191 protein-coding genes, 1 other RNA gene and 1 pseudogene (1 of these 193 cut by a window edge) are annotated in these 230,686 nt (G+C 65.4%); 72 read left to right on the forward strand and 121 right to left on the reverse strand.

Annotated elements, in window-relative coordinates:
- Positions 1-283: 283 nt before the first annotated feature.
- The 5 genes from NFH97_RS00005 (at position 284) to NFH97_RS00025 (ending at position 4,892) form a co-directional block, all read left to right on the forward strand.
- Positions 284-526: a hypothetical protein gene (locus tag NFH97_RS00005; RefSeq protein WP_349624157.1), complete on the forward strand. Its 243-nt coding sequence runs from the start codon at positions 284-286 to the stop codon at positions 524-526.
- Complete coding sequence (locus tag NFH97_RS00010; protein ID WP_349624158.1) at positions 523-1,812, forward strand: GNVR domain-containing protein; 1,290 nt, start codon at positions 523-525, stop codon at positions 1,810-1,812. The genes NFH97_RS00005 and NFH97_RS00010 overlap by 4 nt, the downstream gene beginning before the upstream one ends.
- 650 nt (positions 1,813-2,462) lie before the next feature.
- The gene (locus NFH97_RS00015) at positions 2,463-2,672 is read left to right on the forward strand and encodes a hypothetical protein (RefSeq protein WP_253028577.1); all 210 of its coding nucleotides are present in this window, start codon (positions 2,463-2,465) and stop codon (positions 2,670-2,672) included.
- Positions 2,669-3,955, forward strand: coding sequence for a GNVR domain-containing protein (locus tag NFH97_RS00020; RefSeq protein WP_349624159.1), 1,287 nt, complete (start codon positions 2,669-2,671; stop codon positions 3,953-3,955). The genes NFH97_RS00015 and NFH97_RS00020 overlap by 4 nt, the downstream gene beginning before the upstream one ends.
- Positions 3,956-4,058: 103 nt before the next feature.
- Entirely contained in the window at positions 4,059-4,892 is an 834-nt protein-coding gene (locus tag NFH97_RS00025; RefSeq protein WP_349624160.1) for an RNA methyltransferase, read from the forward strand.
- A gap of 64 nt (positions 4,893-4,956) precedes the next feature.
- Here the strand turns inward: NFH97_RS00025 and sodC are convergent, their stop codons facing one another.
- From sodC to NFH97_RS00090, 13 genes are all read right to left on the reverse strand, one after another.
- Positions 4,957-5,490 carry a superoxide dismutase [Cu-Zn] SodC gene (sodC, locus tag NFH97_RS00030; RefSeq protein ID WP_349624161.1) on the reverse strand — a complete coding sequence of 178 codons (534 nt, stop codon included), beginning with the start codon at positions 5,488-5,490 and terminating at the stop codon, positions 4,957-4,959.
- A 273-nt stretch (positions 5,491-5,763) separates the two neighbouring features.
- Complete coding sequence (locus NFH97_RS00035; RefSeq protein ID WP_306168734.1) at positions 5,764-7,122, reverse strand: Na+/H+ antiporter family protein; 1,359 nt, start codon at positions 7,120-7,122, stop codon at positions 5,764-5,766.
- A gap of 450 nt (positions 7,123-7,572) precedes the next feature.
- Entirely contained in the window at positions 7,573-8,604 is a 1,032-nt protein-coding gene (locus NFH97_RS00040) for a branched-chain amino acid transaminase (protein ID WP_349624162.1), read from the reverse strand.
- Positions 8,601-9,812, reverse strand: coding sequence for a histone deacetylase-like amidohydrolase (locus NFH97_RS00045; protein ID WP_349624163.1), 1,212 nt, complete (start codon positions 9,810-9,812; stop codon positions 8,601-8,603). The genes NFH97_RS00040 and NFH97_RS00045 overlap by 4 nt, the downstream gene beginning before the upstream one ends.
- A gap of 8 nt (positions 9,813-9,820) precedes the next feature.
- The gene (locus NFH97_RS00050; RefSeq protein WP_108132815.1) at positions 9,821-10,177 is read right to left on the reverse strand and encodes a RidA family protein; all 357 of its coding nucleotides are present in this window, start codon (positions 10,175-10,177) and stop codon (positions 9,821-9,823) included.
- A 101-nt stretch (positions 10,178-10,278) separates the two neighbouring features.
- Positions 10,279-11,313, reverse strand: a complete 1,035-nt coding sequence (locus tag NFH97_RS00055; protein WP_045994862.1) for a histone deacetylase family protein — start codon at positions 11,311-11,313, stop codon at positions 10,279-10,281.
- Positions 11,314-11,354: 41 nt separating this feature from the next.
- Positions 11,355-12,632, reverse strand: a complete 1,278-nt coding sequence (locus NFH97_RS00060; protein ID WP_108132764.1) for a TRAP transporter large permease — start codon at positions 12,630-12,632, stop codon at positions 11,355-11,357.
- Positions 12,629-13,273, reverse strand: a complete 645-nt coding sequence (locus NFH97_RS00065; RefSeq protein ID WP_349624164.1) for a TRAP transporter small permease — start codon at positions 13,271-13,273, stop codon at positions 12,629-12,631. Before NFH97_RS00065 ends, NFH97_RS00060 begins: the two co-directional genes overlap by 4 nt.
- 64 nt (positions 13,274-13,337) lie before the next feature.
- Complete coding sequence (locus tag NFH97_RS00070; RefSeq protein ID WP_045994863.1) at positions 13,338-14,390, reverse strand: TRAP transporter substrate-binding protein; 1,053 nt, start codon at positions 14,388-14,390, stop codon at positions 13,338-13,340.
- Positions 14,391-14,766: 376 nt separating this feature from the next.
- A complete protein-coding gene (locus NFH97_RS00075) occupies positions 14,767-15,531 on the reverse strand; it encodes an AraC family transcriptional regulator (protein WP_349622500.1) in 765 nt (254 codons plus the stop codon).
- 154 nt (positions 15,532-15,685) lie between these two features.
- Entirely contained in the window at positions 15,686-15,979 is a 294-nt protein-coding gene (locus NFH97_RS00080; protein WP_108195016.1) for a hypothetical protein, read from the reverse strand.
- Between the two features lie 19 nt (positions 15,980-15,998).
- Complete coding sequence (locus NFH97_RS00085) at positions 15,999-16,181, reverse strand: hypothetical protein (protein WP_045994856.1); 183 nt, start codon at positions 16,179-16,181, stop codon at positions 15,999-16,001.
- A 181-nt stretch (positions 16,182-16,362) separates the two neighbouring features.
- On the reverse strand, positions 16,363-22,482 hold the full coding sequence (locus NFH97_RS00090) for a carbohydrate-binding protein (protein WP_349624165.1): 6,120 nt from the start codon (positions 22,480-22,482) through the stop codon (positions 16,363-16,365).
- A 522-nt stretch (positions 22,483-23,004) separates the two neighbouring features.
- Here NFH97_RS00090 and NFH97_RS00095 point away from each other — a divergent pair.
- Entirely contained in the window at positions 23,005-24,813 is a 1,809-nt protein-coding gene (locus tag NFH97_RS00095) for a type I secretion system permease/ATPase (RefSeq protein WP_349624166.1), read from the forward strand.
- Positions 24,810-26,180, forward strand: a complete 1,371-nt coding sequence (locus tag NFH97_RS00100; RefSeq protein ID WP_349624167.1) for an HlyD family type I secretion periplasmic adaptor subunit — start codon at positions 24,810-24,812, stop codon at positions 26,178-26,180. Before NFH97_RS00095 ends, NFH97_RS00100 begins: the two co-directional genes overlap by 4 nt.
- Positions 26,181-26,856: 676 nt before the next feature.
- Here NFH97_RS00100 and NFH97_RS00105 read toward each other — a convergent pair.
- Positions 26,857-41,079 carry a carbohydrate-binding protein gene (locus tag NFH97_RS00105; protein WP_349624168.1) on the reverse strand — a complete coding sequence of 4,741 codons (14,223 nt, stop codon included), beginning with the start codon at positions 41,077-41,079 and terminating at the stop codon, positions 26,857-26,859.
- Positions 41,080-41,271: 192 nt separating this feature from the next.
- Here NFH97_RS00105 and NFH97_RS00110 point away from each other — a divergent pair, with 192 nt between their 5' ends.
- The 3 genes from NFH97_RS00110 to NFH97_RS00120 all read left to right on the forward strand — a co-directional run bounded on the left by NFH97_RS00110 (position 41,272) and on the right by NFH97_RS00120 (position 45,465).
- Positions 41,272-41,634, forward strand: a complete 363-nt coding sequence (locus NFH97_RS00110) for a hypothetical protein (RefSeq protein ID WP_349624169.1) — start codon at positions 41,272-41,274, stop codon at positions 41,632-41,634.
- A gap of 745 nt (positions 41,635-42,379) precedes the next feature.
- A complete protein-coding gene (locus NFH97_RS00115) occupies positions 42,380-44,152 on the forward strand; it encodes a type I secretion system permease/ATPase (RefSeq protein WP_349624171.1) in 1,773 nt (590 codons plus the stop codon).
- The gene (locus tag NFH97_RS00120; protein WP_108132754.1) at positions 44,149-45,465 is read left to right on the forward strand and encodes an HlyD family type I secretion periplasmic adaptor subunit; all 1,317 of its coding nucleotides are present in this window, start codon (positions 44,149-44,151) and stop codon (positions 45,463-45,465) included. The genes NFH97_RS00115 and NFH97_RS00120 overlap by 4 nt, the downstream gene beginning before the upstream one ends.
- Positions 45,466-45,539: 74 nt before the next feature.
- Here the strand turns inward: NFH97_RS00120 and NFH97_RS00125 are convergent, their stop codons facing one another.
- Positions 45,540-46,430, reverse strand: a complete 891-nt coding sequence (locus NFH97_RS00125; protein ID WP_349624172.1) for a substrate-binding domain-containing protein — start codon at positions 46,428-46,430, stop codon at positions 45,540-45,542.
- A 158-nt stretch (positions 46,431-46,588) separates the two neighbouring features.
- Here NFH97_RS00125 and NFH97_RS00130 point away from each other — a divergent pair, with 158 nt between their 5' ends.
- The 14 genes from NFH97_RS00130 to NFH97_RS00195 all read left to right on the forward strand — a co-directional run bounded on the left by NFH97_RS00130 (position 46,589) and on the right by NFH97_RS00195 (position 61,247).
- On the forward strand, positions 46,589-47,287 hold the full coding sequence (locus NFH97_RS00130) for an ABC transporter permease (protein WP_349624173.1): 699 nt from the start codon (positions 46,589-46,591) through the stop codon (positions 47,285-47,287).
- Complete coding sequence (locus tag NFH97_RS00135) at positions 47,284-48,009, forward strand: ABC transporter ATP-binding protein (protein WP_045994994.1); 726 nt, start codon at positions 47,284-47,286, stop codon at positions 48,007-48,009. The genes NFH97_RS00130 and NFH97_RS00135 overlap by 4 nt, the downstream gene beginning before the upstream one ends.
- A gap of 50 nt (positions 48,010-48,059) precedes the next feature.
- Positions 48,060-48,902: an ABC transporter substrate-binding protein gene (locus NFH97_RS00140; RefSeq protein ID WP_349624174.1), complete on the forward strand. Its 843-nt coding sequence runs from the start codon at positions 48,060-48,062 to the stop codon at positions 48,900-48,902.
- A gap of 172 nt (positions 48,903-49,074) precedes the next feature.
- Positions 49,075-49,578, forward strand: coding sequence for a cupin domain-containing protein (locus tag NFH97_RS00145; RefSeq protein ID WP_045994996.1), 504 nt, complete (start codon positions 49,075-49,077; stop codon positions 49,576-49,578).
- A gap of 445 nt (positions 49,579-50,023) precedes the next feature.
- Positions 50,024-51,193 carry an isovaleryl-CoA dehydrogenase gene (locus tag NFH97_RS00150; protein ID WP_108132750.1) on the forward strand — a complete coding sequence of 390 codons (1,170 nt, stop codon included), beginning with the start codon at positions 50,024-50,026 and terminating at the stop codon, positions 51,191-51,193.
- Between the two features lie 12 nt (positions 51,194-51,205).
- Positions 51,206-52,813 carry a carboxyl transferase domain-containing protein gene (locus tag NFH97_RS00155; RefSeq protein ID WP_349624175.1) on the forward strand — a complete coding sequence of 536 codons (1,608 nt, stop codon included), beginning with the start codon at positions 51,206-51,208 and terminating at the stop codon, positions 52,811-52,813.
- A gap of 20 nt (positions 52,814-52,833) precedes the next feature.
- The gene (locus NFH97_RS00160) at positions 52,834-53,700 is read left to right on the forward strand and encodes an enoyl-CoA hydratase-related protein (RefSeq protein WP_349624176.1); all 867 of its coding nucleotides are present in this window, start codon (positions 52,834-52,836) and stop codon (positions 53,698-53,700) included.
- Complete coding sequence (locus NFH97_RS00165) at positions 53,697-55,847, forward strand: acetyl/propionyl/methylcrotonyl-CoA carboxylase subunit alpha (RefSeq protein ID WP_349624177.1); 2,151 nt, start codon at positions 53,697-53,699, stop codon at positions 55,845-55,847. The genes NFH97_RS00160 and NFH97_RS00165 overlap by 4 nt, the downstream gene beginning before the upstream one ends.
- Complete coding sequence (locus NFH97_RS00170) at positions 55,847-56,761, forward strand: hydroxymethylglutaryl-CoA lyase (RefSeq protein WP_349624178.1); 915 nt, start codon at positions 55,847-55,849, stop codon at positions 56,759-56,761. The genes NFH97_RS00165 and NFH97_RS00170 overlap by 1 nt, the downstream gene beginning before the upstream one ends.
- A 145-nt stretch (positions 56,762-56,906) precedes the next feature.
- On the forward strand, positions 56,907-57,116 hold the full coding sequence (locus tag NFH97_RS00175; protein WP_124804405.1) for a hypothetical protein: 210 nt from the start codon (positions 56,907-56,909) through the stop codon (positions 57,114-57,116).
- A 17-nt stretch (positions 57,117-57,133) separates the two neighbouring features.
- Entirely contained in the window at positions 57,134-58,153 is a 1,020-nt protein-coding gene (locus tag NFH97_RS00180) for a hypothetical protein (protein ID WP_287164946.1), read from the forward strand.
- Between the two features lie 176 nt (positions 58,154-58,329).
- Entirely contained in the window at positions 58,330-60,246 is a 1,917-nt protein-coding gene (locus NFH97_RS00185) for a cation:proton antiporter (protein WP_349624179.1), read from the forward strand.
- 104 nt (positions 60,247-60,350) lie between these two features.
- Entirely contained in the window at positions 60,351-60,692 is a 342-nt protein-coding gene (locus NFH97_RS00190; protein WP_108447738.1) for an MliC family protein, read from the forward strand.
- Between the two features lie 138 nt (positions 60,693-60,830).
- Positions 60,831-61,247, forward strand: a complete 417-nt coding sequence (locus NFH97_RS00195; RefSeq protein WP_045995003.1) for a RidA family protein — start codon at positions 60,831-60,833, stop codon at positions 61,245-61,247.
- Positions 61,248-61,453: 206 nt separating this feature from the next.
- On the opposite strand, the gene NFH97_RS00200 is transcribed toward NFH97_RS00195, so the two are convergent.
- Complete coding sequence (locus NFH97_RS00200; RefSeq protein ID WP_045994283.1) at positions 61,454-62,065, reverse strand: LysE family translocator; 612 nt, start codon at positions 62,063-62,065, stop codon at positions 61,454-61,456.
- Between the two features lie 107 nt (positions 62,066-62,172).
- Between NFH97_RS00200 and NFH97_RS00205 the strand changes: the two genes are divergently transcribed.
- The 5 genes from NFH97_RS00205 to NFH97_RS00225 all read left to right on the forward strand — a co-directional run bounded on the left by NFH97_RS00205 (position 62,173) and on the right by NFH97_RS00225 (position 68,951).
- Positions 62,173-63,570: an aminotransferase-like domain-containing protein gene (locus NFH97_RS00205; protein ID WP_349624180.1), complete on the forward strand. Its 1,398-nt coding sequence runs from the start codon at positions 62,173-62,175 to the stop codon at positions 63,568-63,570.
- Positions 63,571-63,856: 286 nt separating this feature from the next.
- A complete protein-coding gene (gene hutH / locus NFH97_RS00210) occupies positions 63,857-65,395 on the forward strand; it encodes a histidine ammonia-lyase (protein ID WP_124804403.1) in 1,539 nt (512 codons plus the stop codon).
- Positions 65,396-65,486: 91 nt separating this feature from the next.
- Positions 65,487-66,902, forward strand: a complete 1,416-nt coding sequence (locus tag NFH97_RS00215; protein WP_349624181.1) for a YfcC family protein — start codon at positions 65,487-65,489, stop codon at positions 66,900-66,902.
- 25 nt (positions 66,903-66,927) lie between these two features.
- Positions 66,928-68,130 carry an acetylornithine deacetylase gene (argE, locus tag NFH97_RS00220; protein ID WP_349624182.1) on the forward strand — a complete coding sequence of 401 codons (1,203 nt, stop codon included), beginning with the start codon at positions 66,928-66,930 and terminating at the stop codon, positions 68,128-68,130.
- The gene (locus tag NFH97_RS00225) at positions 68,127-68,951 is read left to right on the forward strand and encodes a phytanoyl-CoA dioxygenase family protein (protein ID WP_349624183.1); all 825 of its coding nucleotides are present in this window, start codon (positions 68,127-68,129) and stop codon (positions 68,949-68,951) included. The genes argE and NFH97_RS00225 overlap by 4 nt, the downstream gene beginning before the upstream one ends.
- Before the next feature lie 86 nt (positions 68,952-69,037).
- Here the strand turns inward: NFH97_RS00225 and NFH97_RS00230 are convergent, their stop codons facing one another.
- Positions 69,038-69,487 carry a carboxymuconolactone decarboxylase family protein gene (locus tag NFH97_RS00230; RefSeq protein ID WP_349624184.1) on the reverse strand — a complete coding sequence of 150 codons (450 nt, stop codon included), beginning with the start codon at positions 69,485-69,487 and terminating at the stop codon, positions 69,038-69,040.
- A gap of 197 nt (positions 69,488-69,684) precedes the next feature.
- On the opposite strand from NFH97_RS00230, the gene NFH97_RS00235 reads away from it, so the two are divergent.
- Complete coding sequence (locus NFH97_RS00235; RefSeq protein ID WP_253556046.1) at positions 69,685-70,158, forward strand: secondary thiamine-phosphate synthase enzyme YjbQ; 474 nt, start codon at positions 69,685-69,687, stop codon at positions 70,156-70,158.
- 123 nt (positions 70,159-70,281) lie between these two features.
- Here NFH97_RS00235 and NFH97_RS00240 read toward each other — a convergent pair whose 3' ends face one another.
- Complete coding sequence (locus NFH97_RS00240) at positions 70,282-70,941, reverse strand: DNA-3-methyladenine glycosylase family protein (protein WP_108132734.1); 660 nt, start codon at positions 70,939-70,941, stop codon at positions 70,282-70,284.
- Between the two features lie 558 nt (positions 70,942-71,499).
- On the opposite strand from NFH97_RS00240, the gene NFH97_RS00245 reads away from it, so the two are divergent.
- On the forward strand, positions 71,500-72,798 hold the full coding sequence (locus NFH97_RS00245) for a cation:proton antiporter (protein ID WP_045994275.1): 1,299 nt from the start codon (positions 71,500-71,502) through the stop codon (positions 72,796-72,798).
- 162 nt (positions 72,799-72,960) lie between these two features.
- On the opposite strand, the gene NFH97_RS00250 is transcribed toward NFH97_RS00245, so the two are convergent.
- Positions 72,961-74,169: a methyltransferase gene (locus NFH97_RS00250; RefSeq protein ID WP_349624186.1), complete on the reverse strand. Its 1,209-nt coding sequence runs from the start codon at positions 74,167-74,169 to the stop codon at positions 72,961-72,963.
- A gap of 329 nt (positions 74,170-74,498) precedes the next feature.
- On the opposite strand from NFH97_RS00250, the gene NFH97_RS00255 reads away from it, so the two are divergent.
- Complete coding sequence (locus NFH97_RS00255; RefSeq protein WP_349624187.1) at positions 74,499-75,794, forward strand: ChaN family lipoprotein; 1,296 nt, start codon at positions 74,499-74,501, stop codon at positions 75,792-75,794.
- 11 nt (positions 75,795-75,805) lie between these two features.
- Here the strand turns inward: NFH97_RS00255 and NFH97_RS00260 are convergent, their stop codons facing one another.
- Positions 75,806-76,342, reverse strand: coding sequence for a 2-thiouracil desulfurase family protein (locus tag NFH97_RS00260; protein ID WP_185696421.1), 537 nt, complete (start codon positions 76,340-76,342; stop codon positions 75,806-75,808).
- A 166-nt stretch (positions 76,343-76,508) separates the two neighbouring features.
- Between NFH97_RS00260 and NFH97_RS00265 the strand changes: the two genes are divergently transcribed.
- Positions 76,509-76,787 (forward strand): peptidylprolyl isomerase, encoded by a 279-nt coding sequence (locus NFH97_RS00265; RefSeq protein WP_045994272.1) that lies wholly within the window; start codon positions 76,509-76,511, stop codon positions 76,785-76,787.
- A gap of 206 nt (positions 76,788-76,993) precedes the next feature.
- On the opposite strand, the gene NFH97_RS00270 is transcribed toward NFH97_RS00265, so the two are convergent.
- Positions 76,994-77,446 carry a cupin domain-containing protein gene (locus tag NFH97_RS00270; protein WP_349624188.1) on the reverse strand — a complete coding sequence of 151 codons (453 nt, stop codon included), beginning with the start codon at positions 77,444-77,446 and terminating at the stop codon, positions 76,994-76,996.
- Positions 77,447-77,801: 355 nt separating this feature from the next.
- On the opposite strand from NFH97_RS00270, the gene NFH97_RS00275 reads away from it, so the two are divergent.
- From NFH97_RS00275 to NFH97_RS00290, 4 genes are all read left to right on the forward strand, one after another.
- Entirely contained in the window at positions 77,802-78,347 is a 546-nt protein-coding gene (locus NFH97_RS00275) for a cytochrome b (RefSeq protein ID WP_045994270.1), read from the forward strand.
- 166 nt (positions 78,348-78,513) lie between these two features.
- Positions 78,514-79,446, forward strand: coding sequence for an ABC transporter ATP-binding protein (locus NFH97_RS00280; RefSeq protein WP_108132730.1), 933 nt, complete (start codon positions 78,514-78,516; stop codon positions 79,444-79,446).
- Positions 79,443-80,204, forward strand: a complete 762-nt coding sequence (locus NFH97_RS00285) for an ABC transporter permease (protein ID WP_108132729.1) — start codon at positions 79,443-79,445, stop codon at positions 80,202-80,204. The genes NFH97_RS00280 and NFH97_RS00285 overlap by 4 nt, the downstream gene beginning before the upstream one ends.
- A 220-nt stretch (positions 80,205-80,424) precedes the next feature.
- Positions 80,425-81,543, forward strand: coding sequence for a nucleoid-associated protein (locus NFH97_RS00290; protein WP_349624189.1), 1,119 nt, complete (start codon positions 80,425-80,427; stop codon positions 81,541-81,543).
- A gap of 1 nt (position 81,544) precedes the next feature.
- On the opposite strand, the gene NFH97_RS00295 is transcribed toward NFH97_RS00290, so the two are convergent.
- Positions 81,545-82,342 carry a metallophosphoesterase family protein gene (locus NFH97_RS00295; protein ID WP_349624190.1) on the reverse strand — a complete coding sequence of 266 codons (798 nt, stop codon included), beginning with the start codon at positions 82,340-82,342 and terminating at the stop codon, positions 81,545-81,547.
- A 22-nt stretch (positions 82,343-82,364) separates the two neighbouring features.
- On the reverse strand, positions 82,365-83,081 hold the full coding sequence (locus NFH97_RS00300; protein ID WP_349624191.1) for a LysE family translocator: 717 nt from the start codon (positions 83,079-83,081) through the stop codon (positions 82,365-82,367).
- Positions 83,082-83,245: 164 nt separating this feature from the next.
- Here NFH97_RS00300 and NFH97_RS00305 point away from each other — a divergent pair, with 164 nt between their 5' ends.
- The 7 genes and pseudogenes from NFH97_RS00305 to NFH97_RS00330 all read left to right on the forward strand — a co-directional run bounded on the left by NFH97_RS00305 (position 83,246) and on the right by NFH97_RS00330 (position 88,920).
- A complete protein-coding gene (locus NFH97_RS00305) occupies positions 83,246-84,163 on the forward strand; it encodes an NAD(P)-dependent oxidoreductase (RefSeq protein WP_348815846.1) in 918 nt (305 codons plus the stop codon).
- 85 nt (positions 84,164-84,248) lie between these two features.
- A complete protein-coding gene (locus NFH97_RS00310) occupies positions 84,249-85,094 on the forward strand; it encodes an AAA family ATPase (protein ID WP_108132724.1) in 846 nt (281 codons plus the stop codon).
- A pseudogene (locus tag NFH97_RS21185) lies at positions 85,094-85,231 on the forward strand (hypothetical protein); the annotation flags it as partial. The gene NFH97_RS00310 and the pseudogene NFH97_RS21185, both read left to right, overlap by 1 nt.
- 57 nt (positions 85,232-85,288) lie before the next feature.
- On the forward strand, positions 85,289-86,272 hold the full coding sequence (locus tag NFH97_RS00315; protein WP_502878706.1) for a vWA domain-containing protein: 984 nt from the start codon (positions 85,289-85,291) through the stop codon (positions 86,270-86,272).
- Between the two features lie 157 nt (positions 86,273-86,429).
- On the forward strand, positions 86,430-87,062 hold the full coding sequence (locus tag NFH97_RS00320; protein WP_349624192.1) for a hypothetical protein: 633 nt from the start codon (positions 86,430-86,432) through the stop codon (positions 87,060-87,062).
- Positions 87,059-87,865, forward strand: a complete 807-nt coding sequence (locus NFH97_RS00325; RefSeq protein ID WP_348827924.1) for a DUF3307 domain-containing protein — start codon at positions 87,059-87,061, stop codon at positions 87,863-87,865. Before NFH97_RS00320 ends, NFH97_RS00325 begins: the two co-directional genes overlap by 4 nt.
- 20 nt (positions 87,866-87,885) lie before the next feature.
- A complete protein-coding gene (locus NFH97_RS00330; protein WP_349624193.1) occupies positions 87,886-88,920 on the forward strand; it encodes an N-acetylmuramoyl-L-alanine amidase in 1,035 nt (344 codons plus the stop codon).
- 19 nt (positions 88,921-88,939) lie between these two features.
- Here the strand turns inward: NFH97_RS00330 and NFH97_RS00335 are convergent, their stop codons facing one another.
- Positions 88,940-89,533, reverse strand: a complete 594-nt coding sequence (locus NFH97_RS00335) for a helix-turn-helix domain-containing protein (RefSeq protein ID WP_045994260.1) — start codon at positions 89,531-89,533, stop codon at positions 88,940-88,942.
- A gap of 258 nt (positions 89,534-89,791) precedes the next feature.
- Between NFH97_RS00335 and NFH97_RS00340 the strand changes: the two genes are divergently transcribed.
- Positions 89,792-91,003 (forward strand): benzoate/H(+) symporter BenE family transporter, encoded by a 1,212-nt coding sequence (locus NFH97_RS00340; protein WP_083970565.1) that lies wholly within the window; start codon positions 89,792-89,794, stop codon positions 91,001-91,003.
- A gap of 134 nt (positions 91,004-91,137) precedes the next feature.
- Here NFH97_RS00340 and NFH97_RS00345 read toward each other — a convergent pair whose 3' ends face one another.
- Positions 91,138-91,623 carry a hypothetical protein gene (locus NFH97_RS00345; RefSeq protein ID WP_231498637.1) on the reverse strand — a complete coding sequence of 162 codons (486 nt, stop codon included), beginning with the start codon at positions 91,621-91,623 and terminating at the stop codon, positions 91,138-91,140.
- Between the two features lie 305 nt (positions 91,624-91,928).
- Between NFH97_RS00345 and NFH97_RS00350 the strand changes: the two genes are divergently transcribed.
- Positions 91,929-93,650, forward strand: a complete 1,722-nt coding sequence (locus NFH97_RS00350) for a proline--tRNA ligase (RefSeq protein WP_045994237.1) — start codon at positions 91,929-91,931, stop codon at positions 93,648-93,650.
- 169 nt (positions 93,651-93,819) lie between these two features.
- Here the strand turns inward: NFH97_RS00350 and ccoM are convergent, their stop codons facing one another.
- The 3 genes from ccoM to rfaH all read right to left on the reverse strand — a co-directional run bounded on the left by ccoM (position 93,820) and on the right by rfaH (position 95,243).
- Complete coding sequence (ccoM, locus tag NFH97_RS00355; protein WP_286985057.1) at positions 93,820-93,933, reverse strand: cytochrome c oxidase subunit CcoM; 114 nt, start codon at positions 93,931-93,933, stop codon at positions 93,820-93,822.
- Positions 93,934-94,171: 238 nt separating this feature from the next.
- Positions 94,172-94,678, reverse strand: coding sequence for an FKBP-type peptidyl-prolyl cis-trans isomerase (locus tag NFH97_RS00360; RefSeq protein ID WP_222516999.1), 507 nt, complete (start codon positions 94,676-94,678; stop codon positions 94,172-94,174).
- 22 nt (positions 94,679-94,700) lie between these two features.
- A complete protein-coding gene (gene rfaH / locus NFH97_RS00365) occupies positions 94,701-95,243 on the reverse strand; it encodes a transcription/translation regulatory transformer protein RfaH (protein ID WP_045994239.1) in 543 nt (180 codons plus the stop codon).
- 215 nt (positions 95,244-95,458) lie between these two features.
- Here rfaH and NFH97_RS00370 point away from each other — a divergent pair, with 215 nt between their 5' ends.
- On the forward strand, positions 95,459-96,835 hold the full coding sequence (locus NFH97_RS00370; RefSeq protein WP_349624195.1) for an AmpG family muropeptide MFS transporter: 1,377 nt from the start codon (positions 95,459-95,461) through the stop codon (positions 96,833-96,835).
- Positions 96,836-97,051: 216 nt separating this feature from the next.
- Here NFH97_RS00370 and NFH97_RS00375 read toward each other — a convergent pair whose 3' ends face one another.
- Together NFH97_RS00375 and NFH97_RS00380 are read right to left on the reverse strand one after the other, a co-directional pair.
- A complete protein-coding gene (locus NFH97_RS00375; protein ID WP_349624196.1) occupies positions 97,052-98,893 on the reverse strand; it encodes an SEC-C metal-binding domain-containing protein in 1,842 nt (613 codons plus the stop codon).
- 68 nt (positions 98,894-98,961) lie between these two features.
- Positions 98,962-100,206: an ABC1 kinase family protein gene (locus NFH97_RS00380; RefSeq protein WP_349624197.1), complete on the reverse strand. Its 1,245-nt coding sequence runs from the start codon at positions 100,204-100,206 to the stop codon at positions 98,962-98,964.
- Between the two features lie 206 nt (positions 100,207-100,412).
- Here NFH97_RS00380 and NFH97_RS00385 point away from each other — a divergent pair, with 206 nt between their 5' ends.
- The 7 genes from NFH97_RS00385 (at position 100,413) to NFH97_RS00415 (ending at position 109,490) form a co-directional block, all read left to right on the forward strand.
- Positions 100,413-102,347 (forward strand): DNA topoisomerase III, encoded by a 1,935-nt coding sequence (locus NFH97_RS00385; protein ID WP_349624198.1) that lies wholly within the window; start codon positions 100,413-100,415, stop codon positions 102,345-102,347.
- Entirely contained in the window at positions 102,344-103,357 is a 1,014-nt protein-coding gene (locus NFH97_RS00390) for a ketopantoate reductase family protein (RefSeq protein ID WP_349624199.1), read from the forward strand. The genes NFH97_RS00385 and NFH97_RS00390 overlap by 4 nt, the downstream gene beginning before the upstream one ends.
- Before the next feature lie 363 nt (positions 103,358-103,720).
- Entirely contained in the window at positions 103,721-104,380 is a 660-nt protein-coding gene (locus tag NFH97_RS00395; protein WP_349624200.1) for an outer membrane beta-barrel protein, read from the forward strand.
- A gap of 334 nt (positions 104,381-104,714) precedes the next feature.
- Positions 104,715-105,968, forward strand: a complete 1,254-nt coding sequence (locus tag NFH97_RS00400; RefSeq protein WP_349624202.1) for a M20 family metallo-hydrolase — start codon at positions 104,715-104,717, stop codon at positions 105,966-105,968.
- Positions 105,969-106,104: 136 nt separating this feature from the next.
- On the forward strand, positions 106,105-106,305 hold the full coding sequence (locus NFH97_RS00405; RefSeq protein WP_045993193.1) for a hypothetical protein: 201 nt from the start codon (positions 106,105-106,107) through the stop codon (positions 106,303-106,305).
- Positions 106,302-107,894 (forward strand): sodium:solute symporter family protein, encoded by a 1,593-nt coding sequence (locus NFH97_RS00410; RefSeq protein ID WP_045993192.1) that lies wholly within the window; start codon positions 106,302-106,304, stop codon positions 107,892-107,894. Before NFH97_RS00405 ends, NFH97_RS00410 begins: the two co-directional genes overlap by 4 nt.
- Positions 107,895-108,014: 120 nt before the next feature.
- On the forward strand, positions 108,015-109,490 hold the full coding sequence (locus NFH97_RS00415; protein ID WP_349624204.1) for a sigma-54 interaction domain-containing protein: 1,476 nt from the start codon (positions 108,015-108,017) through the stop codon (positions 109,488-109,490).
- 127 nt (positions 109,491-109,617) lie between these two features.
- On the opposite strand, the gene ppc is transcribed toward NFH97_RS00415, so the two are convergent.
- From ppc to cysM, 5 genes are all read right to left on the reverse strand, one after another.
- Entirely contained in the window at positions 109,618-112,266 is a 2,649-nt protein-coding gene (ppc, locus tag NFH97_RS00420) for a phosphoenolpyruvate carboxylase (RefSeq protein WP_124804386.1), read from the reverse strand.
- A gap of 80 nt (positions 112,267-112,346) precedes the next feature.
- A complete protein-coding gene (gene mazG / locus NFH97_RS00425; RefSeq protein ID WP_222516990.1) occupies positions 112,347-113,237 on the reverse strand; it encodes a nucleoside triphosphate pyrophosphohydrolase in 891 nt (296 codons plus the stop codon).
- Positions 113,234-115,492, reverse strand: coding sequence for a GTP diphosphokinase (gene relA / locus NFH97_RS00430; protein ID WP_045993189.1), 2,259 nt, complete (start codon positions 115,490-115,492; stop codon positions 113,234-113,236). The genes mazG and relA overlap by 4 nt, the downstream gene beginning before the upstream one ends.
- A complete protein-coding gene (locus NFH97_RS00435; RefSeq protein WP_349624205.1) occupies positions 115,485-116,939 on the reverse strand; it encodes a TRAM domain-containing protein in 1,455 nt (484 codons plus the stop codon). Before NFH97_RS00435 ends, relA begins: the two co-directional genes overlap by 8 nt.
- A 1-nt stretch (position 116,940) precedes the next feature.
- The gene (gene cysM, locus NFH97_RS00440) at positions 116,941-117,837 is read right to left on the reverse strand and encodes a cysteine synthase CysM (protein ID WP_045993187.1); all 897 of its coding nucleotides are present in this window, start codon (positions 117,835-117,837) and stop codon (positions 116,941-116,943) included.
- 170 nt (positions 117,838-118,007) lie between these two features.
- Here cysM and NFH97_RS00445 point away from each other — a divergent pair, with 170 nt between their 5' ends.
- Positions 118,008-120,869 (forward strand): ATP-binding protein, encoded by a 2,862-nt coding sequence (locus NFH97_RS00445; RefSeq protein WP_349624206.1) that lies wholly within the window; start codon positions 118,008-118,010, stop codon positions 120,867-120,869.
- Positions 120,870-121,002: 133 nt separating this feature from the next.
- Here NFH97_RS00445 and acpS read toward each other — a convergent pair whose 3' ends face one another.
- The 12 genes from acpS to rpoE form a co-directional block, all read right to left on the reverse strand.
- On the reverse strand, positions 121,003-121,383 hold the full coding sequence (gene acpS / locus NFH97_RS00450) for a holo-ACP synthase (RefSeq protein ID WP_108132704.1): 381 nt from the start codon (positions 121,381-121,383) through the stop codon (positions 121,003-121,005).
- 84 nt (positions 121,384-121,467) lie between these two features.
- Positions 121,468-122,283 carry a pyridoxine 5'-phosphate synthase gene (gene pdxJ / locus NFH97_RS00455; protein ID WP_349624207.1) on the reverse strand — a complete coding sequence of 272 codons (816 nt, stop codon included), beginning with the start codon at positions 122,281-122,283 and terminating at the stop codon, positions 121,468-121,470.
- Between the two features lie 479 nt (positions 122,284-122,762).
- Positions 122,763-123,461 carry a DNA repair protein RecO gene (recO, locus tag NFH97_RS00460; RefSeq protein ID WP_349624208.1) on the reverse strand — a complete coding sequence of 233 codons (699 nt, stop codon included), beginning with the start codon at positions 123,459-123,461 and terminating at the stop codon, positions 122,763-122,765.
- Positions 123,462-123,540: 79 nt separating this feature from the next.
- On the reverse strand, positions 123,541-124,440 hold the full coding sequence (gene era / locus NFH97_RS00465; protein WP_045993485.1) for a GTPase Era: 900 nt from the start codon (positions 124,438-124,440) through the stop codon (positions 123,541-123,543).
- A complete protein-coding gene (gene rnc, locus NFH97_RS00470) occupies positions 124,437-125,126 on the reverse strand; it encodes a ribonuclease III (RefSeq protein WP_045993484.1) in 690 nt (229 codons plus the stop codon). Before rnc ends, era begins: the two co-directional genes overlap by 4 nt.
- Positions 125,127-125,183: 57 nt before the next feature.
- A complete protein-coding gene (lepB, locus tag NFH97_RS00475; RefSeq protein ID WP_045993483.1) occupies positions 125,184-125,987 on the reverse strand; it encodes a signal peptidase I in 804 nt (267 codons plus the stop codon).
- Positions 125,988-126,080: 93 nt separating this feature from the next.
- Complete coding sequence (lepA, locus tag NFH97_RS00480; protein WP_045993482.1) at positions 126,081-127,898, reverse strand: translation elongation factor 4; 1,818 nt, start codon at positions 127,896-127,898, stop codon at positions 126,081-126,083.
- A gap of 206 nt (positions 127,899-128,104) precedes the next feature.
- Positions 128,105-129,526, reverse strand: coding sequence for a DegQ family serine endoprotease (locus NFH97_RS00485; protein WP_349624209.1), 1,422 nt, complete (start codon positions 129,524-129,526; stop codon positions 128,105-128,107).
- A 195-nt stretch (positions 129,527-129,721) separates the two neighbouring features.
- Positions 129,722-130,147, reverse strand: coding sequence for a SoxR reducing system RseC family protein (locus NFH97_RS00490; protein WP_108132700.1), 426 nt, complete (start codon positions 130,145-130,147; stop codon positions 129,722-129,724).
- Positions 130,144-131,247, reverse strand: coding sequence for a MucB/RseB C-terminal domain-containing protein (locus tag NFH97_RS00495; RefSeq protein ID WP_349622459.1), 1,104 nt, complete (start codon positions 131,245-131,247; stop codon positions 130,144-130,146). The genes NFH97_RS00490 and NFH97_RS00495 overlap by 4 nt, the downstream gene beginning before the upstream one ends.
- 91 nt (positions 131,248-131,338) lie before the next feature.
- A complete protein-coding gene (locus NFH97_RS00500) occupies positions 131,339-132,079 on the reverse strand; it encodes a sigma-E factor negative regulatory protein (RefSeq protein WP_045993479.1) in 741 nt (246 codons plus the stop codon).
- A 276-nt stretch (positions 132,080-132,355) separates the two neighbouring features.
- Positions 132,356-132,958 (reverse strand): RNA polymerase sigma factor RpoE, encoded by a 603-nt coding sequence (gene rpoE / locus NFH97_RS00505; RefSeq protein ID WP_045993478.1) that lies wholly within the window; start codon positions 132,956-132,958, stop codon positions 132,356-132,358.
- A gap of 301 nt (positions 132,959-133,259) precedes the next feature.
- Between rpoE and NFH97_RS00510 the strand changes: the two genes are divergently transcribed.
- A complete protein-coding gene (locus NFH97_RS00510) occupies positions 133,260-134,333 on the forward strand; it encodes a 3-deoxy-7-phosphoheptulonate synthase (RefSeq protein WP_045993477.1) in 1,074 nt (357 codons plus the stop codon).
- A gap of 181 nt (positions 134,334-134,514) precedes the next feature.
- Here the strand turns inward: NFH97_RS00510 and dinG are convergent, their stop codons facing one another.
- Positions 134,515-136,662, reverse strand: coding sequence for an ATP-dependent DNA helicase DinG (gene dinG / locus NFH97_RS00515; protein ID WP_045993476.1), 2,148 nt, complete (start codon positions 136,660-136,662; stop codon positions 134,515-134,517).
- A 102-nt stretch (positions 136,663-136,764) separates the two neighbouring features.
- Positions 136,765-138,039, reverse strand: a complete 1,275-nt coding sequence (gene rhlB, locus NFH97_RS00520; protein WP_124804378.1) for an ATP-dependent RNA helicase RhlB — start codon at positions 138,037-138,039, stop codon at positions 136,765-136,767.
- A 213-nt stretch (positions 138,040-138,252) separates the two neighbouring features.
- Here rhlB and NFH97_RS00525 point away from each other — a divergent pair, with 213 nt between their 5' ends.
- Positions 138,253-138,516 carry a hypothetical protein gene (locus tag NFH97_RS00525; RefSeq protein WP_045993474.1) on the forward strand — a complete coding sequence of 88 codons (264 nt, stop codon included), beginning with the start codon at positions 138,253-138,255 and terminating at the stop codon, positions 138,514-138,516.
- Complete coding sequence (xthA, locus tag NFH97_RS00530; protein ID WP_349624210.1) at positions 138,516-139,331, forward strand: exodeoxyribonuclease III; 816 nt, start codon at positions 138,516-138,518, stop codon at positions 139,329-139,331. The genes NFH97_RS00525 and xthA overlap by 1 nt, the downstream gene beginning before the upstream one ends.
- 148 nt (positions 139,332-139,479) lie before the next feature.
- Here the strand turns inward: xthA and NFH97_RS00535 are convergent, their stop codons facing one another.
- The 11 genes from NFH97_RS00535 to NFH97_RS00585 form a co-directional block, all read right to left on the reverse strand.
- Entirely contained in the window at positions 139,480-140,133 is a 654-nt protein-coding gene (locus tag NFH97_RS00535; protein ID WP_349624211.1) for an SCO family protein, read from the reverse strand.
- Positions 140,134-140,286: 153 nt separating this feature from the next.
- Positions 140,287-140,724: a copper chaperone PCu(A)C gene (locus tag NFH97_RS00540; RefSeq protein WP_349624212.1), complete on the reverse strand. Its 438-nt coding sequence runs from the start codon at positions 140,722-140,724 to the stop codon at positions 140,287-140,289.
- Between the two features lie 100 nt (positions 140,725-140,824).
- On the reverse strand, positions 140,825-141,160 hold the full coding sequence (locus NFH97_RS00545) for a hypothetical protein (RefSeq protein ID WP_045993471.1): 336 nt from the start codon (positions 141,158-141,160) through the stop codon (positions 140,825-140,827).
- A gap of 51 nt (positions 141,161-141,211) precedes the next feature.
- The gene (locus tag NFH97_RS00550; RefSeq protein WP_349624213.1) at positions 141,212-142,426 is read right to left on the reverse strand and encodes a hypothetical protein; all 1,215 of its coding nucleotides are present in this window, start codon (positions 142,424-142,426) and stop codon (positions 141,212-141,214) included.
- A gap of 26 nt (positions 142,427-142,452) precedes the next feature.
- Positions 142,453-143,274: an energy transducer TonB gene (locus NFH97_RS00555; protein WP_108132695.1), complete on the reverse strand. Its 822-nt coding sequence runs from the start codon at positions 143,272-143,274 to the stop codon at positions 142,453-142,455.
- Positions 143,271-143,681 (reverse strand): ExbD/TolR family protein, encoded by a 411-nt coding sequence (locus NFH97_RS00560; RefSeq protein WP_108132694.1) that lies wholly within the window; start codon positions 143,679-143,681, stop codon positions 143,271-143,273. Before NFH97_RS00560 ends, NFH97_RS00555 begins: the two co-directional genes overlap by 4 nt.
- Positions 143,674-144,213 (reverse strand): MotA/TolQ/ExbB proton channel family protein, encoded by a 540-nt coding sequence (locus NFH97_RS00565; RefSeq protein ID WP_045993418.1) that lies wholly within the window; start codon positions 144,211-144,213, stop codon positions 143,674-143,676. Before NFH97_RS00565 ends, NFH97_RS00560 begins: the two co-directional genes overlap by 8 nt.
- Positions 144,191-145,657, reverse strand: coding sequence for a MotA/TolQ/ExbB proton channel family protein (locus tag NFH97_RS00570; protein WP_349624214.1), 1,467 nt, complete (start codon positions 145,655-145,657; stop codon positions 144,191-144,193). Before NFH97_RS00570 ends, NFH97_RS00565 begins: the two co-directional genes overlap by 23 nt.
- The gene (locus NFH97_RS00575; RefSeq protein ID WP_349624215.1) at positions 145,657-146,517 is read right to left on the reverse strand and encodes a DUF3450 domain-containing protein; all 861 of its coding nucleotides are present in this window, start codon (positions 146,515-146,517) and stop codon (positions 145,657-145,659) included. Before NFH97_RS00575 ends, NFH97_RS00570 begins: the two co-directional genes overlap by 1 nt.
- Before the next feature lie 305 nt (positions 146,518-146,822).
- On the reverse strand, positions 146,823-147,749 hold the full coding sequence (locus NFH97_RS00580; protein ID WP_045993417.1) for an electron transfer flavoprotein subunit alpha/FixB family protein: 927 nt from the start codon (positions 147,747-147,749) through the stop codon (positions 146,823-146,825).
- Positions 147,746-148,498 carry an electron transfer flavoprotein subunit beta/FixA family protein gene (locus NFH97_RS00585; protein WP_045993416.1) on the reverse strand — a complete coding sequence of 251 codons (753 nt, stop codon included), beginning with the start codon at positions 148,496-148,498 and terminating at the stop codon, positions 147,746-147,748. The genes NFH97_RS00580 and NFH97_RS00585 overlap by 4 nt, the downstream gene beginning before the upstream one ends.
- A 379-nt stretch (positions 148,499-148,877) precedes the next feature.
- Between NFH97_RS00585 and NFH97_RS00590 the strand changes: the two genes are divergently transcribed.
- Positions 148,878-150,545, forward strand: a complete 1,668-nt coding sequence (locus NFH97_RS00590; RefSeq protein WP_349624216.1) for an electron transfer flavoprotein-ubiquinone oxidoreductase — start codon at positions 148,878-148,880, stop codon at positions 150,543-150,545.
- A 317-nt stretch (positions 150,546-150,862) separates the two neighbouring features.
- Positions 150,863-152,122, forward strand: coding sequence for a dicarboxylate/amino acid:cation symporter (locus tag NFH97_RS00595; protein ID WP_108132690.1), 1,260 nt, complete (start codon positions 150,863-150,865; stop codon positions 152,120-152,122).
- 191 nt (positions 152,123-152,313) lie between these two features.
- Here NFH97_RS00595 and NFH97_RS00600 read toward each other — a convergent pair whose 3' ends face one another.
- The 15 genes from NFH97_RS00600 to NFH97_RS00670 all read right to left on the reverse strand — a co-directional run bounded on the left by NFH97_RS00600 (position 152,314) and on the right by NFH97_RS00670 (position 166,241).
- Positions 152,314-153,174 (reverse strand): sulfurtransferase, encoded by an 861-nt coding sequence (locus NFH97_RS00600; protein WP_348827906.1) that lies wholly within the window; start codon positions 153,172-153,174, stop codon positions 152,314-152,316.
- Positions 153,175-153,287: 113 nt separating this feature from the next.
- A complete protein-coding gene (locus tag NFH97_RS00605) occupies positions 153,288-155,492 on the reverse strand; it encodes an ATP-dependent helicase (RefSeq protein WP_349624217.1) in 2,205 nt (734 codons plus the stop codon).
- The gene (locus tag NFH97_RS00610) at positions 155,492-156,082 is read right to left on the reverse strand and encodes a DUF1285 domain-containing protein (protein ID WP_349624218.1); all 591 of its coding nucleotides are present in this window, start codon (positions 156,080-156,082) and stop codon (positions 155,492-155,494) included. Before NFH97_RS00610 ends, NFH97_RS00605 begins: the two co-directional genes overlap by 1 nt.
- A 119-nt stretch (positions 156,083-156,201) precedes the next feature.
- On the reverse strand, positions 156,202-157,038 hold the full coding sequence (locus NFH97_RS00615; RefSeq protein ID WP_108132686.1) for a TatD family hydrolase: 837 nt from the start codon (positions 157,036-157,038) through the stop codon (positions 156,202-156,204).
- Positions 157,039-157,144: 106 nt separating this feature from the next.
- Positions 157,145-158,146, reverse strand: a complete 1,002-nt coding sequence (locus NFH97_RS00620) for a DNA polymerase III subunit delta' (protein ID WP_108132685.1) — start codon at positions 158,144-158,146, stop codon at positions 157,145-157,147.
- Complete coding sequence (tmk, locus tag NFH97_RS00625) at positions 158,137-158,817, reverse strand: dTMP kinase (RefSeq protein ID WP_108132684.1); 681 nt, start codon at positions 158,815-158,817, stop codon at positions 158,137-158,139. The genes NFH97_RS00620 and tmk overlap by 10 nt, the downstream gene beginning before the upstream one ends.
- A gap of 32 nt (positions 158,818-158,849) precedes the next feature.
- On the reverse strand, positions 158,850-159,854 hold the full coding sequence (gene mltG, locus NFH97_RS00630) for an endolytic transglycosylase MltG (RefSeq protein ID WP_108132683.1): 1,005 nt from the start codon (positions 159,852-159,854) through the stop codon (positions 158,850-158,852).
- A gap of 106 nt (positions 159,855-159,960) precedes the next feature.
- A complete protein-coding gene (gene pabC / locus NFH97_RS00635) occupies positions 159,961-160,779 on the reverse strand; it encodes an aminodeoxychorismate lyase (RefSeq protein ID WP_349624219.1) in 819 nt (272 codons plus the stop codon).
- Positions 160,780-160,782: 3 nt separating this feature from the next.
- Positions 160,783-162,021, reverse strand: coding sequence for a beta-ketoacyl-ACP synthase II (gene fabF, locus NFH97_RS00640; RefSeq protein WP_045993406.1), 1,239 nt, complete (start codon positions 162,019-162,021; stop codon positions 160,783-160,785).
- 266 nt (positions 162,022-162,287) lie between these two features.
- Positions 162,288-162,521 carry an acyl carrier protein gene (gene acpP / locus NFH97_RS00645; protein ID WP_021820799.1) on the reverse strand — a complete coding sequence of 78 codons (234 nt, stop codon included), beginning with the start codon at positions 162,519-162,521 and terminating at the stop codon, positions 162,288-162,290.
- A gap of 121 nt (positions 162,522-162,642) precedes the next feature.
- Positions 162,643-163,386, reverse strand: a complete 744-nt coding sequence (gene fabG / locus NFH97_RS00650) for a 3-oxoacyl-ACP reductase FabG (protein WP_349624220.1) — start codon at positions 163,384-163,386, stop codon at positions 162,643-162,645.
- Positions 163,387-163,446: 60 nt separating this feature from the next.
- Positions 163,447-164,394: an ACP S-malonyltransferase gene (gene fabD / locus NFH97_RS00655; RefSeq protein WP_045993431.1), complete on the reverse strand. Its 948-nt coding sequence runs from the start codon at positions 164,392-164,394 to the stop codon at positions 163,447-163,449.
- A gap of 9 nt (positions 164,395-164,403) precedes the next feature.
- Positions 164,404-165,477 carry a phosphate acyltransferase PlsX gene (gene plsX / locus NFH97_RS00660; RefSeq protein WP_083970469.1) on the reverse strand — a complete coding sequence of 358 codons (1,074 nt, stop codon included), beginning with the start codon at positions 165,475-165,477 and terminating at the stop codon, positions 164,404-164,406.
- A gap of 34 nt (positions 165,478-165,511) precedes the next feature.
- Positions 165,512-165,682, reverse strand: a complete 171-nt coding sequence (gene rpmF, locus NFH97_RS00665) for a 50S ribosomal protein L32 (RefSeq protein ID WP_010627954.1) — start codon at positions 165,680-165,682, stop codon at positions 165,512-165,514.
- Positions 165,683-165,707: 25 nt separating this feature from the next.
- Positions 165,708-166,241 (reverse strand): YceD family protein, encoded by a 534-nt coding sequence (locus tag NFH97_RS00670; RefSeq protein ID WP_045993405.1) that lies wholly within the window; start codon positions 166,239-166,241, stop codon positions 165,708-165,710.
- Positions 166,242-166,391: 150 nt separating this feature from the next.
- Here NFH97_RS00670 and NFH97_RS00675 point away from each other — a divergent pair, with 150 nt between their 5' ends.
- Positions 166,392-167,012 carry a Maf family protein gene (locus tag NFH97_RS00675; RefSeq protein ID WP_108132680.1) on the forward strand — a complete coding sequence of 207 codons (621 nt, stop codon included), beginning with the start codon at positions 166,392-166,394 and terminating at the stop codon, positions 167,010-167,012.
- On the opposite strand, the gene sppA is transcribed toward NFH97_RS00675, so the two are convergent.
- From sppA to NFH97_RS00695, 4 genes are all read right to left on the reverse strand, one after another.
- The gene (gene sppA / locus NFH97_RS00680; RefSeq protein ID WP_286984893.1) at positions 167,000-168,256 is read right to left on the reverse strand and encodes a signal peptide peptidase SppA; all 1,257 of its coding nucleotides are present in this window, start codon (positions 168,254-168,256) and stop codon (positions 167,000-167,002) included. The two genes, NFH97_RS00675 and sppA, sit on opposite strands and share 13 nt — an antisense overlap.
- Positions 168,257-168,324: 68 nt before the next feature.
- The gene (locus tag NFH97_RS00685; RefSeq protein WP_222569335.1) at positions 168,325-168,969 is read right to left on the reverse strand and encodes an HAD-IA family hydrolase; all 645 of its coding nucleotides are present in this window, start codon (positions 168,967-168,969) and stop codon (positions 168,325-168,327) included.
- 158 nt (positions 168,970-169,127) lie between these two features.
- Positions 169,128-170,354, reverse strand: a complete 1,227-nt coding sequence (locus NFH97_RS00690) for a bifunctional alpha/beta hydrolase/OsmC family protein (protein WP_045993401.1) — start codon at positions 170,352-170,354, stop codon at positions 169,128-169,130.
- A 232-nt stretch (positions 170,355-170,586) separates the two neighbouring features.
- The gene (locus NFH97_RS00695; RefSeq protein ID WP_349624221.1) at positions 170,587-171,534 is read right to left on the reverse strand and encodes an RluA family pseudouridine synthase; all 948 of its coding nucleotides are present in this window, start codon (positions 171,532-171,534) and stop codon (positions 170,587-170,589) included.
- Positions 171,535-172,103: 569 nt separating this feature from the next.
- Between NFH97_RS00695 and NFH97_RS00700 the strand changes: the two genes are divergently transcribed.
- Positions 172,104-175,727, forward strand: coding sequence for an Rne/Rng family ribonuclease (locus NFH97_RS00700; protein ID WP_349624222.1), 3,624 nt, complete (start codon positions 172,104-172,106; stop codon positions 175,725-175,727).
- A gap of 110 nt (positions 175,728-175,837) precedes the next feature.
- Here the strand turns inward: NFH97_RS00700 and murB are convergent, their stop codons facing one another.
- The 7 genes from murB to NFH97_RS00735 all read right to left on the reverse strand — a co-directional run bounded on the left by murB (position 175,838) and on the right by NFH97_RS00735 (position 183,668).
- Positions 175,838-176,809 carry a UDP-N-acetylmuramate dehydrogenase gene (gene murB / locus NFH97_RS00705; RefSeq protein WP_349624223.1) on the reverse strand — a complete coding sequence of 324 codons (972 nt, stop codon included), beginning with the start codon at positions 176,807-176,809 and terminating at the stop codon, positions 175,838-175,840.
- A gap of 26 nt (positions 176,810-176,835) precedes the next feature.
- Complete coding sequence (locus NFH97_RS00710) at positions 176,836-177,306, reverse strand: low molecular weight protein-tyrosine-phosphatase (protein ID WP_045993397.1); 471 nt, start codon at positions 177,304-177,306, stop codon at positions 176,836-176,838.
- A gap of 23 nt (positions 177,307-177,329) precedes the next feature.
- Positions 177,330-178,109, reverse strand: coding sequence for a 3-deoxy-manno-octulosonate cytidylyltransferase (gene kdsB, locus NFH97_RS00715; protein WP_213228679.1), 780 nt, complete (start codon positions 178,107-178,109; stop codon positions 177,330-177,332).
- Between the two features lie 14 nt (positions 178,110-178,123).
- Positions 178,124-178,345 carry a Trm112 family protein gene (locus NFH97_RS00720; protein ID WP_108132807.1) on the reverse strand — a complete coding sequence of 74 codons (222 nt, stop codon included), beginning with the start codon at positions 178,343-178,345 and terminating at the stop codon, positions 178,124-178,126.
- 41 nt (positions 178,346-178,386) lie between these two features.
- Complete coding sequence (gene lpxK / locus NFH97_RS00725) at positions 178,387-179,439, reverse strand: tetraacyldisaccharide 4'-kinase (protein ID WP_348815806.1); 1,053 nt, start codon at positions 179,437-179,439, stop codon at positions 178,387-178,389.
- A complete protein-coding gene (msbA, locus tag NFH97_RS00730) occupies positions 179,440-181,176 on the reverse strand; it encodes a lipid A export permease/ATP-binding protein MsbA (RefSeq protein ID WP_045993428.1) in 1,737 nt (578 codons plus the stop codon).
- Between the two features lie 146 nt (positions 181,177-181,322).
- Positions 181,323-183,668, reverse strand: coding sequence for a DNA internalization-related competence protein ComEC/Rec2 (locus NFH97_RS00735; protein WP_349624224.1), 2,346 nt, complete (start codon positions 183,666-183,668; stop codon positions 181,323-181,325).
- Positions 183,669-183,996: 328 nt separating this feature from the next.
- Between NFH97_RS00735 and NFH97_RS00740 the strand changes: the two genes are divergently transcribed.
- Positions 183,997-184,530, forward strand: a complete 534-nt coding sequence (locus tag NFH97_RS00740) for a DUF2062 domain-containing protein (protein ID WP_045993394.1) — start codon at positions 183,997-183,999, stop codon at positions 184,528-184,530.
- A 212-nt stretch (positions 184,531-184,742) separates the two neighbouring features.
- Here the strand turns inward: NFH97_RS00740 and NFH97_RS00745 are convergent, their stop codons facing one another.
- Entirely contained in the window at positions 184,743-185,474 is a 732-nt protein-coding gene (locus tag NFH97_RS00745) for an ABC transporter ATP-binding protein (protein WP_045993393.1), read from the reverse strand.
- The gene (locus NFH97_RS00750) at positions 185,467-186,708 is read right to left on the reverse strand and encodes a lipoprotein-releasing ABC transporter permease subunit (protein ID WP_045993392.1); all 1,242 of its coding nucleotides are present in this window, start codon (positions 186,706-186,708) and stop codon (positions 185,467-185,469) included. Before NFH97_RS00750 ends, NFH97_RS00745 begins: the two co-directional genes overlap by 8 nt.
- Positions 186,709-186,850: 142 nt before the next feature.
- Here NFH97_RS00750 and NFH97_RS00755 point away from each other — a divergent pair, with 142 nt between their 5' ends.
- Positions 186,851-187,915 carry an agmatine deiminase family protein gene (locus tag NFH97_RS00755; protein WP_348827897.1) on the forward strand — a complete coding sequence of 355 codons (1,065 nt, stop codon included), beginning with the start codon at positions 186,851-186,853 and terminating at the stop codon, positions 187,913-187,915.
- Positions 187,912-188,814: a carbon-nitrogen hydrolase gene (locus tag NFH97_RS00760; RefSeq protein ID WP_348827896.1), complete on the forward strand. Its 903-nt coding sequence runs from the start codon at positions 187,912-187,914 to the stop codon at positions 188,812-188,814. The genes NFH97_RS00755 and NFH97_RS00760 overlap by 4 nt, the downstream gene beginning before the upstream one ends.
- A gap of 210 nt (positions 188,815-189,024) precedes the next feature.
- Here NFH97_RS00760 and NFH97_RS00765 read toward each other — a convergent pair whose 3' ends face one another.
- The 4 genes from NFH97_RS00765 to NFH97_RS00780 all read right to left on the reverse strand — a co-directional run bounded on the left by NFH97_RS00765 (position 189,025) and on the right by NFH97_RS00780 (position 194,657).
- The gene (locus NFH97_RS00765) at positions 189,025-189,972 is read right to left on the reverse strand and encodes a Nudix family hydrolase (protein WP_045993389.1); all 948 of its coding nucleotides are present in this window, start codon (positions 189,970-189,972) and stop codon (positions 189,025-189,027) included.
- A gap of 234 nt (positions 189,973-190,206) precedes the next feature.
- Positions 190,207-191,424: a bifunctional glutamate N-acetyltransferase/amino-acid acetyltransferase ArgJ gene (gene argJ, locus NFH97_RS00770; protein WP_349624225.1), complete on the reverse strand. Its 1,218-nt coding sequence runs from the start codon at positions 191,422-191,424 to the stop codon at positions 190,207-190,209.
- Between the two features lie 76 nt (positions 191,425-191,500).
- Complete coding sequence (gene secA, locus NFH97_RS00775) at positions 191,501-194,242, reverse strand: preprotein translocase subunit SecA (RefSeq protein ID WP_349624226.1); 2,742 nt, start codon at positions 194,240-194,242, stop codon at positions 191,501-191,503.
- Between the two features lie 70 nt (positions 194,243-194,312).
- Positions 194,313-194,657, reverse strand: a complete 345-nt coding sequence (locus tag NFH97_RS00780; protein WP_222569329.1) for a hypothetical protein — start codon at positions 194,655-194,657, stop codon at positions 194,313-194,315.
- Between the two features lie 163 nt (positions 194,658-194,820).
- Between NFH97_RS00780 and NFH97_RS00785 the strand changes: the two genes are divergently transcribed.
- Complete coding sequence (locus tag NFH97_RS00785; RefSeq protein ID WP_349624227.1) at positions 194,821-195,297, forward strand: DUF721 domain-containing protein; 477 nt, start codon at positions 194,821-194,823, stop codon at positions 195,295-195,297.
- A 225-nt stretch (positions 195,298-195,522) separates the two neighbouring features.
- On the opposite strand, the gene lpxC is transcribed toward NFH97_RS00785, so the two are convergent.
- The 17 genes from lpxC to rsmI all read right to left on the reverse strand — a co-directional run bounded on the left by lpxC (position 195,523) and on the right by rsmI (position 214,834).
- A complete protein-coding gene (gene lpxC / locus NFH97_RS00790; RefSeq protein WP_045993384.1) occupies positions 195,523-196,434 on the reverse strand; it encodes a UDP-3-O-acyl-N-acetylglucosamine deacetylase in 912 nt (303 codons plus the stop codon).
- Positions 196,435-196,560: 126 nt separating this feature from the next.
- A complete protein-coding gene (ftsZ, locus tag NFH97_RS00795) occupies positions 196,561-197,748 on the reverse strand; it encodes a cell division protein FtsZ (protein ID WP_045993383.1) in 1,188 nt (395 codons plus the stop codon).
- Between the two features lie 34 nt (positions 197,749-197,782).
- Positions 197,783-199,072: a cell division protein FtsA gene (gene ftsA / locus NFH97_RS00800; protein ID WP_045993382.1), complete on the reverse strand. Its 1,290-nt coding sequence runs from the start codon at positions 199,070-199,072 to the stop codon at positions 197,783-197,785.
- A gap of 230 nt (positions 199,073-199,302) precedes the next feature.
- Positions 199,303-200,028: a cell division protein FtsQ/DivIB gene (locus NFH97_RS00805; RefSeq protein ID WP_108132665.1), complete on the reverse strand. Its 726-nt coding sequence runs from the start codon at positions 200,026-200,028 to the stop codon at positions 199,303-199,305.
- 1 nt (position 200,029) lies between these two features.
- Positions 200,030-200,956, reverse strand: a complete 927-nt coding sequence (locus NFH97_RS00810; protein WP_045993380.1) for a D-alanine--D-alanine ligase — start codon at positions 200,954-200,956, stop codon at positions 200,030-200,032.
- Complete coding sequence (murC, locus tag NFH97_RS00815) at positions 200,953-202,365, reverse strand: UDP-N-acetylmuramate--L-alanine ligase (protein WP_045993379.1); 1,413 nt, start codon at positions 202,363-202,365, stop codon at positions 200,953-200,955. The genes NFH97_RS00810 and murC overlap by 4 nt, the downstream gene beginning before the upstream one ends.
- Before the next feature lie 64 nt (positions 202,366-202,429).
- Entirely contained in the window at positions 202,430-203,482 is a 1,053-nt protein-coding gene (murG, locus tag NFH97_RS00820; protein WP_349625487.1) for an undecaprenyldiphospho-muramoylpentapeptide beta-N-acetylglucosaminyltransferase, read from the reverse strand.
- A gap of 29 nt (positions 203,483-203,511) precedes the next feature.
- Positions 203,512-204,756 carry a putative lipid II flippase FtsW gene (ftsW, locus tag NFH97_RS00825; protein WP_045993378.1) on the reverse strand — a complete coding sequence of 415 codons (1,245 nt, stop codon included), beginning with the start codon at positions 204,754-204,756 and terminating at the stop codon, positions 203,512-203,514.
- Positions 204,753-206,168 carry a UDP-N-acetylmuramoyl-L-alanine--D-glutamate ligase gene (murD, locus tag NFH97_RS00830; RefSeq protein WP_349624229.1) on the reverse strand — a complete coding sequence of 472 codons (1,416 nt, stop codon included), beginning with the start codon at positions 206,166-206,168 and terminating at the stop codon, positions 204,753-204,755. Before murD ends, ftsW begins: the two co-directional genes overlap by 4 nt.
- Before the next feature lie 7 nt (positions 206,169-206,175).
- Entirely contained in the window at positions 206,176-207,258 is a 1,083-nt protein-coding gene (mraY, locus tag NFH97_RS00835) for a phospho-N-acetylmuramoyl-pentapeptide-transferase (RefSeq protein WP_108132663.1), read from the reverse strand.
- Positions 207,259-207,267: 9 nt separating this feature from the next.
- Positions 207,268-208,671: a UDP-N-acetylmuramoyl-tripeptide--D-alanyl-D-alanine ligase gene (locus NFH97_RS00840; protein WP_349624230.1), complete on the reverse strand. Its 1,404-nt coding sequence runs from the start codon at positions 208,669-208,671 to the stop codon at positions 207,268-207,270.
- Positions 208,668-210,176 carry a UDP-N-acetylmuramoyl-L-alanyl-D-glutamate--2,6-diaminopimelate ligase gene (locus NFH97_RS00845; protein WP_349624231.1) on the reverse strand — a complete coding sequence of 503 codons (1,509 nt, stop codon included), beginning with the start codon at positions 210,174-210,176 and terminating at the stop codon, positions 208,668-208,670. Before NFH97_RS00845 ends, NFH97_RS00840 begins: the two co-directional genes overlap by 4 nt.
- A 23-nt stretch (positions 210,177-210,199) precedes the next feature.
- The gene (locus NFH97_RS00850) at positions 210,200-211,924 is read right to left on the reverse strand and encodes a peptidoglycan D,D-transpeptidase FtsI family protein (protein ID WP_349624233.1); all 1,725 of its coding nucleotides are present in this window, start codon (positions 211,922-211,924) and stop codon (positions 210,200-210,202) included.
- Positions 211,921-212,244, reverse strand: coding sequence for a cell division protein FtsL (gene ftsL, locus NFH97_RS00855; protein ID WP_052704393.1), 324 nt, complete (start codon positions 212,242-212,244; stop codon positions 211,921-211,923). Before ftsL ends, NFH97_RS00850 begins: the two co-directional genes overlap by 4 nt.
- Positions 212,245-212,253: 9 nt before the next feature.
- A complete protein-coding gene (gene rsmH, locus NFH97_RS00860) occupies positions 212,254-213,210 on the reverse strand; it encodes a 16S rRNA (cytosine(1402)-N(4))-methyltransferase RsmH (RefSeq protein ID WP_349624234.1) in 957 nt (318 codons plus the stop codon).
- A 142-nt stretch (positions 213,211-213,352) separates the two neighbouring features.
- An RNA gene (gene rnpB, locus NFH97_RS00865) (RNase P RNA component class A) lies at positions 213,353-213,704 on the reverse strand.
- Between the two features lie 275 nt (positions 213,705-213,979).
- A complete protein-coding gene (rsmI, locus tag NFH97_RS00870; protein WP_349624235.1) occupies positions 213,980-214,834 on the reverse strand; it encodes a 16S rRNA (cytidine(1402)-2'-O)-methyltransferase in 855 nt (284 codons plus the stop codon).
- A 46-nt stretch (positions 214,835-214,880) separates the two neighbouring features.
- Here rsmI and NFH97_RS00875 point away from each other — a divergent pair, with 46 nt between their 5' ends.
- The 4 genes from NFH97_RS00875 to NFH97_RS00890 are packed head-to-tail and all read left to right on the forward strand — an operon-like array spanning position 214,881 to position 218,225.
- Positions 214,881-216,635 (forward strand): penicillin-binding protein activator, encoded by a 1,755-nt coding sequence (locus NFH97_RS00875; RefSeq protein WP_349624237.1) that lies wholly within the window; start codon positions 214,881-214,883, stop codon positions 216,633-216,635.
- The gene (locus tag NFH97_RS00880) at positions 216,622-216,996 is read left to right on the forward strand and encodes a YraN family protein (protein WP_108132657.1); all 375 of its coding nucleotides are present in this window, start codon (positions 216,622-216,624) and stop codon (positions 216,994-216,996) included. Before NFH97_RS00875 ends, NFH97_RS00880 begins: the two co-directional genes overlap by 14 nt.
- Positions 216,997-217,039: 43 nt before the next feature.
- Positions 217,040-217,633, forward strand: coding sequence for a phosphoheptose isomerase (locus NFH97_RS00885; RefSeq protein ID WP_045993370.1), 594 nt, complete (start codon positions 217,040-217,042; stop codon positions 217,631-217,633).
- Position 217,634: 1 nt separating this feature from the next.
- A complete protein-coding gene (locus NFH97_RS00890; protein WP_108132656.1) occupies positions 217,635-218,225 on the forward strand; it encodes a BON domain-containing protein in 591 nt (196 codons plus the stop codon).
- A 204-nt stretch (positions 218,226-218,429) separates the two neighbouring features.
- Here the strand turns inward: NFH97_RS00890 and NFH97_RS00895 are convergent, their stop codons facing one another.
- The 8 genes from NFH97_RS00895 to zapE form a co-directional block, all read right to left on the reverse strand.
- Positions 218,430-218,936 carry a ClpXP protease specificity-enhancing factor gene (locus NFH97_RS00895; RefSeq protein ID WP_045993368.1) on the reverse strand — a complete coding sequence of 169 codons (507 nt, stop codon included), beginning with the start codon at positions 218,934-218,936 and terminating at the stop codon, positions 218,430-218,432.
- A 91-nt stretch (positions 218,937-219,027) separates the two neighbouring features.
- Positions 219,028-219,654, reverse strand: coding sequence for a stringent starvation protein SspA (gene sspA / locus NFH97_RS00900; protein WP_045993367.1), 627 nt, complete (start codon positions 219,652-219,654; stop codon positions 219,028-219,030).
- Between the two features lie 177 nt (positions 219,655-219,831).
- The gene (locus NFH97_RS00905; protein ID WP_045993366.1) at positions 219,832-220,602 is read right to left on the reverse strand and encodes a cytochrome c1; all 771 of its coding nucleotides are present in this window, start codon (positions 220,600-220,602) and stop codon (positions 219,832-219,834) included.
- Complete coding sequence (locus NFH97_RS00910; RefSeq protein WP_045993365.1) at positions 220,602-221,861, reverse strand: cytochrome b; 1,260 nt, start codon at positions 221,859-221,861, stop codon at positions 220,602-220,604. The genes NFH97_RS00905 and NFH97_RS00910 overlap by 1 nt, the downstream gene beginning before the upstream one ends.
- Positions 221,861-222,460 (reverse strand): ubiquinol-cytochrome c reductase iron-sulfur subunit, encoded by a 600-nt coding sequence (petA, locus tag NFH97_RS00915; RefSeq protein ID WP_045993364.1) that lies wholly within the window; start codon positions 222,458-222,460, stop codon positions 221,861-221,863. Before petA ends, NFH97_RS00910 begins: the two co-directional genes overlap by 1 nt.
- A gap of 373 nt (positions 222,461-222,833) precedes the next feature.
- Entirely contained in the window at positions 222,834-223,223 is a 390-nt protein-coding gene (rpsI, locus tag NFH97_RS00920; protein WP_045993363.1) for a 30S ribosomal protein S9, read from the reverse strand.
- Positions 223,224-223,236: 13 nt separating this feature from the next.
- Positions 223,237-223,665 carry a 50S ribosomal protein L13 gene (gene rplM / locus NFH97_RS00925; RefSeq protein WP_045993422.1) on the reverse strand — a complete coding sequence of 143 codons (429 nt, stop codon included), beginning with the start codon at positions 223,663-223,665 and terminating at the stop codon, positions 223,237-223,239.
- 221 nt (positions 223,666-223,886) lie between these two features.
- Positions 223,887-225,053, reverse strand: coding sequence for a cell division protein ZapE (gene zapE / locus NFH97_RS00930; protein ID WP_045993362.1), 1,167 nt, complete (start codon positions 225,051-225,053; stop codon positions 223,887-223,889).
- A 227-nt stretch (positions 225,054-225,280) separates the two neighbouring features.
- Between zapE and NFH97_RS00935 the strand changes: the two genes are divergently transcribed.
- Entirely contained in the window at positions 225,281-225,724 is a 444-nt protein-coding gene (locus NFH97_RS00935; RefSeq protein ID WP_052704392.1) for a Z-ring associated ZapG family protein, read from the forward strand.
- Between the two features lie 81 nt (positions 225,725-225,805).
- Here the strand turns inward: NFH97_RS00935 and NFH97_RS00940 are convergent, their stop codons facing one another.
- Entirely contained in the window at positions 225,806-226,567 is a 762-nt protein-coding gene (locus NFH97_RS00940; protein ID WP_349624238.1) for a Nif3-like dinuclear metal center hexameric protein, read from the reverse strand.
- A 122-nt stretch (positions 226,568-226,689) separates the two neighbouring features.
- Between NFH97_RS00940 and NFH97_RS00945 the strand changes: the two genes are divergently transcribed.
- Complete coding sequence (locus NFH97_RS00945; protein WP_045993360.1) at positions 226,690-227,943, forward strand: Do family serine endopeptidase; 1,254 nt, start codon at positions 226,690-226,692, stop codon at positions 227,941-227,943.
- 156 nt (positions 227,944-228,099) lie between these two features.
- On the opposite strand, the gene hisD is transcribed toward NFH97_RS00945, so the two are convergent.
- The 3 genes from hisD to murA form a co-directional block, all read right to left on the reverse strand.
- A complete protein-coding gene (gene hisD, locus NFH97_RS00950; RefSeq protein WP_108447962.1) occupies positions 228,100-229,413 on the reverse strand; it encodes a histidinol dehydrogenase in 1,314 nt (437 codons plus the stop codon).
- A 66-nt stretch (positions 229,414-229,479) separates the two neighbouring features.
- A complete protein-coding gene (hisG, locus tag NFH97_RS00955) occupies positions 229,480-230,130 on the reverse strand; it encodes an ATP phosphoribosyltransferase (RefSeq protein WP_045993265.1) in 651 nt (216 codons plus the stop codon).
- A gap of 88 nt (positions 230,131-230,218) precedes the next feature.
- Positions 230,219-230,686: the 3' portion of a UDP-N-acetylglucosamine 1-carboxyvinyltransferase gene (murA, locus tag NFH97_RS00960; RefSeq protein WP_108132653.1), read on the reverse strand. It continues 795 nt past the right edge of the window; only the last 468 of its 1,263 coding nucleotides appear in the window; its start codon lies off the right edge, out of view — the gene reads right to left on this strand; it ends in the stop codon at positions 230,219-230,221.

The raw sequence follows: 230,686 nt of genomic DNA on the forward strand, positions 1-230,686 counted from the left end.
GCAACGAGTTCTGCCGCGCTTCCCCTTCGCTCCGCCCTGTCAGCGGCACGACACCCAAGAGCCCAGACCACGGCTGCGACGTCCTTGATCTTCGTCAGGACGACGCAGCGTGGCGACCTGTACTTTCCCCCTTCCTGATCTACAGCAGCGTTGCGCCGCGTCCACATCGCTAGGCTGTTCGCCCAGCAGATAGCCCGTGGTTTTCCGTCCTTGAAGGTTGCCCCTGTGGCACACCGATGACTCATCGACCGCCAATTCCTCAACGCTCGATCAGGACTCTCCGATGTCACCCTCTCGGCTACTACTTCTCGGCCCCATCGCCTTGCTGCTTCCCGGGGGCTTTACTCTGTTAGGTGGGCGTTCCCTGCATGCCGCCCTCGTCTTCCTTGCCTGGCTGTCACCACTGGCCGCATCAGCACTGGGGCTGATGAGCCTGGTCGTCGCCCGCCTGGCGGAGTCTTTCAATCTTGTTACCCATGGCCTGGTCCTCAGCATGCATCTGGCACTGTGGAGGCCGCAGCGGTGACCGATCACGACAGCCAACTTCCCGCGCTTTCCTATCGGCGCGATGATGAGATAGACCTGCGCGACATCGCCCTGATGTTGCTTGACGGCTGGAAGTGGATCCTTGGCAGCGTGGCCACCGCCGTGGTGCTGGCCCTGGTGTTTGTCGCCATAGCCCCGCAAAGCTTCCGTGCGTCGACCAGTTACACCCCCTCGTCGGAAGGACTGCGTCTTCTCAACGAGATGCCCGACATCGACTACTCGGCAGCCTCCACTCAGACAGAACTGGAACTTAAGCTCGGTAGCTTCGGCAACCTGCGCGACTTCATCGACGACCATCCCGAGTGGCAGTCCATCGCCCAGTCGGAGGCCGACGAACAGGAGGTGACCCTGGATGAGCATCTGCGCCTTCACTACTTCGACAAGCTAAAGGTTACGCGTCCCGGCAAAGACGGGACAGGCCCGCACCAGTTGAGCCTTGTGTATCCAGAGTCGCTGCAGGGGGCTGCTCTACTCAATGACTATCTGGCATGGACGGAGAGGCAATATGCCCAGGTTCTGGCGCAGCGCGCCGAACACTCACTGGAAACGGCGCTGGCACGCAATAGTGAAGAGATGCAGGCACTTCTGGAAGCCTACCGGGACAGCGTGAACGTCGAGATCACACGGCTGCAAGAGCAACATGACGTTCAGTTAGCCGAACTCGATGACCAGCTTCAGGCCGAAAAGAATGCCGAGCGCAAGGCTCGCCAGGAGCGCATTCGCACTCTGACCCAGGCTGAGGCCATCGCACAGAGGCTCGGCATCACCCAGCCCACCTCACCGCCGGCGTTCGGAGAAAACGGACAAACCCAAGTTAGCCACGGTGACAGCGGCAACGCGACAAACCTGCCGCTCTACTTCATGGGCACCCAGGCACTGGCCGCAGAAAAAGAGGTCGTCGAACAAAGCCTGGAGCAGGAAGCCAGCACGCCTGCCATCCGCGAAATCGAGAAAGAGCTCGCGCAATTGCGGCATCAGCGCCAAATCGAAGCGTTGCAGCAACGATCCGACGACTCGTCGTTTGTCGACGCCTACAATCAGTTGAGCCAGGAAAATACCCTGCTGCGGGCCAACCGCGTCACCGCCGACGATATCGACATCATCGAGGTGGTCAACCTGGCCTATCGTCCGAACCGTCCGGAAGGCCCGGGCAAGGCCCTGGTGCTGGCACTTGCCGTGATACTGGGGGGCATGCTGGGCGTCATGCTGGTGATGTGTGTATCGTTCAGCCGAAGCCTCAAGCGCTACAGGGCCCAGCGGGCTTGATCTTGCCAACCCGACCTGGCAGCGCCAGCGCTGCACCCTTAGCCACGATCCGCTGGCTCTCACCGTCCTCCAGCACTAGCCCCGAGTCAGATCATGGCCTGACTCGGGGAAGCGCCTCGTCCCTACCCACCTTGCCTGTCACGCTTATTGGTTGAATTCAGGTGCCAAAGGGAACAACGGATCACTCCTTGCACCATTGGCCGTGCTGGACACCACCCCGGCTTCACCCACTACCCTTGGTTCCCTGAACAGGTGCGCGCCAACCTGGGCATCATGGCTTATCCTGCATAGCGCCTGCGAACGTCAAGCTGGCATCAAGTGGGAACAATATGCCTACCCCACTCTGGAAACCACGCTGCCTCAGTGCCATTCGTGTTGTCAGACCTTGGTTGGTCATGTTTTACAGAGCACCTCGGTGATCAATCGAATCAGCACATAAAAAATCAATTAAACTCATATCAGCATATAAACGTTGTATTTTTAATAAACCGACCAGTCCTTATGCGCATTTCAAGTTAACATAGACTTACATACTTACATTCTCCCTGCTACTTTCAACCGCAATATAAAGTGCATATAAGCACTATCCCTTGGCTCACGCAGGGCTGATAAACGCCATGTCAACACTTAAACACCTGGTGGCATCCCCCATGATGCTGCTGCTTCCGGGCGCTCTGGCGTTCAGCGAACGACGCTATATCTCAGCGGCCATCATGCTCGCCGCGGCACTTGCGCCCATCTTCCTGCTGTATCTGGACCTGGTCGACACCTCTCATTTTCTTCTTGCGGAAGTGTCTGTCCTGCTCGTTCACCTGCTCGCTCTGACGGCGAGGCTTGCTGTCTGGAATCCTCACGCATGAACTCTTTCAACCACCAAGCCGTCGATCAACCTGAGCATCCTTCCTCTGACGAGATTGACCTGCGAGACATTGCCATCATGCTGATCAACGGATGGCGCTGGATCGCCGTCAGCATGGCAACCTGCCTCGCACTGGCGACGCTCTATCTGGTGGCATCCACACCGTCATACCATTCTTCGCTCGCCTACACCGAGACCAGTGATGGTCTCAATGTGATCAACCGCATTCCGGGGATTGCCATCACTCCCCAGCAAGCCGTTTCCGAACTGGAGATCCGCCTGGGGAGTTACGAGCGCTTCCGCGGCTTCCTCGACCAGCACCCCGACTACGCCGACATGCTGATGCAGGATAGCGCTCCGGAACTCGAAGGCACGGTGCTTCGCACGCAGTTCCGAGAGCTGAAGGTCGCGCCTGGCGACCTCGCCTCCGGTAGCCCCGGGGAGGTTAGCTTCTCCTATCGTGAAGATATCGACGGCGCTGCATTGCTGAACCAGTACTTCCAGTGGTCGCAGCGGCAGTACACCGAAGACCTGCTCGCGCGCGTCGATCGTAGCCTGGCCAGCGCCATTTCACGCAATGAGGCAGACATGGAAGCCCACCTGGAGGCCTACGACGCCGAGCTTGACGCGACCGTCACGCGGATGAGCGAGGAGCACTCGATTCGCCGGCTCGAGCTCCAGGATCAGCTTGCCGCCGAACGCGCCGCGGAGCGCGCTTCCCGCGAGGAGCGCATTCGCACCCTGGAAGTAGCAGAAGAGATCGCCGGCATGCTTGGCATCACCAAGCCGACGTCCCCACTATCGCTGGGAGACGCCGATGACGCCGCCCGTATCGTCTACGACAACGTCAGCATCGGCAATGATCTACCACTGTACTTCCTGGGTACCGAAGCCCTGGCGGCCGAGCACGAGGTATTGAAGCAGGGGCTCGACCAGCCCATCTCCTCGCCGGCCATCCGTCAGATCGAAAAGCAGCTCGAACAGTTGCAGCACCAGCGACGTATCGAGGCTTTCAAGTCTCGCGAGAGCGACTCGGCGTTCATTGACGCCTACAACCAGCTACGCCAGGAAAACACTCTGCTGAGGGCCAACCGCATCACCGCCGACGACATCCACGTCGTCGAGGTGGTCAATGTGGCCTATCGCCCAATACAGCCCGAGGGCCCCGGCAAGGCCCTGGTGATGGCGCTCGCCGTGATCCTCGGGGGTATGCTCGGCGTGATGCTGGTGATGCTGGTGGCGTTCAGCCGCAGCCTCAGGCGGTATCGTTCACAGACAGCCTGATCTTTCCACCACCGTCTCAGGGGCCGCCATCGCGGCCCCTTCGCTTTGGGCGAAAGTGGCGGTATGGTGTCGCTCGTTTTCCCATCGACGGTTGCCGTGCTCCATGACTCAAGCCTTGCCCTTCGCCAATCTGCGCATCGTTCTCGTCCAGACCTACCATCCCGGCAACATCGGCTCCGCCGCTCGCGCGATGAAGACCATGGGCCTGACCGATCTGGTGCTGGTCAATCCACGCGTCTTTCCCGATGAAGAGGCCACCCGCCTGGCCGCAGGTGCGGCAGATGTGGTCGAAAACGCCCGCGTGGTGGAACGTCTCGAGGACGCCATCGATGACTGTGTCAGGGTGGTCGGGGCCAGCGCCAGGCTGAGAAGCCTGCCACTGCCTCACTATGACGAACCGGACGAGATGGCCCAGGCGCTGGTGAAGGACGCGGTGCATGACCCGGTGGCACTGGTCTTCGGCCGCGAGCGCTTCGGCCTGACCAACGACGAAATCCGCCTGTGCTCGCATCAGGTCAGCATTCCGGCCAATCCCGACTACGGCATCCTGAACCTGTCCCAGGCGGTGCAGGTGCTGGCCTACGAGTTGCGCCGGGCCTGGCGCCGACTCCCCTGCCCTGATGTCGATGCCGCCGTCGATAGCGATGCCGACACGGATACCGACACCGATACCGACACCGACAACGTCGCCACCTCGGGGACACCGTCCCGGCTGCGCCAGCCCACCCGCGAGCAGATCGCCCACTTTCAGGCACATCTGGGCCGGGTGATGCGCGACAGTGGTTTTATTACCCAGCCCCACGCTCGCACCGAGGAACAGCTCCAGGCGCTGTTCGCCCGGGCCACGCCCACGCGCAAGGAACTCTCGCTGCTGCGCGGCCTGCTGTCATCCCTCGAGGCGCACCTGCCCCCTTCCAGCGACGATCGCCAGGACTGACGTCACTACAGCAAAAGGCCCCGCCTGAGCGGGGCCTGGATGGCCATGTCGGGGGTGGCGTCGATCAGCCTTCGATGACGCCACAGGCGACGCGGGCACCGCCACCGCCGAGCTTGGGCTCGTCGGAGTAGTTGTCACCACCGGCGTGAATCATGATGGCGTGACCTGCCAGGTCCTCCTCGCTGATGCGCGGCGCCAGGGTCGGCAGTGTCGCCTCGCCCTGCTGTCCCACCGCCAGCGCCGGCAGGTCACCCAGGTGGCCGTCACCGTAGGGGCCCTGGTGGGTGCCGGTGTCCTCCGGGTCGAAGTGGCCTCCGGCGCCAGCCGCCGCAACCGTCTCGCCGTCCTTCTCGGCCGGCTCGCAGCTCGGGTTCACGTGAACGTGAAGGCCGTGGATGCCGGTGTCCAGACCCTCGAGGTCGGGCGTGATCCTGAGACCATGCTCACTATCCTCGAAACTGATGGTGCCGAGGGAGTCGCCAATACCGTCGGTGCTGACGCTGTGCATCTCTACCTCCGTGGCGGCGTGGGCGGCGCCAGTTACCAGCAGGCCTGCCCCCAGCAAGCACGATCCGGCAAATACGCGTGCCTTCAACATCTTGTCGCTCCTGTCCATGTGTCGATCCTCTCCATCTGTGAACAAGTGTCCTGCTGCGCCCTGGGCTCGATAACTCCTTCATCTTCCCGGGAGCGCCACGACCCACCGGTCGATGAGTCTCCCCCAGCGTGGACCATATCGACGGATCTGCACAACCCGTAGCACTCATGTCTCACTATTGCGGCGGCTCACACGTCGATGTTCGGGCCGGGCCTGGCGCACAAAAAAACGCCCGCGCGAATAGCGCGGGCGTCTGGGCTTTCCGGTGGGCGATCACAGCGTCATCGCCGCCAGCCAGCCAAAGCCGATCAACGGGATGTTGTAGTGCACGAAGGTCGGCACCACGCTGTCCCAGATATGATCATGCTGACGATCCACGTTGAGGCCGGAGGTCGGCCCGAGAGTGGAGTCCGACGCCGGGGAGCCGGCGTCACCCAGGGCGGCGGCGGTGCCGACCAGGGCCACCGTCGCCAGATCGGAGAAGCCGAACTGTACCGCCAGCGGAACGAAGATGGCGGCGATGATCGGGATGGTCGAAAACGACGAGCCGATGCCCAGGGTGATGAACAGCCCCACCAGAAGCATCAAGAGCGCCGCCAGGCCACGGTTGTCGCCGATCACCTCGACGCTGGCGCTGACCAGCGTCTCGATCTCGCCGGTGGCGGTCATCACGGCCGCGAAGCCGGAGGCCGAGATCATGATGAAGCCGATCAGGGCCATCATGCGCATGCCGCTGGTGAACAGATCATCGGCTTCGCGCCAGCGGAAGATGCCGCCCATGGACAACAGCGAAAAGCCCACCAGGCCACCCAGGATCATCGAGCCGGTATAGAGCTGGATGCCGAGCGCAGCGACGATCGCTATCACCGACATGATCAGGCCCAGGGTGTGAGGCTCCTCGATCTCGCTGTGGTCGTGGCCATGGCCGTGGGCCGGCGCATTGCCAAGCTCCACCTCGTCATAGACCCGAGGCTTGCGGTAGGACAGGAACACCGCCACCAGAAGCCCGAGGAACATGCCGGCGACCGGCACGCCCATGGCCATGGGGACCATGGCGCGGTCGATCTCGAGGCCCAGTGCGGCGCCAGCCTCGTTGATGTTGGCCAGCAGGATGTCGTTGAGGAAGATCGCCCCGAAGCCTACCGGCAGCAACATGTAGGGCGCGGTCAGGCCGAAGGTCAGGGTACAGGCGACCGCGCGGCGGTCCATCCTGAGCTGATTCATCACTTTGAGCAGCGGCGGAATCAGGATCGGAATAAAGGCGATGTGGACCGGGATCAGGTTCTGGGAAGAGATCGCCACCAGCAGCACGCTACCGATCAGCAGGTACTTGACCGTGGCCTGACGGGAGGCGCTGGACTCCTGCCCCAGCAGAGTGATCAGGCGGCGTGCCAGCAGGTCCGGCAGGCCCGAGCGAGAGATCGCCACGGCGAAGGCACCGAGGGTGGCGTAGGCCAGCGCCACCTTGGCACCGCCACCGACACCGTCGTTGAAGGCCGCCAGGGTGTCCTCGATGGACAGACCACCGGCCAGGCCGCCCACCAGCGCCCCTACCACCAGGGCCAGCACCACGGAGACCCGCGCCAGCGACAGTCCCACCATCACCAGCACGGCAAGGATTACAGCGTTCATAGACGAATCCAGGTTTAAGTTCGAGAGAGGGTTTGCGCAATCAAGGCTTGTCTGAAAAGCGCCTGCGCTCGCCGGCTTTTCGTGCCAAGCCTGGTGCCTGGCGAGACGGCCTCGACTGCCGTACGTGACGGCGCCTGGGCATTTCGCCGGTAACAGGCGGCGCGAATGGTACCAGAAAAGTCCTGTGGCCGGGATGTCACCAAAGGGTCATGAGGCGGTTATCTGAGTGACACACGCCTGGCCGATACTACCTCTGTGTTCAGGCGACACCGGGCAAGGGACACTGCCCCTCGAGCGTCACGGAGGCGACGGCGCGGGAAGCGCCAAGGGAGCAACACGGGCACAGGGAAGCTGCCCCAGGGAGGAAAGACGGCTAGCTGCGCCACGACTCAAGGGTCGTGGCGCCTTTCTTTGTGGCCATCGTGCAGCCGCCTGGTTGTGTAAACCGACCTAGTCGCTGTCTGTGTCGATATCCACTTCGTTATCCGTCGGGACCAGGTTCAGCCAGTCGGCGTAGCGCGCCAGGTCATGGCGATCTCCGTTGGTCGCCGGTGACAACCGACCTCGACAGACGTCGCGATACAGTCGCTGCAGTCTTGCCGTCAGGCTATCGACGGCTATCGGCTCAGCGACCCCGGGAGCTCCCGCGCGGGCGCCGATATGGCGACCATCGAGCTCCCGCAGCGGCAGTATCTCGGCGGCGGTGCCGGTAACAAAGGCCTCGTCGGCGATGTACAGCTCATCGCGGGTGATGCGGCGCTCCTGCACCTCCACGCCCAACACCTCACGCGCCAATCGGATCACGCTGTCCCGGGTGATCCCCTGCAGGCAGGAGGTGACCTCCGGGGTGTGCAACACCCCGTCTCGATAGAGAAAGACATTGGCCGCGCTGGCCTCGGCCACGTAGCCTTCGGCGTCAAGCATGATCGCCTCGTCAAAGCCCGCCTTCACCGCGGTATTCAATGCCAGCATGCTGTTGACGTAGTGGCCGCTGGTCTTGGCCCGACAGGCGCTGATATTGACGTGATGGCGCGCCCAGGACGAGGTCAGGGCCCTGAGCCCGACGGCAGCGGTCTCGGCGCTGACGTAGGGTCCCAGGTCCCAGGCCACCACCATCATCTGACAGCTCAACGCCTTGGCGCGCAGCCCAAGGCCCTCGGGACCGAGAAACACGGTGGGCTTGAGGTAGGCATCGGTCAGTCCGTTGCGGACCAGGCACTGGCTCTGTGCCTCGATCAGCTCTTCATGGCTCCAGGGCACCTCGAGGTCAAGGATATGGGCGCTGTCCAGCAGGCGTCGGGTATGCTCGTGGACCCGAAACAGCCGGGCATTGCCGTTGTCGTCACGATAGGCGCGCACCCCCTCGAAGCAGCCCATGCCATAGTGCAGCGAATGAGTCAGCAGATGGGTCGTGGCCTCCCGCCAGGGCAGCCATTCGCCGTTCTTCCAGATCCAGCCGTCGCGCTGGTGCAGTCCACTCATGTGCCTGGCTCCCTGTCCCTGTTCCTGTTTGCGTCGCTGTCCCTGCCACAGACGCAGGCGATAGCCTCTTCAGCCTGGCTGTCGTCGCGGGCCTCGGTGATCTGCCCAGGCCAGTCGCGCCGCCAGCCATCGATCAGTTCACGCTGGTGGGGCTGCAGTGCCTGATAGCCCCAGGCGGCGATCTCGTCGTTCTGTGGGTCATCCACGCCGATGTCGCTGTCGGCCAGCGCCTGAATCACGGCGTGGCCACACAGCGGGACATAGCCTTCCGAGTAGCCGCCTTCGTGGACGACCACCAGGCGCCCTTCACAACATCGCTGAGCCAGCGCCTTGACCGACTGGGCCATGCGTCCGAAGGCATGGCTATTGAGCAGCATCTTGCCCAGCGGGTCCTTGGCGCAGGCATCATAGCCACAGGCCACCACGATCAGATCCGGCGCGAAGGCCTCGATGGCCGGCAGCACCAGGCGCTCGAACGCATAGTCGTAGGCGCCAAGCCCCGAGCCCGGCGGCAACGGCAGGTTGAGACAGGACCCCGACGCGCCCTCACCGCCCTGCTCGTCGAAGCCACCGGTCTCGAGCGGATAGTTGCCGGCCTGGTGCAGCGATACCGTCAGCACCTCGGGGTCGTCCCAGAAGGCGCTCTGCTGGCCGTTGCCGTGGTGCACGTCCCAGTCGAGGATCGCCACCCGCCGCACCAGCCCCAGCGCCTTCGCTCGCATCACCGCCACTGGAATGTTGCCGAGCAGGCAGAAGCCGCGACCGCGATCGGCTTCGGCGTGGTGCCCCGGTGGACGGCACAGCGCATAGGCGCTGGTGTGGGTGCCACGGGCCACCGCCTCCACCGCTGCGATGGCAAGCCCGGCGGACTGCTGGGCGCTGGCAAGACTGCCCGGGCGATAGGGCGCGGCCTCGCCGGCATCGCCACCCAGGCCCGCATCACCCGCCTCCAGCGCATCAAGGTAGTCTTTCGTGTGGAAGCGCTGCAGGTCCTCGCGGCCGGCCGCCGGCGGCTTCACCACCTCAAGCTCGTCGATCAGCCCGCTGACCTCCAGCAGGTTCTTGAGACGGCGCTTGCTCTCCGGGCTCTCCGAGGCTGGCTGGGGCTGCAGCCAGGGCCCTGGCGCCGAAAATACCCCGATCGCCCCCTGGTCGTGCCAGAAGCAGCGCTCGTGCCAATAGAAACCGGTCGTCTTGCTGTGGCTCATGGGCGACCTCAGGCCTGGGGCAAGGCGGCCACCACCATGATCTCGACCTTCCACTCCGGCCGGGCCAGGCGCGCTTCCACCGCGGCACGCACCGGCGGACGACCGGGGCTGACCCAGGCGTCCCAGGCGGCATTCATCTCGTCAAACTCGGCCATGTCGGTAACCCACACCTGGGCCGAGATCAGTCGATCCTTGGAGGTCCCGGCCTTGGCCAGCAGTTCGTCGATTCGCGCCAGCACCTGCTCGGTCTGGCCGCGCATGCCTTGGCTGGCGTCAGCCGGTACCTGGCCGGAGAGGTAGACGGTGCCATTGTGCACGGCGATCTGGCTCATGCGGTCGTTGCTGTCGTGAAGGGTCGGGCTCATGGTGTTTTCCTTGTGGGAGATCATCCGCGGGATGATCGTTGGGCTAAGTATTGAGCTGTTCAGGGCTGTATCAGGCTTTATCAGGCTTTATCAAGCTATGGTCAGGCGTCGTTGAATCCGCGCAGGAAGGCGGCCAGGTTATGGCTCAAGGCCGCGGTCGGATAGCCGCCCTCCTGCACCAGCACGGTGGGCAGGCCCAGTTCACCGATCTGGCGACCGATGGCGACGAAGTCCGGGGTTTCAAGCGTCAGCCCCGCCAGCGGGTCGTCCTTGTGGGCATCGAGTCCCAGCGCCACGACCAGCGCGTCCGGGCTGAAGCTCGCCATGGCGTCGAGCAGCTCATCGAGACCGGCCTGAAAGGCCTCGATACCGCTGCCCAGTGCCAGCGGCACATTGAGGTTGGCGCCGAGTCCAGGACCGATGCCTGTCTCGCCGGCACCGCCCCAATAGTAGGGATAGAAGTCGCTGGGATCGACGTGCAGCGATCCTGTCCAGACGTCGCCACGGTCGTAGAAGATGTCCTGGGTGCCGTTACCGTGGTGGAGGTCGATGTCGAGGATCGCCACCTGGGACACATGCTCGCGCAGCACCGTGGCCGCCAGGGCGGCGTTGTTCAGAAAACAGAAGCCCCCGGCACGATCGGGACCGGCGTGGTGCCCCGGCGGACGACACAGAGCGTAGGCGGTGCCGCCGCCGGCGACGATGCTTTCGGCGGCGGCCTGGGCGGTAGCGGCACTGGCCAGGATGCCCTGAAAGCTGGTCTCGGTCATCGGACAGGCCATGTCGTGCATGTGCCAGCCCACCTGCCCCACCGGATGGCGCGGGTAGTGCTTGCCGCCGCCGCAGGGATGGACGTTCGGCGCCACGAATTCGGTGGCGTCCGGCAACGCCTGCCAGCGGGCATGGATGGTCTCGAGAAAATCCAGGTAGCGCTCGCTGTGGATCTCCTTGAGACGCTCCCTGAGCGTGGGACTGTCGACCTCGGCCGGCGCTGTCAGGGCCAGGCCGACCTCGGCCAGGCCTTCGCTCAGAAGCTCCGCCCGGCGGGGCCCTTCGGGGGAATCGGTAAGGGCTCCACGCTTCAGGAACTGAGGCGGCGCGTGACGTTCCTGGTCAGGATGGTAGAAAAGTTTCATCTGCATCTGTCTCCGGTGATGACGCTCCGTCACTGCTCACATCAGTCGAGCAGCGAGGGGATCCATGTCGATAGTGCCGGAAAACCCGCCAGCAACACCACTACCAGGATAAAGGCGGTATAAAACGGCAGCGACGCCAGGATCGCCTTTTCGTAGGGGACCTGGGCGATTCTTGCCGCCGTCATCAGCGTCATGCCCACCGGTGGCGTGACGTTGGCGATGTTGAGGGTGACGATCATGACGATGGCGAAGTGCAGTGGATCGAAACCCAGGCTGACCATCGCCGGCACCACCACAGGGCCGATGACCACTAGCGCCGGCAGTACATCCATGACCGTGCCGATGACGATCAGCAACAGGCACACCAGCAAGATCTGTACGAAGGCGACATCGCTCAGGGAGGTGATCAGGCTCGCCGCCTCCCGGGCGACGCCAGAGCGGGTGACAAACCAGCCGAGCACCGCCGAGGTCGCCAGCAGAAAGAACACGACACCGGAAAACTTGACCGTGGTCACGAGCGCCTGGGCCACCTTGGCCAGGGTCAGGTTGCGATAGAACAGCATGCCGATCAGGATCGCGTACACTGCGGCAAAGCCCGAAGCTTCGGTGATGGTGGTCATGCCCGAGAGTATCCCGCCGAGGATGATCAACGGCACCAGCATGGCCGGCAGCGCCGAGAAGAATGCCAGCAGAGCCATCTTCAGCGGTGTCGGCGCCTGCTTGGGGTAGCCCCGCCGCCAGGCCAGCACGATGCTGGTGGCCAGCAGCGCCACGGTCATCAGAATACCCGGCACGATGCCTCCGGCAAACAGGTCGATGACCGAGACGTCCCGCAGCAGGGTGGCGTACACCACCATCACCACGCTTGGGGGAATGATCGGCCCGATGATCGAGGAACAGGCGGTGATCGCCGCCGCGTATTCGGCGTCGTAGCCCTGCTTCTTCATCTCAGGAATCATGATCTTGCCGATCGCCACGGTATCGGTGATGGCGGCCCCGGTCAGCCCGGCGAAGAACAGCGACACCGTCACGTTGACGTGAGACAGCGCCCCCCTCACCCGGCCGAACAGCGCATTGTTGAAGGCGATCAGCTTCTGGGTCAGCCCGCCCTGGTTCATCAACTCGGCGGTAAAGATGAAGTACGGCACGGCGATCAGCATGTAGCCGGAGACACCGGAGAACATGCGATCGGCGATGATCCCCACCAGGCGCTCGCCGCCCAGCTCATAGACCCCGGCAACCCCCGAGATCGCCATGACCACTGCGACCGGGGCGCCGATCGCCAACACCAGGATAAAGGCCAGAATCGCGGCGGTCATGAGCGTGGCTCCCGGGCGACAGCGTCGCCTTGTGGTGAAGAGGGATCGGAGGATTCGACACGGCTGTCGACCGCCTGCTCGGCATTGCTGCCGGTGCCATTGTCATTGGAATGGATCGCCTGCTCGATCACCGCGTCGCTGTCGATGAAGTGCTCGAGCAGTGCAAAACCGTGCACCAGATGCAGCGCGATGATGGCGCCGGTCAGCGGCACCGCGAAGGTGGTCCACTTGTAGGAAATCTGAATACTGTCGGACACCATGTAGCTCTGGCGGGCGTTGGAAAAGAAGTCCCAGCCGTAGAACATCATCAACACCGCCAGCGTGCCGATGACGGCCAGGGTCGCGCCGGCTGCCAGCACCACCAGCGGGCGCGGCAGCAGCTTGACCAGCAGTGTCATGGCCACGTGCTCACCGGAATGCAGCGCGATGGTCGAGGAGATGAGCCCGATCCACGGTAGGAACAGGCGGGCCAGGGAATAGGTCCAGCTGAGCGCCCCGCCGGTAAACAGGGTGTACAGAAACCCGGTGAACGAAATACCCAGCATGGCCAGGACGCAGCCGACGCAGAACACGATGGCGAGGCGATTGACGCCGTCGCTCAGGCGCTGGAGCCAGGCCTGAAGAGATCGCAGTGATGACATGACAGGAGAACTCGGGCAAGGCGGTGGGCACTGGCGGGGCGGCCTGGCCGCCCCGCCGCGACAATCACTGGCCGTAGCGGCTGTAGGCCTCTTGCGGCAGCGACTGGCGCAGGCCATCGACCTCGGCCAGCAGGTCGTCGATCAAGGCGGCGTCGAGTCCGAAGTCGTCGACGATCCAGCTCTTCCAGGCCGGACGCGCCACCTCTGCCATGCGCTGGCGCTCTTCTGCCGGCATCAGGTAGCACTCCTCGAAGATCTCGCAGGACGTCTGCCAGCTGGCGGTCGCCAGCATGCCGGAAGCGCCATGGCTCAGGCTGACCGCCTCACGGGCGGCGTTGGTGATGACCCGCTGGTGCTCCTCGGGCAGCTCCTGAAACCAGCTCTCGCTGACCATCCAGCTGGCGCTGTTGTACACGTGCCCGGTCAGGGTGGTGTAGTCGGTCACCTCGTCCAGGCCGAAGGTGGTGTTGATCACCGGCGCGTTGAACTGACCGTCGGCGAGTCCGGTCTCCAGAGCGGTGATCAGCTCGCCCCACGGCAGCGGTGTGGCGGAGGCACCCAGCGCCTCCATGGTGGCGACGTGGGCCGGGTTTTCCTCGGTGCGGATGTTGAGCCCCTCGAGGTCATCCACGGTCTTGATCAGCCGCTCGTTGTTGGTGAAGGCGACAAAGCCGCCACCATCATCGAAGGTCCCCAGATAGCGCATGTCCGCCTGTTCGATGGCGCCCTGCATGAAGTCGGCGAACCACTCGCCATCGAAGAAGGCCCAGGCCTGGCGCCAGTCATCGAACAGGAAGGGGGCCGTCACCGCCTGATACTCGGGGTAGAACGACGACATCGCGCCGGAGGTCAGAATGGCGGACTGCAGCGCCCTGCCACCGGCCTGGACCTGGGAGCCGGTCTCGACTTCGGAGCCCATCTGGCCGCCACCGAAGATGCTGACGGTGACGTCGCCTTCGGTGCGACTTTCCACCAGTTCCTTGAAGTGGACGAGGGCAGGATAGATGGCGTTGTTGGTCAGGTTCTCGGGGATCAGGGTAGCGATGGCCATCTCGTAGGACTGAGCCTGCGCCTGGGACGCCATCAGCGCCAGCGGCAACGCCGCGAGCGCCAGCATCGGCGCTCGTCGCCGCTGTCTGGACTGTTGGCGACGGCCACGGCCACGCCGGGCGCCTACCTCGTGGTTATCGTGCGAGCGGCGGTCAGCCGCAATGCGGTCGTCAGTGCGGGCGGAGGCAGGAAGGGAGGTCGAAGACATCGGTAACTCCGGTTGTTGTCATGGTTGTTGTCATTGTTGATGGCGCCGAATCGAGGCCGGCGCCGAGAGACTCCTTTTCAGGCTATGCGCGAAACCCATCGTCAACTTGCCCGAGACTACGAAAACCTTGCCCGGGACTCAGGCAAACCGTGTCGTCGGCCACAACGTCACCGCGACGAGAGGAGAAAAGTGACAGGTGGCTGAGCGCGAGAGCGGAGAGAGGCTGAATCGCTGTTTAGAAACCTGTGCGCTCCTGGGAGGGCGCCACCCCATGAACCCTGCGATAAGCTCGGGAAAAACTGCCCTGGTCACGAAAGCCCACCAGCGCCCCAATCTGCCCCAGCGGCAACTCGCTGTGACGGATCAGCGCCTGGGCGTGGCTCAACCGGCGTCGGCGAACATAGGCCTGCGGCGTCATCCCGGTGGCCTGGCGAAAGCTGGCGTGGAAGTGACCGGGGCTAAGCGCGCACAAGGACGCCAGGTCATCCACGCGAATGTCGCTGGCCAGGTGCCTATCGATCCAGTCGTCCAGCAGACGCAGATCGAGCCGACCGCTGACGCCCGTCGATCGTGTTGGGGCACAGGTTTCGCTGGAAGCCTCCAGATGGAGATAGAGCGCGCGCAACAGAAGCGCTGCGATATCGTTGCCCAGGGTGGGGAATTGATCCAGTTGCCGCATCAGGCTGTCGGCAAGTCGCTGCAATTCGGGGGGCACCGCAAAGAAACGCGGTCGCTCGAACAGTCGGGCCACGTCGACGTCTGGCAGCCCGAAGACCACCGGCACGTCGAGCACGAAGGTACGATTGTTGCCGTCTCCCAGGTAGTCGTGATGGCAGTTGCCTGGAATCAGGCAACCACGCTCGGCGGTGACCCGTTGCTCCCGCCCCTCAAGGGATAGTTCGGTACTGCCGCAGGTGGGCAGAATCAACTGGTGGTAGCCGTGCACGTGGGAGACGTGCTCGTTGGCCAGGGTCTTGGTCCTGAGATCGATCCGGCTCACGATCGCCTCGCCTGAAGAAGATACCTCTACCATGCCGCTCACCGAACAGCCTGACAAGCCGGGGCGAACGCCCGGCTTCACGCGACCTCAACGCTTGTCGCCTGGGCATCCTTGTGGCGGGGGCATGGCGGCCGTTGTCAGACTCGGCGTCTTCTCAACAGCGACCCTTCTTGGCCTGTCCCGGCGGGCAGAAGTCGCCACGCCGATCGTGGTCGTCGTAATAGCGATCATGGTCATGATCGTGATCATCGTGGCGATGGCGGTCATGGTCCCAATCGCGATCATGCCAGTCGTCATCACGGTGGTAATCGCGGTCACGGTGGTAGTCGCGGTCACGATGGTCGTCGACGACGATCAAGGGCTCTGCACTGATCCGTGCGGGATCGTAACTGCATCCCGCAAGACCCATCAGCACGAGCAAAAGTACGGCTGTACTCACTGTCTTCATGCGCACTTCCCGGCCACCTTCAGCAACGACCCTTCTTGGCCTGTCCCGGCGGACAGAAGTCGCCACCGTCATGATCTCGATGGTCGCGATGATCGTCATCGATGATGATCAGTGGCTCCGGCGAGACCCGTGCGGGGTCATAGCTGCAGCCCACCATCAACACGGCCATCACCAGGAAAACAATCCATCCAGCGGTTCGCATATGCATGACTCCTTCCGTTCAAATTGACACCAGCCTAACGCAAAGGTCGCCTTTTCGCCGCTGTCGACGCCCTGCAACACCCGGTGTCTGCCAACAGCGACAACTACTCTCTGGATCCGGCGCCCAGAAAAATGCCGCTCCCGGGGGAGCGGCATTCACACGGTTGACAGTGGCAAGCCTGTCAGAACAGTTCGTCGGGTTGCTGCTGGGGCAGGCCCTGCAGATCCAGCGGATCGACCACATCGGGCACTTCCTGCGCAGACTCACCCTGCTCGGCGGCCACGGTGAAGCGCGACGATGGCACCACCTGGTCGGTTTCCTCCGGCGGGACACCGTTGCCTTCGTACATCGGCTTGATACCCTCGATAACGAACATGTTGTCGTTGTAGTCGAGGTTGGATCCGGAATAGTCCTGAAGCACCAGATAGGTATCAGGAATCTCGTTACCTTCATCGTCCAGCGCCTTGAACACGCGAACGTAGTAGCCACGCTCCAGATCCGGCGAATCCGCCGGTGGCTTGCCCTTGCCGGGAGGATTCAACGAGGGATCGGAGGACAGGGTGGCCACCTCGAGGCCGAACAGATCGTTGCCTCCCCAATTGTCAGGAATATCGTCTCGGGTGAAGGTGGCTGCCGGTTCCTGACGATCAAGATAGGTCAGCGGCAGAAAGGACTGGTTCTGGTCCGCATCGTGGCGGATCAACTTGATATCCTGGGAGGTATTCTTGAAGGCGTGGAGTCCAAAGGCAGCCACACCCGCCCCATGCAGTGCGACTATCTGACTCACCTTGGCTTCATCGACCCCGTCGGCCAGGGTCCAGTAGCGCGACAGCACTTCCTCCTCGCTGACGGCGCGATAGAAACCGTAGTCATCGAAGGCCGAGCCTCTGGCGCCACCGTCCGTCGGAATACCGCCGATCCGGTTGCCGAATCCCGCCACATTCCAGACCTCGTCGACGGTCGGTTCCCAGCCGCCCTCATCCTGAGCCTGCCAGAACCCGGCAAGCGTCAACTCCTGGACAGGGGCATCGGCGTCGTTGGTCACCAGCCTCAGACTCCCGAAGAAGCTGCCGTCATCGGCGTTGCTGGCGGGCGGACGATAATTCGCTCGATCAAACAATACATTGATCTCGAGCGATTCCCCCGGTGCCAGTGTCACCCCTTCAAGGACCGCCGCGTCAGCAAGCACGAAGGGGCCATCCAGTGAGACATCAAGAATAGTCAGCGGGTCGCTGCCATCATTGGAAATGACGGCGGTAGCACTTTCCTTGAAGTCCCGATCCGGGCCACCAAAGTTGTTTTCATCGAGATAGTTGAACAACAGGCGATCACTGAAGTAGTTGACGTCACCACTCTCCAGGTGGGCCACGGCCTCGGCAGTGACGGCGACTGGCGTCACGTCCAGGTAGTCGATGCGCTGACTGCACAGATCATCGGAGACCATGTGCAGGCGGTACTCGATCCCGGGCTCCAGCTCGACGTAGTAGGACTCTTCACCCGCCGTTCCTGCTCCGGGAAAGGACATCACGGTCAACGGCTTGCCATTGAGACTGAGGGCCAGATCCTCGCCACGCAGCACACCGGCATTCGCCGCCAGATCGAGCCGGTAGAGGCCTCGAGTATCGACCTCGAAGAAGAAGTCAGCGCTTCGCGGGTCGACGCTGAGCGCCGAGATGCGATCCTCAAGCTCGATGCGCACGCCATCGGTGGCGTCGGCTGGCCCGAGAACGGCGGCCCGAATCGCTTCCAACGACTGGTCGGGCACCCACAACAGGTCCATGTCCGGCCCAACCGCCGCCGGCGCGGTCACTACCAGGGTATTGATCCCCGCCTTCAGGCTGACCAGCACGTTATGATAGATCCAGTCAGCGTTATTCTCACTCAGCCCTGCGAAGTCGAGTTCATCCTGGGCGACACCGTTGATACTGAAAGACAGCGGTCGATCCGCCTTGGTCTGAGAAAGGTTGTAGCGGAAACCGATTTCATAGGTTCCCGCTTCTTCGACACGAATCGACCAGGTGATGGTCTGGTCTTGCGTGCCCCTGAAGTCGGCGTAGGCGTTCTCCGAGACGTCGCGCACGTCACCCACTTCGATCACTCGAGGACCGTTGAGCAGTGCATCCTCGGCCTCGTAGATGCCGAAACCGGGCGAAGGCTCGTGCACCACTTCCAGCTGATCCACGTTAGGCCCAGCCCGGGACACCGACTGCAAACGCACCTCGACATCGCCCGGCGTCAGGTTCACCTCGATATCCTGGGTCATCCAGAAACGCCAGCGGTCGGAACCCTCGAGGCTGTCCGGTGCCGGTGGAAAGTCGGCGATACCCACACTCAGGCCATTGACGAAGACCTCGAGAGGTCGATCCGAAAAGCCACCATTGGCATAGCGCACCCGCAGTACGGTGTCACCACCATCACCGGCTTCCAGGGTGAAGCCAAAGGTGATGGCATCGTCCGAGTTCCTGCCGAAATCAGCGTAACCGCCACCGACCCCGTCGTTGTCATCCAGATTGCCGTCATTACCAAAGCTGCCCGGCTGTAGCCCCGGCACCTCACTGGCGATCCCTTCACGGATGATGATCTCGGCAGCGCCGCCCTCGCTGATGGTGGCGCTGGTGCCGTCGTCAGGGGTGTTGTCCTCGGCCTGGATGGTTGCCAGTATCCTCATCGAGTCAGTGCCAGCCCCTCCGGACGACATGGGTTCGACGGGATCCAGGCGGACCAGCTGACTCTCGCCGGTCCGGCGGTTCAGGGTGACCAGATACAGGCGCCCTGTGGCGGGGTTCTCGATGATATCCAGAGGATCGGTATAGGTGATGACCTTGCCGGCGGCATTCCGAAGAACGTCGTCACCGATGACCTTGCCTTCGGCATTCACCGTGATCCAGCGAATGTCGTCTCCTCCGGAATACTCGGTGATCAGCAGACTGCCCTTGAAGGCATTGCCGAAGGTATCACCGACGTATTCGGTCGCGCCGTTGGCAGAGCGGTTCTCCCCCAGCGAGTAGGCATCGTCGATGCGATAGTTGGGGTCGGGCTCGATGCCTGGATCGTAGGACGTGACCTCGTTGATGTCCTCCAGCCGGGTGGGGTTACCGCCGTTAAGGATGTACTCGTCCTGCAGAGGATTCGGGTGGCCGTAGTACCCCCCCTGCTCGACCTTGAACAGATAGTCATCCTGCTTGACCACGTTGGTCGCCGATTCGTCGATCAGCGTCGAGGGGTCATCCGGCACGGCACCGCCCGCCGCCGAGCCATTGGTCGGCGTGTACAAGTAGCCATTGGAGTGCCAGACCAGATCGTAGGCGTTGCGGACCCCGGTGGCGAAGATCTTGACCACGGCATCATCGACGAAGGGATCGTAGAAGCTCTCCAGCACGAGGCCATCAGCGTCCTGGACGCTGGCGACACCCTTGTCGTCAAACACCAGAAAGCGCCCTTCCTCCATGGGAATGGGGGCATTTTTCAGGTCATTGTCGACGTCGAGGAAGCGTGTCTGGTCTTCCGGCAGGGGCTCGGTGGTGACATCGAAGCCACCAGCGGGCGGCGAGCGCGTCGGATCCACCTCCAACACCGCCGCAGACAGCAGACGTTCGGGCCTATTGCCCCAGGCACTGTCGCCGTCCCCCATGGCGGTATTGGACCCCTGGGTCAGGTAAAGCAGATGCGAGGGTTCAGTGGGCGACGCCTCTGCATCAAACGCCGGATTTTCCCGAAACTCGATGCTGTTGGTGACGTGGTCCGCCACCGAACGGGGAAGTCCGGTCAGGTAGACTTCGGCACTACCGCTGAAGTCGTCTCCCTCGTCCAGGGTAATCTTCAACAAGCGCCCGCTGAAGTCGGGGGTCGAGGTGTCGCGTCCGGACAGCGGGATCGGATAGTTGTCGGTCACCCACAACACCTTTGGATCGGTCGGGTCCACCGCGATGCCGATGATACCCCGCCGATTGTTGAAGGCGTCGGCGTCGGGCTCCATGAAGGGATCCAGGGCCAGCGACAGGGCCTCCCCGGGGCCCAGCGAGCCGTCCTCAGGGTCCAGCGCGTAGCGCACGATCTGGCCGCCCATGCTGACCACGTACAGCGCATCACCCCCGGCGCTGACCTCGAGGGAGGTAAAACCGAAGGCTCCGTCGACGGAACCGTTCAACTCCACCGTTCCCTCGAAGGCCACATCACTGGGCAGGATATCCGGTTCCGGCCCGGTAACGAAGGTATTGGTGTACTTCAGGAATTCCCGGGTCGGCAAACTGCTGTCGCTGTTGTCGCCACGATCCTGAAAGCCATCGATCACCAGGCTATAGCTGGTGAAAGGCTTCAGCGTTTCCTTGGGGGAAAGGGTCAGTGAATCGAAACCGCCGGTGGTGTTGATATCAAACGCCACCTCGATGCCGGTGACGGTCTCGAACAACCGTACCGAACCATCGCTCAGGCTCTTCAGGAGTGCGCCTCCTCGGCCCTCGACCACCTGAACGCCGACGAAGATATCGGAGGTGGGATCGACTCCGGTGGGCAGGCTACCGTCTTCCCTGTCCAGATCCACGACAACGGTATTGGTAGCAACACCGGCGATGGCCCGGGCATCGGTAAAGTGCGCATAGTCGAGGCTCGCTGGCTGGTCATCTTCCGGAGTCAGGTCCGGCAGCGGTCGGATCTCCAGATACTGCAGCTTGACGTTCTTGCTGTCGACGTCGAGCGCATCCAGCGTCAGACGACCATCGGTCACCTCAACCACCCGAGTGACCAGATCCGAACGCAGGCCCTCGGTGTCATTGGTCGGCGTCGCATCGATGGAAAAGTCGTCTGGACGCCCTGGGGCAAAGGCATCGGTGAAGGCAACACCCTCCGCATTGACCCCGTAGAAGGCGTCGAAGTTGCCGGAAGCGTCGCCCACCGACATGGTCACCTCGTAGAAACCGGGCTCCAGCTCAATTTCCCAGCCTGCATCGACGAAGCCGTCGCGCTCGCTGGTCATCTGGGCAAAGGTCGCCTGGCGCGGGTCCAGGCCGACGAAGCGCTCGGAGCGATCCACCAGGGTAAAAGCACCCTGACTCGCCAGCGACAATGGATCGGTGCCGTTCTCAGTTCCGTCGGCAATGCTTTGCTCGGTGACCCAGCCGTAGCGGTAGGTCTTGCCGTCCACTTCCAGCATCTGTGTTCCAAAGGCCTGGCCGGTGTCCGCGACATAGCCCTCGGGAACGTCGGCCCCCTGTGGCTGGAAGTTGATCTTCAGTGTCGGACGCTCGCCGGGCTCGACGACGAGCGGAGACAGCTTGACCAGGTCAAGGTTGGCCCCCCCTGACGTGAGATTCTCAAGGCGAACAGAATGGGTCCCGGCTTCGAGCTTGAGTTCAAGCGACTCTTCCCGCCAGCGTTGCCAACCATCATCACCAGCCCCGGTGGAAGCAAACTCGAACTCGCCTACCCTGACGCCATCAATGTAGAGCGCCATGGGGCGATCAGCGTTGCCTCCATTGGCGTAGCGGGCGTCCAGTCGGAAATTGCCGCCTTCCTCCACGGTGACTTCGAATACCCCGGCATCGCCGACATCGTTGCCCAGGTCAAGGTAACCCTCGCCACTGTAGCCAGGCCTGAGCGAATCCACGCCATCGGCTTCCAGGCGCGCCGTCGTATCGGCCGGGCTGCCTGGATCCGACTCCTGATCGTCGATGGTAAAGGTTTCCGCCTCGAACGACATGATGCCTGTTTCCGGCTCCGGATCGGGATCGGGATCGGGATCGGGATCGGGATCAGGATCAGGATCTGGGTCAGGGTCGGGATCTGGTTCGTCTTCCACCTTTACCAGTGTCAGCTGATCCAGGTTGGGTCCCTGGCCCACGCCACCCTGTTCCGCCGTGGGGATCGACAAAAACAGCTGATGCGAACCCGGCTCAAGCTCAAGTTCGACCGTCACCTCCTGCCAGCTGCTCCAGCCACCGGTTCCAGGAAAGCTCACCGACGTCGTGACGCCGCCATCCACCTGAAGCGCCAACGGACGATCACTGTTGCTGCCGTTGGCATAGCGCAGGGTCAATTGGTAGCTGCCTGCCGTATCGACACTGATGTCATACTGGACACCATCACCGGGATCCCTGCCAAGATCCACATAGGCATTGTCGACAGCACCGGGCCTGGCGTTGCTACCCGACACCACTTCGGTGACAGCGCCGGAGGGTCTACCGCCAACGTCGATGATGGTGCCCTCTTCCGCCTGCCAAACCAGAAGATCGGCATCCTGTGGCACCACCAACATCTGGGCGGTTCTTCCCGTGATCGGGCTGACCATCTCATCGTTACTGCTCATGGTGACTCCATATATTTTCTACATGTCATACCCCATGAAAACCGTTTTACATTCGGAAACAAATAGCAAATATCTTACACCAACATCAGAAGTTGAGGGTTTTTTTTGATCCAACTACTTCGTCTTGATCAACTCGCCCTTCCACAACAGAACTTTTTTGACGCATCTAAAAGCGGCCGAAAACCTATTTACTCCCTCTAAAAACAATGACTTCAATATTCCTCACAATAATCGTCGACAAAAACAGCACAGAATTCTTCAAAAATTCAACAAAAGAATACGGAAACATCTATTGAGATTCTTCATTTTTATGCCGTTTTACATAGATTTGTAAGCTCTAAAAAAGTCGTTTCGGCGAACTTCTCCCTAGCCTCTCACTCCCTGCCAACTCCATACTTCATTCCATCAGATTTCGGACACCCTGCACGACAAGGTGCTAAACGACATCAGGCATCGCTCTTCGCTCCGGCTGCCAACACCACCAGAACTTCGCCGCAAATCCAGAAAACGAGACGCCTTTACATGACCCCCACCCGTTACAATATTCGGGAGGCGATACTTCGCTGCCGACGCGGCCTCTTCGACGTCGGACTGTTCAGCCTGTTCATCAACCTGTTGATGCTGGTGCCTTCGCTATACATGCTGCAGGTGTATGACCGGGTGCTGGCCAGTCGCAGCGTCGAGACCCTGGTCATGCTGACGTTGGTCGTGGTGTTCCTGTTCGCCGTCATGGGCGGACTCGAGTGGGTTCGCTCGCGACTGCTGGTGCGCATCGGCAATGCCCTGGATGAACGGCTCCAGCCGGCTATCCATCAGGCCATCTACGATCAGGCCCTGCGCCGTCCGGGTGCCACCTCGACCCAGGCGCTGGATGATTTGGCCACGCTGCGCCAGTTCGTCTCCGGCCCCGCCCTGCTCGCCTTCTTCGACACGCCATGGATCCCCCTCTACCTGGGGGTACTAACGCTGTTTCATCCGCTCTACGGGCTCTTTGCCCTGGCCGCCGGCATCCTGTTGCTGGCCCTGGCCGCGATCAACGAGGCCTGCACCCGGGGTCTGCTGAAACAGGCTGGCGCCCACCAGGTCGCCAGCCGTGATGAAACCGCCGCCAACTTGCGCAACGCCGAGGTGCTCCATGCCATGGGCATGCTGGAGAGCGTAAAGCGACGCTGGCAGTCGCAGCACCGTGACTCCCTCGCACTGCAATCCCGGGCCAGTGATCGTTCAGGTGTACTCACCCACCTTTCGAAGATACTAAGGCTGCTGTCCCAGTCGCTGATCCTCGGCCTGGGGGCATGGCTGGTACTGAAGGCGGAATTGACCCCAGGAATGATGATCGCTGGCTCGATCCTGCTGGGGCGAGCTCTGGCCCCCATCGATCAACTGATCAATGGCTGGAAGAGCTTTATCGCCGCCCGTAACGCCCGCGAACGCTTGGGCCAACTCATCGACAGCGAGGCGCCATCACCACCGATGCCGCTGCCCGCCCCGAAGGGCCAGCTTTCCCTCCAGCAGGTATGTGCCGGCCCGCCTGGAGCGACCGTCGCCTCACTCAACGCGATCAGCGTCGACCTCAAGGCTGGCGAACAACTCGCTATCGTCGGCCCGAGTGCCTCGGGAAAATCGACCCTGGCACGGGTAGCCCTGGGCATCTGGCCGAGTCTCGACGGATGCGTACGCCTCGATGGCTCCGACATCCTGCGCTGGGAACGCAGCACCCTGGGGCCCCACCTGGGCTATCTGCCCCAGGACGTGGAGCTGTTGGCCGGAAGCATTGCAGACAACATCGCTCGCTTCGGCCCGGTCGACGCCGACGCAGTACTCAAGGCAGCCCACCTGGCCGGCGTCCACGAGTTGATCCTCAAGCTCGACGAAGGCTACGACACCACCATCGGACACGGCGGCACGGGTCTATCCGCCGGCCAGCGTCAACGCATCGGCCTTGCCAGAGCCCTGTACGGCGAACCATCGCTGGTGGTGCTGGACGAACCCGATTCCAATCTGGACGAAAGCGGTGAGCGAGCCCTGGTGGAAACCCTGGTCCGCCTGCGCCGGCTCGCCACCACTACCCTGGTGATCACCCACCGACAGCGCCTGCTGGCCCAGGTCGACCGGGTAATGTTCCTCGACAACGGCCGAGTGACGTCCCTGGCTCCTCCCTCACCGGCCGGCGGGGCAAGACTCAAGGGAACGGTGTCCTCGGCACGGGTGGTGAAGCAAGTCGCCGGTGCCGGCACGCCCTCTTCTCAACGAGCCCCGTTCGGCGTTGCGCCATCGAACCCGCTGCCAACGGATCCCCCTTCATCCAACAGCTCGAGGACACCACGATGAGCGCTCAAGTCTCTACTTCGGTGCCCGTCGAGACCGCCGCCATCGACTCGAGCTCGGCCACCGCCGGTCCTGAGAATCTAGTACCGGTGGACCTTCGGCCCTATCGACGCTGGGGCCTTGCCATCCTGCTGGTGGCCTTCGGCGGCTTCGGGGTCTGGTCGGTCACCGCTCACCTGGCAGTGTCGGTGGTCGCCCCCGGTTCGGTCTCGGTGGAAAGCTTCACCAAGACGATCCAGCACCTGGAAGGCGGCATCGTCGCCGACGTGCTGGTCGAGGACGGCGATCACGTGGAAGCCGGCGACCCACTGATCGTGCTGGACGACACCCAGGCGCTGGCGCAGCAGCGCATCGCCGAAACCGAGTACCTGATCACTCGGGCCAGCGAGGTGAGGTTGCTGGCGGAACAGGCCGACAGCGACAGCCTGGTCTTTCCACCGGAACTGATCGCGTCCAGCAATTCGCGGGTTCAGGAGGTGCTGGGCGTGCAGCGGCGGCTGTTCGAGGTACGCCGGCAATCGCTGGACGATACGCTGGCCGCCCTGGACCAGCAGATTCTTCAACTGGAAGAGCAGATCACCGGCCTGGGGCAAACCCGTTCGATCACCCAGCAACGCATCGACTCGCTGGAGGGTGAGGTCGCCAACCACCGCAAGCTGTTTCGTGACGGCATGATCAGCAGCCAGCGTCTGCGTGAGCTGGAGCGCGAGAGCCTGGAGTACCAGAGTGACAACGCGGGACACGCCTCGGAGATCGCCCGACTGCGCGCCCATATCAGTGAAAACACCCTGAACAAGCAGATTCGCCTGCAGGAATTTCAACAGCAGGTGGGCGAAGCGCTACGTCAGGTCCAGGCCGAGGTCGCCGACGCCGAAGAGCGCCTGGTCGCCCTCAATGACACCCTCGCGCGCACGCGAATCACGGCCCCTGTGGCGGGTACCGTGGTGGACCTGCAGGTACATACCCTGGGCGCCGTGGTACGTAGTGGCGACCCGCTGCTGGACCTGGTCCCGGCCGGCGACGGTTTCGTGATCGAGGCCCGCGTCCCCAACCACGATGTGGATCACCTCTACCCCGGCCAGTCGGCGGAAATCCGCTTCAGCGCCTTCAACCAGCGCCTGTCCAATGTCATCGACGGCGAGGTGGTCCGCGTCAGCGCCGACAGCTTCGAGGACGAGGCCACCCGCCAGCGCTACTACAAGGTCCGCGTCGGCGTGACCGACCTGGGCAAATCGCAGCTGACCGACAACATGCGTCTTGTCGCAGGCATGCCGGCAGAGGTGATGATCCTCACCGGGGAGAGAAGCTTCGCCAGCTATATCACCAAACCGATCAACGACATGCTCGCTAGGGCAATGCGCGAGGAATGACGAAAGACCAATCACCAAACCACTGATTCAATGGCGACATGCTCGCTAGGGCAATGCGCGAGGAATGACGAAAGACCAATCACCAAACCACTGATTCAATGGCGACATGCTCGCTAGAGCAATGCGCGAGGAATGACGAAAGAGCAATCACCAAACCACTGATTCAATGGCGATATGCTCACTAGGGCCATGCGTGAGGAATGACGAAAGAGCAATCACCAAACCACTGATTCAATGGCGATATGCTCACTAGGGCCATGCGTGAGGAATGACGAAAGAGCAATCACCAAACCGCTGGTTCGATGGCGCCATGCGCACGCGCAGACTGCCAGTTCCAGGAAGGCCCCCCCCAGAGGGATCAAGCAGTAGGATCAAGTACTGGGATCAAGCAGAACAAAATGACGAGGACCGAGTTGGACCACTCGGCTCGATGATGGCAAGAAAAAGAACTGCGCGGACCAAGGTTCAGGGGGGGGACGGTCCGCGCAGGGCCAGCTCCCTGCCGGCACGGGACTCCATGACAGCGACTCTGCTGCATCTTTCTGGAGCAGAGGGTGGCCCCCCGGCCATCCTCCCTCCTCCATTTTTCTTGTCGTCAGACCCCGTTGCCGGGGCCTGACATGGCTTCCTCCCTCGTTTTTCTGTTCAGCCTTGGCTTGTTCTCCAAGCCTCAGCCTCAGAAGCCGGCGTCGTCCTGCTGAACGCCCTGGACCCCGACATCGTCGCTCATCGGCTGACTGTCGATACCATCGTCGGCCTGGCTGGCGAGCGGATCGTCCGCCAGCAGCAGACTGGCGCTGGCCGCGTTGGCCGCCGCCGCGTCCGGATCACGGGTCAGTTCGAAGGACGCGATGTCCTGGGAACCGCCGTTGAAGGTCAGTCGCAGCACCTGCACGCCTGCCTCCAGATCCAGGGTCATCGACGCCGTATCGACGAACACGCCCCAGTCGCTGGTCACCGGCGTGTCGACGCTGCCCTGCTCGTAGACACTGCCGTTCTGCTCCACCGAGGCGGTGATACTGCGTCCGCCATTGGGGCCAGAAGTGACGAAGGACAGGGTGTGGCTACCGGCCTGCTCGACGTTGATGGTGTACTCGAGCCACTCGCCATCCTCGATCCAGCCCACGGCCTCACCCTGGCCGACGATATCCACCGGGGTATCGCGGAAGTCGCTGCCGAACTGCGCCGCACTCAGCTCGTTGAAGGCCTCGCCCTGCTCGCCCTCGTCGAACTGCACCGCATCAAGCGCAAGGCCATCGTCGGCGTCCACCAGCCAGGGGGTACCACCGGCGTTGAACGCCTGCTGGCCATCCCGTGACAGCGAGAAGCCCTCAAGGTCCATGGACCCGCCGTTGAAGGTCAGGCGCAGCACCTGCTCGCCGGCCTCCAGCGTCACCTGGGTGCTTTCGGTCTCGACATAGTTGGTCCAGCCACCGGTGGGCTCGACCCCCACCGGCGTGGCGGTGGCGTAGGGCGTGCCGTCGTCCTTGGTGAAGCTGGCGGTAATCGAGCGCTGCCCACCGCCGGTGGTACCCAGCGAGGCCAGGAAGGCCATGTCGTAGGTCCCCGCCTGCTCGATGTTCAGGGTGTACTCCACCCATTCGCCATCCTCGATCCAGCCGATGGCGCTGCCGCCGTTGGACAGATCCACCCCCTCGCCGCGCACGTTGCTGCCGAGCTGCGCCTCGCTGGTGTCGTTGTAGGCGACGTCCTGTCCGCCCTCGTCATAGTTCACCGCATCGAGGCTGAACTCGCTGCCCACCTGCCAGGGCTGGCCATCGTCGGTGAATGCCTGCTGGCCATCGTCCACCGCTCCCACCGGCGCCAGGGTAAAGCTCGCCAGATCCATGGAGCCGCCGTTGAAGGTCAGGCGTACCACCTGTTCGCCCGCCTCCAGCGCCACCTGGGTGGTCTCGGTCGGCACGAAGTTGCTCCAGCTACCGGTGTCGTTCACCGCCACCGGCGAGGCGCTCACGTAGGGGCTGTCGCCGCCCTTGGCAAAGCTTGCGGTGATGGTGCGCGGCCCGGGGAAATTGGTGTCCATCGAGGTCAGGAAACCAAGATCATAGAGCCCGTCCTCGGCCACGTTGATGGTGTACTCGACCCACTCGCCTTCGGTGATGTAGCCGATGGCCAGTGACGGCGTGGAGATGTCCACCGCCTCGTCCGAGCGGAAGCCGTTGCCCTGATGCGCCGCGGTGGAGTCGTTGTACGACACCCCCTGACCGCCGCTATCGAACAACCGCGCCTCCAGGGTCAGACCGTCGGCGTCCACCAGCCACGGGGTCTGGGTGTCGTTGAACGGGTCCTGACCGTCGTCCACCGGCTCCACCAGATCCAGGCTGAACGATGCCAGATCGAGCTGACCGCCGTTGAACGTCAGCCTGAGCACCTGCTCACCCTCTTCCAGATCGAAGGTCAGGGGACCCACCTCGGTGAAGCTGGTGAAGCTGCCGGTGTTGGGCAAGGCCTGCGTCTGGGCATCGGTGTAGAAGCTGCCATCCTGCTCGAAGGCCGCGGTGATCGACTTGCCACCTGAGACCGCCGAGGTGGAGAAGTTCAGCGTATAGGTGCCCGCCGTCTCCACGTTCAGGGTGTACTCCAGCCACTCGCCGTCGGCCACATAGCCGATGGCCAGGCTACCGTTGGAGATGTCCACCGCCTCGTCGGAGCGGAAGCCATCGCCCTGGTGCGCGTCGGTGGTGTCGTTGTAGGCCACTCCCTGACCCCCGTTGTCGAAGAACCTCGCCTCCAGGGTCAGGCCGTCTGCTCCGACGGCCCAGGCGCTCTGGTCGTCATTGAAGGCGGTCTGCTCCACCGGCGTCGGATCGTCGAGGAAGTTCGGGGTACCGTCGCCATCATCGTCGTCGTAGAGGTCCACGCGGCCATTGCCGTCGGCGTCCTCGGCGCCGGTCGGATCATAGGTGGTGACGTTCTCGACAAGGAAGATATTGTCGTTGTAGTCGTAGTTCACCCCCGCGTAGTCCTGGATGACGATATAGGTGTTCGGGATCACGTTGCCGTCGGCGTCCTTGGCCACGTACACCCGGATCAGGTGACCGTCGTTCTCGTCCCAGTTGAGGTTGGCCCCCGGGATACCGATGGCATCGATGGTGTCCTCGTAGAGGTTGGCATCGGGATCGGACCAGGAGATGTATCCCGGACGATCGGAGATCTCGGCATAGAAGCCGAAGGGATCGTCACGATCCAGGGTCGCCACCGCCAGGTTGTCGCCGTCATTCAGGGTACGCGGCAACAGGGTCTGACCGTCGGCCTCGTCATGGGCGATGATCTCGTCGATGTCGCGGCTGTCGACGTCGTGGATGAACAGCCGGGCGATGTCACCCTGGCCATGGTAGGCCGCCAGCTGGGTGATGGTGATCGGCGAGGCCCCGTCGGCGCGCTGGAAGTACGGCGCCAGAACCTCGTCGCCGTTGGCCTCCACCAGGCCGCCCTGGTTCATCTGTCCCTGGGCCACGTCGGTGGAGTAGCCGAAGGCGTTGACGATCTCCTGCACCGTCGGCTCCTGGCCGCTCTCGGACTGGTTCTGGCTGATGCCGGCCAGTTCGATCACCTTCTCGGCCTCGTCGGCGTCGCTTGAGCTGATGATCAGGCTGGCCTCGTAGAGCGAACCGTCGTTGGGGTCATCGGCGATAAAGCGCACCGTCACCTCCACCGACTCGCCCGGCGCCAGGGTCACCGCACTGAACGCCTCGGTCAGCTCGAACAGCGAGGTATCGCTGACCTCGACGTCGTCGATGGTCAGGGCATCGAAGCCGTCGTTGGACAGGGTGATGGTGACCTCGTCGTGGACCTCCTGGGCATCATTGACCGGGTTCTCGATGCGCGACATCACCAGGCGCTCGTCGGAAGGCACGCCGTCGTTGTTGGTCACGGTCAGCGAGCCACCGGACACCGGCTTGACCCCTTCGATCACGAACATGTTGTCGTTGTAGTCATAGTTGATGCCGGTGTAGTCCATGATCCCCAGGTAGGTATTGGGGATCACGTTGCCGTCGGCGTCCAGCGCCCGGAACATGCGCACCGTGTAGCCCCGCTCGATGCCGTCGGCGTCCGCCGGCGGCGTGCCTCCACCCTGGGGGTTGAGCGACGGATCGGTGGAAAGGCCGGCCATCTCGATGCCGAAGACCTCTTCGCCGGCCCAGCCATCGGGGATGGTATCCCGGCTGAACGTCGCGGTGGCAAAGTCACCGTTGTTGACCAGCGGCAACAGCGTCTGGTTGTTGTCTCCCTGGTGGTTGGTAAAGATGATGTCCTGGTTCTTGTTGCCCGGCGCATGGATACCCAGCGTCGCCCCGCCACCACCGTGGTAGGCGGCGATCTGGGTGATCTTGGCCTCGCTTACGCCGTCGGCCAGCGACCAGTAGCGCGACAGCACCTCGTCGTCGTTGACCGGCCGATACAGGTCGAAGTCGTTGAGCACCGAGTTCTGGCCGCCACCGGTGGTCGCCAGACCATCGATCTGGTTGCCGAAGCCGAACACCTCCCAGACCTCGTTGACGTTGGGTTCCCAGCCACCCTCGTCACGAGCCTGCCAGAAGCCGGCCATGTGGATCTCGGCCACCGGCGAGTCCTGGTCATTGGTCACCAGTCGAATGCGACCCTCGAACACGCCATCCCCGGCGTCGGTGGTCGGCGCCGTATAGGCGTCCCGGTCGAACAGCACCGTGACCGTTAGCGACTCACCGGCAGCGAGGGTCAGGCCGTCGAACGCGCCCGGATCGGCCAGCACGAAGGGCCCGTCGATATCGGACTCGAGAATCTCCAGCGGCTCGCTGCCGCTATTGGAGATCGTCACCGTGGCGCTGTCCTTGAACTCGCGATCATCGTTCGAGGCGCTGTTGTTCTCCAGGTAGCTGAAGTGCAGGCGGTTGGCGAAGTAGGCAGCATCGCCGCTCTGCACCTCGATATCGGCGTTGTCGTTACCGGTCAGCGGCGACACGTCGAGGTAGTCGAGGTCATCGGCACCATCGGCGCTGGATACCGCGCGCAGGTTGTACTCGACGCCGGCCTGAAGCTCGACGTAGATGCCCTGCTCGCCGGCGTCACCCACCCCGGGATAGGCCAGGCTATCGATGGTCTGCCCATTGAGGGTCAGCGCCAGCGAGCCACCGTCATCGGCACCGGCGTTGGCCGCCAGGTCCAGACGATAGAGACCGTCGCTGTCCACCGTGAAGTAGAAGTCGGCGGTCAGCTCATTGACGGTACGCGCACTGTTGCCATCCTCGAGCTCGATGCGGCCACCATCGGAGACATCGGCGTAGACCGGGATGAAGATGTCACCACTGTCGTCCGGCACCCGCAGCAGGTCGATATTGGGGCCCACTGCATTCGGCGCGGTCAGCACGATGGTGTTGCTGCCGGCTTCCAGGTTGACCAGCACGTCCTGGAAGAACCAGTCGGTCTCGTCGTCGTTGCTCTGGCCGACGAAATTGAGCTGGCCCAGGTCATTGCCGTTGATGGTCAGACCCAGCGGACGGTCGGCCTTGCTCGCGGCCAGCGCGTAGCGGAAGCCGATCTCGTAGCTGCCCGCCTCGTCCACGTTCACCGTCCAGGTGATGGTCTGGTCCCCGGCACCGGCAAAGTCGACGAAGCCGTCACCGGAGGCGTTACGGTCGTCCTGGCTCTCGGGGACTACTACCGCCCCGCCGAGCGCGGCGTCCTCGGCCTCGTAGAGGGTGAAGCCGGGCGTTGCATCCCCTTCTTCCTGGAGGATCGCCAGCTGGTCGATGTTGGGCCCGGTGTTGTCGGTGGCCTGGAAGCGCACCGTGTTGAGACCGGCTGCCAGATCGGCATCGATATCCACCGTCAGCCACTCGGCCCAGCGCGAGTCTGCGTCATCAAGTGCCGGGTCCTGGGGCGGCGGGAAGGATACGACGCCCACCGAGACGTTGTTGACGAACACCTCCAGAGGACGATCGGCATTGCCGCCGTTGGCGTAGCGCACCCTGAGCACCGAGTCGCCGGCCTGGTCGGGGTCCAGCTCGAAGCTGAAGGTGATGAAGTCCTCATTGGTGCTACCGAAGTCGGCGTAACCGCCGGGCACACCGTCATCGTCGACGTCATTGCCATCGACCCCGAAGGCGCCGGGGCGCAGGCCGTTGGGCAGATCTGCCTGGTTCGGCTCGGGGTTGTTGATGTCGCGGATCTCGATCTCGGCGCCAGCACCGGAGGCCACGACCACCGAGGTGCCGTCATCCGGGGTCATGTCCTCGGCCTGGATGGCCAGCACCATGACCAGATCATCGACGGGGTCGGGATCGGGATCCGGATCGACGGGACCGGTGGTGCCACCCGGGGCCGGGTCGAGGCGAATGATCTGGCTCTGGCCGTTGCCGCGGTTGAGGGTCAGCAGGTAGAGCTGGCCGGTAGCCGGGTTCTCGATGATGTCCAGCGGGTCGACGTAGGTGATGACGTTGCCGTCGGGATCACGCAGCACATCGTCACCGATGACGTTGCCGTTGGCGTCCAGGGTAATGGAGCGCACGTCGTCACCGCCGGAGTACTCGGTGAACAGCACGTTGCCCTGGAGGTTGCCGCCGAACACACCGCTGGTGTATTCCACCGCGCCGTTGGGTGAGCGGTTCTCGCCCAGCGAATAGACCCCGGCGATGTCGTAGGTGCCCTCGGGAATGGTGCCCGTCGGGTACTTGTCGACCTGGTTGGGGTCGTTGGCACCGGTGGGATTGCCGCCGTTGAGGATGTACTCGTCACGCAGCGGGTTCGGGTGGCCGTAGTAGCCGCCCTCTTCGATACGGAACAGGTAGTCATCCTGCTTCTCGACATTGGTGTAGCGCTCGTTCTCCGGCGTGGAGGGATCGTCCGGCACGTTGCCACCGGCCGCCGAGCCGTTGGTCGGCACGTAGAGGAAGCCGTTGGAGTGCCACACCAGGTCGTAGGCGTTACGCGCCCCGGTGGCGAAGATCGTCAACACCGCGTCGGGGGCGTAGGGGTCGTAGTAGGCCTCCAGCACGTTGCCGCTGGCGTCCTGGACCGTGGCTACGCCGCGATCGTCGAACACCAGGAACTCGCCGTTGCCCATGGGGATGGGATCATCCTTGGGATGACCGTCGGGGTCATCGAAGCGCCGGTTCAGGCCATCGTCGGGCAGCGGTTCGGTACTGACGTCGAAGGGCCCGTTGGACACGTCACGGGTTGGATCGATTTCCAGCACCGCGGCGTTCAGAAGACGCTCGGGACGGTTGCCCCAGGCGCTGTCCGGCTCGCCCATGGCGGTGTTCGAGCCCTGGATCAGATACAGCAGATGGCTCGGCACGTCCGGGTTGGTGTCCGGGTCGTAGTCCGGGTTCTCGCGGAACTCGAGGCTGTTGGTCACGTGGTCGCCGTTGGAGCGCGGCAAGCCGGTGATATAGGCCTCGGCGGTACCGGAGAAGCCGGGTCCATCGTCCAGGGTGATCTTGGTGATCCGTCCGCTGAAGTCCGGCACACCGTTGTCACGTCCGGTCAGCGGGATCGGATAGTTGTCGGTGATCCACAGCACATTGGGATCGGTGGGGTCCACCACCAGACCGATGATGCCGCGCTGCTGACTCTGTCCCGGCTGGTCGAAATAGTCGTTGGGCAGACTCAGATCCTGGCGATTGGACAGCGAACCGTCGATCGGGTCGACGTCGTAGCGCAACAGTTCACCGCTGATGGTGGCGATGTACATGTAGGCGCCATCCGGGCTCATCTCCAGCGAGGTGAAGCCGAAGGCACCGTCGGCGGCGCCGTTGAGTTCCACCACGTCGTTGAAGGCCACGTCGCGCGCGACCACCTCCGGCTCGGCGCCGGTGACGAAGGTGTTGGTGTACTTCTGGAACTCGCGGGTCGGCGCGCTCGCATCGTCGTTGGGGCCACGGTCCTGGAAGCCGTCGATCACCAGGGTGTAGCTGGTGAACGGCTTGAGGGTCTGGCTCGGCGAGATGGTCAGCGAATCGAAGCCGCCGGTGGTGTTGGCGTTGAAGCTGACTTCCTGACCGGTGACGGTCTCGAACAACCGGATCGAGCCGTCGCCCAGGCTTTCGAGCAGGGCTCCACCACGTCCGTCCACCACCGAGATGCCGACAAAGATGTCGGAGGTCGGATCGACCCCGGTGGGAATGGCACCGTCATCCGGATCGAGATCCACCTCCACCTCGTTCTGGCCGACCCCGGCGATCGCCCGGGCGTCGGTGAAGAAGGCGTAGTCTTCGGCGGCGTCGCGATCGTCCCCAGGGGTCAGGTCCGGCAGGGCCTGAATCTCGATGTACTGGATCTCGGTGTTCTCATTGTTGAGCCCCATCGAATCCAGGGTCAGACGACCGTCGGTGACCTGGACGATGCGGGTGACCAGGTCAGAGCGCACGCCGTCGGTGTCGTTGGACGGGTTGGTGTCGGCCGGGAAGTCATCCGGGCGGAACGGGGTGAAGGGGTCGTTGAACAGCTCGCCCTCGGCATTGAGCACGTTGTTGCTGTCGTAGGGCCCACTGGTATCACCGATGGAGATGGTGACCTCGTAGAAGCCGTCTTCCAGCTCGATCTCCCAGCCGGCCCGCACATAGTTGGGTCCCGGCTGGTCGAAGTGGGCGTAGGTTCCCTGACGCGGGTCGAGGCCGGCGATGTCATCGGTGCGATCATTGACCGCAACGCTGGTCAGCGAACTGATGTCCAGTGGCTCGGTGCCGGGATCGCCATCGTAGATCGACTCCTCGGTGACCCAGCCGTACTGGTAGGTCTGGCCGTCGACGGTGACCGACTGGGTGCCAAAGGCCTTGCCGTTGTCGGCGATGTAGCCATCCGGCACCGCGGTGCCCTCGGGCTGGAAGTTGATCTTGACCGAGAAGCGATCGCCCGGCTCCACCGGACGATCCGGTGCCACCCCGTCACGACTCACCGTCAGGCTGTCGATGTTGGGGCCAGCGTTGCCGATATTGGCCAGACGAATGGTGTTGTCGCCGGCCTCAAGCTCCACCTCGATGGTGGTGGTGGTCCAGTTCTCCCAGCCGGCCGCGTCGGTTCCGGTGGAGGCAAAGGCCAGGCTGCCCTGGCTCTGGCCGTCGACCAGGATATCCATGGGACGGTCGGCGCCGTTGGTGCCGGCGTTGGTATAACGCACCTCCAGGGTGTAGGTGCCGGCCTCATCGACGCTCACCTGAAACTCGGCGGCGTCACCGGCGTCGGCGCCCATGTCCAGGTAACCGCTACCGGAGAAGCCATTCCATAGACCGTCGGGGCCGGCTGCGGTGTTGGTTTCCGGATTGTCGGCGTCGCGCACCTGGGTGTCGCCGTCGGCGTCGACGATGGTCAGCGCCTCACCCTCGATGGCGAAGTTGAACGCCGGGGTGCCGACGTCGGCCTCGTTGAAGTCGAACACCACCTGGTCGATGTTGGGACCGCCGGTGGCGCCCGCGGGCATGGTCAGGGTGAAGGTGTTGGCGCCCTCGACCAGCTCTACCTCGACTTCCAGGGTCTGCCACTCGTTCCAGGCGTCCGCGCCGGTGGCGTTGGGGAAGCCGAGCTGGCCCTGATCATCGCCGTTGACGGTCAGATCCAGCGGCCGCGGGGCATCACCTCCATTGGCATAACGCACGGTGGCGGTGTAGCTGCCGGCCTCCACCGCGTTGACGTTGAAGGTGATCTGGTCGCCGGGGTTGGAGCCGAAGTCCAGGTAGGCGTCACCCACCGCGCCGGGACGATGATTGCCGAAGTCGTCGGGATTGTCCGCATCCACCGGCCGGGTGACCTCGCCCTGGGCGGTACCGCCCACGTCGACGATGTCGGCGTCTTCGCCCTGCAGGGTGATCGGCGCCACCACCACGTCGTCGTCCTCGAAGCTGACCACTTCGGTGGCGCTGGCCTCGTTGCCGGCGGCGTCGGTGACAAACAGCGAGACGGTGAGATCACCGCTCTGGTCGTCGAGCTGGCCGCTCAGGTCCAGGGTAATGTTGCCCGAGGCATCCGGCGTCACCTCGGTGCGGGTCGCGCCACCGTCGAAGGACACCTCGACGGTGGTAACGTCGTCATCGACACCCGAGACATTGAACACCGCCGCCGCCAGCTGGCTGGCGTCGAGGGTATCGTCGTCGGCGACGATGGCGAGATCGCCATCCTCGTCAGCGCTGACGTCTTCCGCAATCGGGCCGCTGCCGCCCTCGGTCACCTCGATGCGATCGATGTTGGGACCGGTATTGGCACCTGCCGGGATCGCCAGGGCGATGGTATTGCTGCCCGCCTCCAGGGTCACGGTGACGGTCTCGAACAGCCAGTGGTCGAAGCCTTCCTCAGGCCCGGTGCCGTCCGGGTCGGTACTGACCATGGCCAGGGCGAGCGGATCACCGCCATTGATCACCAGATCCAGCGGGCGATCGGTATTGGTGGCGTAGCGTACGCTGATGTCGTACTGGCCGGCCTGGGCCACGTCGATCTGCCAGCTGACGTTGTCTCCCGGGGTGTCACCGAAGTCCAGGTAACCGGTGCCACTGAAGCCCGGACGCAGTCCGGTGGGCTGGTTCGGCTCGGGGTTGTCCGGGTCGCGGACCTGGGTGTCGGTGTTGTTGGGGTCGGTATCGAAGCTCTCGACCACACCGTCCTCGGCCTGCAGGCTCAAGGGCGAGAAAGGCGCTTCGTCGACGTCGTTGACGGTGACCGACACCAGCTCGGTGGTGGAAAGATCACCGTCGCTGACGCTGACCTCGACCTCGTAGACGTTGTCTTCGTTGGCGTCCGCCGCCAGCTCGAAGTCACGCGCCGAGGTAAAGGCCAGCGCTCCGGTATCAGCGTTAATGGTGAACAGCGGCGCGTCGACACCACCGGTGATGGCAAACACCGGCGCCGTCAGGGTGGCCGGCTGACCGTCCTCATCGAGCACCGCGATGGACCCGATCTCGGTCAGGTTCTCGTCGATGGCAAGTGCGGTTGCACCGATCGAGAGACTCTCGTTGACGTCGTTGACCGTGACCAGGGTCGCCTGGGACACGCTGTCTTCGCCGTCGCTGACGATGACCGTCAGCTCATAGACGCCGTCTTCGTTGGCGTCGGCGGCGAGCTCGGCGTCCGGGGCATTGACGAAGCTCAATACGCCGGTATTGGCGTCGAAGCTGAACAGCGCGGCATCGGCGCCCTCGAGGGTCACCGTCAGGGCGTCACCGTCCAGGTCGTCCAGTGTCAGGGTCGCCACGGCACTGGTGTTTTCATCGACACTGACGCTGTCGTCGAGTCCGTCAATCGTCGGGGCGTTGTTGACCGGCTCCTCGATGCGCAGGAGGTCCAGCGAGTCGATGCGCATCAGCTCGCCGCCCTCGCCTCTAAGCTCCAGCGACAGCAGCGAATCGGCGGTAATCTCCACCGGGGTCTCGAACACGATCTCCTTGCGATTGCCGCTCTGACCGGCGTTGCCCCGGCCACCACTACCCACCAGGGTGCCGAAGTCGTCACTCAATACGACGTCGGAGGTCAGGCTGTCGCTCGACAGATTGCGCGCCTCGAGAGCATTGCCATCGATGGACAGGGTCAGTTCACCCTCACCGTCGGTCTCGTCGAAGACGTAAAGGGTAACGCGATACCAGCCCGGCTCGACGCCTGCGGCGGCAAGCTCGGTGCCCACGGTGGCGGGCGTGTTGCTGGTCACCCGTATGAGCTCGTTGCCCGAGGCGCTGGCGTTGCCGGTGGCGATGACGTTGTCGGCGTCCAGGTCGGTAAAGGCCTCGGCCTCGATGGTCACGACGTCACCGATATCGGTGCCCTCGATCTGGAACTCCAGCACCTGGGTCGCGGACAGACCGCCGGGATCGGTGGCGCGCAGGGTCACACTGAAATTGCCGCCCTGGGAGGGCGTGCCCTGGATCACGCCATTGACCACCTCGAGTCCTGCCGGCAAGTCTTCGACCGTCAGGGTCAGGTCGTCACCGTCGGGGTCGGAGAACAGCGGCGCGAAGTCGGCGATCGCCACCTGACCGAAGGCCTCGCCGACTTCACCGAAGAACGGCTCCAGCGCCGCCGGTTCCGCTACCGGGGCGTCGTTGACGTTGTCGATGGTCAGCACAAAGCTGTCGGAGGTCTCGATCTGACCGTCATCGGCAAACAAGGTAACGGTATAATCACCGGGTTCCAGCCCATCCAGGCTGCCGCTCAGCACGCTGCCGTCGATGGCAAGACCAGCGGCGTCGACAGGCGCACCATCGGCGTCGGCCACCTCGAAGCGGTAGCTCAGATCGTCGCCGTCGGGGTCCTCGAAGGCCAGGTCGACCTCGAGGGTGGAACCTTCATCGAGGGCAAGGTCGGCGACGCCACCACCGACCACCTGCGGCGCCTGATTGACGTCGCCGGTGGTGGCCTCGCTCAGGGTCACGTTGGAGAAGCGCGCGCTGCCCTTGGCGCCCAGGTCGTCGTCGTTGACGAACACCAGCGAATCGATGGTGGTGCCAGCGTGGGCCGACAGATCGATGGTAAAGCTGACGATGCCATCACCGTCGTCATCGACGCCCTGGCCACGCAGGTCGACAAAACCACCCTGGCTCTGGGTGCCGGCCAGCTGGTAGGCGCTGTTGCCACCGTTGAAGGGGTTGTCGTCGAGGTCAAAGCCGATCGCGATGATCTCCGACACCGGGGTGTCAGAGGCGCTGAGTTCGAGCGTCAGGCGTGTGTCGGCGGTGATCTGGTAGCTTTCGCCCAGGGCCACCCGCTTCCACACGTTGTCGGTCAGGGCAAGCGTCGCGCCGGCGTCTTCCACCGCCGCACCGGTGCCCTGGGACGGGTTGTCCTGATTACCGCCGTAGGACGAGATCGCCCCCGCCGAGAAGTCCACCGTCAGCGGGGCATCGTCGGCTTCCAGGGTGACCTGGGTGCTGGTGCTGGCTTCGTTGCCGGCGGCGTCGGTGACGTAAAGGGTGACGTCCAGGGTGCCGGCGTCCTGGCCGGACAGGTCCAGCTGGACGCTGCCGCCATCGACGCCTACCGGGGTGCGGGTGGTGCCGCCGTCGAAGCTTACCTCGACGACGTCGGCGTCGGTGTCCAGCCCCGCCAGGTTGAAGGTGACAGCGTCGCTGTCATCCGCGGCTACCGGATCGACCGGGCCGCTGAGCGCCAGGTCAGCACCCTCGTCGGCGGTGGTATCCAGCGTCAATGACAGCTCGCGAGTCGCACGGTTGCCGAAGGCATCCATCGCGATCAGGCTGGCCGCCAGCGGCCCATCGGCCTGGCCGGACAGGTCGAGGCTGAAGTCACCGTTGGCGTCCGGGGTGACCTCCTCGACGTTGACGCCGCCATCGAAGCTGACGCCGACGAAGACGATGTCATCATCCAGCCCCGTCACGTTGAAACCCGCCGAGGCAGCGGCGTCGGCATTGATCAGGGCGGAAGCGGAGCTGAACGACAGGTCGTCACCTTCGTCGCCCTCGACATCGCCGACCGGACCGGTACCCGCCGTGGTGACCTCGAGACGATCGACGTTGGGTCCATTGTTGCGGCCAACCGGGATCGCCAGGGTGATGGTGTTGTCGCCGGCCTGCAGGCTCGCCGTCAGGGTCTGATAACCCCAGACATCGAATCCCTCGGGATCGACATTGCCGGCGTTGGGGTCGGTGCTGGCAAAGGCCTGGGTCGAGGCGTCTCCCCCGTTGATCGACAGATCCAGCGGGCGCGCCCCGTTGCTGGCGTAGCGGAAGTTCAGGTCGTAGTCACCCGCCTCGGCCACGTTGACGGTGAACGTCAGGCTGTCGCCGGGTGCACTGCCGAAGTCCACATAGCCGGTGCCGGAGTAGTCCGGGCGCAGCCCGACAAAGCCGCCGCTCTCGGGGTTCTCGGCGTCGCGCACCAGGGTGGCGGCACCGTTGTCGACGCCGAGCTCGGCGTCCTCGGCCTGCACCACCAGCGGGTCGATCACTGGATTGGTGACCGCAGCGCTGACCAGGGCCAGCTCGATCTTGTCGATATTGGGGCCATTGGTATAGCCGCCGCCCAGACGCAGGGTATTGGAACCGGCAGCCAGGTCGACCTCCAGGGTCTCGACGGTCCAGCCTTCCCACTGGCTGCTCTGATTGGGCCGGTTGGCAGCGTCGAGATCGGACTCGACATCGTCGGGGTAGTAGTCCGGCGCCGTGGTTGTCGCGAAGGCAAAGGTGCCCAGGGTGGTGGTGGTCGCGCCGTCCACCAGTATCAGGTCCAGCGGACGGGGGCTGGAGGTAGCGTAGGTGACGCTTACCGTGTAGGTGCCGGCGGTGGCCACGTCCAGGGTGAAGTCAGCGGTGGCATTGGCATTGTCGAACGCCCAGTCCAGGTAGCCTGCGCCTTCGGCGCCGACCCGGAAGGTCTCGTTGCCGTTGGTGAAGTCAGCGATGCTGTCGAGCGTCGCCACCCGGTTGGTGCCGCTGTCGTTCACGTCCTCGGCGGGCGACAGCAGCATGTCCTCGCCTTGCACCACGTAGCGATCGGGGTCCGGGGCGGTGATTTCCAGATAGTCGATGTTAGGCCCGCTGGCCCCGTTGGAGGTCAGCGTAATGGTGTTGGTGCCCTGGGCCAGGGTCACCCGTACCGGCTGGGTCAGCTCGAAGTTGGTGAAATCATCGCCGGTGGCGGGCAGGTCGAACATGCGGTCGAACAGCTCGCCATTGACGTCCAGTCGCAGTGGACGGTTGCCGTCGCCCATGGCGTAGCGCAGCACCAGGTCGTATTCACCGGCCTCCGGCGCCTCGAAGGTGAAGGTCAGGCTCTCGCCACCGGCCACGCCGTTGCCGTAGTCCACGTAGGCGTTGCCCTCGGCGTCGGCGGCGTCAGGGTTAGCCGGATCACTGACCACGGCGATTCCGGTATCGCCGGCAATACTGGCCGAGGCGCCGTCGCTGGCGTCATCGTCCTCGGCCTGGATACGCAGCGAAAAGCCGATCGGTGCGGCCGCGGTCACTATTGAGGGGGTGGCTGAAGGGGTGGCTGAAAGCGCTGCGGCTGGGGTGGTAGAAAGCGCTGCTGGGGTTGCTGCCGAGCTTGATGCTGGGGTTGCTGCCGAGCTTGATGCTGGGGTTGCCAAAGGCGCCGCGCTATCGGACGCAGCAGGCGCGCCTGGTGCCGACGCCGGCGCTGCATCTACCGGGATACCTTGATCACCAGACCCTTGTTCCGATGCTTCCAGACCTGCACCGTCCTGCCCCGCTTCCACCTGGCCACTCGGGCCTGCGACTTCATCGTCACTGGCAGCCTCGGCGTCCTCGATAAGCACATCGAAGGCAGCACGAAGCCCGCCCAGAGCCTGCCCTTGCCCATCGAGGGCATCGATCACCATGGCCAGCTTGCCCGGTTGCGGCGTCGGCAGATGGTCAAACACGAAGGGCCGTTCGAAACGCTCGAAGACGCTTTGTGCGCCGGAAGCATCCTTCCAGGTCATCCGCACGGCTTCGACCGCGTCCCGCCATTGGCCAGGATGCGGTGCGACCACCAGATCATGCATCTCGAAATCTTTTGACCGAAATTCCGCCTTATCTGCCAGACGCTTTTGAAATGACTTTTGCCCACGGCTCACAAATGACATGGAAAACATGGCCTGCCCCCTGACGATTATTTTGGATAGTGATTGCCACCAACTGCCAACAAGAACTCATCGACTTTCTTCGAAGATCTCTCTCGCCGCTTTACAGTCCGCCCAGACGAATCCCCAACTTCCGCTGAGACAACAAACGAACCGGTAGCCAGAAAGAGATGGCTCTCTCTGATTCTATAACCCGACGGAGGTACATCAAGATTTTTTTGACAGCGCTAACCATGCGGAATAAACGGTAAAGAAACTCTCATCAACGGTGATCTATATCGTTGTTTTTACTTGTTTTATTAGATTATCAACCTCTCTAAATGCAGTATACCCACCACTCCAAAACCAAAAACAAGGCACCTTGAAGTCCAGCGTAACAACACTCCAACATGAGACTTTTATTATGCCAACATCGGATATATATTCAGATTTCCACTATTAAAAAATCAGAGATACAGCCCGCAGATAACTGGGGAATAAAATCCAAAGAATAACTAGGCAAAAGCCCCTGCAAAGTAGTTGCAAGGTAGAAAAAACCGCATAACATCTTTAGTCATTCGTCGTCCGCATTGACCCACGACATTCACCATCTACAGGCAAATAGCTCAGCAGCTTTTCAAGAAAAACGGCGCAATGTTCGCCAAACAAGAAAAATGACGTAACGTCCAGGGGGAGAGGGAAGATGTCTGCGGAACACAACGATCTGCGCAAGGTGCTGGCCTTCTGCCGGCGCAGCTTTGGCTATGTGGCTCTGTTCAGCCTGTTCATCAACCTGCTGATGCTGGTGCCGCCACTCTATATGCTGCAGGTGTATGACCGGGTGCTGACCACCCGCAGCCAGGAAACCCTGTGGATGCTGACTCTGGTGGTGGTGTTGCTGTTTCTGGTGATGGGTGGGCTCGAGCTGATGCGCTCACGCATCCTGGTCCGGGTCGGCAATCGCCTCGATGCGCTGATCAGTCCCCGGCTCTACAGCGCCATGTTCAAGCGCACCCTGTCGAGTCCCGGCAAGCCCTCCGCCCAACCGCTCAACGACCTGACCAGCCTGCGTCAGTTCCTCTCCGGCAACGGCCTGTTTGCCTTCTTCGATGCGCCCTGGGTACCGGTCTACATCGGGGTGCTGGCACTCTTTCATCCGTGGTTTGGGCTGTTTGCCCTGGGCGCCGGCGTGATCCTGGCCACCATCGCGGTCATCAACGAGCGTATGACCAAGCAACTGCTGACCGAGGCCAACGGTCGCCACGTACAGTCCCAGGACCTGGCCAACAGCAACCTGCGCAACGCCGAGGTGCTGCACGCCATGGGCATGCTGCCCGGGATCCAGGGCCGCTGGGCGGCGCGCCATCGTGAATACCTGGTGCTGCAATCCCAGGCCAGCGATCGTTCGGGCCTGCTGACCAATACCTCCAAGGTGCTGCGGCTGATGTTCCAGTCGCTGATCCTGGGCATCGGTGCCTTTCTGGTGCTCAGGGGCGAGCTGACCCCTGGCATGATGATCGCCGGTTCGATCCTGATGGGCCGCGCCCTCGCCCCCATCGACCAGATGATCAACGGCTGGAAGGGCTTTTCCGGGGCACGCACGGCCAAGGGACGACTCGAGGCGTTGCTCGACGAGGTGCCCGCCGATCCGCCGACCATGCCGCTGCCCCGGCCCCGGGGTCAGCTCAGCCTGGAAGGTGTCAGCGCCGCGCCTCCCGGCGTGCGCCTGCCGACCCTGACCAACATCGACCTCAAGCTTGCCAAGGGCGAACACCTGGCCGTGGTCGGCCCCAGCGCCTCGGGCAAGTCGAGCCTTGCCCGGGTGGTGCTCGGGCTATGGCCGGCTCAGCTTGGCTGCGTGCGCCTGGATGGCGCCGATATCAACAAGTGGGATCGCACTGCGCTGGGCCCCTACCTCGGCTATCTGCCCCAGGACATCGAGCTGTTCGACGGCAGCGTGGCCGAGAACATCGCCCGCTTCCAGGAGGTCGACCCCGAGCAGGTCGTGCGTGCCGCCCGCCGTGCCGGCGTGCATGAACTGGTGCTGAAGCTGCCCGAAGGCTATGACACCTATCTGGATCACGGCGGCACCGCGCTGTCCGCCGGTCAGCGCCAGCGTATCGGCCTGGCCCGAGCGCTCTACGGCGACCCCGCGCTGATCGTGCTGGATGAACCCGACGCCAATCTGGACGATGCCGGTGAGGCCGCCCTGGCCGAGTGCCTGCTCCAGCTGCGCCAGCAGGGCACCACCGCGCTGGTGATCACCCATCGCCAACGCCTGCTGAGCAACGTCGATCGTATCCTGGTGCTCAAGGACGGCCAGATCGCCTCGCTGACGCCGCCCCGCCGCAACACGCCGGCGGCCGCCGTGGCCACCGCTGGACGGCGCTCGCCCGGCGTCACCACCCTGCACCCCAGCGCCCGGGGGCGCTCCCCCGTCAACCGCCGCAGCGGCGGTGAGGAGACCTCATCATGAACAGCCCCTCCCCTTCCCAGGACGACCTGCCGCTGCAGGACACTCGCTATCGGCGCATGGGCCTGATCATCCTGCTGGTCGCCTTTGGCGGCTTCGGCAGCTGGTCGGTGATGGCCAGCCTGGCGGTCTCGGTGGTGGCTCCAGGCTCGGTGTCGGTAGAGAGCTTCACCAAGACGGTGCAGCATCTCGAGGGTGGCATCGTCGAGCAGATCCACGTCGAGGATGGCAGCCAGGTCGAGGCCGGCGCACCGCTGATCACCCTGGATGACACCCAGGCGATGGCCCAGAGTCGTATCGTCGAGACCGAGTACCTGATCGCCCGCGCCAGCGAAGTACGCCTGCTGGCCGAACAGTCCGGCGCCGAAACGCTGGTCTTCCCCCAGGCCCTGATCGATTCGGACAACGCCCGGGTACAGGCGGTGCTGGAGGTTCAACGACGGCTGTTCGAGGTACGCCGCGACTCGCTGGAGGGCACCCTGGCGGCGCTCGACCAGCAGATCCTCCAGCTCGAGGAGCAGATCACCGGCCTCGAGGAGACCCAGGTCATCACCCAGCGACGAATCGACTCCCTCAACGGCGATGTCGCCAACCACCGCAAGCTGTTTCGTGATGGCTTGATCAGCAGCCAGCGCATGCGCGAGATGGAGCGCGAGAGCCTGGAGTACCAGAGCGACAACGCTCGTCACGTCTCCGAGGTGGCCAGGCTCAGGGCCCAGATCAGCGAGAACACCCTGAACAAGCAGATTCGCCTGCAGGAGTTCCAGCAGCAGGTCGGCGAGGCGCTGCGCCAGGTGCAGGCCGAGGTGGCGGACGCTGAAGAACGCCTGGTGGCGCTGAACGATACCTTGAAGCGCACCCAGATCACCGCCCCGGTAGCGGGCACCGTGGTCGGGCTCAAGGTGCATACCCTGGGCGCGGTGGTGCGCGGCGGCGACCCGCTGATGGACCTGGTGCCCATGGGCGACGGCTTTATCGTCGAGGCCAAGGTGGCCAACCACGACGTCGACCATCTGTACCTTGGCCAACCGGCGGAAATCCGCTTCAGCGCCTTCAACCAGCGGCTGTCCAACGTCATCGACGGTGAGGTCGTCCACGTCAGCGCCAACAGTTTCGAGGACGAGGCGACGCGCCAGCGCTACTACAAGGTACGCATCCAGGTCACCGAACTCGGCGAGAAGGACATGACCGAGAATATGCGGCTGATGGCCGGCATGCCGGCAGAGGTGATGATCCGCACCAGCGAAAGAAGCTTCGCCAGCTATGTGGCGAAACCGATCGTGGACATGCTGGCCCGAGCGATGCGGGAAGAGTAACTAGTGAGACCGCCTTTTCACGCGACACCCTTGCGCGCGTGAAAGGCGGAACACCAAGGATCACCGACCTCGCATCAGGCGTTGAAGCGAATCGTCCCGATCCGCGACACCTCGTAGCCGCCAAGGCTTTCCGCCTGGTCCCGTAAACGCTCACCCCGGGCGAAGGCGAACAGCCGCTGCAGGGCATCGCTGAAATAGCTGCGTCGCCGCAACAGCAGGTCGAAGGACTCCTGGTGCAGGGGCAGGAAATGAAGCCCCTGGCGCCTTGCTGCGGCCTCCACACCAAGCCCAACGTCCGCCCTGCCCTGGGCAACGGCAAGCGCCAGGTCGTCCTCGCTTGTCGCCGGATGCTCCACCATATCCAGCCGCTCCATCTCGATGCCCTGCCGCTCCAGCAGCCAATCCAGCAAGCGGTGGGCGCCGGCACCCTCGGGTCGCCGACCGATACGCAGCCCCGGCCTTGCCAGGTCACCCAGGCCTTCGAGGCAAAGCGGGTTGCCCGGCGCCAGCATCAGCCCCTGGGTACGTCTGGCCCAGTGCACCACCACCAGGTCCCGCATGCCACCGAGGCCAAGCTCCGAGGGCACATTGTAGCGCCCCGCCCCGTCCAGCAGATGAGCACCCACCACCATGGCCTTGCCCGCCAGCAGCCGCTGGATGCCGTCGCCGCTGCCCAGGCAAAGGCTCGCCAGACCACAGCCGCTCTCGCGCATCGCCCAGTCCAGCAGCGGGTCCTGACTGCCGGCCATCACCTCCAGCGGCTCGGTCGCGGAAGATTGGTCCCCCTCCAGGTGGTTCATCAGCCACAGGTCGATGGCATGACGTGGAAACAGCAGTTTACCGGTGGCACGGGTGCAGGGAATCTGCCCCTGGCGGACCAGATCGTAGACCTTGCGTGGCTTCAACCGCAGATAGTCGGCCACCTCTGCGGTGGTGAGGTAGCGAGGCAGGACGGGTTCGACCATCGGGTTACCTCCAAAAGGTGTAGAGGGCCACTTTGCAGGAAGTGGTCTATGGCTGCATATTTTACAGCCATGGGGTGCGCGCCGCAGTAGATCATCACATCATGCCGGTAGACCGGAAAACGGCAAGCACCCGACGCCCCCAAATCGACCGAGACACGATGACCGACTCTGCCTTCCTTACTGCCCTTGAACTCGTCATCGGTCTGGACGCCGACCTGCTCGACGTCGTCGGGCTATCGCTGAAGATCTCGCTGACCGCTGTCGCCATCGCTGCCCTGCTGGCCTTTCCATTGGGGGCGGCGCTGGCGCTGTTTCGCTTTCCAGGCCGAGCCCCTCTTATCGTCACCCTCAATGCCCTGATGGGCCTGCCGCCGGTAGTGGCGGGCCTCGCCGTCTATCTATTGCTGTCCCGGGCAGGGCCGCTGGGTTCTCTGGGCCTGCTGTTTACCCCCACCGCCATGGTCGTGGCCCAGGTCATCCTGGTGCTGCCGATCCTGGCGGCCCTGACCCGTCAGAAGGTCGAGGAGCTCCACGGCGAGTACGCCGAACAGCTCGCCTCCATCGGGGTTTCTCGGCGGCGCCGTATTCCGACCTTGCTGTGGGACGCCAGGCTGTCGCTGATCACTGTGGTGCTGGCCGGCTTTGGCCGCGCCAGCGCCGAGGTCGGGGCGGTGATGATCGTCGGCGGCAACATCGACGGCGTCACCCGGGTCATGACGACGGCCATCGTGCTGGAGACCAGCAAGGGCAACCTGCCCCTGGCGCTGGGCCTGGGTATCGTGTTGCTGACACTGGTGGGGGTCATCAATGCATTGGCGCATCTGCTGGGCGAAGCGACGCGGAGGCAGCTCGGATGACCCATTTGACCCTTTCGGTGCCGGCCACGACGCCACGCCTGAACTTCGATCGCGTCAGCTACGCGTCCCGTGGGCAGACGCTGCTGGGGCCGCTGTCGCTGAACCTGGAGGGCCATCGCCGGACCCTGATCATGGGGCCCAATGGCGCCGGCAAGAGCTTGCTGATGCGCCTGGCCCATGGTCTGCTGCAGCCGACGTCGGGTCGCCTGGTGTGGGAAGGCGCGGCGCCACGCCAGGCCATGGTGTTCCAGCGCCCGGTGCTGCTCAGACGCTCGGCCCTGGCCAACCTCGAGTATGCCCTGGCGGTGCAGCGGGTGCCCCGGCGCCAGCGTCGCGAACGGGCCAGGGAGGCGCTGGCGCGGTTTGGTCTGGAGGCACTTGCCCGGCGACCGGCCAGGGTGCTGTCCGGCGGCGAACAGCAGCGCCTGGCGCTGGCCCGGGCCTGGCTGCTGTCGCCCGAGGTGCTGTTTCTCGATGAGCCCACCTCGGCCCTGGACCCCGCCGCCATTCGCGCCGTGGAGGCCGCTATCGGCGACTTTCACCGCCAGGGCGTACGCATCGTGATGACCAGCCATGACCTTCATCAGGCGCGCCGACTGGCCGACGAGGTGATCTTGCTGCACCACGGCAGGCTGGTCGAACAGAGCCCGGCGGCGACCTTCTTCGACGCCCCGGTCACCGCCGAGGGCCACGCCTTTGTCCACGGCGAGCTGCTCGATTGAGCGGCCTGCCCCATCCAGAAGTCCGATCAACCCACGCAAGGAAGGCCCCCATGACAAGATATCCAGACTCCGCTCCTGCCAGTGCTCTGCTCTCCGGCGCCCTGCTGATCGCCGGTCTGGCGGTGTGCGCCACCAGTGCCCAGGCCGAGGATCGCTTCATCACCCTGGCTTCGACCACCTCGACCCAGAACTCGGGGCTGTTCGACGCCATCATCCCGAGCTTTACCGAGGACTCCGGCATCGACGTCCGTGTAGTCGCCGTGGGCACCGGACAGGCCTTCGAGATCGCCAGGCGCGGGGACGCCGACAGCCTGCTGGTGCACGACACCGCCGGCGAGGAAGCTTTCGTGGCGGACGGCTACGCCACCGAGCGCGCCGACGTCATGTACAACGACTTCGTGCTGATCGGCCCGGCCGAGGATCCCGCAGGCATCCGTGACGCCGACAGCGCCGCCGAGGCGCTCAACCTGATCGCCGACAACGAGTCGCCCTTCACCTCCCGTGGCGACGACAGCGGCACCAACCGGGCGGAGCTGCGGCTGTGGGAGTCGGCGGGGGTCGAACCCGGCGGCGACTGGTACCGCGAACTGGGCAGCGGCATGGGGGCCACCCTCAACACCGCGGCGGGCATGGGTGCCTACGTGATGTCGGATCGTGCCACCTGGGTGGCCTTCGACAACCGTCAGGATCTCGAGCTGCTGTTCGAAGGGGACGAGGTGCTGTTCAATCAGTACGGCAGCCTCAAGCTGTCACCCGAGCGCCATCCGGAGCTCAAGCACGACCTGGCCGACCAGTGGCACGACTGGCTGTTGTCCGAGGCGGGCCAGCAGGCCATCGGCGACTTCGAGGTCAAGGGACAGCAGCTATTCTTTCCCAACGCCGACAGCGAGTAATCGCTGGCTTGCGCTGAAGCCGGCGGCCGCGCCCGAGGCAGCAACGTCAACTGACCGGGGTCGTAGCAGGGTCATATATCTCGGTCTAGGCTGATACGAGGATTGACGCGAGACGGGCGAAGGCACGCGATCGGCGTGCTTCGTTCGTCCCCATGACCGACAAGGACCCTCAATGCGAGCTCGCATCCTCTCTCTGTGCCACTGCCCGATCCCCCGCCAGGACCACCAGCACGGTGACAAGGTCGATGCCAAGATCATCAACCTGACGCCGGTGCTGGGCATGCGCGACCTCGGCTGTCGCCGAGTCACCCTGGCACCTGGCTGCCACGCCTGGCCTTTCCACTTCCATCACAACAATGACGAGATGTTCATCGTGCTCAAGGGCAAGGGCAGCGTGCGTCTGGGTGAGAAACGCTACCCCATCGTCGAGGGGGAGCTGATCGCGGCCCCCGCCGGCGACGCCGACTGCGCACACCAGATCATCAACGACTCCGACGAACCCCTGACCTACCTGTGTATCAGCAGCATGAACGCTCCGGACGTGATGGAGTATCCCGACTCAGGCAAGTTTGGTGTACTGGCCGGCAGCGCTCCGGGCGGCGACAAGGCCGAGCGCAGCTTCGAACACTACGGCATGCGCCAGGACGCGGTGGACTACTGGCAGGACGAAGGTTGATGGGACGGGCGTGCCTGGAGGCAGACGGCTCACCCTTGCCGTATCGCTCCATGCCTCGTGCCAGGCGCGCTTTCTCAGACGTTGCCGATCTCGTCCCTGAATCTGGCCTGGCATTGAACCACTGCCATTATCCTGATCTCGACCTGAACCGCACGGCCCCCCTGTTCACCCCATCGCCCTGACCCGAAGGCGTTGTCTGGCGCTTTTGGTGGCTACCCACTGCCGGGCACCTGCCGCTCGACTACCCGCACCTATCTACCAACTTTGGTCGCAAGCATCACAAGCTGCACTTTACGTTAACGTAAACCTTGCCTAATCTTCTTGTCATCCCGTGAACGCTCACCGCCTGCGGTGCCGTTTCACCTCGTCACCAACACCATCAATAAAGATGGTCCGGCCCCCTCCTGGCGCCGTATCGACCATCAAGGATGCCCCGGAGCCCATCATGTTCAGCCCCTATACGCCCCTCGATTTCGGCCTCGACGAAACCCTGGTCATGCTGCGCGACCAGGTCAATGCCTTCGCCCGCGACGAGATCGCCCCCCGCGCCGGCGAGATCGACGAGAAAAATGAATTCCCCGCCGACCTGTGGCAGAAGTTCGGCGACATGGGCCTGCTCGGCATCACCGTGTCCGACGAGGACGGCGGCACCGGCATGGGTTATCTGGCCCACTGCATCGCCATGGAAGAAATCTCCCGGGCCAGCGCCTCGGTGGGCCTGTCCTACGGCGCCCACTCCAACCTGTGCGTCAATCAGCTCAAGATCAACGCCTCCGCCGAACAGAAGGCCAGGTACCTGCCCAAGCTGATCTCCGGCGAGCACGTGGGCGCGCTGGCCATGTCGGAGCCGGGCGCCGGTTCCGACGTGGTGTCGATGAAGCTGCGCGCCCGCAAGGACGGCGATCGCTACATCCTCAACGGCAACAAGATGTGGATCACCAACGGCCCCGACGCCGACGTGCTGGTGGTCTACGCCAAGACCGATCCCGACGCCGGCTCCAAGGGCATGACGGCCTTTATCATCGAGAAGGGCTTTGCCGGCTTCTCCACCGCCCAGAAGCTCGACAAGCTCGGCATGCGCGGCTCCAACACCTGCGAACTGGTGTTCGAGGACTGCGAAGTCCCCGCCGAGAACGTGCTGGGCGAGGTCGGCAAGGGCGTGCGCGTGCTGATGAGCGGGCTGGACTACGAGCGCACCGTGCTGGCTGCCGGCCCCATCGGCATCATGCAGGCGGCGATGGACGTGGTGGTGCCTTACATCCACGAGCGCAAGCAGTTCAACCAGTCCATCGGCGAGTTCCAGCTGGTCCAGGGCAAGGTTGCCGACATGTACACCACCCTGAACGCCTGCCGCGCCTACCTTTATACCGTCGCCGCCGCCTGCGACCGCGGCCAGACCTCGCGCAAGGACGCCGCCGGGGTGATCCTCTACTGCGCCGAGAAGGCCACCCAGGTGGCGCTGGACGCCATCCAGCTGCTCGGCGGCAACGGCTACATCAACGAGTACCCGACCGGGCGCCTGCTGCGTGATGCCAAGCTCTACGAGATCGGTGCCGGCACCAGCGAGATCCGGCGCATGCTGATCGGGCGTGAGCTGTTCAACGAATCCAAGTAAGGGGAGCCGGTCATGGCGATTCTGGACACCAAGATCAACCCGCGCTCCGAGGACTTCCAGGCCCGGGACGCGGCCATGCGCGCCGAAGTCGGCAAACTGGCCGAACTGACCGCTGCCATCCGCCGTGGCGGTGGCGACAAGGCCCGTAGCCGTCACGAATCCCGCGGCAAGCTGTTCGTGCGCGACCGTATCGACCACCTGCTCGACGAGGGCTCGCCCTTCCTCGAATTGTCGGCGCTGGCCGCCCATGAGGTGTACGACGCCGAAGTGCCGGCGGCCGGCATCGTCACCGGCATCGGCCGCGTTTCGGGCGTCGAGTGCGTGATCGTCGCCAACGACGCCACCGTCAAGGGCGGCACCTATTTTCCGCTGACGGTGAAGAAGCACCTGCGCGCCCAGGAAGTCGCGCGCAAGCATCGCCTGCCCTGCGTCTACCTGGTCGACTCCGGCGGTGCCTTTCTGCCGCGCCAGGACGAGGTGTTCCCCGACCGCGACCACTTCGGCCGAATCTTCTACAACCAGGCCACCCTGTCGGCGGAGGGAATTCCCCAGATCGCCGTGGTGATGGGCTCCTGCACCGCCGGTGGCGCCTATGTGCCGGCCATGGCCGATGAATCGATCATCGTGCGCGAGCAGGGCACGATCTTTCTCGGCGGCCCGCCGCTGGTCAAGGCCGCGACCGGCGAGACCATCAGCGCCGAGGACCTGGGCGGCGCCGACGTCCATACTCGGATCAGCGGGGTCGCCGATCACTACGCCGACAACGACGCCCACGCCCTGCAGATCGCCAGGCGCTGCGTGTCCCGCCTGAACTGGCAGAAGCGCGGCGAGCTGGCGATGGCCGCTCCGCGCCCGCCCAGCCTCGACCCCGAGGAGCTCTACGGTATCGTCGGTACCGACCTCAAGAAGCCCTTCGAGGTGCGCGAGGTCATCGCGCGGATCGTCGACGGCTCCGACTTCGACGAGTTCAAGCGCTACTACGGCGATACCCTGGTCACCGGCTTCGCCCATATCCACGGTCATCCGGTGGGTATCGTCGCCAACAACGGGGTGCTGTTCTCGGAGAGCGCGGTCAAGGGCGCCCACTTCATCGAGCTGTGTGCCCAGCGCAAGATTCCGCTGGTGTTCCTGCAGAACATCACCGGCTTCATGGTCGGCTCGAAGTACGAGCACGAGGGCATCGCCAAGCATGGCGCCAAGCTGGTGACCGCGGTGTCCTGCGCCAAGGTGCCCAAGTTCACGGTGCTGATCGGCGGCAGCTTCGGCGCCGGCAACTACGGCATGTGCGGCCGCGCCTTCGAACCCAACCTTTTGTTCATGTGGCCCAACGCCCGCATCTCGGTGATGGGCGGCGAGCAGGCCGCCGGCGTGCTGTCCCAGGTCAAGCGCGAGCAGATCGAACGCGCCGGCGAGTCCTGGTCCGCCGAGGACGAAGAGGCCTTCAAGAAGCCGACCCGCGAACAGTACGAACACCAGGGCCACCCCTACTACGCCAGCGCCCGACTGTGGGACGACGGCGTGATCGACCCGGCCCAGACCCGCGATGTACTGGGCCTGTCGCTGGCCGCCGCGATGAATGCCGAGATCGAACATACGCGCTTCGGCGTCTTCCGCATGTAATGCCCTCAAGGATGGATCCCATGTCAGACATGTCCCAACTACGGATCGACGACCGGGGGGTTGCCTGGTTGACACTGACCCGCCCCGAGGTGCACAACGCCTTCGACGACGCCCTGATCGGCGAGCTCAACGCCCACCTGGATCAGGTACGCCAGGCCGCCGACAGCGGCAAGGTACGAGTGCTGGTGCTGGGTTCAGAGGGCAAGAGCTTCTCCGCCGGCGCCGACCTCAACTGGATGAAGCGCATGGTCGACTACAGCGTCGACGACAACCTGGCCGACTCGCGTGAGCTGTCTCGCCTGATGCACGGCCTCGACAGCCTGCCCTGCGTGACGGTGTGCCGGGTCCAGGGTGCGGCCTTCGGTGGCGCGGTAGGCCTGGCCGCCTGCTGCGACATCGTGATCGCCTCCGACAGAGCCAAGTTCTGCCTGTCCGAGGTCCGCATCGGCCTGTCGCCGGCGGTCATCAGCCCCTACGTGCAGCGCGCCATCGGCAGCCGTCAGATGCGCCGCTACGCGCTCAGCGCCGAAGTCATGGACGCCGACACCGCCCAGCGACTGGACCTGGTCCACCTGGTGGTCGCCGCAGAGGAACTCGACGCCGCCATCGACGCGATGCTCGACACCCTGCTGGCCACCTCGCCCCAGGCCAGCCGGGCCACCAAGGGCCTGCTGGCGGAAGTCGCCAGGGACACCGACAGCGACGCCACCCGCGAGCGCACCTGTCAGGTCATCAGTGAACTGCGCACCAGCGCCGAAGGCCAGGAGGGACTGGCGAGTTTCCTCGAGAAGCGCCGTCCGGCCTGGGCCGACACCGCCTCTTCCACCAGCCCCCCTTCATCCGCCAGCCCCCCCTCATCCACCAACAAAAAAGGGAGCGCCTCATGAGCTCGAATCCGTCAGACCGCCAGCCGCGCTTCGACACTCTGCTGGTGGCCAATCGTGGCGAGATCGCCTGTCGTGTCATGGCCACCGCCCGGGCCATGGGCCTGAAGACGGTGGCGGTGTACTCCGACGCCGATGAAGGCGCGCGCCACGTGCGCGAAGCCGATGAGGCGATCCGCATCGGTCCGGCGCCGGCCCGGGAAAGCTATCTCGATGTCGACAAGGTCATCGCGGCGGCCCGCCGCAGCGGCGCCGGCGCTATCCATCCCGGCTACGGTTTCCTGTCGGAAAACGAGGCCTTCGTCAGCGCCTGCGAAGACGCCGGTATCGTCTTCGTCGGCCCGCCCGCCTCCAGCATCAAGGCCATGGGCGACAAGTCCGCCGCCAAGGCCCGCATGATGGACGCCGGGGTCCCGCTGGTGCCGGGCTACCACGGGGATGATCAGGACGACGACCTGCTCAAGCGCGAGGCCGACGCCATCGGCTATCCGGTGCTGCTCAAGGCCAGCGCCGGTGGCGGCGGCAAGGGCATGCGCGTGGTCGAGAACGCCGACGAGTTCCAGGCGGCCCTGGACGGCTGCCGACGGGAGTCCCGCGCGGCCTTCAACGACGACCGCATGTTGATCGAGAAGTACCTGACCCAGCCTCGCCACGTCGAGGTCCAGGTGTTCTGCGACAGCCACGGCGGCGGCGTCTACCTGTTCGAGCGCGACTGCAGCGTGCAGCGTCGTCACCAGAAGGTGCTCGAGGAAGCCCCTGCACCGGGCATGACCCTGGAACTGCGCCAGGCCATGGGCGAGGCGGCGGTGCGCGCGGCCCAGGAGATCGGTTACGTCGGCGCCGGCACGGTGGAGTTTCTGCTCGACGCCTCACCGGGGCAGGACGGCTCCTTCTATTTCATGGAGATGAACACCCGCCTGCAGGTGGAACACCCTGTCACCGAGATGATCACCGGGCAGGACCTGGTCGAGTGGCAGCTGCGCGTGGCCATGGGCGAGCGCCTGCCGCTGAGCCAGGATGAGCTGACCATCAATGGCCACAGCTTCGAGGCGCGGCTTTACGCCGAGGACGCCGACCAGGACTTCCTGCCCGCCACCGGCCTGCTCAGCCACTTTTCGCTGGACCTCGAGGGCGCCTCGCTGGACCCGGCCAGGGTGCGCCTGGACAGCGGGGTCGAAAGCGGTGACATGGTGTCGATGCACTACGACCCCATGCTGGCCAAGCTGATCACCCACGGCCCCGACCGCGCCTCGGCGCTGGCGACCCTGAACCGCGCCCTGGCGGCGCTGGACGTGCGTGGTGTGGTCACCAACCGCGGCTTCCTGCAGCGCCTCGCCACCCACCCGGACTTCCAGGCGGCCAACCTCGATACCCGCTTTATCGAGCGCCACGAGGACAGCCTGTTCGCCTCCCGCGGCCTCGACCAGGACAGCCTGGCCAGCGCCGCCCTGGTGGCGCTGCATCAGCTGTCTCGGGAGTGCGAGAGCGACTCGCCCTGGGACCGCCACGACGGCTTTCGCCTGAACGGCCCGCGCCAGATTCGTATCGCCCTGTGCGACCCGCGCGAGGCGCTGGACGCCGAGCCTGCGAGCCTGGCGCTGGTCGAGGGACGTCATGGGGCCAGCGACGACGCCTGGCAGCTCAGCATCAGCGGGGCCAATCGCGACGAGGTTCAGCAGGTATCGGCGAGCCTCACCGATCTGCCCGGCGACGCCGTGGCGATCACTCTGGACGGCCACCGCCGCCGCCTGCAGGCGCGCCTGGTGGGCGAAGGCAAGGAGCGCAACGAGATCGTGCTGTCGAGCCCCGAGGGCGAGGTCCGCCTTTACTGGCGGCGTATCGACGCCATCGACCACGGCCAGCACGAGGTCGAGTCGACCCTGACCGCGCCCATGCACGGTACCGTGGTGGCGCTGCTGGTTGCGCCCGGTGCTGCCGTTGCCAAGGGTGACGCCCTGATGGTGATGGAAGCGATGAAGATGGAGCACACCCTCACCGCCCCGGCCGACGGCGCCGTGGCCAGCTTCCACTTCGCCGCCGGCGACACCGTCGGCCAGGGCGACGTGCTGCTGGAGTTCGACGCCGGCGCGTCGCCAACAGAGGCGCAGTCAGAGACACAGCCCGAAACCGAGCAAAAGGAGTCCCGCTGATGGCCCTTCCCGCCAGCGTTCGCATCGTCGAAGTCGGGCCTCGCGACGGCCTGCAGAACGAGCCGGACCCGATCACCACGGCGACCAAGCTCGAACTGGTCGAACGCCTGGCCAAGGCCGGCCACCGCCATATCGAGGCGGCCAGCTTCGTGTCGCCCAAATGGGTGCCGCAGATGGCCGACCACCGCGAGGTGATGACCGCCCTGATGCGAGAGGGCAAAGGCCAGCCAGGGGTGCGCTATTCGGCGCTGACTCCCAACCTCAAGGGACTGGAGGCGGCCATCGAGTGCGGCGTCGATGAGGTGGCGGTGTTCGGCGCGGCCTCGGAGTCGTTCTCGCAAAAGAACATCAACTGCTCCATCGCCGAGTCGCTCGAGCGCTTCGCCCCGGTGGTGGAACGCGCCCGCGATCAGGGGATCCAGGTGCGCGGCTATGTGTCCTGCGTGCTCGGCTGCCCCTACGAAGGCGACATCGCCCCCGAGCAGGTGGCGGCGGTCGCCCGGGCGCTGGACGAGATGGGCTGCTACGAGGTGTCACTGGGCGACACCATCGGCACCGGTACCCCGCTCAAGGCCCGGCGCATGCTCGAGGCGGTGGCCCGTGACGTTCCGGTCGAGCGTCTGGCCGCCCACTTCCACGACACCTATGGCCAGGCGCTAGCCAATCTGGCCGCGGTACTCGAAGACGGCGTCCAGGTGATCGACAGCTCGGTGGCGGGCCTCGGGGGCTGCCCCTACGCCAAGGGCGCCAGCGGCAATGTCGCCACCGAGGACGTGGTCTACCTGCTTGAAGGCCTGGGCATCGAAACCACGGTGGACCTCGAGCGCATCGCCGCCGTGGGCGACTGGATCACCCGCGCCATCGGGCGTCCCAATCGTTCCAAGGCCGGTGTGGCGGTGGTTGCCAAGGGCTGACCAATGCCGAGGGGGAAGGAGGAAAGCGAGAAACAGGGCCTGAGCGATTCTTCCCTCCCTTTCCTCTCCCTTCCGCTTCCTTTCCATCCCGCGACATACATCGCATCGTGCTATTCTCAGTGTCAGTCCATGAGAGGAACAGGACATGAGCGCACAGGGCCAACGCATTCTCGAGCAGATTCAGCAGCAGCTGCAGCAATCTACCGAGGCGGCAGAGACGGCAGGCTGGGATGACGTGGATATCACTGCCTCGGGCACCGTGGTGGTGCGCAGGTACGCCAGCAAGGACGCCGCCGAGCTCGAGCGCCAACGCATCGACCAGAGCTTCCCCCTGGCTTCCCACGACAGCCAGTAGCAGCGTAGCCGCCCACCATGATCGGGCTGCTCATCTTTCCCGTGCTGGTGTGTGGCTATATCTACCTCACCGAAAGCCCTGCCGAGCGCATCCGTATCAGCCTCTACCATGGCTGGTCGCTCTACATTCGTGCCGCGCAGTTCGGCATTCTTATTGTCGCGGTGGTCGCCTTGCTGTTCGGCTATCTGCTGCCGTGGCTCGGTGTGCTGATCGGCAGGCTGACAGGCATCACCCTCCTTCCTCACACTCACCTGTTCATGCTGCTCGCCCAGCTGATGGCAAGCGGACTCTACTCTGCAACGCCTCCTCCTCCCGCCACCATGGCATCGCTTCAGATTGCGTCCCTGTCACTGTGCTCAATCGCCTTTACCTGGTCCATTGCCTGGTCATGCCAGCGATTCACCTGGCTGGGAGCAACACGGCTACAACAGGCGCGCCGCCACCATGTGGTGAAGCTGCTGCGAGACCAGGCGCCTATCGAGCACCACCTTGTCACCATCATGACCCAGGCCAAGATCGACCTGGCCCACAACGCGGCTATTCTCGAGGCCCGAACCGGACTGTCCGACAACCTGCGCAAAGGCACGATCGATCGACACGACCGGATGAGCCGGTCGTCCTTGCTGGAGACGCTGAAACAGCTTAAATATCGCAAGATCACCTATGCTCTGGTGACCCTGGAAAATGACAAGGTCTACATCGGCCTACCGACCATCGTGCCGGAACCGGACGAGGAGAGCGTGGTATCCAATGCGATTCGTCTGATACCGCTGCGCTCGGGCTACCGTCATGAACAGAACAAGCAGGTGATCCTTACCACCCAGTATGACTTCGACCTGGCCGCGCCAAGAGCGGAGTTCGAAGTCTCGCTTCAGCGCGACAAGATCATCAGCGTTTCCGGCTTCACGTTCAATCTTCGTCACCCGTCCTCGGCGTCCGTGCGGCCGGCGTCGACCGGCCCGCGGGCTGACGCGAACACTTCCCCGCCCTCGGTAGTGCGAAGGCTCCTTCAATGCCTGCGTGGCGCGGGCCCCTGAGTCTCCGGGCAACTGTGCCGATCGGGTCGCAAGCGTTTACAGGGTTGGTTGTGAATGCAGCGGGCGCCGCCTAGCGTTATGCCTTGTAGGAAAAGTGCCTGCGCTCGCCGACGTTACCTCGCCAGCCTGGCAAGCAAAGCACTGATTGCACCGATTGGACCACAGGGAAGCCCCTCATGACCCCCGTTCTCGTCTTCTGCCTGATCGCGGCGCTCGGTATCGGCGCCCAGTGGCTGGCCTGGCGCTGGAAGGTGCCGGCCATCGTCCTGCTGCTGCTGAGCGGCGTACTCATCGGCCCGGTAACCGGTGTACTCGACCCACGCTCGGTATTCGACGAGTTGCTCGAACCGCTGATCGCGGTCGCCGTGGCGATGATCCTGTTCGAGGGTGGCCTGACGCTGAACCTGACACGGCTGAAGGGCGCGGAGCTTGCGGTGAAGCGCCTGGTGTTCTTCGGCGGCCCGCTGGTCTGGCTGCTGGCGACCCTGTCGGGTCACTACATCGGTGGGCTGACCTGGGCATCGGCCTCGGTGCTTGGCGGCATCCTGATCGTCACCGGCCCCACCGTCATCATTCCCCTGCTGCGCCAGGCCAGCCTCAAGCGACGTCCGGGGGAAATCCTGCGTTGGGAAGCGATCCTCAATGACCCGGTGGGCGCCCTGGCGGCGGTGCTGGCCTTCGAACTCGCCATCGTCCTCAACTCCTCTCACTCGCTGTCGATGACACTCGGCCATATGGCGCTGGGCATCGCGGTGGCGAGCGCGGTGGGACTGGCCACCGCCTGGGGGCTGATCCGCGCGATCAAGGGCGGCCATATCCCCGAGTTTCTCAAGGTGCCGGTGATCATCTTCTTCGTCATGGCCACCTACGCCCTGCCCAATGCCCTGCTGCATGAAAGCGGCCTGCTGGCGGTCACCGTGATGGGCGTGGTGATCGGCAATTCGTCGCTGTCGTCGCTGGACGAGATTCGCCGCTTCAAGGAGAACATCACCGTACTGCTGGTCTCCGGGGTATTCATCCTGCTGGCCGCTCAGGTGGACCTGGGCACCCTGGCCACCCTGACGACCCGCGAAATCCTGTTCGTCGCAGTGGTACTGCTGCTGGTCCGCCCGCTGGCGGTCTTCATATCGTTGATCAAGGTCGACCTGCCCTTCGGCGAAAAGCTGATGGTCGGCTGGATCGGTCCACGCGGGGTGGTCGCGGTGGCCATCGCCGGTCTGTTCGGCGCGCGCCTGGTCGACATCGGCATCGAGGACGCCGCCCTGCTGTCGCCATTGGCCTTTGCCATCGTCGCGGTCACGGTGCTGCTTCACGGCTTCTCGCTGCAGCCCCTGGCCCGTCGCTTCAATCTTCAGTCCACCGATACCAAGGGGCTGTTGATCATCGGCGCCAACCCCTTCACGGTCGCCCTGGCCGAGGCCATCCAGTCCACCGGGCGCCCGGTGCTGATCGCCGATCGCAACTACAACCATCTGCGCCAGGTCAGAGGCCGCGACATTCCCACCTACTACGGCGAGGTACTCACCGAGGAGGCCGAACTGACGCTGGAGTTCAGCCGCTTCGACAGCATGGTGGCGCTGACCGACAACGACGACTACAACGCCCTGCTGTGCATGCACTATGCTCCCGAATTCGGCCACCATCAGGTGTACCGCTTCGCCCCGGGGGGCGGTGCCGGTGGCGATCATCTCGAGCAGACCCTGGGCGGGCGCTTCTTTGCCAAGGAACTCGACTTCGAACAGGCCACCAACTACATCCGCGAGGGCTGGTGCGTCCGTCTGACGCGCCTCAGCGAGAGCTATTCGTTCGAGGACTATCGACGCGACAACCCCGACGCCCGGGTGATATCGACCTACAGCGAGGATGGCGAAGTACGCGTCATGCACAAGGATGAAAGCTTCGATGCCGGTGACGGCGAGACTCTGCTAGCCCTGGTGCCCGACGACACCCATCAGGACAAGGCAGAGCGCCACGCCAGACGCCAGGAGCAACAACCGACGGATGTCAGCGTTGACGACGGGGCCCATGACGATAACGACGGCGACTCCCGCGGCAACACGACTCCCGGACGCGAACCGCCTGAGCAGGGCTGATCCGGCGAGGTATCGTGGCGGGTGCGGAACTTGTGTAGCCTGGGAAGGCCTAACGCCAGGCGAGCCTTTTCCACGGCTCCCTTCATATGACAAGGAGATGTTTCATGAACGCCAGCTGGATCCCTGTTGCCGCCTTCACTGCGCTGTTCACCGCCCTGGCCGGCTGTGCCGGCGGCAGTGGCCATGATGACAGTGCCGACGCCGCAGCCTCGCCCTCCGCCGACTACATCTGCCAGGATGGCAGCCAGTTCACCATCGTCTTCGACAGTCAGGACAGCGCCGAGGTACAGATGCACGGCGACAGCTTCCCGCTCGAACGCCAGCCCGCCGCCTCGGGCATGCACTACGCCTCGGAAAACGGCCAGCACGTCTTCCGTGGCAAGGGCAACGAGGCCACCTGGACCATCGGCCGGCGCATGCCGGTGCAGTGCGAAGTCAGCAGCTGACGCGCGCACTATTCCCGGACGCTCTCCGCAGTCACCCGACAAACGCATTTCCGCCGCCTGCTTTCCGCAAGGAAAGTCGGCGGCATTCGCCAGACATTTCTCCAGCGGCACAGCGACCAAGCCGCAGCAGGAGGCAAGATGGCACGCTACTTCAACGACCCCACCCTACCCAGCCCCGAGTTTCCGGGCTCCCATCTGGTCATGGACGAACACTACGTCCATCTGTCGGGGCTGACCGCCGCCGATATCCAGGGCAGTGACGCCATTCTCGGTGACGCCGCCGAAGAAACTCGCTGGATCCTCAGGCGACTGTCTCACCTGCTCGAGCAGGCGGATTGCACCCTGGCCGACACCGTACGTGTTCAAGTGCACCTCACCGACCTGTCGCTGCAACAGGCGGTGGATGATGTCTATTCCGAGTGGTTCGAGGCTGCGCGCTATCCGGCGCGTACCTGCACCGTGTCGCCACAGCTGCATGGCGGCGCCGCGGTGGAGATCACCCTGACCGCCCGGCGGCCCGAGGGGGCATCGCCAGATGAGCCCAGCGAGGGCTGAGTCTTGTCGACCAAGCCTTAGGCGCTGTCCGAAAAGTCGACGAGCGAAGGTTAGACAAGGCAAAAATCGGTGAGAAAGCGCAGTTTACGGGGTGTAAATGAGCATTTTGACCGGGCTGGCGCACCAGACGATTTTTAACGCCGTATTACCGAGCGCAGGCACTTTTCAGACAAGCCCTAAGCTCCGATCGCGCCAGGCTGAATGGTTCAGGCCAGGATCATCACCACGCAGGCCGCGGTGAGCGCCCCCATCACCCCATTGAACACCCGCCAGGATCGGTCGCTCTTCAACAGGCGGCCGATGGCGGTGCCAAACCCTGCCCACAGAGCGATGCAGGGCAGCCCCACCAGTTCCGCCACGCCCGCCAGCAGCAGGGCGTTGACCCAGGGGTTGCCGCCGTCCGGCAGGAACCCCGCCATCAACGCGATACCCATGACCCACGCCTTGGGGTTGGCAAACTGGAACGCCGCCGCCTGCACGAAGGACAGCGGGCGGGCATCGCCTACCCGCAGGTCCGGCGGCGGGGCCGTCGCGATCTTCCAGGCCAGGTACAAGAGGTACAGGCTGCCGACCAGCTTGAGTCCGCCCTGCACCACCGGATAGCGCTCGAACACCACCCCCAGCCCGAGCGCGATCGAGGCGAACAGCACAAAACAGCCGCCCAGGATGCCGAACAGATGTGGCAGGGTACGCAGGAAGCCGTAGTTGGCGCCGGAGGCGGTCAGCATGACGTTGTTGGGACCCGGCGTGATGGTCATGGACACCATGAACAGCGCTGCCGGAAGCAGAAAGGCGAGCTGACTAGCGGTCTCTTCCATGATTGTACCCCTACAATTTTTGCATTATGGTGTGAAACAAGGTGAATTGACCCCGGTTTTTAAAGCATACTCAGGCAACAATTGCCGTCAAAGAGTTTATTGTCACCATGACAATCTGGACTCCCTCCCTCGAATTCGACTCCCGCTCGGCCCGCTATCGTCAGATCGCCTCGGCCATCGGCGATGCCATCGACCAGGGCCAGCTCGCCGCCGGCGATCGACTGCCCCCGCAACGGGCCCTGGCCGACGCGCTGGGCGTCACCGTGGGCACCATCACCCGCGCCTACAGCGAAGCCCAGCAACGGGGCTGGGTATCGTCCCGGGTCGGCAGTGGCACCTACGTCAATGACGCCGCCGCCGGCAACAGCCCCTTCGATGTACACGTCGCAGCCGACTCCGATGGCGTGGTCGACATGAGCCTGAGCTTTGCTCCGCCGCACCCCTGGCGTCACCAGTGTCTGCAACAGGCCCTGGCGGAGGTGACCGAGGACCCGGCCTGTCTTGCCATGGTCGCCGCCTACCAGCCCGACATCGGCACCCGGCAGCACAGAGAGGCGCTGTCATGCTGGCTTGAGGATCTCGGCTTTCCCCTGCACGAGGTGCTGGCGATTACCCAGGGCGGCCAGCACGGCATCGACCTGTGCCTGAGAGCCCTGACCCGCCCCGGCGACAGCGTGGCCGCCGACGCCCTCACCTATCCGGGGTTCAACGCCGCCACCCGCCACGCTCACCTCAAGCCGATGGCGGTACCCCTGGACGACGACGGCATGGACATCGATGCACTGGCACGCCTGTGCCAGCGCCAGGTGCCCCGCCTGGTCTACCTGACCCCGGACCAGAACAACCCCACCAGCGCGGTGCTTTCGCCGCAGCGCAGGGAACAGCTCGCCGCCCTGGCGCGCCGACATGACTTCTGGCTGATCGAGGACGCCGTCCAGTACCTGCCGCGGGAGGATCGCGGTGTGTCTCTGCTGGAGCTGGCGCCGGAACGCACGCTGCAGGTATTCAGCACCTCCAAGGTGCTCTCCGGTGGCCTCAGGGTCGGCACCCTGCAGATGCCGGCCACCCTGCGCGAGCGCATCGGCAGCCTGCTGCGGGCGCAGTCATGGATGTGTCCGCCGCTGATGACCGAGGTGGCGCGGCGCTGGATCGCCTCGCCCCGCTACCCCGAACTGCTGGCCTGGCAGACCGCAGAGCTGGCCGCTCGGCAGCGTCTGGCACGGGCAAGCTTCGAGGCCCTGACGCCCCGCCATCTCATACATGGCGCCAACTTCTGGCTACCGCTGCCCGAGGGCCGTCGGGCCAGCGAGGTACAGGCCCTGCTGAAGAGCGAAGGCGTGCTGGTGGCAACGCCTGAACCCTTCTGTACCGGCAGCGAGCCGGCGCCCCAGGCCATTCGCCTTTGCGTGGGCGCCCCCGACAGCCGCGAGTCCCTGCAACAGGCCCTCGCCACCGTGCGACGTGTGCTGGAACAGGGGGACACCAGCCCATGGGCAACACTGTAGCGACGGTCCGACACCTGCCTGAATTCGCTGACGTTGTGAACCAGGTCCAGACGTCCATCGACCCATCCCTGCGCTAGCCGACCCAGTCGCCCACCCCGCTCATGTCAGTGGCGAAATCTGTATAGAAGATCAAGCACAGTCTGTGACACACATCGTCACTCCCCCTGGCGATTCCTGCCTGCTGTTCGACGATAGACGCCTTGACGCCGCGCCGTTGCCCTGCTGTTAATGTATATACATTAAAGTTTTCCCATCATGTTCGGCCACGTCTCGGGAGCTCGCCACCATGCATCGACTCGTCATCACCCCAGGCCAACTCACCCTCCAGGACATGCGCCGGCTCCTCACGTCACCGACAGTGGTGTCTCTGGAGCCCTCGGCATACGCCGCCATCGACGCATCGGTGGCGACGGTGGCTGGCGTCATCGACGAGGGACGCACCGCCTACGGGGTCAACACCGGCTTCGGCCTGCTGGCTCAGACCCGCATCGAGCGCGAACGCCTGGAGGACCTGCAGCGCTCGCTGGTGCTATCCCACGCCACCGGCGTCGGCGAACGCCTGGACGACGAGCTGGTGCGGCTGATCATGACGCTGAAGGTGGCAAGCCTGGCACGCGGCTACTCCGGCATTCGCGGCGAAGTCCTCGACGCCCTGATCACCCTGATCAACACCGAGGTCTGGCCGGTCATCCCCGCCAAGGGCTCGGTAGGTGCCTCGGGCGACCTGGCGCCACTGGCCCATATGAGTCTGGTACTGCTGGGCGAGGGCCAGGCACGCCACCGTGGCGAGACCCTCTCGGGACGGGACGCCCTGAACGTGGCTGGCCTGTCGCCCCTGACCCTGGCACCCAAGGAGGGATTGGCGCTGCTCAATGGCACCCAGGTCTCCACCGCGCTGGCGCTGCGCGGTCTGTTCGAGGCCGAAGATCTGTTTGCCAGCGCCACAGTGTGCGGCGCCCTTAGCGTAGAGGCGAGCCTGGCCTCGCGGGTTCCCTTCGACGCCCGCATCCACGAACTGCGCGGCCAACCCGGGCAGATCGACGTTGCCAGGGCCTATCGTCACCTGCTCGAGGACACCAGCGAGGTGGGGGCCTCCCACGCCGACTGTGACCGCGTCCAGGACCCCTACTCGCTGCGCTGCCAGCCTCAGGTCATGGGCGCGGTGCTCGACCAGATCCGCCACGCGGCCAGGGTGCTCGAGATCGAGGCCAACGCCGTCACCGACAACCCGCTGGTGTTCGCCGACAACGGCGACATCCTCTCGGGCGGCAACTTCCACGCCGAGCCGGTTGCCCTCGTGGCCGACAATCTGGCGCTGGCGCTGGCGGAGATCGGGGCCCTGTCGGAGCGACGCATCTCGCTGATGATGGACACCCACATGTCCCGGCTTCCCCCCTTCCTGGTGGAAAACGGCGGCGTGAATTCCGGTTTCATGATTGCCCAGGTGTCAGCCGCCGCGCTGGCCAGCGAGAACAAGGCTCTGGCCCACCCTCACAGCGTCGACAGCCTGCCTACCTCGGCCAATCAGGAGGACCATGTGTCCATGGCGCCGGCGGCGGGACGGCGACTCAAGGAGATGGCGGCCAATGTTCGCGGCGTGCTGGCCATCGAATGGCTGGCAAGTTGCCAGGGCCTCGACATGCGCGAGGGGCTCGCCTCGACACCTTTGCTGGAGCAGGCCCGTCAGCGACTGCGTCGCCGGGTGACCCACTATGACCACGATCGTTACTTCGCACCGGACATTGAGGCCGCCACACGTCTGCTGGACGAAGGCGCATTGTGTGACCTCGTTCTCGACGATCTTCTGCCCAGCCGCGCGCCCTGACTCGACAGGCTTCGCTGGTTCGGACTAAACCGAAAGGATCAATGAACTCAGCCCCAGGTGCCACAAACCCGCCACCAGCGAGAGTCAGCCGATGAATCATGACAAGATGGCCGCGAGACCACACGTCGAGCAACAGAGGCCGCTCCCCCACGCCTTCGTCATCCTCTTCTTTCTCGCCCTGCTGGCGGCCATCGTCACCTGGTTCGTCCCCAGCGGAAGCTTCGAACGCATCACCAACGCCGACGGGCGCTCGGTCATCGTCGCCGGCACCTACCAGGCCATCGACTCCCCGGGCATCGGTCCCTTCGAGTTCTTCAACGCCTTCTTCGAAGGGATGAAGAGCGGCTCGTCGATCATCTTCTTTCTGGTCATCGTCGGCGGTACCTTCGGGGTCCTGAGGCGCTCCCGCGCCATCGAAGGGCTGGTCCACTTCCTGCTGGTGAAGCTCAAGGGCCGCGAGATCCTGATCATCCCGCTGATGATGACCTTCTTCGCCCTGTGTTCCGGTACCTACGGCATGATCGAGGGCAGCATCGTCTACATCTTCATCCTGCTGCCGCTGGCGCGACGTATCGGCTACGACGCCGTGGTCGCCGCCGCCATCCCGCTGATCGGCACCGCCATCGGCTACACCGGCTCCTTTCTCAATCCCTTCAACGTCGGCGTCGCCCTGAGCATCGCCGAATTGCCGCTGTTTTCCGGCATGGGCTACCGCTTCGTCTGCTGGCTTGCGTTCGTCGCCCTGAGCATCGGCTACGTGATGTTCTACGCCCGTCGCGTGCAGGCGAGGCCAGAGCGCAGTGTGGTCTACGGCCTGGCCCCGCCCGATGAAGAAGGACCGGGTGATCACGTCGACCTGACCCCTCGCCACCTGCTGATCCTCGGCGCCTTCGCCCTGGCCCTGGTGGCGATCATCGCCGGGGTCAGTGCCTTCGGCTGGTACCTCAAGGAGATGGCCGGCGTCTTCCTGCTGCTGGGTATCGTCACCGGGCTGCTCGCCGGCATGCGAGCCAACACCATCGCCGGAGCCTTTTCCACCGGCTGCAAGGACATGATGGACGGCGCCCTGGCGGTCGGCCTGGCCTTCACCATCGTGGTCATCGTGCAACACAGCGAGATCATCGACACCATCATCCATTCGCTTTCCACGCTGATCGGCGACACCTCGGCGTCGGCCGCAGCACTGGGCATGTTCGCCATGCAAAGCGCGATGAACTTCATCGTCACCTCGGGCAGCGGCCAGGCGGCGCTGACCATGCCCATCATGACGCCCATCGCGGACCTCGCCGAGGTACACCGCCAGGTCGCGGTGCTGGCCTTCCAGTTTGGCGACGGCATATCCAATGCCTTTACTCCTACCGCCGGCTGGTTGATGGCGGGGCTCACCATCGCCGGCATTCCCTGGAGCCGCTGGATGCGTTTCATGCTGCCGCTGATCGCCCTGCTCTATCCCCTCGGCGCTGTGCTCATCCTGCTGGCGACCCTGGTGGTCTGGCCCCTCGCCTGACGGTCTGCACTCACGGAGCCTCGTCTTGACCAGCAACACGCTACCCTTCAGCCTTGCGATGATCGAACGCCTGGTGGCCTTCGACACCACCAGTCATCGCTCCAACCTTGAACTGATCAACGACGTCGCCGGCTGGCTCGAGGCGCGTGGGGCAGCGGTGACCCTGCTCTACAACGACAGCGGCGACAAGGCCAACCTGATCGCCGAATTCGGCCCCCACGACGCCCCGGCCCTGCTGGTTTCCGGCCACACCGACGTGGTGCCGGCGAGCCCCGCAGACTGGCGTGTCACCGCCCCGTTCACGCCGAAACGCCACGCTGAACGCCTCTACGGTCGCGGTACGGCGGACATGAAGGGATTCATCGGCGTGGCCCTGACCAAACTGGCCGCCTGGCAGGCAGAGCACTCGCGTCACTCGGTGTTGCTGGCGCTGTCCTTCGACGAAGAGGTCGGGTGCCTGGGTGCCCCGCTGATGCTGCCGTTTCTCGAGGCCCACAAGGAGCGCCTGCGGGGCATCATCGTCGGCGAGCCCACCGCGATGCGCATCGCCAACGCCCACAAGGGCCACGTCGGCATGCGCGCCACCATCGAGGGTGTGGGAGGCCACTCGGGCTACCCAGGGCGAGGCGTCAACGCCATCGATGTCGGCGCGGGCGTGGTTGCGCAGATCCGCCAACTGGCACGGGAAAAGCGCCTGATGTCGCTCACCGATCAGCGCTTCGATCCCCCCTACTCCACGGTCCACGTCGGGCTGATCGAGGGTGGCAGCGCGCTGAATCAGATCCCCGAGCACTGCCGCATCGACTTCGAGATGCGCCCGCTGCCCGGGCAGCCCGCCATGGAAATCCTCGAGCGCCTGCGCAAGGACTTTCCCAGCGGCCTGGATCGCGACCTGATCGGCCTCGGCCGTCGCGCCAGACTGACCCTGGAATGCCGCGGCCAGTACCCACCGCTGGACGAACGCCGCCAACGCTACCTGTCATGGATCGCCGAGCTGGCCGAATGCAGCGTCGAGCCGTTGGCGCTCGGCTTCGGCTGCGAGGCCGGGCTGTTCGCCCAACTGGGCGTCCCTACTGTGATCTGCGGCCCCGGCAGCATCCATCAGGCCCATCAGCCAGATGAGTTCATCGCCTTCGATCAGATCGCGAAGTGCGAGGGCTTCTTCGACCGGCTGTTGTCACAGCTGTCCTTTCCTCTTCCTGACTTCCACCGCCTGGAGGCCCCATGAACCTGCGCATCCATCCCGACACCATGGTCAGCGACGAAGACGTCGCCGCCTTCCAGCGCGACGGCGCCATCTGTCTACGCGGCATCTTCTGCCCCCAGGAGCTGAAGCGACTGGCGGAGGGCATCGAGGACAACCTGCGCGATCCCAGCCCCCGGGCCAAGGTCGCCAGTCGACCCGATGACCCAGGCTGGTTCTTCGAGGACTTCTGCAACTGGCAGACCAACGAAGCGTATCGGGGTTTCATCTTCGACTCGCCGCTGGGGCTTATCGGGCAACGCCTGATGGGCTCACGCCAGGTACGCCTCTACCACGACCATCTACTGGTCAAGGAACCGGGCACGCGCCAGCGGACCCCCTGGCACCAGGACCAGCCCTACTACAACGTGGAAGGCAGTCAGAACGTCAGCATGTGGCTACCGGTGGATCCGGTATCCCGGGCGGCCACCCTGGAGTTTGTGGCCGGGTCCCACAAGGGGCCCTGGCTGATGCCGCGGACCTTCATGGACCACCAGGCCAGCTGGTTCCCCGAGGGCAGTCTGGCCGAGCTGCCTGACATCGAGGCTAAGCGTGAGCGCTACTCCATCCTTGGCTGGGCGCTGGAACCCGGCGACGCCGTCTTCTTCAACATGCTGACCCTGCACGCCTCAGGTGGCGTCAGTGGCCCTCATCGCCGTCGCGCTTTCTCGGTGCGCCTGCTGGGTGACGACATGGTCCACGCACCGCGGGCCTGGACCACCTCGCCGCCCTTTCCCGGCCTCGCCGACGAACTGCCCGCGGGCAGCCCCATGGAGCACCCGCTGTTTCCGCTGCTGGCAGGATGATCTTTCGCGCCGGCCAGCTTGGCGGAACATAGTGGCAAGACGCCCTCGCCTACCAGCGCGGGAGACGTTCGGTCGCGCCACAGACGTCACTCCACCGGGAAGGCGAACGCCAGCGCGATCCGGTTCCAGGCGTTGATCGAGACCACCAGCGCCGTCACGTTGACCTGCTCTTCGGGGGTAAATTCCGCGGCCAGGCGGCTGTAGTCGCCGCCGCCGATCTCCTGGCCGCTGACCAGCGTCAGCGCCTCGGTCCAGGCCAGCGCTGCCTGTTCACGGCGACTGAAGAGCTGGGTCTCTCGCCACGCCGACAGAACATCCAGACGCGACTGCTGCTCACCGTCCTCGCGTGCTTCCTGGCTGTGCATGCGCAGACAGAAGGCGCAACCGTTCAGCTGGGAGGCGCGCAGCTTGATCAGGTGCACCAGCTCAGACTCGATGCCGGCCTCGGCCACGGCACGCTCGAGTTCCACCAGGGACTTGGCCAGCATCGGCTGGTGGCGAAAGACGTCGGCCCGGGTCAGACGTTGATCTTTCATTCGGGACTCCTCACAGGACGGTAAAGGAGGTAGTCTTTGCGCGTTTGAATTCCTTACCGCTGGCCGCCTGATGGCGCCTGTCTGCCTCGAGCGATGGCCCTGCTGCACAGGGGCTTTCCTGCACAGGGGCTTTCCTGCGCAGGGGCCTTGCCCTGCCATGGCCTCCAGCGTCAACGCCGACAATGAGACCGTCCTAGATGTGGTTCCAGAGCACCCTTCGCCTCGCTGCCCGCCCCCGGGGCTTTCACCTGATCACCGATGAGGTCGTTCAGGCACTGCCGGACCTGCCGAGCATGCGCATCGGCCTGCTCCACGTCTTCATCCAGCATACCTCGGCATCGCTGACCATCAACGAAGACGCCGATCCCACGGTACGTGGCGACTTCGAGCGTCACTTCAATGTGATGGTGCCGGAGGACGCGCCCTACTACCGCCATACCCAGGAGGGCAGCGACGACATGCCGGCCCACCTCAAGGCCAGCCTGCTGGGGCCCTCACTCAGCATTCCCGTCACCGAGGGGCGCCTGGCGATGGGCACCTGGCAGGGTATCTATCTGTGCGAGCACCGCGACCACGGCGGGCATCGCCAGCTTGTGCTGACATTGAACGGCGAACGCACCCGCTGGCGCCCGGAACAGGCGATGCCCGACCCCTACCGCCGTCGCGACTAAGTCACCCTGCTGTCGCCATCAGCGGGCCCCGCGTGCAGAGCTTCGGCTGCGCACCCTGCACGGCTGTCACCGGTCATCCTCGCTTCCGCGCCTTCCTTGCCTTCTCGGCTTGCTTGACCCGGTTCAGGACTTCGCCAGGCGTCGGTAATCCGGTTGTTCGTTGCAGCGCCACAGGTACCAGGACGCCACCGAGCGCCAGGGCCTGCAGGGTTCGCACAGCTCGCGGGTCTCCCTTGGCGTCGGCATGCGTTCCCAGCCGAACAGGTAGCGCGCGCCGTCGCGGATGCCCAAGTCATCCACCGGCAGGATATCGGGACGTCCAAGGGTGTTGATCAGCATCATCTCGACGGTCCAGCGGCCGATACCCTTGATGGCGGTGAAACGCTTGATCAGCTCCTCATCCTCCATCTCGGCGGCCTGTTCGCGGTTGGGAATTCGACCGTCCAGTGCCGCCTCGGCGAGGCCCTGGAGGGTCGCCTGCTTGCGTGCCGAGAAGCCACAGGCTCGGAGCTCCTCCGAGGAGAGCTCGGACAGTTGCCGGGGACTGGGGAAATCCTGCCCCGGGAACAGCGCTGTCAGACGGCCGACAATCGCCGCCGCCGCCTTGCCATGGAGCTGCTGATAGGCCACCGCCCTGGACAACGACTCGTAGGGGCTGCGATCGAGGGCGGTGGTCAGTCCGCAGTCGCCCACCCGATCGATCAGCCCCGCCCAACCGTCGTCCAACTGGCGCAGATGGGCCTGGGCAGGACCCAGGTGTACGGCGATATCGTGTACTTGCATAGAGGTTCCTTGTCGTCAGGGCGCTCGCTTGAACCGAGCGACACACGCCTTTGGTTTCAGACCTTTGTCGTAGACAAGCCAGGCGCCTGTCAATCCTCGCCCACGCGCTTCAAAAAAAGCGACATCCGGGATGTACCCGCACCGCGACCCGCGTATACTTTGTTGCACTGCGAAACGCCGATATAGCCGACTCGCGTCTCACGCGTCGAAGGCCTTGATGCCTGGCTTCAGCGCCTCCGAGCATGACGCCGCAGATGCTGACCGCCGGGACATCCGTATCCAGCGTACAGGCGCTGTTCGCAAGCCCAATTTGCAAGACCTGTTCGCAAGCCCTATCCGCTCCCCCTGGCCCAACCGGCCAGGGCGTAGCACACCACGCTCAGGACCGAACTCCCGCGATGGACACGTCACAATCGCCTCCCCCGTCACACCAGCGCCTGACCTCCTCAGGCGATGCGACGGGCCGAGCCGATGTGCCTGCTGCTGCCCCCCTTTTACGGCCTCGAGCCAGCGCTCGAGCCGACACGACTCACCCATCCTACCTAGAGGCCTCCCTCCATGTCGGTGTACGACACCCTTTGCCTGCTCGCCGCGATGGCGATGGTGATCTCCCTGATCAACGGCAAGATCGGAAAATTTCAGACCACCATCGCGATCACTGCTGGCGCTCTGATACTGTCGCTGGCCATCGTCATCGCCGGTCACGCGGGCTGGTTCGCCCTCGATGAAACCGCTAAAACCGCCATCAATCAGTTGAATTTCGAGGATTTCCTGCTGAAGGGCATCCTCGGATTTCTGCTGTTTGCCGGTGCGCTGGGGATCAAGCTCCCCCACCTGCGTGACCAGAAGTGGGAAATCGCCATCCTTGCCATGGGCAGCACCCTGTTCTCGACCTTCTTCATCGGCTACAGCCTGTGGCTGCTGGTGGGCTGGCTGGGTATCGACTTCGATCTGATCTACTGCCTGCTGTTCGGCGCCCTGATCTCTCCCACCGATCCCATCGCGGTGCTCGCCATCGTCAAGAAGATGAACGCGCCCCGGCGCATCTCGACCCAGATCGAGGGCGAGTCGCTGTTCAACGACGGCTTCGGTCTGGTGCTCTTCGTCACCCTGTTCGCCGTCGCCTTCGGCGGCACCACCCCCACGGTGACCAGCGTCGGCCACTTGTTTCTGCAGGAAGCGCTCGGCGGCATCGTATACGGCTTCGTGCTCGGTCAGCTGTTTCACCAGTTGATCCGTCACACCGACGACCACTCCATGGAATTGATGCTGACGCTGCTGGTGCCCACCACCGGCTACGTGTTCGCCGAGTTTCTCGAGGTCTCCGGGCCCCTGGCCATGGTGGTGGCCGGCATCATCATCGGCAACCGTACCCGTCGCAAGGGCTTCTCCGAGGAGTCCCGGCAGCATCTCGACCACTTCTGGGAGCTGGTCGACGAATTCCTCAATGGCGTGCTGTTCCTGCTGATCGGCATGACCATGCTGTCGTTCAGCTTCCACCCGGAGGACTGGGTGCTGATGATCGCCGCCGTGCCGCTGGTGCTGCTGTCGCGCTATCTGAGCGTGCGCCTGGCCTACCTGGGCTTCCGGCGCTTTCGTCGCTACAACCCTTACTCGGTGCGCATCCTGACCTGGGGCGGACTGCGTGGTGGCCTGGCGCTGGCCATGGCGATGTCGATTCCGTCGGGGATCACCGTGATTCCCGAAAAGAACATCGACGTGCGCGAGATCATCCTGGTAATGACCTACTCGGTGGTGGTGTTCTCGATCCTGATCCAGGGATCCAGCATCACCCCCTTGATCAAGCGCGCCAAGGTCTGGGAAACCGAGCAATTCAGGCGTAGCAAGCGCAGCTGATCCGGCGTGCGGCGCCAGCCGAGCTATCCCCTCCCTTGAAGAAAACACGGCCCCGGACACTTCAAGTGTCCGGGGCCGTCTCGTCTCGACCACCCGGCAGCGCCAGTACCCGGGTTTTCCGCGCTTGCGGGAACGTCGTGACCGGCTGGTTATCACGCGGCCTTACGTCGGTTGCGCCACCAGGGCAAGATTACGCGGGGTCAGCGCGCGCGGGCAGAACTGGCTCAGACTGACCTCGAAGCCGGCCTCCTCGAGCCACAGGGCCCGGTCCAGCACCAGCCACACCTCCAGCGGCCGGCGAAACAGATGGCGCACCAGCTCGAGTCGATTGACCCGCTGCAGACACGCTTCGCCACGACGTCGATAGGCGTCCCAGTCGATCCCGTCGGGCACTGTCAGTCCCTTCTCCCGGGCGGCCCAACGGCAGAAGTCCTCGAAGCGCTCCGGCATCCTGCCGTAGGCCAGACTCGGCACCGCCAGATAGTCGTCGACTCCGCGCAGCCGGCGCTGAAGAGCATCGAAACCCAGTCGCCAGGCGTTCGCCTGTTCACGCTTGCGTCGCTCTCCCTGGCTGGCGGTCACGGTCTCCTGCACCGACAGCGCCAGCGCCTCTCGATCCAGCGACAGACCATGGCGCTCTGCCTGTTGCTGCGCCTGACGCGACAGGGGGCGATAGATCTTGTCACGGGTACGCTGGTAGCAGCAGGGAGCCAGACTGATCGCCACCTTCTGTTCACGTGCCAGCTCCAGCAGGCGCACGTGAAGATCGCCACAGGCATGCAGCGCCACCACCCGATCGGCGTCACCGAGGTGTCGGCTCACGCTGGGCGCCATCACGTCCTGCTCGACCAGCGTCACCTCCAGTCCCTGCCGCTCGGCCAGCGCCTGGCCGCTTTCGCACAGCGCCGGTTGCCACTCCAGCGCGCAAATGGAGCCGTCGTGTCGGCGCGCCAGCAGACGCGAAAGATGTCCCTTGCCGGCACACCACTCGACAAGCCGCTGCCCCTGGCCGACCGCCACCTGGGGCGCAAAGGCCAGCATCTGCTGCCACTTGCGACCTCCCACGTGGGCCGCCCACACCTCGGGCGCCTGGATCGGCGGCGCTCCCGCGGGAACCCTGACCAGGCGCGCCAGTTCATCCACCGGTAGCCAGGCGGCCAGCGGCGAGGCATCGAAAGGCCTCTGCTGCAAGCGCTGGCACCGAGCGTCGTCCAGCGCCTGCAGGCAAGCGGCGATATCGCCGGCGGGCGCCCGCTCGGGCCAGGGAGTCCCGGCATGGGTAAAGGGCGCCGGCGACCAGAGCCAGTGCCAGTCGGCGAGCAATCGGGTCAAGGCCTCGAGGCGCTCGGCGTGGAGCGAGGGAGTGTTCATGCGGTCGCGAAGATCATGGTAGCTAAAGGTGGGTGTTGGGCGATGGACAGTGGACGGCGTGCGTCATGGTACCAGCAGGCCGCAGGCGGGACATCGATCAAGCGATGGGCAGACCACACTGGATCGTCGGCGCCGGGGCGGCTAGCCTGAACCTTTTCGACTCTCGCTTCGGTCTGGTTTCGGCGTCGTTCCGGTCCGAAGCTGCGCTGGTTCCGCTCTTGTTCACTCTTGGTTCTCTCTTGATTCACGCTGGATTCACGCTGGCTCCGCTCATGCCCCTTCTGCGATTTCGACCGTCACATCGCTGCTCTCTCCCACGCCGATGGACGATGCCGAGGCTGGCTACTCTGACGATGCTGTTGGTGCTCGGCCTCGATGCCCAGGCATCCTGCACCAACACTGCAACAGGCGCTGGCCTAGCGCCCGGCGACTGGATCACGCCCGGCGACTGGATCACGCCCGGTGACGCTCGCACCCATACGGCGCCGACGATGGGCTGGCCGATGCTCGCCCGCCAGCAGGTGGTCCTGCTGGGTGAACAGCACGATCGTCCCGACCACCATCGATTCCAGCTGGCGAGCCTGGCCGCCCTGCACGCCCATCAGCCGGATCTGGCCATTGGCCTTGAGATGCTGCCGAGAGAAAGCCAACCGGCACTGGACGCCTGGATCGCCGGTGACATCGATGAGGCCGCCCTGCTCGAGCAGAGCCAGTGGTACCGCTACTGGGGCTTCGACCCCGAGCTGTACCTGCCGGTGCTGCGCTTTGCCCGGGACCAGGCGCTGCCGCTGAAGGCACTGAACGTCACCCCTGAGCTGCGCCAACGGCTGGTCGAGGATGGCGTCTCCACACTGCCGCCGGCACAACGCCACGGCATTCCCGAACCCGTACCGGCCATGCCGTCCTACCGTGAACGGCTCGAGGCGAGTCTCGAGGAACACGCCCTGGAACTTGCTGGCGAAGGCTTTGGCGAGGGCTTCGACGACGACATGATCGACGGCTTCGTCTACGCCCAGCAGGTGTGGGACATGGCCATGGCCCAGGGGCTCGCCGCCCTGGTCGAAGATGGCCACCTGGCGGTGGGCCTGGTGGGAATGGGTCACGCCAGCCACGGCGAGGGAATCGAGGCACAGCTTAAGAGCCTGGGTATCGCCGATGTCGCGAGCCTCTTGCCGCTGTCTGCCGACGACGCCTGCGAGGCCGAAGCGGGACTTGCCGACGCCGTCTTTGTGGTACGCGAAGACAAGCAGAGCGAGGGGCCGCGACTCGGGGTAGGTGTCGAATCAAGCGAAGACCGACCGGGCCTGGTGGTGACCGAGATGGTACCGAACAGTCCCGCCGAGGCTGCGGGGCTGCGCGTCGGCGACCGCATCCTGAACTTTGCCGGGCATGGCATCGCGCATCCCTACCAGCTCAAGGCACTGGTGCCTCGCGTACTGCCAGGCACCCAGGCCAGCATCACGGTGACGCGCGATCACCAGCGCCAGACGCTAACGGTGCGTTTCCCGATCGTGGAACCCGCTCTGGACGTCGAGCGAGGTGAAGGGACTCGACAGCACCAGCGACCCGCACTGCAACAAGAGCAGCAACAAGAGCAGCAACAAGAGCAGGAGCCCCAAGAATAGCGCTCCGACATTCAACGCCGCCGGTCGGTATCCAGCTCGACCAGACGGCGAGCCAATTCCTCTAGCTGATGCGGGGCGAAGACCTCGATGCCTGCATCGCGCAACAGCGCGGCGGTCACGCCTTCACCGGCGATCCTGCTGCCACTGAAGCGGCCATCGTACACCTGGGTGCTGCCACAGGACGGACTGGCATCGGTCAACAGCGCCAACCGGCAGTGGTAGCGCCTGGCGGTGGCGAGCGCTCGCCTGGCGCCCGCCACAAAGGCCTCGGTGGGATCACCGCCGTCGATATCGACGATCCTGAGCTCGCCTGCCAGCACCTGAGCGCCGCTGCCTCCTGCGATCTCCGCCGCGGGGCGCGGTGTGGGCAGGCCTCCCGCCACCTCGGGGCACACCGGCACCAGCCGCCCCTGGTCACGCCACAGCGCCAAACGCTCGTCGCCGAGCCACTTGTGCCCGGCGTCATATCGCACCGGATCCCCGAGCAGGCAGGCGCTGACCAGAAGTGGGGTCAGTTCTGCGGCGGCGGATGATGATTTCGGGTCCATCGTATCTACTCGTTCTACACAAGAGAGGGCGCAAGGGCGGCGACGACAGTCCCATGGTGCACCGGACCTGGACACAAACCAAGCCCGGTGCCGCCTCGGCGGCACCCGTGGTAAGCTCGCGTCTCGCAACATCAGCCAACCTTCAGTGAAGTTCAGGAGTCATCCCATGGTCCAGGCCACCGCCCGCCACATCCTCGTCGACAGCGAAGAAAAGTGCCAAACCCTCAAGACCGAGATCGAGAACGGTCGTGATTTTGCCGAGGTTGCCCGCGAGCACTCCTCCTGCCCGTCCGGCCGCCAGGGCGGCGACCTGGGCAGCTTCGGCCCCGGCCAGATGGTGCGTGAGTTCGACGAGGTCGTCTTCTCCGCCGACCTCAACAAGGTGCAGGGCCCGGTGAAGACCCAGTTTGGTTATCATCTGCTGGAAGTCACCAGCCGCGGCTAGGCTTGCCAGAAAGGCGCCTACGCCTGGCGACCTTTCGACCGAGCCTCAGACCCGCCTGGGTAGCAACGACAACGCCGCGAGAGATCGCGGCGTTGTCGTGTCGGCGTGTCGAATAATCCGCAGGGCACGATCCGAGCGGGGCTATCAGAGCGGGGCTATCAGAGCGATACCGTCAGAGCGACGCTATCAGAGCGACACTGACAAGGTCATTCCACCCGGGTCAGGGGGTCGCCACGTGTGTGGATCATCACCACAATCAGTTCCGCCGGTGTGTCGTCGCTGGCATTGACCAGCTGTACGTGGCGCACGCCCTCGGGCTCTCGCCATTCGTCTCCGGGGCCAAAGCGTTCTTCTTCCCCGCCTTCAAGCTGCGAGATCACCTCACCGGTGGCCACCTTGACGTAGGCCGGCCCTGCGTGACGGTGAGGCGGCAGGCTGGCCCCCGGGTCCAGGGTGACCAGCACCATGGTCGAGATCAGGTTCGAGTCATCGGACACCCACTTCTGCTGCATGATGTTCTGGGACACGCTCGGCGTCACCTGCTCGCCCGCCTGCGCCGACGCCTGGGGCGAGACCGCGATCATCAGCGCCAGGCCGAGCCCCAGCAGCACCAGCGATCGCCAGGGTGACTGCGCCAGCGCCACTGCCCTGCTCGCCATTGGCTGACTTGCCAACGCACCGCTTGCCATAGCACCGCTTGCGATTGCTCTGCTTGCCATTGCTTCAGCCACATTTTTTTTATACGTCAGGGGAGACACTCGAGTCATAGATCGTTCCTCTTGCTGAAGACGCCGTCGAATTGGGAATCCTTGAGTAGCGCGGCTGCGGCCTTCCTTACACCAGTCTGTCCAACGCACATCGTCGAACACCGTGTTCCACGCGTGACTGCCGGTTCTTGCACAGTCTCTTGGGAGAATTCACCCGCCTGGTCCGCTGGGCTGGGTTAGCCTAGGCAAAAAAACAAAAACCCATGGACCGCGACGCTATCTGTTACCCGATGATGAGGACACCCCTATGCCGATCACCGACACTCCCGACCGTTACGGCAGCATCAGCCGTTTCTTCCATTGGGCCATCGCCGCGCTGGTGGTGTGGCAGCTCGTTACCGCCAGCGCCAGGTTCCTGTTCGAGGACTCCTGGCTAGATGAACTGCTGTGGGGCAGCCACAAGCCCGTGGGATTGACGATTCTGGTACTGATGCTGCTACGCGTGAGCTGGGCGCTGATCAACCAGCGGCGTCGCCCGGCACGGGTCAACCTGGCGTCGCACCTTGGCCATGTCGCGCTCTATGGACTGCTGATTCTCATCCCCTCCATCGCGCTCCTTCGCCAGTACGGCTCCGGCCGCGCCTTCTCGCCTTTCGGCATCGAACTGATGGCCGGCTTCGAAGGAGACGAGATCGCCTGGATGGAGGCCCCCGCCAACCTGCTCCATGGCTGGCTGGGCTGGGCCCTGTTCGCCCTCGCCCTCGGCCATGTGGTAATGGCAGTGCTCCATCGCGTCAGCCGCCACAGTCCCGACGTGCTGCCCCGGATGACCAACGTCACCCCACGCGACTGAGACGCGCCGGGACGGCGCCCGACTGTGTGCAGATCAGAGCGGTCGCGCTAGGATGGGCGGGGTCAATCGATAAGGACGTCTCCATGCCTCGCCCGCATCCCTCAGCATCTCTATCCGCCCGGGTCGCACCCGGGCGGCCTGTACCTGCCGCCGAAGGGGCCCAGACATGAGCGCCCCGATCATCGACGTCAAGGGACTGACCAAGGTCTACAACGGCGGTTTCGAGGCGCTCAAGGGCATCGATCTGGAGATTCGTCGCGGCGAGATCTTCGCCCTGCTCGGACCCAACGGCGCCGGCAAGACCACCCTCATCAGCGTCATCTGCGGCCTGGTCAATCCGTCCTCCGGGCGTGTGCTGGTCGATGGCCATGACATCCTCGACGACTTCCGCGCCGCCCGCTCGCGCATCGGGCTGGTGCCCCAGGAGTTGACCAGCGAGGCCTTCTCCACCGTCTGGGATACCGTCTCCTTCAGCCGCGGCCTGTTCGGCAAGCCGAAGGACCCGGCGCATATCGAGAAGGTACTGCGCCAGCTGAGCCTGTGGGAGAAACGCAAGAATCGCCTGATCACCCTGTCCGGCGGCATGAAACGACGAGTACTAATCGCCAAGGCGCTGGCCCACGAGCCCCAGGTGCTGTTTCTCGACGAACCCACCGCCGGGGTCGACGTCGAACTGAGGCGCGACATGTGGGAGGTGGTACGTGGACTCAGGCAGAGCGGCGTCACCATCATCCTCACTACCCACTACATCGAAGAAGCCGAGGAAATGGCCGAGCGCATCGGCGTGATTCGCGCAGGCGAACTGGTGCTGGTCGAAGACAAGCAGACACTGATGGCGAGCCTGGGGCGCAAGGAGCTGACCCTGCACCTGCGCGAACCGCTCTCCCAGTTGCCCGAGGCGCTCGCCCACCGCAGCCTGACCCTGGCCGATGACGGCCACGCCCTGGTCTATCGCTACGACGGTGCCGACGACGGCGAAGGCGCCATCGCCGACCTGCTGGGCGAGGTCGACGCCGCCGGCATCACCTTCAAGGACCTGCACACCCGTCAAAGCTCGCTGGAAGAGATCTTCGTCAATCTGGTCAAGGAACGGACATGAACCTCACCTCGGTCAAGACGCTGTATCGGGCCGAAATGGCCCGCAGCCTGCGCACCATCCTGCAGAGCGTGGTCTCTCCGGTGCTGTCGACCTCGCTGTACTTCGTGGTGTTCGGCTCGGCCATCGGGTCACGCATCAGTGAGGTCGAGGGCATTCCCTACGGGGCCTTTATCGTGCCTGGATTGATCATGCTGATGCTGCTGACCCAGAGCGTCTCCAACGCCTCTTTCGGGATCTTCTTTCCACGTTTCTCCGGCTCCGTCTACGAAATCCTGTCGGCGCCGATCTCGCCGCTGGAGATCGTGCTGGGCTTTGTCGGCGCCGCTGCCACCAAGTCGATCGTCCTGGGGCTTATCGTGCTGGGTACCGCCAGCCTGTTTGTGCCCTTTACCATCGAGCATCCACTGATGATGCTGCTGTTTCTAGTGCTCACCGCCCTGACCTTCAGCCTGCTCGGCTTCATCATCGGTATCTGGGCCGACGGCTTCGAGAAGCTCCAGCTGGTGCCACTGCTGGTGATCACCCCGCTGACCTTCCTCGGCGGCACCTTCTACTCCATCGACATGCTGCCACCGCTATGGCAGACGGTGACCCTGTTCAATCCGGTGGTCTATCTGGTGTCGGGCTTTCGCTACAGCTTCTACGGGCTCGGTGACGTCAGCGTGTGGATCAGCCTGGGCATGATCCTGTTGTTCATGGCCGTGGCCCTGGTGGTGATCCACGCCATCTTCAGAAGCGGCTATCGACTCAAGCCCTGAATCCAGGGACCCTTTCGACCCAACGGAGCAAGGGAAGCGCTGAAGAAATGTCGCGAGCGAAGAGAGGTCAGCTGCCGCCGGAGCGGAAAGTTTCGATTTTACATATAGTTAAATGAGAAGCTTGAGCACCGCCGGCGGCCGAGATGTCGAGCGCAGCAATTTATGCAGTGGTTCCCAATTGCGTTATCATCTGCCGCCGCCCCCTGCCCACGAGGTCCCCATGCCGATATCCGCCTGTGTCATCCAGCGCCTCGACAAGAGCGCCAGCGACAGTCCGGCAACCCTTGTGCCCGCAAGCGAACTGCATCCCGACAGTGACGCTCTGGACAGCCTGGTCACCCGCCTGACCGATGCCTACCACGGCAAGGCCAAGCGCTGGGGACGGCTCAATGAGCATACTGTCGCGGTGAGCGAGGTAGAGCAGGACGCTGTGGGCGCCAGCGATGCCCCTGTTGACGAGACCCCGGTTGATGATACCCCGCCCTGGGACGACGCCGCGGCTGAACCCACCGGCCCGGTCGCCACGCCCAGCCGCTTCCCGGCCGAGTTCAAGGCCTACCTTCAGGATGAGCGCGACCTGCAGACGCTCGCGGCGTCTCTGGGAGAGGCGATCAAGACACTGGTCGACGACCACCTGCCCACCGGTGGGCACCTGATCCTCGCCGACCAGCGCCAGGGCGAAACCCGTCACCTGTTTCTGGCGCTGGTGCACCATCGTGACGGCTTCGTCATCGGTGACGACGGCCGCGTCGCCATTACCGGTCAGGTCAACCACAGCCAGATGTCGCTGGCCTTTCGCCTCAACCTGACCCAATGGCAGGAAGGCGGCCCGTCGAGCCAGTACCTGTCACTGCTGGCCGACCGTGGTGCGCGCAAGCTGGCGGACGACCTGCAGGCGCTGCTCGGCGCCAGCGAAGGGGTCGACCCGAAGAGCGAGACCCGCACCCTGCTCAAGGCGTTCAGCGATTACGTGGAGCGCGAGGACATGGCCGAGGAAACCTCCCGCGAGAAGACCGACGCGCTGATCGACTACGCCCAGGATCAGGCCAGCCGTGGTGAGGCTATGACCCTGGACGAGCTGTCCGCGCTGGTGGACGACGACAAGCCGCGGGCCTTCTACGAGCACATCCGCAACGCCGACTACGGGCTGTCGCCGGAGATTCCGCCGGACAAGCGCACCCTGAACCAGTTCCGCCGCTTCACCGGCCGCGCCGAGGGCGTCTCGATCAGCTTCGACTCCCATCTGCTCGGCAACAGCATCGAGTACGACGAGGAGCGCGACCGGCTGATCATCAAGAAGCTGCCCAACAAGCTCAAGGAACAGCTCCAGGGCGGCTAGTTCAGGCCTGCCGGGATTCCGACGCCATGCTCTCGACCTCGACCACACGATCCAGGCGCAGGTCATCCTCCGGGCGCTCGCCGGGATAGCCGCCGGGCACGGCCACCACCCGGGTGTCCCCCACCGTCAGCATCACCGGGTCGTGGACATGGCCGTGGACCCACAGCGCCACGCCCTCCATCAGCGACTCGAGGCGCGAGGCGAAGGCCGGCGACAGCGGGTCGCCCTGATAGTGGGCAGGGATGCACTCGGCCAGGGGGGCGTGGTGGCTGACCACCACCGTGGCACCGTCAAACGGCCTGGCGAGCTCGGTCTCCAGCCAGGCCCGGTTCTGGCGGTGCAGCTCGACGCTGCGTTCCGGCGAGAAGACCTCACCTTCGGGTTCTTCGATGACCGCGAAGTCGGGCATCTGTCGCAGTGCAGCGGACAGCGTCTCGGTGGGGATGTCCTGCGGGTCGGGACGCTCATCGTAGAGCGCGAAGTCGGACCACAGTGTCGTGCCCAGAAAGCGCACGCCGCCGAGCTCCAGCCGTGCATTGTCGAGCAGGTGAATGCCAAGCTCCCCGGCCCGTGTGGCCATCTCCCGGCGCAGGGCGCCCATGCGGTGCTTGTAGAATTCGTGATTGCCGGGCACGTAGATCACCGGCTGATCCGCAAAGCGCCTGGCCGCCCACTCGAGCCCCTTGAGCCCGAGGTGGATATCCCCGGCCAGGATGACCGCGTCGGCCTCGACTTCCGGCAGCTCACGATCTCCGTCGAAGTGTTCCAGGTGCAGGTCGGACAGTATTCTCAGGCGCATGGTGTCGCCTCCCGGTTCCCGGCTAAAGGTTACGCTCAGTCAGGGCAAGCCTCGCGCCCAATCCCACGAACAAGGCACCCAGCCCTCGTTCACACCATAGCCCAAGCCTGCGACTGCCGCGCAGGGCCTTGGCCAGCCTGGCCCCGGCGATCACCAGCGGAGGCTCGACCACGGCCGCCACCAGGATGATGGCCAGCCCGTGCAGTGCCAGCTGTAGGCTGACGGGTCCCGCCCCGGCCACCACGAACTGGGGCAGGAAGGCCAGAAAGAAGATGGCGACCTTGGGATTGAGCAGCGAGATCATGATTCCCTGGCGGTAGATGCGGGTGCCGCTGGCAGGAACCACAGGCGCCGTGGCGGCGTCCTCTATTCCCCGCGCCAGCAGCGACTTGAGCCCCAGCCACACCAGATAGGCGGCGCCCAGCCACTTCACCAGACTGAAGGCCAGCGCCGAGGTGGCGAGGATCGCCGACAGACCCAGCGCCGCCATGACGACGTGCAGCCCCGCCCCGCTCCACACCCCGAACATGGCGGCAAAGCCACCACGGCGGCCATGGCGTGCGGTCTGGCCCAGCACGTAGGCCATGTCCGGCCCCGGGGAAAGGTTGAGCAGCAGCGCCGCCGACAGAAACGTGACCCAGTGGGCCAGGGAGTACTCGAGCATCGCGGTCTTGGCCTGGATAGAGATAGAGGTGGAGTATCGAATAAAGGAACACGCCAGACGCCCCGATGGGGGCATGGGGTGAATCCCCAGACTAGGTCGCGCGTCCGGGCGCGTCCACACTATCAGTTGAGGGAGCACGACCGACTGACGCATGCTAGACGCTTCCCCCCACTCACGCCCCCCCCTGGCACTGGCCAACCGGGGTGTCACGACCACCCGCCCCTGCACAGGAGTTCGTCATGCCGCTTCCCCGCTCGACCACATCATCTGCGCTGCCTCGCCTCGGCTTTATCGGTATCGGCCTGATGGGCGATCCACTCAGCCGCCGGCTGGCCGAGGCCGGGCATCCGTTGACGCTGTATAACCGCACCCGGGCCAAGGCCGAGGCGGTGGCCGCCGACACCGGTGCCCGGGTGGCCGACAACGTCGCCGAGCTGACCGCGGAGGTGGACGTGATCCTGAGCTGCGTGGCCAATACCGAGGTGCTGCGCGAAGTGATGCTCGGCAGCGACGGCGTCATCGCCCGGGCGCGACCGGGACAGCGCATCATCGACATGACCAGCGCCGACCCCGCCGCCACCCGGGAGCTGGCCCAGGCCGCCAGCGAGGCGGGCGTGAGCTGGGTGGATGCGCCGGTCTCCGGCGGCGTGGCCGGCGCCGAGGCGGGCAGCCTGGCGATCATGTGTGGCGGCGACGCGGCGGACGTGGAGGCGGCCCGAGAGGTCCTCGCCCCGCTGGCCTCACGCATCACCCACATGGGCCCGGTGGGCTCGGGCCAGGTCACCAAGCTGTGCAATCAGCTACTGGTCGGCTGCACCACCGCGGCCATCGCCGAGATGGTGGCGCTGGCCGAGGCCAGCGGGGTCGACGCCAGTCGCTTGCCCGACGCCCTGGCCGGTGGCTTCGCCGACTCGACGCCCTTTCGCATGCTGACCCCGCGCATGGCCAGTCGCGACTTCGAAGCGCCGAGCTGGCACCTGCGCACCCTGCTCAAGGACGTCGACATGGCCACCGCCCAGGGCCATCGTCAGTCCAGCGCCACGCCCATGGCGGCCCTGGCCGCCCAGCTGATGCGCAGCCGGCTCGCCCGCGGCGAGGGTGAAAAGGACCCGGCAACGCTGATTCGCCTGTATCGAGACGACGACGCCCAGCACTGACGCCGAGGATTGTTCCGCCCACGGGGCTACCGTACACTCGTTTGAAATCACTTCGTTGCCACTTCGTTATTCAGGATCCTCGCCCATGGCGTTTGACTCGACTTCCACCTACGTCGCCACGGATGCCCTCAAGCAGGCCGTCAATGCCGCGGTAACGCTGAAGCGCCCGCTGTTGATCAAGGGTGAGCCGGGCACCGGCAAGACCTTGCTGGCCGAGGAGCTCGCCGCCTCGCTCGGCACCCGGCTGGTCACCTGGCACATCAAGTCCACCACCAAGGCCGCCCAGGGGCTCTACGAGTACGACGCGGTCAGTCGCCTGCGCGACTCCCAGCTTGGCGTGGAAGGCGTCGACAACGTCGCCAACTACCTGCGTCCGGGCAAGCTGTGGGAAGCCTTCACCGCCGACGAACGGGTGGTGCTGTTGATCGACGAGATCGACAAGGCCGACATCGAGTTCCCCAACGACCTGCTGCAGGAACTCGATCGCATGGAATTCTTCGTCTACGAGACCGGAGAGACCATTCGCGCCCGTCACCGGCCCATCGTGGTGATCACCTCCAACAACGAGAAGGAGCTGCCCGACGCCTTCCTGCGCCGCTGCTTCTTCCACTACATCGAGTTTCCCGACCGCGCCACCATGGAGCGCATCGTCGCTGTGCACTTCCCGGATATCGCGCCGCGACTGGTCAGCCAGGCGCTGGAGGTGTTCTTCGAGCTGCGCGAGGCGCCGGGGCTCAAGAAGCGCCCGTCGACCTCGGAACTGGTCGACTGGCTGAAGCTTTTGATGGCCGACGAGGTCGCCCGCGAGGCCCTGAGCCAGCGTGATCCGGCCAAGAGCCTGCCGCCGCTGGCCGGCGCCCTGGTCAAGAACGAGCAGGACACCGCTCTGCTGGAGCGCCTCGCCTTCATGGTGCGGCGTCAGGGTCGCTGATGTTTCTCGATCTGTTCGACACCCTGCGCCGCCACCAGGTGCCCGTCTCGTTGCGCGAGCTGCTGGATCTGCACGCCGCCGTCGAAGCCGGCGTAGTATTCGCCGATATCGACGACTTCTACCAGCTGGCGCGTACCGTGATGGTCAAGGACGAGCGCCACTTCGACCGTTTCGATCGCGCCTTTGCCACCTGGATGGGGTCGGTGGAAGGCCTCGATGCGGCCATCGATGCGTTGATCCCGGACGAATGGCTACGCCGTGAATTCGAGCGTCAGCTCAGCGACGAGGAGAAAGCTCAGATCCAGTCGCTGGGTGGGCTTGAAAAGCTGATCGAGACCTTCAAGCAACGCCTGGCCGAGCAGAAGGAGCGCCACGCCGGCGGCAACAAGTGGATCGGCACCGGCGGCACCAGCCCCTTCGGCGCCTACGGCTACAATCCCGAGGGCGTACGCATCGGCCAGGATGGCTCGCGCCATCGGCGTGCGGTCAAGGTCTGGGACGAGCGGCGCTTTCGCGACTACGACGACGACCAGGCGCTGGGGCCGCGCAACATCAAGATGGCGCTGCGTCGCCTGCGTCGCTTCGCCCGCCAGGGGGCGCTCGAGGAATTCGACATCGACGCCACCATCCGCGATACCGCACGGGACGCCGGTCTGCTCAACCTGCGCATGCGCCCGCCGCGTCACAACGCGGTCAAGGTGCTGCTGTTTCTCGACGTGGGCGGGTCCATGGACGACCACATCCGCGTCTGCGAGGAGCTGTTCTCGGCGGCGCGCTCCGAGTTCAAGCACCTGGAGCACTTCTACTTCCACAACTGCCTCTACGAGGGCGTCTGGCGCAACAACGCCCGACGCCACAAGGAGCGTTTCTCGACCTGGGAGTTGATGCGCACCTACGGTGCCGACTATCAGGTGGTGGTGGTCGGCGATGCGTCGATGTCGCCCTACGAGATCACCCATCCCGGCGGCAGCGTGGAGCACTTCAACGAGGAACCGGGCGGGGTCTGGCTCAGGCGCCTGGCCGAGCGCTACCCGCGACTGGTCTGGCTCAACCCCAACCCACCACGCTATTGGGAGTACACTCCTTCGACCCGGCTGATTCGCGAGCTGATCCACGAGCGCATGTATCCCATGACGCTGGAGGGACTGGATGAAGCGATGCGCGAACTGGCGCGCTGACCATGGTGTTGCTGGGGGACCGGACAGTTGGCACCACCTAGCCGTCGCCCGCAATAACCACATCAGGCAATTTCGTGAGAAAATAGCCGAAAAGAGCTATAAATAGGCGTAATAGGTCTCTAGCGCTATCCGCGCTCACCACGGAGCCATCCGCGTCATGTCCGATCCCATCATCGCTGTACTCACCGGCGACCTGATTGCCTCTCGTCAACGTGATCGCGAGGCCCTCTACCGCTGCCTCGATGACACCCTCGGGGCCCTGGCCAGACGCCACGACGGCGACTTCCACCGCTTTCGTGGCGATGGCTTCCAACTGGCCATCCGCCAGGGCGACCGGGGCCTTGAGGCGGCGGTGGCATTGCGCGCCAGCCTGATCGGCCAGAGTCCAGCCCACGAACGCTGGGACGCTCGTGTCGCCGTCGCCCGGGGCCCGGCGGACTGGGCCCCTGGCGCCCCCCTGGCCGACGCCGATGATCCCCCCTTCATGGCCTCAGGGCAGGCCCTGGACGGTCTGTCCGCCAATGGCGCTCACCTTGGCTTCGCCCCGTCCGGGACCACCGCCGAGTCGCTGCTGATACGCTATCTCGACGAGATGATCGACGCCTGGTCCAGCCCCTCCGCTCAGGTGGTGGCCCTCAGCCTGGCCGAGCCCGAGCTGACCCAGGCCGAGATGGCCGGCCGACTGGGCATCCGCCAGCCCAGTGTCCACAAGCGCCTGAAAACCGCCCGTTGGGCACTGCTGAGCGATACTCTGGCCTGTCTGGCGTCGGCGGCGCAGGAGCGCACATGAACACTCTGGTCCTGGATCTCGCACCAGCGTCATCGTCGTCGCTGTCGCTTCTACTGGCCCTGCTGCTGGCGCACCTGCTTGGCGACTTCGTGCTGCAACCGGACCGCTGGGTAGCGGATAGACAGGCCCGCGGCATACGCAGTCCCAGTCTGGCACTGCATGCTCTGGTGCATGCTGCCCTTGCCTGGCTTGTGCTGTGCGCCTTGCGGTCTGTCGCCGGTATCGACGACGGCATCAACGCCACCTTGGCGGCCATGATGCTGGGGCTCGCCCACTGGACGATCGATGCCGCCAAGGCCGAGGCAACGCGACGCTGGCCCACCCGGCAACTTGGCCTGTTCATGCTCGACCAGGGCCTGCACGGCGCGACCATCGTGGTGGTGTGGCTGTGGCTCGTCGGTAGCCTGTCGCCACTGACAGCGATGCTTGCACACCTGAGTACACCGTCCTCGCTGCTCCTGCTGCTCGCCTATCTGCTGGTCACCCGGCCCATGGCGGTCGCCATCGCCCTGGCCATGGCCCCCCTGGCTCGACAACTCAAGGCACCCGGTACGCTGGATCGGGCCGGCGCCCGCATCGGCATCCTCGAGCGCCTGCTGGTACTGACCCTGACCCTGCTCGACCAACTCACCGCCGTCGGCTTTCTGCTGGCGGCCAAGTCCGTGCTGCGTTTTGGTGACCTGAAGGAGAGCCGAGACCGCAAGTTGACCGAGTATGTGCTGCTGGGAACCCTGGCCAGCGTCACTAGCACCCTGGTGCTTGGCCTGCTGGTGCGACTGTGGCTCGGAGGCCAAGGCGGATGACAGAACGGATGCCAAAGTGCATGACCAGGTGGCTGACCGGGTGGACAGGGAAGTGCACAAGGAAAAACGCCACGGCCTTCGTGACTCCGCCGGGGCATCTCCGCGATCGACGCAGGCCTGGGCTGATCGCCGGTACCCTGCTGGTGTCGCTGCTGGGGCTTGCCGGCTGCGACCTTGCCGGCGGCCTGGCCACCGAAGCGCTGATCCAGCGGGGCCCCGCCCTGGAGCCGCGCGACGGCTATGTGGTGGACCATCGCCATCCGGCCCGAGGCCACAATAGCCGCGTGCACTTTCTGATCCTGCACTACACCGACGAGAACCAGGCCGACTCCCTGCGCGCCCTGACCGGGCCCCGGGTATCGAGCCACTACCTGGTGCCGCTGCCCACACGCCGCCTGCAGAATACCCCGGTGGTGTTCCAGCTGGTGCCCGAGAGCCGCCGTGCCTGGCACGCCGGCGCCAGCCGCTGGGGCAATCGCGTGGGGCTCAACGACACCTCCATCGGCATCGAGATCGTCAACCAGGGGCCCGATCGCCCCTGGGTCGGCAGCGAGCTAGACGCCCCCGAGGGTCCGGTGCGCTGGGCAAGCTACCCCGATGACCAGCTCAACGCCTTGATTCCGCTGGCCCGGGATATCATCGAGCGTCACCGGATCGCCCCGGAGCACGTGCTGGCGCACTCCGACGTGGCACCGCTGCGCAAGCTCGACCCGGGGCCGGCCTTTCCCTGGCGCAAGCTTCACGAGGCCGGCATCGGCGCCTGGCCCGAGGCCCCGCGCGTCGCCCACTACCGCAGCCGCTTCGAGCGTGAACCACCGGCGCTGATCGAATGGCAGCGGGCGCTGGCCGCCTGGGGCTACGGGATCGAAGCCAGTGGCGTGTGGGATGACGCCAGTCGCGCCACCCTGCGGGCCTTCCAACTGCACTTTCGACCGGCGAACTTCGATGGCCAGCCAGACGCCGACAGCGCGGCAAGGCTATGGGCCCTGCTCGAGCGCTATCGACCCGAGGCGCTGGAGCAATTGGAACAAGGAGCGCAACGGAAAGCACTCTGACGACGTGACGGGACGAGCTTCAACCGGAACCGTCGCTGGCCGCGCCGGGTAGATAGTGGATCACATCGTGAAAGCGCAGCGTCCCCGGCCCCTCATTGCGCATCAGGTGGGGACGATCGGCGAAGAAGCGCAGCCCCTCCCCCGCCTTCAACAGATGCCAGTCGTCGTCGATGGCCAGCACCAGCTCGCCCTCCACCACCACCAGATGCTCCACCACCCCCGGCGCATGGGGACTCGAAGCGCTCTCGGCACCTTCAGCCAGCTCGATCTCGAACATCTCGAAACCCAGCATGGGATCGTAGGGAAACAGCAGCTTGGCGCGCATGCCGGCGCTGTCCCTGCCCCATACCGAATCGTCGATGCTCACGCGCCGTTCTTCCAGAGGGCCGTCCATGGCCCGTGTCGGGCTCCCGAACAGCGACGAGAAGCTGACCCGAAAGCCGCTGGCGATGCGCCATAGCGTGGCGACGGTGGGACTCGACTCGCCACGCTCGATCTGGCCGAGCATGGCCTTGCTGACGCCGGTTTCGCGAGCGGCACGCTCGAGACTCCAGCCCTGAGCCTGGCGCAGTCCCTTCAGGGTGGTGGCGATATGGTCGGCAATATCCTGCATGGCGGCCTCCAGAAAGGTCGGCCCAGTATACGCAAGGTTTACGCCCCTGGCCCGCCGTCGCTTGCGGTCTGCACACCACACCTCACGCGCCACGACTCCTGCCTCTTGTTCCTCTTCTCTTGTTCCTCGTCTCTTCTCTCTTCTCTCACTTCAGCATGCTTGTGCGTTATAACGTCCACTACTAGCCTTGGACGTTATAACGCACAAACACCAATGTACCCGCTCCGCGGTTTCCCCTGGCTTTTTCTGGACCGTCTCATGAAAGCTTCGCCAAGTTCACTGGCCGCCAAGGCTGGCCAGACGCATCGCCCGAAGATGCTCGACGACCTTCATCCCTCCACGCTGGCCGCCGGGTTCGCCGCGGTCTTGATCGGCTACGCCAGTTCCGCCGCGATCATCTTCCAGGCGGCCCAGGCCGCCGCTATCGATCAGGCCCAGATCGGCTCCTGGATGTGGGCCCTGGGCATCGGCATGGGTGTGACATCGCTGGGGCTGTCCTGGCGCTATCGCATGCCGCTGCTGACCGCCTGGTCGACGCCCGGGGCGGCGTTGCTGGTGACCCAGTTGCCCGGCGTGCCCTTCGACCAGGCCGTCGGTGCCTTCCTGCTGTCATCGCTGCTGATGCTCGCCGTCGCCGCCAGCGGCCTGGTCGAGCGCATCATGGCGGTGGTGCCGGCGTCGATCGCCTCGGCCATGCTGGCCGGCATCCTGTTGCCCTTCGTGCTGGAAGTCTTCACCACCGTGCAGACGGACCCCTGGCTGCCGCTGGCTCTGCTGGGTGTATGGATGCTGTGCCGCCGCCTGGCGCCACGCCTGGCCATCGTCACGGTCCTGGCCGCGGGGGTGGCGCTGTGCCTGGGCCGCGGCGACTTGAGTCTGGCGGGTGTTGCCGTGAGTCTGACCCGTCCCGCCTGGGTGACCCCGGCCTTCGATCCTGTGGTGTGCCTGGGTATCGGCATACCGCTGTTCGCGGTCACCCTGACCACCCAGAACCTGCCGGGGTTCGCCATGGTCAGAAGCGCGGGCTTTACGCCGCCGGTGGCGGCAAGCCTGGGGGCCACCGGCCTGGCGTCGCTGCTGATGGCACCCTTCGGTGGCCACGGCGTCAACATGGCGGCGATCAGCGCGGCCCCCTGCCTTGGCGAAGAGGCCCACCGCGAGCCTGGGCGACGCTACACCGCCGGCATTGCGGCGGGAATGGGCTATCTGCTGCTGGGCGCCCTGGGGGCGACGGTGGCGTCGTTGTTCGACGCCCTGCCCAGCGCCATGATCGCGGTGGTGGCGGGACTTGCGCTGATGGCCACCCTGGGCGGTGCGCTACGTACCGCCTTCAGCGACGGCGACAACCTGGACGCGGTGCTGGTCACCTTCGCCATCACCGCATCGCCATTGACCCTGGCGGGCATCGGCTCGGCCTTCTGGGGCCTGGTGGCGGGGCTGATCGTGCTGAGACTGCAGCGCAGGCGCTGAGTCGGGGGCGGTAGAGATTGCGGGAAGGATGCTGCGGGGGCGGCCGCTCAGGCGGCGATGGAAGAATCACAAGACAAGGGAAGAACCACAGGAGCAGCCGCCGGGTGCTGCGCGCGCACCCGGCGTGATCGATCTCAGCCGTCCAGCGACACGCTGTCGGGCGAGGTACTGGCTGGCAAGGCACGGGCTGGCAAACCACGGCCAGCGTGGGTCGCCTCGTCACTGGCCATGCGCACCATGGCCAGGGCCTCATCCAGGCTCTCGACCTGCTCGACACGCACCAGCTCGTCGCTCAGCTTGACCTCGGTACCGACACGTTCGCTGACCAGCCGCTCGAGGCTCGCCAGATCGCGTCCCTCGCCCATGGGCAGAGAATCGACGCTGGCGGAGCCCGTACCCGGCAGGTAGATGGTGCCGTTGGAGAAGTCCACCGCGTAGGCGATCACCCCGGGCACGATAAAGAACAGCAGGCCGACGCCGTTGGCCACCGCCACCACCGGGTCGATGCGACCACTGATCTGCCCCTTGCGTTCAGGGTGAAAGACGGTGCCGCAGCCGACGAGCGAGGTCAGGGTGGTGGCAAGCACCAGGCCGGTAAGCAGACGGGGCGGACGCAGCATGAACAACTTCCTCTTGCAGTAATCTGGCATAAATGACGGAAAGCGGTGCCGACAACGACTCGACCGCTGCCCAGCATGATAAAACTCATGCGCATCCTACCACGTTCGCCACCCTTCGCTCCTTGTCGCCACCAACGGTGGCGGTTGCTTTTGCCGGCATGACACCTTCCCCGTACAATGCACGTCACTTTCATGGCCGGATGCGAGTCGCCGAGGATGCCCCTCGACGGCCATCGACGGGACAGCCCGCTGCCCTGCTCGCCTCCAGCGCTTACCAGACTCGATGTGAAGGAACCTGCGGACCCATGCGCGCCACCGAACTTCTGATCAGTACCCTGAAGGAAACTCCTGCCGACGCCGAGGTCATCAGCCACCAGCTGATGCTGCGCGCGGGCATGATTCGCCGCCTCACCTCCGGCCTGTACACCTGGCTGCCGCTGGGCCTTCGCACCCTGCGCAAGGTGGAGCGTATCGTGCGCGAGGAGATGGACCGTGCCGGCGCCCAGGAGCTGCTGATGCCGGCGGTGCAGCCGGCCGAGCTGTGGCAGGAGTCCGGCCGCTGGGAGCAGTACGGTCCGGAACTGCTGCGCCTGAAGGATCGACACCAGCGTGACTACTGCGTCGGCCCGACCCACGAAGAGGTGATCACCGACCTGGTACGCAAGGAGATCGCCAGCTACAAGCAGCTGCCGGCCAACTTCTACCAGATCCAGACCAAGTTCCGTGACGAGATCCGTCCGCGCTTCGGGGTCATGCGCTCGCGTGAGTTCATCATGAAGGACGCCTACTCCTTCCACCTGGACGAGGCCTCGCTCAAGGACACCTACCAGAAGATGTACGACGCCTACGTGCGCATCTTCACTCGCCTGGGTCTCGACTTCCGTCCGGTGATCGCCGACAACGGCTCCATCGGCGGTACCGGCTCCCACGAATTCCACGTACTGGCCGACTCCGGCGAGGACGATATCGTCTTCTCCACCGAGTCCGACTACGCCGCCAACATGGAAAAGGCCGAGGCCCTGCCTGCGCCCCTGGACAGCGATGCCCGCCGCGCCGAGCCCGCCGAGGAGCTGAGGCTGGTCGACACCCCCAATGCCAAGACCATCGCCACCCTGGTCGAGCAGCACGGCCTGCCCATCGAGAAGACCATCAAGACCCTGATGGTGCACGGCCACGAGGGCGGCCTGGTGGCGCTGCTGGTGCGCGGTGATCATGAACTCAACGAGGTCAAGGCCGAGCACCTCGAGGAGGTGGCGACGCCGCTGACCATGGCCAGCGAAGAAGAGATCCGCGCCGCCGTGGGCGCCGGCCCCGGCTCGCTGGGCCCGGTGGGGCTCGAGATGCCGATCGTCATCGATCGCAGCGTGGCGCTGATGAGCGACTTCGGCGCCGGTGCCAACGTCGACGGCAAGCACTACTTCGGCATCAACTGGGAGCGCGACGTGGCCCTGCCCAAGGTCGCCGACCTGCGTAACGTGGTCGAGGGTGACCCGTCACCCGACGGCAAGGGCGTGCTGTCGATCAAGCGCGGCATCGAGGTAGGCCACGTGTTCCAGCTCGGTCGCAAGTACAGCGAGGCGATGAACGCCACCGTACTGGGCGACGAAGGCAAGGCGGTTCACCCCTGGATGGGCTGCTACGGCATCGGCATCACCCGCGTGGTGGCCTCGGCCATCGAGCAGAACCACGACCAGGGCGGGATCATCTGGCCCGACGCCATCGCCCCCTTCCATATCGCCATCGTGCCGATGAACGCCCACAAGTCCCAGCGCGTGCGCGAGACCAGCGAGCGCCTGCACGACGAACTCAGCGCCGCCGGCTTCGACGTGCTGCTGGATGATCGTGATCTGCGTCCCGGCGTGCGCTTCGCCGATCAGGAACTGATGGGCCTGCCCCATCGGCTGGTGGTGGGCGATCGCAGCCTCGACAAGGGTGAGCTCGAGTACAAGGGTCGCCGTGACAGCGAGGCCACCATGGTGCCCGCCGACGAGATCGTCGAGTTCCTCAAGCAGCGCATCGCCCTTTAAGGCCCCGCCTGGCGCGCCGCGGCTTGTCGCGGCGCGCCTGGCAGGCGGGTCCAGAGAAATTCATGCGAGTTCAGGTGCGCTCAGGTGCAAAGAACCAAAAAAAAAACCGACCCCGAAGGGTCGGTTGAAAAAGGGGGATGACTCCCCCTCCCCTGACGCTGGTTGACGGCTATCGCTTGCGACGGTGAGCGTCGCGGATGATAAAAGCGATCCAGCCGGCCATGAAGGCCACAGAGAGAGCGACGGCACCCAGCCCGAAAATGACGGCGTTGTCGACGTACATGGCGCTGCCCTCCTGTCTCTGTGTCGATGAATTCATGGTACCCGGTCGGCCCCAGAATTGTGCTGACCTGCGTCAAGGGACGCCATGAGACATCGGCCCGCCATTTCTTACGAAAAAGCCGCCTACAACAGGCGGCTTTTTCGTCGTCTGTGGCACCCTTTCAGCGAAAGCGCCTCCAGGTACCGCTACCGGGCCTTGTGCGAAACGTCGACGAGCACAGGCACTTTTCAGGCAAGCCCTAGAGGACCTTGCGGTCCTCCACCTCGGAGGCCTCGGTGCCGGGCGGCAGCGGGTGCCCCTTGGCCAGTTCGGCGCGGGTGGCCTGGCGAATTTCGAGCACCTCGAGGCGATACGACAGGGTCTCCCCGGCCAGGGGGTGGTTGGTGTCCACCACCACGCTGTCCCCCTTGACCTCCACCACGCTGACGATCTGCGGGCCGGCATCGCCGGGAGTCTGGAAGCACATGCCGGGGCGCAGATCGGTGCCGGGAAAGGCCTGGCGCCCCACCTCGCGCACCAGCGACTCGTCGCGCAGGCCATAGGCCTCGGCCGGGGACAGGGTGACGCTGAGGCGGCTGCCGACCTCGGCGTCGACCAGGGCGCGCTCGAGGCCTTCCATCAGGTTGCCGTGACCGTGCAGATACTCCAGCGGCTCATCGCGCTTCCAGGAATCGTCCAGGACGTCGCCCTGCTGGTTGCTCAGGACATAGTGCAGACGCACCACACACTGGGGAGAAATTCTCATCTCGGGCTCCTTGGGGTCGACATCAGTCCTGGCGCTTGAGCGCGGCGACGGGCATTTCCAGGCGCTGCTGGCGATGCAGCATGTTGAGCAGCACGATCGCCCGCTCTTCGCCCTTGTGGCTCTCGAACACCGCCTTGAGGTCCTTGAAGGGTCCGTCGGTGATCTCCACCGACTCTCCGGCCCGGAAGTAAAGCTGGCCAGGATCGTCGTCCTTGGCTTCGCCGTGCTGGCGCAGCAGGTCGATCAGCTCATCACTGACCGGCACCGGCATCGACAGCCCGAAGGTCACGATCTTCAACACTCCGCGGGTCGAGCGAATCGGGCGCCAGTTGCTCTCGACCTGGTCGAGCCGCAGAAACAGATAGTAGGGGAACAGCGGCTCCTCGACCCAGGTCAGCTTGTTGCGGCGCTTCTTCTGCACCTCCAGCACCGGATGAAAGAGCTCGTATCCCTGGTTGGCCAGATGCTCGGCGGCCCGGAACGACTCTCCGCCCTTGCACTGGACCACGTACCAGCGCGGGGTGGCATCGCCCCCCAGGCCCGCCTCGATATTGCTGTGACTCATGTGACTCCTTCCAGACTCAACCACCACCAGCCACCAAGCCGGCAGTATCGCCTGTCATTGACGCGGTTCCCGGTGCGTTGCCGACGGCCCTTGATGATCACCGCTGGTATCGCCCCTGCGGCTTTGCAACAATTCGTCGAGCCGCACCGAGATGTTGCGCGCATTTTACCATTCGGAAGGCGGCCTGTGGCCGACCAACTGCAAGGAGGCTATCCATGCCCACCTCGTCCGGCCAGCATCCCTGGGTCGACGCCCTGCGCGTCTACCTGCGACTACCCGTGCTGGCCATGCTGTTTCTGGGCTTTTCTGCGGGCCTTCCCTTTCTGCTGGTGTTCTCCACCCTGACCACCTGGCTGCGTACCAGCGGGGTCGAGGTTGCCGCCATCGGTTTCTTCTCGTGGATTGGACTGCTGTACTCGATAAAGTTCTTCTGGGCACCGGTGGTGGACGCCTTCCGCCTGCCGCTGCTGACCCGCCTGCTGGGCCAGCGGCGCAGCTGGATGCTTGCCGGCCAGGCGCTGATCATGGGCGGCCTGCTGGGCCTTTCGTCACTCGACCCGGCCTCCCAGCTCGGCGCGGTGGCGCTGTTTGCGCTGATGGTGGCCTTCGGCTCGGCTACCCAGGACATCGCCATCGACGCCTTTCGTATCGAGTCGGCCGAGGACGAGGTCCAGGCGGCGATGGCGTCCACCTACATCATCGGCTATCGCGGCGGCCTGATCATGGCCGGTGCAGGGGCGCTGTATCTGGCGTCGGCCTTCTCCTGGCAGGTGTCCTACCAGTGCATGGCGGCACTGACGGCGGTGGGCATGATCACCGTACTGCTGCGCCCCGAGCCGCCGCGCCAACCGCTGGCCAGTCGCCTGGCCAAGGAGCCCCGGGTGCGCGCCTTCCTGCGCGCCAGCCGCGGCCGGCCCGCATGGGTCCGGCGCACCGGCGCCTGGTTGATCGGCTCCGTGGTCTGCCCCTTTCTCGACTTCTTCGGCCGCTTCGGACTGGGCGCACTGGGACTTTTGCTGTTTATTGGCATCTATCGCATCAGCGACCTGGCGATGGCCTCGATGGCCTATCCGCTGTACGTCGACCTGGGCTTCAGCCTCGACACCATCGCCACCGTGACCAAGGTGTTCGGCGTCATCATGAGTCTCATCGGCGGACTGGTCGGCGGGGTACTGGTGGTGCGCTACGGCATCGGACGCATCCTGGTGCTCGGCGCTACGGCCACCGTGCTGACCAACCTGATGTTCGCCTGGCTGGCGCTCAGTGGCGCCCAGCACTCGCTGCTGGTGCTCACTATCGTCGGCGACAACCTCAGCAATGGCCTGGCAAGCGCGGTGTTCATCGCCTTCCTGTCGAGCCTGACCTCGCGGGCCTACACGGCCACCCAGTACGCCCTGTTCTCGTCGTTGATGACGCTGCCCGGAAAGTTCCTGTCAGGCTTTGGCGGGCTGGTGGTGGAGGGAATGGGCTACCCGAGCTTCTTCGTGCTGGCCTCGGCGCTGGGCGTACCGGCCATCCTGATGGCGCTGTGGGTCTGGCGACACCATGTGCGCGACCCAGGGGATCACGCCGTCAGCCTCGACAAGACATGACGCCATCGATGCAGCGTGCATAACCAAAAGAGGGCCGACGTTGTCGGCCCTCTTTTTCCATGATGCTTCAGCGTTTGGCCCCGAAACTGGGGGTCTGAGTAGACCTTCGGCGCTACGCGCCCCCAGGCTCAGCCGGAGCCGTCATCCAGCGCAGGCAGCGATCACCCCCCATTGCTGAAGCCGCCTTGTAGTACGCCCCTTGAGCGGGGCTTGCGATCAACCGCGCCGTCCGCTGCGCTCTTCCAGCCAGGCCAGTGCGCCCGGTGTGCTGCGCCACTGATCGCGCATCAGGGTACGGTACTGCCAGGCCTCGGCGCGGGTGCCGGGCTCGGCCAGCTGGCCATTGCCGGGGATGGCGCCACGTTTGGGGTTGTCGCTGCAGAGAAGCGCCACCGCGTGGGCGTTGTGGCGCTGGGCGCTCTCCAATGCCAGGGCCGCGTCGTCGAGCTGGCCCAGTCGGTACAGCGCCAGCACCTGCCCCATGTACATGCCCAGCAGCGGCGTCTCGTCATCGGCAGGACCGACCTCCAGGGCCTGGCGGCTGATCTCCAGCGCCTCGTCGTCGCGGCCTTCACGCAGCAACTGGTCGAGCACCAGCTCGCGCAGCCCCAGACTGTCCTGCTCGTCCAGCGACAGCAGCAGCTCGGCCAGTTCCCGCGAGTGCTGGCGGGAGCCGCGTTCCATGCCCACCACCAGCGCAAGCCCCGCCCGCAGAAGCTGGGCGTTGTCTTCCTGGTCCCACTGGAAGGCGCCGTCGCCACTCTGACGAATCTGCAGAAGCCAGCGTTCGAGACGCTCGGCCAGGGGCTCGAACAGACTCGGGGCCATCCACGGCAGACTGCCAAAACGGCTGGTCAGCGCCAGCGACACCGACTGCAGTACCGCCGGTGAATCAAGCTGTTCGGGGTTGGCGCACAGCGCCGGCAACCAGGCTGCGGCATTGAACCAGGGATCTCCGAGAAAGCCCATCGGCGCATCCGGGTCCACGTCGACCTGGAAACCCTCCTGGAAGGCGGCGAACAGCGTGTCCTCCCGCGCCGTGGAGCGATACAGCAACTGCCCGTCTTCCTCCACCACCTTGATCGGCGGGGGCGGCGGCAACTCCGCCAGCAGGGTCTGCAGGCCCACCAGGGGCTCGCCGAGATCCTCTTCGGCGCACAGCAGCTGATCGGCCAGGGTGGCGCCGGGGTTGTCGGCCAGGTCCGCCAGGAACTGCAGCTGGTCGGGGTCCAGATCACCCTGGCGGGTCAGCCGCCGTAGCCAGAAGCGCGAGCGCTCCATGGCTTCCTCGTCGTGACCTTCGTGGAGCAGCAGCATGGCCTCGATATAGGCCAGGGTCGGCGAATCGGGAAGGGCCTGCTGGGCACGCACGAAGGCGGAGCGAGCACTGTCGAGATCGTCGTTGTCCAGGTGCATCAGACACAGCCGCTCCAGCGCCACGCCACGCAGGAACATCGGTCCCCGCTCCAGCACCTCGTCCAGCAGCGCCTCGCGCTTGCGGTGGAAACCGCGCTCCTGGAAAAGGTCCAGCAGGATCTCGAAGGCGGGCTCGGCCTGTTCCGGCAGGCGCTCCCAGTCGGCATTGTCGAACAGTGACTCGAGGATCTGCTGGGCACGTCCCCGCTGGCCCGATTCGGCGGCGATCAGCCCTGCCTCCAATAGCGCCTGGGCAGGGGCGCGACCACTGGCCAGGGCAGCCTTCAGCGTCTCCCCTTTCCACTCCCTCAGCGACAGCATCCACATCAGATGAGGCGGCAGGTGACCGGGCAGGCAGACGGCGCCGCAGCACTGCTTCATCTTGCGTCCAGAGTCGCACCAGCAAGGTTCGTTGCGGCCAGGGCGTGCCAGGGTTTCACAGGCGAAGTCGAGACGTGCCAGGGGCGTCTGGGACCACAGTTCGGGAGCCAGCGCCTGGGCCAGGGCCTTGTCACCGCCCACGCAGGCAGGCCCCTCCTCGCGCGCCCAGCTCATCAAGCTCGGATAGCGTTCATCCTGCCGAATGGCTGCCAGGGCGCCCGCGGCAAAACCCAGCAGTTGATCCACCCATAACGCCAGCATCGCTATCTCCCCGAAATTGAAAACGGCACAGTCTAACAGTGCATGCACCGGCTGGGCAGACCCGCGCCTCAGACGGCGTAGGCATCCAGCAACTGTGCACTCCGTGAATGCATGTCCAGGCGCCCCTCGAGCCGCACCAGGTTCCAGTAATGACCATTGAGCGTACGCGCCAGCAACAGCATGCCGGCAGGGGGCTGCAGGCGGTCCAGCGCGCCCCATACCCGGGGGCTCAGCTCGCGCAGACGCCGATGCACCCGTACATCGCCGAAGTCCTGCTCACCGGGCGCGAACAGCGGCGACACCGCTTCCGCGGATTCGCGATACAGCGCCAGCGGCGCGCCCTCTCCCTGTCGACCGCCGAGCCCGCGCACGGCCTCATCCATGGCCATGGGGTCACCGTCCAGGGTTGCCCCAAGCAGCGCCACCAGACCGGCCAGCCGCTCCCGGGGGACCGCGATCACGGCGCCCAGGTCATACACCACCAGCCGGCCCTGTTCATCGACGGCAAAATTGCCGGCGTGGGGATCGGCGTGCAGTTCATGGTGGGTGAACAGCTCCTCGGTGATCCAGTCCGCCAGGGTGCGCGACACCCGCTGCCGCAGGGCATCGTCGGCACTTTCGAGGTCACGCAGGGGCGTCCCCGGCAGATACTCCATCGCCAGCACCCTTGGACCACTGAGCTCCTTCACGGGCTTCGGCATCACCAGGTCGGGGTGATCGGCATAGCGCCGCCGGTAGCGCTCCAGTGCGTCCGCTTCGGCGCGATAGTCGAGCTCGCGCCGCAGTCCATCGGCGAGTTCGTCGAACAGAGCATCGAGGCGTGCCTGGGACACCTTGAGCCAGCGACCCAGTCGCAGCAGCCTTCTGACCTGCACCAGGTCCTGTTCCAGCACCCGATCAAGCCCCGGGTACTGCACCTTGAGCACCAGGGTACGACCGTCCCGGGTCCAGGCTCGATGCACCTGTCCCATGGAGGCGCTGGCAAAGGGCTCGGGCTCGATCTCGTCGAACAGGGCATCGAGGTCGCCGAGCTCTGCCTCAAGCGCCACCTTGATCTCGGCCCAGGGCGCCGGTGCAGCATCCTTCTGCAGCCGGGCAAGCTCTTCGGCCAGGGCCGGGGGCAGCAGGTCATCCCACTGGGACATGACCTGAGCGATCTTCATCGCCGGCCCCTTGAGCTCGGAAAGGCCTTCAAACAGCGACTCGCCGAGCGCCTGCCAATCGGCCTTGCCGCCGATTCTCGAGCGCAGCAGGGTCGATCCGGTACGAGCGGACAACCCGAGCATCCGGCGTGTCCGGCCTGACTGACGCATGCTGCCTCCTGCCCGTACGGGCGCCCTGCAAGATGCTGGCAACGCTGGCCTCACCGGGAGGATAGCGCGTCACAAGACGGTCACCTTACCCGCATCTGCACACAAAAATGATATAGGACTTGTACACTTTTCACTCCATGGTACACCTGGCATCTCATCACACATACTGGAAGAATATCCAGACGATTCACCCGCACCGGTGCGCTATGCGATTGATCATTGCGGAAAAACCGAGCCTGGCTCGCTCCATCGCCGAGGCGTTGCCCGGGGCAGCACAGAAAAAAGACGGCTACCTGTCCGTCGGCGACACCGAGGTCACCTGGTGCCTCGGCCACCTGCTGGAACAAGCCCCACCGGATGCCTACGACCCGGCCTTCAAGCCCTGGCGACGCGACCACCTGCCCATCGTGCCCGGTCAGTGGAAGCTGGTGCCCAGGCCCAAGGCCCGCGGTCAGCTGTCGGTGATTCGTGCGCGCCTGAAACAGGCACGCCAACTGGTGCACGCCGGCGACCCCGACCGCGAGGGCCAGCTGCTGGTCCAGGAGGTGATCGAGCACCTGGGCTGGAAGGGGCCCGTCCAGCGTCTGCTGATCAACGACCTCAACCGGCCTGCGGTGGCTCGAGCACTCGGGCGGATCGAGGACAATGCCAGGTATTACCCGCTCTACCGCGCCGCCCAGACCCGCGCCCGCGCCGACTGGCTGTACGGCATCAACCTGACCCGCGCCTGGACCCTGATCGGCCGCCAGGCGGGCCACGATGGCGTGCTGTCGGTGGGGCGCGTGCAGACGCCGGTGCTCGGCCTGGTGGTGCGCCGCGATGAGGAGATCCGTCATTTCACGCCCTACCCCTTCTATGTGCTGTGGGCTCACCTGCGCGTCGGCGCCGGCACCTTGAAGGCCTGGTGGGTCCCCGGCGAGCCCCATCGCCTGGACGAGCGCGGTCGGCTGCTCGACGCCGCTCCTGCTCAGACGCTGGCAGAGCGCCTGCCGGGTGCTGAAGGCCAGGTGAGCAGCGTGGACTCCCGTCGTCGTCGCCAGCCGCCGCCCTTGCCTTACTCTCTGTCGGCGCTGCAGGTCGATGCGGCACGCCGCCACGGGCTTTCGGCCAAGGCGGTGCTGGACATCTGCCAGCGCCTTTACGAGCGCCATCAGTTGATCACCTATCCGCGCTCGGACTGTCGCTACCTGCCGCGTGAACACCTGGCGAGCCTGCCGGGCCAACTGGCCAGCGCCTGTCGCGATGACACCACCCTGTCCGGTTGGCTGGCCAACGCCGACATGGGGCTTCGCTCACGCGCCTTCGACGACGCCAAGGTCGGCGCCCACCACGCCCTGGCACCCACCGGCAAGCCCTTCGCTGCCGAGCGACTGTCGCGTCAGGAAGCCGACGTCTTCCGTCTGATCGCGCGCAACGTGCTGGCCCAGTTCTATCCGGCGCTGGAAACCCAGGAGGTGAAGGCCGAGTTCCGCCTGCTGGACGAGCGCTTCCAGGCCTCCGGCCAGACGCTGCTGGTGCCCGGCTGGAAGCCCCTGTTCACCACCCGTGACGAGCCACCGCCGTTGCCGGCGCTGGTCGAGGGCGAAGCCTGTCAGGCACTGGAGGCCCAGGTCGAACAGCGCGAGACGCGCCCACCGGAGCCGTTTACCGATGCCAGCCTGATCAAGGCCATGATGAATATCGCCCGCTACGTGGAGGACCCCGAGGTACGCCGCACCCTCAGGGAAACCGACGGCCTGGGTACCGAGGCCACCCGTGCCGGCATCATCGAGACGCTGCTGGAGCGCGGCTATCTGGTGCGCAAGGCCAAGGCGCTGCGCGCCACACGCCTGGGGGTGGGTCTGATCCACTCGCTGCCCGAAGCGGTCAGCCGCCCGGAGCGCACCGCCCTGTGGGAACAGCGGCTGGAAGGCATCGCCGAAGCCCAGGCCGAACCGGAACCCTTCGTCGCCCAGCTGGTCGAGGACCTTCGCACGCTGGTGGGCAGCGCCGACAGTCAGCGGCTGAGTGCCGCCCTCGGCGCCGCCCAGGGCGAGTCGCCGGAAGCCGGCCCCGCCAGCAAGCGAGGCCGCCGCACCAACTCGCCACGCCGCAGCGCCGGGCGTAAACGCCGCCCCTCCCGTAAAGGCAGCACCACATGACCACACTGATCATCGGTCCCGGCGCCATCGGCCGCCTGCTGGCCTGTCGGCTTGCCGCTGGCGGCCAGAGCGTGCGCCTGCTGGGGCGACGACCGCTGCCGACGATCCAGACCCTGACCTCACCGGATGGCACGACCCAGCGCCTTGAACTGGCCACCACCACCGAGCCACGCCTTGCCTGCGTCGATGTCGACCAGGTCATGCTGACCACCAAGGCCTACGCCGCCAGGGCAGCCTTCGCTGCGGTGGCCGACCATCTGCCTGCCGCCACACCGCTGGTGCTGTGGCAGAACGGGCTGCGCGTGCAGCGACCCTTGACCGATACCTGGAGCGGGCCGGTGCTGTGCGCCTCCACCACCGAGGGCGCCTTTATCAAGGCGGACGACAGCGTCGTCCACGCCGGCCAGGGTCAGACCGTCATCGGTCATCTCGACGGCGGCCTCGACGGCCATCCAGGCGAAGGCCACGGCCCCCATACCCAACCCCTCCGGACTGACGCTCTCCAGACCCAAGCCCTCCAGACCCAAGCCCTGGCCAGATCACTGGCCACCACCCTGAGCGCCGCCGGCCTGGCCACCGAGGCGGTGGACGATATCGCCACCCGGCTGTGGCACAAGCTGGCGGTGAACGCCGCCATCAACCCCCTGGTGGCACGCTACCGACTACGCAATGGCGAGCTGCGCGGGCATCCTTACCGCGACATGGTCGACGCCACCGTCGACGAGGTGGCGCAGATCCTGGCGTCACTGGAGATCCCTGCTCCCGCCATCGACGTTCCCTCCAGCGACGTTCTCTCCAGCGACGTCAACGATGGCACCCACGCCTGGCGCGCCCTGGTCTGGCAGGTCATCGAGCGGACCGCCGCCAACCGTGCCTCGATGCTGCAGGATATCGAAGCCGGCAGGCCCACCGAACACGACGCCATCCTCGGCCCGCTGCGCGAGGCCGCCACACGCCTGGGCCTCCCTTGCCCCCAGCTCGACGCGCATTGGCGCTTTCTGAATGCCTGAAACGAGCAAGCCCAGGCTGGCGGTACACAAAAGCGATTGCTATTTTAACGGTTGGCAGTGATTCGACTCCCACCTGAATATCGACTCGAATCACCTTGCCGGGCCGGCCCTCGAACAAGTCCGTGTCCCCGCATACGGTCTTGCCTTTGTGAGCCATGTTCACTACGAGCAGCGTTCACACTGCGCCGTGTTCTCGATCAGCCTCGTTCAAAATGAGCCGCGTCAAGATTGAGAGCCAAGGTGAGAGCTGAGGTTGCTGAGATTTAAGTTGGCTGAGTCTAGAATTGAGAGCCGAGCCCTTGAATAAAACCGAAGCATGATCGATCAGGTGCCACCCGCGGAGGCTATTCCGCCAGGACAACCATGATGACTGCTTGTCGCTTGCCCTCTCTCCCCGCTCGACACCCCACGTCGCACACCTTGCTGGCGGGCCTGCTTGCGGCACTGACCCTTGTCGCCTTCTCGGCCCCTGTCCTGGCGAGCGAAGACGCTGCCGACCCGCTGGCCGACAATGACGCTGCCCACTCGGCCACCCCGGCCTTCTCCGGCATGGGCCAGGAAATCGTCAGGCTCGACAGTGGCGTCCTGGTGCAGGGCGACAAGGTCCACACCCCCGACGGCTACACCTCCGGCTTCCGCCTGACCGCCGGCATGGCACCGCAGCAGGAAAGCGGCTGGGACCTGGGGGCCGAGTTGCGCTATCGACAAAGCGATGACGTCCCCATGTCTTCCAGCGACAGCCAGCATGTCCAGGACGTGACCAGCCTGGGGGGCAGCCTGGTCGCCGGCTTCCGTGTCGGCCACTTCGGCGTCTACGGCAAGACCGGCATGGCCCAGTGGGTCAGCGATCCGGTCACCGGTCGCAACACCTTCGATTCCACCAGTGGCTCCACCCGGGTCCAGGGTCTCGGGGCCCGCTGGATGACCCGCAGCTGGATCGGCCAGGTCGAGTTCGAGGAGGTCAATGACCCCGAGCTTGAGCATCTGAATATGATTACGGCCTCGTTCCACCTCCCTTTCTAGGGCTCGTCTGAAAAGTGCCTGCGCTCGGTAATACGGCGTTAAAAATCGGCTGGTGCGCCAGCCCGGTCAACATGCTCATTTACACCACGTAAACTGCGCTGTCTCACCGATTTTTGCCTTGTCTAACCTTCGCTCGTCGACTTTTCGGACTGAGCCTAGCCCCGCCGGCAAACCGAGTCGAAATCGACTCGCTCGCGTTACACGCAGTGACTCTTGACGTCGCCTTGCGCCATATCTCATCTTTATGCGCTTGTTTTAAAGACATTTTTCTGAGTACGGCATGAGAATAGCTTGGTGGTTTGGCATAACACCAAATCACAAGGAATCTCCTGCCATGTCATCGATCCCCCACCGCTCCATCGATATCGACGCCAACCGCCTGTGGGACAGCCTGATGCAGATGGCCGAGGTCGGCCCTTCCCCCAACGGCGGCAGCCGCCGCCTTGCCATGACCCCTGAAGATGCCGATGGGCGCCGTCTGCTGCTGAACTGGGTCGAGGCGCTGGGCTGCACCTGGCAGCGTGACAAGGCCGGCAACCTGTTTATCCGGCGTGCCGGACGCGAGGACCACCTGCCCCCGGTGTCCATGGGTAGCCACCTGGATACCCAGCCGCTGGGCGGACGCTTCGACGGCGTGCTGGGGGTACTGGCGGGCCTGGAGGTGCTGCGCAGCCTTCACGACAACGCCATCACCACCCGCCGGCCGTTGTCATTGATCGTCTGGACCAACGAGGAAGGCAGCCGCTTCGCCCCGGCCATGGGCGGCAGCGGCGTCTGGACCGGCCGCCTCGATGAGGCGACCTTCTTCGGCGCCAGCGACAGCAAGGGCGTCACCTTGGGCGAGGCCATCGCGGCCTGCGGCGAGGCCGGCGATCTGCCCCTGGGCGAACCCGAGCTCGACGCCTACTTCGAGCTGCACATCGAGCAGGGCCCGGTGCTCGAGGAGCAGGGCCATCCCCTCGGCATCGTCACCGGGGTCCAGGGCATCCGCTGGTACGACCTGAGCCTGCGCGGCCAGTCGGCCCACGCGGGCCCCACGCCGATGAGCTATCGCCGTGACCCATTGCTCGCCGCCACCGCCATGATCCAGCGCATGCGCGAGGTGGTCATGGCGGACCCGGACGGCGCTGCGCGCCTGACCGTGGGCGACTTCCAGGTGGTAGAGCCCTCGCGCAACGTGGTCCCCGGCGAGGTCCGCCTGCTGCTGGACCTGCGCCACGTCAGCGACGAACGCCTCGATGCACTGGATGCCGAACTGGAACGTCTGGCCAGGGACGCCGCCGACGCCGAGGGAGTGGAGCTGACGTTCGAGCGCCGCTGGCATTCTCCGGTCACCCCCTTCGACGACGCCCTGATCGACTCCCTGCGCGAGGCCGTCAAGGCGCGCGAGCTCGACGCCCCCTGCATGATGAGCGGCGCCGGGCACGACGCCGTGCACCTGTCCCACGTCACCCCCACGGTGATGATCTTCGTGCCCTGCCGCGACGGCATCAGCCACAACGAGGCCGAATACGCCGAGCCTGAGCACTGCGCGCTGGGCACCCAACTGCTGTGCGACGCGGTGCTGGCACGCGCCGAGCGCGGCTGAGATCGCCATCAGCGCCCTGAACAATCCACAATGAATCGATTTCGATTCACCGAGTCGGAATAGCATCAAAGGCCCTTTGCCCGATCAGCCGACTCGCTCCCCGGACGCTCAGGCCATTCACAACAAGAGATACCTTATGGACATCAACTCCCATGTGCTGCTGCTGTTTGCCAACGCCTTTCTGACCACCGCCCTGTCGGTGGTCATCGTCGGCGTCATCCTGCTGCGCGAATACCGGCCGACCATTCGTCGCCTGAAGGACGAGGCGGCGGCTTCCTCCTCGGCCGACACCACCAACCACAACAAGACTTCATCTGACCTGAGAGACCTGTCATGACCCTGGCCATCTTCGCCATCGTACTGACCGCCTACGTGGCGGTGGCGGCCCTGCTGGCACGCCGTATCAAGAACAAGGACGACTTCTACGTCATGGGTGAGCAGGGCTCGACATTGCTGATCGTCGGAACCCTGGCCGCCACCTTCCTCAGCGCCGTGACCCTGATGGGGATCGCCGGCATCTCCTACAGCGAAGGCCCGCTGGTGATCGCGGCGCTGGGCTCCTTCGGCGCCTGGGTCGGGACCCTGATCGCGGTGGTGTTCATCGGTCGCAAGCTGAAGGCGCTGAACTGCCGCACCATGATGGACTTCTTCGACTACCGCTTTAACAACAAGTGGGTCAGCGTGGTCGCACTGATCCTGATGGTGATCGGCCTGCTCGGCTACGGCATCATCCAGCTGATCGGCGCCGGCCTGGTGCTGGCCGAGATCATCGATATCCCCTTCCCGGTGATCATCGTCGCCTTCACCCTGGCGCTGCTGGCGTTCTGCTCGCTGTCCGGCATGTACGGGGTGGTCTACACCGACACCATGATGTTCTTCACCATGCTGGCCATCGCCTTCGTCATCGCACCGATGTTGATCGGCGACGCCGGCTTCGAGGCGATGAAGGGCCTCGGCGAGACCCTGCCCGGTTTCTGGACCGTGGGGGGCGCCAACGACCGCCCGCTGGGCTGGTCGATCTCCCAGTTCCTGGTGTGGATCCTGTTCTTTGCCTGCACCCCGGCGCTGGTGTCCCGCGTCTTTCCGGCCAAGAACGACTTCGTCATCCTCAAGGTGGCGGTGATCGGCGTGTTCTTCGCCCCTGCCATGCAGCTGCTGGTGTTTCTGGCGGCCAGCGCCATGCAGGTGATCCAGCCCGGCATCGAGCCCACCGACCGCGCCATGATCGTCGGCTTCATGGAGCACACCAACCCGACCCTGGCCGGTATCGGCCTGGCCGGCCTGATGGCGTCGATCATGTCCACCGCCTCGACACTGTTCGTGCTGACCGGCTTCGCCCTGGCCCGCGACCTCTACGAGAAGTTGTTCGACCGTGAGGTCAGCGAACGCAAGGGCGTGGTACTCGGCCGCATCTCACAGGCGGTGGTAGCGCTGGTAGTGTGCGCCGTGGCGATCTCGCGCCCGGCGGGCATCTACTGGATCTCGATCTACGCCGGCGCGATCTTTGCCGTGGCCTGGCTGCCGACCATCGTCGCCGCCATGCACTGGCGTCGGATGAACGCCAACGCCGCGCTAGCCTGCATGCTGGTGGGCTCGATCACCTTCATCGTGGTGGGCGAACTCGAGCGCCACGGTCTGGTCAGCCTGCCGCTGCATATCGATAACCTGCAGGTGGCCATCCTGCTCGGCACCCTGGCGCTGATCGCGGTGGGACTGAAGAGCCAGCCTTCCGAGTACGAGCTCAAGGTATTCGACGACATTCGTGCAAGGCGACTGTCCGATACCACCATCCGCGACATCCTGGCCCGCCCCGATGGCGCCCGCGAGCTGGTGCGCGAATACCGCCAGGTGTGGGGCATCATGGTGCTGTTCGTGATCATCGCAGGCGCGCTGTGGGGCTATCTGTTCAGCAAGCTGGGGACCTGAGCCCACCGTCACCGCTGCTGTAACTGATCCACCAGGCCGGCGCCGTGAGGCGCCGGCTTGGCTTTACTAACACGCGCTCCCGGCACACCATTGACGTTCTCGACCCTGCCTGGAGCCTCGATGAACCACGGCCCCCTCATGCCCCGACAGCTACTGGCCATCCTCAACGCCCTCGAGGACGGCATCTTCATCACCGACCTCAAGGGACGCCCGCTGTGGGTCAACCAGGCGAGCCTGTCGCAGCTCGATGCCAGCGCGGAGCACCTCTACCAGAGCGACGTCTACCGGCTCGAGGAGGAAGGTGTGTTCTCGCCCTCGGTCACCCGCTTCGTGATCGAGGAGCGGCGACCGGTCAGCGTGGTGCACCGTTATCGCGGCAAGGACTACCTGGTCAACGGCAGCCTGTTTCACCTGGGCGGCGACCCCTCCGGTGAACCCGATGCGGTGCTGGTCCAGGCCCGCAACCTGGACCGCGACGTACTGGCCTCGCGCTCGCCGGACACCACCCAGGCGCTGCTCGATCACGTCATGCATCAGCTCAAGCGCATCCGTCAGGAACAGGTAGCAACGGAGGCCAGCCCCGCCTCGTCCAGCCGCAGCCCACGCTATCGCCGGTGCCTGGAGCGCCTCGAGCGCGCCGCCGCCAGTGACACCACGGTACTGCTCAGCGGCGAGACCGGCGTCGGCAAGAGCTGGCTGGTCAATCGCCTGCACCAGTTCAGCCCGCGCTCGGACAAGCCGCTGATTCACGTCAACTGCGCGGCGATCCCCGAGGCCCTATTGGAAGCCGAGCTGTTCGGCCACGAGAGCGGCGCCTTCACCGGCGCCCATCGCGACGGGCGGGTCGGCTATGTGGCCCTGGCCGAGGGCGGCACCCTGTTTCTCGACGAGATAGGCGAACTGCCGCTGACGCTGCAGCCCAAACTGCTTCAATTGCTGCAGGAACGTCAGTACCACCCGCTGGGCGGCAAGCCGCGCAAGGCCGAGGTACGTATCGTCGCCGCCACCAACGCCGACCTGGCCGCCCGGGTGCGGGATGGCAGCTTCCGCGCCGACCTGTACTACCGACTCAATATCGTGCCCATCGAGATCCCACCGCTGCGCGAGCGCGCCGAGGACATCCCCGGTCTGGCCAATCAGCTGCTGGCCAGGATATCCCGCCGCCACAAGCGCCGTATCAGCCTGGAGCGCGACGCGCTGAGGGCGCTGACCCACCACTCCTGGCCTGGCAACGTGCGCGAACTGGAAAACCTGCTCGAGCGGCTCAGCGTGTTCTGTGAAGACGACACCATCGGCATCGACGATCTCGCCCTCGACCACCCGGAGCTTGTGCCCGCTAGCCTTGCCGACCGCGTTTCCCTCAACGGCTCGCGCAAGAGCTCCAGGCAAGACGACGGCCCAAGCGACGGGGCTCTGTCGCTGCCACTGGACGATTCCCGCCCCCTGCCCGAGCGCTTGGCCGAGATCGAACGCCAGGCCATCGATGACGCTCTGTCCCGCGCCGGCAGCACCCGCAAGGCAGCCCAGGACCTTGGCGTCAGCCAGTCCTGGTTGATGCGACGGCTCAAGCGCGATCGGTCGAGCTCGTCCGACTGAAACGTCGGCATCCACAACACATCCCGAAACGCCCGACCGACACACCCAACCGATACGCTCACCCAAGACGCCAGCGCCCGGCCATCTGGCCGGGCGCTGGGTGTTCAGGGTATCGCTCGCGGTGGCGTCAGCCGGTGTTGCGAAGGCCAGCGGCGATCCCCGCCATGGTCACCATCAGGGCGCGGGACAGGTCCGCGCTGATGGCGCCGTCGGCGTCGCGGTTACGCTGCAGCAGCTCGGCCTGCAAGCCATGCAGCGGGTCGATGTAGGGGTTTCGCACCTCAATGGCCTGGCGAATCAGCGGCGTCTTCTCGAGCAGCTCCTGCTGATCGAGGATCTTCAGAAGCTCCTCGTTGAGCCTGCCGAAACGCTCGCGCAGGCGGTTGCCCAGGGCCTCCAGACTCGGCTCGTCCACCAGGCGATGCTCGTAGTAGGCGGCCAGTTCCACGTCGGCCTTGGCCAGCAGCATCTCGAGCATGTCCAGGTAGGTGCCGAAGAACGGCCACTGCTCGCGCATCTCCTGCAACACCTCGAGTCCGCCGGGCTCGGCCAGGCGGGTGGCGAAGGCCTCGCCGGTGCCGAGCCAGGCCGGCAGCATCAGACGGATCTGGGTCCAGGCGAAGATCCAGGGGATCGCGCGCAGGGTCTCGACACCGCCGTCCTGACGCCGCTTGGTCGGCCGCGAGCCCAGCGGCAGGCGGCCCAGCGCCCCTTCCGGTGTGACGGCACGGAAGTACGGCACGAAATCGGGGTCCTGGCGTACCACACCGACGTAGGCACCGTGGGCGATCTCGGCCAGACGGTCCATCTCGTCGCGCCAGGCCGGCTTGGGCTTGGGCGGCGGCAGCAGCGACGCCTCCAGTACCGCGCAGGCGTAGATCTCCATGGAGCGCAGGGCGATGTCGGGCTGGCCGAACTTGAAGCGGATCATCTCGCCCTGCTCGGTCACCCTGAGGCTGCCGTTCACCGAGCCTGGGGGCTGGGACAGGATGGCGGCGTGGGACGGACCGCCGCCACGGCCCACGGTGCCACCGCGGCCGTGGAACAGGGTCAGGTCGACACCGTGGCTTTCGCAGACATCGACCAGCGCCTCCTGGGCGCGGTACTGGGCCCAGGCCGCCGCCAGCTGGCCGGCGTCCTTGGCCGAATCGGAGTAACCGATCATCACCTCCTGGCTATCACCGGCGAACTGGCGGTAGCCGGGCAGCGCCAGCAGCCGATCGATGACGTCGCCGGCGCGATTGAGGTCGTCCAGGGTCTCGAACAGCGGTGCGATGGGCATGCCGACACGGCCCCCCACCTCCTTCATCAACAGCGCCACCGTGAGCACGTCCGAGGGCTGCGCGGCCATGGAGATGATGTAGGTGCCCAGCGCCTCGCCGTGCTCGGCGGCGACCACCTGGAAGGTGTCCAGGGTCTCACGGGTCTCGGCGGAGCACTCCCAACGCCGCGGGATCAGCGGCCGGGTCGACTCGAGCTCCGCCAGCAGGAAGGCCTGACGCTGCTCCTCGCTCCATTCGCGGTAGTTGCCCAGGCCCAGGTCGTGGGTCAGTTCTTCCATCACCAAGGCGTGGCGGCTGGCCTCCTGGCGCAGGTCGAGCTTGGTCAGGGTGACGCCGAATACCGCCACACGGCGCAGGGTATCGAGCAGCACACCGTTGGCGATGGTGTCCAGGCCGACGTCGCACAGCGAACGGTAGCAGGCCAGCAGCGGCGCATAGAGCTGGTCCCGGGTCTCGATGATCGGCCCGCCGTCATAGCTCTTGCCGTCGAGTTCGGCCTTGGCCCAGTCGCGGGTGGCCTCGACCTTCGCCACCAGACGCTTGAGCAGCTCGCGATAGGGCTCGGCGACGTTGCCGACCTCGGCACGCAGGGCACTGTTGGTGCTCCACATGGACAATTCGATCTTGAGCTGCTCGAGATCACGCAGGTACAGGTCCGCCGCCATCCAGCGGCCCAGCAGCAGCACCTCCCGGGTGACCCGGGCGGTGACGTTGGGGTTGCCGTCGCGATCGCCACCCATCCAGGAAGCGAAACGTAGCGGCGCGGCGTCCAGCGGCAGACGCTCGCCGGCGCTTTCCAGCAGCAGGTTATCCAGGTCCCGGTGGAAGTCCGGCACCGCCTGCCACAGCGAATTCTCGATCACCGCAAAGCCCCACTTGGCCTCGTCCACCGGGGTCGGCCGGTCGTGTCGGATCTCGTCGGTGTGCCAGGCCTGGCTGATCAGCTCCTCGAGCCGACCCTTGGCCCGGGCCGCCCGCTCGGGGTACTCGCTGGAGGACTCGATGGCGCTGAGGCAGTCATCGATGGCGTCGTACTTCTGAATCAGGGTGCGCCGGATGACCTCGGTGGGATGGGCGGTCAGCACCAGCTCGACGCGCATGTTGGCCAGCGTCTCGACCAGGGTGCGCGACGAGTGGCCTTCGCGCCGGGCGCGCTCGAGCAGCTCACCGAGCACCGGCTGCATCCCCGGCTTGTAGTCCTCGACCCGACGAAAGCGGGCACGGTAGTGCTGCTCGGCGATGTTGGCCAGGTTGAGGAACTGATTGAACGCCCGGGTCACCGGCAACAGGTCTTTCTCCGGCAGCCGGCGCAGGTACTCGATCAGCTCCTGCTGGCCGGCCTCTTCGCCCTGGCGGCCCCGCTTGGCCAGTCCGCGAATCGTCTCGATGCGTGACACGAACTCGGGTCCGAGATCATCGGCGATGGTGCGTCCCAGGCTGTCGCCGAGGATGCGGACGTTATCGCGCAAGGATTCGTGCAGATCGTGGCTCATGGGGTCTCCTTGGGTGTGGTGTCCAGCGGGTCCCGAGCGTGCGGCCCCGCCTTGTTATCGATAGGGTCTGGCCGGCCTCGTCAGTCCATGGTCGGATCGAACGGATCGGACGGCTCGGCGCGTTCGGCACGCTTGGCCTGCTGCCAGTGCTCTTCCATGCGCTCCAGCGAAGCCCGGCCGAGCGGCGTGTCCTGGGCTTCCAGGGACCGCTCCATATGGCGAAAGCGGCTCTCGAAGCGCTGATTGGTGCCTCTCAGGCAGGCTTCCGGGTCGACTCCCAGGGTGCGCGCCAGATTGACGGTGGCGAACAGCAGGTCGCCCACCTCGGTGGCGGCGTGGTCGCGATCCCCGGCCGAGAGCGCCTCGCGAATCTCACCCAGCTCCTCTTCGAGCTTGTCGAGCACCCCGTCGGTGTCCGGCCAGTCGAAGCCCACCCGGGCCGCGCGCTTGGACAGCTTGGCGGCGCGACTAAGCGCCGGCAGGGTCCGCGGCACGTCATCCAGCGCCGAGACAGAAACCACCGCTTCGGCCTCGCCCTGCTGCGGGCCGCTGCGCCCTTCCCGTTCCTCGGCCTTGAGCGCCTCCCAGCGGGAGTGGACCTGACGGGTCTCGACCTCGGCGGCACTGACGCCCTGGCGGCGGGATTCAAGGGTGCCGTCGGGAAACACGTGGGGATGGCGACGCAGCATCTTGTCGGTCAGCGTGTGCACCACGTCATGGAAATCGAAACGCCCTTCCTCGCTGCCGAACTGGCTGTAGTAGACCACCTGGAACAACAGGTCGCCGAGCTCCCCCGGCAGCTCGTCGAAGGCGCGTCGCTCGATGGCGTCGGCGACCTCGTAGGCTTCCTCGAGGGTGTGGGGGACGATGGTGTCCCAGTGCTGCTTGACGTCCCAGGGGCAGCCCTGCTGGGGGTCCCGCAGCACCGCCATCAGGGTCAGCAGGTCATCGATGGAATAGCGCCGGCTCATGTGCGACGCCCTCCCTGACCGCGCTTGCGCTTGACCTCGATGATATTGGGCAGCTGCTGGATGCGGGAGAACAGCCGGCCCAGTGTCTCCAGGCCGTCCACCTCGGCGGTGATCGAGATGCGCGCGATGCCGTCGTCGGTGTTGGTCAGGGTGTTGACCGAGAGCACGTTGACCTTGTCCTGGCCGAGCACGGCGGTGACGTCTCGCAGCAGGCCGGAGCGGTCCCAGGCCTGGATCTCGATATCTACCGGGTACTGGCTGCTGGAGCGCGCACCCCACTCCACCTCGATCACCCGCTGGGGCTCGTCGACCCTGAGCTGCAGGATGTTGGGGCAGTCCTGGCGATGGATCGACACGCCACGGCCCTGGGTAATGAAGCCGACGATCGGCTCGCCGGGGACCGGATGACAGCAGTTGGCCATGTTGGTCTTGAGGTTGCCGACGCCCAGCACGGTGATCTCGCCGTCCGGGGTCTTGGCCGGCTTCTGACGCGGCTTGGCCAGCAGCCGGTCTAGGTGCTCTTGCTCGTCGCTGTCGCCGAACAGCTGCTGGGCCTGGTGCAGCACCTGACCGATACGCAGGTCGCCGGCGCCAAGCGCGGCGTACATGTCGTCGGCATTGGCGTAGTTGACCTTCTGGGCCAGGGTGGCGAGGTCCATGTCGTGGACGTCGAGACGCTTCATCTCGCGCTCGAACAGCGCCTTGCCCTCTTCCAGGTTCTGGTCACGCGCCTGGTGCTTGAACCAGGACTGGATCTTGGCCCTGGCCCGGGAGGTGCGCACGAAGCCCAGGTTGGGGTTGAGCCAGTCACGACTCGGGGCGCTCTTGTTGGCGGTCAGGATCTCGACCTGCTGACCGGTCTTGAGCTTGTAGGTCAGCGGCACGATGCGACCGTTGACCTTGGCGCCGCGACAGCGGTGGCCCACCTCGGTGTGCACGCGGTAGGCGAAGTCGATGGGGGTGGCCACCCTGGGCAGGTCGATGACGTGACCGTCCGGGGTGAACACATAGATGCGATCCGGCGCCACGTCGCTGGTCAGGCCCTCGCGCAGGTCGCCGAATTCGCCGATCTCCTCGTGCCACTCGAGCACCTGACGCAACCAGGCGATCTTTTCCTCGTAGCTGTCGCTGCGGGCATTGGTATCGTGGCCCTTGTAGCGCCAGTGGGCGCAGACCCCAAGTTCGGCCTCTTCATGCATGGCGAAGGTGCGTATCTGGATTTCCAGCACCTTGTTCTCGGGGCCGATGACCGCCGTATGCAGGGACTGGTAGCCATTCTTCTTGGGGTTGGCGATGTAGTCGTCGAACTCGTCGGGCACGGTGTGCCAGCGCGAGTGGACGATGCCGAGCATGGTGTAGCAGTCCTGCACCGTGGGCACCAGGATGCGCACCGCGCGTACGTCGTGGACCTGGGAGAAGTCGATGCGCTTGCGCTTCATCTTTCGCCAGATGGAGAAGATGTGCTTGGCCCGACCGTCCACCTGGAACTGGTGGATGCCCTGGGCCGACATCAGCGACTTCAGGGTCTCCACCACCTCCTGGATGTAGCGATCGCGATCCAGTCGCTTCTCGGCCAGCTGCCGGGCGACGGTCTTGTAGTCGTCCTCGTGGAGGTAGCGGAAGGACAGGTCCTCGAGCTCCCACTTGAGGTGGCCAATGCCCAGGCGGTGGGCCAGCGGAGCGTAGATGTCGAACACTTCGCGGGCGACCCGCACCTGCTTCTCGCGCGGGGCATCGCGGACCTGGCGCAGGGCGCAGGTGCGCTCGGCGATCTTGATCAACGCCACCCTGACGTCGTCGATCATGTTGACCAGCATCTTGCGCAGGTTGTCCTGCTGATCCTGCTGCTGCAGGCCGGCGGTGGTGGCCTGGGTATTGCTGATCGCGGCCATCTGCAGCACGCCTTCGATCAGGCTCGCCACCTCGCGGCCGAAACGCTTGGCCACCTGCTCGGGCTTGATCAGGTTCTCACGCACCGCGCGATACAGCACGGCGGCTTCGATGGCGGTCTGATCCAGGCGCAGCTCACCGAGGATATCGGCCATCTCGAGGCCCATGCGAAAGCTCGAGCCGTCCTTCAACCAGGACTTGTGGGGCCGCTCGGAGGCCTGCTCCAGCGACTGCGCCAGCTGGCAGGCCTCGACCAGTTCACCGGCGTCGGCCAGCTTGACGTCGTCCTGCAGCCGCGCGACCCACTGATCGATATCGACCCGACCATCCGCGGTCAACGGCTGGTCTTCCCGCACTTTAACCATCTTTCCTGACTCCTTGGCGTGGCGACGGCCCCTGGCGTTCGAACAGTACCATCGACTCGAGGTGCGAGGTGTGCACGAACATGTCCGCCATGGCGACCCGTTGCAGACAATAACCCCCCTGCAACAAGTGTGCCGCATCGCGAGAAAGCGTGGCGGGATCACAGGCAATATACAAGACCCGGGACACCGTACTTTTGGCCAGTGCCCGGCACAGCGCCTCGGCCCCTTCGCGCGGTGGGTCCAGTACCACCACCTCGGCATCATGGGTACGCAACAGCCTCGCCACCTGCCCTTCGTCATGCAGGTTGCCCTGGAGGGCAGCGACGTCCAGATCCGCGCCCGCGGCGTTGTCGGCCAGGCGTGAGGTCATCTCCGGCGAGCCTTCCACCGCGCTCACCGCGTAGCCCGACGCCGCCAGCGGCAGGCTGAAATTGCCGATCCCGGCGAACAGATCCAGCAGGGGTTCATCGACCCGGCGAGGTGTTCCCAGCCAATCCAGCGCGGTCTCGATCATGCGCTGGTTGACCTGGGCGTTGGCCTGCAGGAAGTCGCTCGGTCCGACGCCGAGGCTGAGCGGGCCACGCGCCGACGGGACCGTCACCTGGAGTCCTCGGGGCGGGGTCACCAGCCACTCGAAGCGAACCTGTTCACGGCCTGCCAGCACGCCGACGGCGATGCCTCGCTCATCGGCCCATGCACGCCAGCGTGCCAGGTCCGCGGGTTGCTCGCGCAGTTGGCGGATCACCAGGGTCACCTGGCCGTCGCTGGCCAGCAGTTCCAGATGGCCGACCTGGCGTGGCGCCTCGAGGCTCGCCAGCTGCTGGTGCAACGGTGCCAGCAGCGACGACAGCTCCGGCACCAGAACGGTGCAGCTCTCCACCGATACCAGCCGGTGACTGCGCCTGGCGCGAAAGCCCAGATGGATGCCGCCGTCGGCATCGACCCTGACCCCCAGCCGAGCACGGCGGCGATAGGCGACGTCATCACTGGCCAGCACCTCGATGCGTTCGAGGTCGACCTCGACGCCCTGACGGGCCAGCAGCTCCGACAGTACGACGGCCTTGTGACGACGCTGGGCGTCGAGTTCCAGATGCTGCAGATCACAGCCGCCACAGCGCTCGATGTAGGGACAGGGCGGCGTCACCCGGGTCGGCGCGGCCTCGATCAGCTCACGCAGGTGGGCCTCGTCGTAGCGCTTGCGGGTGCGATGCACCGCCACCCTGACCCGCTCGCCGGGCAAGGCCCCCTCGACAAACAGGGTCTTGCCGGCGGGCGAACGGGCAATCCCGCGGCCATCGTGGGACAGCCCCTGAATCTCGAGCTCGTCGGGCAGCTCATCGGACGTGTCGGTCTGGTAGGCCCGGCGAGTGTCCGACGGGCGCTTGTGAGCAAGCCCCGAGACACCGGAGCGCTGACGCGGCGGGCGGCGTTTTCCCAGTCCAGCCACCTCAGGACTCCGGCGCCAGCAGACCGGTGGAGAGATAACGGTCCCCCCGGTCGCAGACGATGAACACGATCACCGCGTTCTCGACCTCTTCGGCCACCCTGAGCGCCCCGGCCAGGGCGCCTCCCGAGGACACCCCCGCCAGGATTCCTTCTTCCCGGGCCAGTCGGCGCATGTGTTCTTCAGCCTCGTGCTGGCCGATGTCCAGTACCCGATCGACCCGCTGGGGTTCGAAGATCTTCGGCAGGTAGGCCTCGGGCCAGCGACGTATCCCGGCGATGCTGGCGCCGTCCTCGGGCTGCAGGCCGATGATCTCGATGTCGGCGCGCTGCTCCTTCAGGTAACGCGACACCCCCATGATGGTGCCGGTGGTCCCCATGGAGCTGACGAAGTGGGTGATCCGACCGTCGGTCTGCTGCCACAGCTCGGGGCCGGTGGTGCGATAGTGACCCAGCGGGTTGTCGGGATTGGCGAACTGGTCCAGCGACTTGCCCTCGCCTCGGGCGACCATGGTATCGGCCAGGTCCCGGGCCTCTTCCATGCCGCCTTCCTTGCTGACCTCGATCAGCCTGGCACCATAGGCCGCCATGGCCTGCTTGCGCTCGCTGGAGGCGTTCTCCGGCATGATCAGCACCATGCGATAGCCCTTCATCGCCGCGACCATGGCCAGGGCGATGCCGGTATTGCCGGATGTCGCTTCGATCAGGGTGTCGCCGGGGGCGATCTCGCCGCGCTTTTCGGCCTCGTCGAACATCGACAGGGCCGGCCGATCCTTGACCGAGCCCGCCGGATTGTCACCCTCGAGCTTTGCCAGCAGCACATTGTTGCGCCCGGCGCTGATGCGCTTGAGGCGGACCAGCGGGGTCTTGCCGACCAGCTGGTCGAGGTAGGGGAATTCCATAAGACTTTCCTTGTAACGTCATCTGACGCCATTATATCGACGCCCCTCGCCACTGGACAGGCATGGTCCCATGGGGTGACATGGAGACGTACGAGGCGGCGGTGGCCGCTCTTCGTCCGCGCCTATTCCCGGCCAGGAACGCAGCGCCTATGAGTTTGAGAACACGGTTGATGCTAGCCCTCGTGGGGCTGCCGCTGCTGCTGCTGGGGCTGGCGATCAGCCTCGCCTTGTATCAGGACCATGCCCTGCGCGAGGCCGCCATGGAAGAAAACCTCTCTACCGCCACGCGGCTGGTGGCCCCGGAGCTGGGCGAGGCCCTGTCGCTGGACGATATTGCCGGCGTTCAGGCCGCTGCCAATCGCCTGATGGATATTCCCAGCGTCCGTGCCCTGCGCCTGGTGCAGCAGGATCAGGTGGTGCTTGAACTCGGTCGACTGCGGGCCGAAGCGCTGAACGTCGAGGCTCCCGGCCAGGGGCTGTTGACCCAGCACTATCGCCAGTGGGTGTTGACGACACCGATCACTGCCGTGGACGGCGCCTACCTGATCCTCGATATCGACGCCTCGCTGCTGTTGCTCGCCACCTACAGCGATATCGCCAGGGGCGCCATGATCCTGCTGGTCTGCGGCCTTCTGCTGTTTCTGGTGGCCTTCACCCTGGGCCGCCGCCTGACCCAGCCGCTGGATGACATCGCCCACCTGCTCGACCAGCTGGCCGCCGGTCGTCAGCCCCACCACCTGCCGCTGGACCACCCGCTGGAGCTGGCCGAGCTGGGGCGCCGGGTCAACGCCCTGATCGACCACCAGGCGCGGGCGCGCGAAGACCTGCAGCAGCAGATCGAACACGCCACCTCGGAACTTCAGGAGTCCATGGAGACCATCGAGGTGCAGAACATCGAGCTCGACATGGCCCATCGCCAGGCGGTGGAGGCCAACCGGGTCAAGTCGGAGTTTCTGGCCAACATGAGCCATGAGATCCGCACGCCGCTCAACGGCATCATCGGCTTCTGCCGGCTGCTGGGGCGCTCGTCGCTGGACCCGCGTCAGCGCGAGTGGCTCGACCAGGTGCAACGGGCCTGCGACAACCTGATGTCGCTGGTCAACGATGTGCTCGACTTCTCCAAGCTGGAAGCCGGTCGTCTGGTGCTGGAACAGGTGCCGGTGGACCTCCAGTCGCTGGTCGACGAGGTGCTGGGGCTGCAGGCGCCACTGGCCCAGCAGAAGGGCCTGCAGCTGCTCAGCCTGATCTATGACGACGTACCGGCGGAAATCACCGGTGATCCGCTGCGACTGCGCCAGATCATCACCAACCTGGTCAACAATGCCATCAAGTTCACCGACCGCGGCGAGATCATCGTGCGGGTCATGGTCGAACAGTCCCGTCACGAGCGCTTCACCCTGCGCATCAGCGTCAGCGATACCGGCATCGGCCTCAGTGACAGCCAGCAGCGTCGACTGTTCCAGGCCTTCCGCCAGGCCACCGCCGGACACAGTCGCCAGTACGGCGGCACCGGCCTAGGGCTGGCCATCTCGCGGCAACTGATCGAGCAGATGGGCGGCACCATCGGCGTGGACAGCACCCTCGACCACGGCTCCACCTTCCACTTCACCCTGCCCCTGACCAGCACCGCAAGCCAGGTGCGTGCGCCCGAACTGGCGCTCGACCAGGCCTCGATCTTTGTCGAGGAACCCCACGGCCCCACCCGCAGGGCCCTTTTGCATATGCTCGAACAGTGGGACGCCCGGGTTGTGGCGAGCCCTCAGCAGGCCGCGCTGGCACTGGAAGCCATCGCCATCGAGGAGCTCGAAGAGGGCCGCATCGGCGAGCTGCGCACACGACTCAGGCAGCGCAACTGCCCCACCCTGCTGTTGATCAATGCAGGACTTCCGGATGTGCCCGGACTGGGTCTGCCCGATGGCTCGAGCGTACTGTCCAAGCCGTTGGCTCGCCAGACCCTGGCGGAAGCGGTGGAGGGCGCCCTCGCCGGTACTCGCCACAGGCCGAGCCTGCCTGCGCCGACGTCCCCGCCGGCGCTACCGTCTCGCCAGCCCTATGTGCCCGACGAGACGTCGACAGCGGCCCCGGCTGCACCGCCCCAGTGGAACAACTCACAGACCCCGCCGCCTTCGCCGGACACGCAAACCTCTATGGCCAGCCTGCTGATCGTCGATGACAGTGAGACCAACCGCCTGCTGCTGCGAGAACTGGTGGAAGGCCCGGAGCGTCGCGTGACCCTGGCCACCAGTGGGGAAGAAGCCCTGGCACTGGCCCAGCAGCAGCTCTATGACATGGTACTGATGGATATTCGCATGGGTGGCATGGATGGTGTGGAGACGACCCAGGCGATCCGCCAACTCAGCCCCGCCTGGGCGAAGAGACCGATCATCGCGGTGACCGCCCACGTGCTGGAACACCAGCGCCGAGCGCTTCTGCAAAGCGGCATGGACGATGTGCTGATCAAGCCACTCGACACCGAGTGCCTCGACCGCCTGCTTAGAGAAAGGCTGGGCAGCGGACTGACGGAAACGACCCCGGCGCCGAACTCACCGGTCACCGACAAGTATCGACAGGACGCCGGTGACGCTGATGACTCGGTCGAGCCGGCCGTCCCAGACCAGGCCCATGGCAAGGACCAGGGCCAGACCCGTGACAACAGCGATGACCAGGGCAACGACCTGCCCGACATCGACATCGCCCTGGGCACCCGCCTGGCGGGTGGGCGCGAAGCGCTGGCCAGGCAATTGCTGGCAAGCCTGGGGGCATCGCTGGACGAGACCCGTCGAGAGATCGAGGCGGCGCTGGCGGCCGAGGACGAAGAGGCCCTGCTCGATAGCATCCACGCCCTCAACGGTGCCTGCCGCTACTGCGGTGTACCGCGCATGGCGCTGCTGGTGGAAACCCTCGAGACCCGACTTCGCTCACGCGGGATCGACGGCGTTCGTCCGCTGCTGCCCACCCTGGAGCAGGCCATGACCCAGGTCGAGCGCTGGCAGCAGGACAGCGGAGAAACCCCACTGAAGGGACCGGTTTAGCCGACGCGGACAACTGTCGCTCGCAACTTTCGCTCGCAACTATCAACTATCGCTCGCACTTCGGGCGCCAGCGCCTGATCGTGCAACGACCGATCTTGCAGCGCCCCCCGTGCAGCGGCGCCCCCCGCAGCGATCAACGCCTTTCGAGCACCACGAAGGCCAGTGCCACATCGCTCTCGTCGCTGAGACTCAGGTGACAAGCGCCGACACCCGCCTGGTCGGCCAGACGTAGCGCTTCCCCCGAGACCACCAGCTCCGGCCGCCCCAGGGGATCGTTGACCACCTGTATCTCGGTCCAGCGCATGCCATGGCGAAGACCGGTGCCCAGTGCCTTGAGCCAGGCCTCCTTGGCGGCGAAGCGCTTGGCCAGAAAGGCCGAAGGCCGTGGCGCCTCGGTATAGCGCTCGGCTTCCAGCGGCCCCAGGATACGCTCGGCGAAGCGCGCGCCATGGCGCGCAATGGCCGCATCGAAGCGTTCGATCCGCGCGATATCGGTGCCGATGCCGAGGATCATGCCAGGGCTCCGACAGACCCGGTATTCCCGGGCAAGGCCCCGACAGACAGACCTCCTCGAGCCGGCGCTGACATCGGCAACGCCTCAGTGCTGATGGTCGTGGTCGTGGTCGTGCTCATGCTCGTGCTCTTGCTCAAATTCGTCGATGGCCGCGACCAGCCCCGCCTCGTAGCCGGCCAGCATCAGTCGCTTCATCTCCGCCACCGCCTCCTTGAGGCCGACGAACAGCGCCCGGGCGATGATGGCGTGACCGATATTGAGCTCGTTGAGGCCGGGGATGGCGGCGATGGCCTCGACGTTATGGTAATGCAGGCCATGACCGGCATTGACGATCAGATCGAGCTCGACGCCCATTTCGGCGGCGGCCACGATGCGCTGGTACTCGCGCGCCCGATCGCTGTCGTTATCGGCCTCGGCGAAGGCGCCGGTGTGCAGCTCGATGGCCGGAGCACCGGCGCGCCTGGCGCTGGCGATCTGATCCGGATCGGGATCGATGAACAACGATACCTCTGCCCCCACGGCGGCCAGTCGGCGACAGGCGGCTTCGATGGCGTCGAACTGGCCGACCACGTCCAGGCCACCTTCGGTGGTCAGCTCCTCGCGCTTCTCCGGCACCAGACAGACGTGGGCCGGACGTACCTCTTCGGCCAGCGCCAGCATCTCCTCGGTCACGGCCATCTCGAGATTCATGCGGGTGTTGAGAACCTCGGCCAGCAGGCGCACATCGCGTTCCTGGATATGACGGCGGTCCTCCCGCAGATGGACGGTGATGCCATCGGCGCCGGCTTCTTCGGCGACCAGGGCCGCCTGAATCGGGTCGGGATAGCGGGTACCGCGGGCCTGGCGCAGGGTCGCGATATGGTCGATGTTGACGCCGAGCAGCAGTCGAGGGGGATGCATCAAGGTTCTCCGTCATGGGGATGAAAGACGAGCCCTATGGTAGCACCGCCGACAGGCCGGCGGTCACCCGCGGCCAGGCGATATCAGCGCGCTGAAGCGTCAGCGAGACTGGCGGCGACGCTCGGCCATGGCGACCATCAGCGCACGGGAGCGCAGCGGACGGTCGCCCAGCAGCGGCGCCAGGGCGACAAGGGTCAGCGCGCCTGGCGGCGACGCTCGGCCATGGCGACCATCAGCGCACGGGAGCGCAGCGGACGGTCGCCAAGCAACGGCGCCAGGGCGACAAGGGTCAGCGCGCTTGGCGGCGACGCTCGGCCATGGCGACCATCAGCGCACGGGAGCGCAGAGGACGGTCGCCAAGCAACGGCGCCAGGGCGACAAGGGTCAGCGCGCCTGGCGGCGACGCTCGGCCATGGCGACCATCAGCGCACGGGAGCGCAGCGGACGGTCGCCCAGCAACGGCGCCAGGGCGACAAGGGTCAGCGCGCCTGGCGGCGCCGCTCGGCCATGGCAACCATCAGCGCACGGGAGCGCAGCGGACGGTCGCCCAGCAGCGGCGCCAGGGCCGCACGCGATAGCGCCTTGGCCGGCCCCGCGAGCCCGGCCTCGCCCCAGTCGGCCCCGGCCAGCAGGCGCAGGGTGCGCCCGTCGATGCCGCGCTCTGCGACGACAAAGGCCCGACTGCCGGGCTCGAAGCGGTAGCGCCGCTGGGGATCCAGGCCGCCACCGTCGGGCGTGGTGAAACGCGGCGCGGCGTCCAGCGCATCGAGTAGCGCAAATTCGAGCCGACGCAGGGCCGCAGCGCGGGAGGCCGGCGTCGCCAACTCGTCCAGCGCCGAGGTGTAGAAGGCGAACACCTGCCCCACCGGCAACTCCACCGGCAGCAGGCGGGTCAGCAATTCGTTGGCGTAGAGACCGCACAGCAGCCCCTCGCCGGCGAGCATCGCCGCCGGGCCACGGGACTCGATCAATCGCAGCCGCTTGAGCTCGCGATCGCCCTGCCAGGTCAGGTGCAGGGGCGCGAACGGCTGCATCTGACTGCGCGAGCGACTACCGGGACGCTGCACGCCCTGGGCCACGGCGCGCACACGACCGTAGTCCAGAGTCAGCAGTTCGACCAATGCACTGGTCTCGCGGTAGGGACGCTTGTGGAGCAGAAAGGCGGGCTGGGGCTGCATGGGGATCCCGACGTCGGGGCAACAGGATCACAACAGGACCATCGTCGTCGATGATCCTGCCGGGGCGCGGGGGAACGGCTCAGTCGAGGTCGTAGCCGAGGCTCTTGAGGGCGCGTTCGTCGTCGGACCAGCCACGCTTGACCTTGACCCACAGGTTGAGCATGACCTTCTTGTCCAGCGCCCGCTCCATATCCAGGCGTGCCTCGCGGCCGATCTTCTTGATGCGATCGCCGCTGTCGCCGATCAGGATCTTCTTCTGGCCCTGACGCTCGACCAGGATCAGCGCGCTGATGTGCACCACCCGGGCCTCGTCACGAAACTCCTCGATCTCGACGGTCATCTGATAAGGCAGCTCGTCGCCGAGCTGGCGCATGACCTTCTCGCGTACCATTTCGGCAGCCAGAAAACGCATGCTCTTGTCGGTGACCTGATCTTCCGGGAAGAAGTGGATACCCTCGGGCAGGTGCTTGTCGATCTCGGCCTCGAGCTCCGGCACATTGGTGCCGTGCTGGGCGGCGATCGGCACCACCGCGGCGAACTCGCGCTTGTTGCCGAGCTCGGCCAACCACGGCAGCAGGGTGGCCTTGTCCTGCAGGCGGTCCACCTTGTTGACCGCCAGGATCACCGGCGCCTCGACGTTGGCCAGGCGGTCCAGCACGATCTGGTCTTCCTCGGTCCAGCGGGTGCGGTCGACCAGAAAGACCACGCAGTCCACGTCCCGCAGGGCCTGCACCGCCGCCTGGTTCATGAAGCGGTTGATCGCCTTGTTGCGGTCCTTGCCGAGGATATGGATACCCGGAGTGTCGACGAAGATGGCCTGAGCGTCGCCTTCGGTCTTGATCCCCAGCACCTGGTGGCGGGTGGTCTGCGGCCGCCGCGAGGTGATCGAGATCTTCTGTCCGAGAATACGGTTCATCAGGGTGGACTTGCCGACGTTAGGACGGCCGACAATGGCCACGAATCCACAGGTCTGACTCATGCGCTGACTCCCTTGGGATCGAGGCGTTGCAGGGCGCTTTCGGCGGCCATCTGTTCGGCGTGGCGGCGGCTGGCGCCGGTGCCGACGGTGTGTTCGTCGAGCATCTCGACGTGGCACTCCACGGTAAAGGTCTGGGCGTGGGCCTCGCCTTCCACCGAGGTCACCTCGTAGCGAGGCAGCGGTGCCTGACGGGACTGCAGAAACTCCTGCAGGCGGGTCTTGGGGTCCTTCTGGGACTGCTTGAGGTCGATGCGCGCCAGGCGCTCCTCGAACCAGGCCAACACCCGCGTGCGTACCGCGTCCATGCCGGCGTCCAGGTAGATGGCACCGATCACCGCCTCGACGGCGTCGGCGAGGATCGATTCACGCCGATGGCCGCCACTTTTCATCTCGCCGGAACCCAGGCGCAGGCATTCGCCAAAGCGCATTTCCCGGGCCAGCTCCGCCAGGGTCTGGCCCTTGACCAGGCGCGCCCTCAGGCGCGAAAGCTGGCCTTCACGGGCCTCGGGAAAGCGCTCGAACAGCGCCTCGGCGATGACAAAGTTGACGATCGAGTCACCCAGAAACTCGAGGCGTTCGTTGTTGCGCCCACCGAAGCTGCGGTGGGTCATGGCCAGTTCCAGCAGACTCGCGTCCTGGAATTCATGGCCGATGCGGCGACTGAAGGGGGTCAGGGAATTGCTCACGACGCTCCTGTTAACTCTTTGTGCTGGCGATGGAAGAACCAAGCGGCGTTGAAGCGATCACGGGATCGTCCTCACGCTGGAAAAGCTCGGCAGTCCACCGTCCCAATGCATCCATACCGCGAAGGCCTTGCCGACGATGTTGGCTTCCGGGATAAAGCCCCAGTAGCGGCTGTCATTGGAGTGGTCCCGGTTGTCGCCCATGGCGAAGTACATGCCCTCGGGCACCACGACGTCGTGGACCAGCGGGCCGCGATCGCGGGGATTATTGTAGATCTGATGCTGATGTTCGCCCAATTGCTCGGAGAACAGCAGCTCACCTGGCGCGCTCTCCGGAGCGTCGTCGAGCAGCGTCTTGGGCACCGGCTCGCCGTTGACGTAGAGCTGTTTGTCGACGTAGCGCAGGGTATCGCCGGGCAGCGCCACCACGCGCTTGATGAAATTCACCGCCGGGTCCTGGGGATAGCGGAAGACCATGACGTCACCCCGCTCCGGCTCGTTCAGATCGAGGATCTTGGTGTTGGCCACCGGCAGCCTCAGGCCATAGGTGAACTTGTTGACCAGGATGAAATCCCCGACCTCCAGCGTCGGGCGCATGGAGCCTGACGGAATCTGAAACGGCTCCACCACGAAGCTTCTGAGCACCAGCACCACCAGCAGCACCGGAAAGAACGACTTGGCGTAGTCGACCGGCCAGGGGTCCTTGCGCGAAAGCTCCCGAGCGGACAGATCCACGCCTTCGGTGGTGCCGGTTTCGGCAGCTGCGGTGACGGCTTGACGCCGGGGGCGCCACCAGACCAGGTCGAGCAGCCAGATCAGACCGGTGACGGCGACCGCGATCACCAGCAGCAGGGAGAAGTCCATATCAGTGTTTCCAGGTGGCTTGTAAGTCGGTATCTGAGGGAGGGGCAAGCCGTCCCGGCGTCACACCGGGACGGATCGACCGCCGCTGGGGCATCAGTCGTTCACCTTGAGCACGGCGAGGAAGGCGTCCTGAGGGATCTCCACGCGACCGACCTGCTTCATGCGCTTCTTGCCGGCCTTCTGCTTCTCGAGCAGCTTCTTCTTGCGGGTCATGTCGCCGCCGTAGCACTTGGCGGTCACGTTCTTGCGCAGCGCCTTGACCGTGGAACGGGCCACGACCTGGCCACCGATGGCGGCCTGGATCGCCACGTCGAACATCTGACGCGGGATCAGCTCTTTCATCTTCTCGACCAGCACACGACCACGGCTGTGGGCGTGATCGCGATGGATGATCACCGCCAGGGCATCGACCCGGTCGCCGTTGATCAGCACGTCGAGGCGTACCAGCTTGGCCGCCTCGAAGCGCTCGAAGTTGTACTCGAGCGAAGCATAGCCCTTGGAGATGGACTTGAGCCGGTCGAAGAAGTCCATGACGACTTCGCTCATCGGCAATTCGTAGGTCAGCTGGATCTGGCTACCCAGGAACAGCATGTCCTTCTGGGTGCCGCGACGCAGCTCGCACTCGCTGATGACGTTGCCGACGAATTCCTGGGGCACCAGGATGCTAGCGCGCACGATGGGCTCGCGCATCTCCTCGACGTCGGCCATGTCCGGCAGCTTGGACGGGTTGGAGACGTAGCTGACGTCACCGTTCTTCATCGCCAGTTCGTAGACCACCGTCGGCGCGGTGGTCAAAAGGTCCAGGTCGTACTCGCGTTCCAGACGCTCCTGCACGATCTCCATGTGCAGGGTGCCGAGGAAGCCGACGCGGAAACCGAAGCCCAGGGCGTCGGAGTTTTCCGGCTCGTAGTCCAGCGAAGCGTCGTTGAGCGCCAGCTTCTCGAGCGCATCGCGGAAGTCTTCGTAGTCGTCGGCGCTGACCGGGAACATGCCGGCGTAGACCTGGGGCTTGACCTTCTGGAAGCCCGGCAGGCGCTTGACGTCCGGCGTCTTGGCGTGGGAGATGGTATCCCCCACCGGAGCCCCCTGAATGTCCTTGATACCGGCCACCACGAAGCCCACTTCACCGGCGCGCAGGATGTCGGTCTCCTTGCGCAGCGGGGTGAAGATGCCGACCTCGTTGGCCTGCCAGTCACGTCCGGTGGACAGGATGCGAATCTTGTCGCCCTTCTTGAGCACGCCGTCGAAGATCCGTACCAGCGATACCACGCCCAGGTAGTTGTCGAACCAGGAGTCGATGATCAGCGCCTGCAGCGGCTTTTCGGGGTCGCCCTTGGGCGGCGGAATATCGCGCACCAGCCGCTCGAGCAGCGCATCGATGCCCAGACCACTCTTGGCCGATACCTGACAGGCGTCGGTGGCGTCGAGACCGATGATCTCCTCGACTTCGTGGGCGACCTTGTCGGGGTCGGCCTGGGGCAGGTCCATCTTGTTGAGCACCGGCAACACCTCGAGACCCTGCTCGATGGCGGTGTAGCAGTTGGCCACCGACTGGGCCTCGACACCCTGGGCGGCGTCCACGACCAGCAGTGCGCCCTCGCAGGCATACAGCGAGCGCGACACCTCGTAGGAGAAGTCGACGTGCCCCGGGGTATCGATGAAGTTGAGCTGGTAGGTCTCACCATCGTTGGCGTGGTAGTCCAGCGTCACCGACTGGGCCTTGATGGTGATGCCGCGCTCGCGTTCCAGATCCATGGAGTCCAGCACCTGATCCTTGAGCTCGCGCTCTGACAGGCCACCGCAACTCTGGATCAGGCGATCGGCCAGGGTGGACTTGCCATGGTCGATGTGAGCGATGATCGAGAAGTTACGTATATTATTGATTACCTTGCGGTTATCAGGATCAGACATGCAGGATGATTCCATCTTGAGAACGCACCGGACAGCGACAGGCTCGCCCTGCCCCGATGACGCGGAAAAAAAAGTTGGCGCTATTGTACCGGCATCCCCTGCCCCGCGCATCCCAAGCCGTTGCGGCGGCTCGATTCGATATCACAGGACGACAACGCCCGAGGGCCATGGCGGCCCTCGGGCGTCGTCGGTCAGCGGGACGCGCCTCAGTCGTCGGCCAGGCGCAGCGCCACGAACAACGAGCGGCCGTCACGGTACAGACGAACCGGCACCGCCTGATCGGCAGGCAGCTCACGCACCAGCTGGCTCAGCTGGCGACCGCTTTCCACCGCGACCTGGTTGACGCTGACGATGATATCGCCACGCCGGATGCCGGAAGCCGCCGCCACGCCACGCGGGTCGACGTCGCTGACCCGCACGCCGGCGTCGATGCCGTACTTGTCACGCTCGGCGTCGGACAGCGACTGCACCGCCAGACCCAGGCGTGCCGGCGACGCGCTGCCGGACGACTGACCGCTGCCACCGGCCAGCTCCTCGGGCCAGTCGCCAACGGTGACGCTGAGGGTCTTGCGATCCCCGGCGCGCAGCACGGTCAACTCGACCTCGCTGTCCGGAGCGACACGGCCGATCAACCGCGGCAGGTTGCTGGAGCGCTCCACCGTCTCGCCATTGACCGCGAGCACGATGTCACCGGCCTGGACGCCGTCACGCGCCGCCGGCCCGTCGGGATCGACGTCGGCGATCAGGGCACCCTCGGGGCGGTCCATGCCGAACGACTCGGCCAGGTCCTTGGACACCGGCTGAATCATCACACCGAGCCAGCCCCGGGTGACGTGACCTTCGCTTCGCAACTGGTCGGCGATGTCCATGGCGACATTGATCGGAATGGCGAAGGACAGCCCCATGAAGCCACCGCTACGGGTGAAGATCTGGGAGTTGATGCCGATCACCTCGCCGTCGAGGTTGAACAGCGGTCCGCCGGAGTTACCTGGGTTGATCGCCACGTCGGTCTGGATGAAGGGCACGTAGGCATCACGCGGCAGAGTGCGGTTGATCGCCGAGATGATGCCTGCGGTGACCGAGTGATCGAAGCCGAACGGCGAACCGATGGCGGCCACCCACTCCCCCACCTTGAGGTCGTCGGAGTCACCCAGGGATAGCGTCGGCAGATCGCTGGCATCGACCTTCAGTACCGCCACGTCGGTCTTCTCGTCGGCCCCGACCAGCTCGGCCTTGAGGTCACGACGGTCATTGAGGCGCACCATGATCTCGTCGGCGCCCTCCACCACGTGGGCGTTGGTCATGATGTAGCCGTCCGCGTCGATGACGAAGCCGGAGCCCAGCGACTGACGCTCCTCGGTGCGACCACCGCCTCCGCCGGGCGGTACCGGGAAGCGATCACCGAAGAAATGACGGAAGATGTCGGGGATTTCCTGGCCACCGAAATCGCCGAAGGGCGTGGAGTAGCCCTCGGTGTCCCGGGTCGTCGAGATGTTGACCACGCCGGGGGCGGCCTCTTCGACCAGTTCGGTAAAATCAGGAAGATCCCTGGCCAGACTGGATTGGGCGACAACCATTCCCACCACCAGCGTCATCCACATGGACAGGGTGCGAGTCATTGGCTTCATGCAAGGCTCCTGCGTAAGACTCAGATAGGACTCAGAGTGCATTTGACGCAACCTCGAGGGTCGCTTCTTGTAGTACCGTCACGCCGCCAAAAGGTTCAGTCATTAGCGGGCAAAATAACGCGACAAGGGCCCGCAAAGTGCTCGGGCACAGGGCTATCACAACAGGGCTATCACAACAGAGCTATCACAACGGGGCTAGAGCACCAAGGTCGGCCGATACGCCTCGGCGCGGCGGCGCAGATGCCGACGCAGCACCACGCCGCCGAGGGCCAGGCCCGCGATAAATACCAGCGGCAGTGACCAGTGATCCGGCGACTGGACGTTGACGGCAAGGGTCGCCCCCAGCGCCAGCCACAGCGGCAGGCCGTAGACCAGCACGCTGGCACGCACCAGGCTCGTCCGGGACAGGGCCAGGGTCACCGTCTGCCCGATGGCGGGACGCTGCTCGGTATCGATCTCGAGCTCACGCCGATCGTCGCTCCTGCGCAGCAGCCAACGCGCCCCGCAGCCGCCCCGAGCAGCGCAGCGCCCGCAGCCGCCGGTTGCCGCCAGCGCTACCCTGACCCCTGCGGTCGTCCAGCCCACCACTCGTGCCTCTGCGGTCGCGCAGTCGGTGCTCATGACGACGCTTCCTGGTGGACGTTGCTCACTGCCTCAGGGCGCGCACCATCGCTCACACCCTGCGACTGCCCCTCGGCCAGCTCAAGGGTTTCGGCCACCTTGACCAGCACGCTGGGGGGCAACTCGCCTACCGCCACCACCTGAAGCAACTGGCCTTCACGCTGCACTCGGCGCACCGCGGCGTGACTGGCACCCAGTCGATGGACACCCGGCCTTAGTACCCGTGAACCCGCTACCGGTTCGACGAACAGGCTGATGGTCGACAGGCCGTCGCTGTACAACTTGTGGCGGCGAGGCCCATCGCTGTCCGATGCCATCGCCATCAACGGCTGGGCAACAAAGCCGCGAGGCAGCCAGCCTGCGCGCCAGTCGAGCCTGGCCGAGGACGGCGGCCGGCGCAGCTCCACCTTGCCGTCGTAGCGTTCCGGCGGCGTCATCGCCACCAATTGGAAGGTATCCAGCACCTGGCCCCGCTCGTCGATCAGGGTGCGCTTCAAGGGGATGGCGGTCTCGCGGTCGAGCCAGATGCGATAGCCGTAGCGCATGGCGTCAAGCGGCAACAGTTCCAGACGGATCGCGTGACGATTGGCGATGCGCTCCTCGCCGTCGAAGCGCAGCCGATAGAAGCGTGACAGGTGCTCGACCAGCGCCTGGGGAGAGGCCGGCGCCGCCCCCTGGCTATCACCGAGCTCGAAGCGAAAGGCGCCCCCCTCTCGCAGCAGCGAGCGACTGGGGCCATCGAGGAAGTGGAGGCGATCGCGCTCGACGCCCTGCTGGATGTCGCGAGCCACCGACAGCGTCACTACTTCCTCATCGACGATGCGAACGGCGCGCGCCTGATACTGGTAGCAATGGGAAGCCCAGACACTGCGCTCGAACCAGTCTCCCGGAGACTCGGGAGGTGACAAGGCGGTCAAGGCGCTGCAGTCGTAGACGCTCTGGATACTATTCGGATCAGCTACCGAGTCAGCCGAGGCCTCGGCGTTCGCCGTTACGGCGTCGACACCAGGGTCGGCAACGGCCTGGGCGGGAAGAGAAAGACAGACAAGGGAAAGCGTCAGCCAGCCGGCCAACGCTGCAAGCGACCCCTGATGTGGCATAGAAATCATGTCCTGACAGGCACTGCTGAGAATGCGCTCGGCCCCACAGGGCCGAGCAGATCATTGCTATCTCGATGCCAGATCGATCACCTCAACGGGCTTCCGCCGGGGTGCTGCGCAGCATCGGCATCCAGTTGTCGGCACTGCTGAAGGCCGCCCCCTGGGCATGACGATCGAGGTACGACTGCAACAACTGGGCCTGCGCCTGGTCACTGACCCGCGACTGCTGGGCAGATGGCGACAGCATCATCGGAGAGGCCACCTGGGCGCCGACGGTCATCAGGCCATTGCTGGAGCCTGTGCCGGACTGAAACATCGGCAGATCCATCAGCGAAGGCCGAGACGCCGCTACGCTGGCGAGCTCTGCACCTGGCACGGCGGACGCTGTCTGTGCTGCGCCGCTATTTACGCCGCCGCTTACGCCACCCGCAGCCCCGCTGCTGGCCACACCGGCACCGGAACCGTCGATGGAGCCATCGAAGGCGCCGTTATAGAACTGAACCCCGCTGATCACCATCAACGAGACCGCCGCGGCAATACCGGCACCGCGTGCGAGCCCCATTCCGCCGCGCTTGGCGACCGCGCCGTCGGCGGGAGCCTCCATCTGCGGCGCAGGCTCATCCTCGAGGCGAGCCAGGATACCGGCGGACAGATCCACCGAGGGGTCACTATCGGTCTCGCGGCGCAGCGCGGCACGCATCAAATGGTAACGACGCCAGCTCTCGGCGCTGTCCTGGTCGCTCTCGAGCGACTTCAGCACTCGACGCAATTCCAGCTCGTCACCTTCATTGTCCATCAGGGCTGAAAGCGATTCCCGTGCGTTCAGACTCATTCTCCACACCTCATTTCGACGAAGCGTCGCGCCTCCAGCTCCATAGACCACCGGAGATGCGCCAGGTTCCGCCACCGATTCTCGGTTACTCGCCACCGGCTCGAGTGCCAGGTGACGACCGTCGTTGATTGTTGCATCGGGCCGGTCACTGGGTAAGACGCCCAATCTGGCGAACAGTTCATCCCAATTTGAAAAAAATGGGGAATTCGACAACCAACAGCTTCGCCCAGCCCCACCACGGCGCCCACGACCAGCTCACAGGCTCACGATAGCGAATCAGGAAAGTGACTCGGCGTTTCGCGAGGTCGTCATCAGCGGCTGAATATGTTGATCCACCGCCTCCCTGGCGCGAAAGATGCGCGAGCGCACGGTACCCACCGGGCACTGCATGATCTGGGCGATGTCTTCATAGGAAAGACCATCGAGTTCGCGCAGGGTAATGGCGGTGCGCAGGTCATCGGGAAGATTCTCGATCGCCTCGAATACCGCCGCCTCGAGCTGGTCCCTGGCGATGGACGCCTCCGGTGTCTCGATATCGGCCAGCCGGCCACTCATGTCGACGATCTCGGCGTCATTGATATCCAGATCGCTGCCCGGCGGACGACGCCCGCGGGACACCAGATGATTCTTGGCGGTGTTGATGGCGATGCGGTACATCCAGGTATAGAAGGCGCTCTCGGCGCGAAACTTGCCAAGCGCCCGGTAAGCCTTGATGAAGGCCTCCTGGGCCACGTCCTGCACCTCGGCGTGGTCGCTGATGTAGCGGCCGATCAGGCCCAGAATCTTGTGCTGGTACTTCTTGACCAGAAGGTCAAAGGCTCGGGTATCGCCCTTCTGCGCGCGCGCCACCAGCTGCTGGTCCGTTTCCTTGGGCGTCATGTCTCTCCTCCCCGACGATGTCGGGCTGACGACGCCGGACCCTCGGTCTGGCCCTTGGCAACAGGGTGCCACCTTTCGCCTGTCGGCGATGTATAGGTCATGGGTCTCGTCATGATAAAAGGCACAAGTGTTCCTGTTTCCTTGGCTCGCATCAAGCGTTCTCTGAGTGCATCTCTCGACGCCGCTCCGACATCGGGTGCGCGACAAGGTTCCCTCAGGCGATTGAATTTACCCCTCCCTCAAGGGATAGTAGAGCCACGCAGAAACGTCAGCGCTGACACGATACACACAGGTAGACCTCATGTCCGACAAGCAGGTGAACAACCTCAACGTCCTGGCCCAGGATGTTCTCGTCACTCCTGAGCAGTTGAAGCAGGAAATTCCTCTTTCTCCCGAGGCCGAGGCCACGGTGATCGAGGGCCGCAAGACCGTGCAGAACATCCTCGACGGCACCGATCCCAGGCTGCTGATGGTGGTGGGCCCCTGCTCGATCCACGATGTGGACGCCGCGCTGGACTACGCACGTCGCCTGCGCCGCCTGGCCGACGAGGTGAAGGACAGCCTGTACATCGTGATGCGCGTCTACTTCGAGAAGCCGCGCACCACCGTGGGCTGGAAGGGTCTGATCAACGACCCCCACCTGAACGGCTCCTTCGAGATCGAGGAAGGCCTGCACATCGCCCGTCGCCTGCTGGTGGAGCTCTCCGAGCTGGGCCTGCCGCTGGCCACCGAGGCACTCGACCCGATCTCGCCCCAGTATCTGCAGGACTGCATCAGCTGGTCGGCCATCGGCGCCCGCACCACCGAGTCCCAGACCCACCGCGAGATGTCCTCCGGCCTGTCATGCCCGGTGGGCTTCAAGAACGGCACCGACGGCAGCCTCGACGTGGCCGTCAATGCGCTGCAGTCGGTCGCTCACCCGCACAACTTCCTGGGCATCGACCAGCAGGGCCAGGTGGCGATCATCCGCACCCGCGGCAATGCCTACGCTCACGTGGTGCTGCGCGGTGGCAACGGCAAGCCGAACTACGACAGCGTCAGCGTAGCGCTGGCCGAGCAGGAACTGAAGAAGGCCGGGGTCAAGCCCAACATCATGATCGACTGCTCCCACGCCAACTCCAACAAGGACGCCGCCCTGCAGCCGCTGGTGCTCGACAACGTCACCCACCAGATTCTCGACGGCAACCGTTCGATCATCGGCCTGATGGTCGAGTCCAATATCGGCTGGGGCAACCAGAAGATCACCGAGGACCTGAGCGAAATGGCCTACGGCGTCTCCGTGACCGACGCCTGCATCGACTGGGACACCACCGTGGAGGCCTTCCGCAGCATGAACGAACGCCTGGCCCCGGAGCTGGCAAAGCGGGTGAATTGATTCGCCCCTGGTGCGGGGCAAGGGGCTGAAAGGCCCCGACGCCAGGCGCCAGCGACGCCGTCATCCCCAGCGCCAGCAACGCCTGCAGAAGCAACGCCCACGACAGCAAGGAGCCCGCCAAGTTGGCGGGCTCCTTGTTTTTGGCCGGTGTATCGCGCCTGCTCGCGAGGCGCGGCTTCCCTCAGCCGGCCTGGCTTACGCCGTCGATCTCGCGCACGAAGGGCGGCAAAGCGTCGAGCAGCGCGCGGCCGTAGCGGCGAGTCAGCACGCGGCGATCCAGCAAGGTGATGCGGCCACGGTCGGCCTCCTTGCGAATCAACCGACCACAGGCCTGGACCAGCTTGATCGAGGCATCCGGCACGCTGATGCGCATGAACGGGTTGCCGCCCTGGCTCTCGATCCATTCCGCCAGCGTCGCTCCCACCGGGTCGTCCGGCACGGCGAACGGCAGCCGCGTGATCACCACATGGGTCAGGTAGTCGCCGGGCAGGTCGATGCCCTCCGCGAAGCTCGCCAGACCGAACAGGATGCTGCCCTCGCCGGCGTCGATACGCTGGCGATGGCGGCTGACCAGCTCACGCTTGGGCAGACGGTCCTGGGCCAGCACTCGCTCTCGGCGCTCCCGCGACAGGGCCTTCTCCACCCCGCGCAGCTGGGCCCGGGACGAGAACAGCACCAGCACCGCTTCCTTGTCGTCGAGTGCCTCGACGAAGTCGACGATGGCGCGCTCGTGGCCGTCGCGGTCGGCGGGGTCCACCGCCTCCCGGGGCACGCTGAGCACCGCTCGGGAATAGTCGAAGGGACTCGGCAGACGCTGGTAGCGATAGCGGTTGGCCAGCCCCGCCCTCTCCTGCAGGCGCTCGAAACGACCCAGGGCGGTCAGGGTGGCCGAGGTCACCACGGCGCCGTGACAGCGCCCCCACAACGAACGCGCCAGGGTATGGGCCGCGGATACCGGACTGGCCGAGAAGATCAGCTCGGGCTCGCCCTGGAAGCGCTCCAGGGTCAGCCAGCGTGCCCGCGGCGGCGCGTCCGCCGGATCGCCCTCGGCAAAGGCCTGCCACAGGGCGTGGGCCTCCAGCGCCCGGCCGTGCAGCAGCGCCAGCAGCGGCAGCCAGGCCTCGGCCTGCTCCCGGGCAAGGCCGGTGGACTTCTCCGGGTCCAGGCTCTCGCGCAGGATGTCGGTCATCGACTCGAGCAGACGGCAGAGCTCGGCGAAGGGCACCACCAGCGCCTCGGCCTGGGCCCGGAGGGCCTCGGGCACACGCCCCATCTCGAAGCGGTGCTGGGCACCGTCCTCGTCGTCATTGAGCCCATGGGGCCGCTCGGCCAGCTGGTGGCCCAGCGCAAACACCTCGCCCAGGCGTGGCTCCAGCGCTTCCATCGCGGTGGGCAGTGCGCCCAGCAGTCGCGCCAGGGTCGGCTGCACGCCCAGGGCCGTATTCAACTCGGTCAGCGAGCCCCTGAGGTTTCTCAGCCAGCGCAGCCCGCCGCCCACGCTGAAGCGATGGGTGAAGTGGGAGATCGCCTTGTCCGGCAGGTGGTGGCCCTCGTCGAAGACGTAGATACAGTCGGCAGGGTCGGGCAGCACCAGGCCGCCGCCGAGCGCCAGATCCGCCAGCACCAGGTCATGGTTGGCGACGATGACGTCGGCCTGATCCAGGTCGCGCCGGGCACGAAAGAAGGCACAGGCACCGAAGTGCCCGCAGCGGCGATTGGTGCACTGGCGGTGATCCACCGTCAGTCGCCGCCAATGGCTATCGTCGATGGCCTCGCCCCAGCTGTCGCGATCCCCTTCCCAGCGACCGTTGCCGTAGGCGTCTCCCATGGCGGCCACCAGCGCCTTGAAGTCATCGCCGGTGGCGGCGTCCAGGCTCTGCTCGAACAGCGACAGGGTCGGGTTTTCCTCGGCGCCGTCCATGGCCGCGTCGAGCTTGGCCACGCACACATAGCGCCCGCGCCCCTTTGCCAGGGCAAAGTCGAAGGACAGTCCGCTGTGGGCCTTCAGCGACGGCAGGTCCTGGTGCAGCACCTGCTCCTGCAGCGCCACCGTGGCGGTGGCCAGCACCAGGCGCTTGCCGCGCGCCTTGGCCACCGGCAACGCTGCCAGCAGGTAGGCCAGGGTCTTGCCGGTACCTGTGCCCGCCTCCAGCACGCAGACGTGCTCGTCGCTCACCCGCTTGCCATCCTCGTCGGTCTCGATGCCGGCCAGGGTGCGGGAGATCTCGGCGATCATCAGCCGCTGGCCGTAGCGCGGGGTCAGCTCCAGCGCCTCCAGCACCCGACGATAGGCGCTTTGAATCTCGCTCTTGAGGGCGTCGTCTAGCATGGCGGGTCCACGACAATTGAGAAAAAGGACAAGGGGGAGAGACGCAAAGGGCCGGCGCTGGGCCGGCCCTGACTGCGTACAAGCGTCAAACGCCTGACGGGCTTACAGAAGCCCTTCCGGAGGATGCTCACAGGGCAGCTTGTCGCCGATGAAGCGCTCGATCTCGGGCAGCGAGAAAGCGTCTTCTTCACCCACGAAGCTGATCGACACGCCCTTGGCGCCGGCACGGCCGGTGCGCCCGATGCGGTGGACGTAGTCCTCCGGATCCTCGGGCAGGGTGTAGTTGATCACGTGGCTGACGTCCTCGATATGGATGCCACGGCCGGCCACGTCGGTGGCCACCAGCACCTGAATCTCGCCCTCGCGGAACTGCTCCAGGGTGCGGATGCGCTGGTTCTGCGGCACATCGCCGGACAGCATGGCCACATTGATGTCGGCCTTCTTCAGCAGATCCAGCAGCTTGCGCACCAGATCGCGGCGATTGCCGAACACCATCACCCGGTCGAACGACTCCTGCTGCAGCAGGTTGACCAGCAGTCGCTGCTTGTCTTCGTCGCCCACCATGTACACCCGCTGATCGATATCGGCGGCGTTATCCACGGTGACCGCGATCTCGACGTGGGCCGGCTGATGGGTCCACTGGCTGGCCAGGTTGAGGATGTCCTCGGTGAAGGTCGCGGAGAACAGGAAGGTCTGCCGCTCTTCGGTCTTCGGCGTGTAGCGGATGATGCGCTTGACGTCGGGAATGAAGCCCATCGACAGCATGCGATCGGCCTCGTCCAGCACCAGCACCTCGACCTGACCGAGGTCGATGTCTCGCTTCTGCTGGAAGTCCAGAAGGCGGCCCGGAGTGGCCACCAGGATATCGACGTTGCCGGCAAGCCCCTCGCGCTGCTTCTGGTAGTCCATGCCACCGACGACGCTAGTCACCTTGAGCGAGGTGAAGCGCGCCAGGGCCTTGGCGTCCTTCTCGATCTGCAAGGCAAGCTCGCGGGTCGGCGCCACGATCAGTGCGCGCGGCGTCCCCGGCTTCTGGCCATCCGGCACCTCCTCCTCGAGGAAGTAGGCCATCATGGAGATCAGGAAGGCGGCGGTCTTGCCGGTACCGGTCTGGGCCTTGCCCACCACGTCTCCACCCATCAGGGTGTGGGTGAGGGCCTCGGCCTGAATCGGCGTGCAGTACTCGAACCCGAGCGCATGGATGGCGCGCATCAGCGGCAGCGGCAGATCGAAGTCGTGGAACCGCCACTTGCCCGCCACGGCGGGCACCTGAAACTGGCGCAGATCCCAGTTGGACTGGCGGCGCCTCGGCTTGCGGCGACGACGCTTGGGCTTGCGGCTCTCGGCCGGTGCGGTGGTCTGTTCCGACTCGCTCATAGGCTGTGCTGTGTGTCCGTCTCGAAGAGAAGTTGAAGGAAAGCGGAAAGCATCGAGGCAACGGCACAGGGCCCCTCGAGTTTCCTCAAGCCGGGTATTGTACCAGCGTCTGGCCGTTTGGGCTTGCCCGATGCGCATCGAATCGTGTCTGGCGGCTGTCCTGGCGGCCCCGCACTGATAGAATGTGCCCATTGAATACAGGAGCCCCGCGTCATGACACGCCGCAAGAAGACCCGTTCCCTGGCCGACAAGGTGACCATCCGTACCGGTCGGCGCAAGGACTACAAGCAGTGGCGCCACGAAAATCCCGATGAGGTCACCTCGTCACGGCGCTTCTCCGCCAAGAAGCGCCAGCAGCGCAAGGCCCAGGCCGCGCGCCGGCTGGAGCGCATGCGCGCCGCCCCGTCGATCGAGATTCACCCCGAAGGCAAGGGGCCGGACAGCAGTAACAGCGATAGCAACAAGGGAGAGCAGTAATGCGCCTGGTGTGCTTCAACATCAACGGCATCCGCGCACGCCTGCACCAGCTCGAGGCGCTGATCGCCTCCCACCAGCCCGACCTGATCGGGCTGCAGGAAACCAAGGTCCAGGACAGTGAATTCCCCCGCGAGGCGGTGGAAGCCATGGGCTATCAGGTGCACTTCCATGGCCAGAAGGGTCACTACGGCGTCGCCATGCTGACCCGCGAGGCGCCGGAAGAGGTTCGCTACGGCTTTCCTGACGACGGTGAAGACGCCCAGCGCCGCATGATCGGCGTGCGTCTGCGCGCCGCCGACGGCGAGCCTGTATGGGTCTACAACGGCTATTTCCCCCAGGGCGAGAACATCGAGCACCCGACCAAGTTTCCCCACAAGCGCGCCTTCTACGCCCAGCTCCAGCGCCTGCTCGACGAGGACCACTCCCCCAGCGAACGCCTGGCCGTGATGGGCGACTTCAACATCTCGCCCGCCGACATCGATATCGGCATCGGCGAGGCCAGCCGCAAGCGCTGGCTGCGCGAAGGCAAGACCAGCTTTCAGCCGATCGAGCGCGAATGGCTGGATGGCATCAAGGCCTGGGGCCTCGAGGACAGCTATCGCCGCCTCTACCCCGAGGTGGACGATCGCTTCAGCTGGTTCGACTATCGCTCGAAGGGCTTCGATCGCGAACCCAAGCGGGGCCTTCGCATCGACCATATCCTGACCACGGCATCGCTGTCCGAGCGCGTCACCGACGCCGGCATCGACTACGACCTGCGCGCCATGGAAAAACCCTCGGACCACGCCCCGGTGTGGACCGAACTGAATCTTTAGAACTTCACAACACCACGCGCGGCACCAGAGACTGCATCAAGCTGCCACGCAGCGAGGCGTGAAGGCGCGTTACCATCGAGACGCGAAAGGGCCACTTCAGGTGGCCCTTTGCTTTTCCAGCTGCATTTTTGCAAGAAGATGGGGACCTCTACCCCTTCTCCACCAGCCTTCGGATGTCTGCGGCGATGGAGTCCACCGGGTCGGTGTCACGCATCAACAGACGGGCGTCGCCGCCAGAATCGAAGGCGAAGATGGCGCTGGAATGATCGACGTCGTAGCTGCCGTCGGCCTCGGGTTCGCCTAGACGATAGCTGACGCGGTAGCGGTTGGTGACCGCGTCGAGGGCCGCCTTGTCGCCGGTCAGGCCGATAAAGCGCGGCCCAAAGGCTTCGGTATAGGCGTCGAGCACCTCGGGGCTGTCGCGCTCGGGATCCACCGAGACGAACAGCACCCGGACGGCGTCTCTAGTCGGCTCGTCGAGTTCACGAATCGCCGCTGACAAGCGCGCCAGCGCGGTGGGACAGACGTCCGGGCAGTGGGTGAAGCCGAAGTAGACCAGGGTCGTCTTGCCGGCGTAGTCACCCTCATCGACCTGCTGGCCGTTCTCGTCGATCAGCTCGAAGTCCAGCGCCGGCATGGCGTCGGAGATGTCGGTGCCACGCCAGTTGACGTCCTCGCAGCCGGCAAGGGCAAAAAGCGCAGCCGTCAGCAGCAGTGCCGCACCAGCCTTGGCGACTGCCTGGCTCGCACCAGCTCCCCTTCTCTTCACCTTGCCATTGCCGCCGGTCCTGCCCTGTCGCATTGCCAACCTCGTAGCTTTCATTTCATGGGCCGTTATCTCGGCTCTACTTTGCAGCCCCTGCTCCCGACACCGTTCTCTCGACATCACTTTGCCGAGCTAACTGTCTCAGCTGTCTCAGCTGTCTCAGCTGTCTAAGCTGTCTCAAGACCGTCGTTACAGCGCCGCCGGCGAGACCACCTCGAAGGTCGTCTCGACGCGCTCGTCCCCTTCGAGGATCAGGCGGACCTCGACTTCATCGCCAACGTTCAGCGACTGTTGCGGCTTCATGAACATCAGGTGATAACCCTGGGGGGCGAACTCGCGGGTCTCGCCGGGGGGCACTTCGAAGCGCTCGACGCCGTGCATCATGGCCATGCCGTCTTTCTCCATGCTCATGTGCAGCTCCACCGAGGCGTAGGCGTCGGCCTCTGCTCCGACCACCGCTGCCGGCTCGTCGCCCGCATTGTAGAGCTTGAAGTAACCGGCACCAGGGCGGTCGCCGGGCAGCATGCGCAGCCTGGCGTCGCTGATCTCTAGCTCGGCGGCAAGTACCGGGGTAGCCGCGAGCAGCGACAGCAGTCCGGCAACCAGGGTGCCCTTGAACATGCGCATGAAAACGTCTCCTTGAGAAAGTGCCGGCACGAGCCTGTGTCGACGAAGGTGGCTCAGTCGTCAAACGCCAACCAACACCGGTCACCGTCGATGGAAACCATCAGCACAGCGCCGACAGGCCACAGTGGGTATTGAAACGACGGGAGTTGACGTCCAGCTCCACCTCGCCGCTCTGGGTATCAAGATAGAAGGAGGCAAAGCCTTCGTCCGATGCCAGCCGATAGGAGCCGCACACGCCATAGCCGTAGCGCACCTCCTGCAAGTTGGCGAGCTCGATCGGTGCCGAGGTCTGAAGTGACGCCGCCAGGGCGGCGCGCGCGTCATCGTCCAGACGGCTGTCGGACATCGCCTGGGAGCCAAAGATGGCCGCCCCGAGCAGCACCACGGCCACCGCGGGAACGATGACCAGCAATATGAGGCTTCTGGAATTCTTCATGGGGCGAATTCTACGCTGAGGGTCATTTTTGCCACAAGGCAGCGAGCCGCCTCAGCCAGCGCCTTCATCGGAGGGTCGAGGTGAATCCGTGGCGCCGGAGCCAGGTTCAGCGGCCGCGCCCTGCCCCGTCTGCGAGCCCGCAGACAGCGCCCCCAGCCAGGTTTGCGCCTCGGCCTCGCCCTTGGCGAGTGCGCGGTTCAATGCCTCGCGCGCGGTCTGTTCGCGGCCCCAGCCTGCGGCAATCTGTCCCAACCGAAGCCAGTCTGCGCCGGCGTCGGAACGCTCGGCAAGAGACTGCCAGGCGTCCAGCGCCTGGTCATGGTCACGTGCCTGAAACCAGGCCTCGGCCAGCAAGCGGCGACGCTGCTCGCTGTCTTCGAGGACGCCGTCCACCAGCGCCCGTTCGAGCAGCTCGGCGGCGCGGGCGGGAGTCCCGGCGGCCAGGTGGAGCTCGATACGACGCTCAAGGTCATCGTTGCCGGACAGGGCGCCCTGACGCCAGCCGGCCTCCCACAGTGCCGCGGCCCGGACCGGATCACCCAGACGCTGGGCCATGGCCGCGGCCCGGCGCCAGGCATCGGCATCGGCCGGATCGGCGGCAAGCCGCGCCTCCAGGGCCGCCAGGGCCTGATCGAGACGACCGCTCTTGTGCATCACGCCACCGGCGAAATCGAGCCGCGCCTGGCTCGGCTGCGGGTCCGCCGCCTTGGCCCGTTCGACCCCGTCGGCGGCGGCCTCCCAGTCCTCATCGGCGGCCGCCAGCTCGGCCAGGGTCCATAGCGCCTCGGCATCCTCGTGGCGCGATAGCCAGTCTTCCAGCAGCGTTCTCGCCTGCTGACGTTGCTGCGCCTGGATGCGCTGCTCGATCTCCTGGCGCAGCCAGCGATCCCGCTGGGCCTGCTCGACCCCATCGATCCGGCGGGCGCTGGCCAGGTGATCGGCGGCTTCCTCTGGCCGGTTCTGGGCCGACGCCGCGCCGGCGGCAAGCTGCAGGTACAGCGCCCTGGCCCAGCGGTCCGAGGCGTTGCCACCGGCGAGCCGCTCGGCCTGGCTCTCGGCCTTGGCCTCGACCCCTGCCGGGTCATCGGCCAGGCGCTGCTCTAGCCCTTTCAGGTCGGCGATGATGCCACCGGCCAGGGTCGGCGCGGCGCTTGCCGCAGGACTCGCCAGCGTGCCGGCCAGTCCTGCGACCAGGCCCAGCGCCAGGGCGACGCCGGCGCCTTGCAGATTGCGCCCCAGCGGGGTGGTCTTCAACACTACTGCCATGGCGATCGCCCCCTTTGGTGTCTCGCTTATCTCAACTGGAACTCAAGACGTTGGCGCGCTCGACGAAGCCCTGACGCCGCCTCGAAGCGCCAGCCGGCGATGGCCTGACGCGCAGCGTCCTCGAATACCCGGCGGGGGCTGGCCTCGAGTACCTGAATGCTGCCGCGATCGACGCTGCCGTCGGCGCGGATGATAAATTGCATCACCACATAGCCCTCGAGCCCACGACGCTGGGCCCGGCGCGGGTACTCCGGCGGCACCTTGCGCGTGGCCCGGGCCGAGGTGCCCACGTCCACCGGCTCGTTGGAGGCAGGCGCGGCGGCGCCGGCCCCCGCCGCGCTGGCGCTGCCCGTGTTGCTGGTCGCATTGGTGGCCACGCTGGGCGCTGGCGTTGGCTGTGGTGCGGGCTCGGGCTGCGGTGCGGGCTCAGGCTGCGGCGTCGGCTCCGGCCGGGGTTTCGGTTCGGGCCTGGGCTCGGGTTCGGGCTCAGGTTCAGGTTCTGGCGGCGTCTCGGTCAACTCCGGCAAGGCGCTGTCCAGTGCCTTGGGCTCTCGTGGCGGCGGTACCACCTCGGGGTCCGGCAGCTGGATCTCGCTGACAGCGGTCTGGGCCGGGCTCGGCGGCGGCGGCGCGGCGGCCACCGGTGGTGGAGGTGGCGGCGCCGATGCCGAAGCAGCGGAGGCCTCCGCCGGGGCCTCGGCCTGGGGCGCCACCGCCTCGGCCAGGCTCAGGGTGATTTCCTCGCGCAGCTCAGGCTCGGCCTCCGGTGGCACCACCAGCAGCGCCAGCAGGGCGAACAGTACCAGGGTCAGCAGGCTACCCGCCGCCAGAGAGACCACTCGCCTCATGCGTCGGAGCTCCTTTCGGCGGCGACGGCAACCTTGTCGACACCGGCGTCGCGCAGCCGGTCCATGGTCTCGATCAGCACCCCGGTAGCGGCGTTGCGATCGGCCTGGATCACCACCGAACCATCCTCGGAGAGCATGCCGGCGACGGTGGTGCCGACGCGATGGATGTCCACCGGCTCACCGTCCACCCACAAGGCGCCTTCCGGCGTGATCGCCACCAGCACCTGGACGTCGGGACGGGAAGAGGCGGCGCTGGACTCGGGGCGCTCGATCTCCACCCCGCTCTCCTTGATGAAACTGGTGGTCACGATGAAGAAGATCAGCATGATGAAGACCACGTCCAGCATCGGGGTCAGGTTGACCTCGCTGGCCTCTTCGGCGCCGGCGGACAGTCGACGTCTACGCATGTGCATCCTCCGCGGCGCGGGCAAGGCGGTCGTGCAGCCGCTGATCCTCGCGCCGAATGATATGTTCGAGCCGTGTAATGAACAGAAGCCCCACCACCGACACCGCCATCCCGGTCAGGGTCGGCAAGGTGGCCCGGGCAACGCCGTCGGCCATGGCGCGGGCCTGGTTGCTGTCGGCCATGGACAGACTGTCGAATACCGTGATCATGCCGGTCACGGTGCCGAGCAGCCCGAGCAGCGGGCAGATCACCACCAAGAGCTTCAACCAGGGCAAGGGGCCACGCAGGCGCCTGATCAGCTCCGTCACCCAGACCTCGCGCAGGGTGCGGGCACTCCAGCTCTGGTGGTCGGGCCTCTCGACCCAGCGGCGCATCAGTTCGGCCCGGGCCGGGCGATAGTGGAAGCGAAAGAACCACCAGCGCTCGAGCCCCACCGAGAACAGCAGCATGGCCACCACGGCGATCACCACCAGCACCGGCCCGCCGGCGTCGATCAGCCGGACGAGGGGATCAAGCCAGGGGTGCATCGGCATGGCGCCTGCTTCCTTGCTTAGCGTCGGTGGCCGGCTGCAGGGCCTTGCGATCGGCTTCCAGACGGTCGGCCAGCACGGCGCTGGCGCGGCCTTCCATGGTGCCGATCAGGGCGCGCGAGCGTGACGACATGGCGGTATGGGCGAACAGCAGCGGTACCGCGGTGATCAGGCCCAGCACCGTGGTCACCAGCGCCTGACTGATACCGCCGGCCATCAACTGGGGGTCGCCGGTGCCGAACACCGTGATCGACTGGAAGGTCACGATCATGCCGGTCACCGTGCCTAGAAGGCCCAGCAGCGGCGCCACCGCAGCGAGCATCTTGACCAGTGCCTGGCCGCGCTCGAGACGCGGCTGCTCGGCCAGCATCGACTCGTCCAGACGTGCCTCCAGGGCTTCGGGGGCATGGCCGGCACCGAAGGCATGGAAGCGCTGGAGCACCCGGCCCAGGGGGTTGTCATTGGACAGCTCATCCATGTTGGCGAGCTGGCGACGGGTGGTCATGCTGACCCGCAGCAGGTACAGATACTGGCCAAGGGCGATCAACAGGCCCAGGGCGCCCAGGGCGACCACCACATAGCCGACCGCACCGCCCTGATGGAAACGCTCGAGCAGCGTGGGCTGGCGCGACAGCGCCTCGATCACCCGTCCGTCAACGGGATCCACCGGCAGCAGCTGGCCATCGCCTGACTGATAAGCGTCGAGCACAGCGCCGACGCGCTCCGGGGTGTGCTCGAGGGCGGAGAGCCGCCCTTCTTCGCCGACCCGCTCGAGCAACTGGCCACCGCCAAAGGCCATCAGGTCACCCACACGGGTCACCTGACGTGGGGCGACCTCACCGCTGCCTGCGGCCACCGGCGCCTCGAATCGACGCACCAGTCCGGTCTCTGCGGTCAGCCCCATCAGGCTGTCGGCCAGGGTCTCGATCTGGGCGACGGTCAGGATGGCATCGTCGTCCAGCCGCGGCGGCAAATCGACGTCGGCGCCCAGGGTCAGCAGGCTCTGGCCGAGATCGTCTCTCAGTTCACCGCTGGTGCCGGCCACCGCGCTGAACACCGCGTTGAGGTCGCCGCCCTCGGCGTCACGCTGGGCACCGATCTCGTCCAGCGCCTGACGCGCCTCGGCCATCTCGGCCTCCAGCCGCTCACGCTCTTCCCGGGCGGCGTCACGACGGGCCTCGGCCTCCTCGAGCGCGGCGGACAGCGCGTCACTGTCCTCCACCAGCTCGGCCAACCTCGCCTGATCACGCGCCTCGGCGGCCTCTCGCTCCAGCTTGAAGCTCGACAGTACGCTGTCGCTATCGCTGTGCTGCTGGGCCATGGCGGCAGGCGCAGCGGCGGCCAGCAGCGCGGTCACGGCGGCACCCAGCACCAGCCTGCGGGCGAGGCCCTTGCCCATCGAGTTGTGCCGGTTCAGCGACACCGGGAAATCCGTCAAAGACACCATCAGGAACGCTCCTCGATCGGTTGGGTCAGCGGCAGCGTCAGCAGTTCCGGTGCACGCTGGTCACGCACGATCTGCAGGCCCTTCTCCACCTGGTCGCGCTCGGCAGCGGACAGCGACTGCCAGCCTCCGTCGTTCCATACGCCACCGTTCTGGCCATCCGGGGTCAGGTAGTACCAGCCCACGCGTCCCAGACGCAGGAAGTCGACCTCGCGGGTCTGATCTCCCTCTTCCAGGGTGCCGCGCCAGGCATCGAGATCGCGCCCATAGTCGAGCTCGGCACGCCAGGCCGCCAGCACCCGCTCGAGCTTCTCGGCTGCGGTCAGCTCGGGGTTGCCCAGGGAGGCCTCGAGCGACGCCACCCGGGCCTTGCGCTCGCCATGGAGGAATGGCACGTCCTGATCGACCCAGGCGTCGAGGCGGCGGGTCATGTCGTTCAACAGTCCCGGCAGGGCGTCGCGGGTCTCGGCCATGGTCGCCATGCCCTGACTGCGCTGCTCGAGGGTCGCCTTGAGCTGCTCGAGCTGGGGGGCCAGCGCCTGGTTGTAGGACTGAAGCCGCTGGGCCTCCTGCTCGGCCTGGCGCAGCGCCTCGATACGCTGACGCACCTCGTCGTCGGCCTGGTCGATCCGCGCCTGCAGCTCGGCCTGGGTGGTCTGTGCCGCCAGGGCCTCGTCGCCGAGATTGTCCGCCGTGTTCTGTGCCTGGGCTACCCCGCTGTGCCCCAGCGCCAGCGCCAGCGCCAGCGCACAGGAGACACCCAGCAGGCTGTTCCTTGCCGCTGCGCCAGCCGTCACCACATCGCTGGGGCTAGCCTGTGATGGCCCGGCGAAGGGCCGCCCGTTGATCTGCTTGTTCGCCATTCCAAGGCCTCCGACCTGCTCTCGCGCCGCCTTGGGGCGCCGCGTCAAATGCCACGACAGTACCCGAAACACGAATTGTTATCAATGCGAGCAAGGTGCCTCTACCCCGAGTTCATCGCTGTCAACACCTCTCGGGCAAGGGCATCGACGCCCCTGTCCGACAGCGGATCGGCACGCCTGGCGAGGGGTTGGCGGCCATGCACATCGATGCCAGACACCCACCAATAAAAACGCCGTGGCGTTGGCCGCCACGGCGTTTGTCAGCGTTGCCGGCCTAGCCGGCACACCGTTTCTACATCTTGCACTCAGAGCTTGCTGTCGAGCTCCGGAATGGCCTCGAACAGATCGGCCACCAGGCCATAGTCGGCGACCTGGAAGATCGGCGCCTCCTCGTCCTTGTTGATGGCGACGATGACCTTGGAGTCCTTCATCCCGGCCAGGTGCTGGATGGCACCGGAGATGCCCACGGCGATGTACAGGTCCGGCGCCACGATCTTGCCGGTCTGGCCGACCTGCATGTCGTTGGGCACGAAGCCGGCATCCACCGCCGCACGGGACGCACCGATGGCAGCGCCCAGCTTGTCGGCGATGTTGTCGAGGATCTTGAAGTTCTCGCCGCTGCCCATGCCGCGACCACCGGAGATGACCACGCGGGCAGCCCCCAGCTCGGGACGATCGCTCTTGGCCAGCTCTTCACCGACAAAGCTCGACAGGCTGTTGTCGATGCTCGCCTCGACCGGTTCGATGGCAGCGGAGCCACCCTGGCCGACGGCGTCGAAGGCGGTGGAACGCACAGTGATGACCTTGAGCGCGTCCTCGCTCTGGACGGTGGCGATGGCGTTGCCGGCGTAGATCGGACGCTTGAAGGTGTCGGCGCTCTCCACCGCGATGATCTCGGAGATCTGGGCCACATCCTTCAGTGCCGCCAGGCGCGGCAGCACGTTCTTGCCGGTGGTGGAGGCGGCCGCCAGCACATGGCTGTAGTCGTCGGCCAGGGCCACCAGCAGGTCGGCGGTGGGCTCGGCCAGCAGGTGAGCGAAGGTCTCGCTGTCGGCGACACGCACCTTGCTGACACCATCCAGCTTGGCTGCGGCCTCGGCCACGGCGGCCACGTCCTGACCGGCGACCAGCACGTCGATATCACCACCGATAGCCTGGGCGGCGGCCACCACGTGGGCGGTGGCGTCGGCCAGCTGGCCGTCGTGGTGTTCTGCCAGAACCAGAATGCTCATGAAATCACCTTCGCTTCATTCTTCAGTTTGTCCACCAGCTCGTCCACCGAGCCCACCTTGACGCCACCCTGGCGCTCGGCCGGCGGCTCGACCTTGACCAGCTTGAGACGGCTGGCCACCTCGACGCCCAGATCGGCCGGGGTCATCACGTCCATCGGCTTCTTCTTGGCCTTCATGATGTCCGGCAGCTTGGCGTAGCGCGGCTCGTTCAGGCGCAGGTCGGTAGTGACCACCGCCGGCAGCTTCAGCGACACCGTCTGCAGTCCGCCATCGATCTCGCGGATGACCTTGAGGGTCTCGCCTTCGACTTCCACCTCGGAGGCGAAGGTGCCCTGGGCCATGCCGGTCAGCGCGGCCAGCATCTGACCGGTCTGGTTGTTGTCGGAGTCGATCGCCTGCTTGCCGAGGATGACCAGCTGCGGCGCTTCCTTCTCGACCACCTTGGCCAGTGCCTTGGCTGCGCCCAGCGATTCAACGCGCTCGTCGCTCTCGACGTGGATGGCGCGATCGGCCCCCAGCGCCAGGGCCGTGCGCAGCTGTTCCTGCGCCGCCTTCGGCCCCACGGTCACCGCCACCACCTCGGTCGCCACGCCCTTCTCCTTCAAGCGCACCGCCTCTTCCACGGCGATTTCGCAGAAGGGATTCATGGCCATCTTGACGTTGGTCAAGTCAACGTCGCTGCCATCCGGCTTGACCCGGATCTTGACGTTGTAGTCGATGACGCGTTTGACCGCGACGAGTACTTTCATGTTGTCCTCGCTTGGTTCATCTGGGGAACCTTGAATGTAAGGAAGGAACCATCAACACGTTGGCGGTGACGGGCACCGCATCGATTTACGCATCGCGTGTCCCGAGAGGACACCACGATTGAGAACTTTTCGCTATGCCCTTATGCGTTTCATGCAAGCGTTTGATAGGGGCTCGGTGCGTACCTTCAATGTGCCACAGGCCGGGCCTTGGCAACAATCCCCGCATGCCGAGTCGACCATTGGGGAGGGTCGACCATCGTAAGGATGACCCGACGACGCTATTATGCCTATCATGGGACACACCGTGAAGCAAACGACCGTTTAAAATCTGTACGACGTTGGTGGCACCCCGACGTCACGCCGAGGAGGAAAGCACCCGATGGCAGAACAAGTAGAACGCGACACCATGGAGTTCGATGTGGTCATCGTCGGCGCCGGTCCGTCTGGACTGGCCGCCGCCTGCCGACTGATGCAGCAGGCCAACGAGGCCGAGCAGGAGCTGACCGTCTGCGTGGTCGAGAAGGGCTCCGAGGTGGGCGCCCATATTCTGTCCGGAGCGGTGCTCGAGCCCCGCGCGCTATTCGAGCTGTTCCCCGACTGGGAGGAGCGTGGCGCCCCGCTGACCACCCCGGCGGTGCGTGACGAGCTTTACCTGCTCAAGGACGCCGAGAAGGCCCAGAAGCTGCCCAACGCGCTGGTGCCCAAGAGCATGCACAACACCGGTGGCGACATCACCCGCTATGTGATCAGCGCCGGCAACCTGTGCCGCTGGCTGGCCGAACAGGCAGAGTCCCTGGGCGTCGAGATCTTCCCGGGCTTCGCCGCCCAGGACGCCATCGTCGAGGACGGCGTGGTACACGGCATCCTGACCGGCGACATGGGCGTGGCCGCCGACGGCAGCGAGAAAGGCGGCTACGCACCGGGCATGGAGCTTCGTGCGAAATACACCCTGTTCGCCGAGGGCGCCCGTGGCCACATCGGCAAGCGCCTGATCCGCGAATTCCGCCTGGACGAGGGCAAGGATCCCCAGCACTACGGCATCGGTCTCAAGGAATTGTGGGACGTACCGGCGGAACAGCACGAGCCAGGGCTGGTGCTGCACGGCTCCGGCTGGCCGCTGGACAAGAACACCCACGGCGGCTGGTTTCTCTACCACGCCGAGAACCAGCAGGTGGTGGTCGGCCTGATCATGGACCTGGCCTACCAGAACCCCTACCTGTCGCCGTTCGACGAGTTCCAGCGGATGAAGCACCACCCGGTGCTCAAGCGCTACCTGGAAGGCGGCAAGCGGGTGGCCTACGGGGCCCGTGCCATCGCCAAGGGCGGCCTCAACTGCCTGCCGAAGATGACCTTCCCCGGCGGGCTGCTGATCGGCTGTGACGCCGGCACCCTCAACTTCGCCAAGATCAAGGGCATCCACACCGCCATGAAGTCCGGTCTGGTGGCGGCAGAAAGCGTGTTCGAGTCGCTCAAGGACGGCAACGAGGGCGGCGACGAACTCAAGGCGTTCGAGGCCAGGTGGCAGGACAGCTGGGCCTACAAGGAGCTCGAGCAGACCGCCAGCTTCGGTCCCGCGATCCACAAGTACGGCACCGTGGGCGGTGGCGCCTACAACTTCGTCGATCAGTTGCTCGGAGGCAAGTTGCCCAGGGTCCACGACACCACCCCGGACCATGCGGCGCTCAAGCCCGCCAGCGAGTTCGAGAAGATCGACTACCCCAAGCCCGACGGCAAGCTGTCCTTCGACAAGCCCTCCTCGGTGTTCCTGTCCAACACCAATCACGAGGAAGACCAGCCCTGCCACCTCAAGCTCGAGGATTCGGAAATTCCGATCCACAAGAACCTGCCGGAGTACGCCGAGCCCGCTCAGCGCTACTGCCCCGCCGGGGTCTACGAAGTGGTCGAGGGTGACGATGGCCAGCCGCGTTTCCAGATCAACTTCCAGAACTGTGTCCACTGCAAGACCTGTGACATCAAGGACCCCGCCCAGAACATCACCTGGGTCGCCCCGGAAGGCGGCGGTGGTCCCAACTATCCCAATATGTGATCGCGGGCGGGCCGCGTCGCTGCCGAACGCGCCCCAACCATGACCCAGGGCGTTGACACGCCCGTTAGCCAACACCCTCAGCGGACGGGCCCAGCCCCGTCCGTTTTTTTATTGCAGGGCATACACTTAACGTCATAACAAATCGGTCTATTGGGCTTCTTGCCAAGACATCGCCGAGCCCTAATAGTGTGCCCCCTTATCGATCGCCCCCCCCTGCCGAACACCCGCCTTGTCATCGGCCTATCCGGCCGAACTCCAGGCCAGGGCCAGGGACAGCGACAGGGCAGCCGTCATCGAGGCCGCTACAGGGAGATACCATGGCCCACACCCGTCAAATACTGCTGGCCCTGATCCTCGGGATCCTGGCCGGCGGCGCCGTCAATCTGTTCCTGCCCCAGTGGGCGGGAGTCCTGGATACCCAACTGCTGACCCCGCTGGGTCAGGTATTTCTGCGCCTTCTGCAGTTTATCGTGGTGCCTCTGGTGTTCTGCGCTCTGGTACTGAGCTTTACCCAGGTCGATCGCAGCGAAAGCGTCGGGCGCTACGCCGGCAAGCTGCTGATGCTCTATGTGCTGACCAGCGCGGTGGCCCTGGCCATCGGCATGGGCATGGCCGCCTGGCTGACCCCGGGCCTCGGCGTGGACAGCGCTCAGGCCGCCGGCGTCGAGGCCCGCGACCCGACCCCGCTGGCCCAGTGGCTGGTGGGCCTGGTACCGAAAAACCCCTTTGAGGCGCTGGCCGAGGCCAACCTGCTGCAGATCATCCTGGCCGCCGCCCTGGTCGGCGTGGCCGCCCGCCAGCTACCGGAACAGAGCCGGCCGCTGGTCTCGCTGCTGCAGAGCGGCTACGACGTGACCCTCAAGATCCTGTCGATGGTACTCAAGCTTGCGCCCATCGGAGTGTTCGCGCTGATCGCCTCGGTGGTGGCCACCCAGGGGTTCGACCTGCTGTTGAAGCTCGGCCTATACGTGATCGGCCTGCTGGCGGCCATCGGCGCCATGGCGGTGTTCTATCTGGCCCTGCTGGCGATCACAGGTGCCCGGCCCCTGGCCTACCTGCGCCACTTCGGCGAGGCCCTGAGCTTTGCCCTTGGCACCGCCAGCTCCAACGCCACCCTGCCGATCGCCCTCAACAATGCCCGGGCCTACGGTGCGCCACACCAGCTCAGCGCCTTCGCCCTGCCCTTCGGGACCGCCCTTAAACGTGACGGCGCCGCCGTGCTCCAGGGCTTCAATGCGCTCTTCGTGGCGCAGCTGTTCGGCGTCGAGGTGACCCTGACCCTGGCCGCCACCATCTTTACCACCGGCCTGCTGGTATCCTTCTCCACCGCTGGCGTGCCGGGCGCTGGCCTGGTGGCCATGAGCACCGTGCTGTCGGCTGCAGGGCTGCCGCTGGAGGGCGTCGCCGTGGTCGCCGGGGTGGACCGCTTCACCGATGGTTTCCGCACCTCTCTGAACGTGATGGGCAATACCGCCAATGCCATGCTGCTGAGCCGTCTGGAGGGCCGCCACCACGCCGCCCACCCAGCCGCTCACCCAGACTCTGGCCAGACAGGCGCCAGCGAGGCAGGCCGCTAGACGATGAATCGACAGGGCCCGGCTGCGCAGGAGAGCCAGGCCCCACCTCGACCAGGTACTGATGATTCAGCGCCATGCTGATAGTCCAACGAGCACGGCCCCGTCACCTGATGACGGGGCCGTGCTCGTTGATGGTGTTGACGCTGAAGGACCGCTGTAGGCGCCACAAGGCGGCGCCGTCAGCAGTGGCGTCAGGAAGCGGTGGCGGGGCCGGTCTCGGCCGGGCGTGCGGGATCGCCGCTCCACTCGCTCCAGGAGCCGACATAGAGCCGCGGGGCCGGCAGACCCGCCAGGCGATAGGCGAGAATGTCATGGCAGGCGGTAACGCCGGAGCCGCAGTAGGCAATCACGCCAGGATCCTGCTGCGACTTCTGGGGCAGTTCTCTTGCTAAAGCCTCCGGCGACTTGAAGCGTCCATTGTCGTCGAGATTGAGGCTACAGGGGCGATTGACCGCACCAGGGATATGCCCGGCTCGGGGGTCCATCGGCTCGACCTCGCCGCGATAGCGCTCACCGGCCCGGGCGTCCACCTTCAGCGCCGCAGTCGACGCCATCTCCTCGAGGACGACGAAACGACTGTCGTCGAATTCGGGTGTCCACTGCGACGGCGCAGGAGGCGCACCCTCCCCCACCTCCCAGTCGCCATTGATGCTCTCCCAGGCGGCGAGGCCACCGTCGAGCAGGCGCACCCGCGGGTGGCCGGCCCACTCGCTCAGCATCCACCAGGCCCGCGCCGCCGCCAGCTGGCCGCCGGCATCATCGAGCACCACCACCTCGCGCTCAGGCGCGACGCCCAGTCGCTGAAGGGTCGCGGTGAAGTCGGCGTGGCTCGGCAAGGGGTGTCGTCCGCCTGCCCCGGAGCCAGCGTCCCTGGGCCCGGACAGGTCACGGTCCAGATCCAGGTGCAGACTGCCAGGGACATGCGCCTGACGCCACAGCGCCGCCCCGGCCTCGGGGTCGTTCAAGCGCACGCGGCAGTCCAGCACCAGCGGCGGGGTGTCGCCGTCTAGCGCGTGTCGCAGGCTATCGGCGTCGATCAAGGGATGGGTCATGACGAACTCCTTCTCATGTCAGAACACTGTCTGGTGGCGCAAGGCTTTATCGCTTCGGAGCCTTATCGTATCGAAGCGCTTTCGCGCGTCTCGACAAGTGGCCCGCGCCCTGATCAGGCGCTCGACAGCCGCTCGATCGGGGCGCGATGGGCGATCAGGCGGCGCTTGCCGGCACGATCGAAGCGCACCTCGATGACCGGATTGGCGGGGTCGCCTTCCACCAAGGAGACCTCACCGTCACCGAAGACGCCGTGGCGAATGCGCTCACCCACCTGGTAATGGCCATTGCCTGGCGCTCGCTCAAGCGCCTTGATCGGCAGCGGCTGCCCCAGGGCATTCAGATAGCGCCCCACCAGTGCCGGCTCGGCGACGCTCACCTCCTCGGGGTCGGCTCCGTCAGCGCATCGGTACAGCGCCCTGGCCACGGCGCTGGCGTCGCGGCAGGCGCTCTCCTGGATAAAGCGGCTGGGACGATGATCGCCGCCATCGTGGAGGATGACCAGGCGTTCGATGGCCCGGGTGATGGCCACATAGTAGAGCCTGCGCTCTTCCTCGAGACGCTCGGGGGACAGGGGGTTGTCACGACTGTAGTGGGGAAAGTCCTCTTCATTGACCGCCCCCACCATCACCAGCGGCCACTCCAGGCCCTTGGCGCCATGAACCGTATTGATCAACACCCCTTCGTCGCGGTTCTGCACCGGGCGTCGCAGCAGCTCGATGAAGGTGGCGATGTCGCCGACCTCCCGAGCCTGCTCGATCAGGACGTCGAGCAGGCGCACGTCCTCCTCGCCCTTGTCGCGGCGGGAGGCGGCGCGCTTGAGTACCTTTTCCGCCTCGACCTCCTCGACCACGTGCTCGAGCAGCGCGTCGGCGGAAAGATGGGCAAGCTTCGGCAGCTCGCACAGCAGTTGCCAGCGACGCTTGAGGGTGCGCTTCTGGTGCGGCTTCAGTCGCGCCAGCAGCGCATCGCCCGGCCCTGGCCAGGTCTGGGTGTCGGCCAGGCGCTGCACCAGGCCAGCGAGCACTTCACGTGGTACAAAGCAGGTCGGCTGGGCAAACATCGGCATCAGCGCGCCGGGGTCGCGCAGCTGCTCGGGCGACAGCGCCAGCGATAGATAGCCGGCCAGAGCCTCTACCAGCGGCAGGCGAAAGACGAAGCGATCCTCCCGGGCCAGGCGAAAGGGAATGCCTTCGCGCAACAGCGCCAGCTGCATCGGCACCGACAGGGTCCAGCTACGTACCAGCAGACAGGCTTCGTCGAGACGACGGCCGGCTTCCACCCAGCGCTTGAGTCCATCGAGGAAGGCACTGGCGCCCCGTGCCACCTTGAGCTCGGTACGCGGATTGGTGGGCGCCGCCAGGCATAGCTGGTCCGGGCGACGCGGGTTGCCGGCGATGGCATGATTGGCGGCCAGCGCCAAGGCGTGACCATGGCGAAAGGTGGTCGACAAGGGGTAGTCGGTGGCGGCACCGAAGATCCGGGTAAAGTTCTCGAGCATGGCCTCCGGGTGGGCACCGCGCCATTCATAGATGCACTGGTTGGCGTCACCCACCGCCATCACCGAAGCCTGGTCGCCGGCCAGCACCGCCAACAACCGCTGCTGGGCGGCATTGATGTCCTGATACTCGTCGATGATCACATGGTCGAGGAAGCCCTGAACCCGCTGGCGCAGCGCGGGATCACCTTCGAGTGCCAGCAGCGGTCGATACAGCAGATCCGAATAGGTCATCACGCCGTGATCGGCCAGCAATGTCTCGAGACACTGGTGGGCGACGACGAAGTGGCGAGTCCCCTCGCCAAGCTCGAGCCGCTCATACAGCAACTGGGGGTCGATCACCTCGGCCTTGACCAGCGAACAGAAGTGGGCGAGTTCCTCGATGCGATCGGGCTCGAGCGCGGCGTCGCGATCCTCGTCGACCTGGGCCAACGCCTCCAGGGTCGCCTGGCGCAGCAGTCGCTCCTGCTGCCAGTCTGCGGTCAGCAGTTCGCGCCGTGGCAGCGCGCCCCAGCGGGTCAGGCTCTGACTCAGACGATGTCCGAGAGAGTGAAAGGTACGCACCTCCGGCAGTTCCATGCCGGGTTCGGCCATGGCCACCAGACGGCGCTGAAAGTCTTCCCGGGCGGCGCGGTTGAACATCAGCACCATCATGCGCCGGGCGCTGACTCCGTGGGACAGCAGGTGCAGCACCCTGGCCACCAGGGTGGTGGTCTTGCCCGCTCCGGCCACCGCCGCGACCCTGGCGTGGCCTGCCGGGTGGGCGACAACGCAGCGTTGTTCGGGCGTCAGCGCGAGCCGCTCCAATGCAGGTGAAGCCATCAGTGCGCGTCACCCTCCAGGCGTCCCAGCGGCTGCCACACGCCGTCGCTGGTAAGCCCCAGCTCGCCGCGCTCGGTGCACGCTTCGGCCTGCTCGACCAGACGGTAGAAGACGTTACGCCCGAGTCGAGCACTCACGCCGTAGGGCAGGCACACCTGGGGCACCTCCTCGCCCGCCGGTGTCGTCGACAGCGATAGTCGATGCTGCTGCCCCAGGGCGATACGCTCGCCGACGTTGGTGGTCAGCCACCAGCGCTTGTCTACGTGGTCTTCTGGCTGGTCTTTTGACTGGCCTTCCAGCCGAGCGTCTGCCTGCTCGGCCTCCAGTACCACGAATGCGGTGTCCTCGACGCTGATCCGCCACTTTTCGATAGGCGTGACCAGGTAGTGGTGGCCGTCGTCCTCCCGTCGCAGGATGCGCGCGAACAGGCGCACCAGCTCAGGACGCTGGATCGGACTGCCTTCGTGGATCCAGCGCCCGTCCCGGGCGATCACCAGGTCCATCTCGCCGCTCGGTTCGGGCTGCCAGTCAGACAAGGGCGGACGCTCACCAAGCTCGGCGATGCCGTTCAGGATGTGATCGAGTTGCATGGAGGCTACCTCGTCGAGTTATCGCTCAAGGCCCGGCCAACAGACCGGTGCCCGTGCCGACCGGGGCCATGGGCCCTGTTCACAACAAAGCCTGCTTCGCCCTGGTCCACAACGCCCGCTTAGCCCTGGTCCACAAAGCCCGCGTCGCGAAGGGCCTGCTTGAGGTCCTCCGGGGCGGCAGGCTGGGCCTTGGGAAACAGCCGGTAGAAGTTGGCGGTGGTCTGCATCGCCACCTCTTCCACGCTGATTCCCCGCTCGTCGGCAATGCATTGGGCCACGTCGACCACCCAGGCCGGCTCGTTGGGCTTGCCACGGTGCGGCACCGGCGCCAGATAGGGGCTGTCGGTCTCGATCAGCAGACGATCCAGCGGTACTTTTCTTGCCACCTCGCGCAGCGACTCGGCGGTGCGAAAGGTGACGATCCCCGACAAGGAGATATAAAAGCCCAGGCGCACCGCATCCCGCGCCATCTCGAGGTCCTCGGTGAAGCAGTGCAGCACCCCGCCGACCTCGGGATCGCTGTACTGACGAATCAGCGAGAGCGTGTCCTCCCTCGCTTCCCGGGTATGCACCACGATCGGCAGCGACAGTTCGGTGGCAGCCTGCAGATGGCGAGCGAAACGCTCGTGCTGCACCTCGGCGGGAACACTGTCGTAATGATAGTCCAGTCCCGATTCGCCGATGGCCACGGCACCATGCTCCTTGGCGCAGGCGACAATCTCGGCAACGCCGGGTTCGTGCTCCACCTGATGCAGCGGATGCACCCCGGCGGAGATCACCACGTCGTCGTGGGCCTGGCGAATTGCGGCCAGTTCGGGCACGCCGTCGAGGGTCACGCTGATGGCCAGGAACTGCTGGACGCCGCGCTCGCGGGCGGCGTCCAGGGCCCGCGACAGATCGCCGCCATGGGTATCAGGAGAAAGGCGATCGAGATGGCAGTGGGAATCGACGAACATGAAGATCTCTCGGGGCTTGAATACGGATGTCAGGGACGAATACCGGCGACGATGATCAGAGACGCCAGCGAGCCTCCGGGGAGGACGTCTGGGCACACGACGTCGCTCAGGAACGCAACAGGGCCGCCCAGCGGACCAGCCAGGCCTCGAGCACCAGTTGCGGGTTGGGATTGCCGCCTTCACTGAGCAACCGACGCTGCTCACGGGCGTAGTCGAGCAGGCGGAACCAGTCGCGCACCCGGCCATTTTTCACCGCCTGACGATAGAGCGGTGCCAGGTCGGGGTTTCTGAGGCCTTCAGGCTCGCCGGAAAGCCCCAGGCGAATCAGATCCTCCAGCCAGGCGATACCGTACCACAGGATGGCGTCGATGGCCTGGCGGTCCAGCCGGGCCGCCTCGGCCACCGGTTCGGCGCCACGTACCAGGGCGTCGAAGGTCTCGTGCAGCTGTTGACGCAGCGCCCGCGAGCCCGGCTCGGCCAGCTGTCGCGCTGCCAGCGGCAACCCACCGGCGGCTCGAAACCAGAAGCGTGCTTCGTCCTCGGAACCGAGTTCCTTCGACAGCCAGTCCAGGCAGTCTTCGAGTTCCGGCGGCTTGAGCGTCCACTGCTGGCAGCGCGAACGGATCGTCGGCAGCAGGTGGGACGGCATGTCGGAGACCAGCACGAACAGGGTGTCCTGCCCCGGCTCCTCCAGGCTCTTCAGCAGGGCGTTGGACGCGGCCACGTTCATCGCCTCGGCAGGACGGATCTCGATGACCCGGTGCCCACCCTGCTGAGCGGTCTGGGAGACGAAGCCATTGACCTGACGGATCGGGTCGATGCGAATCATCCGCTTGCCCTCCTCCGGCGCCACCCGAAGCAGGTCAGGATGGTAGCCCGAGGCCAGCATATGGCAACTGTGGCACTCACCGCAGGCGGTCTCGCCTGGGCGGGCACACAGGGCGCGGGCAATCAGTGCCTCGGCCAGGGACTGCTTGCCGAGCCCGCGGGGGCCCGACAGCAGCACGGCATGGGGCAGACGACCGGCGTCCATCAGCCGCACCAGTTCGTGCCAGCGCGGCGCCAGCCAGGGCATCGGCGGCTGGGCGACGCTACTACTCACGTCCATTGCGCCACCCGCTCGTCCAGTACCCGCGTGATCCGCCGCTGCACCTCTTCGAGGCTGGCGTCAGCGTCGATCCTGACCATCCGCTGCGGTGCCTGCTCGGCCCGGGCCAGGTAGGCCAGGCGCACCCGCTCGAAAAAGTCGCGGCGCTCCTGCTCGAAGCGATCCTTGCGCGTGCCGGTGCGGTCCAGACGACCCGCCAGGCGACGCTCCGCCGCGTCCAGCGGCATGTCCAGCAACAGCGTCAGATCCGGCGTCAGTTCTCCCTGGACCAGACGTTCGAGCTGGACGATGCGCTCGAACGGCAGGCCTCGACCGCCACCCTGGTAGGCAAAGGTGGCGTCGGTGAAGCGGTCGCTGACCACCCAGGCGCCGCGCTCCAGGGCCGGGCGAATACGCTGGGCAAGATGCTGGGCCCGTGCCGCGAACACCAGCAGCAGCTCGGCGTCACTGTCCAGCGGCTCGTCGCTGGACGCCAGCAGCAGTTCGCGAATGGCCTCGGCCCGAGGCGTCCCGCCGGGCTCGCGGGTCTGTACCACCTCGATGCCACGCGCCTCGAGGGCGTCGACCACGAAGGCCAGGTTGGTGGACTTGCCGACGCCTTCTCCGCCCTCCAGGGTAATGAAGCGCCCGCGCGCGCCGGAGGTGGGCTCGGCCGGTTGTGTCTGCGTCATGGATACCACTCCTGGTTCGGGAGACGTCCGCGTCAACGGCGCCGAATATAACGATTGACGGCGTTATTGTGCTCACGCAGCGTGCGGGAGAAGTGGTGGGTGCCATCTCCCTTGGCGACGAAGTACAGGGTGTCGCCCTCCTGCGGGTCGACGGCGGCCTCCAGTGCAGCCCGCCCCGGCAATGCGATCGGGGTCGGCGGCAGGCCATCGATCACGTAGGTGTTGTAGGGGGTGGCTTCGCGCAGGTCGGCCCGAGTGATATTGCCCTCGAAGCGATCGCCCATGCCGTAGATCACCGTTGGATCGGTCTGCAGCCGCATCCCACGCTCCAGGCGGCGCTTGAACACCCCGGCGATCTGACGCCGCTCTTCGGGGGCGCCGGTCTCACGCTCGATCAGCGAGGCCATGATCAGCGCCTCGTACGGCGTATCGATGGGCAGATCCTCGGCGCGATCGGCCCACACCTCCTCAAGCAGGGCTTCCATGCTCTGATTGGCCTGGCGCAGAATCTCCAGATCCTCCACCCCCTTGTGGTAGGTGTAGGTATCGGGGAAGAAGCGTCCTTCCGGATGCTCGCCCTCGTGCCCCAGCGCCGTCATGATCTCGTCGTCGCTCATCTCGGCACTGGCGTGGGCCAGCTTCTCGGCCTCGGCCAGGGCCGCGCGCATCTGCTGGAAGGTCCAGCCCTCGGGAATGGTCACGCTGTAGGTGACCACCTCGGCGCTGGCGAGCTTATCGAGTACCTGCATGCCACTCATGCCTGGCTCCAGCGAGTACTCGCCGACCTTCAGCGACGGCACACGATCAGGCTCCACTCGCGTCAACAGCTTGAAGGCCCAGGCGTCGGCCAGCACACCCTGGGCCTCGAGATCATCCACCACCCGATTGAAACCGGCCCCGGGCGGCACCTCGTAGAGCATCGGTTCATCGAGGGTGATCGGGGCCTGCAGACGCGTCTGCCAATAGTGATAAGCGCCGTAGCCGCCAATAGCGGCAATGACGACAAGAGTGAGCAAGACCTTGAGCGCGGTGCGCATGGAAGTTCCTTAGTCTGGTCGCGCCGGCGCACGGCGCTTGTCTGAAGCGGTCAGAATAGTACGGCAAAGCGGATGCAGGCACCCCGGCTGGAAGCGCCCGGGTGACTCAGTCGGCCCCGGCATACCCCAGCAGGCGGTGGGCTCGGTGCTGAAAGGCGCGATGGACAGCATTCAGCTCCCAGCCATGCTGGGGCTGCCCTTCGCTGTCGTCGAGTCGCGCGACGGGCCACACGCCCTGGACGCTGTTGCCAAGCCATACAGCCTCGCAGGACGAAAGCTCGTCGGCCAGCAACGGCGCCTCCACCACCGCGCCCTGTTCCAGCAAGGCGGCTCGCAGGGTACCTGCCACGCCACACTGATCCAGCGGCGGGGTCGATACCTGTTCGGCGCCCCGGGCGAGAAAGAACACGTTCATGGCGGTGGCTTCGACAAGCTGGCCTCGATCATCCTCGAGAAGCCCCTCGGCGATAGCGGGGTCCCGCCACTCGGATCGTGCCAGCACGTTCTCGAGACGGGCCAGATGCTTGATCCCGGCCAGCACGGGCTGGCGTGCCAGGCGCAGGCGGCAGCGACGCACCCTGACCCCGTCTGCCCAACGCTGTTGATCGGGTGCGAAGCTCGACCACAGCGCCTCAAGCCTGGGGTCTGAGGACGCCGGCGGCGCGTAGCCCCGTCCACCGCTGCCCCGGGTGTAGACCAGCTTGAGCACACCAAGCCCCGGCCCCGCGCCAGCGAGGGCGGATGCCAGGGCCTCTGTACGGGGCGGGGGCAGGTCGAGCACCCGGCAGCCCTTCAGCAGTCGTGCCAGGTGCTCAGACCACAACAGCGGCGTGCCGTCGCGCACCAGCACCGTCTCGAACAGGCCATCGCCGTAGGCCAGCCCCCGATCACTCAGGGGCAATGTCGGCTCGGACGGCCTATTCATCCATCAGGCCTTCTTGAACACCAGGGTGCCATTGGTGCCGCCGAAGCCGAAGGAGTTGGACAGGGTCACGTCGACCTTGGCATCGCGGGCGGTATGCGGCACGTAGTCGAGCACGCACCCTTCCTGGGGATTGTCCAGGTTGATGGTGGGCGGCAGCGCCTGATCACGAATCGCCAGGATGCTGAAGACCGCCTCCACCGCACCGGCGGCGCCGAGCAGGTGGCCGATCATCGACTTGGTGGAGCTGACCGCGACGCTTTGGGCGGCGCTGCCCATGACCTTCTCCACCGCGCGGCTCTCGGCCAGGTCGCCGGCGGCGGTCGAGGTGCCGTGGGCGTTGATGTAATCGATCTCGCTGGCGTCGATGCCGGCGTCCTTGATCGCGTTGGCCATGGAGGCCGCCGCGCCGCGACCGTCTTCCGGCGGCAGGGTCATGTGGTAGGCATCATCGCTCATGCCGAAACCGATCAGCTCGGCGTAGATGGTCGCCCCACGTGCCTTGGCGTGTTCGTACTCTTCCAGCACCACCACGCCGGCGCCGTCGGACAGCACGAAGCCGTCGCGATCCTTGTCCCAGGGGCGGCTGGCCGCCTGGGGATCGTCATTGCGGGTGGACAGCGCCCGCGCGGCGGAGAAGCCGCCCAGCCCCAGCGGTGTGGTCGCCATCTCGGCACCGCCACAGACCATCACGTCGGCGTCGCCGTATGCGATGGTACGGGCGCTGTAGCCGATATTGTGGGTGCCGGTGGTGCAGGCGGTGGTGATGGCGATATTGGGACCACGGAAGCCGTGCTGAATCGCCAGATTGCCCGAGATCATGTTGATGATGGAGCCGGGCACGAAGAACGGCGAGATACGCCGGGCGCCGCTCTTGTTGAGCGCGTTGTGGTTGTGCTCGATCATCGGCAGCCCACCGATTCCCGAGCCGATGGCCACGCCGATGCGATCGGCATTTTCCTCGGTGCACTCGATACCGGCGTCCTCGATGGCCTGAGCCCCCGCGGCAATACCGTACTGGATGAACAGGTCCATCTTCCTGGCATCCTTGGGGTTCAGGTAGGGGCTGATATCAAAGTCCTTCACCGAACCGCCGAAGCGCGTGTTGAAGCCGCTGACATCGAAGTGCTCGATGGGCGCCACACCGCTCTTGCCGGCCAGGATGCTGTCCCAGCTTTCCTTGACGGTGTTGCCCACCGGTGTGACCAGGCCGAGGCCCGTCACCACTACCCTTCTACGAGACATCAGCTTTCCTCCAGACATCCAAAAAGTTACGGCCCAACTGTGGAGGACCGTCGGTTGCGCGCATTATACCCGAGACACAGGCCGCTGTGCTCCCCCCGGCGCCGAGGCTTTACCGGGAAGGCTGGCACAGGACCCTGCCTTCGAGGCCTGGACACGCAAAAGCCGCCCTGGCGAACCAGGACGGCTTCCGCGGGGATTGCATCCCCGCCTTTCAGCAAGCGGCCATCGCCGCCACCGGCAGACTGACTCGGAACACCGAGCCGGTCTTACTGGTTGGCGTTGACGTAGTCGATCGCTTCCTGAACGGTGGTAATCTTCTCGGCTTCTTCATCAGGAATTTCGGTATCGAATTCCTCTTCCAGCGCCATCACCAGCTCAACGGTGTCCAGGGAATCAGCGCCCAGGTCCTCGGTGAAGGAAGAGGAGTTCTGAATATCTTCTTCCTTGACGTTCAGGCGCTCTGCCACAACTTTCTTCACGCGCTCTTCGATGGTGCTCATTTAGACATACTCCAGTCGTTCACGTTAGCCGTTCTGATGACCAGCTGGTTAATTCCGCAAGTAAACTGCGGGGTAGTTTATAGACCCCTTCGGGTCGACGCAACACACGCAGGAAGCGCATTCAGCGCATGTTCATCCCGCCATTGACGTGCAGGGTTTCGCCAGTGATATAGGCTGCGCTATCGCTGGTCAAGAACCCGACCGCCGCGGCGATTTCCACGGGCTGCCCCAGACGCGCCAGAGGCACCTGCCCCTTGAGCATCGTCTGCTGATCCTCGGACAGCGCCTGGGTCATGTCGGTGGCAATAAAGCCAGGCGCCACGGCGTTGACGGTGATGGCACGGGAGGCCACCTCGCGCGCCAGCGCCCGGGTGAAGCCTTCCATGCCCGCCTTGGCGGCAGCATAGTTGCTTTGGCCGGCGTTGCCCATGGTGGCGACCACCGAACTGACGGATACGATACGGCCCCAACGGGCCTTGCTCATGCCACGCAGGCACGCCTTGCTGAGGCGAAAGACCGACTTGAGGTTGGCGTCGAGTACACCATCCCACTCATCTTCCTTCATTCGCATCAGCAGATTGTCACGGGTGATACCGGCATTGTTGACCAGGATGGTCGGCGCACCAAACTCGTCATTGATCGACTTCAGCAGTGCTTCGACGCTGGTCGGATCGGTGACATCTAGGCGGCGCCCTGCGCCCTGAAACCCCTGCTCCTTGAGGTCCGCATCGATGCGGTCGGCACCGGCATCGGTGGTGGCGGTGCCGATCACGATGCGACCCTGCCGCCCCAGCTCGTGGGCGATGGCACGGCCGATACCGCGGCTGGCCCCGGTAATCAGGGCGACTCTAGGCTCGGTTGTCATGGTCACTTCCATTGCTTCGTCGTTGTCGCCCGGCACAGCGCCGGGCCAGGAGGCTTTCGATCAGTTGATCTCGCGAGCCAGCTCAAGGGCTGCACTGAGACTGTCGGGATCATTCACCGCCAGTCCGCGACTGCCCCGGGCAATACGCTTGTTGAGGCCGGTGAGGACCTTGCCGGGCCCGCACTCGATGAACACCTCGGCACCGCCGTCGACCATCTTCTCGACGCAGGAGACCCAACGCACCGGCTGGTAGAGCTGCTCGATCAGGCGAGTGCGCAGGGTGGCCACATCGGCATGGGCCTGGGCATCGACGTTCTGCACCACGGTATAGCGCGGCGCCTTGAGCTCGATATCACCAAGCGCCTGCTCTAGCCGCTCGGCGGCCGGCCGCATCAGGTCACAGTGGGAAGGCACCGATACCGGCAACGGCATCGCGCGCTTGGCCCCGGCCTCCTGACAGGCGGCGATGGCACGATCCACGGCGGCCTTGCTGCCGGCGATCACCACCTGCCCGGGAGCATTGTAGTTGACAGCAGAGACCACGTCCCCGTCGGCCGCCTTGGCGCAGGCCTGCTCGACGGCCGCGTCGTCCAGACCGAGAATCGCTGCCATGGCGCCCTGCCCGGCCGGCACGGCCTGCTGCATGGCTTCGCCGCGCAGGCGAACCAGACGAACCCCTTCCGCAAAGGAAAGCGCGCCGGCGCACACCATGGCGCTGTATTCGCCGAGACTATGGCCGGCCATGGCACCGGGGCGCGGGCCCTCGAGTTCCTGCCACACGCGCCAGATCGCCACGCTGGAGGCCAACAGTGCCGGCTGGGTGCAGGCGGTGGCATTGAGCGCCTCCGCAGGACCTTCCTGGACCACCTGCCACAGGTCGTAACCCAGCGCCTCCGAGGCCTCCTCGAAGGTCGTCCTCACCACGCTGTAGCGTTCGGCCAGATCGCGCAGCATGCCGACCTGTTGCGACCCCTGCCCAGGGAAGATAAGGGCAAGCGGTTGAGTCATCTTGATCACCTATAGCTCTTGTTGGCCATCATCCATATCCACACTGCCCCCTGACAAGGGACCGGAAGATGGACGACGATGGTCGAGCTCGGCCTCCAGCCGGCTCGGCAAGTCACGGCTGACCTCCTGGGAGGCGCGCTTCAGGGCGTAGTAAAAACCCTGAGCGTCACAGCTGCCATGACTCTTTATCACAATACCCGCCAGCCCCAGCAGGCTGGCGCCGTTGTAGCGAACCGGATCCAGTTCACTCTTCAATCGTCTGAGCGCTGGACGGGCCAGCATCCCCACCAGCCGACTCCCCCAGTGCGCCTCGAAGGTCGCCTGGACGCGACCGACCAGCATCTTGGCCAGGCCCTCGCTGGCCTTGAGCAGCACATTGCCGACAAAGCCGTCACAGACCACGACGTCCGCCTGACCGGCAAACACGCCATCGCCCTCGATAAAGCCAAGATAGTCGATCCCGGCCACCTGGCGCAGTGCCGCATCGGCCTGCTGTACCGCCAAGGAGCCTTTGGTCGACTCCACCCCAACGTTGAGCAGGGCAATCCGCGGAGCCGCCAGACCGTCGACGTGGCGCGCCATGATATCGCCCATCAGGGCGAAGTCCACCAGGCGCTCCGCCGACACATCCACATTGGCACCCAGATCAAGCAAATAGCAGCGTCCGTCGCCTCGCGTCGGAATCGCGGTACTGATGGCCGGGCGCGGCACGCCCGGAACCATGCCAAGGGCGCGGCGCGACAGCGCCATCAAGGCGCCAGTATTGCCGGAACTGACGCCGACATCGGCCTCACCCGCCGCCACACAGTCAAGCATGCGAGCCATGCTTGAAGCATGACCTCGGCGCAGCGCCTGAGAGGCGCGCATATCGGCGGGGATGATATCGGGTGCGTCACACAGGTGCAGATGCGACGCCGCCGCGGCCAGAGGCCGCGGCAGGCGTGAAATCTCGTCATCCAGCAGGCCCGCAGGGCCAAACAGCTGAATGTCGAGCTGCGGGTCCTCGATGACTGCCCTGGCCGCCCCCGCCACGGTGGCGCGGGGACCCTTGTCCCCGCCCATGGCATCTACGGCAATCCGCATCCCGGCGGCCAGGCGCTATCGAGGCGTCGTCAACTTATACGTCGACGACCTTGCGACCGCGATAGAAACCGTCCGGGGAGACGTGGTGACGCAGGTGAGTGGTGCCGGTCTCCTTGTCCTGGGACAGGGTCGGTGCACTCAGGGCGTCGTGGCTACGACGCATGCCGCGCTTGGAACGGGTCTTACGGTTCTGCTGAACTGCCATGGGAAATCACTCCACAAAAAATCGATCAGGTATCGGTGTTGCCCTTGAGGCGCTTGAGCACGTCAAAGGGACTGCCAGAGGGCGCTTCCGAGACTTCGGCATCCGCCCCGCTGCTCAGCTGGTCGCGCGAGACAGGACACTCTGACTCGTCGTGGTAGACCACCTGGGGCAGACTGAGGATAAGTTCATCCTCGACCACGCCCAGCAGGTCCAGCTGTTCATTCTCCACCAGCACCGGTTCATGGGTGCTCGGCAGATCGGCGGCCAGGTCGTCACTGCTGACGAGCCCGAGCAGGAAGTCGCTCGTGACATGTTGGGCCATGGGCTCGAGGCAGCGGCGACACGGCAGCTGCAGATCGGCCTCCAGGCGCCCCCGGATCACCCGACGCCCCTGAGCGTCGATGGCGAATTCCAGCCAGGCGCTGGCATCGCCCTGTTGAGCGCCGACCTCTTCGGTCAGGCGGCTCATGTCGGCCAGCGCCACCAGGCCTTCGAGGTGTTCGGCTTGGGCGGCGAGCTTGTAGGGCTCGACCCGGCCGGGCAATCGTGAGGTCAACATAGGCGCGCAATGATAGGCACTCGTTCCGCCCCTGTCAAAGCCCTGTGCTCAATAGGTTACCATGTCCCGGGATCCGCTCGAACCCGACGAGCACAACCTGCCCATAGCGGGCCTCCCCGACACGACTCCACACATTGCAAGGAAGGACGCATGACCCCACTGGTGCTTGCCTCCAGCTCACCCTGGCGCCGCGAACTGCTTGAACGGCTGGGCCTGCCCTTCTCCTGGGCGAGCCCGGACATCGACGAGACCCGCGGCACGGACGAGACGCCCACATCATTGGTGCAGCGGCTGTCGCTGACCAAGGCCGAAGCGCTGGCCGACGCCTACTCGCGCCACCTGATCATCGGCTCCGACCAGGTAGCCCTGTTCGACGACCAGATCCTGGGCAAGCCCCACACCCAGGAGCGCGCCTGCGCACAACTGCGAGCCTTCTCGGGGCAACGGGTGCGTTTTGTCACCGGACTGGCGCTGCTCGACACCGCCGAGCATCGCCATTGGGTCGGCTACCAGCACTATGACGTGGTCTTTCGCCGTCTCACCGACACCGAGATCAGCACCTACGTCGCCCGCGAGCAGCCGCTTCAGTGCGCTGGCAGCTTTCGCATGGAGGGTCTCGGCATCACCCTGTTCGAGCGCCTGGAGGGTGACGACCCGAACAGTCTGATCGGCCTCCCTCTGATTCTGCTGTGCCGGTGGCTGCGCGAGGCTGGCGCCGACCCCCTGGCGGCATCCGCCACCGATGTCGCGAACGGCGATCAGGGCAACTGATAACGCACCGGCGATGACGCCTGCGGCAGCCCCATCCACTGGGCCACGCCCACACCGAAGCGCCGAGCCAGGCGGTCGAAGGGGTCCTGGGATGGGGTGTAGTCCTTGATTCGTGGCTGGTCGAGCCATTCATGGGCCTCTTCGTCCAGGGTACCCAGGCGATCCACCAGGCCCAGCTCCAGCGCCTGCTCTCCGGTCCAGATCAGGCCGCTGAAGATCCGGGGATCATCGGCCAGACGATCACCGCGCCCTGCCTTGACCGCATCGATGAACTGCTGATGGGTCGTATCCAGCACCTCTTGCCAGAACGCCTGCTGTTCGGGACGCATCTCGGAGAAGGGATCGAGAAAGGCCTTGTTGTCGCCTGCGGTGAAGACGCGCCGCTCCACACCCAGGTCATCGATGGCCCCCTCCAGCCCGAAGCCGGCGTAGATGACGCCGATAGAGCCGACCAGACTGGACGGCGCAGCGACAATCTCGTCCGCCGCAGACGCCATGTAATAGGCGCCGCTGGCCCCCAGGTCCTCGACCACCGCGACGATCGGCTTGTCGCCGCGCTCGCGCAGGGCCATCACCGCCTTGTAGACCCGCTGGGACTGCACCGGACTGCCGCCCGGACTGTTGATATGCAATACCACCGCGGCGCTGCTGGGCGACTCCCAGGCGGCTTCGATACCTTCGATCAGGCGCTCGGCATTGGCCGGCGACTCGCTATCGATCACACCGTCGACCTTGACCACCCCAAGATGCCTGGCCTGCTCTCGCTCATCGCCAGGCACCATCAGCAGTGCAAAGCCCACCAGCGCCGCCACTCCCAGCAGCAGCGCCAGCCAGGCGAAACGAAAGAACAGCTTCCAGCGCCGACTGCGCCGCTGCTCGACCAGTACGCTCTGGATCCAGCGGTCCATGCTCTCGATCTGGGCAAGGCGCTGGCGCTCCCGCAATACTTCGGCGCTGTCGCCGGACGATTCAGCCGGCCCGCTGCCGCCGGGTTCAGCCGGCCCGCTGCCGCCGGACGATCCAGCCGGCCCGCTGCCGCCGGGTTCAGCCGGCCCGCTGCCACCGGGTTCAGCCGACCCGCTGCCGCCGGACGATCCAACCGGCCCGTTGCCGCCGGGTTCAGCCGGCCCGCTGCCGCCGCTCTTGTCCGGCCCACTACCGCCGGCTGCCGCAGCCGCTCCCTTGCCGCTGGAAGACGACATCTCCCCCTGGGTCCAGGGGTCATCCTTGGGGGTATCCGACATCCCACCACTCCTTGCAAGCCTGGCGACAACCAGGAATAGAAAACGATTTGCCAGACGATCGACGCGATTCAGCCAGCCAGATGATCCAGCACCTGATCGAAGCGATCCGCCACCAGCAGCGGCTCACTGCGCGACAGCCGCTGCACATCGTGCACACCATACGAGACAGCGATGCGCGGCATGCCGATGGCACGCGCCATCTCCATATCGTACTCGGTATCGCCGATCATGACGGCGCGGGAGGCGTCGACGCCGCACTCTTCGAGCAGCTCGACCAGCATCAGGGGATCCGGCTTGGAACGCGTCTCGTCGGCGGTACGACTGGCACGAAAGAAGCGACCGGTGTCGCTCTGGCGGAAGATACGATCGAGCCCGCGACGGCTCTTGCCGGTGGCCACGGCCAGCACCGAGGTCGAGGCCAGCGAGGCCAGCCCTGCCTCGACGCCGGGGTAGAAGGTGACCGGGGTGGCATCACCCTCGACGAAGTGCCAGGCATAGCGTGCCTTCAAACGCTCGGCCTGCTCCGGCTGGATACCCGGACACAGTGTGGCGATGGCTTCCGGCAGACCGAGACCGATGATATCGCGAATCTCTCCCTCCCCCAGCTCGCCCCACTCGGCCTCGCGGCCAGCGGCCTGCATGCAGGATACGATCCGGGCGATGGAATCCATCAGGGTGCCATCCCAGTCAAAGATGGTCAGGTCATAGCGCAAGAGACAACTCCTCGAGAGACGACGGCGTCCACGCCATCGCCCATGGATAAATGCCTCTTCCCCGATGATGGGTCACTCAAGCACGCAGGCCGGCTCGGCGCAGCATCAGAGAACCAGACGCCACGACTAGCAGTGACAGCGGCATGCGCCCGCCAGGGCTAGTCGGCCAGCCGAGTCACCACCCTGGCCTTGCCCTCCAGCGTCAGATGCACCGGACACAGGTCAGCGATGGCCAAAAGCTTGTCGCGGGCTTCCTGGTCGAGATCCCCCGTCAGGAAAAGGACACGTTCGAAGTGGTCGATTTTGCCACTGGTCGCCTCGCACTCGCCACAATCCTTGGCGTGAATCTTGTCATGGGAGACGTCCACGGTGACATCATCGAGCGGAAGCTTCTTGCGCCTGGCGTAGCTGCGCACGGTCATCGCCGTGCAGGAGCCGAGCGCCGCCGCCAGCAACTGGTACGGCGTAAAACCGAGATTGGTCCCACCGTAGGAAAGCGGCTCGTCGGCCAGCAGGTGGTGCGCACCCGCGACCACGTCCTGACGAAAACCTGCAGGATCGGCTTCGGATACTCGGGTGACGCCTTCAGGCGCTCCCGCGGGGGGCTTCGGCGCCTCCAGGCCCAGATAGCGCGACGCCCAGCCGACGATGACCTCGGCGGCGTACTCGGCGTCCTGGGGCCGGGTCAGCAGATGATCGGCGTCATCCAGCGAAACAAAGCTTCTGGGATGACGAGCGGCGGTGAAGATGGCCGAGGCGTTTTCGATCTCCACCGTTTCGTCGTTGGGCGCGTGCAGCACCAGCAGCGGACGCCCCAGGTTCTCGATGCGCTCGTGCTGACGCTGACTCTGGAGATCCTCGATAAAGGCCTTGCGGATGGTAAAGGGACGGCCTGCCAGGACCAGCTCGGCCTCCCCTTCGCGTTCGATGACGTCGAGGTTCGAGCCGAAATTGTGCACTACATGAGCCGGGTCGTAAGGCGCCCCGACGGTGGCCACCGCCTTGACCCCGGGCAGTCGCTCGGCGGCGGCGATCACCGCCGCACCGCCCAGCGAATGACCGACCAGCAGAGACGGTGACAGCCCACGCCCCTCGAGATGCTTGGCGGCGGCCACCAGGTCATCCACGTTGGAGCTGAAATGGGTATTGGCGAACTCACCCTCGGAATGACCAAGACCGGTGAAATCGAAGCGCAGTACCGCCACGCCCCGCGACACCAGTCGTGCCGCGATACGCTTGGCGGCGAGGATATCCTTGGTACAGGTAAAGCAATGGGCGAAGATCGCCACCGCCTGGGGCTCACCCACCTCCGGCCGGTCGAACCTCGCCGCCAGCTGGTTGCCGTCGTGACCGGGAAACTGTTCTCTTTCGCTGATGACACGCATGACCGTCCTACCCTCCGAAGACTCATGGGCGCATCGCCGGCACAAACCGCCGATGCCTTACCTGAATCCTTGGCCGAGGACGATCGTTTGGCAACCTGGCTCGCCTGCCCGGCGCGGGCTCACCATGTCCGCCAGACACAGCGATTCACCCACACTTGCTCATTTAGCGCACTGTAATTTCAGTCTTTCTTGCCACAAGGCCGGCACCAGGCAAGGCCGCAGGCGACATCTTTCACTGTCGCCGCCGAGCCTTGTCGAGCACAGTTTCCAGGGCATCGTCGAGGGGAGCGCGAATCTGCACCGGCCGCTGACTGGTCGGCTCGGGGAAGGTCAGCGAGGCAGCATGCAGAAACAGGCGATCCAGCCCCAGTTCGCACCCGAGGCGAGCGCCCTCTCGGGTACCGTACTTGTCGTCGCCCAACAGCACGTGTCCGGCGTGGGCAGCGTGGACGCGAATCTGATGGGTACGCCCGGTGATCGGCTCCGCCTCCACCAGGGTTGCACCGGCAAAGGTCTCACGCACACCAAAGCGGGTCCGAGCCACCTTGCCCTGCGGATCGACCCTGACTCGACGCTCGCCGTTGCCGGCGTCGTAGCGATCCAGGCGGGCACTGACGAAATCCCGACGGGCTGGCCAGCGGCCTGCCACCAGCGCCAGATACTGCTTGTTCATCTTGTGCTGCTTGAGCGACTGGTTCAGCGCAAGCAGCGCCGGCCGGGACTTGGCCAGCAGCAGACACCCTGAAGTATCCCGATCCAGCCGATGCACCAGCTCCAGGAAGTCCAGGTCCTCGCGCACCTGCCGCAGCGCCTCGATCAGTCCGATCTTGACACCACTGCCGCCGTGCACCGCCAGTCCCGACGGCTTGTTCAAGACCATCCAGTCAGGCCCTTCCAGCAGCACGCTGCCGGCCAGCAGATTACGCAGATTATCGCTGACCTCGCGCACTGCCTCCTGCGGTGCCAGCTTGAGCGGGGGAATACGCACCAGGTCTCCAAGCGCCAGACGGGTATCCGCCTTGACCCGCTTCTTGTTCACGCGCACCTCACCCTTGCGCACGATGCGATACACCAGCGAACGGGGGGCGCCCTTGAGGCGACTCATCAGAAAATTGTCGACGCGCTGGCCGACCTGGCCTTCGGTCACTTCCACCCACTGCACTTCACGCCCTTCGGCCACGCTGTCACCCCACTCGAAACCCGCAATAAAGCGCCATTCTAGCGCAGCTTGTCGCCAATTGCTGACCCCTGGCATTGCTGTTATATTGCTTGTTCGCTCCCCGGGTCCGATTGACCCCTGCAAGCGCCTGCACGACTAGACACGCAGGCCCGAGCGAAACGTGACTGACACAGCGTTTGCCACAGAGGCCGCGACGACCCACAGAGGTCCCGCCGCCGATGTCAAGTGACAACACCGAGCCCGGCGCGCCCCACCCCAGCTGGATACCTTTCCGAAGGGGTGGGCCGTCGCCGGGAGACGTACAACACCGTGCCGGAGGCCGGCAGCGGTGAATCGATGAATGCCAGGTGTTGGCGGTGACGGCAGGACCGGATGGGCAAGGCCCCACCGAGACACGTCCTCCCTCCGCCCCGTACTCAACATGATCATGCCGTGACGTTCCTGATGAAGTAACGTCGCGGCCGGGCGCAGCTTCCGCGACATGCGCTGAGCACAAGCACGCTGCACCAACGGTTCACCCTTGCCGTTGCCCATGGGCGCCCTCCGGCGCGCCCATATTGCGAGACAACATGAAACGGATGCTCATCAACGCGACCCAGCCCGAAGAGCTGCGTGTCGCCCTGGTGGATGGACAACGCCTGTACGACCTGGACATCGAATCCGGTGCCAGGGAACAGAAAAAAGCCAATATCTATCGCGGCAAGATCACCCGCGTGGAACCCTCCCTCGAAGCCGCCTTTGTCGATTTCGGCGCCGAACGCCACGGTTTTCTGCCCCTCAAGGAAATTGCTCGCGAGTACTTCGTCAAGGAGCCTTCCGGCCGCCCCAGCATCAAGGAAGTACTGAAGGAAGGTCAGGAAGTCATCGTTCAGGTCGACAAGGAAGAGCGTGGCAACAAGGGCGCCGCCCTGACCACCTTTGTCAGCCTGGCCGGTCGCTTCCTGGTGCTGATGCCCAACAACGCCCGCGCAGGCGGCATCTCGCGTCGCATCGAGGGCGAGGAACGCGCCCAGCTGAAGGAAGCCATGGGCCAGCTCAGCGTGCCCGACAAGATGGGCCTGATCGTGCGCACCGCCGGTATCGGTCGGTCGCCCGAAGAGCTGCAGTGGGACCTCGACTACCTGGTACAGGTGTGGGAATCCATCACCGAGGAAGCCGGCAAGCGCGCCGCCCCCTTCCTGATCTACCGCGAGTCCAATGTCATCATTCGCGCCATGCGCGACTACCTGCGCCAGGATATCGGCGAGGTACTGATCGACAGCCCCGAGGTGCACCAAGAGGCGCTGGCCTTCATTCGCCAGGTGATGCCGTCCTACCAGCAGAAGATCAAGCTGTACGCCGACGAGGTGCCGCTGTTCTCGCGCTTCCAGATCGAGTCGCAGATCGAGACCGCCTACGAGCGTGAAGTGAAGCTGCCCTCCGGCGGCTCCATCGTGATCGACCACACCGAGGCACTGGTGTCCATCGACATCAACTCGGCGCGAGCGACACGCGGCAGTGACATCGAAGAGACTGCGCTGCAGACCAATCTGGAGGCGGCCGACGAGATCGCTCGCCAGTTGCGCCTGCGTGACATCGGCGGCCTGGTGGTCATCGACTTCATCGACATGGGGCCAGCACGCAACCAGCGCGAGGTCGAAAACCGCGCTCGCGACGCCCTCAAGCTCGACCGTGCCCGGGTACAGATCGGCCGTATTTCGCGCTTTGGCCTGATGGAAATGTCGCGTCAGCGTCTGCGCCCGTCCCTCGGCGAAACCAGCGGCGTGGTATGCCCCCGCTGTGACGGCCAGGGCACCATCCGTGACGTGCGTTCGCTCTCGCTGTCGGTCATGCGCCTGATCGAAGAAGAGGCCATGAAGGAGCGCAGCGCTCAGATCCGCGCCATCCTGCCGGTGCCTGTCGCTACCTATCTGCTTAACGAGAAGCGCGCCATCCTGGCCGATATCGAGCGTCGCCAGGGCGTCCGCGTGGTCATCCTGCCAAGCCCGGACATGGACACCCCCCACTACGACGTCCAGCGTCTGCGCGACGACCACGTCGACGAGGAAGGCACCGCCAACGCCTCCAGTTTCGAGCTGTCCACCGACACCGAGGTCGGCAAGGAGCCCGACGCCGCCTTCGGCAAGCCGGTGCAACGCGCCGAAGCCGCGGTCAAGAGCGTGGTCCACAACGCCCCTGCCCCCGCTTCCTTGAGCCAGGAAGAGGCCGCCAGCGAGGACAAGCCCGCACAGCCCAGTCGTCAGCCCAGCGCTCAGGGCGCTCAATCCGGTCGCCAGGCCTCGTCGTCCAGCCGCAGGCAGAGCAGCCCTCAGGCTAATCGCCAGTCAGGCCGTCAGAGCCCCGCAGAGTCTCGTCAGGCGGTTCAGAACGCCGGCCTGTTCGGTCGACTGGTCAAGGGCTTCGCCCGCTTCCTCGGCGGCGAGGAAGAAACCAGTAACGGCGCCGCGAGCGGCAGCCAAGGCTCGAGCAGCACTCGCACTCAGTCCTCGAGTCGCGACGACAATGCTCAGCGCGGCGCCCAACAGCGCAGCGACAGCGGCCAGCAGCGCGGTAGCGACACGCGACAGCGCAATCGCCGTGGTGGCAGCCAGAACGGCCAGCGTCAGAGCAGCAACAGATCCAACCGTAGCGATGGCAACAGCCAGGACCGTCGCCAGCAGGATCGCCGCCAGCCGGCCGCCAAGAGCGACGGCCGCAGCGAGACTCGAAACGACGCACGCACCGACAGCAAGGCAGACACTCGAGCCGACAGAAATGACGGCAACGACAACCGCCAGCGCTCTCGCCGTGACGACAATCGTCAGCAGGACAACCGCCAGGCTGAAGGACGTCAGCAAGAGGGTCGTCAGCAGGAGGGTCGTCAACAGGAAAGCCGCCAGCCGGATAGCCGCAAGAGCGACGACAACAAGTCGCCCCGTTCGGCCAGCCGCGGTGAAACGCAGCAGGCAGATGCTGCCAGCAGCGATGCTGCCAAGGACAGCAAGCCCAAGCGCACCCGCAACAATCCGCGCAACCGCAGCCGCAAGCAGGCCATCAACCCCGAGGCGCTGAAAGAGCAGCAACGCCTGCAGGCGGAAGCGGCCGCGGCTCAGGAAGCTCAGCCCGAGGCGGGCCAGGCAAGCGCTACGGAAGCTACGGCCGAACAGACCCAGCCCGAAGCAAAAGCCGAAACAAAAGCCGAAGCCAAGGCCGAAGCCCCCAAGGCTGACGCCAAGACTGACGCCAAGGCCGAGGCTCCCAAGGCTGACGACAAGCCCGTCGAGAAAGCTGCAGAGAAAGCCAAGCCAAAAGCCGAAGCCAAGGCCGAGACTTCCAAGGCTGACGACAAGGCCGACGCCAAAGCCGAAGCCCCCAAGGCGGATACCAAGCCCGTCGCCAACGCCGAGGCTCCCAAGTCGGACGACGCCAAGCCCGTAGAGAAAGACGAGCCGAAGACCGAAGCCAAGGCCGAGGCTCCCAAGGCTGACGCCCAGCCTGAAGCTGCAGCCAAGGCTCCCAAGGCTGACGCCCAGCCAGAAGCAGCAGCCAAAGCTCCCAAGGCTGACGCCCAGCCTGGAGAGAAAGCCGAAGCCAAGGCCGAGACTCCCAAGGCTGACGCGCAGCCTGCAGAGAAAGCCGTCGAGAAAGCTGCAGAGAAAGCCGTCGAGAAAGCCGAACCGAAAGCCGAAGCCAAGGCTGAGGCTCCCAAGCCCGAGGCTCCCAAGACTGAGGCCCCCAAGGCTGACACCAAGCCTGCAGAGAAAGCTGACGAGAAAGCCGAGCCGAAAGCCGAAGCCAAGGCTGAGGTCCCCAAGGCCGAGACGCCAAAGGCCGAGACGCCAAAGGTCGAGGCTCCCAAGGCTGACACCAAGCCTGCAGAGAAAGCTGACGAGAAAGCCGAGCCGAAAGCCGAAGCCAAGGCCGAGACTCCCAAGGCTGACGCCCAACCTGCAGAGAAAGCCGTAGCGAAAGCTGCAGAGAAAGCGGAGGCACCCAAGGCCGATACCAAGGCGGAAGAGAAAGCCGAGGCGCCCAAGACTGACGCCAAGGCCGACGACGCCAAGACAGAAGCCAAGGCCGAAGACGACGCCTTGAGTGGCGCCACTGATGATGGCCAGGCGCCTCGCCGCCGTCGCCGTCGCCGGGCCCACAACGACCCGCGCGAGCGTCGCAAGCTCGAGGCCGAAAAGGCAAGTGACGGCCACAACAGCTGATCACTCGCCGGAAAGCAAAACGCCCGCGTCCAAGGACGCGGGCGTTTTCATTTATGCGCTTTCGATACTCACACAGCGCCTTCGGCGCCGGCCAAGTCAGGTGCTACAAATCAGGCCAGGCGCGGCTCTCGTTCGAGCGTCACACCGAAGCGTTCGGCGACCCGCGCCGACACCTGGTCGGCGAACGCCAGCAATTCCGTGGCATTGCCGCCACCGTGGTGCACCAGCACCAGCGCCTGACGATCATGGACGCCAAAGTGACCCTGTCGCCAGCCCTTGAGGCCGCACTGATCGATCAGCCACCCCGCCGCCAGCTTTACCCGTCCGTCTTCCAGCTCATAGGCCGGCATACCCGGATAGCGCTCGCGCAGTGCCCCGGCACGCGCTGCCTCGACCACAGGATTCTTGAAGAAGCTGCCGGCATTGCCGAGCTGCTCGGGGTCGGGCAGCTTCTCGCGGCGCACCTGGCAGACCGCCTCGGCCACCGCCAGAGGAGCGGGGGCCTCCCCCACCCGGGACGCCAGATCGCCGTAGCCAAGCTTCGGCGCGCCGTGACGGCTGACCCTCAAGGTGAGGTCGGTGATGATGACCTTGCCGTCCCACTCCCCCTTGAAGCGGCTCTCCCGATAGCCGAAGCCACAGGCACCAGCCGGCAAGCTTTCCACCGCACCACTGTCGCGATGGACCAGGGTCACCGACTCAAGCACATCGGCCAGTTCGACCCCATAGGCACCGATGTTCTGTACCGGTGCCGCACCACAGTGCCCGGGTATCAGCGCCAGATTCTCGATGCCCCACCACCCCTTCGACGCCAGCGCCATGACCAGTCGATGCCAGTTGACCCCGGCACCGACATGCACCAGCGCATCCTGTCCGCGCCGCTCGACCCACCAGTAATCGAGCAGCGGTCGCAGCGTCATCCCCGGCAGATAGTCGGGCAGAATCAGATTGCTGCCGCCGGAGAGCAGGGTCAATCGGCGGTCTCCGACCTGCCTGATCAGGGAGGCGAGCTGATCACGACTGAAGACGTCGACGACCTCTTCGGCGACACAGGGCAGCCCCAGGGTGTTGGCTCGGGTCAAGTCCTGATCGAGGCCTATGACGGGCCTCAAGACGACGCCCCCAGACGCTGCGACAAGGTGGCCACCAGGCCATCGGCGGCACGCTCGATCATCGCGTAGACACCATCGAAGCCGCCCTCGTAGTAGGGGTCCGGCACCGCAACGCCGGGCTCCCCGGCGAACTCCATCAAGAGGCCGATATGGGCCTGGCAATTCGCCGGCGCCTGGCGCTCGAGCACGCTCAGGTTGTCGGCGTCCATCGCCAGCAGGTAGTCACATGTTTCGAAATCGGCGGCCTTTAGCTTGCGACCGCGCAGCTTCGATAGATCGATTCCCCGCTTGCGCGCGGCCTGCTGGGCGCGGGCATCCGGTGGCTCACCCACGTGCCAGGGCCCGGTGCCGCAGGAATCCAGCACCACCCGGTCCGCCAGACCGTGCTCCTCGAGTCGCTGCCTCACTACCCCCTCGGCGGTGGGCGAGCGGCAGATATTGCCCAGACATACGAACAGTACCCGCATGCTTGTCTCCTGATCGTTGGCCTTCACTGGTCCGGCGACGTCTGCTGGCCGGCGAAATGGGCGCGAACCCGCTCAAGATCCTCGGCGGTGTCCACCCCCGCCCCGGGCGTCTGCTCGGCCAGCGCCACCTGGATGGCGTGCCCATAGTGCAGCGCGCGCAACTGCTCGAGCTGTTCGAGCTGCTCGATGGGAGCCGGCAGCCACTGGCTGAAGGCCCGCAGAAAGCTCGCTCGATAGGCATAGAGGCCGATATGGCGTAGCCAGGCGTCGGTGGTGAGCAGCGCTGGCGGCTCACGAAAGCCCTCCCGGTCCCAGGGCATCGGGGCGCGAGAAAAGCTCAGCGCCCTGCCCGATGCGGCCCGGGTCACCTTGACCACATTGGGGTTGAACAAGGTATCGACGTCGCCAATGGACTCGGCCAGGGTCGCGACCGAGGCGCCCTCGTCGCGCATCAGCCGCCCCGCCACCTGATCGATCAGTTCGGGCGGCAACAGCGGTTCGTCCCCCTGGACGTTGACCAGCACCGCCTCGTCCGGCAGCGCCAGGCGCTCGACCACCTCCGCCAGCCGATCGGTCCCGGTGGTATGGTCCTCGCGGGTCATCACTACCTCGGCGCCCAGCTCGAGCATCACGCTTTCGATGCGCGCATCGTCGGTGGCGATCACCACTCGGCTCGCCGAGGAGCGCCGGGCCTGATCCCAGACCCGGGCGACCATGGGTCGGCCGGCGATATCTGCCAGCGGCTTTCCGGGCAGACGACTCGAGCCGTAACGCGCCGGTATGACAACGATAAAATCCTGCATCGTCTAGCGCTCCTTCACGTCTCGTCCGTGCTGGAGGTGCCCCGCCCGGGGTTGGTCTTGAGGGTCTCGTCGACCTCCATGACCCGCGCCTCCTCGACCAGCATCACCGGGATGCCGTCACGGATCGGATAGGCCAGGCCATCGAACTGGCAGCACAGCTCGCCGGCATCGCGGTCGTAGCGCAGCTTGCCCTGGCACTGGGGGCACACCAGCATCGCCAGTAGTTCCTTGTCCATCATCGTTTCTCCTGTTGAATTTGAGCCTTCGGCGGCAGTGCTCAGTCACTCTGCCGCTGCGCGATCCCGGTATCATGAGCGACCTGCGCATCGTCGGTGCCTCGCCAGGCGGACACTCGCCGATCGAACCAGGCCACGAAGGACGCCTCGGGTCTAGCCTCGACATCCAGGGCCCAGCAATCGTCGGGAACAAAGCTTCGACACTTGACCGCATCCTTGGCGGTCATCACCACAGGTCGCTGGTCGCTGGTCGTCAGGTCGGCCGGGCTGAACCGGTGATGGTCGGAAAAGGGGGCCGGTCGATGGGCGACTCCCAGCTCCGACAGGGTGGTAAAGAAACGCTCCGGATGACCGATCCCTGCCACCGCGGTGACCGGCGTGGCGAAAGGCAGCGGCGTCAGTGGACGCCGCTCGTCGTCACCGACCCTGCGCCAGCAGGCGGGCTCCAGTTGCATGGTGAAGCCGTCGGCGGCAAGCGCGCTCGACGATTCGCCGTTGACGATCAGCGCGTCGATGCGCTCCAGCCGCTCCAGCGGTTCGCGCAGCGGCCCTGCCGGCAGGCAGCGCCCGTTGCCGAAGCCTCGCTTGGCGTCCACCACCACCACCTCGAGATCACGCCCCAGGGCATGGTGCTGAAGACCGTCGTCGGTGACGATGACGTCACAACCGGCGTCGATCAGGCACTGGGCCCCACGCGGGCGGTCCGGATCGACCACCACCGGCAGCCCGGTCTGATCGGCCAGCATTCGCGGCTCATCGCCGCTGGCCGCTACTGGTGTATCGGCGGCAAGGTGCAGCGGGTAGCCATCGGCCTTGCCACCGTAGCCCCGTGACAGAATCCCGGGGCGAAAGCCGTGTTCGGCCAGGTGCCGCCCCATCCAGGCGACTAGCGGCGACTTGCCGGTGCCGCCGAGAGTCAGGTTGCCGACCACGATGACGGGTACCGAAGCGCGCCACACCGGTTTGTCGCCACGCGCAAAGGCGTCGGCTCGCCGGCGTACCTCGCGGCGATAGAGCGCCTCTAGCGGCCGCAGGACGGCAAGCCAGGGAGCCCCACGATAGGCCGCCTCGAGCCAGCGCTGCCCAAGCCCCATCTACGCCTCCTGGAATTGCAGCTGGTGCAACGCGGCGTAGGCACCGCCGTCGCGTTCCAGCAGCTCGGCGTGGGAGCCCTGCTCGATGATCTCGCCCTGCTCCATGACCAGGATGCGGTCGGCCCGTTCGATGGTCGACAGGCGGTGGGCGATGACCAGGGTGGTGCGGTCCTTGCAGACCTCTTCCAGGGCTGCCTGGATATGGCGCTCGGACTCGGTGTCCAGCGCCGAGGTCGCCTCGTCGAGGATCAGGATGGGAGCATCCTTGAAGATCGCCCGAGCGATCGCCATGCGCTGACGCTGACCACCGGAGAGCATCACGCCGTTGTCTCCGACCAGCGCCTGGTAGCCGCCGGGCATGCGCTCGATGAACTCATGGGCGTGGGCGGCGCGGGCCGCCGCCTCGATGTCAGCAGGATCGGCATCGGGGACCCCGTAGGCGATGTTCTCGGCGATGGTGGCGTTGAACAGGGTGACCTGCTGGGACACCAGCGCAATCTGCTGTCGTAGCGCCGTCAGCTGGTACTCCTCGATGGGGGTGCCATCGATCAGGATACGCCCGCCCGTCGGTCGGTAGAAGCGCGGCAACAGGCTGACCAGGGTCGACTTGCCGCTGCCCGAGCGGCCGACGATGGCCACCATCTCGCCCTTGCGCACGTCCAGGTCGATGCCCTTGAGCACCTCGGGCTGATCATCTCCGTAGGCGAAGCGCACCTGTTCGAGCTGTATCCGCCCCTGCAGGCGCTCGGGCATCAGGGTTCCGGTATCGCGTTCCTCAGGCTCGTCGAGCAGCCCGAACAGTTCACTGGAGGCAGCGATGCCCTTCTGGATGGTGCCGTTGATCTCGCTGAGCGAGCGAATCGGCTTGGCCATCAGCGAGGCGGCGGTGATGAAGGCCACGAATTCACCCGGCGTCATGTTGTCCATCAGCGCCGGTGACATGGCAAGCCACACCAGCAGCGCCAGCGACAGTGCCACCAGCATCTGGATGACCGGAGTGCTGGTGGCCTTGGTCAGGGCCTCCTTCAGGCTCTGGCGACGGTTGACTTCACTGGCGTCGTGGAAGCGCCCCATCTCGTATTTCTCGGCGCCGTGGGTACGCACCACGCGGTAGCCGGTCAAGGCCTCGGAGGCGACGTGGGTGACGTCCCCCATGGAGCGCTGGATGCGCTTGGAAATGCGCCGAAAGCGCTTGCTGGCGTAGCTCACCACGCCACCAATCAGCGGCGTCACGGCCATGAACAAGAGCGTCAGCATCCAGTTGGTCCACAGCAGATAGCCCAGCAGGCCGAGTACAAACAGGCCCTCCTGGAGGATTACCGTGATCGCCTTGGTGCCTGCGCCGGTCACCTGCTCCACATGGTAGGTCACCCGCGAGATCAGGTGGCCGGAAGAATGATTGTCAAAGAAGCGCCCCGGCAGGCGCAGCATATGGTTGAAGACGTCACAGCGCAGCGCGTGCACCATGTTGCGTGCGACGTTGCTCATGAAGTAGGTGCCGAGAAAGGTGCCGACACCCCTGGCGCCGAACATGCCGACGACGAACAGCGGCAGAAACAGACGAAAGGCGGCGTCGGGATTCTGGATGCCATCGATCAGGCGCTTCATCATCTCGGCCAGGGCGGTACTGGACGCCGCGTAGATGGCGTAGCCGACCACGGCGACGAGAAAGGACTTCCAGAAGGGTTTGACGTAACCAAGAAGACGCTTGTAGAGCGTCCAGCCGGAGTATTCGATCACGTTGGCTCCAGTTGCGAGGGAATCGGTCCTGTCTGGCCGCCGCGGATGGTCCAGGTGGCGATCACCCGGGCCCGCACGGCCGTCTGCCGCCGACAGCGGACGCGGCGTCGCTCCTGGCCGGCCGACACACAGGGCAGTGAGATTCAGTGCCGCGATTCTACCCCATGGCAGGGGCCTTCGACACCGCCACCGGTCAGACGGGGATGGATACCCTGCGCCGCCGCTATCCCGGCCTGGGACAAGAGGATGTTCACTCGCCCATCCACAGCGGTGTCCATCAGGCAACTGCCGGCGCGTCGCAGGCGACGCACCACCTGGTCGGCAGGATGACCGAAGCCATTGTAGGCACCGCGGGAAATCACCGCCAGGCGGGGCGGCCTGGCCGTCACCAGGGCCTCGCCGGTGCTGTCCGCGCTGCCATGATGCCCCACCACCAGAACCGCAGGCGCCAGCGGCAAGCGCGGGATCAGGAAGCGCTCGACGCGTTTTCCCGCATCGCCGGTAAGCAACACGCTGCCACCGGCGGTACTCACCAGCAGCACGCAGGAGCGATCATTGCTGCCATGCCCGGCAACGTCGCTTGCCGTTGCGCTGCCGGCCGAGGCAGGCGGCCACAGAAAGGTGAAGTCGACACCGTCCCAGCGCCAGCCCTCCCCGGCATGACAAGGGTGTCGCGGCGCGTGCGCCGACAGCGCCAGCGTCTCGCCCTCGGGGTGCCACCAATGAGCCACCCGGTGATCGCGCGCCAGGCTGGCGAGTCCTCCTGCGTGGTCCTGGTCGGCGTGGCTGATCACCACCTCGTCGAAGGCTTGCGGAGCTGCCCAGATGGACGCCAGCGGCGTAAAGCCGGAGCGAAAGCGAGGACCGCTGTCGTACAGCAGTCGATGACGGGCGGTGATCAGCTCCACCATCAGCCCCTGCCCCACGTCCCAGACCATCAGCCGTACCTCGCCCGGTCCAGGCCTGCCACCGAAGGCCGGCATCATCGCCATGGCCGCAACAAGTGCCAGGAGGCTTGCTGATCGCAGCCCGGCACCCAGGCCAGGCAGCAACAGCAGCGCGCCCAGGCCCAGCAGCAGAATGCCCAGCGTCCAGCGCCCTCCTTCTCGCAGTGACAGACCGGGTGACAGTTCGGCGAACATCCGCAACGACGCCAGCATCACCTCGAGGCCCGCTTCGAACAGCCACCAGCTCGCCATCGCCGCCTCAGACGACACCGTCGACAGCACCCAGCCCAGCATCCCCAGCGGCACCAGCACCAGCGTCACCAGGGGTACCGCGACCAGATTGGCCAAGGGGGCCAGCGGCGACATCGTGCCCAGGGCCAGCAGCACCAGGCCCGCCATGGGCAACGCCAGCAACAGCTGGGTGCGCAGCAGCACCGTCAAGGCGCCCTTGATGCCGGAGGTCGCCTGCCTGCCCTGCCACATCAGGATCAGCAGGGCCACAGCACCGAAGGACAGCCAAAGCCCGGGGCGCCACAGCGCCAGAGGATCCCACAGCACGACCACCGCCCAGGCCAGTGCCCAGCCCTGCCACGGCGAAGGAGAATGCCGCCCCCCGGCCACCCAAAGGGCAATAAGGACCATCACCAGTGCCCGCAGCGCCGGCGGTTCGGCGCCGACCAGCCAGACAAAGCCGGTGGTGGCCGTTGCGGCGGCCAGCCACGGCCAACGCAACAGCCGCCAGCGCCCCGGCTGAATCAACCGCGCCACCAGGCGCGACAGGGTCAGCGCCAGCGCTGCCACCAGGCCCACGTGCAGCCCGGACACCACCGCCAGATGGGTCGTCCCGGTGGCGTTGAGCAGCGCCCAGTCGTCGGCCTCGAGCCGCTCGCCACGGCCCAGGGTCAAGGCCGCCAGCCAGCGCTGCGTCGTCTCATGCAGCGGCTGGCCATCGAGCTGTCGCAGCAACGCCCGGCGTGGGTCCTGGGGGGCGGCGGCCAAGCGTTGCGGCGGCGGTTGTGCGAGGACCGATCCGGTGGCGTGAATCCCTTCACGCCACAGCCAGCGGCGATAGTCGAAGCGCCCGGGATTCGCGAGGCCACCAGGTGGGCGCAGTCGTACATCGAACCGCCAGCGCTCACCGACGGCCATCATCGTGTGCGCTGTTGCCGACGCGGCCCCGACCTCGCCGTCCATGGGGCTATAGCGACTGACCCGTATCCGCTCGAGTCCCGAGCAGTCAGGCAGTCCGGCTTCCAGCGGACGGCAGCTCTCGACCCTCATGGTCAGACGCTGCAGGCCATCGCTCTGGCGACTTGCCAACACCCGCCCCTCGACCGTCAGCGGTACCCCGGCAAGCCCCGAGGGCAAGCGGGCCGCCTGCTGCTGCAACAGACAGCCAAGCACCCACAGCCCGGCCAGACACACCAGCAGCGGCGCTGTTCGACGCAAGGCCAGTGATACCAGTGCCGCCACTGTCAGCAGATTCAGGCCGAGGGCGGCCTCGGGCAGCGTCAGACCGGCGCCTCCAAGGACGCTGCCCAAGGCCAGCGCCCATGCCAGCGAGAGGGAACAGGTGCCTTGACAGGAGCGGCCTGGCGGCCGACGTATCGATCGTTGCCAATCTTCGTCAGATTCCATCGCCCTCTCTCTGGAGCCCTGGAGCATTAGAGCCCTGGAGGCTTGGGGCCCCGAAGCCCTGGAGCATTAGAGCCCTGGAGCCCTGGAGCCCTGGAGCCCTGGAGGCTTGGGGCCCTCGAGCCCGACAGCCTGTCGACGGCGTCGCGCATGCCCATCGTTGGCCGACGTCATGGCAAGGGCGGCGGCTTGTATGGATAATAGCCACGCATCCGCAGCCTCGAGCTGATTCGCCATGCCGCGTCGACTACTCAAGCGCTATCTGCCCTCGCCGGACGCCCTGCGCCGGCAGCGCTCGCTACGCTTCATGGCGCATCTGATCGCCGACCCCGCCCTGTGGGTGCTGACACGCCGTAGCGTGGCCAACGCCTTCAGCGTTGGCCTGTTCAGCGCGCTGCTGCCGATCCCGTGTCAGATGGTCGTCGCCGCCCTCGGCGCCCGTGTCGGACGCTGCAATCTGCCGCTGTCGGTGGCTCTGGTGTGGATCACCAACCCGCTGACGATGCCGATCATCTTCTACGCCAACTACTGTCTCGGCGCCTGGCTGATGCAACGCCCGGCGCTGGAGGCGCCCCACCGGCTGACCACCGACTGGCTGCAGTCCCAGTTGCTGGACATCCTGCCGTCCCTGCTGATCGGCTCGCTGGTGGCGGCGATCGCCGTGGGAGGCCTGGCCAACCTGGTGATACGCCTGCTGTGGCGCTGGCAGGTGGCACGCAGCTGGAAGGCACGCGCGCGCCGGCGACGCCGCAGGACCCAGCCGCACTGACCCAGCCGCACTGACCAAGCCGCATCGACCCAGCGGCATCGACCCAGCCACAGGCTCTGCTAGGCCCGACGCTGTTCCCGCTGGTCTGCCGAGAAAGCCCGGACGAAAAAGCCGGGACGAGAAAGCCCGGACGAGCAATCCCCGACGAAAGAAGGCCCCGATGCGATTGCATCGGGGCCTTCTTCTGGCTTCTTCTGGACGCTGCGAAAGACCTACTCGGCGTGCAGCTTGCCGTTGTCGAGTCTCAGCACGCGGTCCTGATGGGCGGCCAGGGCCGGGTCATGGGTGACGATGACGAAGGCGCAGCGAGCGCTGGCGGCAAGCTCATCCATCAGCGCCAGGATGCTGGCGGCGGTGTGCTTGTCGAGGTTGCCGGTGGGCTCGTCCATCAGCATCAGGCTGGGATCGGTGACCAAGGCCCTGGCGATCGCCGCACGCTGGCGCTCACCGCCGGACAGCTCGCCGGGCTTGTGTTCGGCCCTGGGGCCCAGCCCTACCTTGTCCAGCAGAGCACGCGCCTTGTCCTCGGCGTCACGCTTGCGGCTACCGCGAATGATCAACGGCAGCGCCACGTTCTCCAGCGCCGAGAACTCCGCCAGCAGATGGTGGAACTGGTAGACGAAGCCGATGTGGCGATTGCGGAAGCGCCCGATCTCGGCGTCGCCCATCTTGTGCAACACGGTGTCGGCCACCCGTACTTCGCCGGCGCTGGGGCTGTCGAGGCCACCGAGCAGGTTGAGCAGGGTGGTCTTGCCGGAGCCGGAACTGCCGACCACCGCGACTCGCTCGCCGGCGTGCACCTTGAGCTCGAGCTGGTCGAGCACCACCAGGTCGGCGGGACCTTCATCGTAGACCCTGGACAACTCGCGGCACTCGAGCATCAGGTCGTTGCCGGCGGGGGTCGACGCCTCGACACCAGGCTTGGCGATTACCGAATCATTCATAGCGCAGCACCTCGGCAGGCTGGACCCGCGCCGCGCGCCAGGCCGGATACAGGGTGGACAGGAAAGTCAGCACGAAGGCGGCCCCCACGATCTGATAGACATCGCTCCAGATCAGCTGGGACGGCAGGTCACTGATGAAGTAGACCCCCGCGTCGAGGAAGTGGATACCCAGGGTCGACTCGACGAAGGCAATGATATCGGACACCGTCAGCGCCAGCAGAATACCCAGCGCGACCCCGATGACGATACCGATCACCCCGATGGCGATACCCTGGACCATGAAGATGCCCATGATCGAACCCGGGGTGGCACCGATGGTCCGCAGGATGGCGATGTCGGCGTGCTTGTCGGTCACCACCATCACCAGGGTCGAGACGATATTGAAGGCAGCCACGGCGATGATCACGGTCAGCAGCAGGCCGATCATGCGCTTTTCCATCTGGATCGCCTGGAACAGGTTGCCCCGGGTGAAGGTCCAGTCGTAGCCGCGATAGCCACCGCCCAGCTCATTGACGATGGCCTGGGTCTCCTGACCGGCCAGGAACAGATCGTCGAGCTCCAGACGCAACCCGCCAATGCTGTCCCCCATGCGCGCCAGGGTCTGCATGTCCTCGATGTTGGCGTAGGCCAGGTTGGCGTCCAGGTCGGCACCGACACTGAAGATGCCGCTAACGGTGAAGCGCTTGAGCCTGGGGAAGACGCCTGCCGGGGTGATCGAGGCCTCCGGCACCAGCAGGGTCACGCTGTCCCCCACGTCGACGTTGAGGTTGTTGGCGAGGATGGAGCCGAGCACGATGTGCCACTCCCCTGCCTTGAGGTCGTCCAGCGAGCCACGCGACATGTTCTCGTCGACGATCGACACCCGGCTCTCCCACTCGGGCTCGATGCCGTTGACCATGGCGCCCTGATTGCGCCCGGCCACCGAGAACATGCCCTGCTGCTGGATATAGGGCGCCGCCCCGATGACATGTTCGCGCTGGGTCAGGCGCTCGGCCAGGGGCTGCCAGTCGGTCATCCCACCGGCCTGTTCGATCTGGGTGTGGGGCACCATGCCCAGCACCCGCTGGCGCAGCTCCCGGTCGAAGCCGTTCATCACCGAGAGCACCAGGATCAGCACCGCCACGCCCAGGGTAAGACCCAGCATGGAGGTCAGCGAGATGAACGAAATGAAGTGGTTGCGTCGCTTGGCTCGCACATAACGCAACCCGATCAGAAAGGGCAATCGATCAAGCATGGACTCGTTCCTTGTCGGCGGGCCGTCATGGTACGGTTTTTTGCGAGCGACTGCATCGCCACGGCAGAGGAATTGCGAGATCCTTGCATCTTCGGTCACAGCCGCCTACATTTCGCCGTTTCTTGGCCCCAGGACATCACCCATGCCCCGCCTGCTACCCGAATGGCACCCTCAGGATGCCGTCCAGCTGACCTGGCCCCGCCGCGACAGCGACTGGGCGCCGACGCTGCCCGCCATCGAGGCGATGCTCGAGCAGCTCGCCCTGATCATCAGTCGTTATCAGAGCGTGATCATCGGGGTGCCCGACCACGCTACCGGCGAGGCGCTGTCAGGCCGCCTGGTGGCCCGAGGCGCGCCACCCGAGCGTCTGCGCCTGACCGTGGTCGACGCCGACGACACCTGGGCCCGGGACCATGGCCCGCTGGCGACCGGTGACGGCAACGGCGTTACCTTCCATGACCTCGGCTTCAACGGCTGGGGCGGCAAGTTTCCGGCCGATCGCGACAACACCCTGACCCGCCAGCTCAAGGATGCCGGCTTGATCGCCTGCGCGACAAGCGATAGCGCGGTGATCATGGAGGGCGGCGCCCTGGAGACCGATGGCGAGGGGACGCTGCTGACCACCGAGGCCTGTCTGCTCAATCCCAACCGCAACCCCTCGATGTCACGGGCCGATATCGAGACCTGGCTGGCCGAGACGCTGGGCATCCACCGGGTGCTGTGGCTCTGCCACGGACATCTCGAAGGCGACGATACCGACAGCCATATCGATACCCTGGCGCGCTTCTGTGATCCCCAGACCATCGCCTATGTGCGCTGCGATGATCCGAGCGATGCGCACTACGCCGAGCTCGCCGCCATGGAGCGCGAGCTCAAGGCGCTGACCCGCGCCGACGGCTCGCCCTATCGCCTGGTACCGCTGCCCTGGCCTGGCGCCTGCCATGACGCCGAGGATGGCCACCGCCTGCCGGCCACCTACGCCAACTTCCTGATCATCAACGGGGCGGTGCTGGTGCCGGTCTACGGCGATCGTCACGACCTGGCGGCACTCGACGCCCTGGCCGGGGCCTTCCCCGACCGGGATATCATCCCGGTGGACGCCAGCGCCGCCATCGTTCAACACGGCAGCCTGCACTGCCTGACCATGCAGTGGCCCCAGGGGGCTCTCGCCGCCGCCACCACCACCGCCGAAGGAGACCGCCGATGACGCGCCAATTGACCGTAGGCCTGGTCCAGCAACCCGCCTGGCCCGACAAGGCCAGAAGTCTCGACGCCAGTGAGGCGAGTATCCGCGATCTCGCAGGCCGTGGTGCCAGACTGGTGATGCTGCAGGAACTCCACGCCACCCACTACTTCTGTCAGTACGAGGATCCGGCCCTGTTCGACCTGGCGGAGCCGCTGGACGGGCCCACCGGCACACGACTGGCCGAACTCGCCGCGGAGCTCGACATCGTGCTGATGGGCTCGCTGTTCGAGCGCCGCGCGCCGGGCATCTATCACAACACGGCGGTGGTCTACGACGGCGCCAAGGGCGCGGTGGGTCACTACCGCAAGATGCATATCCCCGACGACCCGGGCTTCTACGAGAAGTTCTACTTCACCCCCGGAGACCATGACGCCACTCTCGGACAAGGGTTCACCCCCATCGACACCTCGGTGGGCCGGCTCGGGGTACTGGTGTGCTGGGATCAGTGGTACCCGGAGGCCGCGCGCCTGATGGCCCTGGCCGGTGCCGAACTGCTGCTCTACCCCACCGCCATCGGCTGGGCGCCGGGCGACGACGACGCCGAAAAGACGCGCCAGAAGGACGCCTGGACGCTGATCCAGCGCAGTCACGCCGTGGCCAACGGTGTCCCGGTGCTGGTCGCCAACCGGGTGGGCCACGAGGAGGATCACTCGAAGGTCAGCGAGGGCATCGACTTCTGGGGCGGCAGCTTTGTCGCCGGGCCCCAGGGGGAGCTGCTGGCCCACGCCGGCACCGAGCCCGAGACCCTGCTGGTGACCCTGGATCTCGACCATGGCGAAAACGTGCGGCGGATATGGCCCTACCTGCGGGACCGGCGCATCGATGCCTATGGGGACCTGACCCGCCGCTACCGCGACTAGGGCTTGCCGCCAAAGAGCCGGGCTTCGTCGACTTCTCGCATAAAGCCCAGGGCTTGTACGAAAAGCGCCGACGCTCGTCGAGCTTGAGAACAGAGCCACGCGGCAATGGAACGACATGCCCCTGAACGCAAGAAACCCCGCCAGGTCTCCCTGGCGGGGTTTCTTGCATCTGGTAGCTAGCGGCCGGTGCTGGCCCTTTTCGCCAACGCCTTAGCGCCAGAAGTCGCGGATCGAGGCGATCCCCTGGGCCCCCACGGCGCGGGCATGGCTGGCGTCGTGGCGCGTCATGCCACCCAGCGCGTAGACCGGCATGCCGGCGCGTTCGACCAGTTGCTGGAAGTCATGCCAGCCGATCGGTGCCACTTCCGGATGGGACGGAGTGGTGCGCAGCGGTGACAGGGTCACGAAGTCGCAGCCAATGGCGTGGGCCTGGTCGAGCTGGGCCTTGTCGTGGGTCGAGGCCGCCAACCACTTGGCCTCGGCGATGGGGCGACGCTCCAGGCCCATCAGCCGCTCGCTGGTCAGATGGATACCATCGGCATCGATCCGCTCGAGCAGCTCCGGTTCACCGTTGAGCATCAGTTTGGCACCGTAACGACGGCACAGCGCCAGGGCACGCTCCGCACGGGCCACGTAGGCGTCCTCGTCGAGGGTCTTGGCGCGCAGCTGAACCAGACGCACGCCATCTTCCTCGAGGGCCCGCTCAAGCTTGGCGTCGAAGGCGTCCTCGTCGGCTTCCTCGTCACTGATCAGGTATTCCGAGGGCAGCATCACCGCACGCAGGATCGGCAGGTTGGCGGCCGGGAAGGGATAGCCAATCAGTTCGCCCATGGGCACCCAGCGTACCGCCTGTCCTTCTCGACCGAAGGGCTCACCGGAGAAGTCCTTGACCTGCCAGACGTCGAGCAGAATGTGCTTGTCGGAGTACTCGTGGTGGATGCGAATCAGCGGTTGGGCGCGACGAATTTCGATGCCGAGTTCTTCGTGCAGCTCGCGCTTGAGCGCCTCAAGCCCGGTCTCGTAGGGCGCCAGCTTGCCACCGGGAAACTCCCACAGGCCGCCGTGGTCCACATTGGAAGGACGCCGGGCCAGCAGCACTTCGTCACCGTTCGGGCTGATGATGGCGGCCGCCGCCACGTGCACCCTTCTCTTCACCATAGTGTTCATTCAACAATACCAGCTTCGGTTCGCGGGCCAAGCCCGCACCAGTTTTCAGTCGGGAGGGCGATAAAAGTCGGCATAGGATACCGATTCGCTCGCCGAGATTCATCTGCCGCTGATGCATCGCCGATGGATCGGCTCCACCGCTACCCGCCGGACAGGCAAAAAAGACGACACAGGATACCGATTCACCGGCCGAGATTCATCTGCCGCCGACGAACCCATGCGGAATCAACTGCGGTAGTCGGCGTTGATCGATACATAGTCGTGGGACAGGTCGGAGGTCCACACCCGCGCGGCAGCGTCACCACGCCCCAGATCGATGGCAATGGTGATCTCTTCTCTTGCCATCACCGCACTGCCGGCGTCCTCACTGTAGCCCTCTGCACGCCCACCGTTCTCGACCAGGCGCACATCGCCCAGATCGATGGTCACCCGATCGACATCGAAGTCCTCGACCCGGGCACGCCCCACCGCAGCGAGGATACGCCCCCAATTGGCGTCACTGGCGTACAGCGCGGTCTTTACCAGCGGCGAATGGGCCACCGTAAAGGCCACCTCGCGCGCCTCCTCGACGCTCAGGGCACCGCTGACATTCAGGGTGACGAACTTGGTCGCACCCTCGCCGTCGCGAATGATCGCCTGGGCCAGCTCCACCAGCACCTCATCGAGGGCCTGACGAAATATCCGCTCGTCATCGTCATCGCCGAGTGCTGCGCCCTGGCCGGTGGCGATCAGCATGCAGGCGTCGTTGGTCGAGGTATCGGAGTCCACGGTGATGCTGTTGAACGAGCGCTTGACGCCCTCCCTGAGCAGGGCATCAAGACGCTCGGACTCGATCGCCGCGTCGGTGGCGACAAAACCCAGCATGGTGGCCATGTCGGGACGGATCATGCCCGACCCCTTGGCGATGCCATTGAGGGTGACAGTGCCCTGCTTGAGCGCCACCTGGCGGGTCGCGCCCTTGGTCCGGGTGTCGGTGGTGAGGATGCCTTCGGCCGCCCGAGCCCAGGCATCGCCACAGTCGTCGAGCTGATCGAGCGCCTCTGGCAGGCCACCGAGAAGTCGCTCCATCGGCAGCGGTTCGCCGATCACGCCGGTGGAGAACGGCAGCACCTGGTCGGCCGACACCTCGGCGAGTTCGGCCAGCGCCTGACAGGTGGCGTGGGCGTCGCGCATGCCGATCTCGCCGGTGCCGGCGTTGGCATTGCCGGTATTGATGACCAGGTAGCGTACCGCGTCGCCCGCGGCCAGATGCTGGCGGGCCACATGGACCGGCGCCGCGCAGAAGGCGTTGCGGGTAAAGGTGCCGGACACCCTGGCGCCCGGGGCCACCTCGATCACCACCAGATCACGCCGGCCCGGCTTCTTGATGCCCGCCATGGCACTACCCAGGCGAACCCCGGGGATCGGCCCCATTGCCGGAAAAATGCTGTCACCGACTGCCATTGTTTTCTCCTTGCGTCAAAGACGACCCCAGGCCTTGAAGCCCGGGGTCGCCGTCGTCATGGGTTGCGAGGCTTGCTCAGCTGAGCTTGCCGCAGCACTGCTTGTACTTCTTGCCGGAGCCGCAGGGGCAGGGATCATTGCGGCCAACCTTGGGGGCGTCTCGACGCACCGGGCGCTGATCGGCAACCTCGTTGACGTGACGCTCGCCGCCCTCGTCGGCCATCTCGGCGTCCGTCGCGGCAGGTGCGTCGTGGCGACTGGCCGCCTGGGCGCTCTCGCGGGCCAGGGCCTCGCGACGCTGACGCTCCAGGGCGTCCACCTCCTCGGGGGCACGCACCTGCACGTGACTGAGGATACGGGTGACGTCGGCCTTGATATTGGTCAGCAGGTTCTGGAACAGCTCGAAGGATTCGCGCTTGTACTCCTGCTTCGGATTCTTCTGAGCGTAGCCACGCAGATGGATACCACGACGCAGATGGTCCATGGACTGCAGGTGTTCCTTCCAGCGGGTGTCCAGCACCTGCAGCATGACCTGCTTCTCGAAGCGCCGCATCAGCTCCTCGCCGGCGATGGCGACCTTGGCCTGGTAGGTCTCGCGATGCTGGGTCTGCAGTCGCTCACGCAGCTGCTCCTCGTGGAAGCGCTCGTCCTCCTCGGCCCACTGCACCACCGGCGCGTCCAGCTGGTACTCGCTCTTGAGGTGAGCCTCGAGCCCCGCCAGGTCCCACTGCTCGGGCAGGCTCTGGGGTGGCACGTAGGCACTGATGGCCTCGTCCAGCACCTCTTCACGAATGCCCATGACGTTGTCGGAGACGTCGCTGGCGGCCAGGATCTCGTTGCGCTGCTCGTAGATCACGCGACGCTGATCGTTGGCCACGTCATCGTACTCGAGCAGCTGCTTGCGGATATCGAAGTTGCGACCCTCGACCTTCTTCTGGGCACGCTCGACGGCGTTGGACACCATCTTGTGCTCGATGGCCTCGCCCCGCTCCAGGCCCAGCGCCTGCATCAGCTTCTGCACCCGTTCGGAACCGAACAGACGCATCAGGTTGTCTTCCAGCGACAGGAAGAAGCGGGTCGAGCCCGGATCGCCCTGGCGGCCACTACGACCACGCAGCTGATTGTCGATGCGCCGTGACTCATGGCGCTCGGAGCCGATGACGTGCAGGCCACCAGCGGCCAGCACCGCCTCGTGGCGCTCGCGCCAGGCCTCCTTCAATGCCTCTCTCTCGGCGTCGCTGGCGTTCTCCAGCTTGGCCGCTTCGGCCTCCCAGTTGCCGCCGAGCACGATATCGGTACCACGACCGGCCATGTTGGTGGCGATGGTCACCGCACCTGGGCGCCCGGCCTGGGCGATGACCTCGGCCTCGCGCTGGTGCTGCTTGGCGTTGAGCACGTTGAAGTCGATGCCCGCCTTGCGCATCAACTCGGCCAGGTATTCGGACGTCTCGATGGACGCGGTACCCACCAGCACCGGACGGCCGGCTTCGACCTGAACCTTGACGTCCTCGATGATCGCCTCGAACTTCTCTTCGGCGCTGAGGTAGACGAGGTCGTTCATGTCCTTGCGAGCCAGCGGCCTGTTGGTGGGGATAACCACCACATCGAGCCCGTAGATCTGACGGAATTCGAAGGCCTCGGTATCGGCGGTACCGGTCATCCCGGACAGCTTCTCGTACAGGCGGAAGTAGTTCTGGAAGGTGGTGGAGGCCAGGGTCTGGCTCTCGCGCTGGACGGTCACGCCCTCCTTGGCTTCCACCGCCTGGTGCAGGCCCTCGGACCAGCGACGGCCCGGCATGGTACGCCCGGTGTGTTCGTCGACGATGACCACCTGTCCCTCGCTGACAATGTAGTCGACGTCAGGGTGGTACAGGTGGCGCGCACGCAGCGCCGAGTGCATATGCTGCAACAGGTTGAGGTTCTGGGCGGCGTAGAGCGAGTCGTCCTCGCCGAGCAGTCCCTGGGCGCGCATCAGCTCCTCGACCTTGTGGTGGCCGCGCTCGGTCACCTCGACCTGCTTCTGCTTCTCGTCGAGGGTAAAGTCGCCGCTTTCGGGATCTTCTTCGTCGCTGCAGGGCGTGAGCTCCCTGGCGAGCCGATCCACCACCTTGTACAGCTCGGTGTTCTCGTCCACCGCACCGGAGATGATCAGCGGCGTGCGCGCCTCATCGATAAGGATGGAGTCCACCTCGTCGACGATGGCAAAGTGCAGTTCCCGCTGAACCTTGTCTTCCAGCGAAAACGCCATGTTGTCGCGCAGGTAGTCGAAGCCGAACTCGTTGTTGGTGCCGTAGGTGATGTCGCAGGCGTAGGAGTCACGCTTCTCCTCCGAGGTCTGGCCGGAGTAGATCACGCCTACCGACAGGCCGAGGAACTCGTACAGGGGGCGCATCCAGTTGGCGTCACGCCGGGCCAGGTAGTCGTTGACCGTGACCACGTGCACGCCCTTGCCGGGCAAGGCGTTGAGGTACACCGCCAGGGTCGCGACCAGGGTCTTGCCCTCACCGGTCTTCATCTCGGCGATCCGGCCGCGGTTCAAGGTCATGCCGCCGATCAGCTGTACGTCGAAGTGACGCATGCCCATCACCCGCTTGCTGGCCTCGCGCACGGTGGCAAAGGCTTCGGGCAACAGGGCATCGAGCGACTCACCGGCCGCCAGACGCTCACGGAACTCAGCGGTGCGGGCGGCCAGCGCAGCGTCGTCGAGGGCTTCGAGGCTCGGCTCGAGCTCATTGACGGCGCGAACCTGGCGGGACATGCGCTTGACGTCGCGGTCGTTCTTGGAGCCGACGACTTTACGCAGCAGAGAATTGATCATGAAACTTCCTGAAATCTGGAACCTGAAAAAGAGGCCGCCAGGCATTGGCGACCGTCACGCTTCATCGAATTCAGGCGATGTCAGGAGGCCCCCGGCGGGACACCACGTCGAGGGCGGCCACCGGCACCAGCATTGGCGCCGACCAGGCCACCGACGGGGACGATGGTTTGGGCAGGGTCTTGAGGGGATGTCGGGCCAGCCGATGGCGGCAGGCCTTGAGCATGGTATGGGCCCGGATGACCGCCGGCGCCATGATGCAGATCTGCACCAGTCGCTCGGTGGCTCGGGGAGATTCGGCGGCGCTCAGGCTCGCCGGCAGCAGGCAACCCACCAGCAGCCCTGCCAACCACCATCTGGCCACCCGACGGGCACGAGCCTCGCGGGGGCAGCAGCGATGTGGGTCGATGGCAGTCATGCTGTCGGGGAACTCCCTGGCGTGCTAGTCTCGGGCCGGCGCCATGCCGGCTGCCCATCACTCGAGCGGCCATCATGCAAACGGCCATGACACCTGCGTTCCACAGACGAACGCCGCCGAGCGACAAATTCATTGATCCTGGGGCATCCCAAGACACAAGCACATGAGTATAAAGGTTAAGCGGTTCCGCGCCCAGTCCATGACAGGGCTTCTTCAGGGCCGCGGCGAACTGGGCGGACTGATGCGCATGGCGCGCCTGATCGAGCGCGCTCAGGAGCATCTGCGCAATGAACTCTCGCCCACCCTGGCGGAACACCTGTTTGTCGGTGGCTTCCGTGACGGCCGTCTGACCCTGATCACCGACGGCGCAGCCTGGCTGACCCGTCTGCGCTACGAACAGCCGCGTCTGCTCGACTGCCTGCACCAGTTGCCGGAGTTCCAGGCAGTGACCGGCTTCCACCTCAAGGTACGTCCGGTGCGCCCGGCCAAGGTGGCGCCGCGCCAGATAAGGCGCCTGCCCGCCCAGGCCGGTGACGAGCTCTCGAGCTGCGCCGCCGATGTCGAGGATCCGCGACTCAAGCGCGCCCTGGAGCGCCTGGCGGCCCACGCCGAATCGCCCTCAGGGAAAGACGACGCCTAGCCCCATCGGCGCTCCCCGCGCATGAATCGCCGCGGCCTCCCGACCCTGCCCGCGCCGCTTGGCGACGCCGAACACGACGTGAACATGAGGCGAACATGAAACCCCAGACAGCAGAACGCCGCCCCGAGGGGCGGCGTTCAAGCGAGTGATGGCCGAAGACAAGTTGCTACGGAAGACTGGCGATCTGCGGGGCTAACCTTGGCCTGGCCATCACCGAGGCTCGCATCACGCCATGGCCGGTGCCGCGTAGGAAATCGGCGCCGATTCGGCTTCGCTCTCGTAGGTCACGATCTCCCAGGCCTCGGGCTGCTCGATGAGCGCACGACACAGCTGGTTGTTCAGCGCATGGCCGGACTTCACGCCACGGAACTCGCCAATCAGGCTGTGACCGAGCTGGTAAAGGTCACCGATGGCGTCCAGCACCTTGTGCTTGACGAACTCGTCGTCGTAGCGCAGACCACCATCGTTCACGATGCGGTAGTCGTCCACCACGATGGCATTGTCGAGGCTGCCACCAAGCGCCAGGTTGTTCGAGCGCAGGTACTCGAGATCACGCATGAAGCCGAAGGTCCGCGCGCGAGACACCTCCTTGACGAAGGACGTCGTGGAGAAGTCGACCATGGCGGTCTGCTTCTGGTCCTCGAACACCGGGTGATCGAAGTCGATGGCAAAGGAGACCTTGAAGCCCTGATGGGGCAGGAAGACGGCTTCCTTGTCGCCTTCGCTGACCTTGATCTCACGCTTGATGCGGATGAACTTCTTGGCCGCGCTCTGCTCCTGGATTCCGGCGGACTGGATCAGGAACACGAAGGGTCCGGCACTACCGTCCATGATCGGCACTTCGGGCGCACTCACATCGACGTAGGCATTGTCGATGCCGAGACCCGCGAAGGCGGACATCAGGTGCTCCACGGTCGCGACCTTCTCACCATTCTGAGACAGGGCGGTGCAGAGAGTGGTGTCGGTCACATTCAACGCCTGGGCGGGAATGCGGACCTCCGGCTCGAGGTCGGTGCGCACGAACACAATGCCCGTGTCCACCGGCGCGGGGCGAAGCGTCAGGTAGACCTTCTTGCCGGAGTGCAGTCCCACGCCCGTGGCGCGGATGACATTCTTGAGGGTACGTTGTCTGATCATTGTGCAGTCGCCAGGCAGTCGTTGGTTATCAAACACCGTTCACTATAACACCAAACGGACGTTTCAACAAAAAAACATCGCCTTTCGATCCCTGCACCCCGGAAATTTCGCGCACTCTGCTCTCGATCAGTCCGCCTGACGCCGCAGGAAGGCGGGAATATCGAGATAATCGTCCAACTCCTGAGACTTGCGCTTCTCGGCCTGCGGTCGCGGTGATTCCTGCGCCTCTGGCTTGCTCGCTGCGGCCACACCGGCGCCGCCCTGGGCGCGATTGATCGCACTCTGCTGAGGACGCTGGCGCGCCTCGGGACGACGAACCTGCTGCTGCGCCGCCGGCTTCTGCTGGCGTGACACCTGATTGTCGAGACCCGCCGCGACCACGGTGACCCGCAGTTCGTCGGTCATGTCCATGTCGATGGAGGTACCCACGACGATGGTGGCGTCCTGGGAGGCGAACTCCTGCACCGTGGCGCCGACGTCGTTGAACTCACCGATCGACAGATCCGGCCCAGCGGTGATGTTGACCAGGATGCCGCGAGCGCCGTGCAGATCGATATCCTCGAGCAGCGGGCTGCGGATCGCCTTCTCGGCGGCCTCGCGTGCGCGATTTTCGCCGGTGGCACCACCGGTGCCCATCATCGCCATGCCCATCTCTGACATCACGGTGCGCACGTCGGCGAAGTCGACGTTGATGATGCCCGGGCTGGTGATCAGCTCGGCGATACCCTGTACGGCACCCAGCAGGACGTCATTGGCGGCGCTGAAGGCAGTCAGCAGTGTCGCGCTCTTGCCAAGCACGGACAGAAGCTTCTCGTTGGGAATGGTGATCAGCGAGTCGACATGCTCGGACAGCTCCTTCATGCCCTCTTCCGCTGCGCGCATGCGCTTGGGGCCTTCGAAGGGGAACGGGCGGGTGACCACCGCGACGGTCAGGATGCCCAGCTCCTTGGCGACCTGGGCGACCACCGGTGCCCCGCCGGTGCCGGTACCACCACCCATGCCGGCGGTGATGAAGACCATGTCGGCGCCACCGAGCAACTCGGCGATCCGCTCACGATCTTCCATCGCGGCCTGACGACCCACTTCGGGGTTGGCACCGGCGCCAAGCCCCTTGGTGATCTCGCTGCCGAGCTGCAACACGGTCTTGGCGGAGACGCGCTTGAGCGCCTGGGCATCGGTATTGGCGCAGATGAACTCCACCCCTTCGATGCTGCTCTCGACCATGTGATTGACGGCATTGCCGCCGCCGCCACCGACGCCGATGACCTTTATGACCGCGCTGCTTGAGGGCGCGCTATCTACGACTTCGAACATTTGCCCCGTCTCCTGAGCCGCTTGTGCGGCCCTTTCAGAAATTTCCTTTGAACCAGCCTTTGATCTTTTCCAGCGCCGGAGTCCTTTCCTCTGGTCCACGCCGGGAGACGTCCTCGCGTCTCGATTGCGACGAGATGGTGCCACCCTGCCCCTGGTGGACACGACCCTGACGGGCCTCATGTAGAGCGTAATGTAACAAACCGACACCCGTCGAATAAATCGGATTTCGCACCACGTCGGCCAGGCCCCTCACATTCTGCGGACAAGCGACCCTGACCGGCATGTGAAATATCTCTTCGGCAAGCTCCACCACACCTTCCATGCGTGATGTGCCACCGGTCAACACCACCCCTGCGGCGACCAGATCCTCAAAGCCGCTGCGGCGCAGTTCGTCGCGCACCAGGGTGAACAATTCCTCGTAACGCGGCTCGACCACTTCGGCCAGCGACTGTCGAGACAGGTCTCTGGCGGGACGGTCGCCGACGCTCGGCACCTTGATCATTTCGTCGCTGGAAGCCAGCTGGGTCAGCGCACAGGCGTACTTGACCTTGATCTCCTCGGCATACTGAGCCGGGGTACGCAGCGCCATGGCGATATCGTTGGTGACCTGGTCACCGGCGATCGGTATCACCGCAGTGTGGCGGATGGCGCCCTCGGTGAATACCGCGATATCGGTGGTGCCCCCGCCAATGTCGACCATGCAGACGCCCAGCTCACGCTCATCCTCGGTAAGCACGGCATGACTGGAAGCCAGCTGCTCGAGGATGATGGCGTCGACGTCGAGCCCACAGCGACGCACGCACTTCTCGATGTTCTGTACCGCGTTGAGTGCGGCGGTCACCAGATGAACTCGCGCCTCCAGACGCACACCCGACATGCCCAGCGGCTCACGGATACCGCCCTGGGTGTCGATGGCGAACTCCTGGGGCAACACGTGCAGCACCCGCTGCCCTTCGGAAATGGCCCTGGCCCGCGCCGAGTCGATCACTCGCTCGATATCGGAAGGCGCAACTTCGCGCTCCTTGATCGCCACGACCCCGTCGGAATTCATGGAACTGATATGACTGCCGGCAATGCCCACATAAACCGAATGTATGTCGCAACCGGCCATCAACTCAGCTTCTTCAACCGCACGCTGAATCGACTGGACCGTGGATTCGATATTGATCACCACTCCCTTCTTCATGCCACGGGAGGGATGAGAGCCGATACCGGCAATTTCGATACCACCATCGTCGGTGGGTTGCCCCACGATCGCGACGACCTTGGATGTTCCGATATCCAGCCCGACTACCATATTGGACACGTTGGATGGACCTGCCATGAGCCGGGAAATCTCCTTGAACGGATTCCGTTACCTCGGAACCTGCCTCTGTTATAAAAAAACCTGGGACGATTATAGGAACAATAGCGCTTGTTCGACCAGCCCGGGGCGTACATTCATTCCACGATACGGACACATTTAAACAAAAGAAACCGAGAAAACTTTGCCGATGGCCGGAAAAGTGTCGCCATATAATTCCGTTCTCGCGTCTGATCCATGCCGTCTTTTCGTTAACCGCGAGTCGCGGCCTCATCATCGACCGGCTCCGTCTCGCCATGCCAGGCCACGGCGACGCCGTTGGGGTAGCGCAGATCGATGTAGCGAATGTGCGACGCGACCTCACCCAGTTCACGCCGCCAGGCCGCCTCGAGGCGCCCGAGGCGGGCGTCCAGATCTCCACGGCCGAGCATGATCCAGACGCCGCTGTCCAGCTGAAAGCGCCAGGCGCCGCGGGCTTCCAGACGTAGCTGGTCGATCCCGAGCCCCATCTTGTCCAGCCGCTGCCCCAGGTCATCGAAGTAGGCCAGCACCTCGGGACCAGCGCCACCGGGTCCCGCCATATCCGGTAGTCCCATGGGCGGCTCCACCGGGGCAAAGACAAAGGGCTCGCCATCGCCGTTGAGCAGTTGATCGTCGTTCCAGCGCGCCACCGGGCGCTGCTCCTCGAGCTCGAAGGTCAGTGCATTGGGCCACTCGCGACGAATACGCACCTCCTTGAGCCAGCCCACCTGCAATGCCTGCTCACGCAGCGCCTCCAGGTCCACCGACAGCCAGGTCCGGCCCCTGACCAGCGGCGCCAGCTGGCCCTTGAGGTAGCTGGCGTCCACGTGGTGCAACTCACCACCGATGGACACTCGCTCGATGGGCCGATCCAGCCACAACCACAGCGCCTTGCCACCGGCGCCCACCAGGGCAGCCAGCAGCACGACGCCAAGCCAGGTGCCGCGCCTGGCCATCTCAGCCGCGCTCCCTGGCGGTATCGAGGATACGCAGGACCAGCTCGTCGAAGTCGATGCCGGCATGGGCCGCCGCCTGGGGCACCAGACTGTGATCTGTCATGCCGGGCACGGTATTGACCTCGAGCAGCCAGAACCGACCTTCAGCGTCGCGCATCACATCGACGCGGCCCCAGCCCTGACAGCCCACCGCCTCGAACGCCGCCAGGCACAGCTCGCCCAGCGCGGTCTCCTGCTCGGTATCCAGACCACAGGGCAGGTGGTAAAGCGTCTCGTTGGACAGGTACTTGGCCTCGTAGTCGTAGAAGCCGCTGGGCACCTCGACGCGAATGGCCGGCAGCGCGCTGTCGCCAAGTACCGACAAGGTAAATTCGTCTCCCGACACAAAACGCTCGGCCATCACCCGAGTATCGAAGGTGGCGGCCTCACGATAGGCGGTTTCGAGTTCATCACGGCTGTTGACGATGCTGATGCCGATGGTCGAACCTTCATGGACCGGCTTGACCACCAGCGGCAGACCCAGTCGGTCGGCCACCTCGTTCCAGTCGGCTTCGGGCGACAGCAGCACGCTCTCGGGCGTCGGCAGACCCAGGGTCTGCCACAGCGCCTTGGTCCTGAGCTTGTCCATGCCCAGCGCCGAGGCCAGCACACCGCTGCCGGTATAGGGGATTCCCGCCAGTTCCAGGGCCCCCTGCAGACAGCCGTCCTCCCCTCCCCTGCCGTGCAAGGCAATGAACACCAGATCGGGGTTCAGCGCCTGCAGCCCGGCAACGCCGCCCTCGGCAAGGTCATAGCCGGTCACTTCAAGGCCCTGGCGCTGACACGCCGCCAGCACGGCGGCACCGCTGTTCAGCGACACTTCTCGTTCGGCACTATGGCCACCGTAGATGACCACCACATGGCCGTAGGACTGTACTTGTCGTGTCACAGGATCACCTCGTCGAACTGAAGCTGGGCATCCGCCAGACGCTGGGAGATGCCACCCACGTCACCGGCGCCCTGGGTAATCAGGATATCGCCGGGTCTGAGCACCTTGGCCAGCAGCGCCGGCAATTCCGCCTTGTCCTGGGCGAAGATCGGATCGACTTCGCCACGCTGACGGATGGAACCCGCCAGGCTGCGACCATCGGCGCCGGGCAGCGCGGCTTCGCCGGCACTGTAGACGTCGAGCAGTACCAGCGTATCGACGCCGGACAGCACCCTGACGAAGTCCTCATAGAGATCGCGCGTGCGCGAATAGCGATGGGGCTGGTAGACCATCACCAGCCGGCGCTCGGACCAGCCATCGCGCACCGCCTTGATGACCATCTCCACCTCGCGGGGGTGGTGACCATAGTCGTCCACCAGCATCACCTCACCTTCACCGTTGGGCGCGGCGAAGTGACCGTGTACCTGGAAGCGACGGCCAACCCCGGCAAAGCTCGCAAGTCCCCGCAGAATCGCCTCGGCGTCGACCCCGGCGTCGCTGGCCACGGCGATCGCCGCCAGCGCATTGAGCGCATTGTGACGGCCCGGCATGGCCAGACTGACATCGAGATCCTCGAGGTTGCCGGGTCGCACTGCGGTAAAGCGGACTTCGCCGGCACTCTGGGTGAAGTTCTCGATGCGATAGTCGGCGTCGTCGGAGAAGCCGTAGGTGACGAACTGGCGATTGATGCGGTCGAGCAGGCCACGCACGTTGTCGTCATCGATGCACAGTATCGCCAGACCGTAGAACGGCAGGTTATGCAGAAACTCGATGAAGGTGTGCTTGAGACGCTCGAAGTCGCCACCATAGGTGCTCATATGGTCGGCATCGATATTGGTGACGATGCTGACCATCGGCTGCAGGTGCAGAAAGGAGGCATCGGACTCGTCCGCCTCGGCCACCAGGTAGTCGCCCTGCCCCAGCTGGGCGTTGGTACCGGCGCTGGTCAGCTTGCCGCCGATGACGAAGGTCGGGTCGAGCCCGCCCTCGCCGAGCAGAGTGGCGGTCAGGCTGGTGGTGGTGGTCTTGCCGTGGGTCCCGGCCACGGCGATGCCGTGACGGAAGCGCATCAGCTCGGCCAGCATCTCGGCGCGACGTACCACCGGCACGCGATGCTCGTGGGCCCACACAAGCTCCGGGTTGTCCGCGTCCACGGCGGTGGATACCACCACCACATCGGCACCGGCAGCGTGCTCGGCAGCGTGTCCGATGAACACCTGGGCGCCGCACTGTTCGAGTCGCGCCACCACCGACGAATGACGCAGATCGCTGCCGCTGACCTGGTAGCCCTGATTGGCCAGCACCTCGGCGATGCCGCACATGCCGGCGCCGCCGATGCCGACGAAGTGGATACGACGAATGCGCCGCATGCCGAGACCGGGCCTGGTGGCAGCGGATGAGCTCAGTTGGCCGGGGACCGGCCCTTGGGTCGAATTACTCAAAACCTGTCTCCATACAGCCCGCCACCAGCCGTTCCACAGCGTCAAGGTGGGCCTCGGCCCTTGCCTTGCTCGCCATGGCCGCCAGGGTGTCGGGCTCAAGCAAGGTCCCCAGGCGCTCGGCCAGGGACGTCGGATTCATGTCACGCTGCTGAATAAGCGCCGCGGCACCGGCACCGACCAGCGCCTGGGCGTTGGCCGTCTGATGATCATCCACGGCGTGGGGAAAGGGTACGAACAGCGCCGGCTTGGCCGCCGCCGCCAGCTCCGCCACGGTCAGCGCGCCAGAACGACAGACCACCAGGTCCGCCCAATCATAGGCGCCGGCCATGTCACCGATAAAGTCGCTGACCTCGGCCTCCACGCCCGCGGCACGATAGCCTTCTCGGGTCGCCTGGTCCTTGTCTCTACCGGCCTGGTGGCGCACCTCGGGACGCGACTCGGGGGGTAGCTCGGCCAGCGCTCTGGGCATCTGCTGGTTAAGCGCCAGCGCCCCCAGGGAGCCGCCGACCACCAGCAGCCGCAGGCGTCGTCCGCGCATCTGGTCGGCCACGCGTGCATGCTCGCCAAGGGCGGCGATGTCGTCCCTGACCGGATTGCCGACGACCTCGGCGCGGCCACCGAAGGCCTGGGGAAAGGCGGCGTAGACTCGCTTGGCCAGGTGCGACAGTGCACGATTGGTCAGCCCGGCCACGGCGTTCTGCTCGTGGATGACCAGCGGTCTGCCGCACAGTCGGGCGGCAAGCCCGCCGGGGCCGCTGGCAAAGCCTCCGAGCCCAACCACCAGCTGTGGGTCGAACTCGCGAATCACGCTTCTCGCCTGGCCCACGGCGCGTCCAAGGCGCACCGGCGCCTTGAGCCAGCCCGCCAGACCGTTGCCCCTGAGGCCGCTGATGGCGATCTGGTGAAGCACTATGCCGGCCTCGGGCACCAGGCGATTCTCGATACCTCTGGGACTACCCAGCCACGCCACCTCGACGCCCTGCTGCTGCAATCCCCTGGCCAGCGACAGCGCCGGGATGACGTGCCCCCCGGTGCCGCCGGCCATGATCAGCGCTCGCCTTCCCTGTGTGTCACTCACGGCTTCACTCCTGCAGCCTTGGTTCTCCTGGGCGCTTCGCGGGCCTGGTCACGCCGCGCCGCCGGCGACTGCCGACGCTGGCGCTCGCGCGTCTCGATGTCCACCCGCAGCAACAACGCCACCATGATACAGCTCACCACCAGGCTCGACCCACCGTAGGACAACAGCGGCAGGGTCAACCCCTTGGTCGGCAACATGCCAGTACTCACCGCGATGTTGATAAAGGCCTGGGCGCCGATCACCAGGGCGATGCCATAGCTCAGGTAGGCGGCAAACGGTAGCCTCGCAAGCTCGGCCCGACGCCCAACCGCCATGGCCCGCCACACCAGCAGTGCGAACAGGCCGACCACGGCGATCGCGCCGACCATGCCGAGCTCTTCGGCGAGCACCGCAAAGACGAAGTCGGTGTGGGCCTCCGGCAGGTAGAACAGCTTCTGTACGCTGTTGCCGAGGCCCATGCCGATCAAGTGGCCGCGACCGAAGGCGATCAGCGCCTGGGTCAGCTGGTAACCGCTGGCGAACTGGTCCGCCCAGGGATCGATGAAACTTGTCAGTCTCGCCATGCGGTAAGGTTCGGCCACCGCCAGGATGGCACCCAGGGTTCCCACCAGCACGAACAACAGCAGAAAGCGCCCCCAGGGCGCCCCGGCCATCAGCAACATGCCCATGACGCAGCTGGTCATGACCACCACGCCGCCGTAGTCGGGCTCGAGGATCAGCAGCACGGCCACCACTCCGACCACTACCAACGGGCGCAGGAAGGCCCCCCACTGACGCCTGACCTGTGGCAGAAAGCGCTCCAGATAGCCCGCCATGTAAGCGATCAAGCAGAGCTTGGCGACCTCCGAGGCCTGTAGATTGAAGGGCACCCCGGGGATCGACAGCCAGCGGCGGCTGCCGTTGACCTCGCGCCCCACCAGCAGTACCAGCAACAGCAGCACCAGTCCCACCACTAGCAGCAGCGGGCCATTGGCCTTCCACCAGGCCAGGGGGACGCGCAGCGCCAGGCACCCCACGGTCAACCCGCCCAGCACGAAGATGCCGTGGCGAATACTGAAGTACCAGGCGTTGCCGGTCAGGCTCGACGCCACCTCGGTGGAGGCCGACGTCACCATCACCCAGCCGATCAGCAGAAGCGACAGCGTAGCCACCACCAGCCAGCCATCGAAGGCATGGTCGCGGGTGGAAAGACGCTCGCGCAGGGCCCCGAGGCGCTGGCGAGATCGGGCGAGACGACTCATGGCTTGGCTCCGCTGGAAAGATCCTGCACCCAGGCGCGAAAGGCGTCTCCCCTGGCCTGATAGTTGACGAACTGATCGAGACTGGCGCAGGCCGGTGACAGCAGCACCGCATCACCGGGCCTGGCCACCTCCCGTGCGCGACACATGGCGGCGTCCAGGTCGTCGACGCGGGTGATGGCGACCGCTCCCTTCAGGGCCTGGGCCAGCGCCTCGACGTCGCGGCCGAACAGCACCACCTCACGGGCGTAGCGCGACAGGGGGGCGGCCAGCGGCGAGAAATCGGCACCCTTGCCGACACCGCCGGCCAGCAGTACCAGACGCCCATCCAGGGTCGGGCCGAGTCCGGCAATGGCGGCCAGGGTCGCGCCCACATTGGTGCCCTTGGAGTCGTTGATCCAGTCGACGTCGTCGATGGTGGCGAGCCACTCGCTGCGGTGGGCAAGCCCGCTGAAACGTTCGAGCACCCGGGCCATGGCCTCCAGCGGAAAGCCCAGACGCTGCCCCATGGCCAGGGCGGCCAGCGCATTGGCCTGGTGGTGACGGCCACTCTGGCGCATGCGAGCCACCGGCAACAGTGGTTGGTCCGCGTGGAAGAACCAGGGCTCGCCCTGGTGCTCCACCACGCCCCAGTCGTCGCCGGATTGCGGCGCCGTCACGCCAAAGCGTGACAGTGCAGGCAACGCCTCGTCCGGCCAGGTCAGGGGGTCCTCGGCGTTGACCACCGCGTGCCTGGCACCACGAAAGATCGCGAGCTTGGCGCGGCGATAGCCGGCCATGTCGCCGTGGCGATCGAGGTGGTCCTCGCTGAGGTTAAGGAAGGCGGCACTGTCGGCCCCCAGACACGGGGTCGTCTCGAGCTGAAAGCTGGACAGCTCCAGCACAAAGAGATTCGCCTCGGGTTCCTGCACCAGCAGGTCCAGCGCCGGGGTACCGAGGTTACCCCCCACGGCCACCCGCCGCCCCGCCTCGCGGGCCATCTCGCCGACCAGGGTGGTCACGGTGGACTTGGCGTTGGCACCGGTGATGGCCGCCAGCGGCGCGCGACAGGCCCGCCGGAACAGCGCGATCTCACCCACCAGACGGGGCTCGCCGGTGTCTGGATCGATGCGCCTGGCCGGCGCCTCGAAGCACGCCTGATGGGGGTCGATGCCGGGGCTCAGGATCACCTCCCGCGCGTCGTCCAGCACCAATCCATCGAGCGGCCCCAGGCGCACCGGCACCCCCGGAAAGTCCGCCAGGAAGACGTCGAGTCCCGGCGGTGCCTCGCGGGTGTCCACCACCATGAAATCGCGGCCTTCACGCTTGAGATGGCGACAGATCGCCATCCCCGAAAGGCCGAGCCCTACCACCACGCTCAGGTGGGCGGGCACGACATGGCGTTGCGGCAGTCGCACATCCTGACTGGCGTCCATGGCCACCTCAGCGGATCTTGAGGGTGGCCAGACCCAGCAGGACCAGCACCACGGTGATGATCCAGAAGCGCACGATCACGCGAGGCTCGGGCCAGCCCTTGAGCTCGAAGTGGTGATGCAGCGGCGCCATGCGGAAGATACGACGACCGGTCAGCTTGTAGGAGCCGACCTGCAGGATCACCGAGATGGTCTCCATGACGAAGACGCCACCCATGATGAACAGCACCACTTCCTGGCGCACGATCACCGCGACCACGCCCAGGGCCGCACCCAGCGCCAGGGCGCCAACGTCACCCATGAACACCTGGGCGGGATAGGTGTTGAACCACAGAAAGCCGAGTCCGGCGCCGGAAATGGTGGCGCAGAATACCGCCAGCTCGCCGGCACCGGGGATCATCGGAATCTGCAGGTACTCGGAGAATACCGCGTTGCCGCTGGCGTAGGCGAAGACGCCAAGGCCCATGGCGACCATCACCGTGGGCATGATCGCCAGGCCGTCGAGGCCGTCGGTCAGGTTGACTGCGTTGGAGGAGCCGACGATCACCAGGTAGGTCAGCAGGATGTAGAAGCCACCCAGGGGCAGCACGAAGTCCTTGAGCAGCGGCAGGATCAGGCTGGTCTCCACCGGCGAGGCCGCGGTCAGGTAGAGCACCACGGCAGCCCCCAGGCCGATCACCGACTGCCAGAAGTACTTCCAGCGAGCCGGCAGTCCGCGCGGGTTCTTTTCCACCACCTTGCGATAGTCGTCGACCCAGCCGATGGCGCCGAAGCCCAGCGTGACGACCAGCACCACCCACACATAATGGTTGGTCAGATCGCCCCACAGCAGGGTACTGACGGCCATGGCCATCAGGATCATGGCGCCGCCCATGGTCGGCGTACCGGCCTTGGACAGGTGGGACTGGGGACCGTCGTCGCGCACCGCCTGGCCGATCTGACGCTCCACCAGACGGCGGATCATCAGGGGGCCAAACCACAGACACAGCACCAGCGCGGTGATGGTCGCCAGAATCATCCTCAGGGTGAGGTATCCAAAGACGTTGAAGGCGCTTTGATAGTTCGCCAACAATTCAGCCAGGAAAAGCAACATGTATCAGGTTCACCTTGAAACATCCGGCCGCAAGGCCGCCACGACGCCTTCCATCCCCGCGGCGCGGGAGCCCTTGACCAGCACGCTGGCCGCCTCGGGCAGATGTTGACGCACATGGCGGACCATCGCCGCCTGATCAGAAAAATGGTACCCGCCTTCGCCGAAGGCTCGGGCGGCGGTCTCGGCCGCCTCGCCCAGAGTACCGAGAAATGTGATGCCGCGTTCCCGCGCGTAGCGTCCGATCTCTGCGTGCAGATCGGCAGACGCTTCGCCCAGCTCTCCCATGGCGCCGAGCAGGCACCAGTGCGGGCCGGGCAGTCCCAGCAGGGCGTCGATGGCCGCCTTCATCGCCCCCGGGTTGGCATTGTAGGTATCATCGAGCAGCCGCGCACCGCGTAACCCCTCCTCCACGGTCAGGCGTCCCGGCGTCGGCACCACCTCGCCGAGTCCCGCCACCACGTCGGCGGCGGGCAGTCCCATGGCCAGCGCCCCTGCCGCAGCCGCCAGGGCATTGGACACGTTGTGACGACCCATCAGCGGCAACTCGACACGCCCCAGCACCTGAGCGTCGAAAGTCAGCGTGAAAGCATAGCGCCCGAGCGTATCGCAGACCAGTTCCCCGGCATGGAGTCGCGCCTCGGGCGTCAGTCCGAAATCGATCACCTCACGGGGCGACGCCAGGCGCTGCCACAGCGAGAAGTAGCGATCGTCACGGTTGAGTACGGCGACGCCCTCGGGGCCGAGTCCGCCGAGAATCTCACCCTTGGCCTGGGCGATGCGCCCCATGCCACCGAACTCGCCGACGTGGGCCCCGGTGACATTGGTGATGATGGCGACCTGGGGTTCGGCCAGCGCTACCGTCCAGGCGATCTCGCCCAGGTGGTTGGCGCCGAGTTCCACCACGGCTCTCTGGTGATCCGAGGCAAGCGCCAGCAGCGTCAAGGGCGCTCCGATATCGTTGTTGAGGTTGCCGTGGGTGGCGAGGGTCTCGCCCTGACGAGCCAGCAATGTCGCCAGCATCTGCTTGACCGTGGTCTTGCCACTGTTGCCGGTCACCGCCACCAGCGGACCACCCCAGGCCCGGCGCCGCTCACGGGCCAGCAGCCCCAGCGCCATGCGGGTATCGCCCACCACCAGCTGGGGCAAGGGGTCGTCCACCGGGTGCTCGACCACCGCCGCCACGGCACCGCCTTCGCGGGCCTTGGCAATAAAGTCATGGGCATCGAAGCGCTCGCCCTTCAAGGCCACGAACAGCGTGTCCGCCGCCACCCGACGGGTGTCGGTGACGATGGCGGCTATCGGCGAGATGGCGGCTATCGGCGAGTTGGCAAGCCCCTGAACGCCACCGCCCTCTTCATCGACACCCAGCGCACGGCACACCGACCCCAGCGACGCGAGCCCTGGCGCGCTCATTGGTCCCGCCCCTGTCGACGCTGGTCCAAGGCGACTTCGGCCTCGGCCAGGTCGGAGAAGTCGTGGCGCACGCCCTGAATCTCCTGGTAGGCCTCGTGTCCCTTGCCGGCGATCAGAATCACGTCATCGGCGCTCGCCTCGGCGATGGTACGGGCGATGGCGTCACCGCGACCGGCGATGTCCCATGCCTGCTGGCGGGCCTGGCCCTCCAGCCCCGCGAGCATCGTCTGGCGAATGGCGTCCGGGTCCTCGCTTCTGGGGTTGTCGTCGGTGATCACCAGTCGATCGGCCTGGCCTGCGGCCGCCTGGGCCATCAGCGGGCGCTTGCCGCTATCGCGATCACCGCCGCAGCCGACCAGGCACCACAGCGCCCCGCGTCCGGGCAGGTGGGCGCGAAGCGCCGCCAGGGCGTTGTCCAGCGCATCCGGCGTGTGGGCGTAGTCGATCACCACGGTGGGAGCCCCGGGCCGCGTCAACGCCTGCATCCGTCCCGGCACCGGCGTCAGGGTCGCGGCGGCAGTCACCAGCTCGTCGATGCCGACACCCAGACCGTAGAGGGTGGCCATGGCCAGCAGGACGTTGTCGAGATTGAAGCGACCAAGCAGCGGCAGCACCACCACCTTCTCGCCTTCCGGCGTGGCGATCAGCGCACGCTGCCCACCGACGTCGGGCTCGACATCCAGCACCCTGAGCGAGACGGCATCGTCTTCACCACAGGCCAGCACCCGGGTGCCCTCGCCGATGCCCGCCAGCATCAGCCGAGCCAGGGGATCGTCGCCGTTGACCACGGCCAGGCTGATCTCCGGGCGCTTGAACAGCTTCGCCTTGGAGGCGGCGTAGGCGATCATGCTGCCGTGATAGTCGAGGTGGTCGCGGCTCAGGTTGGTAAACACCGCGGCAGTAAAGCGACAGCCCGCCACCCGATCCTGCTCCAGGGCGTGACTGGAAACTTCCATGGCTACCCGAGTGATGCCCTGGTCGGCGAGCTCACCCAGCTGGCGTTGCAGCGCCAGTGGCTCGGGGGTGGTCAGCATGCCCTGGGTCAAGGCACCCGGGCGGCCGTGACCCAGGGTACCGATCAGGCCACAGTCGCTGCCCGTGGCGCGGGACAGCTCGGCAATATAGTGGGTCACCGAGCTCTTGCCGTTGGTGCCGGTGACACCGATCAGCTCGAGCCCATCAGGCACCTGATACAGGGTGCGCGCGAGCTCGCCGAGTCGGGCGCGCAGCCCGGGCAGCCACAGCACGCGACCATCGACCCGCGGCGGGGCGTCTTGCGGACCTTCCGCCAGCACCAGGCAGGCGCCGGCATCCAGTGCCTTGTCGATGTAGTCGCGGCCATCGGCGGCGACGCCGGGGATCGCGACAAAGGTCGCGCCGGGCGACACCTCGCGGCTGTCGGTAGTGAGCCAGGTCGCCATCTCGCCGGCGACCGCGGCGTTCGGCGCAAGCTCACTCCAGAACTGGGTCAGCACGTCGTCAAGACGCGCCAGGGATAGGGTCATGGCGGATTCCGTCGCCTTCTGCGTCATGGGCTGTCGCCCTCCTGTTCGGGGCGATCCGGCGGTACGTCGAGGATGCGCAGGGCACTGCCCGCCACCCGCGAGAACACCGGGGCAGCGATGGCGCCGCCGTAGTAGGCGTCGCCCCGGGGATGGTCGATCATTACTACGGTGATGATGCGTGGATCGGAGACCGGGGTAATCCCGACAAACAACGACCGGTAGGCGTTCTGCTCGTAGCCCCCGCTGCCGCTCTTGCGCACGGTGCCGGTCTTGCCGGCCACACTGTAGCCGGGCACCAGCGCGCGTCGGGCGCCGGTGCCTGGTGCCACCACCTCATCCATCATGGCCAGGACGCGGTCGGCGACCTCGGGCTCGATGACCGGCTCGCCCTGGGCGGCGCGGTTGAGGCGCAGCAGTGACGGCGGCAGGCGTTCGCCATGATTGGCGATGGAGGTATAGGCACTGGCCAGCTGCAAGGCGGTGACCGACAGACCGTAACCGTAGGACAGCGCGGCCCACTGACTGCTCGACCACACCGCCGGCGCCGGCATGTTGCCGGTGGCCTCTCCGGGGAAGCCGGTGCCCGGGGCCTGGCCGAAGCCCAGCGCGCGGTAGCGATCTGGCACCACCGGGTCGTCGAGCTGTAGGGTCAGCTTGGCCATGCCGATGTTCGAGGACTTGCGCAGGATCCCGGCCAGGGTCAGCTCGCCATTGTTGGAGACGTCGCGGATGGTGTAGCGGTCGATTCGCATCCAGCCTGGCGACGTATCCACCACGGTGTCACGTGGAAAGCGACCGGTCTCGAGCAGCGCCGACATGGCCAGCGGCTTCATCACCGAGCCCGGTTCGAACACGTCGACCATGGCCCGGTTGCGCAGCCCCTGGGGGTCCAGGCCGGCGCGATTATTGGGGTTGTAGGAGGGCTGGTTGGCCATCGCCAGGACCTCGCCGCTGCGCGCGTCCATCATCACCAGTACGCCGCCGTCGGCGTCGTTTTCATCCACGGCAGCCTTGATCTCACGGTAGGCCATGTACTGCAGGCGCTGGTCGATGGACAGCGTCAGGTTGCCGCCTGGCTCTGCCTCCTGCAGCACCTCCAGGTCGCGCACCAGACGTCCACGGCGGTCCTTGAGCACGCGGCGCTTGCCGGGCTCACCGGACAGGTAGGATTGATAGGCCAGCTCCAGTCCTTCCTGGCCCTGGTCATCGACGTTGGTGACCCCCAGCAGCTGGGCGGTCACCTCGCCGGCAGGATAGTAGCGCTTGTACTCTTCCCGGGCGTGGACGCCAGGCACCCGCAGCTTGAGAACTTCTTCGGCCTGGGCCGGGGTCATGCGCCGACGCAGGTACATGAATTCCCGTTCGCTGTAGCGGTCGATACGCTCGTTGAGGGCATCGAGGTCCTGGCCCAGCGCCTGGGCCAGGCGCAACCGCTGGATGTCGTCAGCGGGCAGGTCCTGGGGGTTGGCCCAAAGCGTCACCACAGGGGTCGAGATCGCCAGCGGTTCGCCGTGACGATCGGTGATCATGCCCCGGTGGGCGGGGATCGGATCGGTTCTGAGGGTACGGGCGTCCCCCTGCACCTGAAGAAAGTTGCGATCGATGACGTGAAGATCGACGATCCGCCCGGCCAGCAGACCCAGGCCCAGCAGGATCAGCGTCATCATCACCACGTAGCGCGCCCGCCCCATCGGTTCCATCGGCGGCGGGCGGCGAGGTGTCACGCCCCGGGGAAGTTCCGCGGTCATGGCGTGATCACCTCGATGTCATGGATATCGGGCAGCCGCATCTCCAGACGCTCCACCGCCAGGCGTTCGACACGCGACGGCGTCGACCAGGCGCTCTCCTCCAGCAGCAACTGCCCCCACTCCGTCTGCAACTGCTGCTGTTCACGCTCCAGCTCCTGGAGCCGAGCATACTGCTGGCGAGTCTGGTGACTGACGCTGATCACCGCCAGCGCCGACACCAGGCATGCCAGCAGCAGCGCCACCACCAGCAAAAGGCGTGGCGACATGGTGCGCGGCAGCGGCCAGCCAAAGGCGTTGATATCCAGTCGTCCTTGAGCCATGGAAGGTCCTCAGTAGCGCTTGCGCGCCATGCGCATGACGGCGCTGCGGGAGCGTGGATTGGCCTCGACCTCTTCGGCGCTGGCCTTCATCGCCTTGCCCAGTGACTCCAGCCGTCGCGCGATCTGATCGTCGCGTAGCGGTATACCCCGGGGCACCTGGGTATCGCCCTTGACGTGATCGCGGATAAATCGCTTCACCCGTCGATCCTCCAGCGAGTGGAAGCTGATCACCACCAGATGCCCCCCGGGCGCCAGTGCCTCCAGCGCGGCTTCCAGCGCCTGATCGAGCTGATCGAGCTCACCGTTGATCTCGATACGCATGGCCTGGAACACGCGAGTGGCGGGATGCTTGGCCTTCTCCCAGGCGGGATGGGCGGCCTTGACCACCTCGGCAAGATCGGCCGTACGGGTGAAAGGCCGTTCCTGGCGCCGAGCGATGATGGCCCGCGCCAGCCGACGAGCGTAGCGCTCCTCGCCGTAACGCTTGAACACCGAAGCCATCTCGGCCTCGCCCACACGCGCAATCCACTGGGCCGCGCTCTCGCCCTGGGTCGGGTCCATGCGCATGTCCAGCGGGCCGTCGCGCAGAAAGCTGAAACCGCGATCGGGATCGTCAAGCTGAGGCGAGGACACGCCAATGTCGAGCAGGATACCGGACAGCTTGCCATCCAGGCCGTGATCGCGGGCGACCTCTCTCAGCCGCGCAAACTCGGCACGTTCGATGGTAAAGCGTGGGTCATCGATGCTGGCCGCCTCGGCGATCGCCTGGGGGTCGCGATCAAGGGCCAGCAGGCCGCCGTCTTGTGCAAGGCGGGAAAGGATGGCGCGGGAATGACCGCCTCGTCCGAAGGTGCCATCCAGATATACGCCGGCGGGATCATGCACCAGGGCGTCGACGGCACCGTCGAGCAGGACGCTTTCATGAGCGAAGCCGCGCACGGAGGATTCAGGGGAAGGTGACGGCATGCGGGTCTCGTTCGACGGCGGTGTTCCTACGCGCGGCCAGCCGTCAGCGCCGTCAGCGGTGGAAAACCCTCACGCCACTGGACTCCTGGCCGCACAAACTAGTGATCGCGCCGCTCGAGCCAGGCCCGAGCGCGCAAGAAAAATGGGGAGTCGGCCGATAAGCCGGGTTCTGTCGAGGACAGTCATTCCTCTAGGAGCAGTGTCACCACTACCCTCAAGCAACCTACCCGAACCCAGCGCGGGCCACGCCAACGGGTTCCTATTTGGTCTTGCTCCGAGTGGGGTTTACCGTGCCACGCACTGTTGCCAGGCGCGCGGTGCGCTCTTACCGCACCCTTTCACCCTTGCCGGCCTCCCGAGGGAGACGTAGGCGGTCTACTCTCTGCTGCACTTTCCGTCGGCTCACGCCGCCCAGGGGTTACCTGGCACTCCGCCCTATGGAGCCCGGACTTTCCTCCCCCGCATCAAGCGGCGGCGACTGTCTGGCCAACTCCCGCGGCAAGCATACCAGTGCCCTGCCACCCCCTCAATCCCCGCCTTGCCGTGACGGGCCTGGGACAACCCCCAGCCTCTTCAGGCGATCGATCCCGATGCCCTCTCGACGCCCTCAATCCCCGCCTTGCCGTGGCGGGCCTGGGACAACCCCCAGCCTCTTCAGGCGATCGCTCCTGATGCCCTCTCGACACCCTCTCGACACCCTCTCGACGCCCCCAATCCCCGCCTTGCAGCGACGATCACAGGGCGTCCTCCAGTGCACCAGCGGCTGGATTCAATCGGCGTCCTTCAACGCCTGTGCCTGGGCGTACCACTGCTTCTTCGGACCGCCGAGCACGCGCGCGGCCACGGCCGCGGCCTGCTTGACCCCCACCCCTTCGGCCAGCAGCGCGCGCAGCAGCGCTTCATCATCCACCGCTCGCTGGTCCGGTGCCGGCCCCGAGGCCCCGGCCACCATCACCACGAATTCGCCACGTGCCTGATCAGGGTCAGACTCCATCAGTGTCAGCAGCTCCGCGGCGCTGCCGTCGAGGAAGGTCTCGAAGGTCTTGGTCAACTCACGCCCGAGCACCACTCTGCGCTCGCCCAGTACGGCGGCCAGATCGGACAGGGTGTCGCGGATACGATGGGGAGACTCGTAACAGACCTGGGTGAAGGGCGAATTCCTCCAGGCCTCGATGCGCGCTCGCCGCCCCGCACCCTTGGCCGGCAGGAAGCCATGAAAACTGAAATGATCGGTAGGCAGCCCGGCGGCACACAGCGCAGTGACCAGGGCGCAGGGACCGGGGATCGGCACCACCCGAAAACCCGCCGCCCTGAGCTCACGCACCACGACGTAGCCGGGATCGCTGATCAAGGGAGTCCCGGCATCACTGATCAGCGCCACGTCGTCGCCCTGGGCAAGCCGCTGCATGAGCGTCTCGACTCGGGACGCCTCGTTATGGTCGTGCACGGAAATCATCGCCGGCGACAGACCGAGATGACGCATCAGGCGGGCACTGTGGCGGGTATCCTCCGCCGCGACCAACGCCACCTGGCCCAGCACCTGGGCGGCGCGGGGACTGAGATCTTCCAGATTCCCAATTGGCGTGGCGACCACGTACAATGAACCAGCTTTCGCTTCTGACATCTTGGCTCCCTGGGCTGCCATCCGGAACACGGACAAGGAAGGATTCATGAGGACTTTGACTCGCGGCCCCGTGGCCGCCGCTGTACTGGCCATCACGCTGGCCGGCTGCAGCTTCACGCCGAGCATCGTACAGCGGGCCATGGACGACGACCCGGACCAACTACTGGCGCAAGCCGCCCAGCAACAAGGCGCCGAAGCCGCGCAGACCCGGCTGAGGGCGGCCGACATCCTAGCACGCTCCGGACGCCGCCCCCAGGCACTGGAAGTCCTCAACAGCCTGGACGACAGCCAGCTCTCCGGCGACAGCCGGCTTCAGTGGGCACTGCTGCTGTCCGAACTGGGGGACAGTGAGGGCGATCCCCAGGCGGTCGTCAGAGCCGCCAGCGTGCTCGACGAGATGCAGCTGCCCAACGACGAAGCCAATCTGCTGCGCCTGCGCCAGGGGCTGGCGCTGGGCCAGCTGGGCGAACCACTCGAGTCGGCTCGCCTGCTGATGCAGGTGCAGAGCGCCACCGGCCGCGAGGACATCAACGACGCCATCTGGGACCAGTTGAGCGCACTCAACGGCCGCCAGCTCGAGGCACTTGAAGAGCCCGGCAATGCCATCGTCACCGGCTGGCTCGAGCTGACCCGCCTGGTCAACCAGAGCGGCGGTGACATCCAGAGGCTATTCGCTCGTCTCGATGACTGGCGCGTGGCCAATCCGGACCACCCCGCCAACCGTCGCCTGCCTACCCAGATCACCCAGTTGCGTGAACTGCGTGGCAAGAGCGTGCAGAGCATCGCGGTGCTGCTGCCCGAGTCGGGCCCGCTTTCCGGCGTCGCCGACGCCATCGAAAAGGGAATTCGCAGCCACCAGGCCAATGTGGTCAACGGCGGCGGAAACGGGGCCCAGCTCAGCTTCTTCGACGCCTCCAACGGCAATCTCGACGAACTCTATCAGCAGGCCCAGAGCAGCGGCGCCCAGGTGGTCATCGGCCCGCTGGACAAGAGCGACGTGACCCGTCTCGAAAGCCGCGCCGAGGTGCCCCTGCCGACCCTGGCGCTGAACTACGGCCAGTCCGCCTCAAACCAGACCAAGAACCTCTACGAGTACGGCCTGTCGGCAGAAGACGAAGCCCGCCAGGCGGCCCGCCGCGGCTGGCAGGACGGCCACCGCAGCGCCTCCATGCTGGTACCCGACAACGACTGGGGTCAGCGGGTCGGCGAGGCCTTCTGGAACACCTGGAGCGAACTGGGCGGCGATATTGCCACGGCGGTGCGCTACAACCCCGGCGCCTCGGCCACCGACAGCACTCGCCGCGCCATCAGCAACCCGCGTCCGGACATGCTGTTCCTGCTGGCCCTGCCGGACTTCGCCCGCCAGGTGCCGCCGACACTGGAATACTATTCGGCCTCCGATCTGCCGGTGTACGCCACTTCTCACCTCTACGAAGGCACCCCTCAGTCGCGCCTGGACCGCGACCTCGACGGCGTGCAGTTCCCTGATATTCCCTGGAACATTCCCGACGCCGCCGTGGGCGGTGCCGAGGCTCTCCCCTTCTACGACACCTATCGAGAGCTCAAGGCCGAGGACAAGCCAGCCATCTTCCGCCTGATGGCGATGGGCGTCGACGCCTACGAACTGGCACGCCGCATGCCGCAGATCCAGGCACTGCCGGGTTCACGCATGCAGGGCGCTACCGGCACCCTGAGCGCCGCCGGCGATGGCCGCATCTACCGCGAACTGCCATGGGCGCAGTTCAGCAGCGGCGTGCCGGCACCCGTGTTCAGTGACGGCCTCGGTGATGCGGCGCCCTGACGCCATAGACGCCGTCGCCCGCGGCCAGGCCATCGAGCGTCACGCCGAGGCCTGGCTGTGCCAGCGTGGACTGATAGCGATCTCGCGCAACCAGCGCGCCAAGGGAGGCGAGATCGATCTGGTGATGCGTGACGGCGAGACCCTGGTGTTCGTCGAAGTGCGCCACCGCCGCAGCATCCGCCACGGCCATCCTGCAGAAACAATCACCATCACCAAACAACGCCGCCTGATCCAGGCGGCGCGTTTTTATCTCCACCGCAACGGGCTATCATGTCCTTGCCGCTTCGATGTCCTGGCCGTTACCGGCTCGTCACCGAGCCTCGACATCCAGTGGATCGCCGGTGCATTCGAAGCAAACTGACACAGCGGGCTCCCGGCGAGCCCCCATGGACCAGGAAGGCAGCATGGATTTCCAAAGCCGAATTCTCGGACAGTTCAACGACAGTATCGACACCAAGACCTACGCCAGCGAAGTGCTTCCACCGTTCATCGAGGTCGCGAGCCAGATGATGGTCCAGAGCCTGGTCACCGACGGCAAGATTCTCGCCTGTGGCAACGGCGGCAGCGCCGGCGACAGCCAGCACTTCTCCTCCGAACTGCTCAATCGCTTCGAGCGCGAGCGCCCCAGTCTGCCGGCCCTGGCCTTGACCACCGACACCTCGACGTTGACCTCCATCGCCAACGATTACAGCTACAACGAGGTGTTCTCCAAGCAGGTGCGCGCCCTGGGCCAGCCTGGCGACGTGCTGCTGGCGATTTCCACCAGCGGCAACTCGGCCAATGTCATCCAGGCCATCCAGGCCGCTCATGACCGTGACATGACGGTGGTGGCCCTGACTGGACGGGACGGCGGCAACATGGCCTCCCTGCTGGGACAGGACGATTGCGAGATCAGGGTGCCGGCTACCTCCACGGCCCGTATTCAGGAGGTTCACCTGCTGGTGATCCACTGCCTGTGTGACCTTATCGACGAACAACTCTTTGGTGCGAGTGAATAACATGACGCAACGCGATTCCCGTTCGACACGCCCCCTGATGACCGCCCTGCTGCTGTCCGCCCTGCTGGCCGGCTGCACCACCGTAACCTCGGTGACCAACCCCGGCACCATCGACGAGGATTACGGCGAACGCACCCTGGGCGCGACCGTCGAGGACGAGAGCATCGAGACCAAGGCCGCCCACAACCTGGGACGCGTCGATGCACGCCTGAAGGACGCCAGGATCAACGTCGACAGCTACAACGGCGTGGTACTGCTGACCGGCCAGGTCCCCAGCGAAGAGCTCAAGCAGCGCGCCGAAGAGATCGTCAGCCAGGTGCGCAACGTTCGCCGGGTCCACAATGAACTCAGCGTGGCGGCCAACCTGCCCACCAGTCAGCGCCTCAACGACGCCTGGCTGGACACCAAGGCACGTACCGCCCTCGCCACCAGCGATCAGGTCGACTCTGGCCGCATCACCGTGGTCACCGAGAACGCTACCGTCTACCTGATGGGCCTGGTCACCCACGCCGAGGCCGACCGTGCGGTCAATGTGGTATCCAACGCCGGCGGCATGGAGCGTATCGTCAAGGTATTCGACTACATCGACTGATGGCGACAGGCGCGCCCTCGCAAGACGGCGCGTCCCTCAAGCGCAAAAGATGCACAAAAAAGCGGCGAGCCTGAGGGCTCGCCGCTTTTTTGAGATACTGCTTGTGAAGAGATCACGCTCGTGAAGAGGTCCCGCTTTTCCAGCAGATCAAGCCGACGACAGCTCGCCGCCGACCACCTTTCGAGCGGGATGCGCCCGATGGCCTTACTTGATCACCCTGAGGGATGGACGCCCCTTGCGAGGCGGCTTGGACCTCTCGACACCTTCATCCACGCCATCGCCGCCATCGGACTCACCGCCTGCGTCCTCATCGGAAGCGGCAGGAGACTCCTCCTCTGACGAATCCTTGACGCTCTCCAGGGCCGGCGCATCGACGTCGTTGGCCTCTTCGACGGGAAGCTCAGGCTCGTGACCAAAGACCATGCCGACGCCGTTCTCGCGGGCGTACAGGGCAATCAGTGCAGGCAGCGGTACAAACAGCAACTCCGACTTGCCACTGAAGCGCGCCGAGAAACGAATCACGTCGTTGCCCATGTCCAGATCACGCACGGCGGTAGGGCCAAGGTTCAGCACGATCTGGCCGTTCTGCACGAACTGCCTGGGAACCTCGACGTTCTCGTACTCCGCATCGACGACGATATACGGCGTCAATTCATTATCCAGCAGCCACTCGTACAGCGCCCTGGCCAGGTAGGGACGGCTCGACTTCATGATATGGCCCTCTTGGTTGGCGAATGGGAACTCGGGCGACTCCGGTGGCGACCGGACACACACGGCTCAGGCATTCCGTTCAAGCAAAACATCAGGGACGAATTTCGCGCTCGGCCTCGGACAGCGCAGCACGGAAGCCATCACGGGCGAACACGCGCTCCATGTAGCCCATCAGCGGCCGTACCTGCTTCTCGGGCAGCTCGATATTGAGCGCTGGAAGACGCCACAGGATCGGCGCAAGGCAGCAGTCCACCAGGGTGAACTCCTCGCTCATGAAGAAGGGCATGTCCTCGAAGATCGGCGAGATACCGATCAGGCTTTCACGCAGCTCCTTGCGCGCCTTGTCGGCTTCCTTCTTGCTGCCGGACAGGATGCGATCGACCATCGGGCACCACTCGCGCTCGATACGATGCATCCACAGTCGGCTCTGGGCACGCGCGACAGGATAGACCGGCAGCAACGGCGGGTGCGGGAAACGCTCGTCCAGATACTCCATCATGACCTTGGACTCGTAGAGCACCAGGTCACGATCCAACAGCGTGGGGACACTGTTGTAAGGGTTCAGGTCCGCCAACTCCTCGGGATGCTTGTCGTCGGTCACCTCGACAATATCCACGGCCACGCCCTTCTCAGCCAGCACGATCCGTACACGATGGCTGAAATGGTCCTCGCCACCGGAGTAGAAGATCATCGACGACCGCTTGGCCACTACACCCATGAAACAATCCTCGCATCAGTTCAAGCCGGGATGATAACACGACAACCCCCTTCTCGGGGGGGCATCAGGGGCACATCTTTGCTCCCGCAGCGGGTCCGCCCGGGCGCAACGATGATACCAGAAAAGGCAACGGGCGCGTGGTCATCGACCCCGCGCCCGCCATGGTGGACCAATCGGTCAGTGAATGTCTCGCCAGTACTCGCGCTTGAGGAAGTAGGCGATGATGCCAAACAGCAGGATGAAGATCAGCACCTTCGGTCCCAGCGCCTGGGCATGCAGCTTGGACGGCTCGCCCACGTAGGCCAGGAAGTTGGTCAGATCATACACCGCCTGCTCGAACTCCTTGGGCTCCATGCTGCCCGGCGACGTCACCTGCAGGGTCTCGCAGGACTGGTACTTGCCGGTCAGCGGATCGAGTTCGGCGTCACCGACCGCATGGTCGGAGGCTGCACAGACCTTCTCCTGCACCCCCTGCAGCGGCTCGAGCACGTTGGGCATCCCCACCGCCGGGAACACCACATTGTTGACCCCGGTGGCACGCTCGCTGTCACGATAGAAGCTCAGCAGATAGCTGTAGATCCAGTCGGTTCCGCGCAGTCTGGCCTCCAGGGTCAGATCCGGCGGCGCCTTGCCGAACCATACCTCGGCATCCTCGGCGCTCATCGCCTTGTGCATCTGGTCGTTGTACCCCAGTTCCGGCGAGAAGATCAGATTGTCCTCGACCAGATCCTGGGGCATCCCCAGATCCTCGGCCGCGCGGGAGAAACGCTGGTACTCCAGGGAATGACAGCCCATGCAGTAGTTGACGTAGAGCTTCATCCCGTTCTGCAGCGAGGCCTGGTTCTCCAGATCCGGCGACATGCTGCGCAGGTGCACCCCCTCGCCGCCCGCGGCGAAGGAGCAAAGCGGGACCAGCGCGAAGAGCAGTGCGAACAGTTGCTTTTTCATTAGCCAGTCACCCTTTCAGGAACGGGTTTGGTCTTCTCCAGCCGCGTATAGATGGGCATCAACACGAAGAAGGCGAAGTAGATCACGGTGCAGATCTGGGCCAGCAGTGTCCTGGCGCCGGTCGGCGGCAGCACCCCGAGCACCCCGAGGATGACAAAGCTGATCGCGAACAGCACCAGCATCACCTTGGAGATCCAGCCCTTGTAGCGCATGGAGCGCACCGGAGAGCGGTCGAGCCAGGGCAGCACGAACAGCACCGCGATGGCCGCCCCCATGAAGATGACCCCGAGGAACTTGGCGTCCAGCCCAAACAGCGAGAAGGTGATGGCGCGCAGGATCGCGTAGAAGGGCGTGAAGTACCACACCGGGGCGATATGATCCGGCGTCTTCAGCGGGTTGGCCGGCTCGAAGTTGGGCTTCTCGAGGAAGTAGCCGCCGCCTTCGGGGAAGTAGAAGATCACCGCGCAGAACACGAACAGGAACACCGCCACTCCGACGATATCCTTCACCGTGTAGTACGGATGGAAGGGAATGCCGTCCAGCGGCTTGCCGGTCTCGTCCTTCTTGGCCTTGATATCGATGCCATCGGGATTGTTGGACCCCACCTCGTGCAAGGCAATGATGTGCAACACCACCAGCGCCAGGATCACGATAGGCAGCGCCACCACGTGCAGGGCAAAGAAGCGGTTCAGCGTGATCCCGGAGATCAGATAGTCACCGCGCACCCACTGGGCCAGGTCGGGACCGATACTCGGGATGGCGGAGAACAGCGAGATGATGACTTGGGCACCCCAGTAGGACATCTGTCCCCAGGGCAGCAGATAGCCCATGAAGGCTTCGGCCATCAGCGCCAGGTAGATCGCCATGCCGAAGATCCACACCAGCTCACGCGGCGCCTTGTAGGAGCCATAGAGCAGGCCGCGGAACATGTGCAGGTAGACCACCAGGAAGAACGCCGAGGCGCCGGTGGAGTGCATGTAGCGGATCAGCCAGCCGTACTCGACATCACGCATGATGTACTCGACGGAGGCGAAGGCACCCTCGGCGCTGGGGTTGAAGCTCATGGTCAGCCAGACACCGGTGAGGATCTGATTGACCAGCACCAGCAGCGCCAGGGAGCCGAAGAAGTACCAGAAGTTGAAGTTCTTGGGCGCGTAGTACTCGGACAGATGCTCCTGCCACATCTGGGTGGCGGGGAAGCGATCATCGACCCAGCGCATGAAACCGCGTTCGGCCTTGGCCTTGTTGGGATTCGCCATTATGCGCCCTCCCCGTCTTCGCCGACCACGATGACCGACTCGTTGACAAAGTAGTAGGGTGGAACTTCCAGGTTCACCGGAGCGGGCACATTGCGAAACACCCTGCCCGCCAGGTCGAAGCGCGAACCATGGCACGGGCAGAAGAAGCCACCGGGCCAGTCATCGACACCGACGCCTTCGGCGTTGGGCTCCGGCTTGAACAGCGGTGAACAGCCCAGATGCGTACAGATGCCGACCAGCACACCGATCTCGGGCCGAATGGAGCGCAGCGAACCGCCGGCATAGTCCGGCTGCATCGGCTTGGCGGAATCCGGGTCTGCCAGCACCTCGTCGGTCAACGCCTCGGTACGTTCGATCATCTCCGGCGTGCGATTGATGACCCATACAGGACGGCCCCGCCACTCGACGGTCATTCGCTGCCCGGGTTCGAGCTTCGAAATATCCGCCTGAACGGGCGCACCCGCCGCCCGAGCCCTGGCACTAGGCTGCCAGGAAGCCACAAAGGGTACCGCTACCCCGACGGCGCCGACTGCTCCAACTACGGAGGTCGCCCCTACGAGGAAACGGCGTCGCCCTTTGTTCACGCCGTTGTCTGCCATGATCTGGTTTCTCCCATCAGACTTTATCCGTTGTTGTTTTCACGGCCCCTTGAATGTCCGTGACCACGGATACAAGTGGATTGTATGTTAGGAAATCCCCCCCACCGGCACAAGAAGCCGGCTGACCCAGACCCCCTGCGCAAGCCCCAGACAATTGACGTGGAACAACTTTATACCACTGTGCCTGTTCGCCTTGAGGGACAGGGCGGCTCAAAAGGCATAGACGATGACAGATTAACGAGGGAAACAAGCGCCGCCAGGCGACCCGATGATCCCCACCACCAGAGCACTACAGCACACAATTTTTCGAACCCCGGACACGACAACGCCCGGGCCAATGGCCCGGGCGTTGTTGATCGGCAAGCGTGGGTGATTAACGCTTGGAGAACTGCGGGCGACGACGCGCCTTGCGCAGACCGACCTTCTTACGCTCGACTTCACGTGCGTCACGAGTGACGTAGCCGGCAGCACGCAGCGGCTGACGGAAGTCCTCGTTGTACTGCATCAGGGCACGGGTGATGCCGTGACGAATGGCGCCGGCCTGGGCGCTGCCGCCGCCACCCTTGACGGTGACATAGACGTCGAACTGGCCGAGGGTCTCGGTCAGTTCCAGCGGCTGGCGAACCACCATGCGGCCAGTCACGCGACCGAAGTATTCGTTCAGGTCACGGCTGTTGACGGTGATCTTGCCGGTGCCCGGCTTGAGGAAGACGCGCGCGGTTGAGGTCTTGCGGCGCCCGGTACCGTAATACTGCTGTGTCATGGCGAAGATCCCCTCAGATGTTCAGTTCTTGCGGCTGCTGGGCAGCGTGCGGATGTTCGGAACCGGCGTAGACCTTGAGCTTGGCGTGCATGGCACGGCCCAGCGGACCCTTCGGCAGCATGCCCTTGACGGCACCTTCGATGACACGCTCGGGAGCGTGGTCGATCAGCTGGCTGAAGGTCATGGAACGCAGGCCACCCGGGTAACCGGTGTGACGATGGTACATCTTGTCGCTGGCCTTGTTGCCGGTGACCTTAACCTTCTCGGCATTGATCACGACGATGTAGTCGCCGGTATCAACGTGAGGAGTGTATTCCGGCTTGTGCTTGCCACGCAGGCGGCGAGCAATTTCGGTAGCCAGACGACCGAGCGTCTTGTCCGCGGCATCGACGACATACCAGTCGCGCTGGACGGACTGCGGCTTAGCACTGAACGTCTTCATGGATGAAATCACCAATTCGATGTGTTGGATCCCTTTCGTCGTGTTGTGGACACCCGACAGGTGTTCAGCGAGACCACGCCGCGAAGAGATCATCCCTATTTTTCTTGGTTGCGCGGCACCCGGAAATCCGGACGATGCCGCCACAACGGTCGAGCGAGCGCGCATTCTACATGAGCGAAAGCGTGCCGTCACCCCCTCGGACACACGCAATCACCGTCGGCTCAAGGCTTGTGGGGCAGCGCCAGGTACTCCCGGGACTGCATCTCCTGAAGCCTGGACAGAGTGCGCTCGAACTCGAACTCCAGCTTGCCACCCTCATAGAGCGCCTCTGCCGGCGCTTCGGCGGACATCAACAGCTTGACGCCACGGTCGTAGAACTCGTCGACCATGTTGATGAAGCGCCTGGCCTGATCGTCGGTGGCGGCGTCCATGCGCCGCACACAGGACACCAGGACCGTGTGGAACTCGCGAGCCAGCTCGATGTAGTCGTTCTGACTGCGCGGCCCGTCGCACAGCTCGAGAAAGTCGAACCAGACCACGTCCTCGTGCAGTCGACGCGCCTTGAGGATGCGATGGTTGATCTCCACCGGCACCTGCTCTTCCCCCGCCTGACCGGCGATCTCGCGAAAGCTGCGCTCGAGCTCCTGATCCGCCGCCTCGTCCAGCGGCGAATGGAAGATCTCGGCGCGCTCCAGCGCCCGCAGTCGATAGTCGACGCCGGAATCGACGTTGACCACCTCACAGTGGCGCTTGAGCAGATCGATGGCCGGCAGAAAGCGAGAGCGCTGCAGGCCATCCTTGTACAGATCGTCCGGCACGATGTTGGAGGTGGCGACCAGCACCACACCGCGCTCGAACAACGCCTCGAGCAGATTGGCCAGAATCATGGCATCGGTGATGTCCTTGACGAAGAATTCGTCAAAACAGATCACCCTCGCCTCCTCGGCAAACTTGCCGGCGATCAGCCGGAGCGGGTTCTTCTCGCCCTTGCAGTGATCCAGCTCGTTGTGGACACGCTGCATGAAGCGATGGAAATGGGTGCGCATCTTCTGGGGAAACGGCAGCGCTTCGTAGAAGGTGTCGACCAGGTAGGTCTTGCCACGACCGACGCCGCCCCAGAAATAGAGCCCGGAGATGGCTGGCAGCGCCGGCTCCTGCTCTTCCTCCTTGCGCCCGAACAGGCCCTTCACCTTCGACGCCCAGCCGTCGCGCGCCGCCGCCGGCGCCTTGGCCTTGGGCGCTGCCACCAGCTCGTCATACAGTCGCTGCAGATGCGCCACGGCATTGGCCTGGGCGGCATCCTCCGTGAAATCATCACGTTGGAGGTCGCGCCGGTAGCGTTCCAGCGGAGTTTCTGGCCGACCACTGCTCGACGGGGAAGAGCTCATGTAGCGTCCTGACTGTCAACAAGTTCGGAGCCGCATTATACGCAGACCACACAGGAATGGCAGGTCCCAGGCCGCGACCGGCAACAGCGCATCACGCCAGCACGACAAGGGAGGCCCCAGGCCATTGACCCTTTATGAGCCAACGCCTCTATAATGGGCCGTCGGCCAGGCCGTCGGCCAGGCCGGCGGCGGCCGCGGGTCGTCCGAAAGAGCTCAGGGAGAACTACGTGGAACCAAGCAACTTCAACATGATCCTGGCGGCGGCTTGCCTGGTGGCCGGAATTGGACTCGGCGCACTGGGCTACCACCTGCTCAACGGCGGCGCACGCAGTGCCCAAAGGCTGCGCCTCAAGCTGACCGAACGGGAACGCCAGCTGACCGAGTGGAAAGACGGTGTCGACGACCACCTGCAACAGATGGACGACCTGGCCCGGCAGGTCTGCGATGACGCCCTCACCCTGCAGCGCCAACTTCACGAGTCGGCGCGCCAGCTTGGCAGCAAGGCCATCGGCGGCGAGGTGACACCGCCCAGCGAACCCGGCGAGACCAGCGATGATATCGCCATTCCGCGGGACTACGCCGACGGCAACCGCGGCACCCTGTCAGAGGACTTCGGTCTGCGCCAGGCCAATGACGACCAGAACGCAGAACCGCGCCCGCCACGTTACTGACCACCCCGCCATGACAGAGCCCGCACACTGGTGCGGGCTCTGGCGTTGGCAGCGACACAAGCGGTCGATGGCGCTTGCTGCTCAGGCAGGGTTGTCGATGTCGACGAAGCGGTGCTCGACACCAAAGCGCTGCGCCAGCCATTCCCCCAACGCCTGGACGCCGTAGCGCTCGGTGGCGTGATGACCCGCTGCCAGATAGTGGATCCCCATCTCCCGCGCCAGGTGGGTTGTGCGCTCGGATATCTCGCCCGAAACGAACACCTCGGCACCGGCCTCGGCGGCCGGGATGATCATGTCCTGAGCGCCGCCGGTACACCAGGCGATTCGACTCACCGCGTCGGTACCAGGCGCCTCGATCACCAACGGCTCGCGTGCCAGCGACGCTCCTACCTGGGCAGCCAGCTCGGCAACGCCCATTGGCCTTTCCAGCCGACCGTGCCACAGAAGCCCTTCGCCCATGGGCGCGTCCAGCGTTCCCTCCACCGTCCACCCCAGGAGCTGCGCCAGGGTCGCATTGTTGCCAAGCTCGGGATGGGCGTCCAATGGCAGGTGGTAGGCCAGCAGGTTGATGTCGTTGGCCAGCAGAGTCGACAGCCGCCGGCGCTTCATGCCGGTAACCGCCACCGGCTCGTTCTTCCAGAAGTAGCCGTGGTGCACCAGCACCAGATCGGCCTGCCAGCGCACCGCCTCGTCAAGCAGCGCCTGACAGGCGGTGACGCCGGAGAGCACACGGGTGACCGTGCGTGCGCCCTCCACCTGCAGCCCGTTCTCGGTGTAGTCCTTGAAGCGCCGGGCCTCCAGCAGCTGCTCGCAGGCCGATACCAGTTCGTCGCGGTCTATCATGAGATCTCCTGAAATAGCTCCAAACAAGCATCAGGTTGGCGATGCTACAATGGCGCACATTGTACGCACCGCCCCGCCGGCCCGCGACCGCCTCACTGCCAAGCGCCAAGGATCATCGCCGCATGCGACGCACCCTCTCGACCTATATCTGGCCGGTCCTCATCGGCATTCTGCTCGCCATCGTGCTGATCAATGCCTTCCCCGAACGGCTCGGCAGACTACCGTCACCGAGCGGTGACAGCCTGACGGTAGTTCCCGCCACGCCACCAGCGACAACCACCGAGCAGCAGGCACCGCAACGTCCTGCCCCCGAGGTCAAGGAGGCTGCGCCGCTGGACCGCCGTGGCGGCCCCGTGAGCTACGCCGAGGCGGTGGAGAAGGCCGCGCCCGCGGTGGTCAACGTCTACTCCTCGCGGGTCGTGGAACGGGAAACCCACCCGCTGATGTCAGACCCCTTCTTCCGCCAGTTCTTCGGCAACAATGACGTGCCGTCGCGCCAACGCATGCTTTCGAGCCTTGGCTCCGGCGTCATCGTCAGCGAGGACGGCTACGTGCTGACCAACCACCACGTCATCAGCGGCGCCGACCAGGTCCAGGTGGCGCTGCGCGACGGCCGCGAGACCCTGGCCCGGGTCATCGGCACCGATCCCGAAAGCGACCTGGCGGTACTCAAGATCGATCTCGGCGACCTGCCGGTGATCGAGCTGACCGACTCGCGCAAGGTCGCGGTGGGCGACGTTTCGCTGGCCATCGGCAACCCCTTCGGGGTCGGCCAGACGGTGACCATGGGCATCATCAGCGCCACCGGTCGCAGCCATCTGGGACTCAACGCCTATGAGGACTTCATCCAGACCGATGCGGCGATCAACCCGGGCAACTCCGGCGGCGCCCTGATCAACCCCGACGGCGCCCTGGTCGGCATCAACACCGCCATCTTCTCCCGCTCGGGGGGCTCCCAGGGTATCGGTTTCGCGATCCCGGCCAACCTGGCCCGCAGCATCCTCGACGAGCTGGTCACCCACGGCCGGGTCATCCGCGGCTGGCTCGGCATCGAGGCCCAGGAGCTGAACCAGGAACTGGCCGCTTCCTTCGGCCTGCAGGCGCCAGCCGGGGTAATCATCGCCGGCGTGGTGTCCCAGGGACCGGCCGACCGGGCGGGACTGAAACCCGGAGACGTACTGCTCGAGGTCGACGGTCGCGCGGTGATCGATCCGCGTCGGACCATGAGCGACATCGCTGCGGTGGCTCCCGGCACCACCCTGACCGTCAGCGTCGCCCGCGACGGCAAGCCGATCGAGGTGGAACTGGAAGTCGGCGAGCGCCCCACGCCCCAATCCCAGTCGCAGCAGACCGGCAGCAGCCAGTCAGCCCCCTGAGACGCACCCCGAGGTGGGTAACGCAGAAGCAGTGTCCAAGCGTGCCCCACCGTCCAGACATGAAAAGGCCCGGAATTGCTCCGGGCCTTTTCATGTCTGGATGCCTGTCTGGGGCCGGGGGCGCTCGGTCACAACGACCACCGGCCCTGCGTCGCTTCAATCCTTGATGCGGTACTCCGCCGAACGCGCGTGGGCGGTCAGCGATTCACCACGAGCCAGCACCGAGGCGGTCTTGCCCAGGGTAGACGCCCCCTGTGGCGAGCAGTGAATGATCGAAGAGCGCTTCTGGAAGTCGTAGACGCCAAGCGGTGACGAGAAGCGCGCCGTACCCGAGGTCGGCAGCACGTGGTTGGGACCAGCGCAGTAGTCGCCCAGCGCCTCTGCGGTATGCCGTCCCATGAAGATGGCTCCGGCGTGGCGCACCTGCTCCGCCAGTCGCTCCGGGTGCTCCACCGACAACTCCAGATGCTCCGGCGCGATGCGATTGATCAACTCCAGCGCCTCGCCCTCGTCACGACAGGCGATCAGCGCACCGCGCGTACGCAGCGAGGCCCCGGCGATGGCTTCGCGCTCGAGCGTCGGCAGCAGCCGTTCCATGGACGCTTCCACCGCCGCCAGATGCTCCACGTCCCAGCTGACCAGGATCGCCTGGGCGTCTTCGTCGTGCTCTGCCTGGGAGAACAGGTCCATGGCCAGCCAGTCAGGATCGGTCTGGCCGTCGGACACCACCAGGATCTCGGAAGGCCCGGCGATCATGTCGATCCCCACCTGACCAAAGACCGCGCGCTTGGCGGTGGCCACATAGATGTTGCCCGGCCCGACGATCTTGTCGACCCTGGGCACGCTTTCGGTGCCATAGGCCAGCGCCGCCACGGCCTGGGCACCGCCCAGGGTAAACACCTTGTCCACCCCGGCTAGATGCGCCGCCGCCAGCACCAGATCGTTGACCACGCCGTCGGGCGTGGGCACCACCATGATGATCTCCCGCACTCCCGCCACGTGGGCCGGCACAGCGTTCATCAGCACCGATGAGGGATAGGCGGCCTTGCCGCCGGGCACGTAGATACCGGCGCGATCCAGCGGCGTGACCTTCTGCCCCAGCACGGTGCCGTCGTCTTCGGTGTACTGCCAGGAAGTGGGCTTCTGGCGTTCGTGGTAGACGCGGATACGCTCGGCGGCGGTGGCCAGCGCCTGACGCTGGTCGTCGGGCAGAGACGCGTAGGCGGCCTCGAGACGATCAGCCCCCAGGGTCAGATCCGCCATGCTCGAGGCCTCGAGGCGATCGAGGCGACAGGTCAGCGCCACCAGGGCGGCATCCCCCTCCCGACGCACCTGGCTGATGATCTCGGAGACCGCCTGCTGGACACCATGGTCCGACACGCCTTCCCACGCCAGCAGGTCGGTGAGACGGGACTCGAAATCCTCGTCTCGGGTCGAGAGTCGGGCCACCAGGGGCGTGTCTTGGCTCATGTCGGAAATCTCCGCTTCTGTCTTGGCCATACGTTGAGAACCCTCGGGTTCCGTTGGCTGGTGCGCTCAGCTTGCCGCCTGCCGCCGCGCCTCGACGGCGTCGCTCAAGCGGCGCAGCAGCGGTTTGATCTGATCATGCTTGATGGTCATCGAGGCCTGATTGACCACCAACCGGGTGCTAATATGGGCCATCAGTTCCCGTGGCTCCATACCGTTGGCACGCAGCGTATTGCCGGTATCGACGATATCGACGATCTCGTCGGCCAGGTTCATCAGCGGCGCCAGCTCCATGGCACCGTACAGCTTGATGACCTCGGCCTGGATGCCCTGCTCGGCGTAATAGCGCCGCGCCACATTGACGAACTTGGTCGCCACCCGACGCCGGGCACGGGCGGGCTCGGCACCCTGAATACCAGCCGTCATCAGCTTGCAACGCGCGATATTGAGGTCCAGCGGCTCATACAGCCCCTCGGCACCGTGCTCCAGCAGCACATCCTTGCCGGCCACCCCCAGGTCCGCCGCCCCCAGCTGCACATAGGTCGGCACATCGGTGGCACGAATCACCACCAGCTTGACGTCTGGCAGATTGGTGTCGAACAACAGCTTGCGACTCTTGCCCAGGTCCTCGGCGGGCCGGATGCCGGCATCCGCCAGCAGTGGCAGCGTCTCGTCGAGAATGCGCCCCTTGGAGAGCGCCACTATCAATTGCTTGCTCATGGTCTCGCCCGGTTGTCGGGTTGGAAGTCAATGTGGCGTGTTTCCCCGCGCCGGCTCGGGCAGTCCGAGCCGGCTGGGCGAAGAAAGCTCAGCCCGGGACGCGCTTGATCCGAGCACCCAGCAGGTGGAGCTTTTCCTCGATGCATTCGTAGCCGCGATCGATGTGGTAGATACGATCGACCAGGGTCTCGCCCTTGGCCATCATCGCCGCGATCACCAGTGAGGCCGAAGCGCGCAGATCGGTGGCCATCACCGGTGCACCGGACAGATGCTCGACGCCTTCGATGACGGCAGTGTTGCCTTCCAGGGCGATGTTGGCGCCCATACGGTTCAACTCCTGCACGTGCATGAAACGATTCTCGAAGATCGTCTCGACCACTCGCGAGGAGCCCTCGGCCACCGCATTCATGGCCACGAACTGGGCCTGCATGTCGGTGGGAAAGGCCGGATACGGAGCGGTCCTGATATTGACCGCCTTGGGCCTGCGCCCTTCCATGTCCAGCTCGATCCAGTCCTCACCGGTGGTAATCCTGGCCCCCGCCTCCTCGAGCTTGGC

The sequence above is a fragment of the Halomonas sp. SCS19 genome (genome assembly GCF_040147015.1).
In the GTDB taxonomy this organism is placed as follows: domain Bacteria; phylum Pseudomonadota; class Gammaproteobacteria; order Pseudomonadales; family Halomonadaceae; genus Halomonas; species Halomonas litopenaei.

Bases quoted from the DNA above. Each gene is read 5' to 3' on its own strand.
- NFH97_RS00005 (WP_349624157.1), top strand. From the start codon at position 284: ATGTCACCCTCTCGGCTACTACTTCTCGGCCCCATCGCCTTGCTGCTT.
- NFH97_RS00015 (WP_253028577.1), top strand. From the start codon at position 2,463: ATGATGCTGCTGCTTCCGGGCGCTCTGGCGTTCAGCGAACGACGCTAT.
- NFH97_RS00020 (WP_349624159.1), top strand. From the start codon at position 2,669: ATGAACTCTTTCAACCACCAAGCCGTCGATCAACCTGAGCATCCTTCC.
- NFH97_RS00025 (WP_349624160.1), top strand. From the start codon at position 4,059: ATGACTCAAGCCTTGCCCTTCGCCAATCTGCGCATCGTTCTCGTCCAG.
- sodC (WP_349624161.1), bottom strand. From the start codon at position 5,490: ATGTTGAAGGCACGCGTATTTGCCGGATCGTGCTTGCTGGGGGCAGGC.
- NFH97_RS00035 (WP_306168734.1), bottom strand. From the start codon at position 7,122: ATGAACGCTGTAATCCTTGCCGTGCTGGTGATGGTGGGACTGTCGCTG.
- NFH97_RS00040 (WP_349624162.1), bottom strand. From the start codon at position 8,604: ATGAGTGGACTGCACCAGCGCGACGGCTGGATCTGGAAGAACGGCGAA.
- NFH97_RS00045 (WP_349624163.1), bottom strand. From the start codon at position 9,812: ATGAGCCACAGCAAGACGACCGGTTTCTATTGGCACGAGCGCTGCTTC.
- NFH97_RS00050 (WP_108132815.1), bottom strand. From the start codon at position 10,177: ATGAGCCCGACCCTTCACGACAGCAACGACCGCATGAGCCAGATCGCC.
- NFH97_RS00055 (WP_045994862.1), bottom strand. From the start codon at position 11,313: ATGAAACTTTTCTACCATCCTGACCAGGAACGTCACGCGCCGCCTCAG.
- NFH97_RS00060 (WP_108132764.1), bottom strand. From the start codon at position 12,632: ATGACCGCCGCGATTCTGGCCTTTATCCTGGTGTTGGCGATCGGCGCC.
- NFH97_RS00065 (WP_349624164.1), bottom strand. From the start codon at position 13,273: ATGTCATCACTGCGATCTCTTCAGGCCTGGCTCCAGCGCCTGAGCGAC.
- NFH97_RS00070 (WP_045994863.1), bottom strand. From the start codon at position 14,390: ATGCTGGCGCTCGCGGCGTTGCCGCTGGCGCTGATGGCGTCCCAGGCG.
- NFH97_RS00080 (WP_108195016.1), bottom strand. From the start codon at position 15,979: ATGAAGACAGTGAGTACAGCCGTACTTTTGCTCGTGCTGATGGGTCTT.
- NFH97_RS00085 (WP_045994856.1), bottom strand. From the start codon at position 16,181: ATGCGAACCGCTGGATGGATTGTTTTCCTGGTGATGGCCGTGTTGATG.
- NFH97_RS00090 (WP_349624165.1), bottom strand. From the start codon at position 22,482: ATGAGCAGTAACGATGAGATGGTCAGCCCGATCACGGGAAGAACCGCC.
- NFH97_RS00095 (WP_349624166.1), top strand. From the start codon at position 23,005: ATGACCCCCACCCGTTACAATATTCGGGAGGCGATACTTCGCTGCCGA.
- NFH97_RS00100 (WP_349624167.1), top strand. From the start codon at position 24,810: ATGAGCGCTCAAGTCTCTACTTCGGTGCCCGTCGAGACCGCCGCCATC.
- NFH97_RS00115 (WP_349624171.1), top strand. From the start codon at position 42,380: ATGTCTGCGGAACACAACGATCTGCGCAAGGTGCTGGCCTTCTGCCGG.
- NFH97_RS00120 (WP_108132754.1), top strand. From the start codon at position 44,149: ATGAACAGCCCCTCCCCTTCCCAGGACGACCTGCCGCTGCAGGACACT.
- NFH97_RS00125 (WP_349624172.1), bottom strand. From the start codon at position 46,430: ATGGTCGAACCCGTCCTGCCTCGCTACCTCACCACCGCAGAGGTGGCC.
- NFH97_RS00130 (WP_349624173.1), top strand. From the start codon at position 46,589: ATGACCGACTCTGCCTTCCTTACTGCCCTTGAACTCGTCATCGGTCTG.
- NFH97_RS00135 (WP_045994994.1), top strand. From the start codon at position 47,284: ATGACCCATTTGACCCTTTCGGTGCCGGCCACGACGCCACGCCTGAAC.
- NFH97_RS00140 (WP_349624174.1), top strand. From the start codon at position 48,060: ATGACAAGATATCCAGACTCCGCTCCTGCCAGTGCTCTGCTCTCCGGC.
- NFH97_RS00145 (WP_045994996.1), top strand. From the start codon at position 49,075: ATGCGAGCTCGCATCCTCTCTCTGTGCCACTGCCCGATCCCCCGCCAG.
- NFH97_RS00150 (WP_108132750.1), top strand. From the start codon at position 50,024: ATGTTCAGCCCCTATACGCCCCTCGATTTCGGCCTCGACGAAACCCTG.
- NFH97_RS00155 (WP_349624175.1), top strand. From the start codon at position 51,206: ATGGCGATTCTGGACACCAAGATCAACCCGCGCTCCGAGGACTTCCAG.
- NFH97_RS00160 (WP_349624176.1), top strand. From the start codon at position 52,834: ATGTCAGACATGTCCCAACTACGGATCGACGACCGGGGGGTTGCCTGG.
- NFH97_RS00165 (WP_349624177.1), top strand. From the start codon at position 53,697: ATGAGCTCGAATCCGTCAGACCGCCAGCCGCGCTTCGACACTCTGCTG.
- NFH97_RS00170 (WP_349624178.1), top strand. From the start codon at position 55,847: ATGGCCCTTCCCGCCAGCGTTCGCATCGTCGAAGTCGGGCCTCGCGAC.
- NFH97_RS00175 (WP_124804405.1), top strand. From the start codon at position 56,907: ATGAGCGCACAGGGCCAACGCATTCTCGAGCAGATTCAGCAGCAGCTG.
- NFH97_RS00180 (WP_287164946.1), top strand. From the start codon at position 57,134: ATGATCGGGCTGCTCATCTTTCCCGTGCTGGTGTGTGGCTATATCTAC.
- NFH97_RS00185 (WP_349624179.1), top strand. From the start codon at position 58,330: ATGACCCCCGTTCTCGTCTTCTGCCTGATCGCGGCGCTCGGTATCGGC.
- NFH97_RS00190 (WP_108447738.1), top strand. From the start codon at position 60,351: ATGAACGCCAGCTGGATCCCTGTTGCCGCCTTCACTGCGCTGTTCACC.
- NFH97_RS00195 (WP_045995003.1), top strand. From the start codon at position 60,831: ATGGCACGCTACTTCAACGACCCCACCCTACCCAGCCCCGAGTTTCCG.
- NFH97_RS00200 (WP_045994283.1), bottom strand. From the start codon at position 62,065: ATGGAAGAGACCGCTAGTCAGCTCGCCTTTCTGCTTCCGGCAGCGCTG.
- NFH97_RS00205 (WP_349624180.1), top strand. From the start codon at position 62,173: ATGACAATCTGGACTCCCTCCCTCGAATTCGACTCCCGCTCGGCCCGC.
- hutH (WP_124804403.1), top strand. From the start codon at position 63,857: ATGCATCGACTCGTCATCACCCCAGGCCAACTCACCCTCCAGGACATG.
- NFH97_RS00215 (WP_349624181.1), top strand. From the start codon at position 65,487: ATGAATCATGACAAGATGGCCGCGAGACCACACGTCGAGCAACAGAGG.
- NFH97_RS00225 (WP_349624183.1), top strand. From the start codon at position 68,127: ATGAACCTGCGCATCCATCCCGACACCATGGTCAGCGACGAAGACGTC.
- NFH97_RS00230 (WP_349624184.1), bottom strand. From the start codon at position 69,487: ATGAAAGATCAACGTCTGACCCGGGCCGACGTCTTTCGCCACCAGCCG.
- NFH97_RS00235 (WP_253556046.1), top strand. From the start codon at position 69,685: ATGTGGTTCCAGAGCACCCTTCGCCTCGCTGCCCGCCCCCGGGGCTTT.
- NFH97_RS00240 (WP_108132734.1), bottom strand. From the start codon at position 70,941: ATGCAAGTACACGATATCGCCGTACACCTGGGTCCTGCCCAGGCCCAT.
- NFH97_RS00245 (WP_045994275.1), top strand. From the start codon at position 71,500: ATGTCGGTGTACGACACCCTTTGCCTGCTCGCCGCGATGGCGATGGTG.
- NFH97_RS00250 (WP_349624186.1), bottom strand. From the start codon at position 74,169: ATGAACACTCCCTCGCTCCACGCCGAGCGCCTCGAGGCCTTGACCCGA.
- NFH97_RS00255 (WP_349624187.1), top strand. From the start codon at position 74,499: ATGCCGAGGCTGGCTACTCTGACGATGCTGTTGGTGCTCGGCCTCGAT.
- NFH97_RS00260 (WP_185696421.1), bottom strand. From the start codon at position 76,342: ATGGACCCGAAATCATCATCCGCCGCCGCAGAACTGACCCCACTTCTG.
- NFH97_RS00265 (WP_045994272.1), top strand. From the start codon at position 76,509: ATGGTCCAGGCCACCGCCCGCCACATCCTCGTCGACAGCGAAGAAAAG.
- NFH97_RS00270 (WP_349624188.1), bottom strand. From the start codon at position 77,446: ATGGCGAGCAGGGCAGTGGCGCTGGCGCAGTCACCCTGGCGATCGCTG.
- NFH97_RS00275 (WP_045994270.1), top strand. From the start codon at position 77,802: ATGCCGATCACCGACACTCCCGACCGTTACGGCAGCATCAGCCGTTTC.
- NFH97_RS00280 (WP_108132730.1), top strand. From the start codon at position 78,514: ATGAGCGCCCCGATCATCGACGTCAAGGGACTGACCAAGGTCTACAAC.
- NFH97_RS00285 (WP_108132729.1), top strand. From the start codon at position 79,443: ATGAACCTCACCTCGGTCAAGACGCTGTATCGGGCCGAAATGGCCCGC.
- NFH97_RS00290 (WP_349624189.1), top strand. From the start codon at position 80,425: ATGCCGATATCCGCCTGTGTCATCCAGCGCCTCGACAAGAGCGCCAGC.
- NFH97_RS00295 (WP_349624190.1), bottom strand. From the start codon at position 82,342: ATGCGCCTGAGAATACTGTCCGACCTGCACCTGGAACACTTCGACGGA.
- NFH97_RS00300 (WP_349624191.1), bottom strand. From the start codon at position 83,081: ATGCCCCCATCGGGGCGTCTGGCGTGTTCCTTTATTCGATACTCCACC.
- NFH97_RS00305 (WP_348815846.1), top strand. From the start codon at position 83,246: ATGCCGCTTCCCCGCTCGACCACATCATCTGCGCTGCCTCGCCTCGGC.
- NFH97_RS00310 (WP_108132724.1), top strand. From the start codon at position 84,249: ATGGCGTTTGACTCGACTTCCACCTACGTCGCCACGGATGCCCTCAAG.
- NFH97_RS00315 (WP_502878706.1), top strand. From the start codon at position 85,289: ATGGGGTCGGTGGAAGGCCTCGATGCGGCCATCGATGCGTTGATCCCG.
- NFH97_RS00320 (WP_349624192.1), top strand. From the start codon at position 86,430: ATGTCCGATCCCATCATCGCTGTACTCACCGGCGACCTGATTGCCTCT.
- NFH97_RS00325 (WP_348827924.1), top strand. From the start codon at position 87,059: ATGAACACTCTGGTCCTGGATCTCGCACCAGCGTCATCGTCGTCGCTG.
- NFH97_RS00330 (WP_349624193.1), top strand. From the start codon at position 87,886: ATGACCAGGTGGCTGACCGGGTGGACAGGGAAGTGCACAAGGAAAAAC.
- NFH97_RS00335 (WP_045994260.1), bottom strand. From the start codon at position 89,533: ATGCAGGATATTGCCGACCATATCGCCACCACCCTGAAGGGACTGCGC.
- NFH97_RS00340 (WP_083970565.1), top strand. From the start codon at position 89,792: ATGAAAGCTTCGCCAAGTTCACTGGCCGCCAAGGCTGGCCAGACGCAT.
- NFH97_RS00345 (WP_231498637.1), bottom strand. From the start codon at position 91,623: ATGCTGCGTCCGCCCCGTCTGCTTACCGGCCTGGTGCTTGCCACCACC.
- NFH97_RS00350 (WP_045994237.1), top strand. From the start codon at position 91,929: ATGCGCGCCACCGAACTTCTGATCAGTACCCTGAAGGAAACTCCTGCC.
- ccoM (WP_286985057.1), bottom strand. From the start codon at position 93,933: ATGTACGTCGACAACGCCGTCATTTTCGGGCTGGGTGCCGTCGCTCTC.
- NFH97_RS00360 (WP_222516999.1), bottom strand. From the start codon at position 94,678: ATGAGAATTTCTCCCCAGTGTGTGGTGCGTCTGCACTATGTCCTGAGC.
- rfaH (WP_045994239.1), bottom strand. From the start codon at position 95,243: ATGAGTCACAGCAATATCGAGGCGGGCCTGGGGGGCGATGCCACCCCG.
- NFH97_RS00370 (WP_349624195.1), top strand. From the start codon at position 95,459: ATGCCCACCTCGTCCGGCCAGCATCCCTGGGTCGACGCCCTGCGCGTC.
- NFH97_RS00375 (WP_349624196.1), bottom strand. From the start codon at position 98,893: ATGCTGGCGTTATGGGTGGATCAACTGCTGGGTTTTGCCGCGGGCGCC.
- NFH97_RS00380 (WP_349624197.1), bottom strand. From the start codon at position 100,206: ATGCGTCAGTCAGGCCGGACACGCCGGATGCTCGGGTTGTCCGCTCGT.
- NFH97_RS00385 (WP_349624198.1), top strand. From the start codon at position 100,413: ATGCGATTGATCATTGCGGAAAAACCGAGCCTGGCTCGCTCCATCGCC.
- NFH97_RS00390 (WP_349624199.1), top strand. From the start codon at position 102,344: ATGACCACACTGATCATCGGTCCCGGCGCCATCGGCCGCCTGCTGGCC.
- NFH97_RS00395 (WP_349624200.1), top strand. From the start codon at position 103,721: ATGATGACTGCTTGTCGCTTGCCCTCTCTCCCCGCTCGACACCCCACG.
- NFH97_RS00400 (WP_349624202.1), top strand. From the start codon at position 104,715: ATGTCATCGATCCCCCACCGCTCCATCGATATCGACGCCAACCGCCTG.
- NFH97_RS00405 (WP_045993193.1), top strand. From the start codon at position 106,105: ATGGACATCAACTCCCATGTGCTGCTGCTGTTTGCCAACGCCTTTCTG.
- NFH97_RS00410 (WP_045993192.1), top strand. From the start codon at position 106,302: ATGACCCTGGCCATCTTCGCCATCGTACTGACCGCCTACGTGGCGGTG.
- NFH97_RS00415 (WP_349624204.1), top strand. From the start codon at position 108,015: ATGAACCACGGCCCCCTCATGCCCCGACAGCTACTGGCCATCCTCAAC.
- ppc (WP_124804386.1), bottom strand. From the start codon at position 112,266: ATGAGCCACGATCTGCACGAATCCTTGCGCGATAACGTCCGCATCCTC.
- mazG (WP_222516990.1), bottom strand. From the start codon at position 113,237: ATGAGCCGGCGCTATTCCATCGATGACCTGCTGACCCTGATGGCGGTG.
- relA (WP_045993189.1), bottom strand. From the start codon at position 115,492: ATGGTTAAAGTGCGGGAAGACCAGCCGTTGACCGCGGATGGTCGGGTC.
- cysM (WP_045993187.1), bottom strand. From the start codon at position 117,837: ATGGAATTCCCCTACCTCGACCAGCTGGTCGGCAAGACCCCGCTGGTC.
- NFH97_RS00445 (WP_349624206.1), top strand. From the start codon at position 118,008: ATGCTAGCCCTCGTGGGGCTGCCGCTGCTGCTGCTGGGGCTGGCGATC.
- acpS (WP_108132704.1), bottom strand. From the start codon at position 121,383: ATGATCCTCGGCATCGGCACCGATATCGCGCGGATCGAACGCTTCGAT.
- pdxJ (WP_349624207.1), bottom strand. From the start codon at position 122,283: ATGCATCCCCCTCGACTGCTGCTCGGCGTCAACATCGACCATATCGCG.
- recO (WP_349624208.1), bottom strand. From the start codon at position 123,461: ATGCAGCCCCAGCCCGCCTTTCTGCTCCACAAGCGTCCCTACCGCGAG.
- era (WP_045993485.1), bottom strand. From the start codon at position 124,440: ATGAGTCAGACCTGTGGATTCGTGGCCATTGTCGGCCGTCCTAACGTC.
- lepB (WP_045993483.1), bottom strand. From the start codon at position 125,987: ATGGACTTCTCCCTGCTGCTGGTGATCGCGGTCGCCGTCACCGGTCTG.
- lepA (WP_045993482.1), bottom strand. From the start codon at position 127,898: ATGTCTGATCCTGATAACCGCAAGGTAATCAATAATATACGTAACTTC.
- NFH97_RS00485 (WP_349624209.1), bottom strand. From the start codon at position 129,526: ATGAAGCCAATGACTCGCACCCTGTCCATGTGGATGACGCTGGTGGTG.
- NFH97_RS00490 (WP_108132700.1), bottom strand. From the start codon at position 130,147: ATGAGCACCGACTGCGCGACCGCAGAGGCACGAGTGGTGGGCTGGACG.
- NFH97_RS00495 (WP_349622459.1), bottom strand. From the start codon at position 131,247: ATGCCACATCAGGGGTCGCTTGCAGCGTTGGCCGGCTGGCTGACGCTT.
- NFH97_RS00500 (WP_045993479.1), bottom strand. From the start codon at position 132,079: ATGAGTCTGAACGCACGGGAATCGCTTTCAGCCCTGATGGACAATGAA.
- rpoE (WP_045993478.1), bottom strand. From the start codon at position 132,958: ATGACGCCCAAGGAAACGGACCAGCAGCTGGTGGCGCGCGCGCAGAAG.
- NFH97_RS00510 (WP_045993477.1), top strand. From the start codon at position 133,260: ATGTCCGACAAGCAGGTGAACAACCTCAACGTCCTGGCCCAGGATGTT.
- dinG (WP_045993476.1), bottom strand. From the start codon at position 136,662: ATGCTAGACGACGCCCTCAAGAGCGAGATTCAAAGCGCCTATCGTCGG.
- rhlB (WP_124804378.1), bottom strand. From the start codon at position 138,039: ATGAGCGAGTCGGAACAGACCACCGCACCGGCCGAGAGCCGCAAGCCC.
- NFH97_RS00525 (WP_045993474.1), top strand. From the start codon at position 138,253: ATGACACGCCGCAAGAAGACCCGTTCCCTGGCCGACAAGGTGACCATC.
- xthA (WP_349624210.1), top strand. From the start codon at position 138,516: ATGCGCCTGGTGTGCTTCAACATCAACGGCATCCGCGCACGCCTGCAC.
- NFH97_RS00535 (WP_349624211.1), bottom strand. From the start codon at position 140,133: ATGCGACAGGGCAGGACCGGCGGCAATGGCAAGGTGAAGAGAAGGGGA.
- NFH97_RS00540 (WP_349624212.1), bottom strand. From the start codon at position 140,724: ATGCGCATGTTCAAGGGCACCCTGGTTGCCGGACTGCTGTCGCTGCTC.
- NFH97_RS00545 (WP_045993471.1), bottom strand. From the start codon at position 141,160: ATGAAGAATTCCAGAAGCCTCATATTGCTGGTCATCGTTCCCGCGGTG.
- NFH97_RS00550 (WP_349624213.1), bottom strand. From the start codon at position 142,426: ATGGCAGTAGTGTTGAAGACCACCCCGCTGGGGCGCAATCTGCAAGGC.
- NFH97_RS00555 (WP_108132695.1), bottom strand. From the start codon at position 143,274: ATGAGGCGAGTGGTCTCTCTGGCGGCGGGTAGCCTGCTGACCCTGGTA.
- NFH97_RS00560 (WP_108132694.1), bottom strand. From the start codon at position 143,681: ATGCGTAGACGTCGACTGTCCGCCGGCGCCGAAGAGGCCAGCGAGGTC.
- NFH97_RS00565 (WP_045993418.1), bottom strand. From the start codon at position 144,213: ATGCCGATGCACCCCTGGCTTGATCCCCTCGTCCGGCTGATCGACGCC.
- NFH97_RS00570 (WP_349624214.1), bottom strand. From the start codon at position 145,657: ATGGTGTCTTTGACGGATTTCCCGGTGTCGCTGAACCGGCACAACTCG.
- NFH97_RS00575 (WP_349624215.1), bottom strand. From the start codon at position 146,517: ATGGCGAACAAGCAGATCAACGGGCGGCCCTTCGCCGGGCCATCACAG.
- NFH97_RS00580 (WP_045993417.1), bottom strand. From the start codon at position 147,749: ATGAGCATTCTGGTTCTGGCAGAACACCACGACGGCCAGCTGGCCGAC.
- NFH97_RS00585 (WP_045993416.1), bottom strand. From the start codon at position 148,498: ATGAAAGTACTCGTCGCGGTCAAACGCGTCATCGACTACAACGTCAAG.
- NFH97_RS00590 (WP_349624216.1), top strand. From the start codon at position 148,878: ATGGCAGAACAAGTAGAACGCGACACCATGGAGTTCGATGTGGTCATC.
- NFH97_RS00595 (WP_108132690.1), top strand. From the start codon at position 150,863: ATGGCCCACACCCGTCAAATACTGCTGGCCCTGATCCTCGGGATCCTG.
- NFH97_RS00600 (WP_348827906.1), bottom strand. From the start codon at position 153,174: ATGACCCATCCCTTGATCGACGCCGATAGCCTGCGACACGCGCTAGAC.
- NFH97_RS00605 (WP_349624217.1), bottom strand. From the start codon at position 155,492: ATGGCTTCACCTGCATTGGAGCGGCTCGCGCTGACGCCCGAACAACGC.
- NFH97_RS00610 (WP_349624218.1), bottom strand. From the start codon at position 156,082: ATGCAACTCGATCACATCCTGAACGGCATCGCCGAGCTTGGTGAGCGT.
- NFH97_RS00615 (WP_108132686.1), bottom strand. From the start codon at position 157,038: ATGTTCGTCGATTCCCACTGCCATCTCGATCGCCTTTCTCCTGATACC.
- NFH97_RS00620 (WP_108132685.1), bottom strand. From the start codon at position 158,146: ATGGACGTGAGTAGTAGCGTCGCCCAGCCGCCGATGCCCTGGCTGGCG.
- tmk (WP_108132684.1), bottom strand. From the start codon at position 158,817: ATGACGCAGACACAACCGGCCGAGCCCACCTCCGGCGCGCGCGGGCGC.
- mltG (WP_108132683.1), bottom strand. From the start codon at position 159,854: ATGCGCACCGCGCTCAAGGTCTTGCTCACTCTTGTCGTCATTGCCGCT.
- pabC (WP_349624219.1), bottom strand. From the start codon at position 160,779: ATGAATAGGCCGTCCGAGCCGACATTGCCCCTGAGTGATCGGGGGCTG.
- fabF (WP_045993406.1), bottom strand. From the start codon at position 162,021: ATGTCTCGTAGAAGGGTAGTGGTGACGGGCCTCGGCCTGGTCACACCG.
- acpP (WP_021820799.1), bottom strand. From the start codon at position 162,521: ATGAGCACCATCGAAGAGCGCGTGAAGAAAGTTGTGGCAGAGCGCCTG.
- fabG (WP_349624220.1), bottom strand. From the start codon at position 163,386: ATGACAACCGAGCCTAGAGTCGCCCTGATTACCGGGGCCAGCCGCGGT.
- fabD (WP_045993431.1), bottom strand. From the start codon at position 164,394: ATGACTCAACCGCTTGCCCTTATCTTCCCTGGGCAGGGGTCGCAACAG.
- plsX (WP_083970469.1), bottom strand. From the start codon at position 165,477: ATGCGGATTGCCGTAGATGCCATGGGCGGGGACAAGGGTCCCCGCGCC.
- rpmF (WP_010627954.1), bottom strand. From the start codon at position 165,682: ATGGCAGTTCAGCAGAACCGTAAGACCCGTTCCAAGCGCGGCATGCGT.
- NFH97_RS00670 (WP_045993405.1), bottom strand. From the start codon at position 166,241: ATGTTGACCTCACGATTGCCCGGCCGGGTCGAGCCCTACAAGCTCGCC.
- NFH97_RS00675 (WP_108132680.1), top strand. From the start codon at position 166,392: ATGACCCCACTGGTGCTTGCCTCCAGCTCACCCTGGCGCCGCGAACTG.
- sppA (WP_286984893.1), bottom strand. From the start codon at position 168,256: ATGTCGGATACCCCCAAGGATGACCCCTGGACCCAGGGGGAGATGTCG.
- NFH97_RS00690 (WP_045993401.1), bottom strand. From the start codon at position 170,354: ATGCGTGTCATCAGCGAAAGAGAACAGTTTCCCGGTCACGACGGCAAC.
- NFH97_RS00700 (WP_349624222.1), top strand. From the start codon at position 172,104: ATGAAACGGATGCTCATCAACGCGACCCAGCCCGAAGAGCTGCGTGTC.
- NFH97_RS00710 (WP_045993397.1), bottom strand. From the start codon at position 177,306: ATGCGGGTACTGTTCGTATGTCTGGGCAATATCTGCCGCTCGCCCACC.
- kdsB (WP_213228679.1), bottom strand. From the start codon at position 178,109: ATGCAGGATTTTATCGTTGTCATACCGGCGCGTTACGGCTCGAGTCGT.
- NFH97_RS00720 (WP_108132807.1), bottom strand. From the start codon at position 178,345: ATGGACAAGGAACTACTGGCGATGCTGGTGTGCCCCCAGTGCCAGGGC.
- lpxK (WP_348815806.1), bottom strand. From the start codon at position 179,439: ATGGGGCTTGGGCAGCGCTGGCTCGAGGCGGCCTATCGTGGGGCTCCC.
- NFH97_RS00740 (WP_045993394.1), top strand. From the start codon at position 183,997: ATGCCGCGTCGACTACTCAAGCGCTATCTGCCCTCGCCGGACGCCCTG.
- NFH97_RS00745 (WP_045993393.1), bottom strand. From the start codon at position 185,474: ATGAATGATTCGGTAATCGCCAAGCCTGGTGTCGAGGCGTCGACCCCC.
- NFH97_RS00750 (WP_045993392.1), bottom strand. From the start codon at position 186,708: ATGCTTGATCGATTGCCCTTTCTGATCGGGTTGCGTTATGTGCGAGCC.
- NFH97_RS00755 (WP_348827897.1), top strand. From the start codon at position 186,851: ATGCCCCGCCTGCTACCCGAATGGCACCCTCAGGATGCCGTCCAGCTG.
- NFH97_RS00760 (WP_348827896.1), top strand. From the start codon at position 187,912: ATGACGCGCCAATTGACCGTAGGCCTGGTCCAGCAACCCGCCTGGCCC.
- NFH97_RS00765 (WP_045993389.1), bottom strand. From the start codon at position 189,972: ATGGTGAAGAGAAGGGTGCACGTGGCGGCGGCCGCCATCATCAGCCCG.
- argJ (WP_349624225.1), bottom strand. From the start codon at position 191,424: ATGGCAGTCGGTGACAGCATTTTTCCGGCAATGGGGCCGATCCCCGGG.
- secA (WP_349624226.1), bottom strand. From the start codon at position 194,242: ATGATCAATTCTCTGCTGCGTAAAGTCGTCGGCTCCAAGAACGACCGC.
- NFH97_RS00780 (WP_222569329.1), bottom strand. From the start codon at position 194,657: ATGACTGCCATCGACCCACATCGCTGCTGCCCCCGCGAGGCTCGTGCC.
- NFH97_RS00785 (WP_349624227.1), top strand. From the start codon at position 194,821: ATGAGTATAAAGGTTAAGCGGTTCCGCGCCCAGTCCATGACAGGGCTT.
- lpxC (WP_045993384.1), bottom strand. From the start codon at position 196,434: ATGATCAGACAACGTACCCTCAAGAATGTCATCCGCGCCACGGGCGTG.
- ftsZ (WP_045993383.1), bottom strand. From the start codon at position 197,748: ATGTTCGAAGTCGTAGATAGCGCGCCCTCAAGCAGCGCGGTCATAAAG.
- ftsA (WP_045993382.1), bottom strand. From the start codon at position 199,072: ATGGCAGGTCCATCCAACGTGTCCAATATGGTAGTCGGGCTGGATATC.
- NFH97_RS00805 (WP_108132665.1), bottom strand. From the start codon at position 200,028: ATGGCCAGGCGCGGCACCTGGCTTGGCGTCGTGCTGCTGGCTGCCCTG.
- murC (WP_045993379.1), bottom strand. From the start codon at position 202,365: ATGCGGCGCATTCGTCGTATCCACTTCGTCGGCATCGGCGGCGCCGGC.
- murG (WP_349625487.1), bottom strand. From the start codon at position 203,482: ATGGCCGGCGGCACCGGGGGGCACGTCATCCCGGCGCTGTCGCTGGCC.
- ftsW (WP_045993378.1), bottom strand. From the start codon at position 204,756: ATGAGTCGTCTCGCCCGATCTCGCCAGCGCCTCGGGGCCCTGCGCGAG.
- murD (WP_349624229.1), bottom strand. From the start codon at position 206,168: ATGGACGCCAGTCAGGATGTGCGACTGCCGCAACGCCATGTCGTGCCC.
- mraY (WP_108132663.1), bottom strand. From the start codon at position 207,258: ATGTTGCTTTTCCTGGCTGAATTGTTGGCGAACTATCAAAGCGCCTTC.
- NFH97_RS00840 (WP_349624230.1), bottom strand. From the start codon at position 208,671: ATGAGCGCGCCAGGGCTCGCGTCGCTGGGGTCGGTGTGCCGTGCGCTG.
- NFH97_RS00845 (WP_349624231.1), bottom strand. From the start codon at position 210,176: ATGACCCTATCCCTGGCGCGTCTTGACGACGTGCTGACCCAGTTCTGG.
- NFH97_RS00850 (WP_349624233.1), bottom strand. From the start codon at position 211,924: ATGACCGCGGAACTTCCCCGGGGCGTGACACCTCGCCGCCCGCCGCCG.
- ftsL (WP_052704393.1), bottom strand. From the start codon at position 212,244: ATGGCTCAAGGACGACTGGATATCAACGCCTTTGGCTGGCCGCTGCCG.
- rsmH (WP_349624234.1), bottom strand. From the start codon at position 213,210: ATGCCGTCACCTTCCCCTGAATCCTCCGTGCGCGGCTTCGCTCATGAA.
- rsmI (WP_349624235.1), bottom strand. From the start codon at position 214,834: ATGTCAGAAGCGAAAGCTGGTTCATTGTACGTGGTCGCCACGCCAATT.
- NFH97_RS00875 (WP_349624237.1), top strand. From the start codon at position 214,881: ATGAGGACTTTGACTCGCGGCCCCGTGGCCGCCGCTGTACTGGCCATC.
- NFH97_RS00880 (WP_108132657.1), top strand. From the start codon at position 216,622: ATGCGGCGCCCTGACGCCATAGACGCCGTCGCCCGCGGCCAGGCCATC.
- NFH97_RS00885 (WP_045993370.1), top strand. From the start codon at position 217,040: ATGGATTTCCAAAGCCGAATTCTCGGACAGTTCAACGACAGTATCGAC.
- NFH97_RS00890 (WP_108132656.1), top strand. From the start codon at position 217,635: ATGACGCAACGCGATTCCCGTTCGACACGCCCCCTGATGACCGCCCTG.
- NFH97_RS00895 (WP_045993368.1), bottom strand. From the start codon at position 218,936: ATGAAGTCGAGCCGTCCCTACCTGGCCAGGGCGCTGTACGAGTGGCTG.
- sspA (WP_045993367.1), bottom strand. From the start codon at position 219,654: ATGGGTGTAGTGGCCAAGCGGTCGTCGATGATCTTCTACTCCGGTGGC.
- NFH97_RS00905 (WP_045993366.1), bottom strand. From the start codon at position 220,602: ATGAAAAAGCAACTGTTCGCACTGCTCTTCGCGCTGGTCCCGCTTTGC.
- NFH97_RS00910 (WP_045993365.1), bottom strand. From the start codon at position 221,861: ATGGCGAATCCCAACAAGGCCAAGGCCGAACGCGGTTTCATGCGCTGG.
- petA (WP_045993364.1), bottom strand. From the start codon at position 222,460: ATGGCAGACAACGGCGTGAACAAAGGGCGACGCCGTTTCCTCGTAGGG.
- rpsI (WP_045993363.1), bottom strand. From the start codon at position 223,223: ATGACACAGCAGTATTACGGTACCGGGCGCCGCAAGACCTCAACCGCG.
- rplM (WP_045993422.1), bottom strand. From the start codon at position 223,665: ATGAAGACGTTCAGTGCTAAGCCGCAGTCCGTCCAGCGCGACTGGTAT.
- zapE (WP_045993362.1), bottom strand. From the start codon at position 225,053: ATGAGCTCTTCCCCGTCGAGCAGTGGTCGGCCAGAAACTCCGCTGGAA.
- NFH97_RS00940 (WP_349624238.1), bottom strand. From the start codon at position 226,567: ATGATAGACCGCGACGAACTGGTATCGGCCTGCGAGCAGCTGCTGGAG.
- NFH97_RS00945 (WP_045993360.1), top strand. From the start codon at position 226,690: ATGCGACGCACCCTCTCGACCTATATCTGGCCGGTCCTCATCGGCATT.
- hisD (WP_108447962.1), bottom strand. From the start codon at position 229,413: ATGAGCCAAGACACGCCCCTGGTGGCCCGACTCTCGACCCGAGACGAG.
- hisG (WP_045993265.1), bottom strand. From the start codon at position 230,130: ATGAGCAAGCAATTGATAGTGGCGCTCTCCAAGGGGCGCATTCTCGAC.